The 173,826-nt window shown below is 60.0% G+C and carries 164 protein-coding genes, 6 pseudogenes and 2 riboswitches (1 of these 172 running past the window's edge); of the genes and pseudogenes, 90 read left to right on the top strand and 80 right to left on the bottom strand.

Annotation, left to right across the window (positions count from 1 at the left end; genetic code table 11):
- Window positions 1–49 precede the first annotated feature (49 nt).
- Window positions 50–670 (bottom strand): protocatechuate 3,4-dioxygenase subunit alpha, encoded by a 621-nt coding sequence (pcaG, locus tag ABLU73_RS17700; RefSeq protein WP_004202817.1) that lies wholly within the window; start codon window positions 668–670, stop codon window positions 50–52.
- Window positions 667–1,407 carry a protocatechuate 3,4-dioxygenase subunit beta gene (gene pcaH, locus ABLU73_RS17695; protein WP_004202816.1) on the bottom strand — a complete coding sequence of 247 codons (741 nt, stop codon included), beginning with the start codon at window positions 1,405–1,407 and terminating at the stop codon, window positions 667–669. The genes pcaG and pcaH overlap by 4 nt, the downstream gene beginning before the upstream one ends.
- Before the next feature lie 239 nt (window positions 1,408–1,646).
- On the opposite strand from pcaH, the gene ABLU73_RS17690 reads away from it, so the two are divergent.
- From ABLU73_RS17690 to rimL, 4 genes are all read left to right on the top strand, one after another.
- Window positions 1,647–2,990, top strand: coding sequence for a VOC family protein (locus ABLU73_RS17690; RefSeq protein WP_023318417.1), 1,344 nt, complete (start codon window positions 1,647–1,649; stop codon window positions 2,988–2,990).
- 41 nt (window positions 2,991–3,031) lie between these two features.
- A complete protein-coding gene (locus ABLU73_RS17685; RefSeq protein ID WP_023318416.1) occupies window positions 3,032–4,537 on the top strand; it encodes a carboxylesterase/lipase family protein in 1,506 nt (501 codons plus the stop codon).
- 315 nt (window positions 4,538–4,852) lie between these two features.
- Window positions 4,853–6,508, top strand: a complete 1,656-nt coding sequence (locus tag ABLU73_RS17680) for a glucan biosynthesis protein (protein ID WP_043519995.1) — start codon at window positions 4,853–4,855, stop codon at window positions 6,506–6,508.
- 52 nt (window positions 6,509–6,560) lie between these two features.
- On the top strand, window positions 6,561–7,139 hold the full coding sequence (rimL, locus tag ABLU73_RS17675; RefSeq protein ID WP_069135738.1) for a 50S ribosomal protein L7/L12-serine acetyltransferase: 579 nt from the start codon (window positions 6,561–6,563) through the stop codon (window positions 7,137–7,139).
- Here the strand turns inward: rimL and ydcK are convergent.
- Complete coding sequence (gene ydcK / locus ABLU73_RS17670) at window positions 7,125–8,105, bottom strand: YdcK family protein (RefSeq protein ID WP_049092912.1); 981 nt, start codon at window positions 8,103–8,105, stop codon at window positions 7,125–7,127. The genes rimL and ydcK overlap by 15 nt on opposite strands.
- A gap of 111 nt (window positions 8,106–8,216) precedes the next feature.
- On the opposite strand from ydcK, the gene tehA reads away from it, so the two are divergent.
- The 3 genes from tehA (at window position 8,217) to ABLU73_RS17655 (ending at window position 10,745) form a co-directional block, all read left to right on the top strand.
- Window positions 8,217–9,221: a dicarboxylate transporter/tellurite-resistance protein TehA gene (gene tehA, locus ABLU73_RS17665; RefSeq protein WP_348850323.1), complete on the top strand. Its 1,005-nt coding sequence runs from the start codon at window positions 8,217–8,219 to the stop codon at window positions 9,219–9,221.
- On the top strand, window positions 9,218–9,814 hold the full coding sequence (gene tehB / locus ABLU73_RS17660; RefSeq protein WP_017900473.1) for a tellurite resistance methyltransferase TehB: 597 nt from the start codon (window positions 9,218–9,220) through the stop codon (window positions 9,812–9,814). Before tehA ends, tehB begins: the two co-directional genes overlap by 4 nt.
- Before the next feature lie 262 nt (window positions 9,815–10,076).
- Window positions 10,077–10,745, top strand: a complete 669-nt coding sequence (locus ABLU73_RS17655; RefSeq protein WP_004202796.1) for a DUF3313 domain-containing protein — start codon at window positions 10,077–10,079, stop codon at window positions 10,743–10,745.
- 47 nt (window positions 10,746–10,792) lie between these two features.
- On the opposite strand, the gene ABLU73_RS17650 is transcribed toward ABLU73_RS17655, so the two are convergent.
- A complete protein-coding gene (locus ABLU73_RS17650) occupies window positions 10,793–11,689 on the bottom strand; it encodes a DMT family transporter (protein ID WP_023318411.1) in 897 nt (298 codons plus the stop codon).
- 185 nt (window positions 11,690–11,874) lie between these two features.
- On the opposite strand from ABLU73_RS17650, the gene ABLU73_RS17645 reads away from it, so the two are divergent.
- Complete coding sequence (locus ABLU73_RS17645) at window positions 11,875–12,744, top strand: AraC family transcriptional regulator (RefSeq protein WP_004202793.1); 870 nt, start codon at window positions 11,875–11,877, stop codon at window positions 12,742–12,744.
- On the opposite strand, the gene ABLU73_RS17640 is transcribed toward ABLU73_RS17645, so the two are convergent.
- The gene (locus ABLU73_RS17640) at window positions 12,721–13,887 is read right to left on the bottom strand and encodes a benzoate/H(+) symporter BenE family transporter (RefSeq protein ID WP_124989281.1); all 1,167 of its coding nucleotides are present in this window, start codon (window positions 13,885–13,887) and stop codon (window positions 12,721–12,723) included. The two genes, ABLU73_RS17645 and ABLU73_RS17640, sit on opposite strands and share 24 nt — an antisense overlap.
- A gap of 184 nt (window positions 13,888–14,071) precedes the next feature.
- On the opposite strand from ABLU73_RS17640, the gene ABLU73_RS17635 reads away from it, so the two are divergent.
- On the top strand, window positions 14,072–14,641 hold the full coding sequence (locus ABLU73_RS17635; protein ID WP_004202791.1) for an XRE family transcriptional regulator: 570 nt from the start codon (window positions 14,072–14,074) through the stop codon (window positions 14,639–14,641).
- A 10-nt stretch (window positions 14,642–14,651) separates the two neighbouring features.
- On the opposite strand, the gene ABLU73_RS17630 is transcribed toward ABLU73_RS17635, so the two are convergent.
- Window positions 14,652–14,819, bottom strand: a complete 168-nt coding sequence (locus ABLU73_RS17630) for a hypothetical protein (protein ID WP_032425876.1) — start codon at window positions 14,817–14,819, stop codon at window positions 14,652–14,654.
- Window positions 14,820–14,852: 33 nt separating this feature from the next.
- Here ABLU73_RS17630 and ABLU73_RS17625 point away from each other — a divergent pair, with 33 nt between their 5' ends.
- Complete coding sequence (locus ABLU73_RS17625; RefSeq protein WP_348850322.1) at window positions 14,853–16,814, top strand: U32 family peptidase; 1,962 nt, start codon at window positions 14,853–14,855, stop codon at window positions 16,812–16,814.
- A gap of 12 nt (window positions 16,815–16,826) precedes the next feature.
- Here ABLU73_RS17625 and ABLU73_RS17620 read toward each other — a convergent pair whose 3' ends face one another.
- The 5 genes from ABLU73_RS17620 to ABLU73_RS17600 form a co-directional block, all read right to left on the bottom strand.
- Entirely contained in the window at window positions 16,827–17,060 is a 234-nt protein-coding gene (locus ABLU73_RS17620; protein WP_017900476.1) for a DUF2554 family protein, read from the bottom strand.
- Between the two features lie 149 nt (window positions 17,061–17,209).
- On the bottom strand, window positions 17,210–17,494 hold the full coding sequence (locus tag ABLU73_RS17615) for a hypothetical protein (RefSeq protein ID WP_049092986.1): 285 nt from the start codon (window positions 17,492–17,494) through the stop codon (window positions 17,210–17,212).
- Window positions 17,495–17,590: 96 nt separating this feature from the next.
- Window positions 17,591–17,716: a DUF2474 domain-containing protein gene (locus tag ABLU73_RS17610; RefSeq protein ID WP_004202785.1), complete on the bottom strand. Its 126-nt coding sequence runs from the start codon at window positions 17,714–17,716 to the stop codon at window positions 17,591–17,593.
- Window positions 17,716–18,726, bottom strand: a complete 1,011-nt coding sequence (cydB, locus tag ABLU73_RS17605; protein ID WP_053810318.1) for a cytochrome d ubiquinol oxidase subunit II — start codon at window positions 18,724–18,726, stop codon at window positions 17,716–17,718. The genes ABLU73_RS17610 and cydB overlap by 1 nt, the downstream gene beginning before the upstream one ends.
- Window positions 18,726–20,123, bottom strand: coding sequence for a cytochrome ubiquinol oxidase subunit I (locus ABLU73_RS17600; RefSeq protein ID WP_023318407.1), 1,398 nt, complete (start codon window positions 20,121–20,123; stop codon window positions 18,726–18,728). Before ABLU73_RS17600 ends, cydB begins: the two co-directional genes overlap by 1 nt.
- A 720-nt stretch (window positions 20,124–20,843) precedes the next feature.
- Between ABLU73_RS17600 and ABLU73_RS17595 the strand changes: the two genes are divergently transcribed.
- The 6 genes from ABLU73_RS17595 to patD all read left to right on the top strand — a co-directional run bounded on the left by ABLU73_RS17595 (window position 20,844) and on the right by patD (window position 27,914).
- Window positions 20,844–22,256 carry a PLP-dependent aminotransferase family protein gene (locus tag ABLU73_RS17595; RefSeq protein WP_017900480.1) on the top strand — a complete coding sequence of 471 codons (1,413 nt, stop codon included), beginning with the start codon at window positions 20,844–20,846 and terminating at the stop codon, window positions 22,254–22,256.
- Window positions 22,257–22,561: 305 nt separating this feature from the next.
- Window positions 22,562–23,707, top strand: a complete 1,146-nt coding sequence (ydcS, locus tag ABLU73_RS17590) for a putative ABC transporter substrate-binding protein YdcS (protein WP_264924327.1) — start codon at window positions 22,562–22,564, stop codon at window positions 23,705–23,707.
- 16 nt (window positions 23,708–23,723) lie between these two features.
- Complete coding sequence (locus ABLU73_RS17585) at window positions 23,724–24,737, top strand: ABC transporter ATP-binding protein (protein WP_264924328.1); 1,014 nt, start codon at window positions 23,724–23,726, stop codon at window positions 24,735–24,737.
- A 1-nt stretch (window position 24,738) separates the two neighbouring features.
- Window positions 24,739–25,668, top strand: coding sequence for an ABC transporter permease (locus ABLU73_RS17580; protein ID WP_004202776.1), 930 nt, complete (start codon window positions 24,739–24,741; stop codon window positions 25,666–25,668).
- The gene (locus ABLU73_RS17575) at window positions 25,658–26,464 is read left to right on the top strand and encodes an ABC transporter permease (RefSeq protein WP_017900483.1); all 807 of its coding nucleotides are present in this window, start codon (window positions 25,658–25,660) and stop codon (window positions 26,462–26,464) included. The genes ABLU73_RS17580 and ABLU73_RS17575 overlap by 11 nt, the downstream gene beginning before the upstream one ends.
- A 22-nt stretch (window positions 26,465–26,486) precedes the next feature.
- Window positions 26,487–27,914 (top strand): aminobutyraldehyde dehydrogenase, encoded by a 1,428-nt coding sequence (gene patD, locus ABLU73_RS17570; protein ID WP_264924330.1) that lies wholly within the window; start codon window positions 26,487–26,489, stop codon window positions 27,912–27,914.
- Between the two features lie 340 nt (window positions 27,915–28,254).
- Here the strand turns inward: patD and ABLU73_RS17565 are convergent, their stop codons facing one another.
- A complete protein-coding gene (locus tag ABLU73_RS17565) occupies window positions 28,255–28,377 on the bottom strand; it encodes a small membrane protein (RefSeq protein ID WP_004175940.1) in 123 nt (40 codons plus the stop codon).
- Between the two features lie 487 nt (window positions 28,378–28,864).
- Between ABLU73_RS17565 and ABLU73_RS17560 the strand changes: the two genes are divergently transcribed.
- Window positions 28,865–29,116: a hypothetical protein gene (locus ABLU73_RS17560; protein ID WP_065802479.1), complete on the top strand. Its 252-nt coding sequence runs from the start codon at window positions 28,865–28,867 to the stop codon at window positions 29,114–29,116.
- 51 nt (window positions 29,117–29,167) lie between these two features.
- Here the strand turns inward: ABLU73_RS17560 and yncL are convergent, their stop codons facing one another.
- Entirely contained in the window at window positions 29,168–29,260 is a 93-nt protein-coding gene (yncL, locus tag ABLU73_RS17555) for a stress response membrane protein YncL (RefSeq protein WP_002906891.1), read from the bottom strand.
- Between the two features lie 195 nt (window positions 29,261–29,455).
- Here yncL and ABLU73_RS17550 point away from each other — a divergent pair, with 195 nt between their 5' ends.
- Both ABLU73_RS17550 and ABLU73_RS17545 read left to right on the top strand, forming a co-directional pair.
- Window positions 29,456–29,629 (top strand): GhoT/OrtT family toxin, encoded by a 174-nt coding sequence (locus ABLU73_RS17550; RefSeq protein WP_004202771.1) that lies wholly within the window; start codon window positions 29,456–29,458, stop codon window positions 29,627–29,629.
- 88 nt (window positions 29,630–29,717) lie between these two features.
- Complete coding sequence (locus ABLU73_RS17545) at window positions 29,718–30,467, top strand: alpha/beta hydrolase (RefSeq protein WP_017900486.1); 750 nt, start codon at window positions 29,718–29,720, stop codon at window positions 30,465–30,467.
- A gap of 12 nt (window positions 30,468–30,479) precedes the next feature.
- On the opposite strand, the gene ABLU73_RS17540 is transcribed toward ABLU73_RS17545, so the two are convergent.
- On the bottom strand, window positions 30,480–31,913 hold the full coding sequence (locus ABLU73_RS17540) for an aldehyde dehydrogenase (protein ID WP_264924334.1): 1,434 nt from the start codon (window positions 31,911–31,913) through the stop codon (window positions 30,480–30,482).
- A 269-nt stretch (window positions 31,914–32,182) separates the two neighbouring features.
- On the opposite strand from ABLU73_RS17540, the gene ABLU73_RS17535 reads away from it, so the two are divergent.
- Window positions 32,183–33,781, top strand: a complete 1,599-nt coding sequence (locus tag ABLU73_RS17535) for an ABC transporter substrate-binding protein (protein WP_136022912.1) — start codon at window positions 32,183–32,185, stop codon at window positions 33,779–33,781.
- Between the two features lie 16 nt (window positions 33,782–33,797).
- Window positions 33,798–34,031, top strand: coding sequence for a YdcY family protein (locus tag ABLU73_RS17530; RefSeq protein WP_004202765.1), 234 nt, complete (start codon window positions 33,798–33,800; stop codon window positions 34,029–34,031).
- Between the two features lie 8 nt (window positions 34,032–34,039).
- On the opposite strand, the gene ABLU73_RS17525 is transcribed toward ABLU73_RS17530, so the two are convergent.
- Both ABLU73_RS17525 and ABLU73_RS17520 read right to left on the bottom strand, forming a co-directional pair.
- A complete protein-coding gene (locus tag ABLU73_RS17525) occupies window positions 34,040–34,489 on the bottom strand; it encodes a DMT family transporter (RefSeq protein ID WP_004202763.1) in 450 nt (149 codons plus the stop codon).
- Window positions 34,486–35,004, bottom strand: coding sequence for a GNAT family N-acetyltransferase (locus tag ABLU73_RS17520; RefSeq protein ID WP_004202758.1), 519 nt, complete (start codon window positions 35,002–35,004; stop codon window positions 34,486–34,488). The genes ABLU73_RS17525 and ABLU73_RS17520 overlap by 4 nt, the downstream gene beginning before the upstream one ends.
- Before the next feature lie 160 nt (window positions 35,005–35,164).
- Between ABLU73_RS17520 and ABLU73_RS17515 the strand changes: the two genes are divergently transcribed.
- Window positions 35,165–35,746: an XRE family transcriptional regulator gene (locus ABLU73_RS17515; protein ID WP_108433575.1), complete on the top strand. Its 582-nt coding sequence runs from the start codon at window positions 35,165–35,167 to the stop codon at window positions 35,744–35,746.
- Window positions 35,747–35,811: 65 nt separating this feature from the next.
- A complete protein-coding gene (locus ABLU73_RS17510; protein ID WP_017900489.1) occupies window positions 35,812–36,849 on the top strand; it encodes an NADP-dependent oxidoreductase in 1,038 nt (345 codons plus the stop codon).
- 62 nt (window positions 36,850–36,911) lie between these two features.
- On the opposite strand, the gene rihA is transcribed toward ABLU73_RS17510, so the two are convergent.
- Complete coding sequence (gene rihA / locus ABLU73_RS17505; RefSeq protein WP_348850320.1) at window positions 36,912–37,847, bottom strand: pyrimidine-specific ribonucleoside hydrolase RihA; 936 nt, start codon at window positions 37,845–37,847, stop codon at window positions 36,912–36,914.
- A gap of 277 nt (window positions 37,848–38,124) precedes the next feature.
- On the opposite strand from rihA, the gene ABLU73_RS17500 reads away from it, so the two are divergent.
- Entirely contained in the window at window positions 38,125–38,424 is a 300-nt protein-coding gene (locus tag ABLU73_RS17500) for a DUF406 domain-containing protein (RefSeq protein ID WP_020481014.1), read from the top strand.
- Between the two features lie 68 nt (window positions 38,425–38,492).
- Here the strand turns inward: ABLU73_RS17500 and pqqU are convergent, their stop codons facing one another.
- Window positions 38,493–40,598 (bottom strand): TonB-dependent receptor PqqU, encoded by a 2,106-nt coding sequence (pqqU, locus tag ABLU73_RS17495; protein ID WP_017900492.1) that lies wholly within the window; start codon window positions 40,596–40,598, stop codon window positions 38,493–38,495.
- A gap of 257 nt (window positions 40,599–40,855) precedes the next feature.
- Between pqqU and ABLU73_RS17490 the strand changes: the two genes are divergently transcribed.
- A complete protein-coding gene (locus ABLU73_RS17490; RefSeq protein ID WP_004202746.1) occupies window positions 40,856–41,917 on the top strand; it encodes a YncE family protein in 1,062 nt (353 codons plus the stop codon).
- Window positions 41,918–42,065: 148 nt separating this feature from the next.
- A complete protein-coding gene (locus tag ABLU73_RS17485) occupies window positions 42,066–42,287 on the top strand; it encodes a YgdI/YgdR family lipoprotein (protein WP_002906779.1) in 222 nt (73 codons plus the stop codon).
- 50 nt (window positions 42,288–42,337) lie between these two features.
- Here ABLU73_RS17485 and ansP read toward each other — a convergent pair whose 3' ends face one another.
- Window positions 42,338–43,792, bottom strand: a complete 1,455-nt coding sequence (gene ansP, locus ABLU73_RS17480) for an L-asparagine permease (RefSeq protein ID WP_004202744.1) — start codon at window positions 43,790–43,792, stop codon at window positions 42,338–42,340.
- Between the two features lie 189 nt (window positions 43,793–43,981).
- Window positions 43,982–44,233, bottom strand: a pseudogene (locus ABLU73_RS17475) (hypothetical protein); the annotation flags it as partial.
- A gap of 157 nt (window positions 44,234–44,390) precedes the next feature.
- Here ABLU73_RS17475 and dapF point away from each other — a divergent pair.
- Window positions 44,391–45,257: a diaminopimelate epimerase gene (gene dapF / locus ABLU73_RS17470; protein WP_053810326.1), complete on the top strand. Its 867-nt coding sequence runs from the start codon at window positions 44,391–44,393 to the stop codon at window positions 45,255–45,257.
- Window positions 45,258–45,280: 23 nt separating this feature from the next.
- Here dapF and ABLU73_RS17465 read toward each other — a convergent pair.
- A pseudogene (locus ABLU73_RS17465) lies at window positions 45,281–45,562 on the bottom strand (class I SAM-dependent methyltransferase); the annotation flags it as partial.
- Window positions 45,563–45,654: 92 nt separating this feature from the next.
- Here ABLU73_RS17465 and ABLU73_RS17460 point away from each other — a divergent pair.
- The 11 genes and pseudogenes from ABLU73_RS17460 to pptA all read left to right on the top strand — a co-directional run bounded on the left by ABLU73_RS17460 (window position 45,655) and on the right by pptA (window position 55,393).
- Window positions 45,655–46,047, top strand: coding sequence for a cell envelope integrity protein TolA (locus ABLU73_RS17460; RefSeq protein WP_004202738.1), 393 nt, complete (start codon window positions 45,655–45,657; stop codon window positions 46,045–46,047).
- 193 nt (window positions 46,048–46,240) lie between these two features.
- Window positions 46,241–46,792: a shikimate kinase gene (locus ABLU73_RS17455; RefSeq protein WP_043519654.1), complete on the top strand. Its 552-nt coding sequence runs from the start codon at window positions 46,241–46,243 to the stop codon at window positions 46,790–46,792.
- A 91-nt stretch (window positions 46,793–46,883) separates the two neighbouring features.
- A complete protein-coding gene (locus ABLU73_RS17450) occupies window positions 46,884–47,891 on the top strand; it encodes an MsnO8 family LLM class oxidoreductase (protein WP_348850319.1) in 1,008 nt (335 codons plus the stop codon).
- Entirely contained in the window at window positions 47,881–49,002 is a 1,122-nt protein-coding gene (locus ABLU73_RS17445; RefSeq protein ID WP_032456138.1) for a M20 peptidase aminoacylase family protein, read from the top strand. The genes ABLU73_RS17450 and ABLU73_RS17445 overlap by 11 nt, the downstream gene beginning before the upstream one ends.
- Before the next feature lie 24 nt (window positions 49,003–49,026).
- Window positions 49,027–51,290 (top strand): annotated as a pseudogene (locus ABLU73_RS17440) (NtaA/DmoA family FMN-dependent monooxygenase).
- 11 nt (window positions 51,291–51,301) lie between these two features.
- Window positions 51,302–51,811, top strand: coding sequence for a GNAT family N-acetyltransferase (locus ABLU73_RS17435; protein ID WP_004202731.1), 510 nt, complete (start codon window positions 51,302–51,304; stop codon window positions 51,809–51,811).
- A gap of 9 nt (window positions 51,812–51,820) precedes the next feature.
- Complete coding sequence (locus ABLU73_RS17430) at window positions 51,821–52,747, top strand: amino acid ABC transporter permease (RefSeq protein WP_004202730.1); 927 nt, start codon at window positions 51,821–51,823, stop codon at window positions 52,745–52,747.
- Window positions 52,731–53,510, top strand: a complete 780-nt coding sequence (locus ABLU73_RS17425; protein WP_004202729.1) for an amino acid ABC transporter ATP-binding protein — start codon at window positions 52,731–52,733, stop codon at window positions 53,508–53,510. The genes ABLU73_RS17430 and ABLU73_RS17425 overlap by 17 nt, the downstream gene beginning before the upstream one ends.
- A 38-nt stretch (window positions 53,511–53,548) precedes the next feature.
- Window positions 53,549–54,400: a transporter substrate-binding domain-containing protein gene (locus tag ABLU73_RS17420; protein ID WP_074437506.1), complete on the top strand. Its 852-nt coding sequence runs from the start codon at window positions 53,549–53,551 to the stop codon at window positions 54,398–54,400.
- Between the two features lie 77 nt (window positions 54,401–54,477).
- The gene (locus ABLU73_RS17415; RefSeq protein ID WP_023297709.1) at window positions 54,478–55,095 is read left to right on the top strand and encodes a glutathione S-transferase family protein; all 618 of its coding nucleotides are present in this window, start codon (window positions 54,478–54,480) and stop codon (window positions 55,093–55,095) included.
- Between the two features lie 70 nt (window positions 55,096–55,165).
- The gene (gene pptA / locus ABLU73_RS17410; protein WP_023313258.1) at window positions 55,166–55,393 is read left to right on the top strand and encodes a tautomerase PptA; all 228 of its coding nucleotides are present in this window, start codon (window positions 55,166–55,168) and stop codon (window positions 55,391–55,393) included.
- A 39-nt stretch (window positions 55,394–55,432) separates the two neighbouring features.
- Here pptA and ABLU73_RS17405 read toward each other — a convergent pair whose 3' ends face one another.
- Genes ABLU73_RS17405 through ABLU73_RS17395 form a run of 3 tightly spaced genes read right to left on the bottom strand, consistent with a single transcriptional unit; the run spans window position 55,433 to window position 60,055 of the window.
- Window positions 55,433–57,037, bottom strand: coding sequence for a carbohydrate porin (locus ABLU73_RS17405; RefSeq protein ID WP_043519651.1), 1,605 nt, complete (start codon window positions 57,035–57,037; stop codon window positions 55,433–55,435).
- A gap of 43 nt (window positions 57,038–57,080) precedes the next feature.
- The gene (locus tag ABLU73_RS17400) at window positions 57,081–58,463 is read right to left on the bottom strand and encodes a glycoside-pentoside-hexuronide (GPH):cation symporter (RefSeq protein ID WP_043519650.1); all 1,383 of its coding nucleotides are present in this window, start codon (window positions 58,461–58,463) and stop codon (window positions 57,081–57,083) included.
- 23 nt (window positions 58,464–58,486) lie between these two features.
- Complete coding sequence (locus ABLU73_RS17395) at window positions 58,487–60,055, bottom strand: sugar hydrolase (protein WP_200982727.1); 1,569 nt, start codon at window positions 60,053–60,055, stop codon at window positions 58,487–58,489.
- A gap of 204 nt (window positions 60,056–60,259) precedes the next feature.
- Between ABLU73_RS17395 and ABLU73_RS17390 the strand changes: the two genes are divergently transcribed.
- The gene (locus tag ABLU73_RS17390) at window positions 60,260–61,084 is read left to right on the top strand and encodes a helix-turn-helix domain-containing protein (protein WP_004202721.1); all 825 of its coding nucleotides are present in this window, start codon (window positions 60,260–60,262) and stop codon (window positions 61,082–61,084) included.
- A gap of 55 nt (window positions 61,085–61,139) precedes the next feature.
- Here ABLU73_RS17390 and ABLU73_RS17385 read toward each other — a convergent pair whose 3' ends face one another.
- Window positions 61,140–61,721 (bottom strand): flavin reductase family protein, encoded by a 582-nt coding sequence (locus tag ABLU73_RS17385; RefSeq protein ID WP_004202718.1) that lies wholly within the window; start codon window positions 61,719–61,721, stop codon window positions 61,140–61,142.
- 214 nt (window positions 61,722–61,935) lie between these two features.
- On the opposite strand from ABLU73_RS17385, the gene ABLU73_RS17380 reads away from it, so the two are divergent.
- The 4 genes from ABLU73_RS17380 to nhoA all read left to right on the top strand — a co-directional run bounded on the left by ABLU73_RS17380 (window position 61,936) and on the right by nhoA (window position 66,235).
- Entirely contained in the window at window positions 61,936–62,637 is a 702-nt protein-coding gene (locus ABLU73_RS17380; protein ID WP_048324392.1) for an ABC transporter ATP-binding protein, read from the top strand.
- Entirely contained in the window at window positions 62,634–63,602 is a 969-nt protein-coding gene (locus ABLU73_RS17375) for an ABC transporter substrate-binding protein (RefSeq protein ID WP_100051076.1), read from the top strand. The genes ABLU73_RS17380 and ABLU73_RS17375 overlap by 4 nt, the downstream gene beginning before the upstream one ends.
- A 55-nt stretch (window positions 63,603–63,657) precedes the next feature.
- Window positions 63,658–65,313 carry an iron ABC transporter permease gene (locus ABLU73_RS17370; RefSeq protein WP_264924345.1) on the top strand — a complete coding sequence of 552 codons (1,656 nt, stop codon included), beginning with the start codon at window positions 63,658–63,660 and terminating at the stop codon, window positions 65,311–65,313.
- Between the two features lie 76 nt (window positions 65,314–65,389).
- Entirely contained in the window at window positions 65,390–66,235 is an 846-nt protein-coding gene (gene nhoA, locus ABLU73_RS17365; RefSeq protein ID WP_264924347.1) for an N-hydroxyarylamine O-acetyltransferase, read from the top strand.
- A gap of 789 nt (window positions 66,236–67,024) precedes the next feature.
- On the opposite strand, the gene narI is transcribed toward nhoA, so the two are convergent.
- The 6 genes from narI to ABLU73_RS17335 all read right to left on the bottom strand — a co-directional run bounded on the left by narI (window position 67,025) and on the right by ABLU73_RS17335 (window position 75,925).
- Window positions 67,025–67,705 (bottom strand): respiratory nitrate reductase subunit gamma, encoded by a 681-nt coding sequence (narI, locus tag ABLU73_RS17360; RefSeq protein ID WP_023289864.1) that lies wholly within the window; start codon window positions 67,703–67,705, stop codon window positions 67,025–67,027.
- Complete coding sequence (gene narW / locus ABLU73_RS17355) at window positions 67,702–68,397, bottom strand: nitrate reductase molybdenum cofactor assembly chaperone (protein WP_032453024.1); 696 nt, start codon at window positions 68,395–68,397, stop codon at window positions 67,702–67,704. The genes narI and narW overlap by 4 nt, the downstream gene beginning before the upstream one ends.
- Window positions 68,397–69,941, bottom strand: coding sequence for a nitrate reductase subunit beta (gene narH / locus ABLU73_RS17350; RefSeq protein ID WP_126494325.1), 1,545 nt, complete (start codon window positions 69,939–69,941; stop codon window positions 68,397–68,399). Before narH ends, narW begins: the two co-directional genes overlap by 1 nt.
- Window positions 69,938–73,678 carry a nitrate reductase subunit alpha gene (locus tag ABLU73_RS17345; protein WP_264924350.1) on the bottom strand — a complete coding sequence of 1,247 codons (3,741 nt, stop codon included), beginning with the start codon at window positions 73,676–73,678 and terminating at the stop codon, window positions 69,938–69,940. The genes narH and ABLU73_RS17345 overlap by 4 nt, the downstream gene beginning before the upstream one ends.
- Window positions 73,679–73,791: 113 nt before the next feature.
- Entirely contained in the window at window positions 73,792–75,174 is a 1,383-nt protein-coding gene (locus ABLU73_RS17340; protein WP_348850318.1) for a NarK family nitrate/nitrite MFS transporter, read from the bottom strand.
- A 175-nt stretch (window positions 75,175–75,349) separates the two neighbouring features.
- Entirely contained in the window at window positions 75,350–75,925 is a 576-nt protein-coding gene (locus tag ABLU73_RS17335; protein ID WP_264924353.1) for a TetR family transcriptional regulator, read from the bottom strand.
- 119 nt (window positions 75,926–76,044) lie between these two features.
- On the opposite strand from ABLU73_RS17335, the gene kmrA reads away from it, so the two are divergent.
- Window positions 76,045–77,544 carry an efflux MFS transporter KmrA gene (kmrA, locus tag ABLU73_RS17330; protein ID WP_264924355.1) on the top strand — a complete coding sequence of 500 codons (1,500 nt, stop codon included), beginning with the start codon at window positions 76,045–76,047 and terminating at the stop codon, window positions 77,542–77,544.
- Here kmrA and ABLU73_RS17325 read toward each other — a convergent pair.
- Window positions 77,539–78,429, bottom strand: a complete 891-nt coding sequence (locus ABLU73_RS17325; protein WP_072140467.1) for an IclR family transcriptional regulator C-terminal domain-containing protein — start codon at window positions 78,427–78,429, stop codon at window positions 77,539–77,541. The two genes, kmrA and ABLU73_RS17325, sit on opposite strands and share 6 nt — an antisense overlap.
- Before the next feature lie 117 nt (window positions 78,430–78,546).
- On the opposite strand from ABLU73_RS17325, the gene ABLU73_RS17320 reads away from it, so the two are divergent.
- The 7 genes from ABLU73_RS17320 to benD all read left to right on the top strand — a co-directional run bounded on the left by ABLU73_RS17320 (window position 78,547) and on the right by benD (window position 84,799).
- Entirely contained in the window at window positions 78,547–79,710 is a 1,164-nt protein-coding gene (locus ABLU73_RS17320; protein ID WP_074194069.1) for a muconate cycloisomerase family protein, read from the top strand.
- 19 nt (window positions 79,711–79,729) lie between these two features.
- The gene (gene catC / locus ABLU73_RS17315; RefSeq protein WP_004202698.1) at window positions 79,730–80,020 is read left to right on the top strand and encodes a muconolactone Delta-isomerase; all 291 of its coding nucleotides are present in this window, start codon (window positions 79,730–79,732) and stop codon (window positions 80,018–80,020) included.
- A gap of 66 nt (window positions 80,021–80,086) precedes the next feature.
- On the top strand, window positions 80,087–81,013 hold the full coding sequence (gene catA / locus ABLU73_RS17310; RefSeq protein ID WP_348850327.1) for a catechol 1,2-dioxygenase: 927 nt from the start codon (window positions 80,087–80,089) through the stop codon (window positions 81,011–81,013).
- A 109-nt stretch (window positions 81,014–81,122) separates the two neighbouring features.
- A complete protein-coding gene (locus tag ABLU73_RS17305; RefSeq protein ID WP_032456123.1) occupies window positions 81,123–82,505 on the top strand; it encodes a Rieske 2Fe-2S domain-containing protein in 1,383 nt (460 codons plus the stop codon).
- The gene (benB, locus tag ABLU73_RS17300; RefSeq protein WP_004202692.1) at window positions 82,505–82,990 is read left to right on the top strand and encodes a benzoate 1,2-dioxygenase small subunit; all 486 of its coding nucleotides are present in this window, start codon (window positions 82,505–82,507) and stop codon (window positions 82,988–82,990) included. The genes ABLU73_RS17305 and benB overlap by 1 nt, the downstream gene beginning before the upstream one ends.
- Before the next feature lie 9 nt (window positions 82,991–82,999).
- Window positions 83,000–84,016, top strand: coding sequence for a benzoate 1,2-dioxygenase electron transfer component BenC (benC, locus tag ABLU73_RS17295; protein WP_135683664.1), 1,017 nt, complete (start codon window positions 83,000–83,002; stop codon window positions 84,014–84,016).
- Between the two features lie 9 nt (window positions 84,017–84,025).
- A complete protein-coding gene (gene benD, locus ABLU73_RS17290) occupies window positions 84,026–84,799 on the top strand; it encodes a benzoate diol dehydrogenase BenD (RefSeq protein ID WP_023318370.1) in 774 nt (257 codons plus the stop codon).
- On the opposite strand, the gene yddG is transcribed toward benD, so the two are convergent.
- Complete coding sequence (gene yddG / locus ABLU73_RS17285) at window positions 84,796–85,674, bottom strand: aromatic amino acid DMT transporter YddG (protein WP_004202687.1); 879 nt, start codon at window positions 85,672–85,674, stop codon at window positions 84,796–84,798. The genes benD and yddG overlap by 4 nt on opposite strands.
- A gap of 225 nt (window positions 85,675–85,899) precedes the next feature.
- Here yddG and fdnG point away from each other — a divergent pair, with 225 nt between their 5' ends.
- From fdnG to fdnI, 3 genes are read left to right on the top strand one after another with little or no spacing between them, the layout of a single operon-like run.
- On the top strand, window positions 85,900–88,947 hold the full coding sequence (gene fdnG, locus ABLU73_RS17280) for a formate dehydrogenase-N subunit alpha (protein WP_348850317.1): 3,048 nt from the start codon (window positions 85,900–85,902) through the stop codon (window positions 88,945–88,947).
- Between the two features lie 11 nt (window positions 88,948–88,958).
- Window positions 88,959–89,843 (top strand): formate dehydrogenase subunit beta, encoded by an 885-nt coding sequence (gene fdxH, locus ABLU73_RS17275; protein ID WP_023318367.1) that lies wholly within the window; start codon window positions 88,959–88,961, stop codon window positions 89,841–89,843.
- Window positions 89,836–90,492: a formate dehydrogenase-N subunit gamma gene (fdnI, locus tag ABLU73_RS17270; protein WP_101993384.1), complete on the top strand. Its 657-nt coding sequence runs from the start codon at window positions 89,836–89,838 to the stop codon at window positions 90,490–90,492. Before fdxH ends, fdnI begins: the two co-directional genes overlap by 8 nt.
- Window positions 90,493–90,544: 52 nt before the next feature.
- On the opposite strand, the gene ABLU73_RS17265 is transcribed toward fdnI, so the two are convergent.
- The 4 genes from ABLU73_RS17265 to ABLU73_RS17250 form a co-directional block, all read right to left on the bottom strand.
- On the bottom strand, window positions 90,545–90,871 hold the full coding sequence (locus tag ABLU73_RS17265) for a CcdB family protein (protein ID WP_264924362.1): 327 nt from the start codon (window positions 90,869–90,871) through the stop codon (window positions 90,545–90,547).
- Window positions 90,868–91,053, bottom strand: a complete 186-nt coding sequence (locus ABLU73_RS17260) for a hypothetical protein (protein WP_057215496.1) — start codon at window positions 91,051–91,053, stop codon at window positions 90,868–90,870. Before ABLU73_RS17260 ends, ABLU73_RS17265 begins: the two co-directional genes overlap by 4 nt.
- A gap of 177 nt (window positions 91,054–91,230) precedes the next feature.
- A complete protein-coding gene (gene ppk2, locus ABLU73_RS17255) occupies window positions 91,231–92,049 on the bottom strand; it encodes a polyphosphate kinase 2 (protein WP_004202673.1) in 819 nt (272 codons plus the stop codon).
- An 85-nt stretch (window positions 92,050–92,134) separates the two neighbouring features.
- Window positions 92,135–92,572, bottom strand: a complete 438-nt coding sequence (locus ABLU73_RS17250) for a VOC family protein (RefSeq protein ID WP_004202671.1) — start codon at window positions 92,570–92,572, stop codon at window positions 92,135–92,137.
- A gap of 278 nt (window positions 92,573–92,850) precedes the next feature.
- Between ABLU73_RS17250 and araJ the strand changes: the two genes are divergently transcribed.
- Window positions 92,851–94,005: an MFS transporter AraJ gene (araJ, locus tag ABLU73_RS17245; protein ID WP_348850316.1), complete on the top strand. Its 1,155-nt coding sequence runs from the start codon at window positions 92,851–92,853 to the stop codon at window positions 94,003–94,005.
- Between the two features lie 6 nt (window positions 94,006–94,011).
- On the opposite strand, the gene ABLU73_RS17240 is transcribed toward araJ, so the two are convergent.
- From ABLU73_RS17240 to adhP, 7 genes are all read right to left on the bottom strand, one after another.
- Window positions 94,012–95,103 carry an alkylhydroperoxidase domain protein gene (locus ABLU73_RS17240; protein ID WP_004202667.1) on the bottom strand — a complete coding sequence of 364 codons (1,092 nt, stop codon included), beginning with the start codon at window positions 95,101–95,103 and terminating at the stop codon, window positions 94,012–94,014.
- 9 nt (window positions 95,104–95,112) lie between these two features.
- On the bottom strand, window positions 95,113–96,099 hold the full coding sequence (locus tag ABLU73_RS17235) for a putative FMN-dependent luciferase-like monooxygenase (RefSeq protein WP_004202666.1): 987 nt from the start codon (window positions 96,097–96,099) through the stop codon (window positions 95,113–95,115).
- On the bottom strand, window positions 96,099–97,715 hold the full coding sequence (locus tag ABLU73_RS17230) for an ABC transporter ATP-binding protein (RefSeq protein ID WP_017900523.1): 1,617 nt from the start codon (window positions 97,713–97,715) through the stop codon (window positions 96,099–96,101). The genes ABLU73_RS17235 and ABLU73_RS17230 overlap by 1 nt, the downstream gene beginning before the upstream one ends.
- Window positions 97,712–98,560, bottom strand: a complete 849-nt coding sequence (locus tag ABLU73_RS17225) for an ABC transporter permease (protein WP_017900524.1) — start codon at window positions 98,558–98,560, stop codon at window positions 97,712–97,714. The genes ABLU73_RS17230 and ABLU73_RS17225 overlap by 4 nt, the downstream gene beginning before the upstream one ends.
- Window positions 98,557–99,501: an ABC transporter permease gene (locus ABLU73_RS17220; RefSeq protein ID WP_004202661.1), complete on the bottom strand. Its 945-nt coding sequence runs from the start codon at window positions 99,499–99,501 to the stop codon at window positions 98,557–98,559. Before ABLU73_RS17220 ends, ABLU73_RS17225 begins: the two co-directional genes overlap by 4 nt.
- 10 nt (window positions 99,502–99,511) lie before the next feature.
- Window positions 99,512–101,134 (bottom strand): TIGR04028 family ABC transporter substrate-binding protein, encoded by a 1,623-nt coding sequence (locus tag ABLU73_RS17215; protein ID WP_348850315.1) that lies wholly within the window; start codon window positions 101,132–101,134, stop codon window positions 99,512–99,514.
- A gap of 157 nt (window positions 101,135–101,291) precedes the next feature.
- Window positions 101,292–102,302, bottom strand: a complete 1,011-nt coding sequence (gene adhP, locus ABLU73_RS17210; protein WP_004202657.1) for an alcohol dehydrogenase AdhP — start codon at window positions 102,300–102,302, stop codon at window positions 101,292–101,294.
- Window positions 102,303–102,555: 253 nt separating this feature from the next.
- Between adhP and ABLU73_RS17205 the strand changes: the two genes are divergently transcribed.
- A complete protein-coding gene (locus ABLU73_RS17205; RefSeq protein ID WP_004202655.1) occupies window positions 102,556–103,155 on the top strand; it encodes an inorganic diphosphatase in 600 nt (199 codons plus the stop codon).
- A 143-nt stretch (window positions 103,156–103,298) separates the two neighbouring features.
- Window positions 103,299–103,508: pseudogene (locus ABLU73_RS17200) on the top strand (helix-turn-helix domain-containing protein); the annotation flags it as partial.
- A 336-nt stretch (window positions 103,509–103,844) separates the two neighbouring features.
- Here ABLU73_RS17200 and ABLU73_RS17195 read toward each other — a convergent pair.
- Window positions 103,845–103,973: pseudogene (locus ABLU73_RS17195) on the bottom strand (hypothetical protein); the annotation flags it as partial.
- Here ABLU73_RS17195 and ABLU73_RS17190 point away from each other — a divergent pair.
- Entirely contained in the window at window positions 103,923–104,252 is a 330-nt protein-coding gene (locus ABLU73_RS17190) for a GNAT family N-acetyltransferase (RefSeq protein WP_323094953.1), read from the top strand. The pseudogene ABLU73_RS17195 and the gene ABLU73_RS17190 overlap by 51 nt on opposite strands.
- Window positions 104,253–104,286: 34 nt before the next feature.
- On the opposite strand, the gene ABLU73_RS17185 is transcribed toward ABLU73_RS17190, so the two are convergent.
- The 5 genes from ABLU73_RS17185 to ABLU73_RS17165 form a co-directional block, all read right to left on the bottom strand.
- On the bottom strand, window positions 104,287–105,999 hold the full coding sequence (locus tag ABLU73_RS17185) for an ABC-F family ATP-binding cassette domain-containing protein (protein WP_048324354.1): 1,713 nt from the start codon (window positions 105,997–105,999) through the stop codon (window positions 104,287–104,289).
- A 310-nt stretch (window positions 106,000–106,309) separates the two neighbouring features.
- Window positions 106,310–107,005, bottom strand: coding sequence for a hypothetical protein (locus ABLU73_RS17180; RefSeq protein ID WP_264924368.1), 696 nt, complete (start codon window positions 107,003–107,005; stop codon window positions 106,310–106,312).
- Between the two features lie 60 nt (window positions 107,006–107,065).
- Window positions 107,066–107,752, bottom strand: coding sequence for a hypothetical protein (locus ABLU73_RS17175; protein WP_087771009.1), 687 nt, complete (start codon window positions 107,750–107,752; stop codon window positions 107,066–107,068).
- A complete protein-coding gene (locus ABLU73_RS17170; RefSeq protein ID WP_160124743.1) occupies window positions 107,753–108,460 on the bottom strand; it encodes a glycosyl transferase in 708 nt (235 codons plus the stop codon).
- 183 nt (window positions 108,461–108,643) lie between these two features.
- Window positions 108,644–110,341 carry an NAD-dependent malic enzyme gene (locus ABLU73_RS17165; RefSeq protein WP_004202648.1) on the bottom strand — a complete coding sequence of 566 codons (1,698 nt, stop codon included), beginning with the start codon at window positions 110,339–110,341 and terminating at the stop codon, window positions 108,644–108,646.
- A 78-nt stretch (window positions 110,342–110,419) separates the two neighbouring features.
- Between ABLU73_RS17165 and ABLU73_RS17160 the strand changes: the two genes are divergently transcribed.
- Window positions 110,420–110,527, top strand: coding sequence for a hypothetical protein (locus tag ABLU73_RS17160; RefSeq protein ID WP_032425875.1), 108 nt, complete (start codon window positions 110,420–110,422; stop codon window positions 110,525–110,527).
- Here the strand turns inward: ABLU73_RS17160 and sra are convergent.
- Window positions 110,524–110,664: a stationary-phase-induced ribosome-associated protein gene (gene sra, locus ABLU73_RS17155; protein WP_004202647.1), complete on the bottom strand. Its 141-nt coding sequence runs from the start codon at window positions 110,662–110,664 to the stop codon at window positions 110,524–110,526. The genes ABLU73_RS17160 and sra overlap by 4 nt on opposite strands.
- A gap of 177 nt (window positions 110,665–110,841) precedes the next feature.
- Entirely contained in the window at window positions 110,842–111,693 is an 852-nt protein-coding gene (locus tag ABLU73_RS17150) for a Vmh family MBL fold metallo-hydrolase (protein ID WP_004202646.1), read from the bottom strand.
- Window positions 111,694–111,807: 114 nt separating this feature from the next.
- On the opposite strand from ABLU73_RS17150, the gene ABLU73_RS17145 reads away from it, so the two are divergent.
- On the top strand, window positions 111,808–112,701 hold the full coding sequence (locus ABLU73_RS17145; protein WP_200982749.1) for a LysR family transcriptional regulator: 894 nt from the start codon (window positions 111,808–111,810) through the stop codon (window positions 112,699–112,701).
- A gap of 67 nt (window positions 112,702–112,768) precedes the next feature.
- Here the strand turns inward: ABLU73_RS17145 and ABLU73_RS17140 are convergent, their stop codons facing one another.
- On the bottom strand, window positions 112,769–113,014 hold the full coding sequence (locus tag ABLU73_RS17140) for a YmjA family protein (RefSeq protein ID WP_004202643.1): 246 nt from the start codon (window positions 113,012–113,014) through the stop codon (window positions 112,769–112,771).
- Between the two features lie 190 nt (window positions 113,015–113,204).
- Window positions 113,205–114,119, bottom strand: a complete 915-nt coding sequence (locus ABLU73_RS17135; RefSeq protein WP_004202642.1) for an SDR family oxidoreductase — start codon at window positions 114,117–114,119, stop codon at window positions 113,205–113,207.
- A 657-nt stretch (window positions 114,120–114,776) separates the two neighbouring features.
- Between ABLU73_RS17135 and ABLU73_RS17130 the strand changes: the two genes are divergently transcribed.
- The 5 genes from ABLU73_RS17130 (at window position 114,777) to ABLU73_RS17110 (ending at window position 117,929) form a co-directional block, all read left to right on the top strand.
- On the top strand, window positions 114,777–114,962 hold the full coding sequence (locus ABLU73_RS17130; RefSeq protein ID WP_004143718.1) for a general stress protein: 186 nt from the start codon (window positions 114,777–114,779) through the stop codon (window positions 114,960–114,962).
- A gap of 366 nt (window positions 114,963–115,328) precedes the next feature.
- Window positions 115,329–115,544: a hypothetical protein gene (locus tag ABLU73_RS17125; protein WP_004202641.1), complete on the top strand. Its 216-nt coding sequence runs from the start codon at window positions 115,329–115,331 to the stop codon at window positions 115,542–115,544.
- 23 nt (window positions 115,545–115,567) lie between these two features.
- Window positions 115,568–116,074: a ferritin-like domain-containing protein gene (locus ABLU73_RS17120; protein WP_004202639.1), complete on the top strand. Its 507-nt coding sequence runs from the start codon at window positions 115,568–115,570 to the stop codon at window positions 116,072–116,074.
- 16 nt (window positions 116,075–116,090) lie between these two features.
- Window positions 116,091–116,264, top strand: a complete 174-nt coding sequence (locus ABLU73_RS17115) for a hypothetical protein (RefSeq protein ID WP_004202638.1) — start codon at window positions 116,091–116,093, stop codon at window positions 116,262–116,264.
- 39 nt (window positions 116,265–116,303) lie between these two features.
- On the top strand, window positions 116,304–117,929 hold the full coding sequence (locus ABLU73_RS17110; RefSeq protein WP_004202637.1) for an alpha-amylase family protein: 1,626 nt from the start codon (window positions 116,304–116,306) through the stop codon (window positions 117,927–117,929).
- Here ABLU73_RS17110 and ABLU73_RS17105 read toward each other — a convergent pair.
- From ABLU73_RS17105 to ABLU73_RS17095, 3 genes are all read right to left on the bottom strand, one after another.
- Complete coding sequence (locus ABLU73_RS17105) at window positions 117,926–118,921, bottom strand: SDR family oxidoreductase (RefSeq protein WP_065904322.1); 996 nt, start codon at window positions 118,919–118,921, stop codon at window positions 117,926–117,928. The genes ABLU73_RS17110 and ABLU73_RS17105 overlap by 4 nt on opposite strands.
- Before the next feature lie 320 nt (window positions 118,922–119,241).
- Window positions 119,242–119,688 (bottom strand): YetF domain-containing protein, encoded by a 447-nt coding sequence (locus ABLU73_RS17100; RefSeq protein WP_004202634.1) that lies wholly within the window; start codon window positions 119,686–119,688, stop codon window positions 119,242–119,244.
- A gap of 8 nt (window positions 119,689–119,696) precedes the next feature.
- Window positions 119,697–120,200, bottom strand: coding sequence for a hypothetical protein (locus tag ABLU73_RS17095; RefSeq protein ID WP_064149965.1), 504 nt, complete (start codon window positions 120,198–120,200; stop codon window positions 119,697–119,699).
- Window positions 120,201–120,344: 144 nt separating this feature from the next.
- Here ABLU73_RS17095 and ABLU73_RS17090 point away from each other — a divergent pair, with 144 nt between their 5' ends.
- The 4 genes from ABLU73_RS17090 (at window position 120,345) to ABLU73_RS17075 (ending at window position 122,440) form a co-directional block, all read left to right on the top strand.
- The gene (locus ABLU73_RS17090) at window positions 120,345–120,749 is read left to right on the top strand and encodes a YdeI family stress tolerance OB fold protein (RefSeq protein WP_348850314.1); all 405 of its coding nucleotides are present in this window, start codon (window positions 120,345–120,347) and stop codon (window positions 120,747–120,749) included.
- 15 nt (window positions 120,750–120,764) lie between these two features.
- Complete coding sequence (locus ABLU73_RS17085; protein WP_017900537.1) at window positions 120,765–120,911, top strand: hypothetical protein; 147 nt, start codon at window positions 120,765–120,767, stop codon at window positions 120,909–120,911.
- Window positions 120,912–121,025: 114 nt separating this feature from the next.
- Window positions 121,026–121,457, top strand: a complete 432-nt coding sequence (locus ABLU73_RS17080) for an OsmC family protein (RefSeq protein WP_348850313.1) — start codon at window positions 121,026–121,028, stop codon at window positions 121,455–121,457.
- A 113-nt stretch (window positions 121,458–121,570) separates the two neighbouring features.
- Window positions 121,571–122,440: an oxygenase MpaB family protein gene (locus ABLU73_RS17075; protein WP_017900538.1), complete on the top strand. Its 870-nt coding sequence runs from the start codon at window positions 121,571–121,573 to the stop codon at window positions 122,438–122,440.
- A 1-nt stretch (window position 122,441) separates the two neighbouring features.
- Here ABLU73_RS17075 and ABLU73_RS17070 read toward each other — a convergent pair whose 3' ends face one another.
- Window positions 122,442–123,128, bottom strand: a complete 687-nt coding sequence (locus tag ABLU73_RS17070; RefSeq protein WP_348850312.1) for an ABC transporter substrate-binding protein — start codon at window positions 123,126–123,128, stop codon at window positions 122,442–122,444.
- Between the two features lie 222 nt (window positions 123,129–123,350).
- Between ABLU73_RS17070 and ABLU73_RS17065 the strand changes: the two genes are divergently transcribed.
- The 4 genes from ABLU73_RS17065 to ABLU73_RS17050 all read left to right on the top strand — a co-directional run bounded on the left by ABLU73_RS17065 (window position 123,351) and on the right by ABLU73_RS17050 (window position 129,102).
- Window positions 123,351–124,292, top strand: coding sequence for a cation diffusion facilitator family transporter (locus ABLU73_RS17065; RefSeq protein ID WP_017900540.1), 942 nt, complete (start codon window positions 123,351–123,353; stop codon window positions 124,290–124,292).
- 242 nt (window positions 124,293–124,534) lie between these two features.
- Window positions 124,535–125,452: a bestrophin family ion channel gene (locus tag ABLU73_RS17060; protein ID WP_023318342.1), complete on the top strand. Its 918-nt coding sequence runs from the start codon at window positions 124,535–124,537 to the stop codon at window positions 125,450–125,452.
- A gap of 321 nt (window positions 125,453–125,773) precedes the next feature.
- A complete protein-coding gene (locus ABLU73_RS17055) occupies window positions 125,774–128,074 on the top strand; it encodes an FdhF/YdeP family oxidoreductase (RefSeq protein ID WP_017900542.1) in 2,301 nt (766 codons plus the stop codon).
- Between the two features lie 146 nt (window positions 128,075–128,220).
- Window positions 128,221–129,102 carry a LysR family transcriptional regulator gene (locus tag ABLU73_RS17050; protein ID WP_004202617.1) on the top strand — a complete coding sequence of 294 codons (882 nt, stop codon included), beginning with the start codon at window positions 128,221–128,223 and terminating at the stop codon, window positions 129,100–129,102.
- An 8-nt stretch (window positions 129,103–129,110) separates the two neighbouring features.
- Here the strand turns inward: ABLU73_RS17050 and ABLU73_RS17045 are convergent, their stop codons facing one another.
- Window positions 129,111–130,517 carry an MFS transporter gene (locus tag ABLU73_RS17045; protein WP_264924383.1) on the bottom strand — a complete coding sequence of 469 codons (1,407 nt, stop codon included), beginning with the start codon at window positions 130,515–130,517 and terminating at the stop codon, window positions 129,111–129,113.
- A gap of 599 nt (window positions 130,518–131,116) precedes the next feature.
- Here ABLU73_RS17045 and ABLU73_RS17040 point away from each other — a divergent pair.
- Window positions 131,117–131,797: an MgtC family protein gene (locus tag ABLU73_RS17040; RefSeq protein WP_004202612.1), complete on the top strand. Its 681-nt coding sequence runs from the start codon at window positions 131,117–131,119 to the stop codon at window positions 131,795–131,797.
- 96 nt (window positions 131,798–131,893) lie between these two features.
- Entirely contained in the window at window positions 131,894–132,955 is a 1,062-nt protein-coding gene (zapE, locus tag ABLU73_RS17035) for a cell division protein ZapE (RefSeq protein WP_032456111.1), read from the top strand.
- Window positions 132,956–132,988: 33 nt separating this feature from the next.
- Here the strand turns inward: zapE and katG are convergent, their stop codons facing one another.
- Complete coding sequence (gene katG / locus ABLU73_RS17030; RefSeq protein ID WP_004202604.1) at window positions 132,989–135,166, bottom strand: catalase/peroxidase HPI; 2,178 nt, start codon at window positions 135,164–135,166, stop codon at window positions 132,989–132,991.
- A gap of 343 nt (window positions 135,167–135,509) precedes the next feature.
- Window positions 135,510–135,589: riboswitch (ZMP/ZTP riboswitch) on the top strand.
- Window positions 135,590–135,606: 17 nt separating this feature from the next.
- On the opposite strand from katG, the gene ABLU73_RS17025 reads away from it, so the two are divergent.
- From ABLU73_RS17025 to ABLU73_RS17015, 3 genes are all read left to right on the top strand, one after another.
- Window positions 135,607–136,239, top strand: a complete 633-nt coding sequence (locus ABLU73_RS17025) for a LysE family translocator (protein ID WP_004202603.1) — start codon at window positions 135,607–135,609, stop codon at window positions 136,237–136,239.
- Window positions 136,240–136,460: 221 nt separating this feature from the next.
- A complete protein-coding gene (gene mrdA, locus ABLU73_RS17020) occupies window positions 136,461–138,371 on the top strand; it encodes a penicillin-binding protein 2 (RefSeq protein WP_017900544.1) in 1,911 nt (636 codons plus the stop codon).
- A gap of 108 nt (window positions 138,372–138,479) precedes the next feature.
- Entirely contained in the window at window positions 138,480–139,217 is a 738-nt protein-coding gene (locus ABLU73_RS17015) for a glutamine amidotransferase (protein WP_048324318.1), read from the top strand.
- On the opposite strand, the gene pqqF is transcribed toward ABLU73_RS17015, so the two are convergent.
- The 7 genes from pqqF to ABLU73_RS16980 form a co-directional block, all read right to left on the bottom strand.
- Window positions 139,214–141,499: a pyrroloquinoline quinone biosynthesis protein PqqF gene (gene pqqF / locus ABLU73_RS17010; RefSeq protein WP_264923997.1), complete on the bottom strand. Its 2,286-nt coding sequence runs from the start codon at window positions 141,497–141,499 to the stop codon at window positions 139,214–139,216. The two genes, ABLU73_RS17015 and pqqF, sit on opposite strands and share 4 nt — an antisense overlap.
- Window positions 141,499–142,641, bottom strand: coding sequence for a pyrroloquinoline quinone biosynthesis protein PqqE (gene pqqE, locus ABLU73_RS17005; RefSeq protein ID WP_264923998.1), 1,143 nt, complete (start codon window positions 142,639–142,641; stop codon window positions 141,499–141,501). The genes pqqF and pqqE overlap by 1 nt, the downstream gene beginning before the upstream one ends.
- A complete protein-coding gene (gene pqqD / locus ABLU73_RS17000; RefSeq protein ID WP_004202592.1) occupies window positions 142,628–142,906 on the bottom strand; it encodes a pyrroloquinoline quinone biosynthesis peptide chaperone PqqD in 279 nt (92 codons plus the stop codon). The genes pqqE and pqqD overlap by 14 nt, the downstream gene beginning before the upstream one ends.
- Window positions 142,907–142,908: 2 nt before the next feature.
- Complete coding sequence (pqqC, locus tag ABLU73_RS16995; protein WP_004143685.1) at window positions 142,909–143,664, bottom strand: pyrroloquinoline-quinone synthase PqqC; 756 nt, start codon at window positions 143,662–143,664, stop codon at window positions 142,909–142,911.
- Window positions 143,658–144,584 carry a pyrroloquinoline quinone biosynthesis protein PqqB gene (gene pqqB / locus ABLU73_RS16990; protein ID WP_200982771.1) on the bottom strand — a complete coding sequence of 309 codons (927 nt, stop codon included), beginning with the start codon at window positions 144,582–144,584 and terminating at the stop codon, window positions 143,658–143,660. The genes pqqC and pqqB overlap by 7 nt, the downstream gene beginning before the upstream one ends.
- A 54-nt stretch (window positions 144,585–144,638) precedes the next feature.
- Complete coding sequence (pqqA, locus tag ABLU73_RS16985) at window positions 144,639–144,710, bottom strand: pyrroloquinoline quinone precursor peptide PqqA (RefSeq protein WP_002905689.1); 72 nt, start codon at window positions 144,708–144,710, stop codon at window positions 144,639–144,641.
- A 136-nt stretch (window positions 144,711–144,846) separates the two neighbouring features.
- Window positions 144,847–145,866, bottom strand: a complete 1,020-nt coding sequence (locus ABLU73_RS16980; protein ID WP_064187191.1) for a dipeptidase — start codon at window positions 145,864–145,866, stop codon at window positions 144,847–144,849.
- A gap of 242 nt (window positions 145,867–146,108) precedes the next feature.
- Here ABLU73_RS16980 and ABLU73_RS16975 point away from each other — a divergent pair, with 242 nt between their 5' ends.
- From ABLU73_RS16975 to ABLU73_RS16960, 4 genes are all read left to right on the top strand, one after another.
- Complete coding sequence (locus ABLU73_RS16975; protein ID WP_062914077.1) at window positions 146,109–147,101, top strand: alpha/beta hydrolase; 993 nt, start codon at window positions 146,109–146,111, stop codon at window positions 147,099–147,101.
- 86 nt (window positions 147,102–147,187) lie between these two features.
- The gene (locus ABLU73_RS16970; protein WP_017900551.1) at window positions 147,188–147,928 is read left to right on the top strand and encodes a response regulator; all 741 of its coding nucleotides are present in this window, start codon (window positions 147,188–147,190) and stop codon (window positions 147,926–147,928) included.
- Window positions 147,925–149,268 (top strand): ATP-binding protein, encoded by a 1,344-nt coding sequence (locus ABLU73_RS16965; RefSeq protein ID WP_348850311.1) that lies wholly within the window; start codon window positions 147,925–147,927, stop codon window positions 149,266–149,268. Before ABLU73_RS16970 ends, ABLU73_RS16965 begins: the two co-directional genes overlap by 4 nt.
- 102 nt (window positions 149,269–149,370) lie before the next feature.
- On the top strand, window positions 149,371–150,561 hold the full coding sequence (locus ABLU73_RS16960; RefSeq protein ID WP_087771401.1) for a cytochrome c biogenesis protein/redoxin: 1,191 nt from the start codon (window positions 149,371–149,373) through the stop codon (window positions 150,559–150,561).
- A 228-nt stretch (window positions 150,562–150,789) separates the two neighbouring features.
- On the opposite strand, the gene ABLU73_RS16955 is transcribed toward ABLU73_RS16960, so the two are convergent.
- The 7 genes from ABLU73_RS16955 to ABLU73_RS16925 form a co-directional block, all read right to left on the bottom strand.
- On the bottom strand, window positions 150,790–151,683 hold the full coding sequence (locus tag ABLU73_RS16955; RefSeq protein WP_264924096.1) for a LysR substrate-binding domain-containing protein: 894 nt from the start codon (window positions 151,681–151,683) through the stop codon (window positions 150,790–150,792).
- A gap of 209 nt (window positions 151,684–151,892) precedes the next feature.
- Window positions 151,893–153,374, bottom strand: a complete 1,482-nt coding sequence (locus tag ABLU73_RS16950) for an aspartate aminotransferase family protein (protein ID WP_025999270.1) — start codon at window positions 153,372–153,374, stop codon at window positions 151,893–151,895.
- 9 nt (window positions 153,375–153,383) lie between these two features.
- A complete protein-coding gene (locus tag ABLU73_RS16945) occupies window positions 153,384–154,769 on the bottom strand; it encodes a diaminobutyrate--2-oxoglutarate transaminase (protein ID WP_004202575.1) in 1,386 nt (461 codons plus the stop codon).
- A 306-nt stretch (window positions 154,770–155,075) separates the two neighbouring features.
- A complete protein-coding gene (locus tag ABLU73_RS16940) occupies window positions 155,076–156,011 on the bottom strand; it encodes an ABC transporter substrate-binding protein (RefSeq protein WP_004202574.1) in 936 nt (311 codons plus the stop codon).
- Window positions 156,012–156,035: 24 nt separating this feature from the next.
- A complete protein-coding gene (locus ABLU73_RS16935) occupies window positions 156,036–156,776 on the bottom strand; it encodes an ABC transporter permease (protein ID WP_154041053.1) in 741 nt (246 codons plus the stop codon).
- Complete coding sequence (locus tag ABLU73_RS16930; RefSeq protein WP_043519611.1) at window positions 156,773–157,501, bottom strand: ABC transporter ATP-binding protein; 729 nt, start codon at window positions 157,499–157,501, stop codon at window positions 156,773–156,775. The genes ABLU73_RS16935 and ABLU73_RS16930 overlap by 4 nt, the downstream gene beginning before the upstream one ends.
- On the bottom strand, window positions 157,498–158,193 hold the full coding sequence (locus tag ABLU73_RS16925) for a TenA family protein (RefSeq protein WP_043519610.1): 696 nt from the start codon (window positions 158,191–158,193) through the stop codon (window positions 157,498–157,500). Before ABLU73_RS16925 ends, ABLU73_RS16930 begins: the two co-directional genes overlap by 4 nt.
- Window positions 158,194–158,261: 68 nt before the next feature.
- A riboswitch (TPP riboswitch) is annotated at window positions 158,262–158,363 on the bottom strand.
- Window positions 158,364–158,583: 220 nt separating this feature from the next.
- Here ABLU73_RS16925 and ABLU73_RS16920 point away from each other — a divergent pair.
- The 3 genes from ABLU73_RS16920 (at window position 158,584) to ABLU73_RS16910 (ending at window position 161,840) form a co-directional block, all read left to right on the top strand.
- Window positions 158,584–159,705 carry a BamA/TamA family outer membrane protein gene (locus ABLU73_RS16920; protein ID WP_048324287.1) on the top strand — a complete coding sequence of 374 codons (1,122 nt, stop codon included), beginning with the start codon at window positions 158,584–158,586 and terminating at the stop codon, window positions 159,703–159,705.
- Window positions 159,706–159,723: 18 nt separating this feature from the next.
- Complete coding sequence (locus tag ABLU73_RS16915; protein ID WP_064177796.1) at window positions 159,724–160,668, top strand: hypothetical protein; 945 nt, start codon at window positions 159,724–159,726, stop codon at window positions 160,666–160,668.
- 65 nt (window positions 160,669–160,733) lie between these two features.
- Window positions 160,734–161,840 (top strand): DUF4056 domain-containing protein, encoded by a 1,107-nt coding sequence (locus tag ABLU73_RS16910; RefSeq protein WP_004202562.1) that lies wholly within the window; start codon window positions 160,734–160,736, stop codon window positions 161,838–161,840.
- Window positions 161,841–161,876: 36 nt separating this feature from the next.
- Here the strand turns inward: ABLU73_RS16910 and ABLU73_RS16905 are convergent, their stop codons facing one another.
- The 3 genes from ABLU73_RS16905 to ABLU73_RS16895 form a co-directional block, all read right to left on the bottom strand.
- Window positions 161,877–163,049: a Gfo/Idh/MocA family oxidoreductase gene (locus tag ABLU73_RS16905; RefSeq protein WP_053810355.1), complete on the bottom strand. Its 1,173-nt coding sequence runs from the start codon at window positions 163,047–163,049 to the stop codon at window positions 161,877–161,879.
- Between the two features lie 13 nt (window positions 163,050–163,062).
- Window positions 163,063–163,986: a TIM barrel protein gene (locus ABLU73_RS16900; protein ID WP_165707706.1), complete on the bottom strand. Its 924-nt coding sequence runs from the start codon at window positions 163,984–163,986 to the stop codon at window positions 163,063–163,065.
- Window positions 163,987–164,176: 190 nt separating this feature from the next.
- The gene (locus tag ABLU73_RS16895) at window positions 164,177–165,217 is read right to left on the bottom strand and encodes a LacI family DNA-binding transcriptional regulator (RefSeq protein ID WP_264924015.1); all 1,041 of its coding nucleotides are present in this window, start codon (window positions 165,215–165,217) and stop codon (window positions 164,177–164,179) included.
- 397 nt (window positions 165,218–165,614) lie between these two features.
- Here ABLU73_RS16895 and ABLU73_RS16890 point away from each other — a divergent pair, with 397 nt between their 5' ends.
- Window positions 165,615–166,865, top strand: coding sequence for a sensor domain-containing diguanylate cyclase (locus ABLU73_RS16890; protein WP_264924017.1), 1,251 nt, complete (start codon window positions 165,615–165,617; stop codon window positions 166,863–166,865).
- Between the two features lie 121 nt (window positions 166,866–166,986).
- On the top strand, window positions 166,987–167,928 hold the full coding sequence (locus ABLU73_RS16885) for a hypothetical protein (protein WP_065877608.1): 942 nt from the start codon (window positions 166,987–166,989) through the stop codon (window positions 167,926–167,928).
- Window positions 167,929–168,058: 130 nt separating this feature from the next.
- Here the strand turns inward: ABLU73_RS16885 and guaD are convergent, their stop codons facing one another.
- Window positions 168,059–169,369: a guanine deaminase gene (gene guaD, locus ABLU73_RS16880; RefSeq protein ID WP_064177800.1), complete on the bottom strand. Its 1,311-nt coding sequence runs from the start codon at window positions 169,367–169,369 to the stop codon at window positions 168,059–168,061.
- Window positions 169,370–169,470: 101 nt separating this feature from the next.
- On the bottom strand, window positions 169,471–170,967 hold the full coding sequence (locus ABLU73_RS16875) for an NCS1 family nucleobase:cation symporter-1 (protein ID WP_023318315.1): 1,497 nt from the start codon (window positions 170,965–170,967) through the stop codon (window positions 169,471–169,473).
- Window positions 170,968–171,112: 145 nt separating this feature from the next.
- Between ABLU73_RS16875 and ABLU73_RS16870 the strand changes: the two genes are divergently transcribed.
- The 3 genes and pseudogenes from ABLU73_RS16870 (at window position 171,113) to puuE (ending at window position 173,517) form a co-directional block, all read left to right on the top strand.
- Window positions 171,113–171,829 (top strand): GntR family transcriptional regulator, encoded by a 717-nt coding sequence (locus tag ABLU73_RS16870; protein ID WP_002905523.1) that lies wholly within the window; start codon window positions 171,113–171,115, stop codon window positions 171,827–171,829.
- Window positions 171,829–172,700 (top strand): annotated as a pseudogene (gene hpxA / locus ABLU73_RS16865) (allantoin racemase). The gene ABLU73_RS16870 and the pseudogene hpxA overlap by 1 nt, the downstream one beginning before the upstream one ends.
- Window positions 172,618–173,517, top strand: coding sequence for an allantoinase PuuE (gene puuE, locus ABLU73_RS16860; protein ID WP_223174640.1), 900 nt, complete (start codon window positions 172,618–172,620; stop codon window positions 173,515–173,517). The pseudogene hpxA and the gene puuE overlap by 83 nt, the downstream one beginning before the upstream one ends.
- A gap of 100 nt (window positions 173,518–173,617) precedes the next feature.
- Here the strand turns inward: puuE and ABLU73_RS16855 are convergent, their stop codons facing one another.
- Window positions 173,618–173,826, bottom strand: partial view of a sulfite exporter TauE/SafE family protein gene (locus ABLU73_RS16855; protein WP_002905518.1) — the final stretch only. Its footprint extends 583 nt past the window's final position; the window shows 209 of its 792 coding nt (coding positions 584–792); its start codon lies off the right edge, out of view; it ends in the stop codon at window positions 173,618–173,620.

The following is a 173,826-nucleotide window of genomic DNA, read 5'->3' as shown; positions in this document are numbered from 1 at the left end:
ACTTCCATATTCATTCCCGGAATGGTGGCGGCGGTGGTCAGCATGGCCGCTAGATATCGAAAAAGACGGTTTCGTTCTCGCCCTGCAGATAAATGTCGAAACGATAGACCACTTCCGCACCGCGAACCTCGCGCTCGGCGATTAAGGTTTTGCGTCTCACCTCCCATTCGATGAGATTCAGCACCGGGTCGCTGGCATTGGCCTCGTGCTCATCGGCGAAATACATCCGCGTATTCAGGCCAATGTTGATCCCCCGCGCCACCACCCACAGATTGACGTGCGGCGCCATCAGACGGCCGTCGCGGCCAACCACCGCGCCGGGCTTGATGGTTTCAAAGCGCCAGACGCCGGAGGTGAAGTCAGAGCAGGTGCGTCCCCAGCCGCGAAAGCCTGGGTCGACCGCTTTCTGCTGCTGACGGTCCTCAGGATGGTTATAGCGTCCCGCGGCGTTAGCCTGCCAGATCTCCAGCAGCACGTCGCGGACCGGGGTTCCGGAGCCGTCGATAACCCGGCCTTCAATGGTGATCCGTTCCCCGACCGTATCGGCGGTGGTGAGAACCGGACCAAAATTTTTTTCAAAAATATGAAAACCCGCCGCGTCCGGTGCCAGACCGATATGAACATAGGGTCCCGCAGTCTGCGAGGCGGTTTCAGGCAGATACTCTTTCATCGGGCGGCCCCCTGAGTGCGATTTTCAAACAGCGTGGCGCGATGGCCGCGCAGAACAAGGTCGAAGCGGTAGGCCAGACAATCCAGCGGCACGGCGGCGTGCATGTCCAGCTCGGCGATCAGGGTGCGCACGGCGTCGTCATTATTAATGGTCCTGACGATCGGGCACTGCTTGATCAACGGGTCGCCTTCGAAATACATCTGGGTGATCAGGCGCTGGGCCCAGGCGTCGCCTGAAAGCGAGAAATGAATATGCGCCGGACGCCAGTCGCTGGCCTGGTTGCGCCAGGGGTAGGGGCCGGGCTTGATGGTGCGAAAACAGTAATAACCGTTCTCGTCGGTCAGCACCCGACCGCAGCCGCCGAAGTTCGGGTCAATCGGCGCCAGATACTGATCTTTTTTATGTCGATAGCGGCCGCCGGCATTGGCCTGCCACACTTCCACCAGGGTGTTTTTCATTGGTCGGCCGAAACCATCCCGCACATAGCCGTGCACAATGATCCGCTCGCCAATCGGCAGGCCTTCTTTGGCATAGTTAAGGATAAGGTCATTATCCAGCGGTCCCAGGTCGTCGCGGCTAAACACCGGGCCGGTGATCTCTGACAGCGAGTTCTGCAGGGAGATTAGGGCGTTTTTCGGGGAGCGCAGGACGCTGGTTTTATAGCCCGGGGCGTAAGCGGGCGGGTGACTACTGTAATCGCGATGGATAACCTCGCGCGGGGACCATTTATCGTTCATCGGGTACTCCGTATAGAGGGTAGAGAGGCATGTTGTTGTAATGTCGCCAGAAACAGTGTGTGTAAATATATTGTTAATTTAAAGTGAAATTACCGGGTGTTTTTCATAACCGTCGGTTATGCCCTGCGCCATGCCCATGACCGGAAGCAGGTTATCGCCATCACAGTTTGTAAATTCTTCCCCCCGCCGGGAGGCAGCTTTCCTACACTCCAGGAAGTATTCACTGGAGGTAACACATCATGGCGAACACCATCACGGCTGATGAGATTCGGGAGCAGTTTTCGCAGGCCATGTCGGCCATGTACCAGCAGGAAGTTCCGCAGTACGGGACGCTGCTGGAGCTGGTGGCTGACGTCAACCTGGCGGTACTGGAAAATAATCCGAAGCTGCATGAACAACTGGCCAACGCCGACGAGCTGGCTCGCCTGAACGTTGAGCGCCACGGGGCGATCCGCGTGGGCACAGCGGAGGAACTGGCGACGCTGCGTCGCATGTTTGCCATCATGGGGATGTATCCCGTCAGCTATTATGATCTTTCACAGGCCGGCGTGCCGGTTCATTCCACGGCGTTTCGTCCTGTCGACGATGCCGCGCTGGCGCGCAATCCGTTTCGGGTTTTTACCTCGCTGCTGCGTCTGGAGCTGATCGAAAACCGCGCTCTGCGTGAGCGAGCCGAGGCGATCCTCGCCCGGCGCAACATATTCACTCCCCGCTGTCTGGCGCTGATCGCCCGGCACGAGGCCGAAGGGGCGTTCACCCCTGCGGAAGCCCGCGAGTTCGTGCAGGAGGCGCTGGAGACCTTCCGCTGGCACCGGCATGCCACCGTCGATGAGGAGACCTACCACGCGCTGCATCGCGAGCATCGCTTGATTGCCGATGTGGTCTGCTTCCCGGGATGTCATATCAACCACCTCACGCCGCGGACGCTGGATATTGACCGCGCGCAGGCCCTGATGCCGGAGTGCGGCATTGAGCCAAAGGCCCTGATCGAAGGTCCGCCGCGCCGGGAGGTACCGATCCTCCTGCGACAGACCAGCTTCAAGGCGCTTGAGGAGCCAGTAATGTTCGCCGGCGAACACCGCGGCACTCACAGCGCCCGCTTCGGCGAAATTGAGCAGCGCGGCGTGGCGCTGACGCCAAAAGGACGCGCGCTATACGACCGATTGCTGCAGGCAGCAGGGACCGGCAAAGACAATCTCAGCCACCAGCTGCATCTGCAGGAGGTATTCCGCGAATTTCCCGACAGCGAATTTCTGCTGCGTCAGCAGGGGCTGGCCTGGTTTCGCTACCGCCTGACGCCGGCTGGCGAGGCCCATCGCCACGCGTTTCGCCCGGGCGACGATCCCCAGCCGCTGATCGAGCGCGGGTGGATAGTGGCCCAGCCTATCGTCTATGAGGATTTTTTACCGGTCAGCGCGGCGGGCATTTTTCAGTCCAATCTGGGTAACGAAACCCAGGCCCGCAGCCACGGGAATGCCAGCCGCGAAGCCTTTGAAGCGGCGCTGGGTTGTCCGGTGCAGGATGAATTTGAACTGTACCAGCAGGCGGAGGAGCGCAGCAAACGACGTTGCGGTCTGCTGTAAAATCAGTAACCTGCTGGCATCAGCCTTACAGGGAGCAGGTTATGCAACATCCGTCGAAACCGTTGGCGAAAACCCGGCAGGGCACGCTGGCCGGGAGCGCAGAGCAGGGGATCCATATCTGGCGCGGCATTCCGTACGCCGCGCCGCCCGTGGGGCCGCTGCGCTGGCGCGCGCCGCAGCCTCCCGCCCGCTGGCCGGGCGTGCGTCAGGCCGACGCCTTTTCCGCCGCCAGCTGGCAGGACATTGACTACTGCCGCGAACTTGGCGGCGGGGATCCCGGTCGCTTCAGCGAAGACTGTCTCTATCTCAACGTCTGGGCTCCCGCCAGCGCAGCGCAGCCGCTGCCGGTGATGGTCTGGCTGCACGGTGGCGGGTTTACCATCGGCGCCGGTAGCCTGCCGCCTTACGATGGCCTGGCGCTGGCCAGCCGCGACGTGGTGGTGGTGACGGTCAACTACCGTCTGGGCCACCTCGGCTTTTTCGCCCACCCGGCGCTGGAAGAAGAGGCGGGCGAGCGGCTGTATAACTTCGCGCTGCTCGACCAGATCGCCGCCCTGCAGTGGGTCCAGGAAAACATTCACGCCTTCGGCGGCGACGCCGCCAACGTCACGCTGTTTGGCGAATCCGCCGGCGCGCGCAGCGTGCTGTCGCTGATGGCCTCGCCGAAAGCGAAAGGGTTGTTCCATAAAGCGATTATTCAGAGCGGGTATACCTTACCCGATCTGCCGCGGGAAAAGGCGCTGGAGAAAGGCCGTCTGCTGGCGGAACATTTCGCCTTACCACAGGCCAGCGCTGAGCAACTGCGGGCAATCCCGGCGGAGGCCTTCTGGTCGCTTTCCGCCCCGCTGAATATCGGGCCAGCGCCCATCGCAGGCGATATCGTGCTCCCGCAGCCGATGCTGGAGACCTTTTTTGCCGGGCGCCAGCATCCGATGCCGGTGATCATCGGCTCCAACAGCGATGAAGCCAGCGTGATGGCGGTGTTTGGCGTCGACATCGCCGGGCAGATCCAGAAACTGCGCCGTGAGCGCCGTCTGGGTCTGGGACTGATCAAACTCCTCTATCCCGGCGTAAAAGGCGATGAAGCGCTGGGGCGGGAAGTCTGTCGGGATATGGCGTTTACCACCCTCGGCTATGTGGTGATGCAGGCCCAGCAGCGCGTGGGCCAGCCGTGCTGGCGGTACTGGTTCGATTATGTCGCGGAAGCGGAACATGACGCCTATCCGCACGGCGCCTGGCACGGCAACGAGGTGCCCTACGTGTTTGATAACCTGCGGCTCACCGACCCGGTGCGGCAGTATGCCAGTGAAGCGGATCTGGCCTTCGCCGCTCAGGTCGCTGACTACTGGGTCCAGTTTGCCCGCGTCGCCAGCGGCGAGCAGGTGCTTGCCGGCGCGGTGCGCTGGCCGGCGTGCCTGCGCGGACGGGATCGTTTGCTGCGCATTGGCCTGCATAAGCGTGCCGGGTTTAAAGTGGAGAATCGCTTTATGCGCGCCCGGCTGGCGCTGTTTCGCCGGGTGATGAAGCACCACGTGACCCTCGAATAAAGGGGATGGGGGCGGCTCAGCGGGGCACGCCCCTGCTGCAGGCCGCGGGTGGCTAAGAAACGGCCCGGCGATGAGACAGGGTGCCGGGAGAGTGCTGTCCGCTTTGTTTAAGACGGGTTTGCGTTAGATATTGCGCTCTCCCTCCGCCGGCGATGAAAAAACAGCCTGTTCTGGTAGACAGGGCTTTTTTACCGTTTTTCTGCTGGCAACAATTGGATTATTAATCGTTTTTGTCTAGAGTGGGCGGAAATTATCACGCAGCGTGATGACGCGTTGCGAATCATTTCACCCGTGCAGAAGGACGCTTTCTCAGGCATGAACCGCAGACGTTTTCTTAAATCTTCCATGGCTGTTGCCGCCGTATGCGGAACGTCAGGAGTCGCTTCCTTATTCAGTCAGGCCGCGTTTGCTGAAGACGCGGGCATTGCCGACGGGCAGACGCGTCGGTTCGATTATGCCGTGCTGCAGGCGATGGCCCACGATCTGGCGCGCCAGCCGTGGGGCGGGGCACCGCGCGATCTGCCGCCGACGCTGGCCAATCTCACCCCGCAGGCTTATAACAGCATTCAGTATGACGCTAACCACTCGCTATGGAACAATATTGAAGAACGCAAACTGGATATCCAGTTTTTCCACGTCGGGATGGGGTTCCGTCGCCGCGTGCGCATGTTCTCTTTAGACGCCGCCACCCAGCAGGCGCGCGAGATCCACTTCCGTCCGGAGCTGTTCAAGTACAATGACGCCGGGGTAGATACCCGGCAGCTGGAAGGGCAGTCCGACCTCGGCTTCGCCGGGTTCCGGGTATTTAAAGCACCTGAGCTGGCGCGCCGGGATATCGTGGCGTTTCTCGGCGCCAGCTATTTTCGCGCGGTAGACAGCACCTACCAGTATGGCCTGTCGGCCCGTGGGCTGGCGGTGGATACCTTTACCGATACCCCGGAAGAGTTCCCCGATTTCACCTCTTTCTGGTTCGAAACGGTCAAAGGGGACGCCACGGTCTTTACCGTTTACGCCCTGCTCGACAGCCCGAGCATCACTGGCGCCTACAAGTTCACCATCCACTGCCAGGATACCCAGGTCATTATGGACGTGGAGAACCATCTCTACGCCCGCAAGGATATCAAACAGCTGGGGATCGCGCCGATGACCAGCATGTTCAGCTGCGGCAACAACGAGCGTCGGATGTGCGATACCATCCACCCGCAGATCCACGACTCCGATCGGCTGTCGATGTGGCTGGGCAACGGCGAATGGGTCTGCCGGCCGCTGAACAACCCGCAGAAGCTGCAGTTCAACGCCTTCCAGGACAAGAACCCGCGCGGCTTTGGTCTGCTGCAGCTGGACCGTGATTTTTCCCACTACCAGGACGTGATGGGCTGGTATAACAAGCGTCCCAGCCTGTGGGTTGAGCCGCGTAACCAGTGGGGCAAAGGGGCGGTCAGCCTGATGGAGATCCCGACCACCGGTGAAACGCTGGATAATATCGTCTGCTTCTGGCAGCCGGAAAAGGCAGTGAAGGCGGGCGACGAACTCGACTTCAGCTACCGTCTCTACTGGAGCGCACAGCCGCCGGTCAGCACACCGCTGGCGCGTGTGCTCGCCACCCGCACCGGGATGGGGGGCTTCCCGGAGGGATGGGCGCCGGGCGAACACTACCCGGACAAGTGGGCGCGTCGTTTTGCCATCGACTTTGTTGGCGGCGATCTGAAAGCGGCCGCGCCGCGCGGTATTGAACCGGTGATCACCCTCTCCAGCGGCGAAGCGAAGCAGATTGAAATCCTCTACGTCGAGCCGTTCGATGGCTACCGGATCCTCTTCGACTGGTATCCGACTTCCAACTCGACCGACCCGGTGGAGATGCGTCTGTTCCTGCGCTGTCAGGGAGAAGCCATCAGCGAAACCTGGCTCTATCAGTACTTCCCGCCGGCGCCGGATAAACGTAACTACATTGACGACCGGATCATGAAATAACCCCGTGACAGCCGTGGCCCCAGGCACCCCCTGCGGGCCCGTAGAGAGCCCCATGACCACAGACATTCCAGCAGTACCGGAGTCGATCCCGGTGACCGAGGCGCTGACGCTTATCGCCATTGATGAACGCTACGTCAGCGACCTGCACCAGCTGGTGGTGAAAAACCAGCGCTGGCTACAGCAGTCGCTCAGCTGGGCCGGCGAGGTGCGCAGCGAAGAGGAGACCCGCCGCCATGTGCAGGGTAACGTGATGCTGCATCAGCGGGATTACGCCAAAATGTTTTTGCTGTTTCTCGAAAAGCGGCCGATTGGCGTTCTGTCGTTCAACCAGATCGAGCCGCAGAATAAGACGGCCTATATTGGCTACTGGATCGATGAGGATCACCAGGGGCAGGGGTATCTGTCCCGTTCCCTGCAGGCCTTTATCCACCACTATGCCCGCAGCGGGCTGGTGCGCCGGTTTGTGATCAAATGTCGGGTGGCGAATACCCGCAGCAACCAGGTGGCGTTGCGTAACGGGTTTGTTCTGGAAGGCTGTCTCCGACAGGCCGAGCATCTGAACGGCAGCTATGACGATCAGAATATCTACGCCCGCATTATTGACCGCGACGAGGCGCTACAGGGCGCCTAACAGCGGCGTTCGGGTGATCTGCTGTTGGCCGCCGAGGGTCTTCGGGCCGCGCAGGTGAATGGCTTCTCCTTCCCGTGCGGCGATTTGCACCTCGTCCCCAAGAGTGACCTGGTGCTCAACGATCACATCGCCGACGATGACAGCCCGCCCCTGGATCAGCACGTCATCATCAAGCAGAATCGGTCCACCGCGCAGCTGCGCCTCGCCGCCCACCATCGCCCGATGCTTTAGCAGACAGTTGCCTTCAATCACCGCATTCTCCGCGACCTGCGAGCTGTAGCGCACGGTGGGAATGGCGTCCTCACCGCGTCCCGCGATCAGACGGGCATGCCCGTAAATCCGCGCGTTATCGCATACCCAGACGTCGTTCTCCTCGTTTCCCTCGAGCCTGGCATGGTCAAAGACTTCCGCCCGATGTTCGACAAAAGCGTGTTCGACGAAGGCCTCGCCATAGATCTGCGCCTGGTGGAGAATGCGCGACGCGCTGACGGTGGCTCGCTGATAAATCTGCAGCACTTTGTCGCGATCGGCGGTCAGCCCACGGGCGGCAATGACTTGACAGTGGGGCAGAAGACGAGCCTCATCGGCGAGGCGACAGAAGCCGCGCACCAGACTCTGGCTAATCGTGACGTTGTCACCAATCTGCGCGTGATGGCTGACCTGCGAGGCGTGAATGGATGCCCGTCCGCTGATGATAGCCCCATGGCTGACCACGCAGGGGCCATTGAGTCGGGCATCGTCGAGGATGCGCGCCCCGGCGAAGACCACGCTATTGGCATCGTAGATCCAGCACTCTCCCTGCTGGCTGAGGGCGCTTTCTTCATCCACCCAGCCGCCTTCGCTGCCCGCTTTGACGTCAGCGAAATCGATAAGCGCCACAATCTGGCGCAGGGTGACGCACTGTTTGCCATCCTCTTCCTGGTAACAATACTGCCGGGTCTGTTCGCTGAGACGGTATTTACGCATTCCCGATCCTCATTACTTATGGTTAACATAAACATAGCAAAGATCGCCGTAGCGCGTGGTATAAGGTTCCTTTAGAATGCAACTTCAAATTTAATTGATAACATCAATAAAATGAGCAAAACGTATAGGTCGCAGCAGGTGCTTAACCTGCCGGCGGGATATTTTGGCATGGTGCTTGGCACCATCGGGATGGGCTTTGCCTGGCGTTACGCCAGCACCCTCTGGCCGGTCAGCCGCAGTATTGGTGATGGGCTGGTGACGCTGGCGATAGCGATATGGGTCCTGCTCAGTATGGCGTTTATCAGCCGGGCGATCCGCTTTCCGGCGAGTGTGCTGCAGGAGATGCGACATCCGGTCAGCAGCAGCTTCGTCAGCCTGTTTCCCGCCACCACGTTGCTGGTATCGATTGGTCTGGCGCCCTGGTGCCGACCGCTGGCCATCGGGCTGTTTGTGCCGGGCGTGGCGCTGCAGCTGGCCTATGCCGCCTGGCAAAGCGGCGGCCTGTGGCGGGGAAACCATCCTCGCGAGGCCACTACGCCGGGGCTGTATCTGCCCACGGTGGCGAATAATTTTATCAGCGCGATGGCCTGCGGCGCGCTGGGGTTTACCGACGCCGGACTGGTGTTCCTTGGCGCCGGGGTCTTCTCCTGGCTGAGCCTCGAGCCGGCTATCCTCCATCGTCTGCGCAGCGCAGGCGAACTGCCGACCGCGCTGCGCACGTCGCTGGGGATCCAGCTGGCGCCTGCGCTGGTGGCCTGCAGCGCCTGGCTCAGCGTTAACGGCGGTGAGGCCGATACCTTTGCTAAGCTGCTGTTCGGCTACGGTCTGTTACAGCTGCTGTTTATGCTGCGTCTGATGCCCTGGTATCTTCGCCAGCCGTTCAATGCTTCTTTCTGGAGCTTCTCGTTCGGTATCTCCGCCCTGGCCACCACCGGCCTGCATCTGGGCCAGGCGAAGGCGGACGGCTTTTTTCATCATCTGGCGCTGCCGCTCTTTATTTTTAGCAATCTGGTCATCGGCCTGCTGCTGCTGCGCACAGGGCTGCTGTTGGTCAGCGGGAAACTGTTGCTACAGGTCGACCGGGAAACACTCCTGGATAAGAAGGAAGGATCATGACAACGCGAGACGCGGATTATTTTAGTGAAAAATATGGCCTGACCCGCACCCACTCTGAGGTGCTGCATGCCGCGACGATTGTGCCGCCGGGAAGGGCGCTGGATCTGGGCTGCGGCAACGGACGTAACAGTCTTTATCTGGCGGCGAATGGCTTCACGGTGACGGCGTGGGATAAAAATGCGATGAGCATCAACAATCTGGAGACTATTCGCGCCGCCGAAGGGCTGGATAATCTGCAGACCGCGGTGAAAGACCTCAACAGCCTGGCCTTTGACGGCGAGTATGATCTGATCCTCTCCACCGTAGTGATGATGTTCCTCGAGCCTGACACCATCCCTGGACTCATCGGCAATATGCAGCGCTGCACCGCCGCCGGGGGCTATAACCTGATTGTCGCGGCGATGGACACCGAGGACTATCCCTGCACCGTCGGCTTCCCGTTTGCTTTTAAACCCGATGAACTTCGGGAGTACTACCGGGACTGGGAATTACTGAAATATAATGAGGACGTCGGTGAGCTGCATCGGACCGACGCCAGCGGCAACCGGATCAAATTGCGCTTCGCCACGCTGCTGGCGCGCAAGCCCGCATAATCCTCAGCGGCGCGTGTAATTACTGAGATTGACCGCGCCGCCTCTCACGAATACACCTCGGATCAAGAAGCGCGAAAATCCTCGCTGAAAAGAAAGGTTAAAGCCGACCTGTTAACGTTTTAAGTAATTATTTAATAACGTAATGTTGATCCCATCAATATTTGTATATCTTCCTTGACGAAGCCCTCATTTTGTCACAAAACTAGTGGGTCTTATCTGCTATAACGTCTGCCGAAAAAACTGCATTTACAGGGATCTCTTTATGCGTACTCGCGTGTTATTTAAAGTCGCCGCTCTGGCGGGGATGTTAGCGTTGACGGGCTGTGCGTCCAAACTGGCGCAACCGAATCAGTATTCGGGCTTTTTAAAAGACTATTCCAACCTGAAAGAAGCCACCACTGCCTCCGGTAAGTCGGAGCTGCGTTGGATCGATCCAAACTACAATCCGGCCAACTACGATAATGTCGTCTACCATCCGGTGACGTACTATCCGGTACCGAAGCCGACGACCCAGGTGGGTGAAAAGGCGCTGCAGGATATTTTGAATTACACCAACAAACAGCTCAAACAGGCCATTTCCGAGCGTAAACCGCTGGCAACCACCGCCGGCAAGCGTAGCCTTATTTTCCGCGGGGCGATTACCGGAGTGGACTCCAGCAAAGAAGGGCTGCAGTTCTATGAAGTGGTTCCGGTAGCGATGATTGTTGCCGGTACTCAAGCCGCCACCGGCCATCGTACGATGGACACCGACCTCTATTTTGAAGCCGAACTGATTGACGCCAGCACCAACAAGCCGGTGATCAAAGTGGTTCGTAAAGGTGAGGGCAAAACCCTGGCCAATGAAAACACGCCGCTGACTATCGAAACCATGAAGCAGGTGATCGATGATATGGCGGTAGACGCCGTCAAATTCGACCCTTCCCAGCGGTAATCTCGTCAGCGCCGTCTGCCGACGGCGCTGATTTATCTTCCGCCGTTTCAGGCCAGCTTTCGGCGCAGCAGCAGCTGTTCCGGTTTGGCAAACATCACCAGATTACCCAACAGGATCAGCGCCAGTCCGATAACGGCGTTGCTGTGCCATACATACCCTTCATAGACGGTGGAGATGGACAGGGCGACCAGCGGAAACAGCAGCGTACTGTAGGCGGCTTTGCTGGCGCCGATGCGCCCTACAAGGGTGAAATAGGCGCCGAAGGCGACAACTGAGCCGAACAGCGCCAGGTAAAGCAGGGCGCCAAGATAGCTGACGGTCCACTCCGGCATGAAATTATCCCCGCGGAGCAGAGCGATAGCCCCCATCACCAGCGTGCCGTACAGCATCGCCCAGCTGTTGGTGGTCAGCGTCTCCAGCCCCCGCCGCTGGTGACGAATACTGAACATATTGCCCAGCGAAAAGCCATAGGTGCCCAGCGCGCTCAGACCGATCCCCCACAGTAGCGTAGCGTTTAGCCCGTTGGCCAGCAGGTCATCCCAGAACAGGGTGACGATACCGGCCAGACCGAGCGCGGCGGCAGCCCAGAAGCGTCCCGGCGGCTGCTGGCGGAAGAAAAGAAAGCTGTTGATGGCGTTAAACAGTACCGCCATGGAAAAGATCACCGATTCCAGACCGGTGTTGATCCAGGCGGCGGCGGTATAAAAGCACCAGAAATTGAAGCAGAAGACGCAGCAGCCCTGCAGCAGGCAGCAGAAATGGTCCTTCGCGCCCAGCGGCCGCAGACGTCGCGTGACGAGCAGAATCGCCAGCATTGTGACGCTGGCCACGGCGAAACGCCAGAATATCGATACCGGCGCCGCCACCGGCCCCTGCTGTAAAAAAATAGCAATCCACGTCGTCCCCCAGATAACGACAACGAGTGCATAAAGTAATGCGTTCACCCTGGTTCTCCTCTGCTTGTTGAATGGAGGAGTATGCCGCCTGCCGCAACCTGCGGCTTTCATCCGCTTGTTGTCGGCTTGCAAATTCTTGCGCTTATTTGTCTTTTGCCGGCGGTGAGGACTGGAAACCGCATCGCAGTCTCCCTAGACTAGAGTTTTCTTGACAGAACAGATGTGTGAAGGCGATGGGTTACGGGACGTTTGAAACATTACGGCGACAGAATGCGGTGCTGAAGGGCACCGTGGAGCTGAATTCCGGTATTCAACTGGCCGCGTGGTATAACAACTGCGATACCGTGACGGTGCGCAGCGATCATCATACCTTAAGCCTGTACATCGCCGATGGTTATGAAAGCTATCAAAAGACGCCGCACGGCTGGAAGAATGGCGGCGGCCCGGATCGCTTTTGCCTGATGCCGAAAGGCGATGAAAGCGTCTGGGATATCCGCGGCGATCTGTCGTTTGTCCATCTCTATTGTACCGATGCGCATCTGCGCCGCGTTGGGGAGGAAGTGTGGGATCGCAGCCCGGCTAACTTCACCCTGCAGGAAAAAACCTTCGCCAGCGATGACAAAATCACCAGCGTGTATCGTCAGTTTTTGCTGGCTAATGACTGGCGACAGCCGGCGAACCAGCTGACCCTTAGCGCCGCCAGCAGTTTGTTGCTCACCCATCTGATCCAGCACTATTCCACAGTGCAGTGGCGCTTGCCCTCGGTCACAGGAGGACTGGCGCCAGGGGTGAAGCGTCACGTACTGGCCTGGATCGACGCTCATCTCGATCAGCCGTTGACCCTGGCCGACCTGGCGCAGCAGGCGGGACTGAGTGAATTTCATTTTGCCCGTATGTTCCGCCAGTCGCTGAATATGGCTCCGCATCAATATGTGATGCAGCAGCGAATGGCGAAGGCGCAAAACCTGATCTGCCACAGCGCGCTGCCGCTCACCGAGATCGCTCTGGCCTGCGGTTTCAGCTCCGCCAGCCATTTCAGCCATCGGGTCAAAGCCGCCACCGGCCTGACGCCCTCCCAGCTACGGGCGGCGCAGCGCGGATAACACGCCGTAGCTCACTCCGCCGAGCACCACGCCCCAGAACGCCGAACCAATTCCCGCCAGCGTCACCCCGCTGGCGGTGATCAGAAAGGTCAGCACCGCCGCGTCGCGCTCACTGGCCTGGTGTACCGCCTGAAACAGGCTACCGCCGATGGTGCCGAGCAGCGCCAGGCCGGCCAGCATCTGGATCCACGCTGTCGGCAGGGCCGACATCAGCGCAGTGATCGATCCCCCGAACAGACCGGCCAGCAGATAAAAACCGCCGGCAGCCATGGCCGCCAGCCAGCGCTGCTGGGGATCCGGGTGCGCTTCCGGGCTCTGGCAGATGGCGGCAGTGATCGCCGCAATACAGATGGAGTAGACCCCAAACGGCGCCAGCAGCAGCGCCAGCCCCCCGCAGACAACGATCAGCGCGGAGACCGGTACGACATAGCCTGCTGCCTGCAGGGTAGCGAACCCGGGCGCGTTCTGTGAAGCCATGGTGACGAGGAAGAACGGCAGGCCGACGCTGAGCAGCAGCGCCGGGGTAAACTGCGGGGCGATCCATTCCGGTGCGACAAACGCCAGCGGCACAGCGGTGCTGGTCACCTCCCCGGAGACCGCGGCTATCAGCGCCCCCGCAGCCAGCGCGGCCACCACGGCGAAGCGGGGCCACAGCGCCTTACACAGAAGCCAGGCGGCGAGCATGCCGCCGCACAGCAGCAGATGATCCTGGAAGCCGGCGAAGGCTTGCAAACCGAAACGCAGCAGAATGCCGGCCAGCATTGCGGCGGCCAGCGAATGGGGAATGATTTTCATCAGCCAGGCAAACAGGCCGGTGACGCCGCAGAGGACGATCAGCGCATTGGCGAAGATAAATACCCCCACCGCCTCGGGGAGGGTCACCCCCTGCAGGCCGCTGACCAGCAGGGCGGCGCCCGGCGTTGACCAGGCGGTGAGCACCGGCACTTTTCGCCAGCCGCTCAACGCGAGGGTGCTGACGCCCATGGCGAGGCCCAGGGCCGTCATCCAGCCGGCGATCTGCCCGGGCGTGGCGCCGGCGGCCGCGGCGGCCTGCCAGATGATGGCGGCAGAACTGGCGTAGCCCACCAGCACGGCGACGAAGCCGGCGAACAGGGTGGGAAGCGGAACGGTAAACGAGCGCATAGTTTTCTCTTGTGCGTTATAACGTCCGTTTACTCTATCAATGTACGTTATAGCGCACAAGCTATCCGCGGCGTGAGGGTAGCGCCACCGAGGCGCTCGTCGCAAACGGCCCGCGATGCCGCTAATCGCCCTGTAGAATGAGGCAAATGGGGGTATACTCTGGGCTGAAAAATCAGGAGGTAGGATGAATATTGCGCAACATCTGGCGGCCACCCTCAAACATCTGCGTCAGCAGCGCGGCTGGAGCCTGTCGCGTCTGGCGGAAGAGACCGGGGTGTCGAAAGCCATGCTCGGGCAGATAGAGCGGAATGAATCGAGTCCGACGGTAGCGACGCTGTGGAAGATTGCCACCGGGCTGAACGTGCCGTTTTCGGCATTTATCGTTCCGGATGACAGCGTGGCGCCCTCCGCGTTTGACCCGCAGCAGCAGGCGATGGTGGTAACCCCGGTCTTTCCGTGGGACCCGGAGCTGCGCTTTGATCATTTCTCGATAACCCTCGCTCCCGGGGCGTTGAGTGAATCGACGCCGCATGAACAAGGGGTGATTGAGCATGTGGTGGTGATTAGCGGTACTCTGGAGCTCTGCTTACAGGGGGAATGGCACTCGCTGCAGGCGGGTGAGGGTCGGCGCTTTGCCGGCGATGCGGCGCATGCCTATCGGAACAGCGGCGTCCTGGCGGCTCATTTCCATTCGCTTATCCATTATCCAAAAGAAAAAACCGCGGGCGAACCCGCGGCCAGACAAGATGACTGATGATAACCACTCACAACGTGACGAGGAAAATCCGGAATACGTAATGACAGTACTCTGTACGGTGATTTGAAGGAAATATCTTTTCCTTCAATACTTTGCTGAAAACTGAAAATTCGTCGTCCCATGACGGCGGAAAAGGTTTTCGTCTGCGCCCGGTTCTGACTACAATAGCCGCCATTTCGACCCCCTTATACTGGATAACAACACGCGTATGCGCCTGCACAATCATCGTCTTGAACTTCTTAGTCCTGCCCGCGACGCCGGTATCGCTCGCGAAGCGATCCTTCACGGCGCTGACGCCGTTTATATCGGTGGACCTGGCTTTGGCGCCCGCCACAACGCCAGCAACAGCCTGAGTGACATCGCCGGGCTGGTGCCTTTCGCCCATCGCTTTGGCGCCAAGGTCTTTGTGACGCTGAACACCATTCTGCATGACGATGAGCTGGAGCCGGCGCAGCGGCTGATCACGGATCTCTATGACGCGGGCGTCGATGCGCTGATTGTTCAGGATATGGGGATCATGGAGCTGGATCTGCCGCCAATCGAGCTGCACGCCAGCACCCAGTGCGATATCCGTAGCGTGGAGAAAGCAAAGTTTCTCTCAGACGCCGGCTTCAGCCAGATCGTGCTGGCGCGCGAGCTGAACCTCAGTCAAATCAAAGCCATCTACGATAATACTGACGCCACCATTGAATTCTTTATCCATGGCGCACTGTGCGTGGCCTATTCCGGCCAGTGCTACATTTCCCACGCCCAGACCGGACGCAGCGCCAACCGCGGCGACTGCTCGCAGGCCTGTCGCCTGCCGTATACCCTGAAGGACGATCAGGGGCGCGTGGTGGCCTATGAAAAGCATCTCCTGTCGATGAAAGACAACGACCAGACCGCCAACCTGGCGGCGCTGATCGACGCCGGGGTACGCTCCTTCAAAATTGAAGGCCGTTACAAAGACATGAGCTACGTGAAAAACATCACCGCTCACTACCGCCAGATGCTGGACGCCATAATCGAAGACCGCGGCGACCTCGCGCGCGCTTCAGCCGGCCGCACTGAGCATTTCTTTATCCCGTCCACCGATAAAACCTTCCACCGCGGCAGCACCGACTACTTCGTTAATGCCCGTAAAGGCGATATCGGCGCCTTTGATTCGCCAAAATTTATCGGACTGCCGGTGGGCGAAGTGCTGAAGGTGGGTAAAGACCATCTCGACGTCGAGGTTAGCGAACCGTTAACCAACGGCGACGGCCTTAACGTGATGATTAAGCGCGAAGTGGTGGGTTTCCGCGCCAATACCGTGGAAAAAACTGGCGAAAATCGCTATCGAGTGTGGCCGAACGAGATGCCTGCGGATCTGCATAAAGTGCGTCCGCATCAGGCGCTTAACCGCAACCTCGACCACAACTGGCAGCAGGCGCTGCTGAAGACCTCCAGCGAACGCCGCATCGCCGTAGACGTCACCCTAAGCGGCTGGCAGGAGCAGCTGGTTCTCACCATGACCTGTGAAGATGGCGTCAGCGTGACCCATACCCTTGACGGGGTGTTTGCCGAAGCTAACCAGGCAGAGAAAGCGCTAACCAACCTGCGTGACGGTGTCACAAAACTGGGGCAAACCATTTATTATGCGCGCGATGTGCAGGTCAACCTGCCGCCGCTGTTTGTTCCCAACAGCCTGCTCAACCAGCTGCGTCGTGAAACCGCCGAAATGCTGGATGACGCGCGTCTCAACGCCTGGCAGCGCGGTACCCGCAAGCCGGTCTCCGTGCCGCCCCCGGTTTACCCGGAGACCCATCTCTCCTTCCTCGCCAACGTCTATAACCATAAGGCGCGGGCGTTCTACCAGCGCTATGGCGTGCAGCTGATTGATGCCGCCTATGAAGCGCACGAAGAGAAGGGCGATGTGCCGGTGATGATCACCAAACACTGCCTGCGCTTTGCCTTCAATCTCTGTCCGAAACAGGCGAAAGGCTCCATCAAGAGCTGGAAAGCCACGCCGATGCAGCTGATCCATGGCGATGAAATGTTGACCCTGAAGTTTGACTGCCGTCCGTGCGAAATGCACGTGGTCGGCAAGATCAAAAACCATATCCTCAAAATGCCGCATCCGGGGAGCATCGTGGCCTCCGTTAGCCCTGACGAGCTGATGAAGACCCTGCCGAAGCGCAAAGGGGCCTGATCTGCGGCGACGCTACTGGCTGTGTGATGCCCGCGGTTTGCGGGCGTCCTGCCAGCGGTGATGCTCGCGCAGGTCGGCGGCGTTCTCTTCGCACCGGCTGCGAAGCTCATCGCTATCCGCCTCATGCAGCAGCTGCTGTTCGAGACCCTGTACCGGAAAGTAATCGTGCCCCTGACGGTGGGCCAGCAGATGCCCGGAAAATAGCGCGCACAACAACAGCAGGGCACTCGTGCTTCTTCTCAACATACCTTTTCTCTGCGAATCAATGGCGTGGGCTTACTATGCCAGGGGCTGTGCAGGTTTTTTTCCCGGTTTATCAAAGAAGGGCAAGGGTTTGTCAATGTCTGCTGAAAGAGGGTGAAAAAAGCCTGGCGTAGAAGGCCAGGCCTGAGGGATTACGCTTTTGGCGGCAGTGGTTTCCCGCTGTGCTCGCCGCCTTTTGGCGGCTGCTTACCACCATGCTGCGGTTGTTTGCCGTCTCGTTGCGGCTGCTTGCCATCATGCTGCGGCTGCTTGCCGTTGTGTTGCACTTGCTTACCGTCGTGTTGGCCCTTTTTCGCCGGCAATTTACCCTGATGGTGCGCGCCTTTTTCTGGCGGCGGCGGCGGGTTGTCGGCAGCGAAAGCCCATGACGATAGTCCCAGCGTCAACGCGGCGGAGAGTAAAGCTAACTTCTTCATAGCAATATCCTTTATTCTGATGTGTCCGCGTATTTCAGCAGGTAAAAGTGAAGACAAGATGGAGAAGTCCAGATCCGGAATACTCTGCATCCCGGTTCAAACTTTAAGACCTGCGGCGGTCATCAGCAGGCGAAATAGCAGGCTGATGGCGGCCAGCGTCAGCACGCTGCCTCCCCACAGCGCGATCAGCCACAGCAGACGTTTGGACCAGACGGTTTTCATCAATGATACCCCTCCCCGGGCTGGACTTTGCCGCGGAACACGTAATAGCTCCAGCAGGTATAGCCAAGAATAACCGGAATAATCAGCAGCGCGCCCACCAGCATAAAGCCCTGGCTTTGCGGCGGGGCGGCGGCCTGCCACAGGGTGATCGACGGCGGAATAATATGCGGCCAGATGCTGATCCCCAGTCCGCTAAAGCCGAGAAACACCAGGCCCAGCGTCAGGGTGAAAGGCGAGACATGGCGGTCATGCAGAGGTAGCGTGCGCCATAGCCAGGCGCTAATCAGGAGCACCAGCAGCGGCACCGGCAGCAGGAAATAGAGATTCGGCAGGCTGAACCAGCGGGCGGCGATCGCCGGGTGCGCCAGCGGCGTCCACAGGCTGATGACGGCAAATACCCCCAGCAGCGCGACCAGCATCTGCCGCGACGCCCTGCGCATCCGCTGCTGCAGCGCGCCTTCGCTCTTCATTACCAGCCAGGTGGCGCCGAGGAGCGCATAGGCCACGCACAGCCCGAGTCCGCAAAAGAGGTTGAACGGGGTCAGCCAGTCAAACATGCCGCCGCTGAAGGCGCGACCGCTGACGGTAAAACCGTCGATCACCGCTCCGACCACCACGCCCTGGCTGAAGGTCGCCAGCAGGGAACCGCCAAAGAAGGCGCGGTCCCAGAATGGCCGGTGCGACGGCGTGGCCTGGAAACGAAATTCAAAGGCCACGCCGCGAAAGATCAGGCCGATCAGCATCAGGGTCAGGGGGATCGACAGGGCGTCGATAATCACCGCGTAGGCAAGAGGAAAGGCGCCAAACAGACCGGCGCCGCCCAGCACCAGCCAGGTCTCATTGCCATCCCAAACCGGGGCGACGCTGTTCACCATCACGTCGCGCTCTGTGCTGCCCTGGACCGTGCCGAACAGTATGCCAATGCCCAGATCAAAGCCGTCCATGACGATGTACATCAGCGTGGCAAAGACGATAATCACGAACCAGATCACCGATAATTCGATACCCATTAGCGGGACTCCTTCTGCAGATAACCTTCAGTAGCGGCGGACAGCGGGCGGGCTGGCGTACCGGTTGTCGCGGGTTGCACCGCCTGCGGCCCCTTGCGGATCAGGCGCAGCATATAGCTGTAGCCGACGCCGAAGACGGCGCTATAAACCACAATAAAGGTCAACAAACTGACCGACATATGCAGATCGCCGTGGGCGGAAACGGCCTCGGCGGTGCGCTGAACGCCATACACTACCCATGGCTGGCGGCCCACTTCGGTGGTCACCCAGCCGGCGAGAATGGCAATCAGTCCTGAGGGGCCCATCCACAGGGCGAAGCGCAGAAACGGCCGCGAGTGGTACAGCCGGTCGCCACGGCGCAGCCACAGGGCCAGCACCCCGAGCAGCAGCATCAGCATACCCAGACCGGCCATCAGGCGAAATGACCAGAACACCACGGTGGAGTTTGGCCGATCCTCAGGGGCGAACTCCTTCAGCGCCGGCACCTGTTTATCCAGGCTATGGGTGAGGATCAGACTGCCCAGCGCCGGGATCTCAAGCCCGTAGCGGGTGCGCTCCTGCTCCATATCTGGCCAGCCAAACAGCAATAATGGCGTAGGCTCGCCGGGCGGGTTTTCCCAGTGGCCCTCAATGGCGGCGATTTTTGCCGGCTGGTGTTTCAGGGTGTTCAGGCCATGCATATCGCCGATCAGCGCCTGGACCGGCGCGACCAGCAGCGTCATCCATAGCGCCATGGAGAACATCTTGCGGATCGCTGGCGACTGATTGCCGCGCAGCAGATGCCAGGCCGCCGAGGCGCCGACGAACAGCGCGCTGCTGAGAAATGCCGCCACCGTCATGTGCAGTAAGCGGTAGGGGAACGACGGGTTAAAAATCACCGCCAGCCAGTCGACGGGCACCACCTGGCCATCGACGATTTCAAATCCCTGCGGAGTCTGCATCCAGCTGTTGGAGGCGAGGATCCAGAAGGTTGAGATGATGGTCCCCAGGGCTACCATGCAGGTGGCGAAAAAGTGCAGCCCCGGCCCCACCCGGTTCCAGCCGAAGAGCATGACCCCGAGAAAACCGGCTTCGAGAAAGAACGCCGTCAGGACTTCATAGGTCAGCAGGGGGCCGGTGATGCTGCCCGCGAACTGCGAGAAACCGCTCCAGTTAGTGCCGAACTGATAGGCCATCACCAGCCCGGATACCACTCCCATACCGAAGTTGACGGCGAAGATCTTCGACCAGAAATGGTACAGCGAGCGCCAGGTGGGATTTTTGCTTTTCAGCCACAGGCCTTCGAGAACCGCCAGGTAGCTCGCCAGGCCAATGGTGATGGCGGGAAAGATAATATGAAACGAGACCGTAAAGGCGAATTGAATTCGCGCCAGATGGAATGCATCAAGACCGAACATGCAGGACTCCACAACAAAATTGATTCAGCGCAATTTTAGGCAGGGCGGCGGCAAGGGGGCAGAGGCAGTCGGGCCATTTTTTAGCATAACAGTTAGCGGCTGTTATGATCTTTTTGCCTGTCTCCGGGACATTCGGCGCAGTACTGCCCCTCGGGGGAGTCGCGCTTTTTTTCAACCCTGAAAGCACAACCAAATTATTGGCCATGGGGAAATATGGATTATATATATCCTTTAATTATCGCAGGCTTACGAATTGGCTTAGACCTGAACTGAGGCGGGTATGGCCATTCGGGTTTTTTGGACAATATCCTCAGAGCACGACAGTCAGAGCATTTCTTGTCGGTACTTTATTCATAAAAGTTTATGACTCAACTCATTTATTAGTATTAGGAACAGTAAAAAATATGAGGCAGTTAATTGTGAATTAAATAATTTTAAATTGTCGTCTTTTACCGCGCTTTGTATTTTATTCTCAGGATATCAATACAAAGGAATGTACATGTCAGAAAAAGGATTACATAGTTTATGTATTACGCTCGGTATCATGCTCATTTTTTGGTTGGGTATAATTACGTTGTTTTGGGCAATTTTCGCGTAACTCCGGCCTGGAGGCTTTCTGTGCGATAGGGTTGCGCTGTTTTACATAACAGTTTCTTAAAACTGTTAATTTATAACAACTGATATATGATAAAAGGAGGTTGCAGCAAGGAAAGGGTAACAATGAAAAAGTATCAACAGCTGGCGCAGCAGTTGACCGACCAGATCGCGCTGGGCGTCTGGTTGCCGGGCGATCGGCTCCCCTCGCTGCGCGAGCAGGTGATCAGCAGCGGCATGAGCTTTATGACCGTCAGCCATGCCTATCAGCTACTGGAAAGCCAGGGGCGCATCGTCGCCCGACCACAGTCAGGGTATTACGTCGCCCCCCAGCCGGTGAAGCTTCGTCAGCCGGCGCCGCCTGCCCAGGTGACCCGCGATGAAGCGGTTGATATCAATACCTACATCTTTGAGGTGCTTCAGGCCAGCCGCCAGGCGTCAATGCTGCCCTTTGCCTCGGCCTTCCCGGATCCGCGCCTCTTTCCGCTCCAGCAGCTTAACCGTTCGCTGGCGCAGGTGAGTAAAACCGCCACCGCCATGAGCGTGATTGAGAACCTGCCGCCGGGCAACGCGGAGCTACGGCACGCCATTGCCCGGCGCTATGCTCTGCAGGGGATGAACGTCTCGCCCGACGAGATCGTCATTACCGCCGGAGCGCTGGAGGCGTTAAACCTTAGCCTGCAGGCGGTGACCGAGCCGGGGGACTGGGTGGTGGTGGAAAATCCCTGTTTTTACGGGGCCCTGCAGGCGCTGGAGCGGCTGCGCCTGAAGGCGCTGTCGGTGGCCACCGACGTCAAGGAGGGCATTGACCTGACGGCGCTGGAGGCGGCCCTGCAAAACTATCCGGTCAAGGCCTGCTGGCTGATGACCAACGGTCAGAACCCGCTCGGCTTCACCCTCCGCGCCGAAAAAAAAGCGGCGCTGGTGGCATTGTTGGCGCGCTATAACGTGATGCTGATTGAAGATGATGTTTACAGTGAGCTCTATTTTGGCCGCGAGAAGCCGTTGCCGGCGAAGTTCTGGGATCAACAGGATATGACGCTGCACTGCAGTTCGTTTTCAAAATGTCTGGTGCCCGGCTTTCGTATCGGCTGGGTGGCTGCCGGGAAACAGGCGCGACGGATCCAGCAGCTGCAGCTGATGAGTACGCTCTCCACCAGCTCGCCGATGCAATTAGCCCTGGTGGATTACCTGTCGACCAAACGCTACGACGCCCATCTGCGCCGTCTCCGTCGCCAGCTGGCGGAACGTAAACAGCAGGCCTGGCAGGCGCTGCTGCGCCATCTGCCGCCGGAGGTCACTATTCATCACAGCGACAGCGGCTATTTTCTGTGGATCGAACTACCGGAAGGGGCGGATGCCAGCGTGCTGAGCGCCCGGGCGCTGGCGTCGCACATCAGCATCGCTCCGGGAAAAATGTTTTCCACCTCTGCCAGCTGGACCTCGTTTTTCCGTTTCAATACCGCCTGGGGCTGGGGAGAACGCGAAGAGCAAGGGGTGAAGCGGCTGGGTGAACTAATTCGTGAGCAGCTTACCTGATCGCTTTGGCTATTTTTCGCCGCGATAACCAATCGCTATAAATAAACGAAGAGTTTTTTTTATCGAGGCCGGTCATTATTTTACCGGCGCTCACCATAGGAAATATGCATACCCCTCCTTTTTCTCTAACTCGTTGTCTATAATCCATAAAGTCATTCTTGTGTTGGCGATTTTTGCGTAATGCGTCCCGGGTCACAACCTGAATAAATTCCCCCGAGGGCGTTAATCCGCTGACTACCCTTATTTCAGGAGATATTTTTACGGCACGGCTGCCGCTAATTCCCTTGTGACAGGAGTAACACCTGATGAGCAAAAAATTGGCCCGTTGCAGCCTTTATGTGCTGGGGATGGCCTGCCTGACCGTACAGGCGGCTGAGCCACTCACCTCGCTGGATAAACCGGAAGGGCGCCTGGATATTATCGCCTGGCCGGGGTATATCGAACGCGGTCAGACCGACAAGCAGTACGACTGGGTCAGCCAGTTTGAAAAAGAGACCGGCTGTCAGGTTAATGTGAAAACTGCCGCCACCTCTGACGAAATGGTTAGCCTGATGGCCAAGGGCGGCTACGATCTGGTGACTGCCTCGGGCGATGCTTCGCTGCGTCTGATCATGGGCAAACGCGTTCAACCGATTAACACAGCGCTGATTGCCGGGTGGCGCACTCTCGACCCGCGCATTGCGCAAGGGGCATGGTTTAACGTCGGGGGCAAAGTTTACGGCACGCCGTATCAGTGGGGACCGAATCTGCTGATGTACAACACCCGCGTATTCCCGACGCCGCCGGACAGCTGGAGCGTGGTCTTCGTGAAGCAGGATCTTCCGGATGGCAAAACCAATCAGGGGCGGGTGCAGGCCTATGATGGCCCGATCTATATCGCCGACGCTGCGCTGTTTGTCAAAGCCACCCAACCGCAGCTGGGGATCGAAGATCCCTATCAACTGACCGAAACCCAGTACAACGCGGTGCTGAAGGTGCTGCGTGACCAGCAACCGCTGATCCACCGCTACTGGCATGACGCCACCGTGCAGATGAACGACTTCAAAAACGAAGGGGTGGCCGCCTCCAGCTCGTGGCCCTATCAGGCCAACGGCCTGAAGGCGGAAGGCCAGCCTGTCGCTACCGTATTTCCGAAGGAGGGGGTGACCGGCTGGGCGGATACCACCATGCTGCACAGCGAGGCGAAGCACCCGGTCTGCGCTTATAAATGGATGAACTGGTCGCTCACGCCGAAGGTGCAGGGCGATGTAGCGGCCTGGTTCGGCTCGCTGCCGGTGGTGCCTGAGGGCTGTAAAGCCAGCGCGCTGCTCGGAGAGAAGGGCTGTGAGACCAACGGCTATGACCAGTTTGCCCGCATCCACTTCTGGAAAACGCCGGTTGCCGAGGGGGGGAAATACGTTCCCTACAGCCGCTGGACGCAGGACTACATTGCGATAATGGGCGGCCGCTAAGGATCGGAGGCAAACAATGACGTACGCGGTCGAGTTTCAGAATGTATCGCGCGTGTATGGCGATGTGCGGGCGGTGGACGGGGTCAGCATTGGCATCCGCGACGGCGAGTTTTTCTCCATGCTGGGACCTTCGGGCTCGGGGAAAACCACCTGCCTGCGGCTGATTGCCGGTTTTGAGCAGCTCTCCGGCGGCACCATCCGGATCTTCGGTCAGCCGGCCAGCGAGCTGCCGCCCTGGCAGCGGGACGTCAATACCGTGTTCCAGGACTATGCGCTGTTTCCCCATATGTCGATCCTCGACAATGTTGCTTACGGCCTGATGGTCAAAGGCGTGGCGAAGAAAGCGCGCCATGCCCGCGCCCAGGAAGCGCTGGAGAAAGTGGCCCTCGGTTTTGCGCACCATCGCAAGCCCTCCCAGCTCTCCGGCGGTCAGCGGCAGCGGGTCGCCATCGCCCGGGCGCTGGTGAACCAGCCGCGGGTGCTGCTGCTCGACGAGCCGCTGGGCGCTCTGGATTTAAAGCTGCGCGAGCAGATGCAGGTGGAGCTGAAAAAGCTACAGCAGTCGCTGGGGATCACCTTCATCTTCGTTACACACGACCAGAGCGAAGCGCTGTCGATGTCCGATCGCGTGGCGGTGTTTAACAACGGGCGCATTGAGCAGGTGGACGCCCCGCAGGATCTTTATCTGCATCCGAAGACCGCCTTTGTCGCCGGTTTTGTCGGCACCGCCAACGTCTTTGAGGCCGAGGCGGCCCGGCGGTTATGCGGCCTGGCGGGCTGCTGGTCGCTGCGCCCGGAGCATGTTCGCCTGCAGGGCGGCGGGGAGGTGCAGGTGCAGGGCGTGGTTCAGGCGGTACAGTATCAGGGGGCGGCGACGCGGATCGAGCTCCGGCTGGCGGATGGCGACAAGCTGCTGGTTAGCCAGGCCAATATCGACGGCGCGGCGGCGGCGAGCGTTCCTCGAACCGGGCAAACGGTGCAGGCGTCATGGTCGCGGGCGGCGATGAGCCCGCTGGAAAGCGGAGGCTGAGATGACCATGGCGATTGTTCCTGCGCAGGCCGGACGCGTATCGGGGATCTTCTGGCGCCGGCCGGCGCTGGGCCTGTTTTTGCTGCTGCTTGGGCCGTTGATGTGGTTTGGCATCGTCTATCTGGGCTCGCTGCTGACCCTGCTGTGGCAGAGTATCTACACTTTTGACGACTTCACCATGTCGGTGACCAGCGACTTTACGCTGGCCAACCTGCAGGCATTGTTCAACCCCGCCAACTACGACATTATCGTCCGCACCCTGGTGATGGCGCTGTGCGTGACCTTGGCCAGCGCCCTGCTGGCGCTGCCGATGGCCTGGTATATGGCGCGCTACACCAGCGGCAAAATGAAGGCCTTCTTTTATATCGCGGTCATGCTGCCGATGTGGGCCAGCTATATCGTCAAGGCCTACGCGTGGGTGCTGCTGCTGGCCAAAGATGGCGTAGCGCAGTGGTTCCTCGGCCATCTCGGGCTGGAAGGGGCGCTGAACGCTCTGTTGACCGTCCCGGCGGTGGGCGGCAACACCTTATCCACTTCCGGCCTCGGACGCTTTCTGGTCTTCGTCTACATCTGGCTGCCTTTTATGATCCTGCCGGTGCAGGCGGCGCTGGAGCGTATTCCGGGCTCTCTGCTGCAGGCCTCGGCCGATCTTGGCGCTGCCCCACGGCAGACCTTTCGCTACGTGGTCCTGCCGCTGGCTATTCCCGGAATTGCCGCAGGGTCGATCTTCACCTTTTCGCTGACGCTGGGCGATTTTATCGTGCCGCAACTGGTCGGCCCGCCGGGGTACTTTATCGGCAATATGGTCTACTCGCAGCAGGGGGCGATCGGCAATATGCCGATGGCGGCGGCGTTTACCCTCGTGCCGATCGTGCTGATTGCCCTTTATCTGGCGTTCGTGAAACGTCTGGGAGCCTTCGATGCACTCTGAACGCGCACCCTGGTACCTGAAACTGGCGACATGGGGAGGGGTGGTGTTCCTCCACTTTCCGCTGCTGATCATCGCCATCTATGCTTTTAATACCGAAGATGCTGCCTTCAGCTTTCCGCCGCAGGGGCTGACGCTGCGCTGGTTCAGTGAGGCGGCAGGGCGCAGCGATATTTTGGAAGCAGTGACGTTGTCACTTAAGATCGCCGCCCTGTCGACGGCCATTGCCTTAGTGCTTGGCACGCTTGCTGCAGGCGCCCTGTGGCGGAGCACCTTTTTTGGTAAGAACGCGGTGTCGCTACTGCTGCTGCTGCCCATCGCCCTGCCGGGGATTATAACCGGCCTGGCGCTCCTGACAGCCTTTAAAGCGGTCGGCCTGGAGCCTGGTCTGCTGACCATCGTGGTGGGGCACGCGACCTTCTGCGTGGTGGTGGTGTTTAACAACGTCATCGCTCGCTTCCGCAGGACCTCCTGGAGCCTGGTGGAGGCCTCGATGGATTTGGGGGCGACTGGCTGGCAGACCTTTCGCTACGTGGTGCTACCCAATCTGGGTTCGGCGCTGCTGGCGGGCGGGATGCTGGCATTCGCCCTGTCATTTGATGAAATCATCGTCACGACTTTTACCGCGGGGCATGAGCGAACCTTGCCGCTGTGGTTACTGAATCAGCTGGGGCGGCCGCGAGATGTGCCCGTTACCAACGTTGTCGCGCTGTTGGTGATGCTGGTAACAACGATACCAATCTTAGGGGCCTGGTGGCTCACCCGCGACGGCGATAACGTCGCCGGAAACGGGAAATAAAACCATGAAACAGGATAATGCTATGCAACACAACCTCTTAATAAACGGTAAGTTAGTGGCAGGTGAAGGCGAAAAGGTGCCGGTATACAACCCTGCGACCGGCGATGTGATCCTGGAGATTGCCGAAGCGACAGCGGCCCAGGTGGATGCCGCCGTTGAGGCGGCGGATCGGGCGTTTGATGCCTGGAGCCAGACGACGCCGAAAACGCGCGCGGAATGTCTGCTGAAGCTGGCGGATGCCATCGCGGCGCAGGCGGAGCCCCTGGCGCAGCTGGAGTCGCTGAACTGCGGCAAGCCGCTGCACTGCGTGCTTAACGATGAGATGCCGGCCATTGCGGACGTTTTCCGCTTCTTCGCCGGCGCCGCCCGTTGCCTGCCGGGGATGGCGGCCGGAGAGTATCTGGAAGGGCATACCTCGATGATCCGTCGCGACCCGGTGGGCGTGGTAGCCTCCATCGCGCCGTGGAACTATCCCCTGATGATGGCGGCCTGGAAGCTGGCCCCGGCGCTGGCGGCAGGCAACTGTGTGGTGATAAAACCCTCCGAGATCACGCCGCTGACGGCGCTGAAGCTGGCAGAGCTGGCAAAAGATATTTTCCCGGAAGGGGTGATCAACGTACTGTTCGGCCGCGGCAAAACGGTGGGCGATCCGCTGACCGCTCACGCGAAAGTGCGGATGGTTTCCCTGACCGGGTCGATTGCCACCGGCGCCCATATCATCGGCCATACCGCCTCGTCGATAAAACGTACCCATATGGAGCTGGGCGGTAAGGCGCCGGTCATCGTCTTTGACGACGCGGATATCGACGCGGTAGTGGATGGCGTTCGGACCTTCGGGTTTTACAACGCCGGCCAGGACTGTACGGCCGCCTGCCGGATCTACGCCCAGCAGGGTATTTATGAGCAGCTGGTGGAGAAACTTGGGGCGGCGGTGGCCAGCCTGAAAATGGGGGCGCCGGAGGATGCCGCCACCGAGCTGGGGCCGCTGAGCTCGCTGGCCCATCTTGAGCGGGTCAGCGCCGCGGTGGAAGCCGCAAAGGCGCTACCGCATATTAAAGTGGTTACCGGTGGCAATCGGGCTGATGGCGCCGGCTATTATTTCCAGCCGACGCTGCTCGCCGGCGCCCGGCAGGAGGACGCTATCGTGCAGCGCGAAGTGTTTGGCCCGGTGGTCAGCGTGACGCCTTTCAGCGATGAAGCGCAGGCCCTGAGCTGGGCAAATGACTCCCAGTATGGGCTGGCCTCTTCGGTGTGGACGAAAGATGTTGGCCGCGCCCACCAGCTCAGCGCCAGGCTGCAGTACGGCTGCACCTGGGTCAACACCCACTTTATGCTGGTGAGTGAAATGCCGCATGGCGGCCAGAAGCTGTCGGGCTACGGGAAAGACATGTCGATGTATGGCCTTGAGGATTACACCGTGGTTCGCCATGTGATGGTTAAACATGGCTAACGGATTGACCCTTAAGCGGCAAAAGATTATTACGCAATGGGTGTGTTAGTGCGCTAATAGTCACGATGGCAAAAATGGTTAAAACTCGCGGCGGGGGATGTGAGATTATTCTAATACCCCTTCAAGAGCTAAGCCATCGTGAGTGCCGGAGATAAGCGCCGGATGGGGTTCGCCAGCCACCCTGGGCGCATCGCGCCCTGCGGGTGAGGCGGCAACGTCGCGGTTTGCGACCGGATACCAGCCCCTGCCTGATGGCAGGGGCTTTTTTATGTCCACAGTAAGCCAGGAAGAGGAGGATGCCAGCGACGCTGGAGCAGGGAGGAATTTGTTTTAACCGTGTTCAGCGTTTGGTTTTTTTGCTCGGCAAGCTGGCGCTGCGACGGTCACGTATATAGGAAATAAGATTATACACCGCCGCGACCAGCAGGATCAGCGCGATGACCAGCGTGATGATTCCGGACATATCCACCTCGAAATATAAAAGCGCACTGCGCTAAAAACATTACCAATAGTTATGAATGTAAGTATTCTCTGCAGAGAAGGCAAATGATATTTGTTGTCATTTAGCGCTATTTTGGGCCCTGGCCAGCGAGGCCAGACAGGAAAAGGTTTGGTTACAATAGCTTGTAGCCGCCTGTTATCTTATTCAGATCCAGCGCCAGCGTGGTATATCGCATTTTCGGTCAACGCGCGCTAATCTTTTCATTTGCGATTGGCGAAATATTATCTTTATCAGATGAATCAGATTGCGCTGAACAGAAACTATTTCACGACTATAAATAAGGCTTTTATATTTGCAGTCAGCGGGTGATATTTATTCGCAATATTTAATCACCGACGAATCAATCCACCATACGCGCCAGCGCGGTAGCGCACCCTCCCGGGTTTGACTTTCCGCCGCCGCTCATGCGATCATTTCCTGCATATTCAGTTTTAACGTTGATGTCGCTGTGAAAATTTTTGCTTTTATTCTGCTGGCTGTCGGCACCGTGGCGCTGAGCTATGGTAACGCGCCGGCAAAACGTATTCAGGGCTGTGAGAACGCGGGAGTGGGGCAGGCCGTCTGCGCCGCCGCCGAATGGGATAATGAGAAAGTGAATGTTCTGCCTCATTATAACCCTGAGCTGAACAAGGTTATTATCGCAGGCCATTCAGCCCGTAGCGTTTATGACTCTGATAATGGCGCCAGCCTCCGCACGTAAAAAAGCAGCCCACTGGGCTGCTTTTTTAGGTTTCGTTGCTGAGTAAAATGATTAAAACCAGCCAAATCTCACCGACAGCAGGCTGATAAGCGCGAACGCGGCGCAGACATTAATCATAACGACGGTCTTGCTGGAGACATCCATAACGCCACCTTAATGAGTAAGCCCCTAAAGGTATAGTACGGCGGGCGCGGTTGCGCTATCGGATTAAGACGAATCAGGCTTTGTTCTGAATATTGAGCCCGATTCTGAATTTGTTATACAGGTATCTCTGAATCACGACGTCATGGCAGATAATTATCCCACCATGGAACGCTCCTCAGGGAAGGAAAACTAAGAATGACGTTATATCAAAAAATGTTGGTGTTTTACGCCATTATGGGCGTGATCTGTGCCGTAATTAGCTGGTTTTTAACCAAAGAGAGTTGGGTGATCCGCCTGCTGGCGGCTCTGTTGATCGGTGCCACCTGGCCGTTCAGCTTCCCCATGGCGCTGCTCGTCTCGCTGTTTTAACCTTCCGGCGGCGGACGACAGAAAAGGGTGGCGGCAAAGGTAAGGTTACTGTATAAAAACACAGTAACCTTATCATGGAGGCAAACAGGTGAACGGTTTCTTTTCGTCCGTCGCAGGCGCCACATTGCGCTGGCTCGATCTCCCGGGAGAGGGGCTTCCGCTGGTGTTTATCCACGGCCTCGGCTGCGCGTCCTCTTACGACTACCCCCGCGTCGCCAGCGACCCCGCGCTCAACGGGCGGCGCAAAATACTTATCGACCTCCCGGGCTTCGGCTACAGCGATAAACCGCACGACTTTAGTTACAACATACATAAGCAAGCGCAAGCTGTGGAGCAGGTCCTCAACCACCTGCGCCTGCAGCGCTTCGCGCTGTATGGGCATAGCATGGGTGGAAGCATCGCCATCGAAGCGGCAGGGCTGCTGGCGGAGCGAGTGACGACGCTGCTGGTGTCTGAACCCAACCTGTTCGCCGGAGGCGGTGAGTACAGCAGACGCATTGCGGCGCAGGCAGAGGGGGCCTTTATCGCTGAAGGTTACGCCAGGATGCTGGCGGAAGAGCGCTCGCCGTGGGCCGGCTGTTTGCAAAACAGCGCCCCCTGGGCCGTCTGGCGAGCCGCCAGCAGCCTGATAAACGGCAGCGACACGCCCTGGTTTACCCAGCTCTGCCAGCTGCGCTGTCAGAAGATGCTGATCGTCGGCGAGCAGTCGCTCCCTTATGCGGATATCGAACGGGCAGAGGCGCACGGGATCCCGGTCGGGATTGTGCCCCACGCGGGGCACTCGATGGCGTGGGAAAACCCGGAAGGGCTGGCGCAACTCATCGCCAGCCACGGCTAAGGGGAGACGGCGTCAGAAAGGCAGTTCGCGGGGCTGGGTCTGGAGCGTTATCCAGCGCAGCTCAGTGAATTCTGCAATTCCGGCCCGGCCGCCGAACCGGCCATAGCCGGAGGCTTTGCAGCCGCCAAACGGCATCTGCGCTTCATCATGAACGGTTGGACCATTGATATGGCAAATGCCGGTTTGCAGACGTTGCGCCAGGTTCCACGCTCTGGCGCTGTCGCGGCTGTAGACCGCCGCGGAAAGGCCATATTCGCTGTCGTTGGCTACCGCCAGCGCCTCTTCGTCATTATTAACCCGAATAATCGCTTTTACCGGGCCGAAGGACTCTTCGTTCCACAGCCGCATCTCGCGGGTGACGCCGTCCAGTAAGGTCGGCGCCATGTGGGTATCGCTGGCTTTACCGCCGGTCAGCAGGCGGGCGCCCTTGGCTAAGGCATCGTCGATTAACGCGTTGCAGCGGGTGACGGTATTCATGTCGACCACCGGGCCGGTCAGGCTGGCGGGGAGAGAGGCGGCGCGCCTGGCCAGCAGAGGGATAAAGCGCTCCGCCACGGCGTTGTCGACAATAATGCGCTCGGTGGACATGCAGATCTGTCCGGCGTTGGCGAAGGCGCCAAAAATGGCGCCCGCCGCCGCCTGTTCGATATCGGCATCGTCGAGGACCAGCAGCGGTGCTTTACCACCGAGCTCCAGCACCGCTGGTTTCAGATACTGCCCGCAGGTGCGGGCGATAATCCGCCCCACCGGCGTGGAGCCGGTAAAGTTGACGCGCCGCACCGCCGGATGGGCGATCAGCGACTCCACCAGCGCCGGCGCGTCTTGCGGCGCGCAGGTAAGATAGTTCACCACACCCGGCGGGAAGCCCGCCGCGTCGAGGGCGTCGATAATCAATCCTTGTGTCGCCGGGGAGAGCTCAGCGCCCTTGAGGATCACCGTGTTGCCGCAGGCCAGCGGCGTCGCCAGCGCCCGGGTGGCAAGGATCAGCGGCGCGTTCCACGGCGCCATGCCCAGCACCACGCCAGCCCCCTGGCGGACGCCCATCGCCAGATTGCCCGGCACGTTGGATGGAATGATCTGTCCTTCAATCTGGGTGGTCAGCGCCGCCGCTTCGCGCAGGATATCAGCCGCCAGATGGACGTTAAATCCGGCCCAGTGCGCGGTCGCGCCGGTTTCCTCCGCCATGGCGGCGATAAATTTAGCCTCCCGCAACAGCATATGTTCCGCCGCGTCGAGCAGTAAGCGACGCCGTTCCGCCGGGAGCGTATCGCGCCACTGTGGGAAGGCGCTGGCCGCGGCCTCGACGCAGCGTTTGCCGTCGGCGAGACTGGCGGCAGCGGCAACCGAAGCGACATCATCTTGGGCCGGGTGGCGCCGGGTGAAGGTCCGACGGTCTTCGGCATCATGCCACTGGCCATCAATGTACAGATTGCAGGTGATTGTCATGGGGGTAACCTCTTGTTCTGCGGTCCCTCCAGTGTACCGGTCGCCGCTGATGGCGAGCGTGAGCGGGGCGGTTATCGCACATTTTTTTGCCGGAATTGTGCGTAGCTCACAACATCCCAATCGTGCCTGACGCAAAAAGCAGCGCGACGCCGATTAAACCAGCAAATTCAGCGCGATTGGCATAAGGTGATAGCCATTGATTATTTGCCGGTGGCGAGGGGCTGTGCTGTTATTACTGTTCTTATAATCAATAATCAGGACTTATAACCATGTCTACAGGGAAAACCACGCTGGCGCTGCTGCTGAGCGCGCTGTTGCCGGTCAGCGCCGCATGGGCCGCGGGCAATGATACGCTGGTCTATTGCTCAGAGGCCTCCCCGGAGTCTTTCAACCCGCAGATCGCCAGCTCCGGCCCGTCGTTCGTCGCCAGCTCGCAGGTGCTGTATAACCGCCTGGTCACTTTTGACCCGGTGAAGAACACGCCGATCCCGTCGCTGGCCACCGAGTGGCACGTCTCTGAGGATGGCAAGACCTGGACCTTCACGCTGCGTCAGGGGGTGAAGTTCAACAGCAATAAATTCTTCAAACCGACCCGCGATTTTAACGCCGACGACGTCCTGTTTTCCGTGCTGCGCCAGATGGATCCTCAGCATCCTTATCACAAGGTGTCGCAGGGGAACTATGAGTACTTCCACGACGTGGGCCTCGATAAGCTGATTAAGTCGGTGAAAAAGGTCGATGACTATCACGTCCAGTTCGTACTTAACGAGCCGAACGCGGCGTTTCTTGCCGTCTGGGGAATGGACTTCGCCTCTATTCTGTCGGCGGAGTATGGCGAGGCGATGCTGAAGAAAGGGACGCCGGAAAACGTTGATAACTGGCCTGTCGGTACCGGACCCTATGCCCTGCAGCAGTATAAAGTGGATTCGCAAATCCGCTATATCGCCAATCCCCACTACTGGGAAGGCGAGGTGCCGACTAAGCACTTAATCTTTTCCATCACGCCAAACGTCGAGACACGCCTGGCGAAATTGCAGACTAACGAGTGCCAGATTATTCCTGCGCCTTCGCCGGTTCAGTTCCCGGTAATTAAGGGCAATAAAGATCTGGCGCTGCACGCCGTCGAGGCGCTGAACGTCGGCTACCTGGCGTTTAACACGGAGAAAAAACCGTTTGATAATGTGCTGGTGCGCCAGGCGTTAAACTATGCCACCGACAAGCAGGCGATCGTTAAGGCGGTGTTCCTCGATTCCGGTATGGTGGCGAAGTCACCGATCCCGTCCACCATGCTCGGGTATAAAAAAGACCTCCCGGACTACGACTACGATCCGCAGAAAGCGAAAGCGCTGCTCAAGCAGGCGGGTCTGGAGCAAGGGGCGGAAGTGACCCTGTGGTCGATGCCGGTTCAACGTCCGTACAACCCGAACTCAAAACGCATTGCTGAAATGATCCAAAATGACTGGGCGAAAGTCGGGGTGAAAGCGAAGATCGTCAGCTATGAGTGGGGCGAATACCTCGCCGGCATGCGTAAAGGTGAACACGATAGCGCGCTGTACGGCTGGATGTCGGACAATGGCGACCCTGACAACTTTGCCGGCACGCTGCTCAGCTGTGATAATATCCAGACCGGCTCTAACGCCGCCCGCTGGTGCGATAAGTCGTATGACGCGCTGGTGAAGAAAGCGCTGCTGGTGAGCGATCCGCAGGCGCGCGCCACGCTCTATGAACAGGCGCAAGAGATCTTCTACCAGCAGGCGCCGTGGATCACCCTGGCGACCGGCAAGACCTTCTATGCCACCCGCAGCAACGTCAGCGGCTACCGCGTGAGCATGATGGGCAGCGATTTTTCCAAAGCGAAGCTGAATTAAGCGAAAGGAGAACAGGATGGCACATCTGGATGAGGTTATCGTCAAAGTCGATGACACTATTGCCGAGGGGGTTATCGCTCATATGAATGAGCTGCTGATCGCCCTGAGCGATGACGCGCAACTCAGTCGTGAGGAGCGCTATACCCAGCAGCAGCGCCTGCGCACCGCTATCGCCCACCATGGCCGACAGCATCAGGAAGAGCAGGACGCGCGCCGCGAGCAGTTGACCAAAGGCGGCGCGATCCTCTGAAGAGGCGCTCAGAACTGGCGTCTGGCCACCAGCCAGGCGCCCACTACCAGCATCACCGCGCCGCATAATGGCCCGATCAGCGCCCGCAGCGGTACGCCGTGGGCGCGAATTAAATCCATGATCAACCCGCCGACCAGCTGGCTGGCCACCAGTACCGCAATGGTAGTGGCCGCGCCGACGTTTTGATAGCCGCTGATGCTGGCAAAAACGAAAAAGGACCCCAGCAGGCCAGGGATCAGCGTCCACCACTTCACGCTCAGGGCCAGCTCCTGAAAGCCAGCGGCGCCCTGGCGCAGGAGCAACAGGGTCACGAAAATAACGATACCCACCAGCGAATTGAGCAGCATGGCGATGAGGATCGTCGACGCCGACTGGGTGATGCGCACCATCAGGGTGTTCTGTAGTACCAGGCCTACGCCGGCGGCCACCAGACAGGCGAGGGTGAGCGACGCATTCATGCCTTACCGTCCGGTTCCTGGCGCGCATCCAGCTGCAGCTGCATAAAGGTGAGATCCAGCCAGCGGCCAAATTTGGTTCCCACCTGCGGCATCTGCCCGGTGGTGATAAAGCCCAGCGTTTCATGCAGGTGCAGCGAGGCGTGGTTCTGCGACTCGATCCCGGCGACCATCACATGTTTATTCAGCCGCCGCGCTTCGGCGATCAGCGCAACCAGCAGTTTGCGGCCCAGGCCTTTCCCCTGATGGTCGGGGTGAACGTACACCGAATGCTCCACGGTGTGGCGAAAGCCGTCAAACGCGCGCCAGTCGCCAAAAGAGGAATAGCCGGTGATGACGCCGTTTTCCTCGCTCACCAGCACCGGAAAGCCGGCCAGCTGGCGGGCTTCAAACCATGCGATGCGGTTGTCGGTATCCACGGTTTTGTCATTCCAGATAGCGGCGGTATGCACGACGGCGTGGTTATAGATCTCGGCGATCGCCGCGCAATCGTCTTTAATGGCAGGGCGGATGGACATAGCAAACCTCAGTTCTCGTACACTATAGTAGTACGTTATTATTACAATAATGAACGTCACGCTGTCATCCGTTTTCAGCAAAATATTGCTGATGGGCCAGGGGCTGCGCGGCCCAACGGGCGATTGTGTAATGCGGGCGCGCACACTATAGTGTTACGTTATGAATACTATAGAAGACAACCTCAATCAGCGTATCAGCGCGCGCATCCGCATCGAGCGCGAATCCCGTGGCTGGTCGCTGAACGACCTGGCCGAACGGGCGGGCGCCTCGCGGGCGATGATCCATAAAATCGAGCGCGGCGAAAGCAGCCCGACGGCGTCGATGCTGGGCCGCCTTTCCGGCGCCTTCGGCATCAGTATGTCGACCCTGATCGCCAGGGCTGAAATGCAGGAAGGCAAGCTGCTGCGTTTTGCCAGCCAGCCGGTATGGCACGACCCGCAAAGCCACTATCTCCGCCGCCACGTTTCGCCGCGCAGCGATCTGCCCATTGACCTGGTGCAGATCGAGCTGCCGCCCGGCAGCGATGTGCCGATGCCGGCCTCGTCCTATGCGCTGGCCCGCCAGCTGATCTGGCTGCAGCGGGGCGAGCTGGTGTTCATGGAAGGGAATACCCGCCACGAGATGCAGACAGGGGACTGTCTGGAGCTCGGCCCGCCGAACGACTGCCGCTTTATCAATGAGTCCGCAGAGACCTGCGTCTATCTGGTGGTGCGCCTTAATCAATCGCCATCCGGCTCTTAATGTTAAAGCGCATTGCGCATAAAGCAGCTAGCCTCAGTACAGTCTGCTAACAAGAGGAGTTTGCTATGACAGAACAACCGCAACGCCATCGCCGCTGGGTACTGGCTTCCCGTCCCCATGGTGAACCGACGGCAGAGCATTTCCGCCTGGAAGAGAGCGAGGTACCGACGCCAGGGCCGGGCCAGGTTCTGCTGCGTACCGTTTATTTATCGCTGGATCCCTATATGCGCGGGCGGATGAGCGACGCGCCGTCCTATTCACCGCCGGTGGCCATTGGCGCGGTGATGGTGGGCGGGACCGTGAGTCGCGTCGTGACCTCGCAGCATGATGATTTTCAACCAGGCGACTGGGTGCTGGGCTACAGCGGCTGGCAGGATTATGAGCTTTCCGACGGCAGCGGACTGGTGAAGCTGGGGGACAACCCGCAGCACCCGTCCTGGTCGCTGGGGGTTCTGGGGATGCCGGGCTTCACCGCCTACATGGGGTTGCTGGACATTGGCCAGCCGAAGGCGGGTGACACGCTGGTGGTCGCTGCGGCCACCGGGCCGGTGGGCGCCACGGTCGGACAGATCGGCAAAATTAAGGGCTGCCGTACCGTCGGCATCGCCGGCGGCGCGGAGAAGTGTCGCTATGCGGTTGACACCTTAGGCTTTGATGTCTGCCTTGACCATCGCGCAGCGGACTTTGCCGAACAGCTGGCCCAGGCCTGCCCGCAGGGCATTGACGTCTACTACGAAAACGTCGGCGGCAAGGTGTTTGACGCGGTGCTGCCGCTGCTGAATACCGCGGCCCGGGTTCCGGTCTGCGGGCTGGTGAGCGGCTATAACGCCACCGGTCTGCCGGATGGGCCGGATCGTCTGCCGTTGCTGATGGCGACCATCCTCAAGAAACGCATCCGGATGCAGGGCTTTATTATCGGCCAGGATTACGGGCATCGGATCGCGGAATTCCAGCAGCAGATGGGGCGCTGGGTGCAGGAGGGGAAAATTAAATATCGCGAACAGCTGATTGACGGTCTGGAGCAGGCGCCGCAGGCGCTGATCGGCCTGTTGAAAGGCGAAAACTTTGGTAAGGTGGTGATCCGCGTGTCGGCGGACGACTAATACGCCGGGTTTAGCCTGAATGCGCCTCTCTCCCGGCCGGGAAGAGAGGCGCTGCATGAATATCAGGCGTAAAAGGCTAACCGCTGGACGAGCAGATCGACAAAGGCTTCGCGGTCCACATCCAGCAGCAGGGTGGTATTGGGCGGATTGCCGGTCAGATGGTAGTAATCGACCACCGTCATCCCCTGGGTATATTTGCCTTCCGTTTCCACGCCGACCCAGCGCTCGATAGTGGTAAAGAGCTCCGGCTTGAGGAGCCAGGCGATAGTGCAGGGGTCGTGGAGCGGTGCGCCGTCGAAGCCCCACTTTTCATCCTTATGGTAGGCCATAAAGAAGTCGAGCAGTTCGGCGACGATAGTGGATACCGGATTGCCAATCTTGCGGAATCGCTCAATATCCGCAGGAAGGATCTGCGCCCGGTGGGTGACATCCAGGCCCGCCATTACCACCGGGATCCCCGACTGAAAGACCATCTCCGCAGCCTGCGGATCAACGTAGATATTAAACTCCGCCGCCGGCTGCCAGTTGCCCAGCCCCATGGCGCCCCCCATGATCACGATGCGGGCGATCTTCACGTGCAGCTCCGGATGGCTGGCGAGCAGCAACGCCACGTTAGTCTGCGGCCCGGTGGCCACCAGTGTCACTGGCTCCCGGCTTTCCCGCAGCATCCTGGCCATCAGCTCGACGGCGGTGCAGTTCTGCGGGGCAAAGGCCGGCTCCGGCAGGTTCGGGCCATCCAGTCCGCTTTCCCCGTGCACGTTATCGGCGATGATCAGGTCGCGCATCAATGGCTTCCACGCGCCGCCGGCGACCGGAATATCCGCTCGGTTCAGCAGGGTCAGCATACGCAGCACGTTGCGCAGGGTCTTCTCCGGCGTCTGGTTGCCTGCGGAGGCGGTGACGGCTTTCACCTCCAGCTCCGGCGAGGCGAGAGCGAGGACCAGGGCGATCGCGTCATCATGTCCCGGATCGCAATCAATCATAATCGGCAGTGCCATAGCAGCTCCTTGTTGGCGTTGTTCTGTGACCAGACTAACGCTGCGGCGCGAAGCAGACGAGATAGTGTGCAGAATAGTGTGATGGCAAGCACGGTTGCACCGGCAATCGCACGGTTAGTCGCGGCGGTCCTGCGTCATCAGGCCTCGCCTTGCGGTGGCGCAAGCTTGCGTCCGCCGCGGCGCGATAGAATAAAAATCGCTAATCCTTACGGATATTAATGGTTTGCTTTTCGGCGAGCGGATTCTTATCCTTAAGAAAACTCAAGAGGTTATGACGATGAAAGATGTAGTAGATAAATGCAGCACCAAAGGCTGCGCCATTGATGTCGGGACGATCATTGATAACGAGGACTGCGTCTACCGGGCTGAGAAATTATTCCCGAGCCGCGAGGAAGCGGAGTCAACCGTAGCCGCCGTTCGCGAGCGTGCCGCCGCGGCGGCGCCCGCCAGTGAACCGCCGCAGGTTGACTACACCCTCGCCGCCGCCGGCGACGAGGTGAAGCTCGATCTGTCCATCGCCTTCTCCTGCCAGGCGGAAAAGATCATTTTCGAATTGTCCCTGAGAAACCTGCTTTAATCAGCGTCCCGGGCGCTAGCGCCTGAGAATAACGCCTTCGCCCGCGAATCCGCGGGCGAAGTCGAGCGTTACTCGAAGCGCCAGGCGAGGTTTAGCCCGATACCGTAGTTGCGTCCGGGCGCGGGCTCGTAGTAGCGTCCGTTGGACTCGTTGACGATGACGGACCCGACGTACTCGCGGTCGAACAGGTTGTCGACCCGGCCGAACAGATCCATATCCATCCTGCCATAGCTCCACTTATAGCCGGTCGTCAGGCCGACCACCGTCCAGGACGGGGCTTTGGCGGTGTTTTCGTCATTCGCCATGATGTCGCTCATGTAGCGAATATCGCTTCCGGCGTACCAGCCCTGCTCAGGCTGATAGCCGAATGAGGCGTAGCCCATATTGCGCGCGATCCCCGGAATACGGTTACCGTTGCAGCTGGCGTCGCCGCAGACGTTGGTGCGATAGGTCGCGTCCAGCCAGGTCCAGGCCGCCTTCAGGCGCCAGCTCTCGCCAAACTGCTGATCCAGTCCCAGCTCCATGCCCTGGCGACGGGTCTTGCCGGCGTTTTTATAGCTGGTGCGCCCGCCGCTGCTGCTGTCGACCACGATCTCATTATCGGTATCAGTCTGGAACAGGGCGGCGGTGAGCAGCCCATTGCCGATCCGCGTCTTGCTGCCGATCTCCACCGTGTCGTTGGTGGAGGGCTTCAGGCCGAAATTAAGGCCGCTCTGGTTATCGGAGCGGTATGACAGTTCGTTGATGGTCGGCGTCTCGAAGCCGCGGCCGGCGGAGAGGTAGACGTTCCACGCGTCGGTCAGGGCATACTTCAGCGAGCCTGCGGGCAGCCATTTGTGATAGCTGGCATCGCCGCTGTCATCGCCATTGCCCGGCGTGATGTAGTAGTCATTCGAATCGAACCATACCGAGCTGTAGCGCACCCCGGCATCGAGCGAAAGTTTGTCGGTGAGCTGCCACTGGGTCTGCAGGTAAGGGTCGACGTTCCACATCAGGTTGCGTTCGTTACGACGCAGCGCGCCCTGTTCGCCATACTGCGGCGCGCCGTTGACCATCACAAAGTTTTCATAGCCTTTGCGGCGCTCGCTCATGTTCTCGTAGTCAAGACCGGCGGTCAGGGTGACCGGCACCAGCAGCTCCCCGCGATGGGTCAGCCGGGTATCGATCCCCTGGTAGTGGCGGGTGAGGTCAATCACCCCGCCGGCGTGGCTCGGCTTCAGCTGCGGCGCGCGCGGGATCGACTGGAACTGGGTGGTTTCGCGTTCCCCGGCGTACATCATGACGCTGAGATCGTCCTGGGCGCTCAGCTGGCGCTCATAGCGCAGACCTGCCTGGGTCTGCCGGGTATTTTTGCGGGTATTATACTGGTCGCCGCGCGGCGACTGGCGCGGGTTATCGCGCCATTCATCGGCGGTTAATCCGCCGGCGTCATTGGCTTTGATATCGACACTATTCAGCAGCAGAGTCAGCTTACTGACGTCGTTGATACGCACCCCCAGCCGGGCGTTGGCCAGATTTTTGCGCGCGCCGCTGTGATCGCGATAGCCGTGGGTGGTGAAGCGGTTAGTCGACACCGTGTAATCCACATCGCCCGCGTGGCTGCCGTCGCCAACGGCGCCGGTGGCTTTCATTCCATAGTGCCAGGTGCCAAAGCTGCCATAGTAGCTGCTGGCTTCCACGGTGGGCGGCTGGGTGCCGGTCTGGCTGGTGACGTTGATCACCCCGCCGGACGAGTTACCGTAGAGGGCAGAGAAGGGGCCGCGCAGCACCTCAATGGTGTCGACGCTGCCGATATCGATATTGGACGTCTGCCCCTGGCCGTCGGGCATGGTCGCCGGAATGCCGTCCACATAGATGCGCAGCCCGCGCACGCCGTAGGTGGAGCGGGAGCCAAAGCCGCGAATCGACAGCTGCAGATCCTGGGCATAGTTTTGCCGGTTCTGCACCTGCAGGCCCGGCACGGCGCCCAGCGATTCAGAAAGGTTGACGCGCGGCGCGGCCTGGCGCATCTCATCCCCATTGACCACGCTGACGGCGGCGGGGGTATCCAGTTCAGAAACGGTGGTTGGCGCAGCGGTCACCACCATGGTTTGTTCATCGGCGGCCTGGGCGGCGGCGATGAGCGGCAGCAGCAGGGCCGGCAAGGCCGCATGTCGCACGGATAGGATTTTCATCGATAGTACTCGGGAGACGAACCAAATGGAACATATGTATATATGTTACCCCGTTTGTAAAATATTTGAAAATTATTAACTGCCGTTGGTTAACGGATAGTGCTCAAGGCTGACGAATTTACCGAACAACAACAATTAGCGCTCCACTTTAATAAGAATAATGATTACTATTCTCATTCAAAACAAGGTAGAGCCATGACTTTGCCGCCGGAAGCGATGTCGGGTCAGCACATACAGGTTTATCAAAGGGAGTCGTCATGTCATTACGTCAGTTTGCCGCGCCGCGTCTGCGCCATTCACTGTTATTCACTTCTCTGCTGCTGGCTGGCAGCTTTAGCGCCCACGCCGCGGAAGAGATGCTGCGCAAGGCCGTCGGAAAAGGGGCCTACGAAATGGCCTACAGCCAGCAGGAGAACGCGCTGTGGGTTGCCACTTCGCAGAGTCGTTCGCTGGACAAGGGCGGGATTGTGTATCGTCTTGACCCCACCACCCTCGACGTGACGCAGATTATTCACAACGATCTGAAGCCGTTCGGCGCCGCTATCAACCATGCCACCGGTACGCTGTGGTTTGGCAATACCGTTGACAGCACCGTCACCGCCATTGACGCCAAAACCGGCGCCGTGAAGGGGCGACTGGTGCTGGACGAGCGTCAGCGCAGTGAAACCGTGCGCCCGCTGCAGCCGCGCGAGCTGGCGGTCAATGAGCAAACCAACACCGTCTACATTACCGGTCTGGGCAAAGAGAGCGTGATTTGGGTGGTGGACGGCGCTACCCTGAAGCTGAAAACGACCATTACCGGCACCGGGGCAATGGCGACGGGCCTGGCGATCGACCCGCAGGCTAAGCGTCTCTATACCACCAACGCCGACGGCGAACTGCTAACCATCGACAGCGAGAACAACACCATTGTGTCGCGCAAAAAATTGCTGGATGACGGCAAGGCGCATTTCTACCTTAACCTGAGCCTCGATACCGCCGGCCACCGCGCCTTTATTACCGACAGCAAGCAGCCGGAAGTGCTGGTGGTCGATACCCGCGACGGCAAGGTGCTGGAGAAAATCGCCGCGCCGGAATCGCTGGCGGTGCTGTTCAACCCCACCCGCAACGAAGCCTATGTGACGCATCGTAAAGCGGGGGAGGTGAGCGTTATCGACGGCAAGAGTTATAAGGTGGTGAAGACCTTTAAAACGCCGACCCATCCCAACAGCCTGGCGCTCTCTGATGACGGCAAAACGCTGTACGTCAGCGTGAAACAAGCTTCCAGCCGTGAGAAAGAGGCCACCGCCCCGGACGATGTGATCCGCATCGCGCTGTAAGGTCCCCGGGCGCGACGACCACTGCCACCGGTGGTCGCGCCCGGCATCTCACCCTCTGTTACAAACGCGTATTGGCCTGATAAACCAGATGGTTATACACTTACCCCTTTCCCGCCTCGCGCGGGCAGTGGTAATCAGTGGAGATAAAATGAAAAAGCCATTCATGGTGATTTGCGCCGGCGCGATGCTGGCCTTGCTGGCAGGCTGTTCGTCCAACTACGTTATGACCACCAAAAGCGGTCAGACGATCGTGACTCACGGCAAGCCGCAGCTGGATAAAGAAACGGGGATGACCAGCTATATCGATGAGTCTGGTAATAAGCGGGAGATTAATAGCAGCGACGTGTCGCAGTTGGTTGAGGATAACTAAGTCCTGACCTCCCGGTTTGCCCGCGATGGACAAACCGGGAGTCCTGCCATTTACTGCTTGAGCGTCGGCGCTGTGCTGTGAATCGCATGCACGCGCTTACGCACGCCAAACCAGCCCGCCACCAACAGCACCGCCAGCAACGGGATGGAGCCAATGGTATAGGTGCCGTTCGGATAATCGAAGGCCATCAGCACCAGCACGCTAAACAGGAACAGCAGCGTCAGCCACGAGGTGAACGGCGCCCCCGGCATTCTGAAGCTCACCTGAGCCGCTTTCCCTTCCTTAATCGCTTTGCGCAGACGCATCTGACACACCACGATAAAGCCCCAGGAAGCAATGATCCCCAGCGAAGCGACGTTGAGGACGATCTCAAACACCTGCGACGGCACCAGATAGTTGAGGAACACCCCGACCACGTACACCGCCAGCGTCGCCAGGATCCCGGCGTAAGGGACGTGGTGACGGCTCATCTTCGACATGAACTTCGGCGCGGAGCCCCCCATCGACATGGAGCGCAGAATACGTCCGGTGCTGTAGAGGCCGGAGTTAAGGCTGGAGAGGGCGGCGGTTAATACCACGATGTTCATCACGCTGCCGATGTACGGCACGCCCAGTTTTGAGAAGAAGGTAACAAACGGGCTCTGTCCCGCCTGGTAGGCGTTCCACGGCAGCAGCAGCACCAGCAGCACCACCGACCCAACGTAAAACAGGCCGATACGCCAGATCACGCTGTTGATGGCCTTCGGCACCATCCTCTCCGGATCTTTACACTCACCGGCCGCGGTGCCCACCAGCTCAATGGAGGCGAAGGCGAAGACCACGCCCTGCACCAGCACCAGCGCCGGCAGGAGGCCGTGCGGGAAGAAGCCGCCGTTATCGGTGATCAGGTGGAAGCCTGTGGCATTACCGTCCAGCGGCTTACCGGAGCCGAGGAAAATGGTACCGACCACGAGAAACGCGACGATCGCCAGTACTTTGACCAGTGCGAACCAGAACTCCATCTCGGCGAACCACTTCACGCCGATCATGTTCATGGTGCCAACGATGGCCAGCGCGCCAAGGGCGAAGACCCACTGCGGCACATCGCCAAAGGCGCCCCAATAGTGCATATACAGCGCCACGGCGGTGATATCGACGATCCCGGTCATTGCCCAGTTAACGAAGTACATCCAGCCGGCCACGTAGGCGGCTTTTTCGCCGAGGAATTCCCTGGCATAAGAGACGAAGCTGCCGCTCGAGGGGCGGTGGAGAACCAGTTCGCCGAGCGCGCGAAGAATAAAGAAAGAGAAGATGCCGCAGACCAGATAGACCAGTGCGAGCGCTGGCCCTGCCATTTGTAAACGTGCCCCGGCGCCGAGGAACAAACCGGTACCGATGGCGCCGCCGATGGCAATCATCTGTACCTGACGGTTGCCCATCGCTTTGTGATAACCCGCTTCGTGTGAGTTGAGCCAGTGGCGTTTTGCAGCATGGTGCTCCGCTGCAGTGTCGTGTTTCGTATTCATTGATGTATCAGTTTCCTGTCAATGCCCATGTTTGCAGCCGGTGTGGAGGACGGCTGGCACATTATGCTGGCTTTCTCATCATTCTGACGTAGGAGATAAGCTCAGACATGGCGCTGAATCCTACACGTAACCTAATAGTTACGCACCTAAAACATTTACCGATAGCATTTGACAGATTTATCAATGAGATCAGCGTCGCAGAGTTTCCCGCAACAGAATGAAAGCGCTGGTATGTTGGCGTCGACTGGGGTAATAGCGAGGCTGTCCGGGGACGGCGTGGGGCCAGTTCGCCTGCTGGCGCATTCGTTGGTCACAGGCGATAGCCAGCTGTTCGCCGAGTCGCAGCCCAGCGTTTAACCGGTCATCGACGACCACCGTTTGGCCATTATCATCAGTGCTTTTGATGTTAATATCCGGATATTTCAGCATAAATGGCTTCAGCGTCAGTCACGGCGGGGATGCGCAGACGGGAGAAGCATGACGCCTGTCTGCCGAAGAGCAGAATGAACAGAGCGGTTAAGCCTTAGTGTTTAATTCATTCTGGCGGCGCAGGTATTGTAAGATGCATCAGACCCATAGCGCCAGGCGACCCCACACAATGACCCCCTTACACTTTCATAAATATCACGGACTGGGTAATGATTACCTGGTATGCCATCGCGCCGTTGCCGACCAGCTGAGCAACGAGCATATTCGAATTCTGTGCCATCGCCACTATGGCGTTGGTTCCGATGGTCTGCTGATCGACAGCGGCGATCAAACCCATCCCACGCTGCGTATTATTAATCCGGACGGCTCCGAGGCGGAGAAAAGCGGTAATGGGCTACGGATCTATGCGCGCTATCTGTTTGATATCGGTCGCGTCGGCCATGAGCCTTTTTTAGTGCACACGGTGGGCGGAGATGTCTATTGCACCGTGGAGAGTGATTTTCATCAGATTAGCGTGGATATGGGGCGGGCGAATTTCAATCCGGCGGCGTTACCCGCCTTAGTGAATTTGCCCGAGGCAGTGAATTATCCGTTGACGCTGGCGGATGAAACCCTGTCCGTCGTGCTGGTCTCCATGGGCAATCCCCACTGCGTTGTCCTCGTGGATAAGCTCGACCTGGAACAGGTTCATCGTTTAGGACCGCAAATTGAACATCATCCCTTATTCCCCAAACGCTGCAATGTGCAGTTCGTGGAAATTGTCGATCGCCATACGCTGAAGATTGGTATCTGGGAGCGGGGCGCCGGGTTTACGATGGCCTCCGGGAGCAGCAGCTGCGCGGCGGCCAGCGCCATGCGCCGGTTAGGGAGGGTGGACGATCGGGTGGATGTCAACATGCCAGGCGGCCAGCTGTGCATCACCTTCGGCGCGGATTTTCAGGTCCGTATGCGTGGCCCGGTGCATAAAATCGCCAGCCTGACGCTGGATAAAGACTGCTTTGTTGGCGGCAGCGCCATCTTTACTGGCGCTGCATAACAGATGGCGCGGTCAGCCTGAAATTAACTCTCCTGAGGATCAGCCGACGGCCCGTTTGCCGAACAAACGATGGTGGCATGATCCCACCAGGCATTGTGCTTAACGTTGGTGGCAAGGACGCTAAACTGCGCCTGCTGTATCTCATTCAGTAAAGCCGGGAGGGGTTTAAGCGTACGCCAGGGCTGCCCCTCTTTCAGGAGATGATGCTTGACAGGATCGTAAGTGGCGAGGTCTTCTGCGTAACGCGGGAGCTCGCACATCGAGCCGATCACCAGCCGGCCAGCGGGTTGAAGTCATCTTCTCGCCCCGTCAGAGCCTGGCTCCGCTCTCTGGTGCCTCGCCTGCGAGTAGCGCATAATGGCAACCTTTCCAATTCGTTACGGGCAGGAAAGCCGGTATGTTGAAGAAATTGTGTTTATTAACCCTTATCTCTGCCTTGGGCGCGGGCTGCGCACCGTTACAGCCCTCCGGCTGTCATAAAACGACCGCGACGGGAAGCTGTGGCTCTGGCCGCTGGGACGATCGGGATGAGTGGGGCGCCCAGGCGCGGGCCATTAGGGCCGCGATACTAGCCCAGATGGATACCCCCGAGCGCTGGCAGGGTAAGAAATGCAGGTTGCATTTAGCCTTTGCGCAGGATGGCACGGTTTTACATGTCTCGACCAGCAACGGTAACAAAGCCTATTGTGACGAGTTAGCCGCTGCTGCCAGGAAGGCCACGTTCCCGCCTTTTAACAACCCCGATGTCTTCCGGGATTTTCAGCAGTCCGGCTTTGATATGCAGGGTTAAATTGACTGTCTGGTCGGCTTTTGCCGGCTGGAAAAGCCTGGCGACACCGCGTGTGCGTGGCTGACCGTGGTTGCCGGGGAATCTCACCACTTTTTTCATTGCGCTTGCTGTCGTCAGCGGCTGTTACACATTGCCTTTTCTCATCCGGGCAAAGGCGGCGAACAACGGGAATGGCTACCAGGGAGAAAGAGAGATGAACATCAACGTGGTCGGCACCAGCGGCTCAGGCAAATCCACTCTGGCCCGGCGCCTGGCGCACCGGCTGGGACTACCCTGGATCGAGCTCGATCGCCTGTACTGGCGGCCGAACTGGCAGGGCACGCCGGATGAGGCGTTTTTCGCCGCTATTGCCGCCGCTACGGCCTCGCCGGGCTGGGTGCTGGATGGCAATTACAATCGCAGCCGCGGGGTCAAATGGCGCGAGGTGGATCTGGTGATCTGGCTGGATTATGGCCTCTGGCGCACGCTGCGCCAGGCGGTGTGGCGGGCCGCGAGCCGGGCGTGGCGACAACAGGAGCTATGGCCGGGCACCGGCAACCGCGAGAGTTTCCGCCGTTCGTTCTGCAGCCGGGAATCCATCATCCTCTGGACGCTGAAGACCTGGCGGCAGAATCGTCGACGCTATCTGGCCGATATGCAGGATCCGCAATATCGGCATATTCGCTTCGTCCGGCTGCGCAGTCCGCGGCAGGCCGAGGCGCTGCTCCGCGAGCTGGAAGCGCAGCGGTCAGGCGGGCATATCTAATTTTCAGCAGTACACATGTGAATTAATTGTTTCTCAATAGTTAGCAGAGATTTTAATAATGCAGGCACGTACTTTCATATGAGCCTGCGAAATGTCTTATCGAATCAGTATCCTGGATAAAAGTCCGCTTGCCGCCGGGGAAACCGCCGCGCAGGCGCTGGCGCGCACATTAACGCTGGCGCAACACGCCGAAGCCTGGGGCTATCACCGCTTCTGGGTCGCCGAACACCACAATACCGATCAGCTGGCGAGCCCCTCTCCGGAGCTGGTTATCGCCTGGCTGCTGGGCCGCACCCGGCGCATTCGTCTTGGGTCCGGCGGCGTCATGCTCCAGCACTACAGCCCCTATAAAGTCGCGGAAAACTTTAACCTGCTGGCCGCCCTCGCGCCGGGTCGCATCGATCTCGGGGTGGGCAAGGCGCCTGGCGGCCTGCCGCTCTCCACCCGCGCCCTGCAGCAGGGCCTGCATCAGGAGGAGAAAGGGACCTTTGCCGATCAGCTGGCGCAGCTGGATAACTGGCTGTCACTGACTGAGCCAGGGGGAGAGGAGAGCCTGCGCGCCACGCCGATCCCGCCGCGCCGGGCCGACGGATTTCTGCTCGGCGCCAGCCTGGAGAGTGCGGAACTGGCCGCCCGTCTTGACTGGAACTTTGTCTTTGCCGCCCATCTCAATGGCGACAGCGCGCTGCGCCGCACGGTGATCAACCGCTGGCGCGAGCTCAGCCCGCGTGAGGCGATCGTCGCCGTGCAGGTGGTGGTGGCTGACGATCCGGCCACCGCCGCTGCGCTGGCGCAGCAGGTCGAGGTGTGGGGCGTCGAGCTGGAGAACGGCCAGCGGGTGACCGTCGGCAGTGAGGCTCAGGCCGTCGCCTTTGCCCGCCAGGCTGGCAGCCGGCCGACACGCATCCACCGCCGCGAATCTTCACTGATCTCCGGTACTCCCGAACAGGTTAAAGCCCGGCTTGACGCGCTGCAGGCGGAAGATCAGCTGGATGAACTCATCATTGATACCCCCATTAGCGACGGGCCAGCGCGCCTGCGCTCCCTGCGCCTGCTGGCGCAGGCTCACTACGGCAAGGAGGTGCTGAATGTCCTTTGAACAACAACTGATTAGCTGGCGGCGCGAGCTGCACCAGAACCCAGAGCTCTCCCTACAGGAAGTAGCCACCACCGCGCGGATCCGCGACTGGCTGCAGAGCGGCGGGCTGACTCTGCTGCCCTTCGATCTGAAAACCGGGCTGGTCGCCGAAGTCGGCAGCGGCGACAAGGTGATTGCCCTGCGGGCGGACATCGACGCGTTGCCCATCGAGGAGGCGACCGGTCTGCCTTACCGCTCGCAAAATGAAGGGGTGATGCATGCCTGCGGCCATGATATTCACACCAGCGTGATGCTGGGGGCGGCGCTGCTGCTGAAGGATCGGGAAGCGGAACTCCCGGGGCGGGTACGGATCCTGTTTCAGCCGGCGGAAGAAAATTTTGGCGGCGCGAAAACCCTGATCCGCGCCGGGGCGCTGGAGGACGTGTCGGCGATCTTTGGTATGCACAATGAGCCCGGCCTGCCGGTGGGCGAATTTGCCACCCGCGGCGGCGCGTTCTACGCCAACGTCGATCGCTTCGTCTTCAAAGTGACCGGGAAGGGGGCGCATGCCGCCCGCCCACATGAAGGAAAGGATGCGATCCTGCTGGCCAGCCAGCTGGTGACGGTGCTGCAGAGCGTAGCCAGCCGGGAAGTGAACACCCTCGACTCGGTGGTGCTCAGCGTGACGCGGATCCAGGGAGGCAATACCTGGAACGTGCTGCCGGAGAGCGTCGAACTGGAGGGGACGCTGCGCACCCACAGCAGTGAAGTGCAACAGCGTGTCAAAGCCCGGGTCAGCGAGATTGCGGCCGGTTTCGCCAGCGCTTTTGGCGCGCAGATTGACGTCTTCTGGTACGCCGGCCCGACGGCGCTGGTCAACGACGCCCGCTGGGCCGACTTCGCCAGCGAGGTGGCAGCTCAGGCCGGGTATCGCACTCACTACGCCGATCTGCATCTCGGTGGCGAAGATTTTGCGGTCTATCTTCAGCATATTCCCGGGGCGTTCGTCAGCATCGGCAGCGCCAGCGAATATGGTCTGCACCATCCGGCATTTAATCCGGATGAACGGCTGATTGCGCCCGCGGCACATTATTTCGCCCGGCTCGCGGAAGAAGCGTTACAACACATTTAACGGATGGCAGGGGAAGGGGTAGCTATGTCTGAAAATCGACAATTGCGTCTGGGAACCATATTACATGGTGCATCGGGAAATATGTCCGCATGGCGTCATCCGGCGGCCCAGGCCGACGCCAGTATTAATTTTGATTTTGTTACAGAGACGGCGTTAAAAGCGGAAGCGGGTAAGCTGGATTTTATTTTTGTCGCCGACGGTTTATATATTAATGAAAAATCGATTCCCCATTTTTTAAATCGCTTCGAGCCCTTAACGGTGCTTTCCGCGCTGGCCGCGGTTACCCGGCGGCTGGGGCTGGTGGGGACCTTATCCACTTCGTACAGCGAGCCGTTTACCACCGCCCGACAGTTCGCCAGCCTTGACCATTTAAGCCAGGGGCGGGCGGGCTGGAACGTGGTCACTTCGCCGCTGGAAGGGTCGGCGAAAAACTTCTCCCGGGCCCAGCATCCGGATCATGCGCTGCGCTATCGCATTGCCGATGAATATCTGCAGGTGGTAAAAGGCTTATGGGATTCGTGGGAAGAGGACGCCTTTGTGCGCAATAAGGAGACTGGCCAGTTCTTTGACAAAAATAAGCTGCATACGCTCGATCATCACGGCGATTTCTTTAAAGTGGCCGGGCCGCTGAATATTGCCCGCACGCCGCAGGGACGACCGATTATTTTCCAGGCTGGCGCGTCGAACGACGGTAAAAAATTAGCCGCACGCCACGCCGATGCCATTTTTACCCATCAGGAGTCGCTGGCCGAGGCGCAGGCATTTTACCAGGACGTGAAAAGCCAGCTGGCGGCATGGCAGCGCACCCCGGATCAACTGCATATTTTCCAGGGCGTCAGCGTCATTGTCGGAGATGACGCCGAGGACGCGGAGCGCCAGTACCAGGCCACCGCGGCGCTGGTCTCCATCGAGGATGCGCTGAACTATCTTGGGCGCTATTTCGAGCACCATGATTTTTCGCAGTACCCGCTTGATGAACCGTTCCCGGATATTGGCGACCTGGGACAAAACAGCTTCCGCAGCACCACCGACGAGATTAAACGTCACGCCCGCGAGCGGGGATTAACCCTGCGCCAGGTGGCCCTGGAGGCCGCGAGCCCACGTCCGCGCTTTACCGGCACCGCCAGCGATGTCGCCGATGGCCTGCAGCTGTGGTTCGAACAGCGCGCGGCGGACGGTTTCATCATTCAGGGCGGCACGCCGGAAACCTTCCCGCGCTTTGTTGACGAGGCGGTGCCTCTGTTACAGGCGCGCGGTCTGTTCCGTCGCGACTATCCGGGCACCACCCTGCGGGAAAGTCTGGGCCTGGCGCTACCCGCTAATCAATTCCAAAAATAAGAAAAGAGAATCACGCTATGCAGAAAACAACACTCTTGCTGGCCGTCGCGTTGGCATTTAGCGCCTCGTCGTGGGCACAGGACGTCAAGATCAATGGCACCGGGGTAAGCCTGGAGGCCAACAAAACGCCGATTCACACAGCGAAAAACCCGAAGGCCATTGCCCTGTTGCCGAAAGATCTGCATCTGGCGGTGCCGGGGAAATTCACCGTCGCGGTGGCGGCCCTGAACTCACCGCCGCTGACGGTCTTCGCCGATGACAACAAAACCCTGCTCGGCAGCGAGGCGGATATCGCCCGGCTGGTGGCGGAGAGTCTCGGGCTGGAGGTGAACGTAGTTCCCACCTCCTGGGAAGACTGGCCGCTGGGAGTCACCTCCGGCAAATATGATGCCGCGATCAGCAATATTACCGTCACCAAAGAGCGAAAAGAAAAGTTCGATTTCGCCACCTACCGCAAAGATTCGCTGGGCTTCTACGTCAAAAGCACCAGTCCGCTGAACAAAATTGACAAGGCGGAGGACATCGCCGGGCTGAAGATTATCGTCGGCTCCGGTACTAACCAGGAGGCGATCCTGCTGGCGTGGAACGCGGAGAACGTCAAGAAGGGGCTGAAGCCGTTTACCCCGGTTTACACCAAGGATGATGCCGCCCAGACGCTGGCGCTGCAGACCGGGCGAGCCGACGCCTTTTTCGGCCCTAACGTAATTGGCGCATGGAAGGCGGCGCTGACCGGCAAAACCAAACTGGTGGGCAGCGTCGACGGCGGCTGGCCGAAAGCGGCGCATATCGCGGTAACGCTGAAAAAAGACAGCGGGCTGGTGAATGCCGTCCAGGCGGCGCTGAACGGCGCTATCGCCAGCGGGGACTACGCCAAAGTGCTTAACCGCTGGGGCGAAGGGGTGGAAAGCATACCGCAATCGGAAATCAACCCGCCCGGGCTGGGCGACTGACAGGAGGCGCGATGAGCGAAGCATTCCGCGATATTTCTCCGGACGCACCGGAGCTGCAGCCGATTATTAGCGGGCTGTTTGCTGAATACGCCGCCCGCTACGGCGACTATTTTTCCCGCGATGCGGAAGTGGAGTTGAGCGAGTGGTATTTGCCGCCGCAGGGGCTGTTTATCGTCCTTGAGCGTGAGGGCGAAATTATCGCCACCGGCGCTTATAAACCTAAGGATCGCCACACCGCAGAGATCAAACGTATCTGGACGCACCGCCGTCTGCGCCAGCAGGGGCTGGCGGCGAAAGTAGTTCAGGAGCTGGAGCGGCGGGCGGTGCTGGCCGGGTACAGCCATATCTACCTGACCACCGGCTTCCGCCAGCCGGAGGCGGTAAAGCTCTATCTCAGCCAGGGGTATGAGGCGCAGTTTGACCTCGCGCGAGACCCGGAAGAGTACAGTCAGCCGCCTTACGATGGCCGGCTGCGGTTCACTAAAGCGCTGGCGGTGAGCGCCTTTAGCCACAGCGCCTGAGGAGGCATTATGCATACATCTGAAACGATAAAAGTGGTGCCGGCGCGCTATCCGCTGCGGGTGGTGGGAGCCCTGGTGGCCCTGCTGGTGCTGGCGGTAGTGATCCAGTCGGTGGCCTTCAACCCGCGCTGGGAGTGGGGCGTCTTCGCCCGCTGGTTCTTTGACCCGGTGATCCTCGAAGGGCTGGGACAAACCCTGCTTCTGACCCTGCTCGGCACGGTGCTGAGCGTGATCTTCGGCGGCCTGCTGGCGCTGGCCCGCTTGTCCTCATCCTGGCTGCTCAGCAGCCTCGCCTGGAGCTATATCTGGCTGTTTCGCTCGCTGCCGCTGATTGTAGTGCTGATCATTCTCTACAACTTCTCCTATCTTTACGACACCCTGTCGCTGGGGATCCCGTTTACCGGCGTCACCTGGGCCAGCTACCAGACGATAAACGTGCTGGGGCAATTCTCCACGGCGGTGGTGGGCCTGACCCTGGTGCAGAGCGCCTATACCGCGGAGATTATTCGCGGCGGCTTCCTCGGCGTTGACCATGGGCAGTATGAGGCCGCTGCCGCGCTGGGGCTGCCCGCCTGGCGACGCACGCTGCGCATTATTTTGCCGCAGGCGCTGCGCACCATTCTGCCATCCGGCTTCAATGAGATCATCAGTCTGGCGAAAGGAACGGCGATGGTGTATGTCCTGGCGATGCCGGAGCTGTTCTACACCATCCAGATGATCTACAACCGTACCCAGGAGGTGATCCCGCTGTTGATGGTCGGCGCCGCCTGGTATCTGGCGATCACCAGCGTTCTCTCCGCCATTCAGTACCTGGTGGAACGTGGACTGGCGCGCAGCGAGCGCCGCTCGGCGGTGAACAGCGCCCGCAGCAGCCGTCTGAATCAACCCGCACGTCAACCACAGCCCCAGGAGGCCGTCCATGCCCAGCTCTCGTAATGGCCATATCTCTATCACCGGCGTCAGCAAATACTATGGCCGCCACAAAGCGCTGGACGATGTGTCCTTGGAGATACTTCCGGGCACGGTGACGGTGATCCTCGGCCCTTCCGGTTCGGGCAAGTCCACGCTGCTGCGCACCATTAATCACCTCGAGCGCGTTGATGAGGGGTTTATTCAGATTGATGGCGACTATATCGGCTATCGCCGCAAAGGCGACAAGCTGTATGAGATGAAAGAGAAGGAGATCCTCCGCCAGCGGATCAACGTCGGCTACGTGTTTCAGAACTTTAACCTGTTTCCGCACCTGACGGTGCTGGAGAACCTGATAGAGGCGCCGATCGCCCACAAGCAGGCCACGCGCAAAGAGGCCATTGCCCGTGCCTGGGAGCTGCTGGACGTCGTCGGCCTGCGCAATAAAGCCGACGCCTGGTCGCGGCATCTCTCCGGCGGCCAGCAGCAGCGTATCGCGATTGCCCGGGCGCTGGCGCTGGACCCGCGGGTGATCCTGTTTGATGAGCCCACCTCGGCGCTGGATCCGGAGCTGGTGGGCGAGGTACTGGATGTCATCAAGAAGCTGGCGCGCTCTGGCACCACTCTGGTGGTGGTCACCCACGAGGTTGGCTTTGCCCGCGAGGTGGCCGATCAGGTGGTGTTTATGGTCGACGGCAGGATCGTCGAGCAGGGCAGCAGCGATGAGGTGCTCAACCATCCGCAGCATCCGCGTACCCGGCAGTTTTTATCCAGGGTGCTGCCGTCATGAACAGAGCGATAGTGACCCTTGTGCTCAGCGCCCTCGCCATGGACGCTCAGGCGGCGCTGGATCTGCGCGCCAATGAGCAGCCATTGCCGGTCACCCGCGACCCGCAGGCGATCGCGAAAATTCCGCCGGGCTATCGCTTCGTCGAGCCGGGGACGCTGACGGTGGCGATCTCGGCGCTCAATTCGCCGCCGCTGGCGCTGCTGGCCAGCGACAACCGCACGCGGATCGGCAGCGACCCGGATATGGCCCGCCTGCTGGCCGGAAGCCTTGGCCTGAAACTCAGGCTGGTGCCCACCGCGTGGGAGGACTGGCCGCTGGGCATCGCCGCCGGCCGCTACGATGTGGCGCTGATTAATATCGCGGTAACCGAGAAGCGCAAAGAGAAGTTCGATTTCGCCACCTACCGGGTGGACTCCCTGGCCTTCTCAGTGAAATCCACCAGCGACATCGCCGCGGTAAACGGACCCGCAGACCTCGCCGGGCGCAAAGTGATCGTCGGGTCCGGCACCAACCAGGAGCGGATCCTGCTGGGCTGGAATGAGGACAACCGGGCCGCCGGGCGGCCGCCGGCCCAGCCGGTCTACCTGACCGATGATGCCTCCGGCAACCTCTATATCCAGTCCGGGCGGGCGGATATCTTTTTCGGTCCGCAGTCGGTGGCCGCCTATAAAGCGGCCCTTAATGGCCAGACCCGGGTGGTAGGCCTGGGGCCGAAAAAAGCGTGGGTGGCGACGACCACTAAAAAAGGTAACGGCCTGGTCTTTGCCCTGCAGGCAGCCCTCGACGGGGCGATCGCCCGTGGTGAATATCAGCAGGTGCTGGCGCGCTGGGGAGAGCAGGGCGAAGCGGTGGCGCAGTCGGTGGTCAACCCGCCGGGGATCACCTACTAACCACCCGGGCCATGGTATGCCGTTTGGGTGAGCGGTAATTTTCTGCCTACACTTAGGCTTTACCCTGGAGGCAGACCATGATAACCGTTTATGGCGTGCCGGGATGGGGCTCGACGATTAGCGAGCTGATGCTCTCCCTGGCCGATATTCCCTACGAGGTGGTTGACGTGGAGGGCTTTGACCAGCCCGGTCCGGCGCGCGAGCGTCTGCGGCAGATTAACCCGCTGTGCCAGGTGCCTACGCTGCAGCTGGCCGATGGGAGCATCATGACCGAAACCGCCGCCATCGCGCTGATGATCCTCGATCAGCGTCCCGATCTGGCCCCCGCGCCGGGGACGCCGCAGCGTCAACAGTTCCAGCGTCTGCTGGTCTGGCTGGTGGCCAATGTCTATCCTACCTTTACCTATGCCGATTACCCGGAACGCTGGGCGCCCGCCGCCGCGGAGCAGCTGGTGGAGAATTGTCGCCAGTACCGGAAAAATCTCTATCTCTGGTTCGAACAGCAGCTTGCCGCCGGGCCGTGGGCGCTGGGCGCGTCGGTAACGTTGCTGGATTGCTATATCGCGGCGATGTACAGCTGGGGGCCGCGACAGGCGTGGTTTGACGACCACGCGCCAAAATTCGCCGCCATCGCCCGGGCGGTCTGTCAGCGACCGGAGCTGGCCGTGGCGCTACGCCGTAACAAGCTGATTTAACGCACGCGATGGCAACCAGAACGGCCATTCTGTGGTAGCGTTATGGCTCTGACCACAAGGAGTCTTTGCTATGCCGCATGTAGATATTAAATGTTTTCCCCGTGAACTGACTGACGAACAAAAAAACGCGCTGGCCGCCGACATCACAGAGGTGCTGATCCGCCATCTGAACAGCAAAGAGAGCGCCGTCAGCGTCGCGCTGACTCAGGTCGAGCCGGACGCGTGGCAGGCGGTGTGGGACAGTGAGATCGCCCCGCAGATGGCGCAGCTGATAAAGAAGCCGGGTTATAGCATGTAATTGTCACTGGCGGGCATGATGCCCGCCAGTGACGCTCGGTCAGAACCAAATCTCCGTCTGCACGCCGAAGTTCCATGTCCCGCCAGCGGTGAAGCCTTTGCTGCCGAAATCATCGTTGATCGCATAACGATCCAGGTCTTTATCCCAGTTCATCCACGTGACAAAGAAACGTATCTCCGGCCGCGCTTTGATATCAAACACATCGCCCACTTTAAAGGTGGGGGCGAAGGTCAGCTTGTAGAAATCACCGCGCACCGCCTGATACTGATAAACGTTGTCATTATAGCGATAGCTGCGCCCGTTCGGATTGAGATCCATATACTGCCACGAGGCCTCATACAGCAGGGCGAAGTGAGCGGAGATCCCTTGCGATACCCGCAGGTTAAACGTCGCCCAGTCGTAGCGGTCGCCGTCGCGATAGCGGTCTTCGCTGTGCTGGGCTATCACCGACGGCGCCAGCTGCCAGTTTTTCCCCAGCGGCAGGATCCCGTACGACGCAAAGCGCAGGGAGGCCGCGTTCTCGGTCAGGTCGCCATCGCTCCCCGGCTGACGCGCTTCGGCGCCCAGCCCGACGCCGTACTGCAGGGCGCTTTCCGACACCCCCGGCGCCAGGCCGTAGAACTGCTGTTTGTCGTGGAGGGCCAGCATCGCGTAGTAGCCGTTTTTGGCGGTGTTATCGCTGCGCAGGGCATAGCTCCCGGTGGTCGAGGTATTATCTTTCAGGTCATCGTTGCCCTGGGCGGTCATCACCGTGGTCATCAGCTGCCAGTTGCCGTAAAAATGGTTTGCGGTGAACAGCAGATTCTGGATGTCATTATCCGCGTAATTATCGCTGCCAAGGTCGCCGAAGTTACGCGCATACACCGAATAATCGCCGCGCAGGCCGCTTCCCCAGTCGACATCATTGATCCCGCCGCCGGTGCCACCGAGGAACATGATGTCGCTATCGGTAAAGTGGATATCGAAGTTATCCCGATCGAAGCGCTTGCCAGCCCAGATCGAGGCGCGTTTTAACGGCCCGGTGAACTCGGCGAAGTCGCCCATCTCGACGTACAGCTGACGAATGTTCAGATGGTGGCTGTCGTTATCCTGAACCCACGGATCCGGGTTGGTGGCCCCGTCGGCGAGCATGGTCTTAAAGCGCGCCCATGAGCCATCGTTGAAGGTAAGCTTTTTGCCAAAGCTCAGCTCAGCGTAATTATCTTTTTCGTTGCCGAGACGGCCGACGTGGGCATCGCCGTTGAGCGAACTGGCCGGGGAGATACCTGGCCCGCCGCGGGCGCCTTTGCCGTGGCTGTTGACTAACATTCCGGAGCGGGCGTAGGCGTTGAACTCGAAGCCATCGCTGAGGCTGCTTTTCGCCAACTGTTTGTCGGTGTCCTGCTGCTTTTGCTCGGTCGCTGCGGTGCGCTGACTGAGCGCCTGCACCTGCTTTTCCGCTGCCGCCGCGCGCTGTTCCGCGGCGCTGGTGCGCAGCTCCGCCTGCTGCGCCCGGCGTTTAGCTTCTCCCGCCTCCTGCTCCGCATGATTTAGCCGGGCCTCCAACAGAGCCAGCCGTTGCTCGACAGTGAGTGGGGCCGCACTCGCGCCGTAAGCCGAAAAAAGGGCGCAGCAAACCGCTGCGCTTATCAAAGAGATACGCATATCAATCCTTATTTTTTCAGAGGTATGAAGGGTGTGCTGCGCCTTACAGGGCGTGGTTTTCTCCACCAACAGACGATGCGTTCGACGGCGCACGGCGTCCAGCGTCAAGGTCAGCGCGGATCTGCTCGTACTGGTCGTCGAGGCGGTAGAAGCGACCCATCCACAACATTGAGGCCACAATCAGCAGCGCGGGGATATAGAGGTAGCAGGCTTTTATCGCCAGCATCGCGCCGTCGCTTTGCGTCTGGTTAGCGATATAACCGGCGGATGAGAGTAGTACCCCGGTAATGGCTCCTGCGCCCGCCATAGCCACCTTGCCAAGAAAGCCGTTGATGGAGGTTAAAATGCCGGCGGTATTGATGCCGGTTTTCCATACCCCGTAATCCACCGGATCGGCCTGCATGGAAAAGTAAATTGCCGTGCGCTGTCCGGCGCCAAGCGATAACACGACCGCTCCGGCAACCAGACCCCAGCTATTAACGCCTGCCGCCATCATCATACCCATGCCGACCAGGTTGATCGCGCTGGCGACCAGATACACGTGGCGCTTTTTCATTCGGCTGGCGAGCAGCGGCACGGTGAGGGTGCCCAGCAGGGGAACGAAGGTGGAGATTCCGGCGACGACCGCCGTGAGTTCGTTATTGCCGACGTAATAATGGAAGAAGTAGACCAGCGCCCCGGTTTGAAAGAAAAACGCGCCCCACATCAGGAAAATGTTGATGGCGAAGACGAACCACGGTCGATTGGCGCGCAGGCTGACCCAGGCGCGTTTTAAGGTCATGCGCTCCTGAGTAATGCTGATATTTTCCTTAACGTTCCGGAAGCTCACCAGCAGAAAAAAGGTGGCAATAACGCCGAAAACTACCGCCGTATAGAAGAAGCCGTGCTCCTGATTGCCTTTCCCCAGCGCGCCAACCAGCGGCAGAGTGGCGACCGCGACAATGGTCGCCCCGAGCGAGCCGAGCAGAATACGCACTGCCGACAGCGTCGTGCGCTCTCGCGAGTCGTTCGTCAGAAACGGCAGCATGGCGCAGAATGGAATATTAACGAGGGTATAGAGAAACGACAGGCACAAATAGGTGACAAAAGCGTAGATCAGCTTACCGGTGGTGCCGAAATCGGGCACGTAGAAGGCCAGAATACACAGCAGTCCAAAGGGGATCGCGCCAATCAGCAGATACGGACGGCAGCGCCCCCAGCGAGTGGCGGTATTGTCGATCACCAGCCCCATCAGCACGTCGGCCACGCCGTCCACCAGCCGGGTGACCAGGAACATCAGCCCGACATAATAGGCCGGGAGGCCCATCACGTCGGTGTAAAAAAACATCAGATACAGAGAGATCATCTGCCACACAAGGTTGCAGGAGAGATCGGCAATGCCATAGCCAAGGCGCTGCCGCCACAGGGTAAACGTTGTTTCTGCCATAAATCACTCGCTTATCGTTGTTGTTAAAGTCCGTACTGGCGAATAAACCAGGCCGGCGTACAGCTCCACGCATGGCAGTAACTATTGATGAGCTTACTGCCATAGGGGGAAAAGTCAGGATGCTGCGGATCGAAAATTTCCCAGAAGGTGTCGGCGCCGTAGTCGACCATCGCTCCCCAGTAGGCCTTGATCTCCGCTATCGCCTCTTCGCGCAGGCCGCACTGCAGCAGGGCGGCAATGTGATGATGGCGCAGATAGGGCGTATTCATGGCAATGGTGGGGGGCTGCTGCCGCAGACGGCGCATCAGCGCCTGTCGCTGCTCCACGCTGCCGACCTCCGCCAGTACCAGCCAGATCTGCGATGCCCATGAGACCTGGCGCGCGGCGCCGCTGATAAACACCTGCCGCTCGCTGTCCCACAGGTGGCGGAGGGCGGCCTCTTTCAGCTGCGCGAGCGTAGCGGTGTAGTCGGCTACCCGCTGCGGTTCAACACGCTGCGCCAGCCAGAGGGCACGCTGCAGGCAGTAGATAAGCACCCCCTGCGCCGACGACTGTTTATTCAGCTCTGCCTGCCAGTCGATAAATACCCACCAGTCATCGCTGTCGCGCACCAGACCCTGGGGATCGCAGCGGGTCAGCGCCAGCTCGATTTGCCGTCGCGCCGTGGGCCACAGTTCACGGGCGGTTTCCATGTCGCCAGTGCTTTGCAGGTAGTGATAGAGTACGTCGACAAAAAATAATGAATAATCAAAGAGAAATGTGTCATCGGCACGCACGTCAGGCTGAACAAAGACATTGGCGGAGACCATGCCATCTTCCCGGGTATGGCCGGCAAACAGGTACAGGCAGCGGCGGACCAGATCGTGGTGGCCGAAGGTCACGTCATTGACCAGCGCCTGCAGGCGCAGGTCGCCGAGCCACAGCCGACGGTCGCGTTTCGGCCCATCCTCAAACACCTCCTGCATGCAGTTTTGCAGGGTGCGAACCGCGACGTCATCAATGGCTTTCAGCTCCGAATCGGCGATGACCGCCGGCTGCGGGCTGCCGGCTGAGGTAACGGTTTCCAGGGCTATCTCATCGAACTGCAGACGAAATTTGCGCGACAGCGCTTTGATTTCCACCTTCAGGTAGCGCAGGCAGTAGCGACGCGGCAGGTCAACCCGGGCGGGCAGGACGTCGAGCCACAGATCCTGTTGCTGCAACCAGCTACTGCTCAGCCACCCCTGGTACTCGCTGAACGGCTCGCAGACTTCGCTCAGCGTTTCGCCGAAGGTGAAGTGCAGATGGGCCGGGGCATCCGGCGGGCTGCCGACGCTGCGGCAGCTGAACTGCAGGTAGCCAACAAAATGGCTGCCAAAGTCAATGATAATGCTGTCGCCGACGCGAAGCGGCTGCTGATAAAACTGCTCAGGCGTGCAGACGGTGTGTCCCCGCCAGCCGTTCAGCGCCGCCGGATCGGCGACGGCCTCGACGATGGCCTGCGGCGCCTGGCGCTGACGATGTAGCGCGGGCGTTAGGGCGGCCGCACGCTCTAATAAATGCGGATGGCGGGTCATCGCCACACTGGAATTGTATTGAATTGCCTGTGTCATACTGCGTCCTCTCCATTAGGTTAGGCGCAGCATAGGCCGTCGTCCGGCGGCACCACCACTCTGGCAATGCCAAACCGTCAGTGAAAATGGCAGGAATAATGAGGTGGGGGCGCTGGCGATCACAAATCCGCACATCGGGCGCGTGCCGAGGGCCGGAATAGATTATCGTGCCCCTGCGCACCAGGCTGTTCAGGATTTGCTGTAATGATGACACTGACCGTTGAGTATTATTTCACCCACCCCCAGGATAAGCTCGGCATGTACGCCAGCGACCCGGAAGATAATAGCCAGGAACATGGCCACGAGTTTGCCGAGCTGGTGATCGTCGAGGAGGGGCATGGATTACACGTTATTAATGGCCGCCCGCTGTATATCCAGCAGGGCGATGTATTTTATGTCCAGCCTGGCGATGTCCACTATTATGATGAGCTGGGGACGCTGAAGTTGATTAATGTCTTAATTAATCCGGCGGTGGCCTTTCGCTATTTACAGCAGATGGAGGGATTGCTGCAGCAATTATCGGCGCAGCGCGCCGCCTGCTATGGCTGGCTGGCACCGGAGACCCGCAGCTATTGTCGGGAACTGGTGGAAAAGATATTTTCCCCGGCGCTGAGGGCGGCGGATAATACCCCGCAACGGGAGTCTCTCTTTTTCCAGCTGGTGACCACCATTCTCACAGCCGAGTCGGAAGCCGAATATAGCAGCACCCGCTATAAACTGCATAAATTACTCACCTGGCTGCAGGAGCACTGTTTCGAAGAACATAACTGGCAGCAGCTGGCGGAGCAATTTCATCTCACCACCCGCACGGCGTTTCGCCATATTAAAGAGGCCACCGGATTAACGCCGGATAATTATCTGAAACGTCTGCGACTGGTCTCCGCGCGGGTCAAATTACGCGAAACGGAGATGACCATTACCGAAGTGGCTTATCTGTGCGGCTTCGCCAACAGCAACCACTTTACCACCCTGTATAAAAAAGTGTTTGGCCTGACCCCAAGCGCCGATCGCCGCCGCCCACCGGGTTAAAAGGGGGGCCGCAGGCCGGGCAGGGGAAAAATCTGCCACCCGCGGCAGGTCACGCTTATTCGTCGAGGGAGTTTGCCCGCACGTGGCGGCCACTGGCGACAAAATTGCCTGTCCCCAGATGATGCAGGGTATTGATCTTATCGTCATCGAACTGCCAGCGTCCGGTGACGAATGCGCGTTCATCGGCGGCGGCAGACACCACCTCCCCGAACAGGGTGTCGTACTGGGTCTGGGCCGCCGTCGCCGGCAGCAGGCGGCACTCCATCCATGCCAGACACTTCTCCTCGATCAGCGGCAGGCCCAGCTCCGGACCGGTCACCACCGGAATTCCGTAAGCATTGAATTTGTCTTCATCGCGGCCGCTGACGCTGCCGACGGCGTAGGTCCAGCTGGCGGCGGCCACGCCGGGAACCACGATGCCGAAGGTGCCGTTGCGCTCGATGATTTCCCGCGTCCAGGTGCTTTTATCCACCACGATAGCCACCCGCGGTGGGGCGAATTCCACCGGCATCGACCAGGCGGCGGCCATGACGTTGCGCCGGTCGGACGCAGCGTCGTAGCTGGTGATCAAAATGGTCGGACCGTGGTTGAGCAGGCGGCTGGCATACTGCAGTTCCACGTGGCGAAAGCGGCTCATAGGCGTTCCTTGAGTAATGGGTCGGTTGGCGGGTAATACGTTAAGCCGCAATGAAAATGTAATCAATACGTCATCTCGTCTGACTATAGTCGCCAGCACAAAGTCCCAAAGAGGATCACAATATGTTGGCTCCCCTGATGTTATCCCAGGTGAGCGCGTCCCGTCGGATGTCGACCGCCGGGCAGGGGTTGCTTTCCCGCAAGGGAGGGCGACAATGCGCGCGCTGACCCCTATCACTCTGCAGGCGGTCTCATTCGCCTTCGCAGAGACCCCCATTCTCGATCGCTTCTCGCTGCATATCGAACCCGGCAGCATTGTGGCGCTGCTGGGCCCGTCCGGCTGCGGCAAAAGCACCTTGCTGCGCCTGCTGGCGGGGCTGAGCGTGCCGGCCAGCGGTGAAATCCGCTTTGGCGATCGGCTGGTGGCCCGCGCAGGATGGGGATTGCCCCCTGAACAACGCGATATCGGCATGGTTTTCCAGGATTACGCCCTCTGGCCGCATATGAGCGTGGCGCAGAACGTCGCCTTTCCGCTGCGCATGCGCGGCGTTGCCCGCGCCGAACGCGAGCGCCGGGTGAGCGAGGCGCTGGCGCGGGTGGGCCTCGACGGCTTTGCCGAACGTAAACCTTCAGGCCTTTCCGGCGGCCAGCAGCAGCGGGTGGCGCTGGCGCGGGCGATCGTCGCCGCGCCGCGGGTGCTGCTGTTTGATGAGCCGCTCTCCAACCTGGACAGCGAACTGCGCGAATCGCTGTGTGGCGAAATGAGCCGCCTGCTGCGCCAGCTCGGCATCACCGCCGTGTATGTTACCCATGACCGCCGTGAAGCCGAGCTGTTAGCCGACCGGATAGTCCATTTATCCGCGGGCCGCGTGGCCGCTGTCCGCGCCGTTACGCCAACCTCGGGGGACGTTGTATGAACACCGTTATGACCGTTAAGAAAGGAGTGGTACTCGCGATGGCTCTCTCCGCCATGATGCTCTCAAGCGCCCATGCGCTGACCGTTTACACCGCCGGCCCTGGCTCGCTGGCGAAAAGCCTGGCCAGCGGTTTTGAACAACAGACCGGGGTGAAGGTGACCGTTTTCCAGGCCACCACCGGCAAAGTGATGGCCCGTCTGGAGGCCGAGCAGGCCAACCCACAGGCGGATGTGCTGATCTCCGCTTCATGGGATACCGCGGAGGATCTGCACCAGCGGGGTTGGTTGCTGCCTTTTCACAGCGCCAACGCCGACAAGGTACCGGCTAATCTGAAATCGGCGGACTATATCGCCCAGGGGGTCTCGGCGCTTGGCATCGTCTGGAACAGCAAAAGCGGCACTCCGGAGCCGAAAGAGTGGCGGGATCTCACCCAGCCGGCGTTTAAAGATAAGGTAACGACGCCTGACCCGGCGCTCTCCGGCGCGTCGCTGGATCTGCTGATTGGCCTGCAAAACAGCATGGGCGACCAGGCCTGGCAGCTGTTTGACGATCTGAAAAAGAACGGCATGGTGGTCAGCGGCCCCAACGCCCAGGCGGTGACGCCGGTGATGCAGGGGGCGAAAGCGGCGGTGTTCGGCGCGGTGGATTATGTCTCCTACGGCAATATTCAGCAGGGCGAGTCGCTGAAGGTGATTTTCCCGGCCAGCGGGACGGTGATCGCCCCGCGCCCGATGATGATCCTCAAAACCAGCCAGCATGCCGACGAGGCCAAAGCCTTTATCGATTACGTGCTGTCGCCGGAAGGTCAGGCGCGGGTCGCCGACGCCTGGCTGATGCCCGCTCGCCGCGATGTGGCCGCCAAACGCCCGCTGCTGGACGCGCTGAAGGTCTTGCCCACCAGCGGCGAGGGGAGTAGCGAGCGTAGCGCCGTCCTCAGCCGCTTCAGTCAGCTGTATGCCCACTAATTGACACGGTTCTCCGGCGCTGGCCGCCGGAGAACGCTTCGTTTCAGGAACCGCTGTGAAACAAAAATTCCTTTCCGGCGTGACGCTTGCCGCCCTGACGCTGCTGGTCGCGTTACCGCTGTTGTTTATTCTGCTGCAGGCGATTTTTCCCCATTTTAGCGCCGGTTCGCTCCATGACGCCTTTGGCGGCGTCTCGCCGCTGCTGGCCGACCCCCAGCTGTCGTCGATGCTCGGCGGTACGCTGTGGATTGCCGGCGGCGTGGCGCTGGCCAGCGTGATGATCGGCCTGCCGCTCGGTATTCTGCGCGGTATGTTTTCGTTGCCGCTGCCCCGGCTGTGGGACCTGCTGTTTTTGATCCCCTTTCTGACGCCGCCCTATATCTCGGCGCTCTCGTGGATGCTGGCTCTGCAAAGCCAGGGCTATCTGCAGCAGCTGACCGGCTGGCAGCTAAACGATCTGCTGTTCAGCCGCAGCGGGATCGTGCTGGTGATGACCTTTAACATTTTTCCGGTGGTTTACTTTGCCGTCTCCCGCAGCCTGCTGGCGAGCGGGCAACGGCTGGCGATGGTCGCCCGGGTCCATGGCGCCAGCGCCTGGCGCGCCTTCTGGCACGTGACGCTGCCGATGCTCTCCCCGGCGCTGGCGGCGGGGATGCTGCTGGCGTTTACTCTCGCTATCGAGGAGTTTGGCGTCCCGGCGGCGCTAGGCAGTCGGGCGGGAGTAGTGATGCTGACGGTGGGCATTGAGAAAAAGCTGGCCGACTGGCCGGTGGATCTCACCGGCGCTGCGCTGCTGTCGCTGCTGCTGATGGCGGTGGCGTTGTTCGCCTGGTGGCTGCAAACGCGGCTGGTGGGGGAGAAGGAGGTCACCAGCGTCACCGGTAAACCGGGAGAAAACCGCGGAGCGTCGCTGGGCTGGATGACGCTGCCCGCGCTGCTGGTGATGGCGGCCGTCGGCGGCCTGGCGGTCGGGGTCCCCGCCGTCTCGATGATGCTCACCAGCCTGATGGGCACCCTCTCGGGCGGGGTGAGCCTGGAGAATGTCACGCTGCGTCACTTCGCGGCGCTGTTCGACCAGCAGGGCGATGCCCTGTCGGCCCTCGGCGTCAGCCTGTCGCTGGCGTTAGGTTCGGCGCTGATCGTCGGCGCGCTGGGGCTGCTGGCCGCCTGGCTGGTAATGGTGCAGAAGATCAAAGGGCGCGGGGTGGTGGATGCGCTGTCGCTGATGCCGGCGGCGCTGCCCGGCGTGGTGGTGGGGGTGGGATTGATCCTGCTGTGGAATCAGCCCTTCTGGCCGCGCTCGCCCTACAACACGCTGTGGATGCTGCTGCTCTCCTATTGCTGCCTGCTGCTGCCCTGGCCGGTGCGCTATGTCGGCAGCGCGCTGCGCCAGCTGGGCCCGAACCTTGAGCCCGCCGCCCGGGTGCACGGCGCGTCGCCGCTGCGGGCGCTGCGGTTGATTGTCCTGCCGCTGGTCTTTCCGGCGCTGCTGGCGGCGATGCTGATGGTGTTTGCGGTGGCGTCCCGGGAGCTGGTGACTTCGCTGCTGCTGTCGCCCGCCGGCACGCAGACCGTGGCGGTGTTTATCTGGCGCCAGTTTGAACAAGGATCCGTTGGTCAGGGCATGGCGATGGCCAGCCTGACGCTGTTGACCGGTCTGGTCCTGATGCTGACGGCGCTGGCGCTGATGCAGCGCAGCACGCGCGGTTAACAGCAAGCGCACAAAAAAGAGGGTCGGCGCGGAAAAATAGGCTATAAATGTCGGACACCTACAGCTGGAGACCCTGATGAGTCCCTTTTTACGCGCCTATTTTTCCCGTCTGGGCTGGACGGGCGAGCCTGATGTTTCCATTGATACCTTGCGCCAACTGCATCTGCAGCATAACAGCGCCATCCCCTTTGAAAACCTCGACGTCCTGCTGCCGCGCGAGATCCATCTTGACGACCTGGCGCTGGAAGAGAAGCTGATCGCCGGCCGCCGCGGGGGGTATTGTTTTGAACAAAATGGCCTGCTGGAGCGCGCGCTGCGCGAAATAGGCTTTAACGTTCGCAGCCTGCTTGGCCGGGTGGTGCTGGCCAATCCGCCGCAGATGCCGCCGCGCACTCACCGTTTATTGCTGGTGGAAGTGGCGGGCGAGCGCTGGGTAGCCGACGTTGGCTTCGGCGGCCAGACGCTGACCGCGCCGATTAAGCTGCTGGCCGATATCCCGCAGCAGACGCCGCACGGCAGCTATCGTCTGGTGCATGAAGGGGATGAGTGGACGCTGCAGTTCAACCATCACGAACACTGGCAGTCGATGTACCATTTCGATTTAGGCCGCCAGTATGCGTCTGATTATGTGATGGGTAACTTCTGGTCGGCGCACTGGCCGCAGTCCCACTTCCGTCACCACCTGCTGATGTGCCGTCATCTGCCTGACGGCGGCAAAATGACCCTCACCAATTTCCACTTTACCCACTGGGAGAATAACCACGTGGTGGAGAAGGTCGATTTTGCCGATGTCTCCGCGCTGTACGAAGGGCTGAAAACCCGCTTCGGGTTGGGCGTGGACGATCCTAAACATGGCTTCAGCGAAGCGGCGCTGGCGGCGGTAATGGCGGCGTTCGATACCCATCCGGAAGCCGGGAAGTAAATCTCCTCATGCCCGGCGGCGCTGCGCTTGCGCGGGCCTACGGGGTATGAGCCTGTGAGAGGGCCCTGTAGGCCGGGTAAGGCGACAGCCGCCGCCCGGCGAAATTACAGGTACCGCGCCTGATATCTTGTCCGGCGGCGCTGCGCCTGCGCGGGCCTACGGGGGATGAGCCTGTGAGAGGGCCCTGCAGGCCGGGTAAGGCGAGAGCCGCCGCCCGGCGAAATTACAGGTACTGAGCCTGATATCTTGTCCGGCGGCGCTGCGCTTGCGCGGACCTACGGGGGATGAGCCTGTGAGAGGGCCCTCTAGGCCGGGCAAGGCGACAGCCGCCACCCGGCGAAATTACAGGTACCGTGCCTGATATCTTGCCCGGCGGCGCTGCGCCTGCGCGGGCCTACGGGGTATGAGCCTGTGAGAGGGCCCTGCAGGCCGGGTAAGGCGACAGCCGCCGCCCGGCGAAATTACAGGTACCGTGCCTGATATCTTGCCCGGCGGCGCTGTGCTTGCGCGGGCCTACGGGGTATGAGCCTGTGAGAGGGCCCTGTAGGCCGGGTAAGGCGACAGCCGCCACCCGGCGAAATTACAGGTACCGTGCCTGATTTCTTGCCCGGCGGCGCTGCGCTTGCGCGGGTCTACGGGGGATGAGCTCTGTGAGAGGGCCCTGTAGGCCGGGTAAGACGACAGCCGCCACCCGGCATAACGGCTGGAGCCGGGTCGATAACTACCCGGACTCGCGCGAAGGCCGCGTCCGGGCTACCGGTTAGGATGAATGATAACAGCCGCCAGCGCTCAGCGTCGGGAGCGCACCACCTGGTAGCGGCGGGTGAAATACTCCACCGGCGCGCTCCAGACGTGAACCAGACGGGTGAACGGGAAGATCAGGAAGATGGTCATCCCCAGCACCAGGTGGACGCGGTAAATCCAGGCCACGCCGTCCAGATGCGCCGAGGCGCCGCCGTGGAAGGTGACCACCGCCTGCGCCCAGTCCACCAGCTTGAGCATTTCGCTGCCGTCCGGATGCTGGGCGGAGAAGGGGATCGTCGTCAGCCCCAGCGCGCACTGAATCAGCAAAATGCACAGGATCAGAATATCTGCCGTGGTGGAGGTGGCGCGAATGCGCGGGTTGGTCAGGCGGCGAGCCAGCAAGCCGATGCCGCCCACCAGGGTGAGCACCCCACACACGCCGCCGAGGATCATCGCCATCAGCTGCTTCTGCGACATTGGCAGGAACCACGAGTAGACCCAGTGCGGGGTCAGCATGCCAAAGAGATGGCCGAAAAAAATGCCGAGAATGCCGATATGAAACAAGTTCGACCATAGCACCATCCCGCGTTTATCCAGCATCTGGCTGGATGACGCGCGCCAGGTATACTGCCCATAGTCGTAGCGTAGCCAGCTGCCGAGCAGAAACACGGCGCCGCAAAGGTAAGGGTAGATATCGTAAAAGAAGACGTTCAGATACTGGATCATTTCGGGCCTCCGGCGCGGATGTCGACGTACAGCGGCGCCACATCCTGGCTAAAGCGTCGTTGATAAGCTTGCATAGGCGAGCTGTCGCAAGCGGTCGCATTATCTTCAATAAACTTCACCTGCTCTTCTTCCCACACTTCGTCCAGCGCCTGACAGGTATCGTCGCGCTTTTCTCCCGCCACCTGTTTGGTGACACTGTCACTGGTGAGCGGGCTTTTTGCCAGTTCCAGCAGGGCGTCAAACAGTTGATAATACGAGCATTCTCGTTGCTTCAGGCGGCCGCCGATCAGCGCCAGAATCGGCGCGATATTCTGCAGCCCTTCACGGGCGTCGGCGAGGGGTAAAATACTGAGATACTCCAGATACAGCGGCAGATAGTCGGGCAGTTCTCGGCAATCGATCAGCAGACCTGCCTGCTGATACTGATTCATCAGGTCCACCATCGCCTGGCCACGGTCGCGGGACTCAGCATGCACATGTTCAAACAGCAGCAGCGAGGTGGCGCGCCCTCGCTCGAACACCTCGCACCAGTCGGCCTGGCGATCCAACAGCGGCGCCGCCAGCAGCTCCCCGACAAAGGGCGTCAGGGAAGGGATATCGGCGCTGACCAGCGCCAGGGCTTCGTCGCGGTTCTCCCACAGCACCTCGTCGGGATACTCCAGCAGCAGACCGAGCACTTTCAGGATCCGCATCACTCGCCCTCCCCATGCTTACGCACGCCGCTGACGTCGATGGCGTCAATCCGCCGGCTGTTAAACAGGTTGAATTTCGTATCTGACCCGTGGCAGCCGTCGCCGAAGGTAAAGCCGCAGCCGTTGCGTTCCGGGAAGGTGTCCTCCGCCAGTTCGCGATGGCTGGTGGGGATCACGAAGCGGTCTTCGTAGTTGGCGATCGCCAGATAGCGATACATCTCTTCGACCTGCTCAACGCTGAGTCCCACCTCTTCAATTGCCCGGGTATCGGTCACGCCCTCAACGGTTTGCGAGCGCTTGTAGTGGCGCATCGCCATCATCCGTTTCAGCGCGCGCAATACCGGCCCGGTATCCCCGGCGCTCAACAGGTTCGCCAGGTACTGGACCGGAATGCGCAGGCTCTCCACCGCCGGCAGGATGGCGCCGTTGTTGGGCAGGCCGCCGGCGTCGGCAACCGACTGGATCGGCGACAGGGGCGGCACATACCAGACCATCGGCAGGGTGCGATACTCCGGATGCAGCGGCAGGGCCAGCTTCCAGTCCATCGCCAGCTTATAGACCGGCGATTTCTGCGCCGCCTCAATGACATTGTGGGGGATGCCTTGTTTTAACGCTTCCTCGATGACCGCCGGATCGTTTGGATTAAGGAACACCTCGCACTGGCGCTCATAGAGGTCGGTTTCATGCTCGGTGCTGGCAGCTTCTTCGATACGGTCGGCGTCATACAGCAAGACGCCGAGATAGCGGATGCGCCCGACGCAGGTTTCGGAGCACACCGTTGGCTGCCCGGACTCAATGCGCGGATAGCAGAAGATGCATTTTTCCGACTTACCGCTCTTCCAGTTAAAGTAGATTTTTTTATATGGACAGCCGCTGATGCACATCCGCCAGCCGCGGCATTTGTCCTGGTCTATCAGCACGATGCCATCTTCCTCACGCTTGTAGATGGCGCCGCTCGGGCAGGTGGCCACGCAGCTCGGGTTGAGGCAGTGCTCGCACAGGCGCGGGAGGTACATCATAAAGGTGTTTTCGAACTGGCCGTACATCTCTTTCTGCATGGCTTCGAAGTTACGGTCGCGGGCGCGTTTCTCGAACTCACCGCCGAGCAGTTCCTCCCAGTTCGGGCCCCAGTCAATTTTATCCATCCGCTCGCCGCTGATCAGCGAGCGTGGGCGGGCGGTAGGCAGATATTTTCCCTCCGGCGCGTTGTGCAGATGCTGGTAATCGTAGGTGAAAGGTTCGTAGTAATCGTCAATCGCCGGCAGCACCGGGTTGGCGAATATCTTCGACAGCACGCTAACCCGATTGCCGAGGCGGGGCGTCAGTTTACCGCTGATGCCGCGGATCCAGCCGCCTTGCCACTGCTCCTGGTCTTCCCAGTTTTTTGGGTAGCCAATGCCCGGTTTGGTTTCCACATTATTGAACCACGCGTACTCCATGCCCTCCCGGCTGCTCCAGACGTTTTTACAGGTGACCGAGCAGGTGTGACAGCCGATGCATTTGTCCAGATTCAGCACCATTCCAACCTGAGAACGGATTTTCATTTTTTCGCCTCCTGTACCTGATCGCGACCTTCGTCATCCAGCCAGGCAATATTTTTCATTTTGCGGATCATGATGAACTCGTCGCGGTTGGAGCCGACGGTGCCGTAGTAGTTAAAGCCATAGGCCAGCTGGGCGTAGCCGCCGATCATGTGCGTCGGCTTCGGGCAGACGCGGGTGACGGAGTTATGAATGCCGCCGCGGCGGCCGGTCACTTCCGAACCCGGGATGTTCATAATCCGCTCCTGAGCGTGATACATCATGGTCATCCCCGGCGGCACGCGCTGGCTCACCACCGCCCGGGCGGTGAGGGCGCCGTTGGCGTTGAACGCTTCAATCCAGTCGTTATCTTCAATGCCCAGCTCTCTGGCGTCAGTTTCACTGAGCCAGACGATCGGCCCGCCGCGCGACAGCGTCAGCATCAGCAGGTTTTCGCTGTATGTGGAGTGGATCCCCCATTTCTGGTGCGGGGTCAGGAAGTTCAGCGCTTTCTCCGGAAAACCGTTCGGCGGCACGGCCTTAATCTGGCTGACGCTGCGGGTATCAATGGGCGGGCGATAAGCCACCAGGCTTTCGCCGAAAGCCCGCATCCACGGATGGTCCTGATACAGCTGTTGCCGCCCGGAGAGGGTGCGCCACGGGATCAGTTCGTGCACATTGGTATAACCGGCGTTGTAGGAGACGTGCTCGCTTTCCAGTCCGGACCACGTTGGGCTGGAGATGATCTTGCGCGGCTGCGCCTGAATATCGCGGAAGCGGATCTTCTCATCCTCTTTATTCAGCGCCAGATGAGTGTGGTCGCGACCGGTAAATTCTCCCAGCGCCTGCCAGGCTTTCACCGCCACCTGGCCGTTGGTTTCCGGCGCGAGGCTGAGAATAACTTCGGAGGCGTCAATGGCGCTGTCGATCCGCGGCCGGCCTTTGGCCGGACCGTCCTGCTTGAGGTAGTTAAGCTTGCCGAGGAAATCGACTTCGCTTTGCGTATTCCACGAGATGCCTTTTCCGCCGTTGCCAAGCTTATCGAGCAGCGGCCCGAGAGAGGTGAAGCGTTCCCAGGTGGCGGGATAGTCGCGCTCCACCAGGGCAATCGACGGAGCGGTTTTCCCGGGGATCAGATCGCATTCGCCCTTGCGCCAGTCAAGCACCTCGAACGGCTGCGCCAGCTCAGCCGGAGAGTCATGCTGCAGCGGGACCAGCACCACGTCGGTCTCTTTCCCGAGATGGCCGACGCAGACCTGCGAGAAGGATTTGGCGATATCTTTGTAAATCTCCCAGTCGCTCTTTGCCTCCCACGCCGGGTCGACGGCGGCGGAAAGCGGGTGGATAAACGGATGCATATCCGAGGTGTTCATATCGTCTTTTTCGTACCAGGTGGCGGTCGGTAGAACAATATCGGAAAAGAGACAGGTACTGGACATGCGGAAATCCAGCGTCACCAGTAGGTCGAGTTTGCCCTCGATAGCCGCCGTCTGCCACTCGACTTCCTCAGGTTTCACCTCATCGCTGGCGCCCAGTTCATCCCCCTGAATACCGCTGTCGGTCCCGAGCAGGTATTTCAACATGTACTCATGCCCCTTACCGGACGATCCCAGCAGGTTAGAGCGCCAGATAAACAGGTTCCGCGGATGGTTTTTGCCGCTGTCCGGCTGCTCGGCGGCAAAGCGGATCTCGCCGGATTTTAGCGACCGCACCGTGAACGCCGAGGGCGATAGCCCGGCGGCCTCGGCCTGCTGCTTGATGGCCAGCGGGTTGACGTTGAGCTGTGGCGCAGAAGGCAACCAGCCCATCCGTTCCGCGCGGACGTTGAAGTCGATAAGGCTGCCGCTAAATTTGCTGGCGTCGGCCAGCGGCGACAACAGCTCCTGCGCGGTCAGTTTTTCATAGCGCCACTGGCTGGCGTGATTGTAGAAATAGGAGGTGCTGTTCATTTGCCGCGGCGGGCGGTTCCAGTCCAGCGCGAACGCCAGCGGCAGCCAGCCGGTCTGTGGGCGCAGCTTCTCCTGGCCGACATAGTGCGACCAGCCGCCGCCGCTCTGGCCGACGCAGCCGCAGAACACCAGCAGGTTAATCATCCCCCGGTAGTTCATATCCATGTGGTACCAGTGGTTTACCCCGGCGCCGAGGATAATCATCGAACGGCCATGGGTTTTATGCGCCGTATCGGCGAACTCGCGGGCGATTTGTTCGATATGCTGGCGCGGCACGCCGGTGATCTGCTCCGCCCACGCCGGGGTATAGGCTTTAACCTCGGCGAAATCTTTCGCCGCATTGACATCATCAAGCCCTCGGTCCAGGCCGTAGTTAGCCAGAATCAGGTCATATACGCTGACCACCAGGCCGCTTTCGCCACTGGCCAGCGTCAGCTGTTTCACCGGGAGCGGATGAAGGGTTACCGGTGCCTGCGGCACGCTGCGGAAATGCGGGTTTTCATTGCCGCCGAAGTAGGGGAAGGCGACTGACGCCACGCTGTCGCGAATATCCAGCAGAGACAGCGTGAGCTCCACCGTTTTGCCGTCAGCCAGCGGTTCGAGGTTCCATTTCCCTTTTTCGCCCCAGCGAAAGCCGATGGAACCGTTTGGCGCCACCAGTTCGCCGTCGGCGGTGCAGGCGACGGTTTTCCATTCCGGGTTATTCGTTTCGCCCAGTCCATCCAGCAGGTCGGAGGCGCGCAGCATGCGGCCTGGCACATAGCTGCCATCGTCGCGCGGCTCAAGCATCACCAGCATCGGCATGTCGGTATAGGTGCGGCAGTAGTTAAGAAAGTAATCGCTCGGGTTATCAAGGTGGAAGGTTTTGAGGATCACGTGGCCCATGGCCATCGCCAGCGCGCTGTCGGTACCTTGCTTCGGCGCCAGCCAGTGGTCGCACAGTTTGGCCACTTCCGAATAGTCCGGAGTGATGGCGATGGTTTTGGTGCCTTTGTAGCGCACTTCGGTGAAGAAGTGGGCATCCGGGGTCCGGGTCTGCGGCACGTTGGAGCCCCAGGCGATAATGTAGCTGGCGTTGTACCAGTCGGCGGATTCCGGCACGTCGGTCTGCTCGCCCCAGGTCATCGGCGAGGCGGGGGGCAGGTCGCAGTACCAGTCATAGAAGCTAAGGCAGGTGCCGCCGATAAGGGATAAATAGCGGGTACCCGCGGCGTAGGAGACCATCGACATCGCCGGGATCGGCGAGAACCCGGCGACGCGGTCCGGACCGTAGTGTTTGATGGTCCAGACGTTGGCGGAGGCGATAAGCTGATTCAGCTCTTTCCAGCTGGAGCGGACAAAGCCGCCTTTGCCGCGCGCCGCTTTATAGCTGGAGGTTTTGGCCGGATCCTGCATGATGCTATCCCAGGCCTGCACCGGGTCGGGAAACTGCGCCAGTGCTTCGCGCCACAACGCAATCAGCCGTTTACGCGCCAGCGGGTACTTCAGACGGTTGGCGCTATAGAGATACCAGGAGTAGCTGGCGCCTCGCGGGCAGCCGCGTGGTTCATGGTTCGGCAGATCCGGGCGGGTACGCGGATAATCGGTCTGCTGGGTTTCCCAGGTCACCAGACCGTTTTTGACATAAATTTTCCAGCTGCAGGAGCCGGTGCAATTCACGCCGTGGGTGGAGCGGACAATTTTGTCGAACTGCCAGCGTTGACGGTAGCTATCTTCCCAGTCACGGTTGTTGTTGTAGACCTGACCGTGGCCGTTGGCAAAGGTCTCGCCTTTCTGCTTAAAGTAGCGAAAGCGATCCAGTAGTTTACTCATGACATTTCTCCTGCTCCGATGATGTCCGGCATCGTGCCACCCGGCCGGATGAGCGAACGAACGCGTAGGCCGGATAAGGCGTAAGCCGCCATCCGGCAGATAAATCGTTATGGTTAAGCGGGTTTACGTCGGCCGTAGACCAGCCAGGTCACCAATACGCAAACCACGTAAAAAACGAAGAAGACCTTCATCGCCCCGACCGGCGAACCGGTCATCGCCAGCGAGGTGCCGAAGGCTTTCGGGATAAAGAAGCCGCCGATGGCGCCAATTGCCGAGATAAAGCCCAGCGCGGCAGCGGTATCGGTTACGGCTTCGTGCTGCGCTTCTTCTTCGCTGCCGCCGCGCTGCCTCACGCTGTCGATGGTGAGCTGACGGAAGATGACGGCGATCATCTGGAAGGTGGAGCCGCTGCCGAGTCCGGCGGTTAAAAACAGCCCCATAAACACCACGTAGAAGGCGAGGAAGCTGCCGGATCCGCTGCCCGGCAGGGTGAGGAACAGCAGGCCGGTAAAGAGCGCCATCAGCACGAAATTGACCAGCGTCACCCGCACACCGCCCAGACGGTCGGAGATGATCCCGCCGAACGAGCGCGCCAGCGCGCCGATAAACGGCCCAAAGAAAGCCAGCTTGAGAATGTCGACCGCAGGAAACTGGGTTTTCGCCAGCATGGCGAAGCCGGCGGAGAAGCCGATAAATGAGCCGAAGGTCGCCAGATAAAGCAGGCTGAGCAGCCACATATGCGGACGCTTGAGCACCGGGAGTTGATCGCGAATCGAGGCCTTCGAACTGGCGATGTCATTCATACCGAACCAGGCGGCAGCGGTGGCGAACAGCAGGAGCGGCACCCAGATGAGCGCCGCATTGCTCAGGGCTATCGTTGAACCATCGGGCTGGGTGACGCCATGGACGCCGAGGAAGGTGAAGAGCGGCAGGAAGATTACCGCCGGAGCGACCATCTGCATCACGCTGACCCCCAGATTGCCAAGGCCGCCGTTGACCCCCAGCGCGCTGCCCTGTTTGGCTTTGGGAAAAAAGAAACTGATATTTCCCATACTGGAAGCAAAATTCGCCCCGGCAAAACCACACAGCAGCGCAATAACAATAAATACCCAAAATGGAGTAGCAATATTCTGGATCGCCACGCCCAGCCAAATACAAGGCACAATCAGGATCACTGTACTTAATACAGTCCAGTAGCGCCCGCCGAAGAGGGGCACCATAAAGGAGTAGGGCACCCGTAATATCGCGCCGGAAAGTGAAGGAAGTGCGGTTAATAAAAAAAGCTGGTCGGTAGTGAAATGAAAACCGACCTTATTAAGATTGACCGCCACGGCGCTGAATAACATCCAGACGCAGAAGGCCAGTAGTAAGCAGGTTACTGATATCCATAAGTTTCTTCTCGCAATAGCCTGGCCCTTGTTTTCCCAGAAGGCCTTATTTTCTGGCTGCCAGTTTTTCAAAAGGTAATGATTATCTTTCTCATTTTGTACCGACATATTGCCCTCTAATTGCCCGGAATGGAGTAAATAAATAAGGTCAACAGCTGAATACAAGGGGACGGAGAATAACCCTTAATTGGCGTTATCTAAAAAGCGTAGATAAAAAAAACGTGCTGTCGGAGAGCACGTGGAGAGCGTAGCGGGATTAATTGTTACTAAATGTAAAATTTAACTAAAATAACTCCAGGGTTATCATCTTATTGACGTAACGGCTAAACGCCGTCTCGTCCAGGGTCTGGGTGCCGAGGGCGTAAATCCCGTCGAGGCCGCACACCAGGGCGATAAAACGCCAGCCGATATCCGCCGGCGGCTCGGTCGAATGAAACTCACCGCAGGCGAGGCCCTGCTCAACGATCGCCACGGTCTCGGCATGCCACATGGTCATGGTTAGCAGGTAGGCCGCTTTGATGTCCGGGTCGCTGTCGGCCAGTACCTGGCCTTCCCGCCACAGGCGGATATAGGGTTCCAGCCGGCCATCCTCGCTGCCGATCATCGAGAATAACCGCTCGCGCCAGCTGGCGTCCTCGGCCACCAGCGGCATGTCGAGCATCTCGCGGATAAGACGGATGAACACCTGGGACTTCAGCTCGCCGATGGAGGCGAAGTGGTGGTGCAGTTGCCCGGCGGCCACCTGCGCTTCGCGGGCGATCTGCCGCACGGTCATGGCGCTGAAGCCGCCGCGCAGCGCCAGGCGCATGGCGGCCTGCATAATCCCTTCCCGTCGCTCATCCCGCTGTAAATAGTGCATAGAACCCCGCTGATATCTGGCTTTGGCCGAGTGTAACAAAAAGTTGGACATGCGTTCAACAATCCGGCAGGATCGCCATCCTGGACGTGTGTCCAAGTTCTAACATTGAGGTACAAGCTATGTCACGGCAATGGATGACGCTGATGGCGATTTTGCTGGTTTATATTCCGGTGGCGATTGACGCCACGGTGTTGCATGTGGCCGCGCCGACCCTCAGCGTCGCGCTGGGCAGCAGCGGCAATGAGCTGCTGTGGATCATTGATATCTATTCATTGGTGATGGCCGGGATGGTGCTGCCGATGGGCGCCCTTGGCGATAAAATCGGCTTTAAACGTCTGCTGCTGCTCGGCAGCGCTATTTTTGGCGTCGCCTCGCTGTGCGCCGCACTGTCGCCGACGGCTCTGACGCTGATTGCCTCCCGTGCCCTGCTGGCGGTGGGGGCGGCGATGATCGTGCCGGCGACGCTGGCCGGGATCCGCAGCACCTTTGCCGAGGCCAGCCAGCGCAATATGGCGCTGGGGCTGTGGGCGGCGGTGGGCTCCGGCGGCGCGGCCTTTGGCCCGCTGGTGGGCGGCATGCTGTTGGAGCATTTCTACTGGGGATCGGTGTTCCTGATCAACGTGCCGATTGTGCTGGTGGTTATCGCCATTAACGCCAAAGTGGTGCCGCGTCAGCCCGCGCGCCGCGACCAGCCGCTGAACCTGCTGCAGGCGCTCATTTTGATTGCGGCGATCCTGATGCTGGTGTTTAGCGCCAAATCGGCCCTGAAGGGCCAGCTGGCGCTGTGGCTCACCGCGCTGGTGGCGATCGGCGGGGCGGCGATGCTCACCTGGTTTATCCGCAAACAGCTGTCGGCGGTCCGGCCGATGGTGGATATGCGACTGTTCACTCATCGCATTATTTTAAGCGGGGTGATGATGGCGATGACCGCCCTGATTACCCTGGTGGGTTTTGAGCTGTTGATGGCTCAGGAGCTGCAGTTTGTGCATCAGAAAACGCCGTTCGAGGCGGGGATGTTTATGCTGCCGGTGATGGTGGCCAGCGGCTTTAGCGGGCCGATTGCCGGGATGCTGGTGTCGAAGCTCGGGCTGCGCGAGGTGGCGACCGGCGGGATGTTGCTCAGCGCCTTCAGCTTTCTGGGCCTGGCGCTGACCGATTTCAGCACTCAGCAATGGTTGGCCTGGGGGCTGATGACGCTGCTCGGCTTTAGCGTCGCCAGCGCGCTGCTGGCCTCCAGCTCCGCCATTATGGCGGCGGCGCCGAAGGAGAAAGCGGCGGCGGCCGGGGCGATCGAAACCATGGCCTATGAGCTGGGCGCTGGCCTCGGCATTGCCCTGTTCGGCCTGATCCTGACCCGCAGCTACAGCGCCACCATTGTGCTACCGCCCGGGCTGAATGAGACCATGGCGCAGCGGGCGTCGTCATCGATCGGCGAGGCGGTTAGCCTGACCCAGGCGCTACCCGCCGGGGTAGCGGAGGCGCTGATGGCGGCGGCGAAGGCGGCCTTTACCCAGGCGCACAGTCTGGTGCTAGCGACAGCGGGGGTCATGCTTCTGCTGCTGGCCGCCGGGATCTGGCGCAGCCTCGCCACCGTGAAGAAGCCGCAGTCGGCGCTATAGCTGTAGCGACAGGTCCATCGCCGCGCGGCGTAGCGGGGCGAGGGCCTTCTCTTTTAACGCCGCGGCGCTGACCGTCGCGGCCGGCACCCCGACATTCAGCGCGGCCACCACCTGGCCATGACGCGACAGCACCGGCACCGCCAGCGAGCACAGGCCCACCTCTATCTGCCGGTCGGCGAGGGCATAGCCCTGCATGCGCACCCGATCAATCTCCGCGCGTAGCCCGGCCATATCGCATAGGGTGTGTGGGGTGTAGCGAATGAGCACGGCTCGTGACAGTGTCACCTCCAGTTGCTCTTCCGGCAGCGCACTGAGCAATACCCGACCCATCGACGTCGCCCACGCCGGCAGGCGGCTGCCGCGTCCGATATCGACGCTCAATAAATTATTCACCGCCGCGCGGGCAATATAGAGCACGTTATCCCCGTCGAGTGTCGCCGCCGAACAGGATTCGCCAAGGGCTTTGCCGAGGCTGTCCAGCGCCGTCTGCGCCACTTTCGCCAGCGGGGTGCCGGCGAGATAGGCATGGCCCACCGCCAGCACCCGGGGGAGCAGCTCATAATGGCGGCCATCCGGGCTATGGACCATGCCCAGCGCGGCGAGGGTATACAGGCAGCGGCGTACCGCCGCGCGGGAAATTTGCGTTTTCTGGCTTAACTGGGAAATGGTCAGCCGCTGACGCTGTGGGGTGAAGGCGTTAAGCACCTCCAGACCGCGGGCCAGAGACAGCATAAAGTTGGGATCGTGCTCGGCCTGCCTGGCGCTCAGCGTATTGGGGATATTGTCGCTCATCGCATCCTTCTCCGTTGCAGCGTAAAGCTCACGGCAGATCACTATACCTTGCGCAAAATGGGGCGCGCTGAATTGTGCCGGTTTTACCACCACGATCACATTAATAACTGTCTTTTAACAAACGCGTCGATAATCGCACAACATTTCGATTATCGCCGTTGACCATCCGCCAGGCCGAACCCTATTGTCAATGGCACAGCCCTCCCCGTTATGGATGTGGGTACAAAAAGTTATACATCTCATCAGGAAGCGAAAATGACTGCCACCGTAGAACGTATTGAGAGCTGGATTGTGGATGTCCCAACCATCCGGCCACATAAATTGTCGATGACCACCATGGGATGTCAGACGCTGGTGATCGTGCGCCTTACCCGCTCCGACGGCATCTGCGGCATTGGCGAGGCCACCACCATCGGCGGCTTGAGCTATGGCGTCGAGAGCCCGGAGGCTATCTCGTCGGCGATAACGCATTACCTGACGCCGCTGCTGCTGGGGCAACCGGCTGATAACCTGAATGCGCTGACCGCCCGCATGAACAGCGCCATTAAAGGCAACACTTTTGCCAGGTCCGCCATTGAAACCGCGCTGCTGGATGCCCAGGGCAAAGCGCTGGGGCTGCCGGTGTCGGCGCTGCTCGGCGGCGCGCTGCAAACGGCGTTGCCGGTGCTGTGGACGTTAGCCAGCGGCGATACCGCGAAAGATATTGCCGAAGGGGAAAAACTGTTAACCGAGCGGCGCCATCAGGCGTTCAAGCTGAAAATTGGCGCACGCGAATTAGCGACCGACCTGCGCCATACCCGCGCCATTGTGGAGGCGCTAGGGGATCGCGCCAGCATCCGCGTCGACGTCAATCAGGCCTGGGACGCCGCAACCGGCGCGAAAGGCTGCCGCGAGCTGGCGGCGATGGGCGTCGACCTCATCGAACAGCCGGTCAGCGCCCACGACAACGCGGCGCTGGTGCGGTTAAGCCAGCATATTGAAACCGCGATCCTCGCCGACGAAGCGGTGGCCACCGCTTACGATGGCTATCAACTGGCGCAGCAGGGCTTTACCGGCGCTTACGCGTTGAAAATCGCCAAGGCCGGCGGACCGAACAGCGTACTGGCGCTGGCCCGCGTCGCCCAGGCGGCGGGTATTGGCCTGTATGGCGGCACCATGCTGGAGGGGACCGTCGGGACTGTTGCCTCGCTACACGCCTGGTCGACGCTGCCGCTGCAGTGGGGCACCGAAATGTTCGGCCCGCTGTTGCTGAAAGACGATATCGTCAGCGTACCGCTCTCCTTTGCCGACGGCGAGGTGGTGCTGCCGCAAATCCCGGGTCTTGGCGTCGAGCTGGATGAAGACAAACTGCGTTTTTACACCCGCCAGGCGTAGCGGGAAACAGGAGAAACAGATGCTATTTAAAGTGGATATGACCGTGAATATACCGCTCGGCTTTCCCGTCGCCGAAGCGGAGGAAATAAAACAACGCGAAAAAGCCTATTCGCAACAATTACAGCGGGAAGGCAAATGGCGACATATCTGGCGCGTCGCCGGTCTTTACGCCAATGTCAGTATTTTCGATGTCAAAGATACCGAAGAGTTACATCAAATATTAATGGGATTGCCGCTGTATCCTTTTATGGATATTCGCGTCGAGGCGCTGTGCCGCCATCCCTCGTCTGTTCGTGACGATGATAGCTAATAATAACACCTGACCTCATGCCGGGGTGACCCGGTAAATACCCTACAACGATAAGAGAGAATAATGATGAGTAATGCTTTCGTACAACAAGAAGCCGTGCAGAAATTATTACGTGAAGGGGCAGGTTTACATGTCCCTGGCGGAAACGAACGTTTTAAAGCCATTATTCACCGTCTGCTGGAGAATATCTGTACGCTGATCGACGACTATAACATCACCGAAGAAGAGTTCTGGCATGCGGTGAACTATCTGCATGCGCTGGGTGGTCGTCAGGAGGCGGCGCTGCTGGCGGCAGGGCTGGGTCTGGAGCATTTCCTCGACCTGCGTCAGGACGCCATTGACGCAGCGGCGCGCAGGGAAACCGGCACCCCGCGCACCATCGAAGGGCCGCTGTATGTGGCCAATGCGCCGCTGGCCGATGGCCACGCCCGGATCGATGATGGCGCCGACCCGGGGGAAGTGATGTGGCTGCATGGCCAGGTCAAAGATACCGAGGGCCGGCCGGTGGCCAACGCCATCGTCGATATCTGGCACGCCAATACCCTCGGCAATTACTCCTTCTTCGACCCGAGCCAGAGCGAATACAACCTGCGCCGTCGGATCCGCACCGGCGCCGATGGCCGCTATAGCGTGCGCAGCATCCTGCCTTCCGGCTACGGCTGTCCGCCGGATGGCCCAACGCAGAAATTGCTGGATCAGTTAGGCCGCCACGGCAACCGTCCGGCGCATATTCACTTCTTCGTCTCCGCGCCGGGGCATAAACATCTCACCAGCCAGATCAACCTCAGCGGCGATAAATACCTGTGGGATGATTTTGCCTTTGCCACCCGCGACGGTCTGATTGCCGACCCGATTAAAGTGACGGACCGCGAGACTATCGCGCAGCGCGACCTTGAGGGAGAGCACACTGAGGTCTGTTTTGATTTCACCCTGTGTAAAGCGCTCAGCGCCGACGAAGAGCAGCGCGGCGCCCGCCTGCGCGCCAAAGCGTAATCTGCTGTAACGGCCCCGGGCACGCGGTTGCCCGGGCCAGACATTGCACCTGAAAGCTAACAATTCACCCGGTTTATTTCATCCTGAATACCGCAGGAGGGACTGACTCATGCAAAAAACGCTATCAGCGCTTAAAGACAAAATTAACAACGCCTTAATTGTCGATCGTGAAAATCATATTTACCGCTGCCACCGGTCGATATTTACCGACCCGCAGCTGTTTGAATTTGAAATGAAGCATATCTTCGAAGGTAACTGGGTATTTCTCGCCCATGAAAGCCAAATTGCCGAACCGGGTGATTATTATACCCTGACGCTGGGGCGTCAGCCGGTGATTATTACCCGCGATAAAAAGCATGAGCTGCATGCGTTAATTAACAGCTGCGCTCATCGCGGCGCCATGTTATGTCGACGGAAAACCGGGAATAAAAACTCTTTTACCTGTCCGTTTCACGGCTGGACCTTCAGCAATAACGGCAAATTATTAAAAGCCAAAGATGAAAGCACCGGCGCTTATCCTGACACCTTCAAACAGGAAGGATCTCACGACCTGCAAAAGCTGCCGCGTTTTCAGTCCTATCGCGGTTTTTTATTCGGTAGCCTCAATGCCGACGTGCAGCCGCTGGAAGCCTATCTCGGGGAAACTTGTAAAATCATCGATCTGATCGTCGACCAGGCGCCGGAGGGGCTGGAAGTGCTCAAGGGTTCGTCGAGCTACGTTTACGAAGGCAACTGGAAGCTGGGCGCGGAGAACGGCGCTGATGGCTACCATGTCAGCGTGGTGCACTGGAACTACGCCTCCACCATGTCGCGACGCAACTATGAAGCGCAAGGCACCCATGCGGTGGACGCCAACGGCTGGTCAAAAAGCCTCGGCGGCGGCTACGGATTTGATAACGGCCATATGCTGCTGTGGACCCGGGCGCTGAATCCGGAGGTGCGCCCGGTGTATGCCCATCGCGAGCGTCTGCAGGCGGAATTCGGCGAACGGCGCGCCGACCAGATGGTCAACGAAACCCGCAACCTGTGCCTGTACCCCAACGTCTATCTGATGGATCAATTCTCCACCCAGATCCGCGTCATTCGTCCGCTGGCGGTGGACAAAACCGAAGTCACTATCTGGTGCTTTGCCCCGAAGGGGGAATCCGACCAGGCGCGGGCCCTGCGTATCCGCCAGTATGAAGATTTCTTTAACGTTAGCGGGATGGGCACCCCGGACGATCTCGAAGAGTTCAGCGCCTGTCAGCGCGGCTATCTCGGTGAAAATCTGGCGTGGAGCGATCTCAGCCGCGGCGCGCTGCGCTGGGTCGATGGTCCGGATGAGCATGCGCAGCACGCCGGATTTAATCCGCGCTTAAGCGGCGTGAAATCGGAGGACGAGGCGCTGTACATCGCCCATCACCATCACTGGCAGACGCTGATGCTCGCGGCGATTGAACAAGAGCAGCAGCGCTATGACCAGTCGATCACCCAGCGTGTGGAGGTGGCCTGATGCTGAACCTCGAACAGGTACGCCAGTTTCTCTATCACGAAGCCCGTCTGCTGGATGACCGTCAGTGGGATGAATGGCTCAGCTGCTACAGCCCGCAGGTGATCTACTGGATGCCGGCGTGGGGCGACGACGATCAGCTGACGCGCGACCCGCAAAAAGAGATTTCGCTTATCTACTATCCCAACCGGGAAGGGCTGGAGGATCGCGTTTACCGCATTAAAACCGAGCGCTCCGGGGCCAGCACGCCGGAGCCGCGGACCACCCATATCATCAGCAACGTCGAACTGCTGGGGGAGAGCGACGAGGGGCTGGAGGTGCGTTACAGCTGGGTGACCTGGAGCCACCGCTATCAGCACACCGATGCCTTTTTCGGCGCCACCTGCTGCACGCTGACCGAGCAGGACGGCCGGCCGCAGATCGTGCGCAAAACCGTGCGCCTGAATAACGACTATATCCGTCAGGTGATTGACGTTTACCACATTTAAGAGGCGCCTATGACCTTCACTATTGCTCTTAATTTTGAGGACGGTATCACCCGCTTTATTCAATGCCATGCCGGAGAGAAAGTCCTGGATGCTGCCTATCGGCAGAAGGTGAATCTGCCGATGGACTGCTCGGACGGCGTGTGCGGCACCTGCAAATGCCACTGCGCCAGCGGGGAATACGATCTCGGCGAGGAGTATCTCGACGAGGCGTTAAGCGATGAGGAAGCGCAGGCCCGCCAGGTGCTGACCTGCCAGATGGTGCCCACCAGCGACTGCGTTGTCGATGTGCCGGTGGCCGCCGCGCAGTGTAAAACCGCCCTGACGAACGCCGGGGCGCAGGTGCGACAGGTGAATTGTCTGTCCGATACCGCCATCGAGCTGGTGGTCGCCCTCGATGAGCCGCTGGACTTCCTGGCGGGGCAGTACGTCAACATTCAGGTGCCAGGCACGCCGCACGTTCGCGCCTATTCCTTCAGCTCCCGGCCAGGCTCGGCAGAAGGGCGTTTCCTGATCCGTAACGTGCCCGGCGGCATGATGAGCCAGTGGTTAACCCTGCAGGCGCGGCCCGGGGATCGTCTTACCCTCAGCGGCCCGATGGGCAGCTTCTATCTGCGCCACGGCGAACGTCCGCTGCTGATGCTGGCCGGCGGTACCGGGCTGGCGCCGCTGCTCTCCATGCTCGAGACCTTGCAGGCGCAGAACGCCGCGCGCCCGGTGACCCTGCTGTATGGCGTCACGCGCGACGCGGACCTGGTGAAGACCGAGGCGCTGGAGGCATTCCGTCAGCAGTTAACCCACTTTCGCTGGCTGCCGGTGGTGGCGGATGAAAACAGTCCTTGCCCACAGCGCGGCTTCGTCACCGACCATCTTAACGACGCCATGCTGAATAATGGCGAGGTCGATATCTACCTTTGCGGCCCGCCGCCGATGGTCAACGCGGTCGCCACGGCGCTGCGCGAGCGAGGGATCACCCCGGCGGGCTTCTGGTACGAGAAATTTATCGCCAGCCAGAGCGCGGCGGCATAAGGAGGCAGTATGCGTTTTAGCGATAAAGTGGTCGCCATCACCGGCGCGGCCCAGGGCATTGGCCGACAAACCGCGGAGCAGGCGGCTGCGGAAGGCGCGGCTCTGCTGCTCATCGATCGTTCGCCCTGGGTGCATGAGCTGGCGGCGACGCTGGCTCAGTCCGGCAGTCAGGTGCTGGCGCTGGAGGCGGACCTGGAACAGTGGCCGAGCGCCGAGCAGGCGTTTGCCGACGGGGTGGCGCATTTTGGCCGCATCGATGTGTTAATCAATAACGTCGGGGGGACCATTTGGGCGCGGCCGTTTGCCGAATATCAACCGGAGCAGATTGAGAAAGAGATCCGCCGCTCGCTGTTTCCTACCCTGTGGGGCTGCCGCGCGGCGCTGCCGTGGATGCTGAAGCAGGGCAAAGGCTGCATCGTCAATATCTCGTCGGTGGCGACGGCGGGGGTCAACCGGGTGCCTTATTCGGCGGCGAAGGGAGGTGTGAATGCGCTGACCCGGTCGATTGCCATGGAGTACAGCGGCAGCGGCATCCGCATCAATGCCGTCGCACCGGGCGGGACGGAGGCGCCGCCGCGCCTGACGCCGCGTAACGACGAGCAGCCCAGTGAGCAGGAGAAGGCGTGGTATCAGCAGGTGGTCGATCAGACGGTGGCCAGCAGTCTGATGCACCGCTACGGCACGCTGGCGGAACAGGCAAACGCGATCCTGTTTCTCGCCAGCGATGAGGCCAGCTATATCACCGGCGTCACCCTCCCGGTGGCGGGCGGCGATCTCGGCTAACGGCGGGTTGCATACCAGCAGAGCAGGGAGCCGAGACACACCATCCCGGCCCCCTGCCAGAACGACCATGATAGCGCGGCGCTAAGCAGGATCGCCGCCAGCGCGGAGGAGAGCACCGGGGTGAAGTAGGAGGCCGCCGCCAGCAGGCTGACGTTGCCGTGGAGGATCCCCACGTTCCACGCGGCGTAGGCCAGACCGAGCGCCACCGCTACCGTCAGCAGCTTGATGCTGACCGGCCAGCTGAAGACCATCGGCGGCTGCGGCGTGGCGAGAAACTTCAGCCATAGCGTCAGCGCGGTTAACAGGACGAACAGGGTAATAGCATTTTTGCCGCCGGCATATTTGGCCGTCACCGTGCAGTAGGCCGCCCAGATAAAGGCGCCGACAAAGGCCAGCAGATAGCTGAGCGGACTGGAGATGACGTTGCTGATAATCTCCTCCAGCTGCAGGCCGTGCTCACCCCCCAACACCCAGCCGACGCCAAGCAGGGCGAGAAGCAAACCGGGGATCACCAGCCAGCTGCTTTTCTGACCATTAAACAGGATGGCGAACAGGATGGTCAGGCTGGGCCACAGATAATTGACCATCCCCACCTCAATGGCCTGTTGACGGCTGGCGGCATAGCCCAGGGACAGCGCGAGGCAGATTTCATAGCTGACAAACAGCACGCTGCCGGCCAGCAGATAGCGGCGCGGGATCTGGCGCAGGTTAGGGAAACCGACGGTAAAAATCAGCAGCAGGCCGCTGAGGCTGTAAATCATCGCCGCGCCGCCGACCGGTCCCAGTCCTTCGCTGACGCCGCGAATCAATCCGACCATGGTGCTCCATAAAATAATGGCGGCGAAGCCGATGGTCGTGGCTCTCTTTTTCTCCATGCTTATCCTGAGGGTTACGCGAATGCAGCCGGCATATATATCATCTTTTGACCGCCGCGGGGTGAAATTTTCCGCCATGGGTAACCCCTGGGGATTAGTGAAAACGGCCGCGGCTGGCGATTAAGGGGGAGTGGGTTTTGCTCCTTGATTTGACGCAAATTTTCCCGGGATTTTACTGTTAGTTTCCTCCGCGCGATGAATCAACATCCTGCATGGAGGAATGCAATGGACGTCAGCCGCAGAAAGTTCTTTAAGATCTGCGCAGGCGGTATGGCCGGAACCACAGCTGCCGCCCTGGGCTTTGCCCCCAAAATGGCGCTGGCTCAGGCACGCAACTACAAATTGCTGCGTGCGAAAGAGATCCGCAACACCTGCACTTACTGCTCCGTTGGCTGCGGGCTATTAATGTATAGCCTCGGCGACGGCGCGAAAAACGCCAAAGAAGCGATTTACCATATCGAAGGAGATCCGGACCATCCGGTGAGCCGCGGCGCGTTATGCCCGAAAGGCGCCGGCCTGCTGGACTATGTCCACAGTGATAACCGCCTGCGCTACCCGGAGTACCGCGCCCCGGGATCCGATAAATGGCAGCGACTCTCCTGGGATGAAGCCTTCAGCCGCATTGCCCGGCTGATGAAAGCCGACCGCGACGCTAACTTTATGGAAAAGAACGAGCAGGGCGTAACGGTTAACCGCTGGCTTTCCACCGGCATGCTGTGCGCCTCGGCGGCGAGTAATGAGACCGGCATGCTGACGCAAAAATTTGTGCGATCGCTCGGCATGCTGGCGGTAGACAACCAGGCGCGCGTCTGACACGGACCAACGGTAGCAAGTCTTGCTCCAACATTTGGTCGCGGTGCGATGACTAACCACTGGGTGGATATCAAAAACGCGAACGTCGTGGTGGTGATGGGCGGTAACGCCGCGGAAGCCCACCCGGTGGGATTCCGCTGGGCGATGGAGGCGAAGAACAACAACGACGCCACGCTTATCGTCGTCGACCCGCGCTTTACGCGCACTGCGTCGGTGGCCGATATCTATGCGCCGATTCGCTCCGGTACCGACATTACCTTCCTGTCGGGGGTGCTGCTGTACCTGATCGAACATAACAAAATCAATGCCGAGTACGTGAAGCACTACACCAACGCCAGCCTGCTGGTGCGGGATGATTTTGCCTTCGAAGAGGGGCTGTTCAGCGGCTATGATGCGGACAAACGCCAGTATGATAAATCGTCCTGGAACTACCAGTTCGATGAAAACGGCTACGCTAAACGCGATGAGACGCTAAGCCATCCGCGCTGCGTGTGGAATCTGCTGAAGCAGCACGTTTCCCGTTACACGCCAGAGGTGGTCGAAAATATCTGCGGTACGCCGAAAGCGGACTTCCTCAAGGTGTGCGATGTGCTGGCCTCAACCAGCGCCGCCGATCGCACCACCACCTTCCTGTATGCCCTGGGCTGGACGCAGCACACCGTCGGCGCGCAGAACATTCGCACCATGGCGATGATCCAATTGCTGCTAGGCAATATGGGCATGGCCGGCGGTGGCGTGAATGCCCTGCGCGGTCACTCTAATATTCAGGGGCTGACCGACCTTGGCCTGCTGTCTACCAGCCTGCCAGGCTACCTGACCCTGCCTTCTGAAAAGCAGCGGGATCTGCAGACGTACCTGGCGGCCAACACGCCAAAAGCGACCCTGCCGGACCAGGTGAACTACTGGAGCAACTACCCGAAATTCTTTGTCAGCCTGATGAAGTCCTTCTACGGCGAGGCGGCGCAAAAAGAGAACGACTGGGGCTTTGAGTGGTTACCAAAGTGGGACCAGGCTTACGACGTTATCAAATACTTCAACATGATGGATAACGGCAAAGTTACTGGCTATATCTGCCAGGGCTTTAACCCGGTCGCGTCCTTCCCGGACAAAAACAAAGTGGTTCGCAGCCTGAGCAAGCTGAAGTATATGGTGGTTATCGATCCGCTGGTCACCGAAACTTCCACTTTCTGGCAGAACCACGGCGAGTCTAATGACGTCGACCCGTCGACGATCCAGACGGAAGTCTTCCGCCTGCCATCGACCTGCTTTGCTGAAGAGGACGGTTCGATCGCCAACTCCGGCCGCTGGCTGCAGTGGCACTGGAAAGGTCAGGATTCCCCAGGTGAAGCACGTAACGACGGCGAGATCCTGGCCGGGATTTACCATCGCCTGCGCGAACTGTACCGCACCGAAGGCGGTAAAGGCGCAGAGCCGCTGCTGAAGATGAGCTGGCGCTATAAGCAGCCGGATCGCCCCGAGTCTGAAGAGGTCGCGAAAGAGAACAACGGCGTGGCGCTGGCGGATCTTTATGACGCCAACGGCACTCTGGTGGCGAAAAAAGGCCAGCTGCTGAACAGCTTCGCGCTGCTTCGCGACGACGGGACGACGGCGTCTTCCTGTTGGATCTATGCCGGCAGCTGGACGGAGCAGGGTAACCAGATGGCGAATCGCGATAATGCCGACCCTTCGGGTCTGGGTAATACGCTGGGCTGGGCCTGGGCATGGCCGCTTAATCGCCGGGTGCTCTATAACCGCGCGTCAGCCGACATCAACGGCAAGCCGTGGGATGCGAAGCGGATGTTGATCCAGTGGAACGGCAGCAAGTGGGTCGGGAATGATATTCCGGACTTCAATACCGCGCCGCCGGGGAGCAACACCGGGCCGTTTATCATGCAGCAGGAGGGGCTGGGTCGCCTGTTCGCGCTGGATAAGCTGGCGGAAGGGCCGTTCCCGGAACATTACGAGCCGATGGAAACCCCGCTTGGCACCAACCCGCTGCACCCGAAGGTGATCTCCAGCCCGGTGGTGCGTCTGTATGAAGAGGACGCCATCCGCTTAGGTAAGAAGGATAAGTTCCCGTATGTCGGGACCACCTATCGTCTGACCGAGCATTTCCATACCTGGACCAAGCATGCGCTGCTCAATTCCATCGCGCAGCCGGAACAGTTTGTCGAAATCAGCGAAGGGCTGGCAAAAGCGAAAGGGATTGCCAACGGCGACCGGGTGAAAGTCAGCAGCCAGCGCGGCTTTATTCGCGCGGTAGCGGTGGTGACGCGCCGCCTGCAAACGCTCAACGTCAACGGCCAGCAGGTGGAGACCGTCGGGATCCCGCTGCACTGGGGGTTTGAAGGCGTGGCTCGCAAAGGCTATATCGCTAACACCCTGACGCCGAACGTTGGCGATTCCAACTCACAAACGCCGGAGTATAAGGCGTTTCTGGTCAACATCGAGAAAGCGTAAGGAGCGATTCAATGGCGATGGAAACACAAGACATTATTAAACGCTCCGCGACCAACCCGATCACCCCCGCGCCGCGCGCGCGGGACCATAAGGCGGAAGTCGCCAAGCTTATCGATGTCTCCTCCTGCGTGGGCTGTAAAGCCTGCCAGGTGGCCTGCTCCGAGTGGAACGACATCCGCGATGACGTGGGACACTGCGTCGGGGTGTACGACAACCCGGCGGATCTTAGCGCCAAATCCTGGACGGTAATGCGCTTTAGCGAGACCGAACAGAACGGCAAGCTGGAGTGGCTTATCCGCAAGGATGGTTGTATGCACTGCGCAGAGCCGGGTTGTCTGAAGGCCTGCCCATCCGCCGGGGCGATTATTCAGTACGCCAATGGCATCGTCGATTTCCAGCAGGAAAACTGCATCGGCTGCGGCTACTGCATTGCCGGCTGTCCGTTTAACGTTCCGCGTCTCAATAAAGAGGATAACCGGGTCTATAAATGCACGCTGTGCGTGGACCGGGTCAGCGTCGGTCAGGAACCGGCGTGCGTGAAAACCTGTCCTACCGGCGCGATCCACTTCGGTACGAAGAAAGAGATGCTGGAGGTGGCCGAGGAGCGGGTGGCTAAGCTGAAAAAACGCGGTTATGCCAGGGCCGGGATTTACAACCCGCAGGGCGTCGGCGGCACCCATGTGATGTACGTATTGCATCATGCCGACCAGCCCGAGCTGTATCACAAGCTGCCGAAGGAACCGCAGATCGATACCAGTATCAATCTGTGGAAGGGGGCGCTGAAGCCGCTGTCGGCGGCGGGCTTTATCGCCACCTTTGCCGGGCTTATCTATCACTACATCGGTATCGGGCCGAACAAGGAAGTTGACGACGACGAGGAGGAGCATGATGAGTAAATCGAAGATGATAGTGCGCACGACCTTTATCGATCGCGCCTGTCACTGGACGGTGGTAATCGCTTTCTTCCTCGTGGCGCTGTCGGGAATATCGTTTTTCTTTCCGACGCTGCAGTGGCTGACGGAAACCTTCGGTACCCCGCAGATGGGGCGTATTCTGCACCCCTTCTTTGGCGTGCTGATTTTTATCGCCCTGATGTTTATGTTCGTGCGTTTTGTCCACCACAACATCCCGGATAAACAGGATATTCCGTGGCTGAAAGGCATCGTCGAGGTGCTGAAAGGCAACGAGCATAAGGTGGCGCGGGTCGGTAAATATAACGCCGGGCAGAAGATGATGTTCTGGACCATTATGAGCATGATTTTCGTGCTGCTGGTGACCGGGGTGATAATCTGGAGGCCCTGGTTTGCCCAATATTTCCCGATTCCGGTGATTCGCTATAGCCTGCTGATACACGCCACTTCGGCCATTATTCTGATCCACGCCATCCTTATCCATATGTATATGGCGTTCTGGGTGAAGGGGTCGATTAAGGGGATGATTGAAGGCAAAGTCAGCCGCCGCTGGGCGAAGAAACACCACCCGCGCTGGTATCGCGATGTCGAACGCCTGGAGGCGATGAAAGAGAGTCGCGAAGGGATGAAGTAAGCCTTCACGGCGCGAAACCCGCTCCGGAGATGTCGGAGCGGGTTCCCGGCAGTCAGCAGTTCGTGATAAGTGTATCGATTGAATCGATAACGCCCAGGCGCGCATGACTCAGATTGCAGACGAAATCCTGTGGCTGGATCCGTTTATTATTTAAGTTACTGATCATTGGCGTACAAAGTAAAAAGCTGTCAAATTCAATATTTATCCTTGGTACGACATGCTGATGCCAGCGTGGTAACTGTTGTGGTCGCATTAAAGGAATAATGACTCTCGTGGCCAGGTCTGCATAATAATCATTCTGCACAATCATATAATATGGCAGGGTTTTATTTGTCTGAGGAGAATAATTTCGATAAACATTGAATTGTTCAAGCATCATAGTACCCTGAAAAATTCATCATCAGTAAGAGTGCCTCCTTTTGCAATAAATTCATTCATTGCGGCAATGAATTCCTTGTGCTGTCGCTGTTTATCTGCTTCTCGTAAATCCTTACCTGGCTGTACTGACGCCTTCTGGACGGGTACGTCAGTGGGTCTTTTACGTAGCGTATTACTTTTCATCATAGGCTCCTTGCGGTTGGTTCTGTGATTATTCACTTTACTCACTAAAAGATAAATGCCAGCAGTAATTTTAATGTTTATTTTGCGAGGCAGCTTCCAGAGGAAAGTAACCGCCTGAAATATTAATGGTTATAGTAATAAACCCGGCGCTGGTATTACCAGCGCGGCGGGAAATAATCAGAACTTCTCCGGAATAAAGCGGAAGGGAAAATTGGTCTGTTTCATTTTACCAATTTTGCGCTTCGGCAGCGTGACATGCTCCACTGGCAAGGCTTCGTAGGGGATCTGCGACAGCAGGTGGGTGATGATATTCAGACGCACCCGCTTTTTATCCTCGGAGCGGGCGACGAACCACGGCGCCCAGGCGGTGTCGGTAGCGGCGAACATGGCGTCGCGGGCGGCGGTATATTCATCCCAGCGATTGAAAGACTTGATGTCCATCGGCGAGAGCTTCCAGATCTTGCGCCCGTCGTCGATGCGATCCCGCAGGCGCCGCTCCTGCTCCTGCGGGGAGACCTCCAGCCAGTACTTGAGCAGGATAATGCCCGACTCGACCATGCCGCGCTCCACCATCGGCGCGCCGTCGAGAAATTTCTGCACCTCCTCCGGGGTACAAAAGCCCATCACGCGTTCGACGCCGGCGCGGTTGTACCAGCTGCGATCGAAAATCACGATTTCCCCAGCCGCCGGGAGATGCTTGATATAGCGCTGAAAATAGAGCTGACTTTTCTCGCGTTCGGTGGGCGAGGGTAAGGCGACGACCCGGAAGATACGCGGGCTGACGCGCTCGGTGATCGCCTTAATGGTGCCGCCTTTGCCGGCGCCGTCCCGGCCTTCAAAGACGATGCACACCTTCAACCCTTTATGCACCACCCAGCGCTGCAGTTTCACCAGCTCCACGTGGAGCTTGCGCAACGCCTTCTCATACGCTTTATTGTCAAGCGGGGCGATCTTCACCGCCGCGTCGACCGGATTACCGCTTTTCTTATTACCCATCGCCATGCTCCGTGTTGCCGAGGTATCCCTTTGAAGTGTAATCCTTCACCGGCGAGGCGGTGGAAAATATTCCGCCCGGGACGGGTTAGCGGGCGCTCCCCGCGGCGATGACTTCCAGTCCCACCCGCTGCCCCCACGACAGCTCAAGGGTGTTACCGTCCGGGTCGGCAAAGAAAGCGAAATAGCCTACCGGATCGCCCAACTGCTCCGGTTCCCGACGCAAAACGCCTTCCCGCCGCGCCTGAGCGACTTTCTCATCGATCTCCGCCTGGGTGGCGCAGGCGACGCCGAGATGGCCGAACGGACCCAGCGGCGTGTCGGCAGGGTCATCACTTTGCACCAGCACCAGGGCGAAAGGTCGGGTGCGATCGCTGAGCCACGCCACTTTACGCGCCGAGGGGAGGTCGGGTTCGCGCTGGTGAATAACGGTCATCGCCGTATAGCGGGTATAAAAATCGATGCTGCTGGCCAGACAGCGGACGGTAAAGGCGACATGGGTAAAGCCGACATCAACATTTTGCATGGATGATTCTCCCGAGGTGAACGATGTCTCGACTTTACAACCTCAAGTTAACTTGAGATCAATCCGCGATGTATCCCTGCGTGCCCACCAATTTTTACAGGGGATTATCCACCGCCAGGCGCCTCTGCCGTCGGCAGGAAAGCCAACAGTGGCGCTGGCGAGCGCATGAACGAATCAGGCCGTTATATGGAGGATACTGCCGTCGGGCGTTTTTAGCTGGTGTGGCGAGGCGGGATGGTCAATAATGCCGGCCGTCTCTCAATACCCCTATAAGATGTATGAAAAAAACGATCTTTTCACTGGCGCTGGGCACTTTCGGACTCGGCATGGCGGAATTTGGCATTATGGGCGTGCTGCCGGACATGGCGCGCGATGTCGGGATTTCCATTCCCGCCGCCGGCAATATGATTGCCTGGTATGCCTTCGGCGTGGTGATCGGCGCACCGATCATGGCGTTGCTCTCCAGTCGGTTTTCGTTGAAATCGGTGATGCTGTTTCTCGCCGCCCTGTGCATTCTCGGCAATACCCTGTTTACCTTCTCCAGTAGCTACGCCATGCTGGCGCTAGGCCGGCTGGTTTCCGGGTTTCCCCACGGGGCGTTCTTTGGCGTCGGCGCGATTATCCTGTCGAAAATCGCGCCGCCAGGGAAGGTGACCGCCGCGGTGGCCGGGATGATTGGCGGCATGACGATCGCTAACCTGGTGGGCGTCCCCGGCGGCACCTGGCTTGGGCATCACTTTAGCTGGCGCTATACCTTCGCACTTATCGCGGTGTTTAACGTCGCGGTGTTTCTGGCCATCTGCTGCTGGGTGCCCACGCTGTATGACCGGGCCAGCACGCGGCTGCGCGAGCAGTTCCGTTTTCTGGCTTCCCCGGCGCCGTGGCTGATTTTTGCCGCCACCATGTTCGGTAACGCCGGGGTGTTCGCGTGGTTCAGCTATATCAAGCCCTTTATGCTCAACGTCTCCGGCTTTGCCGAAAGCCGGATGATGCTGATTATGATGCTGGCGGGGCTGGGTATGGTGGTTGGCAATCTGTTCAGCGGTAAAATTTCCGGGCGCTACAGTCCGCTGCGCATCGCGGCCATGACTGACGGGGCGATCGCCGTGACGCTGCTGCTGATCTTTGCCTTCGGGGAGCATAAAGTCGCTTCGCTGACGCTGGCGTTTTTCTGCTGTGCCGGGCTGTTTGTCCTGTCGGCGCCGCTGCAGATCCTGCTGCTGCAGAACGCCAAAGGCGGCGAGATGCTGGGGGCGGCAGGGGGGCAGATCGCCTTTAACCTCGGGAGCGCCATCGGCGCCTTCTGCGGCGGAATGATGATTGCCCAGGGCTTCGGCTGGAACAGCGTGGCGCTTCCCGCCGCCACGCTGTCGTTTCTGGCGATGAGCGCCTTGCTCATCTACGGTCGCCATCAGCGCCGACAGGTTTGCTAACGACGCTTACTCACGCCAGGGTTCGCCGAGCGTCAGCATCAGCCGGTTGGCCCAGGCGAAAAAGGCCGCTGACTGCAGCAGATCCAGCTGGGCCAGGGTATCTAAGCCCTGCTCATCAAGCGCAGCCAGATGGCTGGCTTTCAGCGCGGGCGGCGTCACCGACAGCGCGGCGGCGGCATCGATCTCCGCCTGCCAGCGCGGCGACTGCCCGCCGCGCAGATCTTCTCCCGGCGTCACCGCCAGCAGCGTGTCGACGGCGGTCTCGTCCTTCGCCAGCTGCGCCGCTTTGCGGGCATGCACCGAGGCGCAGTAAATACAGCCATTGATTTTACTGGCCACCGTGGCGGCCAGTTCACGTTCGGCGCGCGGCAATCCCCCTGGGGTATAGAAAATGCCTTTATCAGTCAGCGTCCGCTGCTCCAGCACTGGCTGGTTGCGCGCCAGCAGGCGGAAGTAAGGCGAATCGCTATGGCCATATTTGGCCAGGATCGCCTGTTCTTCAGGACTAAATTCCGCCAGCGGTTTATCCGCCAGCCAGGGTTCCCAATGCAGTTCATCACGGGTGAAACGCACCGGGGCCGCTTTGCCGCTCTGAGTTTGTGGGGTGGTGTGCCAGTACCCGGCCACCACCGGCGTGTCTGCGCTGACGATGGGCTGATGGTTGAGCGCCCGCAGGCCCAGCAGCAGGCGGCTTTGGAAGCCGATAAAGGCCACCAGCTGCGCCAGGGTGACGATGCCCCGCAGGCTCCAGCCTGCTTTTGTCAGAGCGTGCAGCGCGGCGGGGGTCGCTTCGACAGGAGTGAAGGTCAGCAGGCGGGCAAAGGCCAGCGCCGGAACCAGACGGTCCGTGGTCGGGTCGGCAAGGCCGAAGCCGGCATAGTGCGCCGCCAGCGCGTCCGCCTGGTGCAATTTCGCCACCTTCGCGGCCACGGCGAAGCGTTCATCAAGAGGAAAGTCAGTATCCTGCTGGCTGAACAGCACTTCATAACTTCCCTGGGCGTGACGGGTGGCGGCGTCGCGGATTGCGCGCGCCTGATCGAGCGGGGAACCGATGGCGATCTCCGCCAGTTCGGCCAGAATATCCTGACTCAGCGTCATGGTGACTCCTTATCTGATGTGGGGGGCAATATGCTGGGCGATCAGCTCAATGGAACGCAGCGTATCCCGGTGCGAAGGCTCCACCGAGTGCACCTGAAACGAAATATCGGTAGCGCGGGCCAGCACGCTGTCTTGCGCCAGGGAGGCGATAACATGCTCAGGATCGCCGACGTGGGCATCCAGCTGCTGCAGATAGTCGGTGACACTGTCACCTTCTATCCGATGACCCGCTTCCCGGTGCTGTGCCGCCTGTTTGCGCAGGCCGGGTTCGGCGATCTGCAGGGCGTGGGCGTGGCTGTCAGCGACAAAGGCGGTGCGCGAGGCGAGGATCCGCGGCGCAACGCCGTCCGGCAGCGCCGACAGATAGGCGTCGATGATCGGGTTCTGAATGGCGTCCAGCGGCAGGCGCGGCTCACCGGGCGGCCGGGGCTGCGTGCGGGACAGCATCAGCCCGTGTCCCGCCTGACCGGCACGGATGGCGCCCTCCACCGAGAAGGTGGCGATCCAGATTCGCGCCGCCAGTTGCGGCGCCGGCGGATAGAGATGGTTGTCAGGGTGGCTGAGGGTGTCGCCGCGCCAGGCGCTGTGGATCAGGTGCAGATGGTCGGCAAACACCGCTCCGCGCTGCTCGCTGGTCAGGCCGAAGGGCAGAAATGAGGTTGGCGTGCCGCCGGAGCCAAACCCCACCTCCAGACGCCCGTCGGTGAGTAAATCCAGCACCGCCGCGTCTTCGGCGACGCGTAGCGGATTTTCCATCGGCAACGTGATAATCGCTGTACCGAGACGAATGCGGTCAGTCTGCGCCGCCACGTGGGCGAGAAACACCAGCGGGGAAGGCAGGCCGCCTTCCTGTTCATGAAAATGGTGTTGGGCAATCCATGCGCTGTCGAAGCCGACGCGCTCCGCGTGGCGGATCTGTTCGGCCGCCAGCCGGTACCGCGTTTGCGCAGAGCCCTGATCGAGCAGACGGGTAAAAAAGCCGAGGCGTTTAGGCATTATGCGTTCTCCGTATAGGGCTGCGCTAAGCGGGGGGAAACCTGGGGGATAGCGGCGATCAGCTCGCGGGTGTAGGCCTGCTGCGGGGCGGCGAACAGGCGGCCAACGTCGCCATGCTCCACCACCTGGCCGGCGCGCAGCACCGTGACGCTGTCGGCAATCCGCCTCACCGTCGCCAGATCGTGGGTAATGAACAGATAGCTCAGACCAAGCTGCTGCTGTAGCTGCTCTAGCAGGGCGAGGATCTGCGCCTGAACGGTGACGTCGAGCGCCGAGGTCGCTTCGTCAAGGACCAGGATCGCCGGCTCGAGGATCAGCGCCCGGGCAATCGCCACCCGCTGCCGCTGGCCGCCGGAAAGCTCCCGCGGCGTCCGCGACAGCAGCTCCGGGGCCAGTGCCACCCGCGCGGCGACGCTCTCCACACGCTGGCGACGCGTCGCCGCGCTGAGGCGCTCAAAGTTTTTTAATGGCTCTTCGATAATCGCGAACAGCGTCTGGCGCGGGTCGAGCGAAGCGAAGGGGTTCTGATAGACGAACTGGATTTTGCGCCGCAGCTGACGCTGCGCCTCGCGGCTAAGATGCCCGGCGTCAATACCGTCGATGGTCACCTGTCCGGCGTCGGCGCGCTCGAAGCCCAGCAGGATCCTCGCCAGGGTGGTTTTCCCGGAGCCGGACTCGCCCACCAGCGCATGGGTGCTGCCGCGCCTGACCTCAAAGCTGACGCTGTCGAGCGCCTGCAGCGCCTGTTTGCCCAGCGAGAAGCGTTTGCTGATCCCGTCGACGCGAATGGCCGGCGTGGCCAGCGGACGAGGACGATCCGCCGTCAGCCTCAGCGGCGCGTCCTGCAGATCGCGGAGCAGCTGGCGGGTGTAAGGGTGCTGCGGACGCCGGACAATCGTCTCGGTGGCGCCTTGTTCCTGAATCTCGCCCTGGCGAAACACCATGATCCGGTCGGCGCGTTCGGCGGCCAGCGCCAGATCGTGGGTGACAAACAGCACGGCGGTTCCCGACTCGCGACGCAGGATATCGAGCAGGTCGAGAATGCGCTTCTGCACCGTGACGTCAAGGGCGCTGGTAGGCTCGTCGGCAATAATCAGATCCGGCTGCAGGGCAATGGCGATGGCGATCAGCACCCGCTGCTTCATCCCGCCCGACAGCTGATGCGGGTACTGGTCAAGACGCTGTTCCGGGTGGCTGAGCCCGACTTTAGCGAGCAGGTTGAGGACCTGCTGCCGGCGTTCGGCGGCGGAGAGGGATTGATGCAGTTGCAGAATCTCTTCCACCTGCTGACCAATGGTTTTTACTGGGTTAAGCGAATTGCCTGGGTCCTGCGGCACCAGGCTGATGCTCACTCCGCGCAGGCGGTTCAGGCGTTTTGCCGACCAGTCGCTAATCACTTCGCCATTGAGAATAATTCGCCCGGCGTCGCGGCGGGCATTATCCGCCAGCAGGCCGATAATCGCCTGCGCGGTAGTGGTTTTCCCCGAGCCAGATTCCCCAACGAAGGCCAGCATTTCGCCGCGCTGAATGGAAAAGCTGACGTTATGCACCACTTCGCGCCATTCGCCCCGCGAGCGGTAGCTGATGCGCAGATCTTCAACAGACAGAACGTTCATGGGCGTACTCCACTCCACTGGCGGCTAAGACGATTGGCGGCAAGGACCACCGCGACCACGGCGAGGCCGGGGAAGGTGGTCAGCCACCAGGCGGTCGACAGGTAATTACGACCTTCGGCGATCAGTAATCCCCACTCCGGGACCGGCGGCGGGGTGCCGTAGCCGAGGAAGCTGAGGGTGGCCAGAGCCAGCATCGCCTGACCAAACTGCAGCGTTGCGAAGGCGAGCACCGCGGTGAGCGAGTTGGGCAGGATATGACGCCAGAAGATGGCGAGAAAGGTGCCGCCGCTGCCCCGGGCCGCTTCGACGTAATCGCTGTGGCGCACGCGCACCACTTCCGCCCGCGCCAGGCGCGCGAAGCTGGCGATAGCCGCGACGCCGACCGCCACCGCCGCATTCACCGTGCCAAAACCCAGCAGAATGATCACCGTCAGCTGCAGCAGCAGCGAGGGGATGGCCAGCAGGACATCCACCAGGCGCATGAGGGTGGATTCCACACGTCCGGCCAGTGCCCCGGCGAGGGTGCCAAGGGCGGTGCCGACCACCAGGCCGATGGCGACGGCGATTAGCGCCGCCGACAGAGAATGTACCGCGCCGTAAACCACCCGCGTCCACAGGTCGCGGCCCAACTGGTCGGTGCCCAGCCAGTAGTGCGCCTGCGGCGCCAGGCGCTGAGCGCCGGGGATCCCTTCCAGCGGGTTAGCGGAGGTAAACCACTGTGGGGCAAGGGCCATTAACAGGGCGGTGATCATCACCGCCCACGCCAGCCACAGGCCTGGCTGCAGACGCACTCTGCGCCACTCCGGGCGGCGGCGAACCGCGATGGCATAGTCGACCAGGCTCATTTCACACCTCCGGTCTGTAATTGGAGTCGGGGATCCAGCCGCGGCATGACCAGGTCGACCAGCAGGTTGATCAGGACGAAACCGAGGGCGGAGATCATCACCACCGCCTGCAGCACAGCAATATCCTGGTTATTGACCGCCTGCTGGGTCAGCTGCCCGAGGCCGCTACGGCCGAAGACGGTCTCGGTGATCAGCGCCCCGGCAATCAGCTCGCCCAGCAGCAGCCCGGCTATGTTCAGCGCAGGCAGCAGGGCGTTACCCATCACATGGCGCCAGAGGACGCCGGTTTCGCTCATTCCCTTGGCGCGGGCGACCGCGACGAAGGGCTGAACCGCCACCTGATCCATGCTGCGCATCAGGATCTGCGCCAGCGGGGCGGAGATGGGCAGCGCGACGGCGATAACCGGTAAAATCAGCCCTTCCAGCGGACCGGGGTTGATCACCGGGATCCAGCGCAACTGAAACGAAAAGAGCTGGATCAGGGCGATACCCAGCCAGAAGGTGGGCAGCGAGATAAACAGCACCGGCAACGACTGCAGGAGGTTGCTCAGCCAGCGCAGCCCCGGCAGACGCGAGGCGAAGGCGAGGGTGAACGCCAGGATCACGGCCAGCAGGAAGGCCGGCAGGGCGAGGCTTAAGGTATCCGGCAGGTTGCTGGCAATCAGGCTACTGACCGCCAGACCCGCCTGCAGGGAATAGCCAAAGTCGCCGTGCAGCATTGCCAGCAGCGTGTGCAGGTACTGGCGCCACAGCGGGCTGTCGGCGCCGTAGGCCAGCCGCATGTCGGCGATTTGCGCCGGGCTCAGACCGAGGTCCGGGTTCTGAAACTTGATCAGCACCGCATCCCCTGGCAGCACCTGCAGCAGGAAAAAGGTGAGGGTAAAGGCCGCCCACAGGACCAGCAGCCCCTGACCGAACCGTCGCAGAAGATAAGCGCTCATATCCGGCCTCTTAATGTTTATCCAGCCAGGCGCTGTAGAACGACGGACGACCGACGGCCTCGAAGCTGACGCCTTTCACCCACGGCGCGCCGGCGAACACCTGCGGCTCTTCGAAAATCGGGATCACATAGGCGTTATCGATCAGATAGCGCTGGGCATCGCCGGTTAACTGCAGGCGCTGCTGTGGCTCCACCGCCGCGGAGATGCCGGTCAGCAGATCGTTCAGCTTATCATCGCGGAAGTGCTGTACTTTATCGCTGGAGCCGCCTTTCTGCAGCAGCGCGTCGAGGTTGTTGGGGAAAAACATGCTTTTTACCACATCCGGATCGGCGCGGCCCACTTCCGAAACGGTGAGCGGCGTTTTCTGCGGGTCGAGGTTGTCAAGCGTACGGCTGCCGGCATCCCCGGCTTTGACCGTTAACGCGACTCCCACCTGGCGCCATTGCTGGGCGATCAGCTGCAGCACCTCTTTATTCTGCGGCTGCGGGAGCGACTCATAGACCGTCAGCGCCAGCCGCTGCCCGTCTTTGCTGCGAATCCCGTCGGCGGCCGCTTTCCAGCCGGCCTCATCCAGCAACTGCCGGGCTTTGGCCTGGTCGAAGGTCAGTTTATCGCTCAGATTGACATAGCCGGCGGCAGAGCTGGCCAGCACGGAGGTGGCTTGCGGGTAGTTAGCGGAGAACAGCGTCTCCACCACCTGTTTGGCGTTGGTGGCATGGAGCAGGGCCTGGCGCACCCGCAGGTCGGCGACCAGAGGGTTATCCGGGCGGAAGCTCAGGCTGTCGTTGACCCCGCGGGTAGGGGCGGCGTAGACCTTAAATCCCTGATCGGTCGCCTGCTTTTCATCGTAGGCCTGCACCTGGCGAATAAAGCCCGCCTGACCGGCCAGCAGCGCGCCGATGCGCACGCTGTCTTCCGGGGTCACAATATAGGTGATGCCGTCGAGGTTGGCGGGCCCCTGCTGGGCGATGTTTTTCGGCCCCCACTGATAATCCTTGCGCGCCACCAGCGTCAGCTCGCGGCCCGGTTTTTCATCCTGCACCACAAAGGGACCGGAGCCGATGATATGCCGGGCATCGCCCAGCTCCTCAAAATTGCGCTGCAGGGTGCTGAGGGACACCAGACCGGAGCCGATGGTGGCGGTCCCTTGCAGGAAGCCCGGCGACGGTTTGTTGAAGTAAAATTTCACCGTCAGCGGGTCGATCACTTCGCTGCGCTGGTAGTTATTGATCACCTCCGAGACAGGCAGGCGGTGGGCTTTATCGCCCAGCCCATAGGTGTCGAAGTTTTTGGCGACGGCGGCGGCATCCAGCGGCGTACCGTCCGAGAAGGTGACCCCTTTGCGCAGGTGGAAAGTGTACTCGGTTTTATCGGCATTACTGGTCCAGCTCTCGGCGATCCACGGCTCAATCTCCAGCGTTTTCGGGTTCTGCCAGGTCAGCTTGTCGGTGATCTGATTGAGAATGCCGCCGTTTGGATAAAAGCCGCCGGCGGGTGGATAGAGATTGGTGTGCGGTTGCTGCTCCAGATAAATTAAGGTACCGCCTTTAACCGGCGTGTCGGCGGCCCAGACGGAGAAGGCGCCGGAAAGAAACAGCGCGGCCAGCGCGGGCAGGCGAAAATGACGATGCATGGTGAATTCCTTTGTTATCTATTGTGTTGCCATCATCGGGCGCGACTAAAAACAAAGGAACCAAGGAATTGCGCTAAGCATTTGCGGAAATTGCATTTACTTTTCGCGGCGGGAAGCGAGGGGAAGCGCCTCTCCCGGGCGGGAGAGGCGCTGGCGATTAGCTACGCAGATCGATAACCATACGGCCGCGGATCTGACCCTGCTCCATCTCTTTAAAAATGGCGTTGATATCTTCCAGCGGGCGCAGGGTGACTTTCGGCACCACTTTGCCTTCGGCGGCGAACTGGAAGGCTTCCACCAGATCCTGACGGGTACCGACCAGCGAGCCGACCACTTCGATGCCGTCGAGCACCAGACGTGGAATATCGAGGCTCATTGCTTCCGGCGGCAGGCCTACCGCCACCACGCGGCCGCCGGCGCGAACGGCATCCACCGCCGAGTTAAAGGCCGCTTTAGCAACCGCGGTCACCACGGCAGCATGCGCGCCGCCGGTTTTTTCCTGAATCACTTTCGCCGCATCTTCATTGCGCGAGTTGATGGTCAGATCGGCGCCCATCGAGGCCGCCAGCTCCAGCTGGCCGTCGTTGACGTCGATGGCGATCACTTTGGCGTTAAAGACATTCTTGGCATACTGCAGCGCCAGGTTGCCCAGGCCGCCGAGGCCGTAGATAGCGATCCACTGGCCCGGTTTGATGTGGGAGACCTTAACGGCTTTGTAGGTGGTGACCCCGGCGCAGGTGATGCTGCTGGCGGCGGCGGAGTCGAGGCCGTCCGGGACTTTAACCGCGTAGTTGGCGGTGACGATGCACTCTTCCGCCATGCCGCCGTCGACGGTATAACCGGCGTTTTTCACCGAGCGGCACAGCGTCTCGTTGCCGCTGTTACAGTATTCGCAGTGGCCGCAGCCTTCGAAGAACCACGCCACGCTGGCGCGATCGCCCGGCTTCAGGGAGGTGACGCCAGGGCCGACTTTTTGTACTACCCCGATCCCTTCATGACCAAGAATAACGCCGGTTTTATCGCCAAAATCGCCGTTTTTCACGTGCAGGTCAGTATGACACACGCCGCAGCATTCCATTTTCAACAGCGCTTCGCCGTATTCCAGCGGGCGCAGCGTTTTTTCCGTAACGTTAACCTGATGGTCGTGGGTAACAACAGCTGCCTTCATGCCTGTCTCCTTGTGAGGGGAATGATTAATTTTATTAATGCAATACTACCTAATAAGGATTAGACGCTATGGGGAAAAAAACAAGGCGCTTTAGTACAGGATGTGGTTTTTTACTACAACGATAGCACAAAATTCAGACAATACCTCTAATTTTGGTAGGTAATAATAGCGTCACTGAATGGTCATGTTTTCTTCATCACTCAACACTATTGTTTTGCGCATCAATTTCTTATAACAACAGAGTGATACAACAATGCATCTGGTCAAAACGCTCCTCACTGCCGGTCTGCTTTTTTCCGCCGCCGCACAGGCTCACAATGTGCTGGAATTCCCGCAGCCGGAAAACAATCCCGAAGAGTTTTACGCGGTTACCGAGATCCCGGCTGGCGGGATCATTAAGTATGAAACCGACGCCAAAACAGGATTTATCATCGCCGACCGCTTTCAGTCGATGCCGGTGGCTTACCCGGCAAACTACGGTTCATTAACCCAGTCGCTGGCCGGGGATGGCGACCCGCTGGACGTGGTGTTTTACACCCGCGCGCCAATGGCCCCGGGCACGCTGATTAAGCTGCGGCCGATCGGCGTCCTTAAGATGGTAGACGGCGGTGAGAAAGACGACAAAATCATCGCCGTGCCGGCCAGCAAAATTGATCCCACCTATGACGATATCAAGACCATCGCCGATCTGCCGAAAATCGAGCAGCAGCGGCTGGAGGCCTTCTTCCGGGTCTATAAAGAACTGCCGGAGGGGCGGAAAAAGGTCGAGCTAGCTGGGTTTAATGATGCCGCCGCCGCGAAGCAGGAGATCAAATCGGCCTGGGAAGCCTGGAAGGGGAAGAACCCGCAATAATATTTATCGCGGGCGGAGTCCGGCGCCCGCAGCATTCCATCATCCGATACGCTACCCAGCCGTACTGGAGGGGTTATCCTCTTGACGCGTCCTGCAATAGATGGTTGTATAATACAACTATATCTTGATCTGGACGCATCGCTATGGCTGACACCTCCTTAATCCAACAGATCCGTACCGCCTCACGGTTAATGGTGCGCGAGCTCGGTTTTATGAACACCACGCTGGCCGCCACCCACTATTCGCCGTCGGCGGTGCATACCCTGCTCGAAGTGTCGGTGAGAGGGGCGATGACCGCCGCCCAGCTGGTGACTTTGCTGGGCCTGGAAAAATCGAGCGTCAGCCGGATGGTCGCCCGTCTGCTGGCGGCCGGGGAGCTGGAGGAACGTCCCTGCGCGGAGGACGCGCGGTCTAAATCGCTGGCGCTGACCGCCAAGGGGCACGATACGGTGGCGATGATCAACGCGTGGGCTACCCGCCGGGTGGTGGAGACGTTAGGCCATCTGGATGAGCCGCAGCAGCGGACCGTCGCCAGGGGACTGGCGGCCTATGCGCAGGCGCTGGCGCAGTGTCGGGATACTGCGCTGGCGGATACGACCCCGCAGATTTCGCTGGTGACCGGCTATCAGCCGGGGATGATCGGTCGGATAGCCCAGATGCACGGGGAGTATTACGCCCGGCACCATGACTTTGGCGCTTTTTTTGAAGGCAAGGTCGCCAGCGGCGTGGCGGAATTTGCCACCCGGCTTTCCTCGCCGGCCAACCAGATCTGGCTGGCGATGCGCGAGGGGAAGATTGTCGGTTCGGTGGCGATCGATGGCGAGGATCTCGGCCAGCAGCAGGCGCATCTACGCTGGTTCATTCTCGATGACAGCTGTCGGGGAACCGGCATTGGCAGGCGGCTCCTCAGTGAGGCGATGGCTTTCTGCGATAGTCGTCAGTTCAGCGCCGTTCAGCTGTGGACGTTTAAAGGTCTGGACGCGGCCCGCAAACTGTATGAGTCCTTTGGCTTCACGTTAACCCGCGAATGGCAGGGGGATCAGTGGGGAAAGGTGATGACCGAGCAGCAGTTTACCCGGCCAGGCAACGCCGGCTAAGGGCGGGGTGCCTTAGCCGGCGGGGGGGCGAAGATTACCCCAGTTGATTTAGCAGCCGGGCGATCTCCTCTCGCCACTGCGCCTGCAGCGCAGGCTTTTGATGTTTCGGCTTACGGGCCATGTCGTCCGCCAGCCATTGCTCCAGAGCGATCAGGCGCGCCAGCAGCGCCTCTTCATCATCAGCCGCGAGTGACGGCTCCTGAGGTGAGTAGGCCACCGTCGGGGTGGAGGGCTGCGTCTGCAGACGGGCATAAACCTCTTCCAGACTGTGCCACTCCGTTAGCCCGGCGCGGTCGATCAGCCAGAAGCGGTTACAGCTTTCGCTAATAAGCTGGCGGTCATGACTAACCAGCAGCACGCCGCCGGGGTAGTCGCGGAGCGTCTGCGCCAGCGCCGCTTTGCCCTCCATATCAAGATGGTTGGTGGGTTCATCCAGCAGCAGCAGGCTGTAGCGCGCCAGCGACAGGCCGACGAACAGCAGCCGCGACCGCTCACCGCCGCTGAGAGTGCTGACCTTCTGACCATGCCTCGCCCAGCCAAATCCAGCGGCGATCAGCGCCCGTTTCCGGGTGTCCGCCGACGGGGCGAACGGCGTCAGGGCGTCGAGCAGGCTGGCATCGTCCGGCAACTGCGCCAGCGTCTGGTCGTAATACCCGGGGTGAAGCCGGGGGTGCAGACGCAGCCCCGGAAGAGGCGATGCGTCGTTCATCTGCTGCCACAGCAGGCGCAGCAAGGACGATTTACCGCCGCCGTTGCGCCCCATGATGGCCACGCGATCTCCGCTGCGCAGTCGCGCCACGCCGGTGGTAAACAGGGCCGGCAGTCCCGGCGCGGGGGCCACCGGCAGCCTGTCCATCTCCAGCAGGCGGTCCGCCGGCAGGGCGTCCCCTTGCAACACCAGGCGCCACGGCGGGCCGACGCTGAGCTCAGTCTGCTCGTCTTTCAGGCGGGCGACCTGCTTCTCCATCTGTTTGGCTTTGCGGGCGAGATCTTCGTTGTCATACACCCGACCCCAGGTGGCCAGCCGCCGGGCGCTGGCGCTGACCCGGTCGATCTCTTTTTGCTCGGCCTTATGACGTAATGCGGCGCTTTCATCCTGCTCCTGCAGTGCCTGACGGGCAGCGCTGCAGGGCAAGGCGAAGCTGTGCAGCGTCTGGTCGCGAAGGATCCAACTGGCATTAGTTACAGCATCCAGTAAGGTGTTGTCATGTGACACCAGCACGAAGCTCCCCTGCCAGGTTTGCAGGAAGCTTTCCAGCCACAACAGGGTGGGCAGATCGAGATGGTTGCCGGGCTCATCCAGCAGCAGCAGGTCAGGCTGGCGGATCAGCGCCCGGGCCAGCAGCAGGCGCGTGTGCTGCCCGCCGCTTAGGGTGCTGGTTTGCTGCGCCATCACCGCCGGCGTGAAGCCCATCTGCGCCAGCAGGCGTTCGGCCAGCCAGCGCTGTGCTTCCCGGGCGTCGGCGGGTAACGGGGCCAGCACCGCCTGCAGCAGTGACTGCGAACGCAGCGCCTCCGGCAGATGCTGTTCAACGCGGGCCATCAGACACTGACCGGCGAGCGAGACGCTGCCCGAGGTGGGCGCGAGAGTGCCATCCAGCACCTGCAGCAGGGTGCTTTTGCCACAACCGTTATGGCCAATGAGACCGATACGGTCGCCTTTCTTCAGGGTGAAGGAGAGGGTGTTAAACAGCGGCCCAAAAGCCGTCTCCACGTGGAGCGCATGGGCAGTTAGTAATGTACTCATAGTCAACTTACTCAAGAGTTACAGGCATGCGAATGCCTCGTCAAAACTCGCTGACGATAACCCGGTAAGCCGGAGAGAAGGGATTCTGTGAAGGGTCTTCGCTCAAGCCAAAGTTATCGCAGCACGATACCGATAACGCTTGAGCTGGCGCCATTGCCTAAGGCATGTGAAACAATAAACATTTCACAATACAGCATGGGGGGCCTCCTTTTATATTCAGTTAGTGAATGGGTGATGGCAGTGTAGTGGGGAAAGGAAAAGCGCGCCAGTGACAAAACTGGCAGGGGGCGAGCGCGGCGCCCCTCAGAGTTTAGCGTACAAAGGGAAACCAATACGCTTTTGCCAGTACCGCTTCGGTCAGGGTATTAGCGTCAGTTATTTTTTGGCACTGGGCTTCGAGGACATCAGGTTTACCCTTCGGGAACCAGCGTTGAGAAATGTAAAGCGTCAGGAAAACAGTTTCACGTGTTTGCTCACAGTGATAGGCATTTTTAATGTTATCAATTCTTCGGAATCCATATGGGTCTCTGTATTCTATGTAAGTTTCAAAGTGGGATCTGGATTCAAAATAATTATCTGGTTCCATGCTTGCCCAGACAATACTGAGATAATGCTTATCATGAAGGAAGTAACGATAACGGGTTGTCTCTCCACCGGGAATAACGCCGGGGAACAATCCAAAAAAGATGAAAATCAGCAAAGATAGCATAACGGGAATAACCGGATGACGCAGTTTACGATGCGTTGATTTTCTCGTTGATAACAGCCAAATCAACGGTATAACGAGTGAGCAGAGAATAGCGACAAACGGTTTATAGAAGGTGTACAGACTATGTTCGATAAGATCACCAGCAACGGCATCATATGAACTGATTTCAAAGGGGGAATGCAGTGTTTCACCACTCAGTGAACATAAGCCATAGACTAACCCTGTTATTCCTGTCAGTGCTAAATATAAAATGATCATCCTATTCGTCATATTTTTTGTCGCAACCTGGTGGGGCATATTAACGTTCCTTGTTTGTCTTAGTAGTGAGGATCATTGAAAGTATTATCATTGATTTATTTAAAAAATAATGGGAAACCAGCGGGCGTGGTCGCGGGTATATTCCGTCATCGCCTGGGGATCCTTTATCGCCTGGCAGGGAGCCTCGAGAATATTCGGATACTCATCCGGATACCAATCCTCTTCGGTCGTTAAGGTAAAAAAGCGAGACTCCCGGTGGGTTTCACAGGTATAGGCGTTTTTAATATTGTCGGCTTTGCGATATCCCTTGGGATCGCGATATTCGATATACACGTTGTACTCAGAGCGGATACCCCGCCACGCGCCCGGCTCCGGTTTCTGCCAGCGGACCGTCTGGTAGTAGCGCTCCCGCTCGCCGTAGCGATAGACGGCGGTCTCCCCGCCGGGAATCACGTCGGGTCTGAGGAAGAAAAAAGCCAGTCCCGCCAGCAGCAGTAGCAATGGCGGGAGAAGGTGGGTCAGCGGCCGCTGCGGCAGACGGTTGACCAGCAGCAGCCACAGCAGCGGCGGGATCAGGCTGACGATAATAGCGAAGAGGATTTTCGCCGGCGTGTAGAGTTCATGCACCGACACCTCGCCGGCTTTCGCCGCGTAAAGCGCCTGCTTATCGCCGAAATACCAGTACTCGCCGTGAAAGCCGCTGATGGCGCTCACCAGCAGCAGCCCGCTAAACAACCCCAGCCAGACCCGTAATAGCGGTTGCAGAACCATTTTTTGCTGGCTCATTTATGGTGCCTCCACAGGAACGGTGGCGATCGGGCGGGCAATCATGATTGCCGTGTCGCTGAGCGCGTTCAGATCGCTTACCTGAGTACACTGGCGGGCCATGACCTGCGGATCGCGGTCCGGAAACCAGCCCTCATTGAATGACAGGGTGTAAAACTGGCTGTGCCGCTGTACTTCACAGCGCCAGGCGCGGCGAAGATTATCCCTGTCGACAGGCCAGCGCGGATCTTTCGCTTCAACAAAAATCTCATATTTAGAGGGCTGAGTGATACGTTGGTTAGAATTTGTCTTCATCCAGAAAATGGCAGTGTAATAAACGTTGTGTTTCCCGTACTGAATACTGGCATCCCGTCCGGGGGTGACCTCCGGATGGAGGAAAATAAAGATTCCGGCGGCAATCAGTACCATCAGCGGGAATAGCGGATGCTGTATCGGCCGCCAGGGAATATTACGCACCGCCAACAGCCAGACCAGAGTCAGAAATAACACGTAGAGCAGGGCGAAGAAGAATTTACTCGGCGTATAGATGACGATATCCACCAGATCGCCGGTAGCGGGCTGATACTGCTCAGCGCGCGGGGTGAGCATCCACATATCGCCGCCAGAGAGGCACAGGCCGGCGATGATGGCGATACTACCCGTGAGGAGTAAGACAATCCGGATCAGAATAGCCTTCGCTTTATTCGCGTCAGGGGTTAATTTTTGCATTTCACATTCCGTTGTGAGGGGGTGAGAAACAACTATTTTGCACAGCGGAGGGCGCGCGGCAAATGCTATCCGTTTTCTATTTTTACGATAAATGAATATGGGCGGAAAAGGCGTTTCTGTGGTGGGAAATATTATCCGGACGCTATTAATAACCGGGCCGATCGTTCGGCCCGGTGAGCGCGATTAAATTGAGGTGCGGCGGTAATTACGATATTCCGGCAGCCAGAAATTATCGCTGATGGACTGCAGCAGCGCTTCTGCGGAGGTTTTCACCGCCACGCCCTGCTCCTGAGCCACCTTACCGACCGCGAAGGCGATCGCCCGCGAGACGGTCTGGATATCCTTCAGCTCCGGCAGCACCGGACCTTCACCGTTGTTCACCAGCGGCGAGTGTTTCGCCAGGGTTTCGCTGGCGGCCATCAGCATCTCGTCGGTGACCCGCGACGCGCCGGAGGCGATCACCCCCAGACCAATGCCCGGGAAGATATAGGAGTTGTTGCACTGGGCGATGGGGTACTGTTTGCCTTTGACGGTAACCGGGGCAAACGGACTGCCGGTGGCGACCAGCGCCTCGCCGTCGGTCCAGCTCAGGATATTCTGCGGCGTGGCTTCCACCCGTGACGTTGGGTTGGAGAGCGGCATCACGATTGGCCGCGGGCAATGCTTGTGCATTTCGCGGATAATCTCTTCCGTGAACAGCCCCGGCTGACCGGAAACGCCGATCAGGATGTTCGGTTTCACGTTGCGCACCACGTCGAGCAGGGAAAGTACATCGTTAGTGGTATCCCAGCCCTGCAGATGTTCGCGTTTCTGCACCAGCTTGTTCTGGAACGGCAGCAGATTAGGCATGCCGTCGGTTAACAGGCCAAAGCGGTCAACCATGAACACGCGCTGGCGGGCCTCTTCTTCACTGAGTCCTTCGCGGACGATCTGGGCGATAATTTGCTCGGCGATGCCGCAGCCGGCGGAGCCCGCCCCGAGGAAGACAATTTTCTGTTCGCTCAGCTGACTGCCGGCGCCGCGGCTGGCGGCGATCAGCGTCCCGACGGTCACCGCCGCGGTACCCTGGATATCGTCGTTAAAGGAGCAGATCTCATTGCGGTAGCGGTTGAGCAGCGGCATAGCGTTCTTCTGCGCAAAGTCTTCAAACTGCAGCAGCACGTCCGGCCAGCGGGCCTTAATCGCCTGGATCACGTCGTCAACGAACTGGTAGTACTCGTCATCGGTAATACGCGGGTGGCGCCAGCCCATATACAGCGGATCGTCCAGCAACTGCTGGTTGTTTGTTCCGACGTCCAGCACGATGGGCAGGGTGTAAGCCGGGCTGATGCCGCCGCAAGTGGTGTACAGCGACAGTTTGCCGATCGGGATCCCCATCCCGCCGATGCCCTGGTCGCCGAGGCCGAGGATACGCTCGCCATCGGTCACCACAATCACTTTGACGTTATGGTTCGGTACGTTCTGCAGAATGTCGTCAAGATTATGGCGATTCTGGTAGGAGATAAAGACGCCGCGGGCGCGACGGTAAATCTCGGAGAAACGTTCGCAGGCGGCGCCTACCGTCGGGGTATAGATAACCGGCATCATCTCTTCGAGATGGTTGCCAATCAGGCGATAGAAAAGGGTCTCGTTGGTGTCCTGGATGTTACGCAGGTAAATGTGTTTGTCGATTTCTGTTTTGAATCCCTGATACTGGATCCACGCGCGTTCCGCTTGCTCTTCGATGGTTTCAACCACTTCCGGCAGCAGGCCAAGAAGGTTGAAACTGCTGCGCTCTTCCATACTGAAGGCGCTGCCCTTGTTGAGCAGGGGGAATTCAAGCAGAACGGGACCCGCGTAGGGGATGTACAGGGAACGGTTTTTCTTATGGGTAAATTGCATCGCACTAACTCCTTGATCGTGTCCACAGTCCCGGCGCGGCGATAAGCGAAGGGCGGGGGGAAAAGCAGCGGGCAGAGTATAGAGCAGAAGGTCTTCAAGCGGGTAAACAAGCCGTCAATTGCCATAAAAAAACACCATCCTGGCAACAGGACGGTGTTGTTTATCATCACTCAGGCTGAAAATTAACCACCGCGGCGTTTGCGGCCGGTAGCATGGATATGGTTGAGGGTGGTTGCTTCATCGCCTTCCAGCACCACTTTTTTCTGCTGGGAAAGCTTGTAGTTCAGACCGAGAAGATGACGTGCCTGATGGTTCGATTTCATTCTGACTCCTTTATCCTGTTCTGGTTTCAAGGGCAAACCCGGTGGTGACCGGATGAAATGTAACCCAAAGTTGGCCGCACGTTTTTTATGCGGCCACAGGTAGGGTGGTCCATTTTCAGGGCAATAGCAACCTCAGTGCGCCAGATTAAGAACAGTCTCCCTCGCGCAGCGCCGGCGTTACCACTTCATCTCGCCGGTATTAACTTTGGCGCTGAGCTCCAGCGAGCTGGTTTCCGCCAGCCCTGGCCACTGTGTCTCCATTGCCTTGATCACCCCGGCGGAATCCTTATGTGTCTGCAGCGCTTGCTCAAACTGCTGGAGGTAGGTTTTGGTAAAGCGCACCGCGCTGTCACCCTCCGGCGGCGTGCCGAGGTAATGTCCCGGGATCACCTGCTGCGGGTGCAGAGCAATCATCTGGTCCAGCGTAGTGCGCCACTGCTGTCGACTGGCCGGCGTCTGGGTGTCGGCGGTCCAGAGATGCATGCCCCAGGCCACGCCGGTGCCGCCGAGGATCGTTTTGTTCGCCCGGATCCAAACGAACGCCGCGTAGTCATGGGGCTGCATAATCGTCACTTTTTCGCCATCGATGGTAAAGCTGTTGGCTTTCAGCGCCTGCGGGACGTATACCTGCGTCGGCGCACCGTCTTTCATCTGTGGTCCCCAGTACGCCAGCTTTGCCGCTTTGGTGGCTGCAATATGTTTAACCACTTCCGGCGTGGCGACCACTTCCGCCTGCGGGAAGGCTTTCACCAGCGGCTCAAGGCCAAAATAGAAGTCAGGATCGCCGGAGGTGATCACAATCCGCGACAACGGTTTGCCGTTTTTCTTGATCATGTCTACCAGCTTTTCGCCGTCTTTGACGCTGAACTGGGCGTCAAACAGCACCGCTTCATGCGGGCCGGAAACGAGGGTGGAGTTGACGGCAAAAAGACCTTTCTCCTGAGGGTTGTAAGTCTGCAGCGTCAGCGGCGCCGCGAAGACCGCGCCGCTGAACAGGGCGGTGGCAATAGCAAGAGCAGATAATTTCATGATTCATTCTCAGTGACAGGGGAATGCGTAGCATTGTACGGATTTCGCCATTTGATAGAATTCCTGAAATAAGAGATGCTGAGTTTCATAAATCGTGCAGATGAAGGGGGCGTGATGGACAGGGTGATTGCGGCGCAGGTGTATCTGCGAATTTGCGAACTGGGAAGCCTCAGCGCCGCGGCGCGCGCGCTGGGGATGTCGCGCCCGATGGTCAGCCGCTATCTGGAACAGATGGAGAGCTGGGCCGGCGCCCGGCTGATCCATCGCTCAACCCGGCGGCTGACGCTAACCCCGGCCGGGGAGAAGGTATTGCTCAAGACCCGCGGCCTGACGCGGATCGCCGATGAAATCGCCGGCGAACGCCAGCGTGCCGACCCCAGCGGCACGCTGCGGGTGGCGTGCGCGCATTTTACCGCGATGCAGCTGATCTCCCCGCTGCTGCCGGATTTTCTTGCCCGTTATCCGCTGTTGCGTCTGGAGCTGGATATCAATAACCATCCGGTCAGCCTGATCGGCGAGCGCATCGACGTGGCTATTCGCATTACCGATAATCCGGAGGCGGGGGCTATCGCTCGCCGCCTCGGCGTGTGCCGGTCGCTACTCTGCGCTGCGCCGCGCTTGATCCGCCAGCATGGTCCGCTAACGACCCTTGACGATCTGCAACAGCATAACTGCCTGTTATACAGTCATTTTGCCGGCCAGCGCTGGCAATTCAGCGATGCACAGGGTCAGGAGGCGTCGGTGGCAGTGAACGGTAATCTGAGCGCCGGGATCTCTTCCTTACTGCTGGAGGCGGCGGTCGCGGGGTGCGGCATCGCGATGCTCCCCGAACTGGAGGCGCGGAGCGCGATTGCCAGCGGCGCGCTGGAGGTGGTGCTTCCTGACTGGACGCCGAAGGCGCTGAGCGTTTACGGCATCTATCTTTCCCGCGACTATCAGCCCGATGGGCTGCCGCTGTTTCTGGATGAGCTGCAGCGACGGCTGGGGGAGACGCTCGCCGATGCCTGAGCAACGGCGCCGCCTTCAGCGGCAGCGCCGGCGGGCGGTTGCCCTGCCGGAAAGCCGAGGATCAACCTTACTCATTACCCCACTGATTAAGGAAGTTGGCGATATCGTCAATACGGCGTTCGTCAATGGCCGCCTCGCGGGCCATCTCCTGCTGCGCTTCTTCATCAATCTCTTCGTTGTTGGTTAATCGCGCAATCAGCAGCTGAAAATAGCGCGCCAGCGCATCGCGTTCCTCATCCTTAACCGGGGCAGCCGCTTCGGTCTCGTATTCGTCCACGATGTCATAAAATTTCAGGGGAATGTCGTTACTCATCTGTCGTCCTCAGGATTGGCGTCAGGGCCGGGGTTAGCGCACAGCGGCGGGCGAGTATCATAGCACGCAGCCGGTAGGTTGCAGCAGAGGAAAAATCGCCGCGGCGGCGAGTCGAGAGGGCAGATATCGCTCCCCGGGGGACGGAGGGTAAAACCGGCGCGCGATGCCGCACGCCGGTCTGCCAGGAGGCTTAGACTACCCCGTCTCCACCGTCAGAGCACCACACCTGGCCGGAGGTATATGAGCAGGCATCGGATGCCAGGGTGACGTACAGCGGGGCGATCTCGACCGGCTGCCCCGGGCGCCCCATCGGCGTGTCTTTGCCGAACTGTTTCACTTTCTCGTCCGGCTGACCGCCGCTGGACTGCAGCACCGTCCAGTAAGGGCCGGGGGCTACGGCGTTAACGCGAATGCCGCGTTTTGCCACCTGTTTGGCCAGCGATTTGGTGAAGATCGCCAGGCAGGCTTTGGTCTGGGCGTAATCGAGGAGGATCGGACTGGGTTTATAGGCCTGCACCGAGGTGGTGTTGATGATCGCGCTCCCGGCCTGGAGATGGGGCAGCGCGGCGCGGGTGATCCAGAACGGCGCGTAGACATTGGTCTTAAAGGTGGCGTCAAAGTCTTCAGTGGTCAGCTCCTCAAGGGTCTCACAATATTGCTGACGTCCGGCGTTATTGACCAGGATGCTCAGGCCACCCAGCTGTTGCACCGCGTCGGCCACCAGCGACTGACAGAAGGACTCGGAGCGAATATCCCCCGGCAGGGCCACCGCGGTGCGGCCTTCGGCTTTGATCAGAGCGATGACTTCATCGGCGTCCTCTTGCTCCTCCGGCAGATAGCTTATGGCGACATCGGCCCCTTCGCGGGCAAAGGCGATCGCCACCGCGCGGCCAATGCCGGAGTCGCCGCCGGTAATTAGCGCTTTCTTACCGGCCAGCCGCCCGGTGCCGGTGTAGCTGGTTTCCCCATGGTCCGGTGACGGCTCCATTTCCGCATCCAGACCCGGCGGGTTCTGTTCTTGCTCCGGGAACTCCGGACGTGGAGCCGTCTCTTCTGGCAACATGGAGGTGGGTAGTTTCTTCATGGGCGGTTTTTCATCTTGCATAGTCATCTCCTTCAGACAGAACGGGCCAGCTGTAAGGATAGGTCAGGTTCCCCCATCGCCAGACCCCGGATGACTCACCCAGGGCCAGTGAATGGCCGCTAAAAGACGCATTGTTATTCCTTAACCGACTGATCCCCGGCGTATTTAAGCAAATAGCGCTGCGTTATCATTGCCGGGGTTAAATTAGGATTATTCCATCATGACTTAATGCGGGCTGGCTATTTTATTTGCTGCGCGGTGGAGATTTTTTAAAGGCAGAGAGGGAGACAAAGTGAAAAGGGGAATAATAGGATAATCCGCTACGCATGGATAATAATGGTATACCTCTTTGGTGTTAATTTTGGAAGGGTGGCAGCCCGGGATTAGTAGAAACATTTATTCATCAGATTATTTTCATTAGTTTACAAACGTGAACCAATGTCCGCAGTACAGTTCACAAGGTACATATAACCCAAAGCGAATAAGGGAGTTGCGTAAAAATTAATTTTTATTGCCGCTTCGCTGTGGTTAATTTATTTTATCGATGCGCTGGGTGATGGCCAAGATTAATTTGACTCCTGCGGGTATTCCTCTAGTGTTAGATATCGAGGGCGATGATTTGTAACAGGGTCATTTTCCATTTACCAACCGATATTGATCAAACCAAAGGTGAAAATTATGGCAGAGCATAGAGGCGGTTCAGGTAATTTTGCAGAAGATCGTGAAAAAGCATCCGAAGCCGGGCGTAAAGGTGGGCAGCACAGCGGCGGGAACTTCAAAAATGATCCTGAGCGTGCATCCGAAGCCGGTAAAAAGGGTGGTAAGAACAGCCATGGCGGCGGCCGTAAATCCGGCGACAGCTGATGACTGATGACCCGTGACGCCGTTATGACGGTGTCGGGAAAGAAACCTGTGGGCCTGTGGGTCCGCAGGTTTCTGTTTATTTGCAAACGCTTCCCTGAGCTATTGTCTATTCTCCGCGACGGGCAAAGAGGTGCAGGATAATTCAATTACAGCCATCTTAACAATTAAATACTGATTACCGCAACGGCATTGTGTCGGCGAAGCGCTAAGAGTGAGTAAATAACGGCTCGGAGCAATACGTAACAGTACTGCTTTTTATCGCTGTGCATAAGAAAGCTATTTTAAGCCTGGTGTCAATCGCCGGACGCCAGGGGCGGGTAGCAACACATCCGCTTGCTAAATATTGTTCAGATCTAAGGTAATAAAATGAAACTGACGCCGGTATTTATTAAGCGCTGTCATCTTGTGGCCGCCGTTATGTGGGTGGGCCTGGCGATACCCTCGTTAATCTGGTGGAAAGACAGCGTCCTGTGGGTCATTCTCATCAGTATTTATGCCAATATTGTTGGACATTTATCCGGATATAGCGCAGCGCGAGCTGACCAGGCGGCGGAAGAGAATGAAGATTCCCCGTCAAAATAAATAATTAACGATCAGAGGTGTATATGACGGATAGTGAAAATTACCACAACTGGCTTCGCGATGCCCATGCCATGGAAAAACAGGCCGAGTCACTGCTTATGGCCACCATCAGACGCCTCGATAATGAACCGCAACTGCGAACCCGCCTTGAACAACATCTTTATGAAACTCGTCGGCAACTGTCTGCTCTGCAGGACCTTATCGCCCGCAACCATATTTCCCGCTCGGCGCTGAAGGATGCGATGAGCCGGGTCGCAGCCCTGGGCCAGACTATCGGCATCATGCTACCCGGCGATGAGCTCATTAAACTCATTATCACCGCCTACGTTTTTGCCCATTTTGAGGTCGCCTGCTATACCGCTTTATTAACGGCGGCGAAGCGCGTGGGGGACCATAGCGCGATGCCGACTCTGGAAGGGATCCTTGCCGAAGAGAGAGGGATGGCTGACTGGCTGCTGCATCATCTGCCGGCGCTGACCGGACAATATCTGATGCATAACTCTCTGCCCGGCGTTGAGTCCGGACAATAAGCCGCCGGAGTCAATCATGGTTAAGCGCCACACCATCGCGATCCTCGCCACAGACAAAGCGGTTCCGCTGAAATTAACCGCCAGGCAGCAGGCGCTGGTGGACGCGGTGGCGAACAGGGTGCCACCTGCAGAGCACGACCCCGTATTGCCAGTCGACAAAACGCGCACGAAAACCAGCAGGGCGCGCTGAGGACGCTGACAGTGGCGGGCAGAACGCAAGGTGATAGTGATGCAACAGGAAGAGTGGTTTCACAGAGCGGTCATCTATCAGGTTGACAGTGCTCTGTTTTACGACGCCAACGGCGATGGGTTTGGCGATCTTGCCGGTATACGCCAAAAGCTGCACTACATTCGTAGCCTGGGGGCGACGGTGCTCTGGCTGACCCCTTTCTATCTTACCCCACTGCAGGATGATGGCTATGATATCAGCGACCATTTGCAGCCCGATCCCCGTTTCGGGACCATCGCCGACGTGATTGAGCTGATTGCCCGCGCCCGGGAGCTGGGGCTGCGGGTGATTGTTGAGCTGGTTATCCAGCACACTTCTGCCCAGCACCCGTGGTTTCAGGCGGCGCGACGCGATCCCCGGTCGCCGTGGCGGCCATACTATCTTTGGGCCGATCGGCCGCCGGAGAACGACGATCCTCCCATGTTTCCCGGCGTCGAGGAGAGCGTCTGGAGCTGGGACGACCAGGCCGGACAATACTATCGCCACATGTTTTATCGCCATGAGCCCGACCTGAATCTCGCTCATCCGCCGGTGATCGCTGAAATTGAAAACATCATCACCTTCTGGCTGCAGGCCGGGGTGTCAGGATTTCGCCTCGATGCGGCGTCACATCTGGTGAAGCAGGCCGGGAAGGGCGACGAGGCGCGGGGCTACCCGCTGTTGACGCATCTCCGGCAGGTCGTGCAGCGCCTCAATCCCGACGCGATACTGTTGGGTGAAGTGGACGTGGAAGTGGAAGATTATCGCCATTATTTCGGCCGCGGCGATCGGCTGCAGATGGTGCTCAATTTTTGGCTTAATAAATATCTCTATGTCAGCCTGGCGCAGCAGCGCGCCACCCCGGTAGTGAAGGCGTTGCAGGCAATGGTGGCCCCGCCGGACGGATGCTGCTTCGTCAACTGGCTGCGTAACCATGATGAACTGGATCTTGAGGGGATTGGCGAACGCAACAAACGCCAGGTTATCCGCACCTTTGCCCCTGATAAATCGATGTCGGTTTACCAGCGTGGCGTGCGCCGGCGGCTGGCGCCGATGCTGGATGGCGATACCCGACGCATCGCGCTGGCTCATGCCATCCTGCTCGCGCTGCCTGGCGTGCCGGTGATGCGCTATGGCGACGAGATTGGTATGGGCGACGATCTGCGCTTACCGGAGCGCTACGCGGTCCGAACGCCGATGCAGTGGTCGGGCGCGCCCAACGGCGGCTTTTCCCGGGCGGCGCCGGATGATTTGCCGGTGAAACCGGTGGCCAGTGGACGGTTTCGCTACCAGCGGATCAATGTCGAAGCGGCGTTGCGCCACCCCCGGTCGCTACTGCATCGGGTACGCAATATGGTGCTGGCGCGCACGGAATATACTGAACCGGGATCCATCCCTTTTACCCTTATTACGGTGAAGCCAGCCGCGGTGCTGGGCTTGTGCTATCGCAGCGAATCGCGGGAGGTGCTGATGCTGGCGAACTGCAGCCAGCAGGCGGTGGAGGTCCAGCTCCCGCCGCTGGCCGAGGGTTACTGGAGCCCGATCCTGGAAGATAAGTTCTACCAGGACGGGCTATACGGCGGAGAAAAGGCGCGGCTGGCGCTCTCCGGCTATGGTTACCGCTGGTTCAGCCGCAGCCTGCTTTAGCGCCGTCTTCCTGGTCGGCGGAACAATGCCCGCAGGGCCATCGTCGCCACCGCCACACCGACGCCGGCAGCCACTTTACCCGGAAGATCGGCGCTGATGGTCACCGCTTTACGCCGCGCGCCATCGTTAAAGGGGCCGTGTCCGGGATGATTGCCGCGCACTGGCGTGAACAGGTCGTCCTGATGCTCTGCCGGCTTCGGCTGGCCGGTAAACTGTCCCTCCCACGCTTTTTTCACCATCAGCCGATCGAGCAGACGAGGGAAGAAGACCTGGCCGAGGATCGACTGGATGGTGCTTTTCCCCACCCACAGCTCGTTCACCGGCCGCTGGATCACGCTGTAGATGGCCTCAGCGGCGACCTCCGGCTGATAGACCGGCGGTACCGGCTGCATGGCCTGCTCCATTTTGTTGCGCGCCCAGCCAAACTGAGCAGTATTCATCCCCGGCAGCTGGACCATGGTCAACTGGATGTGGCTTTTCTCATGCATTAGCTCGGTGCGCACGGCATCGGTGAAGCCGCGGATCGCCGCTTTCGCGCCGCAATAGGCCGACTGCAGGGGGATCGAGCGCCAGGCCAGCGCCGATCCAGCCTGAATAATCACCCCCCGATCCCGGGGCGTCATGACCTCGAGCGCCGCGCGGGTGCCGTTGACATAGCCGAGATAGGTCACCTCCGTCACCCGGCGAAATTCGTCGTCGCTCATCTGCCGAAAGGGCGCCAGCACGGTGGTCATGGCGTTATTGATCCAGACGTCTATGGCGCCGAGGGTGGCTTCCACCTCGGCGGCGGCGCGCTGCACGGCCCCGGCATCGGCGACATCGGCGCTAATCGCCAGCGTTTTGACGCCGAAACGTTCACAAGCCTGCTGCGTCTCCTGCAGACCCGTTTCATCGCGGGCGATCAGCGCCACGTGATACCCTGCGCGGGCGAAACGCAGCGCGGTGGCTTTTCCTGCCCCGGCGGTTCCGCCGGTAATAACCATCACGGACATAGTGACCTCATTAATTGTTTCGCTATCGTAAATTTAAGCTGCACGGATCGAATCATTATTAAGCATAAATAACGACGGTGAGGTGGGAAATATCCTGGAATAAGCGCAGTGTGAATCAGGCGACATATCCTGATGACTCTGGCCTGTTTCTGCATAAGCAGGCGTTAAGGTTCTATAATCTGTAAGATACTTGACAACCCGCGAGGAGGAAAAATGTTGACAGTAAACACGCGTAGCGTTGAAAAAGAAGAGGACGACGCCACCCGCGCCCCGGAATCGGGGGATAAACAACCGGAGCGCGATAAATAGCTAAGCCGGTGTTATTCCTGTTCCGGAATAATGGATATCTGGCCGTTACGTTCGAGAATAGCGAATTTTATCGCTTTCAGTTCATAAATCCCATGGTGCTGCCTGGCCGCCAGCAGGATATCATCGACAGAAATATTGACGAGCTTCATTTTCTCATCGATGACAGCACCATTTTCCACTACGATAACCGGCGTGCCATCCAGAAAATTTTCCGCCTGGGCAAATTTTTTCTTAATATAGCCGAATAAAATATCAATACTGACCAGGGTGACGATAGTCAGCATCGAACCGGTAACGGAATAGTCTGTGCTGAGCATCGCCTGCTGGGTCGCTTCACTGATAATCAGCAGCAGTATCAGGTCAAAATTGGTTAACTGCATCAGGGTTCGTCTACCGGCAATCTTGAAAATAATCAGCAGGATCAGATAGATTGCTGCGGCTCTGAGGACCATTTCCATCGCGACTCCTACGGATAGACAAACTGTTGCCAGCTGACGGCAGGGCGATCGTTGACTGCCGCCTGCAGGGAAATATTGCCTATCGTTTTGGGGGTAATAGATAACCATACCGATTGCGGCGAGCGGTTGGTTGTCCGCTGATACACCAGATGTAATTTCCCGTCGGCACTGTACATCTTATCCGGCTGCGGGCGGATATCGCCAACCTGGTAACGGGTTAATAACGTGGCGGCGAAACTGATCGTCGTATCATTTTCCTGCGTGGGTTTGATTTGAATATTCAGTTCGGTTTCACTCATCAGTCTGGCATAACGCTGGTAATCGACGCGTAATTCACCTTCAGGGCTTTCCCGGTGCGCCTCACTGAAATATCCGGAGGACCACAGGCCGCTTAATGCGGTAAGAATGATGAGGCTGAGAACAATTATCCCATAGCGCCTGAAGCGATATTCAAAGCGGAGGGCCTGTTCATTCTCGTCGACGATGTGACAAGGTTGTTGATTCTCAGTCATTATTATTTCCCCGCGTTTCGTTTCGCCATCAGCGTAACGATAAGGACATTCTTATATTAGACGATATCAGAACAATTGACTTTGTAAAAATGGCCAGCCTCAGCCAGGCTTTAATCTGTTCATCAGCAAAAACAAGGAGGCATGATGAAAAAATTAGCCTTGGCCATGGCCTGTTTGTTTGCCGCCGCGGTCGCGCAGGCGGACGATAAAGGCGGTTTTAGCCAGGATGCCGCGCCGCCGCCGCCGCACAAACTCGATGACGGCTATCGCGGCGTCGAGGAGGGGCGGATTATGACCGTTGAGCAGGCGAAAACCATGCACGACGGCGCCACGGTTTCACTGCGCGGTAATCTGCTCACCCGACAGGGGGATGACCGTTATCAGTTTCGCGATAAAAGCGGCACCATCACCGCCATTATTCCGGTTGCCGCGTTTAATGAACAGCACGTAGAGCCTGACGATCTGGTCAGTATTAACGGCAGCCTTGATCGCAAAATGACGCCGCCGGTAGTACGTATCGATCGCCTGCTCAAACAGTCGCCTAATTAAGGGGAGCTTACCGGTATGAGCACAACATCCCACCCGCATGACGAGGAGCGCGGGAAACACCCTGCGCGCGAGGCGCCTGACGAGCATGGCGAAGTGCCGCGTAAACGGGACGACAGCGAGGATGACAAAACCGATCCTTACCATCCTCACGATGGCCGTTAGCGTCATCCGCAACGGGAACTTTTTGGGAACGCTGATGCGGCGGGCCGCAGAATAGAAGCAGGTTCAGCATCAGGCACTATACTTTTTGTTCGACATCATCACAGGAGGAGTCATATGGCGATTCATAAGAAAGGGCTGGCGCACTGGGAAGGCGATCTCAAGCATGGCAAAGGCACCGTGTCGACGGAGAGCGGGGCGCTGAGCCAGCAGCCCTACGGCTTTAATACCCGTTTTGAAGGGGTGAAAGGCACCAACCCCGAAGAGCTGATCGGCGCCGCACATGCCGCCTGCTTCTCGATGGCCCTGTCGTTGATGCTCAGCGAAGAGGGCTATACCGCGACGTCCATCGACACCACCGCAGTGGTCACCCTTAATAAAACCGACGGTGGGTTTGTAATAACCGACATCGCGTTGCAAAGCCAGATTGTCCTGCCCGGCGTTGCGCCGGCGGCGTTCGATGAGATCATCCAGAAAGCGAAGGCCGGCTGCCCGGTATCACAGGTGCTGAAAGCCAATATCACCCTTGACTACCAGCTAAATCCATAAGCTGTTGTGCCCGCACTCTGCGGGCACCGTTCCCGCGATCTCTCTCCCTGTCACTGCCTCCGCTGCGCAATAGTGGTATCTTTGGTCCTTTGGTAAACGTAAGGGACTCCAGCATGATCGGCATTCGCGGAATGATCGAGGCGCAGGTGCTCGGCCTGACCGGCATGGCGCTAAAAGAGATTGATTTTGAACAGCCCAAAGGGGAGCCGGGGCTTTTTGGTCCGCAATCAGCCATCTGGCAGGTGCATGGTGATTTTACCTCAATGCTGTGCGGCGGCATTAGCGCGCTGTTGCTGCAGATGCTGCACCCCCTGGCGCTGGCCGGCGTCTGGGACCACTCCCGTTTCCGCGAGGATATCTTTGGCCGCCTGCGTCGCACCAGTCAGTTTATTTCCGCTACCACCTTCGCCGCCACCCCCGACGCCGAGCGGTTGATCGCCAAAGTGCAGGGGATCCATCAGCGGATCGCCGGGGTGGACAAGGACGGCACGCCGTATCAGGCAAGCGACCCGGCGCTGTTGACCTGGGTGCATGTCGCTGAGTGCAGCCGCTTTATGGCCTCCCACCTGCGCTACAAGCGGACGGTGGTCAGCGTCCAGCGCCAGGAGGACTATTTTCGCGAGTCGGCGGAGATCGCTCGTCGGCTGGGAGCCAAAGATATTCCCCAGACGCCGAATGAGGTCGCGGACTATCTTGAGGCGATGCGGCCGCAGCTGCGCTGTGACGAACGTACCCGGGAGGTAGCCGAGGTGCTGCTCACCACCCGTCTGCCGGGTCGCCTGAGTCAGCCGGTTGGCCAGGTGATGATGCGGGCCGGGATCGATCTTCTGCCGCCATGGGCGCAGGAGATGCTGGGACTGTCGCTGACGCCGCTGCAGCGGCGCACGACGCGTCTGATGGTACTGGCCATCGCCCGCGTGCTGCGCGCCTCGGTACGTAACGGCGCCTGGCATTGCGCCATGCGCCGGATGGCGGAGGCGTGATTCAGCACGCCTTGCCCAGGTGCCGGGCAATCAGCGCCTCCAGGCTACCGTCCGCCCGCCATTCGTCCAACGCGTCATTCACCGCGTTAAAGCGGACCACATCATCCCGGGCGACGCAGATGGCCTGCTGGATCTCGGTAAAATTATCCGCTAAGACCCGCACCCCCGGATGGTGGCGCGCTGTCGCCTCCAGCGGCTGACGGATGCCAGCGACCATATCCCCTTCACCGGCGAGGAAGGCGTCGATGGCCTCCTGCGAGGAGGGGAGACGATTCAGGCTGGCGTGCTGCAGATGGCGGGTGAGCCACAGATCGTAGGCGGCGTTTTGCCCGACGTTAATCGTGGTTGCCGGGCGATCCATATCGGCCACGCTCTGGCAGGGAGAACCGGCTCTCACCAGTGCTGTCCCCTGAATGGTGATATAGGGAGAAGTAAAGCGCAGGGTCGCCTCCCTCGCCGGGTCGATGGCCAGAAAGGCGATATCCCAGCGTTCGCCGCCGGCGTCGGCCACCACTTTACCGGCGGCAGGATAGGTGACGAACTCGGCGACGACGCCCCAGCGCTGCGCCAGTCGATGGCTGAGCTCGGGGGTAATGCCTGTCGGCTCGCCGTTTTCTCCAGGATGGGCCAGTACCGCATTGCCCAGATTAATGGCAAAACGCAGCCGGGATGGTGTGATTGCTGACATCGCTGACTCCTGTGGTGGCTAAGAGAAGGTGGCCCGACCTGTTGGTCGCCAGTGATAAGATAGTCCATCCGCGCGCGGTTGTACCTCCGGGGCCACACTTTCAGAATACAGTAATTAACGACCGCAGCGATTTCGTTAAACAGCAAGGCAATGGCTTTTATATTGTTAAGCATAAACTCAGCTTGTCAGTTTATTCTTCCCGCTCACTGAGGGAGAGAAATAATGGCACAACATAATTTTGAAAATGATAATAAATATCATCAGCGTTCTGAGCAGGCGCGAAGAAGTACCCTGGTTAGCGTGGTGGTCAATATTTTTCTCTCCGCGTTGCAGATTGCGGTGGGAATATATTCTGGTTCCCAGGGGTTAATTGCCGATGGCATGCACTCTTTTTCCGATCTGCTCGCCGATGGCGTCGTGCTGGTGGCGAATAAAAAGAGTCGCCGACCGTCTGACCACGATCACCATTATGGCCACTGGCGTTATGAGAACGGCGCCTCTCTGGTCCTCGGCGCGATCCTGGTGCTGGTCGGGGTCGGTATGCTGTGGTCTGCCGCGGGTCATCTCGCGCAACCGCAGACGATTCCGCCGGTGCACAGCGTGGCGCTGTGGATGGCGCTGACGGCGCTGGTGGTCAAAGAGGGGCTGTTTCGCTATATGCTGGCGGCCGCCAGGCGGCTGAACTCCTCGCTGCTCATCGCCAACGCCTGGCATGCCCGCTCAGACGCCGCGTCATCCCTGGTGGTGGCGCTGGGGATTATCGGTAATCTGGCCGGGTTCGCCTGGTTCGACCCGCTCGCCGCGCTGGCGGTAGGGCTGGTGATTACGCGGATGGGCTATCGTTTCGCCGCCACCGCGTTGCACGATTTAATGGACCGCGCTGTCGATGAAGAGACGCAGCGGGCAATCGCCGGCACGCTGCGGGCCACGCCGGGCGTGGCGGGTCTGCACGATTTGAAAACCCGTAAGGCGGGGGATCTGGTGCTGGTGGATGTCCATCTCGAGGTAGCCGGAGAGCTGTCGGTCGCTGAAGGGCATCAGATTGCCCGGCAGGCGCGGGAGCGGGTCATGGCGCAGCATCCGGTGCTTAATGTGATGGTGCATCTGGATCCCTGCGCGGCGGTTGCCAGTTCGCCGGAGGAGGCAAACTGCCTGACGTCATAAGCGGAAATAGACTGGCTCAGCGGTTATTTTATCCCTGAGCCATTATTCCTCGCCCCTTCCGCCCGCGCATTGATTGCCTGAACGATAAATAAGGCTCATACTGAGCCGGCCATTACCATCGCTAAATAATGGCGCAGATCTGCCCGTTGCAGTTAACGATAAAATAAACCAATCGGTTCATAGATAATCTCTATTCTTTATTTCGAGATAATGACCAGAGCGGTAATTCAGGAAGTCAGACAATGATCATTCGGCCAGAACAACACTGGTTTCTTCGCCTATTTGACTGGCACGGCTCCGTGCTGTCAAAAATCATCTTTCGTCTGCTGCTTAATGTGCTGATGTCCATCATCGCCATTATCAGCTATCAATGGTACGCGCAGCTGGGGATCCACTTAACGGTGGCGCCGTTCAGTCTGCTGGGCATCGCGATAGCGATTTTCCTCGGCTTTCGCAACAGCGCCAGCTACAGCCGCTTCGTCGAGGCGCGCAATCTGTGGGGGACGGTGCTTATCGCCGAACGCACCCTGGTGCGCCAGCTGCGCAATATCCTGCCGGCGGAACACGATGCCCATCAGCGCATCGTCAGCTATCTGGTGGCCTTCAGCTGGAGCCTGAAGCACCAGCTGCGCAAAACCGATCCGACGGCTGACCTGCGGCGGCTGCTGCCCGAGGAGAGGGTGACGGAGATCCTCGCCAGTTCGATGCCCACCAACCGGATCCTGCTGCTGGCCGGTAACGAAATTGGCCAGCTGCGCGAGGCGGGCAAGCTGAGCGACATCACCTACGGGCTGATGGACAATAAGCTCGATGAGCTGGCGCACGTGCTGGGCGGCTGCGAAAGGCTGGCCACCACCCCGGTGCCGTTCGCCTATACCCTGATCCTGCAGCGCACCGTGTACCTGTTCTGCACGCTGCTGCCGTTCGCCCTGGTCGGGGATCTGCACTACATGACGCCGTTTGTTTCGGTCTTTATCTCCTACACCTTTTTATCCTGGGATTCGCTGGCGGAAGAGCTGGAGGATCCTTTCGGCACCGCCGCCAACGACCTGCCGCTGAACGCGATGTGCAACACCATTGAGCGCAATCTGCTCGACATGACCGGTCAACATCCGCTGCCGGAGACGCTGCGTCCGGACCGTTACTTCAACCTGACCTGAACCCCTGCGCGCCGGGCAGTTTCCGCTGCCCGGTCATCACTTTCCCGTCCCCGCGTGACCCGCCGCGCAGAGGGCGGCGATAAAAGCAAAATTTGCAAATAAGTTAAATTTAACACCCGATAGATAACATCAATTATACAGATTTGTGGCGTATGTTATTATTCGGTTAACAAACGCAGTACCTACGCTTTCCCATCGTACTATCCTTGAGAAACAGCATTCTTATCAGGTGACGCCGCGCACACCACGCCTCGTCGCCGGAGTCGTCGCACGCTTTTTTTCGGCCGGCGGCGGCCAGAACAGAGCAGCAGGAGTAAAAAGATGACCAATAAAAGACGCGCGGTTCCCGGTGTTCACCCCTATGACGGTCCGGCAGGCGGATGGGGCGCGCTGAAGGCCACGGCCATTGCCGTGCGTACCCAGATGGATGCCTTCGAGGCGCCCGCCACGCTGCTGCGAACTAACCAGCCGGATGGGTTTGACTGCCCGGGCTGCGCCTGGCCGGATAAAGAGCATAAATCCACTTTTCAGTTTTGCGAAAATGGCGCCAAAGCCGTTACCTGGGAGGCGACCACCAAACGGGTGACGCCAGCGTTCCTCGCGGCTAACACCGTGACCTCCCTGCTGGCGAAAAGCGATTTTGAACTGGAGGGCTATGGCCGCTTAACCCATCCTTTGGTCTACGACCGCGCCAGCGATACCCTGCGACCGGTGGCGTGGGAGGCGGCCTTCGCCCGTATCGGCGAGATCCTTCGCGGCCTGCAGCCAGATGAAGTTGAATTCTACACCTCCGGACGGGCCTCCAATGAAGCGGCGTGGCTGTTTCAGCTGTTTGCCCGCGAGTACGGCACCAATAACTTTCCCGACTGCTCTAACATGTGCCATGAATCTACCAGCGTGGGCCTGCCGCAGTCGATCGGCATTGGCAAAGGCACCGTCTCCCTCGACGATTTTGACCAGACCGAGCTGGTGATCTCCATCGGCCATAATCCGGGCACCAACCATCCGCGGATGATGGGCACTCTGCATGAGCTTTCCCGCCGGGGTGTGCCGATTATCGTTTTTAACCCATTGCGTGAGCGGGCGCTGGAGCGTTTTGCCGACCCGCAGAACGTGATGGAGATGGCGACATATCGCTCGACGCCGATCGCGTCGACCTACTACCAGGTACGGGCCGGCGGCGACGCGGCGGCGCTGAAAGGGATCGCCAAAGCGCTGCTGCAGCTGGAGGAGGAGCAGGGCCAGGTGCTCGACCACGCGTTTATTGCGCAACATACCCAGGGGTTCGCCGCCTTCGCCGAGGATCTGCACGCCACCCGCTGGCAGGATATTGAGCAGGAGTCCGGTCTGACGCGCGAGTCGCTAACCCAGGTCGCCGTGGCCTACGCCAAATCCACGGCCACCATCGTCACCTACGGCATGGGCATCACCCAGCATAATAAAGGCACCTCCAACGTCCGGCTGATTGCCGACCTGCTGCTGATGCGCGGCAATATCGGCAAGCCAGGAGCCGGGATCTGCCCATTACGCGGCCATTCAAACGTGCAGGGAAACCGCACCGTCGGGATCAGCGAAAAACCCACTGCGGCCTTCCTCGACAGCCTGCAGCGGGTGATGGGGATCGCGCCGCCGCGGCATCATGGTCACGATGCGGTGAAGGCGCTGGAGGCCATGATCGCTGGCGACGCCAAAGCCCTGATCTGCCTCGGGGGCAACTTCGCCGTGGCGATGCCGGATCACGAACGCGCTTTCCCGGCGATGCGCAACCTTGAGCTCAGCGTTCACGTCGGCACCAAGCTCAACCGCTCGCACCTGTTGACGGCGAAAGAGACCTTTATTCTGCCGTGTCTGGGCCGCACCGAGCTTGACCTGCAGGCCAGCGGCCGACAGTCGATCACCGTCGAGGATTCGATGTCGATGGTACATGCCTCCTCAGGCAAGCTTAAGCCCGCCTCGCCGACGCTGCGCTCGGAGCCGGCGATTGTCGCCGGTCTGGCGAAGGCCACTCTGCCGGCCAGCAAAGTCGACTGGCTGTATCTGGTGGAAGATTACGACCGCATTCGCGATCTGATCGAACAGACCATTCCGGGGTTCGAGGATTACAACCAGCGCATTCGCCACCCCGGGGGCTTTCGCATGCCGCTGCCGCCGACCGAGCGCATCTGGCCTACCGCCACCGGCAAAGCCATGTTCTCGGTTTTCAAAGGCGTGCATGAGAACGTGGTGGTGGAGGGCGAGGATGTGATGCGCTTAGTGACCCTGCGCAGCCACGACCAGTACAACACCACCATCTACGCTATGGATGACCGTTACCGCGGCGTTTTTGGCCGTCGCGACGTGCTGTTTATGAACGAGCAGGATATGGCCGACCAGGGCCTGGAGCATGGCGATCGGGTGGATATCCACACAGCGCTGCCGGGCAGCGCGTTGACGCTCAGAGATATCACCGTGGTGGCCTACGGCATCGCGCCCGGCACCGTCGGCGCCTATTATCCGGAAGCCAACGTGCTGGTGCCCTTGAACTATCTGGATGAAGAGAGCGGTACGCCCTCCTATAAGTCAGTTCCTGTCCGCCTGACGCTGCGCTCGAAAGAGATTCGCCCGCTGGCCAGCGCGCGTTAAAGAAGCAGGGCGTTGGGCGGCGTCGCGCCGTCCTGCGCCCCGTCGCCCCTCCTGTCCTCGCTTGAATTTATCGGTGATGAAACTAACATTCTGGTAACCTGTGCGCGGCCCCGGGGGTGAACGGCGGGGTTCAAACGGGAAAGAGAATGGATATTAAGCAACTCAAGTATTTGATCGCGCTCGATCAGACGCGCCATTTTGGCCAGGCGGCGGCAGCCTGCCATATTACCCAGCCAACCCTCTCCATGCGCATTCGTAATCTGGAAGAGGAGCTGAACCTGACCCTTATCCAGCGCGGGCAGCGCTTTGAGGGTTTTACCCCTGAGGGGGAGCGGATCCTCGCGTGGGCGCGGGCGGTGCTTGCCGCCCATGACGGCCTGGCGGCGGAGGCGGCCATCTGTCGCGGGCAGATGGTCGGCCAGCTGCGGGTTGGTATGGTGCCACTGGCGAGCCTCAACCCGATGCAGCTGATTAAACCCCTCGCGGAGAAATACCCGGCGCTGCAGTTCAGCCTGCTGTCAATGACCTCGGAGCAGATTATCGATGGCGTCAGCCGCAACCAGCTGGACCTGGGGATCTGTTACCTGCAGCATCTGGATGAACGCCTGTTTAAGATCGCCCGGCTGCCGCAAACCCGGATGGGACTGCTGCACGATAAACGCCATTTCGACTTCAGCGCCGGGACGCCGGGCTGGGATACGCTGGCGGCGCTGCCCCTTGGCTTTCTGACCAAGGGAATGTACTACCGGGAATCCATTGAAATCAGCTTTAAGGCCAAAGGGCTAACCCCGACGTCTGTCTTTGAAAGCGATTCAACGTTTCAGATTATCCAGGCGGTGCAGGCGGGGATCTGCTGCGCCATTATGCCGCTTAACAACGGCCTCGAAGCGCTGAGCGATAATCTTGAAATTCTGCCGATCGCCGAAACCCAGGTCGATTCGCAGCTGGCGCTGATTATGCGCCAGCAGGAGCCGGTCTCGTCCCTGGCGGAAAAATGCTTCGCCGAGGCGCAGGGGATTTTTGGCTGAGGCCAGCCTCAGATATTCTCCAGTCGAATGCCCCGGGTTCTCGGGCCGAAGATCCCCACCGACAGCATCACCATCAGCATACTGACGACGATAAAGCTAATCACCCCCGGCGTGCCGGCATATTGCAGAATAATGCCGATCAGGATGCTGGTCACCGCGGTCGAGAGACGACTGAACGAGTAGCAGAAGCCGACGGCGCGGGCGCGAATATGGGTCGGGAAGACCTCGGCCTGGTAGGCGTGGTAGCTGATGGTCAGCCAGGCGTTGGACCAGGTGATCATAAACCCGCAGATCACCAGCAGGATAGGATTGTTTTGCAGCGCAAACAGGTTGCCGAAGATGACGGTCATCAGCGCGGAGAGTACGATCTGCCACTTGTTCTCAAAGCGATGCACGAAGCGGGTGCAGAACAGGCAGCCCAGCGGATAGGCGAGGGTGATAAAGAAGGCGTACAGCAGACTGTGGGTGATACTGGCCCCCTGACCGGAAAGCAGCGCTGGCAGCCAGTTGCCAAAGCCGAAGAAACCGATCGCCTGGAAGAAATTCATCACCATCAGCATCAGGGTTCGCTGCCGGTACTGCGGCGCCCAGATTTCGCCGAAGGTGCCGCGTTTGACGACGCTCTGTGCCGCCTGCACATGCTTCGGCGACGGCGTCAGGCCGCAGCGGGCTTCCATGGCGCACATCACCGCATGCGCTTCATCATGCCGCCCTTTGCTTTCCAGCCAGCGGGCTGACTCCGGCAGCTTTTTGCGGATAAACCAGATCGCCAGCGAGAACAGCGCACCGAAGATGATCACCCAGCGCCAGCCGCTGAGGCCGAAGAGGGTGGTTGGCACCAATATCCAGGACATCAGCGCTACCGCCGGAACCGACAAGAACTGAATAAAGAAGGCAAAGGCGAAGGCTTTATTGCGCAGGTGGGTAGGTACCCATTCGCTGAGGTAGGTGTCAATGGTCACCAGCTCAATGCCGAGGCCGATTCCCACCAGAAAGCGGAAGAAGATCACTCCTTCCGCACTGCTCTGGGTCGCCATCAGCAGCGAGAAAAAGCCGTACCAGGCGAGCGCCACCATAAAGGTCAGGCGGCGCCCCAGCTTGTCCGCCAGCGGCGCCAGCAGACTCGCGCCGATAAACAGCCCCATAAAGGTGGCGGAGGCAAAGGCCGCCTGATCGGCGATGCCAAAGATCCCCGCCGCGCCGGTGTGGAAAATACCCTCCGCCAGCAGGCCCGCGCTGATGTACCCGGTCTGGAACAAATCGTAGAGCTCAAAGAAGCCGCCGAGGGAGAGTAGGGTGATAAACGACCATAACCCGAAGGAGGCGGGCAGCGCGTCAATGCGTCCGGTTAAGCTGGCGTGCGGTTGTCCTGGCGAAGCATAGGGCGATTCGCCGAGAACCTGGGTGGTAGACATGGTGTTGTGTTCCTCAGGAAGAATGGTTTGCCTGCTAATGTTAAGTGATTGTTAATAGTTTTAAATTTTTAATCTTTAGCGTTAACGGCAATCTTTAGCGTAAGATCGCGCCATGCAGGGTAAAAGATGATATTCATGCTGCTTTTCGCCGCACGCCAAGGGAAGAATTGAAGTAAATCACCGTGGGCGGCAATGTTCTCCGCCAGGCGATGTCGCGCTGCGCAGGGCCAGGCCCAGGGCCAGACAGAGTAAACGAATCCTCACTGGCGGCGTTTTCCCGCTTTACCCGCTATTGCGCCGGGCTATAATGTGCCCACTTTCATACAGGAGTCATGCGTTGGACAGTCATCCTTATTGTTATTCTCCGGCAAGTTAACGCGACTATTTTCGCTGCTTGCCGAACCGGCGGGCAGCAATCTTTGATTACCGGATTGCCTCCCTGAATGTAGTGATTCGCGACCGAAAGCGAGAGGCATCGTTATGTTTCTGTTTCCCACCACCTTATTTCCTCCACCATCATCCGCCCGCTAATTGCCCGGCGCGGCTGAGCGCGACATCAATACATTTTTATTGCTTTCTGTTATCTGGAGGAAGGCGCGATGGTATTTCCTTATATGACACATTTACTCGCGGCAATGCTGCTGGGAGCGCTGATCGGCGCGGAAAGACAATGGCGGCAACGTATGGCCGGTTTGCGGACCAATGCGCTGGTGGCCACCGGCGCGGCGGTGTTTATTCTTAGCGCGATGTCGGCCTCGCCGGACAGCCCGGGGCGCATTGCGGCGCAGATCGTCTCCGGTATCGGCTTCCTGGGGGCGGGAGTGATTATGCGCGATGGCATGAACGTTCGCGGCCTCAATACCGCCGCCACCCTGTGGTGCTCGGCCGGTATCGGTGTCCTTTGCGGCCTGGGGCAGTTCTGGAACGCGACGGCGGCGACGCTGATTATTCTGTGCGCCAATATCCTGCTCCGCGAAGCGGCGCAGCGTATTCATGCCTTGCCGGGCGCCGGTGACGAAGAAAAACGCTATATCTTACGCGTCACCTGTTTGCGCGAGCATGAAAAGGCCGTGCGTCAGCTGCTGCTGAATATTGCTCAGCAGCAGAGGTTCACCCTGCAGGGATTACAGTCGGCGGCAGCAGACACGGCGGATCAGCTGGAGATTTGCGCGGAGCTGATTAGCCATAAGCAGCATCAGAAAACGCTGGCGCAGATTATGGCGCAAGTGGGCGTTCAGCAGAACGTCACCTCGGTACACTGGCGCGTCGGAGAAGCGTAGAGACAGGCGGTGGGGCAGCGGAAACGGCCGCTGGCCGCGCGATTCGCCAACCCGTGGTAAAGCGGCTAGAATGGCCTCCTGCCGGAGGTTATAAGAATGTTAAATAATGGATGTGTGCCGTCGGAATCTGGCCAGACTATGACGACGGCTGATTTTCGCTTTACCCGCGTGATGGCCGAGCAGGCGGCGCGTGCCCGTCTGACGCTGGACAACGATCAGCTGTCGCTCATCGCTCGCCTGGACGCCCTGGGCCAGCAGCTGTTGTCCGCGCCCGGCACGCCGCAGGGACTGTACGTCTGGGGACGCACCGGGCGAGGGAAAAGCTATATTCTCGATCACTTTTTTGCCAGCCTGCCGCTTGCCGCCCGGCGTCGGGTCCATTTTCATCACTTCTTCCGCGAACTGCACCAGCGGCTGAATGCCCCCGGCGCGCCCGGCCTGCAGACGGTGATGATGCAGATGACCTCCGGCTGCCGCCTGCTGTGTTTCGACGAATTTCATCTTCACGACCCCGGCGACGCCATGCTGATGAAGGCGCTGCTGGAACACCTTTTTCAACGGGGCATCGTGCTGCTGGCAACCTCTAACTACCCGCCGGAGATGCTGCTGCCTAATCCGCTGTATCACGATCGCTTTTTACCGTCGATCGCGCTGATCCGCGCCCACCTGGCGGTCGTCGCGCTTAACGGCGAGGAGGATTATCGCGAACGGCATCTGAGCCAGGATAACGCCTTCTGCAGCGGGCGGCTATGGGTTAACCCGGGCGAATCACAGCGTCAGCTGTACGAGCTGCCCTCGCTGCCTGCCGAACCGGTCCCGCTGGAGGTAGGCTACCGCACGCTGCAGGCGGCCGCGGCGTCACCCGCCTTGCTCCATTTCTCTTTTGCCCAGCTCTGCCAGGCCGCCACGGCGGTGATGGACTATCTGGCGCTCAGCGAACGTTATGCCGTCTGGTTACTGGACGAGGTGCCGCCGCTAGCCACGGTAGGGCCGGCGGCCCAGCAGCGCTTTATCAACGTGATTGATGTGTTGTATGAAAAGCAGATCCGCCTGCTGCTGGTGACCCGCTGCGACCTGGAGACGCTGGTGGCCGGGGTGGAACTGGAGGATATTCAGCGAACGCGGAGCCGCCTGCAACAGCTGCCGCGGGCGGTATAAAAAAAAGCCCCGGCGGGTGCCGGGGCGAGGGGATCACAGGTCGAAACGGTCGAGGTTCATCACCTTGGTCCAGGCGGCGACAAAGTCATGCACCAGCTTCTGCTGCCCGTCGGCGCAGGCGTACACTTCCGCCAGGGCGCGAAGGACCGAGTTGGAGCCGAACACCAGATCCACGCGGGTGGCGCTGTACTTCGCTTCGCCGGTTTTACGGTCGCTGCCGGTAAACAGCTCCGCCCGATCATCGGCCGGTTTCCAGACGGTGGCCATATCCAGCAGGTTGACGAAGAAGTCATTGCTGAGCACGCCGACGCGGTCGGTAAACACCCCGTGTTTGCTGCCGTCGTAGTTGGCGCCCAGCACGCGCAGTCCACCCACCAGAACCGTCATTTCCGGAGCGGTTAAGGTCAGCTGCTGCGCTTTATCGATCAGCAGCGTTTCCGTCGACACACCGCCCTCGATGCGACGGTAGTTGCGGAAGCCATCCGCCAGCGGCTGCAGCAGGTCAAACGACTCGACGTCGGTCTGCTCAGGCAGGGCGTCGACGCGGCCAGGGGTAAACGGCACGTTGACGCTGACGCCAGCCGCCGCCGCAGCCTGCTCAACGCCGACCACGCCAGCCAGCACGATGATATCGGCCAGCGACGCTTTGCCGGAAGCGCGCTGGATCGCCTGCAGGGTCGGCAGCACCCGGCTGGCGATAGCATTGACCGGCCAGTCCTTCTGCGGGGCCAGCGCCAGACGCGCGCCGTTGGCGCCGCCGCGCTTATCGCCGCCGCGGAAAGTGGAGGCGGAGGCCCAGGCTACCGATACCAGCTCACTCACCGACAGGCCGGCGCCGGCGATGGCGGTTTTCAGGCTGGCGATGTCTTCCGCGCTCGGCTGATGGGTGGCCGCCGGCAGCGGATCCTGCCAAATCAGATCTTCTTTTGGCACTTCCGGCCCGAGGTAACGGGATTTCGGCCCCATATCGCGGTGGGTCAGCTTGAACCACGCCCGGGCGAAGGCCTCGTTAAAAGCCTGCGGGTCGTTGAGGAAGCGACGGGAGATCTTCTCAAACTCCGGGTCGAAGCGCAGGGTTAGGTCGGTGACCAGCATGGTCGGTTTGCGCTTTTTCCCCGGGTTAAACGGATCCGGGATAATTTCCGGGGCGTCTTTGGCTTCGAACTGGATAGCGCCCGCCGGGCTGCGGGTCTGCACCCATTCGTATTTGAACAGGTTCTCGAAAAAGTAGTTGCTCCACTGGGTGGGCGTCTGCGTCCAGACCACTTCCAGACCGGAGGTAATGGCATCCGCGCCTGCGCCGCTGCCGTAGCTGGAGTGCCAGCCCAGGCCCTGTGCTTCCAGCGGCGCGGCTTCCGGCTCGGCGCCGACGTGGCTGGTTTCTGCGGCGCCATGGGTTTTACCCAGCGTGTGGCCGCCGGCGATCAGCGCGACTATTTCTTCATCGTCCATCGCCATATTGCCGAAGGTGGCGCGAATGGCCGCGGCGGCGGACAGCGGCTCGCCGCTGGCGTTCGGTCCTTCCGGGTTAACGTAAATCAGCCCCATTTCGGTGGCGCCGATGGCCTGTTTCGCCAGGCTTTCCGGGTGACGGTGGGCCAGCCACTCTTTCTCATCGCCCCAGTCAACGTCCAGATCCGGTTCCCAGACATCTTCACGACCGGCGCCAAAACCGAAGGTGCGGAAGCCGGCGTTTTCCAGCGCCACGTTACCCGCCAGCATGTAAAGGTCGGCCCAGGAGATTTTCTGGCCATATTTCTGTTTCACCGGCCACAGCAGACGGCGGGCCTTATCTAGGCTGACGTTGTCAGGCCAGGAGTTCAGCGGCGCAAAGCGCTGCTGCCCACGACCCGCGCCGCCGCGACCGTCAACGGTGCGGTAGGTGCCGGCGCCGTGCCAGGCCATACGAATAAACAGACCGATATAGCTGCCCCAGTCTGCTGGCCACCACTCTTGCGAATCGGTCAGCAGCGCTCTGAGGTCAGCCTTCAGCGCGGAGTAATCGAGCTTTTTAAACTCTTCCCTGTAGTTAAAATCCTCACCCAACGGGTTGGAACGACTGGAGTGCTGGTTCAGCAGATCGACACGCAGCTGGTTAGGCCACCAGTCGCGGTTGCCGGTGCCGCTGCCGGCGCTCTGCTTGGGCGTCTCGGCGTGGAAAGGGCACTTTCCGGCGGATGCGTTGTTGGATGGGTCGTTAGACGTGCTCATATCAGGCTCCGTTTGCTTTTGTGAATGCCGTTACGATATACACTGCTACCAATAAGCGATATTTGAATGAGTCTACGGATTTAATAGCTAATTCCGTTCAACGAAGGGCGAAACACCCTCTTATATGACCTGGCGGATCCAGGGGTAAAAAATACACCTCACCATTAACCATAGACGTAACGAGACGGCAAAGGAAACGATCTGCGTCAATCGGGCCGAAGGAATGCTAATTGTTTGAGATATGACAATTTTACTATGAGAAAAGGATGAGGGTTTTCCGCTGAGCGAGCGTAACGAATGCCCGGCGCAGGGGTTGTTGGCGGACACAGAATAAGCTAATACTTAGACACCATGTGACTGGCGCTAAAGACAGAATACTGTTGGGGAGCATGGTCGACGTCGCCGCGCGCCTGGGCATTACCGCTATCTGGAGATAAGTTATGCCTGAATTCGCTTCATTAATGGCCTTTGCCGCGGTGGCGCTGGGATTAGTGTTAACCCCCGGCCCCAATATGATGTATCTCACTTCGCGTTCGATTTGCCAGGGAAAACGCGCTGGCTTTATCTCCCTTGCCGGGGTTGCCGTGGGCTTTTTCTTCTATATGCTGTGTGCCGCTTTCGGCATTACCGCGTTGGTTTTCGCGGTCCCTTATGCCTACGATGCCTTGCGTTTATGCGGGGTCGCTTATTTGCTCTATCTGGCGTGGCAGGCGATAAAACCAGGAGGGAGGCCGATATTCGCGGTGCGTGAATTACCTGCGGACAGTGGGCGTAAGCTGTTTCTGATGGGATTTATCACCAGCCTGGCGAACCCCAAAGTTGCTATCCTCTATTTGTCCCTGCTGCCGCAGTTTATCACCCCCGGACTCGGTAGCGTGCTCAGCCAGTCGTTAATGTTAGGCTGTACTCAGGTATTAATCAGTGTGGCGGTGAACGGCCTGATTATCTTGCTGGCCGGGCAGGTGGCGTTATTTCTTAGCCGGCGGCCGGGCTGGCAACAATTTCAACGCTGGCTGATGGCGACGGTACTGGCCGGAATGGCGGTTAAGATCGCTTTTGAGGCCAGAAAATAACCGGGTTTGTCGGGAAAAGGGAGGCCAGCGATATCCGTCGCTGGCTAACCTCGCACCCTGACGCCTTTCTGCCACAGAGAAAGGCTCTCCAGGCTCTAACATGCTGAAACATTTCTGCCAGATCATTAGCAACCTTTCAGTAGGGCTAACGCCGCGATAAGGCTATGCTTCCCGGCCGTTACGCCGTTGGCTTTTCCCGTGATCCAGGTGATGTACCGCTAATGCCCCTTTTGAGAGATGAAATTCGCGACCACTCCGCGGAAGAGATGCTGTTTATCCGCCGGGCCGCAATCGCCTTTCTGCTGGTGGTGGTCTGCTTTGGCGTGCTGATTTTCAACCTCTACCATCTGCAGGTGGAGCAGCACGATTTCTACCAGACCCGCTCCAACCAAAACGATATTAAAATGCTGCCCATCGCCCCCAGCCGCGGGCTGATATTCGATCGCAACGGCATACCGCTGGTGCAGAATATTACCCTGTATCGCCTGCAGGTGATCCCGAGCAAAATTCCCGATATGGCCGCGCTGCTGCAAACCCTGACGCCGATTGTCGACCTGACGCCGGACGACATCGCCAGCTTCCGCGACGATATGCACCACAGCAGCCGCTATAAAGCGGTTACCCTCAAATCCGACCTCAGCGACGTGGAGGTGGCCCGCTTCGCGGTCAACGAATTCCGTTTCCCCGGGGTGACGGTGGAGAGCTATCAGCAGCGTGAATACCCCTACGGCGCAGAGCTGGCGCACGTGGTGGGCTATGTGTCGAAAATCAACGACAGCGACCTGCAGCGGCTGGCGAAAGATGGCGAAGAGGAGAACTATGCTGCCGACCACAATATCGGCAAGCAGGGGATCGAGGGTTATTACGAAAAAGCGCTCCACGGCACCACCGGCTACCAGGAGGTGGAAGTGGACAACCACGGCCGGGTGGTGCGTCTGTTGAAAGAAGTACCGCCGGTGGCCGGGAAAAACCTCTACCTGACCCTTGACCTGCACCTGCAGCAGTATATTGAGTCGGTGCTGAAGGGGCAGCGCGCGGCGGTGGTGGTGGTCGATCCCCGGGATGGCGGGGTGCTGGCGATGGTCTCCAGCCCCAGCTATGATCCTAACCCGTTCGTCAAAGGTATCGGCTATCAGGCCTATAAATCGCTGCTGGATAACCCGGACCGGCCGCTGATCAACCGCGTCACCCAGGGGCTGTATCCCCCGGCCTCGACGGTGAAGCCCTATATGGCGCTGTCGGCGCTCTCCGCCGGCGTGATCACGCCGAACACCACCTTCTTCGGGGCGCCGACGTGGACCCTGCCGGGCACGCAGCGTCGCTACCGCGACTGGCTGAAAACCGGCCACGGCATGCTCAACGTGACCAAAGCCATTGAAGAGTCGGCGGACACCTTTTTCTACCAGGTTGCCTTCGAGATGGGCATCGACCGGATCCATGAGTGGCTGAGCAAATTCGGCTACGGCCAGTCCACCGGCATCGATCTCAATGAGGAGTATAGCGGGGTGCTGCCCAGCCGGGAGTGGAAACAGCGAGTGCATAAAAAGCCCTGGTACCAGGGGGATACCATCTCCGTCGGTATCGGCCAGGGATACTGGATCGCCACCCCCATCCAGATGGTGAAAGCGCTCACCACGCTGCTGAACAACGGTAAGGTGCAGGACCCGCATCTGCTCTATTCGATGAAGCAGGGCAATCATGTGGAACGTTATCAGCAGCCGGCGAACCTGCCGCAGGTGGGCGATCCAAAATCCCCGTACTGGGGCATTGTGCGCAACGGTATGTATGGGATGGCGAATCTGCCCAACGGCACCGGCTACAAGCTGTTCCATACCGCGCCGTACCAGATTGCGGCGAAGTCCGGGACTTCGCAGGTGTTCAGTCTGAAGCAAAACCAGACCTATAACGCCAAAATGATCCCGGTGCGTCTGCGGGATCACATCTTCTATACCCTGTTTGCCCCTTATCAGCATCCGAAGGTGGCGATGGCGCTAATCCTGGAGAACGGCGGCGGGGATGGGGTGGTGGCCGGACCGACGGCGCGCGCCATTCTGGACCATATTTTTGTCCCGCAGCAGGCGCCGGCGGCCGCAGCCGACGTGCCGCAGCGGGAGAGCGCGGACGCCCAGTAAGCGGCTGGACTTATTCCGCAGGCGCATCGTTCATAGAAATTGGTTATTTGTCCCATCATCTTCCCGGCGGCATAGTATTTTAGGGAACATGACGAGCGAGGAGGAAGGGTGACACGTAACCGATTATTGCTGGTTCAGACCGGGACGCCGCCGGCAGCCATCCGTGAGGAGCATGGCGATCTGCCGCGCTGGTTCCGCACGCTGCTGGCGCCGTGGCAGGCGCAGCTCACCGCGGTACGGGTGTTTGAGGACGAGCCGCTGCCGGCGCCGGATCGCCAGACGGTGGCGGTGCTGACCGGCTCCTGGGCGATGGTGACCGACCGTCTGGCATGGAGCGAACGGACCGCCGACTGGATCCGTCAGGCGGTGGCTATCGGCATGCCGCTGTTCGGCGTTTGCTATGGCCATCAGCTGATGGCTCATGCCCTGGGCGGCGAGGTGGCGTATCATCCCGCCGGACGGGAAAGCGGCAGCCAGACCGTTTCGCTATCGCCGTGGGGTGTCGACGACCCGCTGCTGCGGGGCCTGCCGGCCGCTTTTCCCGCGCATCTGAGCCATTTGCAAACCGTGACCCGTCTGCCGGAGGTGGCCACGGTGCTGGCCGCATCCTCCCACGATCCCCACCAGATCGTGCGCTACGGGCCGCACGCGGTCTCCACGCAGTTTCACCCGGAATTCACCGCGCCGATTGCCCGCTCGCTGATCCGCTACCGGGAGGCGGTGCTGCAGGCGGAGGGCATCGACGCGAAACGATTACACGATGAAGTGCAGGAGAGCCCGCAGGCCGCGGCGATCCTCTCGCGCTTCGTCAGTGCCTATCTGCCCCCTGATGCCCCCGGCCATTAATCCCCGGCAGTGAACAGTACCCGCCAGCGGCGACGACGGCGGGACATCTCGTAGGCCAGGTCGTCGACCTCTTCAACGCGCAGCGCGTCAGCCGCCTGCGGCGTCAGCTCCGCTAAACCATACTTCTGACGCAGGACGGCCAGCGCTTGCGCCTCGGGCGGCGTCCGGGTGCGAACCTGTGCGGCCAGGCGCTGCTGTAGCGGCCTGAAGGTCGCTTCATCAAGCGGCGGCAGCTGGCGCAAAAAGGTGTTGCAACAGCGCAGCAGCGCCACGGCGCGGCGATCCGGGGACTGGAGCGCCATCAGCAGCCCGTCGCGATCGGCGACGCGCTGATAGCGGCAGCTCACCACATAGCCGATCTGCTGCTCCACCCGCAGGCGCTGGAAAAAGAGTGGCTCACAGCGCTGCGCCAGCACCCGCAGGGCCGCCAGCGAGGCGCCTTCCGGCAGCGGAATAAAGACCAGCAGCGCTGTATCGCCCCCGGGGAAAGTCAGCCGTTCGACGCCGCGGCGGCAGGGGACGGGGAGGTTGCCCGGCGGGTTAACCCGGGCGCTAAGCAGGCTCAGCTGGCGCGCGATCCACTGCGCATCCTCTGCGCTGCCGCCGGTCAGGGCCGCCAGCCAACCTTCCTGAAGCTCTGATGCGCCCAACCGATCGGGGAGCAAAGCCATGAGATGACGGATAGCAATACTCTCCGGCGGCGGGGCCAGCGGGGCGACCGGGAGTGCGAGCTGCCGCACAATGGCCTGCAGAATCGCCGCCGGCCGTTGGCCGGACGCTGGCCACTGCAGGAGCAACTGCCAGCTGCCGTCGACGCGATGCCACTCGCCGCGGCCCCCGGCGTGGCGGAGCGCGGAGAGCAGCGGGCGCAGCTGTTCCCCGCGCGCCAGCCCTTCGGCCAGATCGGACGAGCAGTAGAAGGGCGGTCGGAGCAGGAGCCTCGGCGGCTCGCCCGGTGACGGGAGGTGGAGCAGCGGCGCAGCTTTCTCCGGGTTTTCCGCGGCGAGGCCGCCAGCGGCTTGCGGATAAAAAGCGAATTCCAGCGCCGGGTCAGAGACCGGGCGGCGCCACCACCGGCTAAGCGGCAGGCTAAAGCCCTGGGTGGCAACAGGCTCCCCTGGGGAAATGGTCTGGCAGGCCAGGCTGACCGTGGGGGCGGCCTGCAGGGCGGCGCAAAAATCGGCGAACCCGACGGGCGGCCCGCCGGGGGCAAAGCCGAATGCCCGCTGGCGCAGCTGATCGAGGGGCGACAGCGTTTGAAAACGGCGCCAGGACAGCTGATAGTAGTGTTGCTGCTGGTCTGGCGTCGTCTGCCGTAGCACCTGCAGCCAGTGGGTTATCTGCTGGTCGACCTGTTCCGGCCGGTCGCTGGCGAAGACCAGCGCCAGCCAGCCGACGTGCCGATCCTGATACAGCCAGCTCAGCGCCACCTCTTGCGCCTGGCCACGCTGGCGCAGCCCGGCCATCAGGCTGCCAGGGGCTTCATCAAGCAAAAACTCGCGCAATAACGTGACGTTGTCACTTAAGGCGATCAGCGGGCAGCGCCACAGCGCGGGCTGGCTGGAGACCGCCAGCTGCAGTGCAGTGGACTCGCCCAGGCGCAGCGGCGGCGCCGGCGGTGGAGCCTCGCCTGCGGCAAGCCCGACGGCGAAACGGGCCGCCAGCTCGCCGAGCGCCTCCAGCGACTGCGGCCCTTGCAGCCAGAGCTGCATCCGCCGGGCGACGTAATGGGTGCGGTGAAAATCACGTAACGCCGCCTGCAGTGCAGGGAGATCGCCCGCCAGCGCGTCGGCATTGCCTACCTGAAAGCGGCGAAAGGCCGCGGGCGCGCTGGCGGCGTGGCGCACGGCGGCTTCCCGGCGCGACGGCTCATGCTGCTGGATCAGGCGGTACTCGGCGTCAATCACCGCCACTTCACGCTGAATATCTTCCCTGAGCAGCCGCGGCGCCTGCAGCATCTCCTGTAGACGCGCGACACCGTCAGCCAGACCATCGGCGGCGACCTCGAAAAAGAACGCGCTGTGGCGGGCCAGGGTGGTGGCATTCACGCTTCCGCCCTGGCGCTGCACCCAGCCCATCAGCCGGTCATCATCCCGGTAGCGCTCACCGCCGTAAAACAGCAGATGCTCCAGCAGGTGCGCCAGACCGGGAAAGCGCGATGGTTCGTGGTGGCTGCCGGCGGCGACCCGCGCCAGGGCCGCGGCGCGATCGGCATGCGGCTGATGGACCAGGGTGGCCTGCAGGCCGCCCGGCAACGTGACGGTGCGTGTCGCCAGCGTCATTACAGGTCCCGGGTTTTGTAGATCAGCTGCGAGCGGGTACGGTTGCGGAACTGCAGCTGGCTGACTTTTATGTCGCTGCAGGCCGCTTCGCGCCGGGCGTCGAGGATTTTGTGATGATGCGGCGATTTGCTGCACACCGGGTCGGCGTTATCGGCGCTGCCGGTCAGCATAAAGGCCTGGCAGCGGCAGCCGCCGAAGTCTTTCTCTTTTTCATCACAGGAGCGGCACGGCTCCGGCATCCAGTCATACCCGCGGTAGCGATTGAAGCCGAACGAGTCATACCAGATCGACTCCAGGCTCTGCTCCAGCACCGACGGAAACGCCACCGGCAGCTGACGCGCGCTGTGGCACGGCAGGGCGGTGCCTTCCGGGGTAATGCTGAGGAAAATCGATCCCCAGCCGCCCATGCAGCCTTTCGGCCGCTCTTCGTAATAGTCCGGGGTGACAAACAGCAGGTTGGTGAGATTGCCGCTGGCGGCCATTTTCTGCCGGTAGTCGGCGACCACCTGCTCGGCGCGGGCGATCTGTTCCCGGGTCGGCAGCAGCCCCTCGCGATTGAGGAACGCCCAACCGTAGAACTGGCAGGTGGCCAGCTCAACGTCATCCGCTTCCAGCTCAATGCACAGCGCGATAATTTTATCCAGCTGATCGATGTTGTGCCGGTGAAGAACGAAGTTGAGCACCATCGGGTAGTCGCGCGCTTTTACCGCCCTGGCCATCGCCAGCTTCTGCTGGAAGGCTTTTTTGTTACCGGCCAGCGCAGCGTTGAGCACCTCATCGCTGGCCTGGAAGCTAATCTGGATATGGTCCAGCCCGGCCTCGCTGAAGGCGTCAAGTTTGCTCTCCGTCAGCCCTATGCCGGAGGTGATCAGGTTGGTATAGAATCCGAGGTCGCGCGCGGCGCGGATCAGCTCTGGCAGATCTTTACGGGTCAGCGGCTCGCCGCCGGAAAAGCCCAGCTGTACGCTGCCCATCGCCCGCGCCTGGCGAAAGACCTCGATCCATTGTTCGGTGGTCAGCTCCTTGTCCTGTTGGGCGAAGTCCAGCGGATTCGAACAGTAGGGGCACTGCAGCGGGCAGCGGTAGGTTAGCTCCGCCAGCAGCCACAGCGGCGGATTGACGGCGGGTTTACTCTGGCTCACGGCAGGTGATCCACTTCTGTTGACAGGCTATCTGCAGGAACTCGATGACGTCGTCATCGACGCCACCGGCTTCCGGGAAGCGTTCGTTGAGCACGGCGATAATTGCCGCGACGTCGCGCCGGCCATCGACCAGCTCGAGGATCGCCGCGGCGGTCTCATTGAGTTTAGCCATTCCCTCCGGATAGAGGATCACATGGCTCTCCTGGGCAGCTTCCCACTGCAGACGGTAGCCGCGACGAAAGGCGACGATGGAGGTTTTTTGCATGGTTACACCAGTCGGGTCGTGTGCCAGGCCGCCTTGTCGGTGACCGTATGATAGGGCGGGCGCTGCAGGGCATAGGCCATGGTCATGGCGTCAAGCATCGACCATAAAATGTCGAGCTTAAACTGCAGGATCTCCAGCATCCGGTTCTGTTTTTCAGCGCTGTCGCAGTAGGCCTTCGCCAGCGCCAGGCCATGCTCCACGTCGCGGTTGGCCTGGCTCAGACGGCTGCGGAAGTAAAAATAGCCTTCCTCTTTGATCCACGGGTAGTGCTGCGGCCAGCTGTCGAGGCGCGACTGATGGATCTGCGGGGCGAACAGCTCGGTCAGAGAGCTGCAGGCCGCCTCCTGCCAGCAGGCGCGACGGGCGAAGTTAAGATAGGCATCCACCGCGAAGCGCACGCCGGGCAAGACGTGGCGCTCGCTGAGCAGATCGTCGCGGCTCAGACCGACCGCTTCTCCCAGCCGCAGCCAGGCTTCAATCCCGCCGTCCTCGCCATGGCTGCCATCGTGGTCGAGGATCCGCTGCACCCATTTGCGCCGGGTCTGCGCGTCCGGGCAGTTGGCCATGATCGCCGCGTCTTTCAGCGGAATGGTGGTCTGGTAGTAAAACCGGTTCGCCACCCAGCCCTGAATTTGCTCGCGGGTCGCGTCGCCGTTATGCATGGCAATGTGGTAAGGGTGGTGAATATGGTAGAAGGCGCCTTTGGCCCGCAGGGCCTCTTCAAAGGCCTGCGGCGACAGCGTGTCGGTGATCAGCATGCGGTTTCCTGAAGGGTGATAGCCATCCCGTCCCAGCTCACTTCAATCCCCTGTTGCGTCAGCGCCTGGCGCTGGGGAGACCGCTCGTTAAGGATCGGGTTGGTGTTATTGATATGAATAAGAATTTTACGTTTTGCCGACAGGGAGGCCAGCAGGGCCATCATCCCGTGCTCATCACCGAGCGCCAGGTGGCCCATATCGCGGCCGGTATTGCGCCCAACGCCGGCGGCCTGCAGTTCGTCATCCTGCCAGACGGTGCCATCGATCAGCAGACAATCCGCTTTTTGCAGCCATGGCAGAATGGTCTTATCCGGTTCACCGAGCCCCGGTGCGTAGAACAGCGTCTGCCCGTTGCGGCGGTTTTCGATAAACAGCGCCACGTTATGGCCCGGCAGCGGCCGGTCGCGATACGGTGAATAGGGCGGCGCGTTGCTGGCGATAGGCACCGCGGTAAACTGCAAATCAGGACAGGCGTCAACGGTAAAAGGCTCCTGCGGCGCGATGGGGTGATGCACCAGGCCGCCGTTCCAGTGTCGAAGCATGGTAAACACCGGGAAACCGGTGGAGAGATCCTCATGGACCTCCGGGGTGCACCACACCTGGTGCGGGCAGCCTTCGCGCAGGCTCAGTAACCCGGTGGTGTGGTCGATCTGGCTGTCGGTGAGAATAATGCCGCCGATATGCGTTCCGCGCAGCACGCCGGCTTTATTTAACTCGGGCGTGTGGGCGATCTGCTGACTGATATCCGGCGAGGCGTTGCACAGCACCCACTCCTGACCGTTATCGCTGACGATGATCGACGACTGGGTGCGGGCGCTGGCTTGGATCGTGCCGTCGCGCAGACCCTGGCAGTTGGCGCAGTTGCAGTTCCATTGCGGGAAACCGCCGCCGGCGGCGGAACCGAGGACTTTAATGAACATGAAGACGGACCGGGTAATGTAAAAAGATGCCCGCGCGAACGGCGGGCGGGGCGATTAGCGGTTAGAAATGTACAGCGTCACTTCCAGACCGAGACGTAAATCGATAAAAGCAGGTTTCTTCCACATGTTTTGTTCCTCTTAAAAATGACCACAGGCCTCACGGATAATGCAGGATCTGTGACGGCCGCCGCATATTGCGCTTCACCGGGTGAGAGATCAACCCGGAATCTGTAAGGATTTAACTTTATGTTTACAATATAACCTATTGTTGCCAAACATGTTTTAATACCCGCAGCCAGTTACGCCACAGCAGCTTATCCAGCACCAATTGATCATAGCCGCTGTCACGCAAGGCATTGATTAGCAGCGGTAAGCCGGCCACATCCCCCAGCGCGTCCGGCAGGGTGACGCCGTCAAAATCCGAACCGAGGGCCACATGATCCTCACCCATTATGTTAATAAGATAGTCGATATGCCGGACGATGGTGGCGATGGGCGTGTCGCTATCGCGCCGTCCGTCGGCGCGCAGGAAGGCGTTGCCGAAATTGACGCCCACTACGCCGCCGCTGTCGCGGATCGCCCGCAGTTGCCGATCGGTCAGGTTGCGCGGCTGCGGGCACAGGGCGTGGGCATTGGAGTGGGTGGCCACCAGCGGGGCGGTGGAATGGTGGGCGGTATCCCAAAAAGCCTGTTCATTCATGTGCGAAACATCGATCTGCATCTTCAGGGCGTTGGCCTGGGCGATGAGCGCGATGCCCTCGCCGGTAAGACCCGGCCCGCTGTCCGGGCTGCCGGGAAAGGCGCCGGTGACCCCGCAGCCGAAGCGATTAGCGATATTCCAGAACGGACCGATGCTGCGCACCCCGGCGCGATAAAAGTCCTGCAGATCGTCGCCTTGCGCGTCGAACCCGCCGGCGCCTTCGATGTGCGCCACCATCGCCAGCGCCTTATCCTGACGACAGCGTTCGATATCCGCCGCGCTCAGGCACAGCCGGGCGCGGCTGGCGTCATGGGCGCAAATCGCCTTGAGAATAGCCAGCTGCTGCCAGAGGATCGTTAAGGGATCCCACGCCTGGCTGGCGTACTGCGGCGCCATACGGGCGATGTACTCCTGCGGCGGCACAAAGAGGGCGAACAGGCCGCCGGCCAGACCGCCCTGGAGAATACGCGGATAATCGAGGTGGCCGTTCTCTATCCCGGCAAAGAAGGCGGTCACCGGATCCTCGCGATGGTGAAGCCAGAGATTCAGCAGCAGGTCATTGTGACCATCAAAAATCGCCATAGCGGGCTCCTGGGTTATCAGGTGGTAAAAATGGCTGACACGGTAGCGGATTTATGCCCGGGGGCAAGCAGAAATTCACAAGCCCGCAACAATTGCCAACGTGAACTGTGTATCACACTGTATCCCGCGGCGGGTCCCTGACATTAAGAGATAAAAATGGCCCCGGTCGGGCACATGGCGGATACAAATTTCCGCTTAACTGGTCACGTACTCTCTTGACGAAGATAAAAGGTGAGAAAGCGATGAACAGATTATCCCTGATCCGGTATACCAGCGCCGCGGCGCTGGGGTTATCCACCCTGTGGTCCGCCGCCGTTTGCGCCGCTGAAGACGCGGGGGCGTTCGACAACATCCACCAGATCCACGCTGGCGATCTGAATATTGGCTACGTGGATATCGGTCCGCGGGACGGCCAGCCGGTGATTCTGCTGCACGGCTGGCCCTACGATATTCAGAGCTATGCCCAGGTGGCGCCGGCTTTAGCGCAGAAGGGTTACCGGGTGATTGTGCCGTATCTGCGCGGCTACGGCGCCACCCGTTTCCTGTCGGCGAAAACGCCGCGTAATGGTCAGCCGTCGGCGATGGCGGCCGATATTGTCCATTTGATGGACGCCCTGAACATCAGGCAGGCAGATCTGGCCGGCTTTGACTGGGGGGCGCGCACGGCGGATATCGTCGCCGCGCTGTGGCCGCAGCGGGTGAAATCCCTGGTCTCGGTGAGCGGGTATCTGATCAGCAGTCAGCAGATTGGCGAAAAACCGCTGCCGCCGCAGGCGGAGCTGTCGTGGTGGTATCAGTTCTATTTTGCCACCCCGCGCGGCGAAGCCGGTTACCGGCAGAACACCCACGACTTTGCGAAATTTATCTGGCATCAGGCGTCTCCGCAGTGGCCATTCAGCGACGCGACCTTTGCCAAAACCGCCCGGGCGCTGGATAACCCGGACCACGTGGCGATCACCATCAGCAACTACCGCTGGCGCCTGGGGCTGGAGAAGGGGGAAGCGAAGTATGCCGGCTATGAACAACGGCTGGCGGCGCTGCCGCCGATAACCGTGCCCACCATCACTCTGGAAGGGGCGAATAACGGCGCGCCGCATCCGGCTCCGGCCAGCTACCGGGCCAAATTTACCGGTAAATATGAGCACCGGGATCTGCCGGGGGCGGTGGGCCATAACCCGCCGCAGGAGGATCCGACGGCGTTTGTGCAGGCGGTGGTGGACGCCGATCGGTTGTAACCCGCGACTTGCCGGCGGCGCGACGTTGCGCTTCCGGCAACACGGCTTATGCTTGTGAAGAGTTTATTTTGCCGCAGGAGCAGCCTTTGGAGCGTATTGACCACATCCTGGTCGTCGATGACGACCGCGACATCCGGGAACTGATTGTCGACTATCTGGAAAAATCGGGATACCGCGCCAGCGGCGCGGCGAACGGCAAAGCCATGTGGTCGGTGCTCAAAAACCATCAAATCGACCTGATTGTGCTGGATATCATGATGCCGGGCGAGGATGGCTTAACGCTCTGTCGCCAGCTGCGCGCTAACCCGCAGCAGGATATTCCGGTGCTGATGCTCACCGCCCGCACCGACGACAGCGACCGGATCCTCGGCCTCGAGATGGGGGCGGACGACTATCTGGTGAAGCCCTTTGTGGCCCGCGAACTGCTGGCGCGCATCAAGGCCATTTTACGCCGCACCCGGGCGCTGCCGCCCAACCTGCAGATCACCGAGGCGGGCAGGCTGATCGCCTTTGGCGACTGGCTGCTCGATACCGCCGCCCGCCATCTGCTGGACGACAGCGGGGCGATTGTCGCCCTCAGCGGGGCGGAGTATCGACTGCTGCGGGTGTTTCTCGACCATCCCCAGCGGGTGCTGAACCGCGATCAGCTGCTCAATCTGACCCAGGGACGCGACGCCGAACTGTTCGAACGGTCAATCGACCTGCTGGTGAGCCGACTGCGTCAGCGCCTGCGGGAGGATGCCCGGGAGCCGGCCTATATTAAGACGGTGCGTAGCGAAGGCTATGTGCTGTCGGTCCCGGTCTCCATCCGCGAGAGGCATGAATGAGGTTCTGGCCCGTCTCGCTGCAGTCGAGGCTGATGGCGCTGCTGTTTCTGGCGCTGCTGCTGGCGAACACCTTAACCCTGTCGCTGCTGTTTTATGAGCGAATGAGCAGCGCCCGCAGTGTGATGCTGGGCAATCTGGCGTCTGATGTCGCCACCAGCGTGGCGATCCTCGACCGTCTGCCGCCCGCTGAACGCCCGCAATGGCTGCCGAAGCTGGCGCGCGGCAACTACCGCTATCAGCTGGACGCCGGCGAACGCGGCGACTACCCGGACAGCTGGCGCGCCCGGGACGCGGCGCGCTCCCTGCAGGAGGCGCTGAGCGCGCAATATCCGGTGAGTATTGTGGCGATCCCCGGTCCGCGTCAGCATATCCAGGCCCATATTACCCTCCACGATGGCGCCCCCTTGACCCTCGACCTGTGGCCGAAGCTACCGCCCATCGCCCGCTGGCTGCCGGTGGTGCTGATCGCTCAGTTTGTCCTCCTGCTGGCCTGCGCCTGGTATGCGGTTCGCCAGGTACTGCTGCCCATCACCCGTTTTACCCATGCGGTGAATGCGCTTGAGCCGGCCAGCGACACGGCGGGAACCATGGCCGAGCAGGGGCCGGAGGAGGTGCGCCGTGCCGCCCGCGCGTTTAACGCGATGCAGACCCGCATCCACGATCATCTGCAGGAGCGGGCGCGGATCCTCGCCGCCATCTCCCATGATCTGCAAACGCCGATCACCCGGATGAAGCTGCGGGTGGAGATGGCCGACCAGCCGGAACTGCGCGACAAACTGCTGCAGGATCTCGACAATATGACCCGCCTGGTGCGCGAAGGTATCGCCTTCGCCCGCACCTCACAGCCGCTGGCGGAGGCGCGCCAGCGGCTGAACCTTGACGCCTTTCTCGACAGTATCGCCTGCGATTATGCCGACGTTGGCCGGCCGGTGCGGTTTTGCCCCGAGGAGAGCGCCGGGGTGGTGTGGATCCCACCGCAGGCCCTGCGCCGGGTGATGACTAACCTTATCGATAACGGGCTGAAATTCGGCGCCACGGTAACGGTAACCCTGACCCGCGACGCCGCCGGGGATATCACTATCCATGTGCTGGATGAGGGGCCGGGGATCCCTGAGGCGTCGCTGCAGGCGGTGCTGCAGCCCTTTTTTCGCCTGGAGGACTCGCGCAATCGCGATACCGGCGGCACCGGTCTGGGACTGGCGATCGCCGCGCAGCTGGTCAGCCAGATGAACGGCACGCTGCGCCTGTCCAACCGCCCGCAGGGCGGCCTGGACGCCAGCGTGCGTCTCGCCGGGCAGGGATTGTATCCTGCTGTATCTCCGGCGCAGTTGGAAAACTAAGCCGACAATTCTCCCGCTTTCCTGACACATCCGCCCTACATCTCCTTGCTGTAATGTCGTGGCTGCCACTCCCGGCAGCGACGACACAATGAGGAGAAGGCGATGTCGATATTAATTGCGTTTTTCGGCGGGATGTTAACCCTGCTGAGCCCCTGTACGCTGCCGGTGATCCCGCTGCTGTTCGCCAGCGTCCGGGGCCGCCGGGGGCAGCTGGCGATCATGCTGGCGGGAATGGCGCTGATGTTCGGCGTTGTCTCGTGGCTGGTGACGGTCGCCAGCGGCTGGGTGGTCAATCTGACTCTGGTTGGACGCAGCCTGGCGCTGGCGTTCTTCGCCCTTGTCGGGCTGAGTCTGCTTTCGCAGCGCATCGCACAGCGGCTGACTTCACCGCTGGTGGCGCTGGGGAATCAGCTTAACGACGCCAGCTCACGCCAGCGCGGCTGGATCGGTTCGTTGCTGGCCGGGCTGGCGGTGGGGCTGCTGTGGGCGCCGTGCGCCGGGCCGGTACTGGGGGCGATACTGAGCCTGGGCTTTGTGCATCCGGGCCAGGCGACCACCGGTGGGTTGCTGCTGGCCTACGGCAGCGGCGGGGCGCTGATGTTATTCCTGCTCGGGTGGTGCGGCGCGGCGTTGATTGCCCGTCTGCGTTTCGGGCTGGCGTTCGGCGAACGGCTGCGCCGGCTGGCGGGGGTGGCGATGCTGGCCTCGGTGGCGCTGATCGCCAGCGGCGGCGACCGCTATTTGCAAAGCGCGGGAGGGTGGAGTCAGGCGCTGGAGCAGCGGCTGGCCGCCCGTCTGCCGCAGCCGACGCAGAAAACGGTTCTGCAACCGATCGCTATGCCCGAGCCCAGCAGCGCCATGCCTTCGCTGGTGGGGGGCAGCGCATGGCTCAATAGCCCGGCGTTAACCCCGGAGCGTCTGAAGGGCAAAGTGGTGCTGGTGGATTTCTGGACCCGGGAGTGCATCAACTGCCAGCATACCCTGCCTTACGTGCGCGACTGGGCGAACAAATACCGCGCGGCCGGGCTGGTGGTGATTGGCGTGCATACTCCTGAATATCCCTGGGAGCGTTCGCTGCCGCTGCTTCGCCAGGCGGTGAAGGAGTGGCGGATAACCTACCCGGTGGTGGCGGATAATGAGTACAGCATCTGGAACGCCTTTGGCAATCAATACTGGCCGGCGCATTACATTTTTGACGCTCGCGGGCAGCTTCGCTATACCGCCTTCGGCGAAGGGGATTATGCCCGCCAGGAGCAGGTGATCCAGCAGCTGTTGCAGGAGAGCAAAGCCTGACCCGCGGCGCAGGCCTCTGGCGGATGGATCCCTCCAGGCCTTATACCTGATGCCGGGCGGCGCTGCGCTTGCCCGGCCTACGGGAGCGCGTAGGAAGAATGTAGGCCCGGTAAGGCGCAGCTGCCACCGGGCACTGAAACGGGAACGGCGCAGAATACCCCTTGCCGGTGACTGCCGAACGGTTCCTTCTCCCTTCGGGAGAGGGTTAGGGGAGTTATCGTGACACTGTCACCTTTCAACCCACCCCTGTAGGGCCTCGGTCATCAGTTCGCCGAGCAGCGCGACCGCGGCGGAATGGGGTTCCTGACGCGGGGTTTGTTGCAGACTGACGACCAGACTGCCAGGGGATGGCAGCAGTCCGCCGGCGGGGCGCAGATTGCCGGGCATGCCGATGCGGGTGCGAACCGTCAGCCCCAGGCCGGCCTGCACCGCCGCCCAGATGCCGCTCAGGCTGCCGCTGACGAACACCACCTGCCAGGGGATCCCAGCGGCATCGAGACAGGCAATGGCGCGGGAACGCATCAGGCACGGGCTGTCGAACATCACCAGCGGCAGCGGCTCGCCGGACGCCAGCAGCGCGCGAACGTCAAAGTCAGGATGCGCAATCCACGCCAGCGGACAGCGGCCCAGCCCCGGACCCTGATCTTCGGTTTGCCACAGCAGCGCCAGATCCAGCGTCTCCTCCGCCAGCGCCTGGCGCAGCGGGCCATTGCGATCCACCCTCGCGACTATCCGTACCTGCGGATGGTGGCGGGTAAACTGCCCAAGGATCCCCGGCATCAGCGATTCGCCAAAATCTTCCTGCATGCCAAGGTGAATTTCGCCGGTGAGCCGCTCGCCCTGCAGCGCGCGCAGGGTTTCATCATTGAGCGCCAGCAGCCGCCTGGCGTAGCTCATTAACTTTTCGCCTTCCGCGGTCAGCGCCAGGTGCCGCCCCTGCTTTACCACCAGCGCGGCGCCGCACTGGCCCTCCAGCTTTTTAAGCTGGGCGCTGACGGCGGAGGTGGAGCGCGCCAGACGCTGCGCCGCCAGGGCGAAGCTGCCGCACTCCATGCCGGTCACAAAGCTGCGCAGGGCGTCGAGATCGAGGCCGGGTAAGCGTTTCTCCATTATCATCCTTATTACCGGGACGTTAGGTTCTGGCGATTGCCATTATCGGGACCATACTGTGGCATCGCGGCGGGCAGGCGTCAACGAACCTACGGCGAGAAGCGTAGAAGCGCGTCGGTAGCGCAGGCAGGCATAAAAAAGCCGATAAGAGAACTTATCGGCTTAGTACTGGCTGGGCTGGCCGTTGAGCGGGGCGACAGACGCCGCCTCGCTCAGGCAGATTATTGCGCCAGCAGCTCCTGAGCGGTGCGCTCCACCAGGCTCAGCAGGACCTTCACATCATCCAGCGTCACCACCGGGTTCAGCAGGGTCAGCTTCAGGCAGGTAACGCCGTTGTGCTCGGTCACGCCGACGTTAGCGCGGCCGGAAGCCAGCAGGGCGTCGCCGACGCGCTGGTTGAGCAGGGCGATTGCCGCCGCGTCGCTCTGCGCCATCTGCGCCGGACGGGAACGGAACAGCACGCTCGCCAGCTGCGGCTGCATCACCAGCTCGAGCGTCGGCTGAGACTTCACGTACTCCGCGACGTTTTTCGCCATGGTGACGCCGTGATCGATGATCGCCGCATACTGCTTCTGGCCCAGCGCTTCGAGGCCCATCCACAGCTTCAGCGCATCGAAGCGACGGGTGGTCTGCAGCGACTTAGACACCAGGTTCGGCACGCCGTGTTCTTCATCGAACTCGGAGTTGAGATAGGCCGCCTGATAACGCATCAGCTCGTAATGGCGGGCATCCTTCAGCAGGAACGCGCCGCAGCTGATGGTCTGGAAAAACTGCTTGTGGAAGTCCAGGGTAACGGAATCCACCAGCTCCAGACCGTCAAGATAGTCGCGATACTGCTCAGACAGCAGCAGCGCGCCGCCCCATGCTGCGTCAACGTGCAGCCAGATCTGATGCTCCGCGGCGATACCGGCGATGTCGCGCAGCGGGTCGATAGCCCCCGCGTCGGTGGTGCCGGCGGTGGCGACGATCGCCATGATCTGCTCGCCGTTAGCCTGCGCTTGCGCAATCTTCGCCTGCAGATCGGCCACGTCCATCCGCGCGAATTCGTCGGTTTTCACCAGCGTGACCGAGCGGTAGCCGAGCCCCATCAGCGCCATGTTCTTCTGCACCGAGAAGTGGGCGTTTTCGGAGCACAGTACTTTGTACTTGCGGATATCCCCCGGCAGCCCATCCTGCTGGATGGAGTGTCCCTGGCGGGCAAAGAAGGCGTCGCGCGCCAACATCAGCCCCATCAGGTTGCTCTGGGTGCCGCCGCTGGTGAAGACGCCGGCATCGCCTGCCGGATAGCCGACCCGGGCGCGCAGCCACTCGATCAGCTTCATCTCAATGATGGTCGCCGACGGGCTCTGGTCCCAGGAGTCCATGCTCTGGTTGGTGGCGTTGATCAACACTTCCGCCGCCTGGCTAATCACCAGGCTCGGGCAGTGCAGGTGCGCCACGCACTGCGGGTGATGCACCGACAGACTGTCTTTCAGGAAGTACTCGATTGCACGGTCAATCGCCGCCTGGTTACCCAAACCCTGTTCGTTAAACTCAAGGGAGATACGCTCACGCAGTTCGTCAACGCTTTTCCCCTGATACATCTCAGGTTGTTTCAGCCACTGCACAACGGCCTGACTGGTCTGCTCGATAACCTGCTGATAGGCCTCAACGCTCTGCGCCGAACCAGCAAGAATCGGATTCAATGTGGACATGGTGGTCACTTACTCCACTCAGACCGGTTTTACGCCGGCGGCCAGCAGGGCCTGTTCAAATTTGTCGAGGAACACATCCAGTTCCGCGTTGCTGATCAGCAGGGACGGCAGCAGGCGCAGCACGCAGCCGTGACGGCCACCGCGCTCCAGAATCAGGCCCGCTTCAAAGCATTTCTTCTGCAGCAGGGCAGAGAGTTCACCGTCAGCCGGGTAGCAACCCATGTGATCCTGCGCTTCGTTCGGCTTGACGATTTCGATACCGATCATCAGACCGAGACCGCGAACGTGGCCGATTACCGGGTAGCGTTTCTGCAGCTCCGCCAGTTTGCCTTTCAGCCACTCGCCCTGGGCGGCGACTTTGTCGGCAATCTTATTGTCGCGCAGATGACGCAGGGTGGTCAGGCCGGTAGCCATCGCCAGCTGGTTGCCGCGGAAGGTGCCGGTGTGGTGACCCGGTTCCCAGGCGTCGAACTGCTTTTTAATGCCCAGCACCGCCAGCGGCAGACCGCCGCCAACCGCTTTCGACATCACGATGATGTCCGGCTGAATACCGGCGTGTTCGAAGGCGAAGAATTTACCGGTACGGGCAAAGCCAGCCTGCACTTCATCGACGATCAGCAGAATGCCGTGCTCTTCGGTCACTTTGCGGATGCGCTGCAGCCACTCGACCGGCGCCGGGTTCACGCCGCCTTCGCCCTGAACGGCTTCGAGGATAACCGCCGCCGGTTTACGGACGCCGCTCTCCACGTCGTTGATCAGGTTTTCGAAGTAGTAGGTTAGCGCTTTGACGCCGGCTTCGCCGCCGATGCCCAGCGGGCAGCGGTACAGGTGCGGGTAAGGCATAAACTGTACTTCCGGCATCATGCCGTTGACCGCCGCTTTCGGCGACAGGTTGCCGGTGACCGACAGCGCGCCGTGGGTCATCCCGTGATAGCCGCCGGAGAAGCTGATCACCGCGGAACGGCCGGTGTATTTTTTCGCCAGCTTCAGCGCCGCTTCCACGGCGTCAGCGCCGGAAGGACCGGTGAACTGCAGGCAATACTCTTTCCCTTCGCCCGGCAGGCAAGAGAGCAGGTATTCGGAGAAACGATCTTTTAACGGGGTAGTCAGATCGAGAGTATGTAACGGCAAGCCGCTGGTAATGACACTTTGGATGCTCTGCAATACATCAGGGTGGTTGTGGCCCAGAGCGAGAGTACCGGCGCCGGCGAGGCAGTCCAGGTACTGTTTGTTATCCGCATCCGTCAGCCACACGCCTTCAGCTTTAGTGATAGCCAGCGGTAACTTACGCGGGTAACTCCTGACATTCGATTCAAATTCGGCCTGACGGGCCAAAAAGGTTTCGTTGTTTGCGTCTAATAAATCAGCACGTAAAGTATCAATACGGACTTTATCCGTCATCATATCACTCCCACAACCAGCATTGCGGTTGAACGCTGGTTGAATAATTGGTGTAAGGAATTGAATTGGCATTCATAAAGCGCGCACAATATATGGCTTTTTAAATCCGCATTCAACGTTTTATTGATTGCGTTATTTTGACGCTATTCTTACCGGGGTAAAAATTAACATAACCTGCTGAATTATAATAAAACAACCCAAGGTAACGATAACCCTTTAAAGTGTAATTATTAGTGAGAAAGTCTCTATATTTTTATTGCCGCTGCGTTAAAGCGCTGACGGAAAGCCTTCCGTCAGCGATAGCAAGAGTCAATGCAGCTCAACCGCATAATTTGTTAAAGGTGTAACTTTTTTCACCAACTTATTGTTATATAAAAACTGTTCGTAAGTGTCATAGCGCGCTTTATCCAGCGCCGCCGGATCGGTGGCGAACAGCGGCACGGTTTGCAGCCACGCCTGATGGTTAAGCTCGGTCTTCAGCTCCGGGTGCGCGGCGGCGAACGCCTCCCAGCTCTCCTGTGGATGGGCGCGCAGATAGCTGACCCCGGCCTGCAGGGCGGTGAGGAATTTACGGATTTTCGCCTCATGAATCGCGTCGCGGTGGGCGACAATCACCAGCTCGTCATAGGCCGGTACGCCATAATCCTCAACGTTCATCACCACTGGAGCTTTGCCCTGCAGCTTCAGCTCCTGCGCTTCTATATTACGATAGCCGCCGATGACCGCGTCCACCTGGCCTGCCAGCAGAGCGCTGGTCAGCTGAAAATTGACGTTGACCAGCTTGATACTGGCCGGATCGATCCCCGAATGCTGCGCCATGGTCGCCAGGGTGGCCTGCTCAATGCCGCTGACCGAGTAACCCACCTTCCTGCCTTGCAGATCCGCCGGGGTTTTGATCTGCTTATCGAGGGCGATCACCGTATTCAGCGGCGAGTTGATCAGGGTGCCCACGCGCACCAGCGGTAATCCTTCGTCAGCGAAGAAGTGCACCTGCGGCTGATATGTGATGGCCAGGTCTGCCTGACGGGCGGCCACCATACGGGGCGGCAGCGCCGGATCCGACGGAGGGACAATCTTGACGTCCAGACCCTGGGCCTTAAAGGCGCCGATCTGCTCGGCCACCATAATCGGCGCATGGTCGGGGTTAATATACCAGTCCAGCACCAGGGTGAGCGGTTCATTGGCCAGCGCGTGACCGCTGAGCAGCGCCGTCAGGGTTGCCCCGGCGAAAAGCGACGTTTTCATCTGTTTTCCTTTATTACTTCATGATTATTCCGGCGACCAGTCGATCAGCCGGTGCAGCAGGGTGTCTACCGCCAGCCACAGGAAGAGGGTCAGCAGCACTAAAATAAACAGCGCGGCGAAGCAGATATCGGTTTGCAGCCGCGCGTTGGCATTGAGCATGACGTAGCCCAGTCCCTCGGCGGAGCCGACCCATTCGCCGATAATGGCGCCGATGGGGGCCACCGCCGCCGCCATGCGCAGGCCCGAGCCCAGCGCCGGCAGGGCGGCCATCAGGCGGACATGCCGTAGCTGAGCGCCAAAGGAGGCGTTCATGCTGCGCGCCAGATCGAGATAGTCGTGGTTGACCCGTCGCAAGCCGTCAAAGAAGGCGGAAGTGACGGGAAAGAAAATCACCAGCACCGCCATCGCCACTTTGGCGCTCATGCCAAACCCCAGCCACAGCACCAGCAGCGGGGCGAGGGCAAAGACCGGGATCGCCTGGCTGGAGAGCACCAGCGGCATCAGCCAGCGCTGCAGGCGCGGGGAGAGGATCATGCCCAGCGCCAGCGTGACGCCGAGCGCCACCCCCAGCGCCAGGCCGCTGAGGATCTCGCTGAGGGTAATCAGCGTGTGCCAGCCGAGATAGGCGCGATTGACCCACAGCGCCTCGGCGACCGCTGCCGGGGAGGGTAAAAGAAAGCGCGGAATGCCGCTGCGGCTGGCCAGCTCCCAGAGAAGCACCAGTCCGCAGAACACCATGCCGCCGCGCCAGAGACGTCCGCTCATGAGTGGGCCCTCATCAACTGCTGCAGCAGCGCCGCCTGGGCGTTCAACAGCTCGGGCGCGTCCGGCGCGCGCGGCGGCGCGCCGGTGAGGTGATGGCTGTCGTCGATCTCCCCGTCGGCGGCCGAGAGGACCAGCAGACGGTGGCTCAGCCGGCAGGCTTCCAGCGGATCGTGGGTGATCAGCACCACCGTCCGCCCCGCCAGCAGGGTGGCCGCGAGGGTCTGAATGCGCGTGCGGGTGAGGGTGTCCAGCGCCGAGAAAGGCTCATCCATTAGCACGATGGGCCGGTCCTCATACAGGGTGCGGGCCAGCGCGGCGCGCTGACGCATCCCGCCGGAGAGCGTCGCCGGCCGGGCGTCGGCGCAGGAGGCGAGCTCCACCTGTTCCAGCAGGGTGGCGACCCGGGCGTGATCCACTTTCTCACCGCGCAGCCGCGCGCCGAGGGCGACGTTCTCCCGAACGCTCAGCCAGGGGTAAAGCAGATCTTTCTGCCCCATCCACGCCAGGCGGCCGGGTATCGGCTTGCCGTCGCTGGCGACCACTTCCCCGCAGGTGGCGGGGGCCAGGCCGGCCATGACCCGCAGCAGGCTGGTTTTTCCGGCCCCGCTGGCGCCGAGCAGCGACACCCACTGGCCGCCGGGGACCGTCAGCGACAGATTGTCGAACAGGCGGCGGTCGCCGAAATGGAGGCTCAGATTGCGGACCTCGATACCTGGCGCCGTCACGCCCGGGACTCCACCGCGGCGTTGAGCCCCATCTGCCAGAACTGCGCCTCAAGGCGGGTGGCGGTGGTGAAGATGTCGCTCAGTTCAGTGATACGGGTCTCGCTTCCACGCTGTTGCCACACGGTCTCCAGCAGCGCCAGCGCGGCGCTGACGCCCTGCAGATAGCCTTCATCGCCGTAGTTGCGGATCCACGAGGCGTAAGGATTGTCGTCCAGTCGGGTGGTGGGGTGATGCAGCAGGCCCAGACCGATTTCGGCGTAACCCGCTACGCAGGGCATCAGAGCGACCAGCAGATCCAGCGCGTCGCCTGCATGGCCGATATCCAGCACGTAGCGGGTATAGTTGATGGTTTCCGGCGCTTCAGGCTGGGCGGCCATCTCCGGTTCGCTAATGCCCCACTGGGCGCAGTAGCCGACGTGCAGCGGCACTTCGTTAAGAATGGCGTTCATGGAGGCGGCCGCGGCGCGCATCTCCGGCAGCGTGCGCAGTTTACTCACCAGCAGCGCGTAGCTGCGGGCGAAATGGATCAGAAACAGATAATCCTGGGTGAGATAGCGACGAAATGCGCTTTCAGCAAGGGTGCCTTCGGCGAGCTGCCGGACGAAAGGGTGCGCCACATAGTGCTGCCAGTCAGCGGCGGCCAGCTGGCGTAAACGGCCATAAAGACCTTGGCTAAACGCGGGAACAATCACAGGACCTCCAGTTGTGCAGGGGAGATCCGGGCGTGCAGGGGTGTGAACAGGCAATGGCGGTAATGCTGGCAAAATTGCCGACCCGTCCCTTCGCTGGCATGACCCAGATCAGGTTCAAAGGGTTCGGCTTGCGCCATCTCAGCCCTCACGGGACACCCCTCGGTAGCGCTATGTTATACGACATTCACCTTATGAATACAATCATCGCGCCGTCCGGCGGAGCGAAGGCGGCTTTCTGTGACGGCCAGCTCTTTTTTGTCCAAAAATACCCAAAAAACAGGCCACTGCGCGTTGGTGAGGATTATCCGGTTACGTTATATTTTCCTAATTCCGTTGTAATAATCCTGTTCGCCACGCGTGTCGTGCGCGCCCCAACGCCCTGGAGTGAGCATGAAATTCCCGCTGTCCACGCTGGCGCTTCTGTTCCTGTTGTGCCCGCCTGGCGATGCCGCCGATCTCTTCGATGCGGAAGATGGCATGCTCGACATGAGTCAGTATCTGGCGGAAAACCGTTACGGTTTTCTGCCGGTGCCGCTGGCGATAACCGAGCCGGCCATCGGCTATGGTGGCGGACTGTTTGGCCTGTTTTTACACGGCAAAGGTAGCCGGGAGGGCGGGCAGTTTATTCCTCCGCCGCTCACCGCTTTTGGCGGGGCCGCCACGCAGAATGGCACCTGGTTTATTGGCGGCGGCCATCGCCACACCTGGCAGCATGATCGCATTCGTTACCTGGCGGGCGCCGGCTACGCTAACGTCAATCTGGATATCTATTCCGGCGACACCGGCGGCTTCAGCCATGCTAAACCGGTGCAGACGCAGACCAAAGGCGTCGCCGCGCTGCAAAAGCTGCTGTTTCGCCTAGGCGACACGCCGGTGTTCCTCGGGGCCTCCCAGGTGTATGCCCGGGCGGATGTCTCTACCGATAATCCACGGCTCAACCGGGTGTGGCAGCAGGTGCTCGGGCAAAACAGCACCTCTTCGGCGCTGGGGGTGGTGGCGGAATATGACACTACCGATAATATTTTCTATCCTCAGAGTGGGTTAGCGCTGAAGGGGGAATATCGGTTTTTCCGTTCGCTGCTCGGGGGCGATTATCACTACAACACTTTTTCGCTGGACGGAAAGGTGTTTATTCCGCTCAGCCAGACGCTGACCCTGGCGGTCGCGGGCAATTATCAGTCCTTAACCCACCATGATAAGCATCTGATGCCGATGGCGCGTCCTTATATCGCGTTGCGCGGGATTTCGCGCTACCGCTATCAGGGCGACTACGTGGCCACGGCGCAAACCCAGCTGGCCTGGGCGGTTACTCCGCGCTGGATCCTGCAGGGATTCGTTGGCGCCGGGAGCGCCGCTGACGCGGCGGATACGCTATGGGAAGAGTCAGAGGTGGCATGGGGGGCCGGTTTTCGATACCTGATCGCGCGACAGTACGGTTTACGTACCGGGATTGACATGGCGTTCAGCGAGCATGAACAGGCGGTCTATTTCAATGTCGGTTCGGGTTTATAACTACACATGAGAACAAAAATGAGATCATCCGGCGCGGTGTTAACGCTGCTGTTAGCGGCCTGGGGCACGTCGGCTGCGGAGCCGGACCAGAGCGACAGCTATTTTCCGATCTGGGGCGAGGAGGCTCGCGCCAGGGGATATTCCATTCCGTTACCTTACGGCGTCAATCTGAGCTATATGAATATCCGACAGGATATCATGGTCGACAGTATTACCTTTTCCGGGCTTAAGCTCGGCAACCATCCCATTCCCAGCGATATGTTCGCCATCGATGCCGGGCACACCCGCGAGAAGAGCAAAACCGAAAACCTGCGCCTTGATATGTGGGTCTTTCCGTTCCTCAACGTTTACGGACTGGTGGGGCATACCCGCGGGTCGTCCGTCTCCCAGGTCTCAGTGGATTCAGATCCGTCGCAGTTTCGCGGTCTGGACCGGGTCATCGCCGGCGCGGTTCATCAGCTTTATCAAAGCGGAAAGCTGCAGAATATTGATTTTACGCTTGATTTTAAAGGCACCACTTGGGGGACCGGCTTTACGCTCGCCGGCGGCTACGGCAACTGGTTTGGGTTGGTGGATACTAACTACACCCGCACCGACTTCGATATCCTCGACGGCAGCATTTCGGCGGTCACCGTCTCGCCGCGCGTCGGCTACCGCTTCAGTTTTCAGGGGATCGACGGGCCGTCCCATCTCAGCCTGTGGGTCGGCAGCATGTATCAGGACGTGCAGCAGGAGTTTAAGGGAGATCTCGCCGACCTGCACATGCCGCCAGAGCTGCAGCCCCTAATTGCCGCGGTCAATAAAGACGGCGAGGGCAAATTCGACGTTAAGCAAAAGCTGACCTCGCCGTGGAATATGCTGATTGGCGCCCAGTATGAAGTCACCAAAAACTTTAACGTGCTGACTGAATTCGGTTTTAACGACCGCAATAGCTTCTTTGTCTCCGGTGAATACCGCTTTTAACTAAACCTGCAGGCGCCGTCTGCCGGTAAGATGCGCGTTCTTTTGTTGCTGTGGAGAGGCTGTTGATGCGTAAAGCCTTATGGCTGTTATTCGCGCTGGCGCTGCCGGCGCTGGCGCAGGACCCGGTATTGCCCGCGGTGACGGCGATCCATCCGGTTCCCACCCTGGGCGAGCTGTCGCCGCCGGAATCGCTGCGGCCATGCTGCGCCTTTGGTTACGACCTGCACGTGCGGGCGGTGGGCATCCCCATCCCGGTGTACCAGATTGGTAACGTGCTGACTCTGGATTCTCTGGGCAAGCACCATTACAACGACAGCGCGCTCGGGGCGGTGAAAAATCTGCTGGGACTGAGCGAGGAGCAAAACGGGCTTATTTATACCCGTCGCGGCGGGTTTATCGATATTGCCCATGTGCGCGACACGGCGGATTACACCTTTTATCTGTTCAATCGCATTTCGCCGACGCTGGGCCAGGCGGGGCGCATATTCTACAGCGAAGAGCTGGGGGTGCGCCGCGTTCAGCTGAATGCCTTTACGCCGCCGCCGGGCGTCAGGCAGCGCTATCAGCTGGCGGCCTGGCTCGCCGGACATCTGGCCTTCGAAATCGCCCAGTGGCATGAGATCGCCCAGTGGTATGGCTTCCAGTCGGTGCCGGGGTTTTCTGAGGAGATCTCCGCGTTTTCGCCGGAAGATCTCTATTCCAATTTACTGGGCGCCAGGCTGGCAATTAACGTCATCCTTAGCGGCCATGGCGGGTCAGTGGAAGCGTATAACCAGGCCATGGAGGCGGCGCTGAAAAAGGCGCTGACCCGGCTGATGGTGGCCACGCGAGGGGAGACGGAAGCGATGTTCCAGCGGATAGATGGCGACTGGTGGAACAGTCGCCGACGGGTGCCGGATAAGTTTCTGGTGCTGAAGCGTAATTACGACCTGCAGGAAAACCGGCTGCCGACGCCGGTCCCTTTCGAAACCATGCCGCCATATCGCCTGACCATGCCCTCGCAGGTGGCGGGGTTCCGCTTGCGCGACCTCGGCGAGCTGCAGATCTACCCGGGGCACGATATGCAGGCTCTACCGGCGCCCGAGCAATACTATGGCGCCGCAGCGTTTCAGGGGCTGGCCGATCGCGCCCGCGAGGCCGATAAAACCCAGCTGGCGCGCATTGAAAAGTAACGTGGAAGGCTCAGGGCGAGGCCCTGAGCCGGCGAGTTAGCGGAAGTCGACCCAGCAGGCGCCGTTGTCGGCCGAGCGCACGCAGTTTTCCACCCAGCGGACGCCGAACGCCCCGGCGCGGGCGTCCGGATACCAGAAGTCGGCCAGCAGCGCTTCGTCGCGCCGGTCCGCGGCGTCCATAGCGATGGCGAAGCGGCGATAGAGATTCGACCAGGCCTCGAACAGCCCCTCCGGGTGACCACCGCCGATGCGATCATCCTGACGCGCCAGCGGATCAAGATAGTCCATGCCTCGCTCCAGAATGCGCGCTGGCTCGCCCTGCACCTCGTAACGCAGCTGGTTGGGCTGTTCATCCCACCATTCGAGACTGGCCTTTTCTCCCACGATGCGCACCTTTTGCCCGTGCATGGAGCCGCAGTTAACGGCGGAGCTCCACAGCGAGCCGATGGCACCGTTGTCATACTCCATCAGCACCTGCGCGTTATCCTCCAGCGGCGCGCGGCTTTTGACGAAGCTTTGTCTGGCGCACATCAGCCGGGCGATCTTCAGCTGCGGGGCCATGGTTTCGACCAGAAACAGCGGGTGGGTGGCTAAATCCCCCAGCACATAGCTGGGGCCGACGAAGCGGGGATCGACCCGCCAGCGGGTACTGGCGTTTTCCTGCTCCACCGGCTGGGCGTGGAAGCCATGAGCAAACTGCATATTGACGATACGGATGTCGCCCAGCAGTCCGTCGGCGATCATCTGCCGGGCCTGGAGGATAAGCTGATGACCGGCATAGCCGTAGGTCACGCCGATGATTTTGTGCTGCCGCTGGCTGAGGGCCACCAGGTCGTCCGCCTCTTCGCTGCTGAAGCACAGCGGCTTTTCGCACACCACGTGCAGCCCGGCCTCCAGCGCCGCCCGGCAGATGGCATAATGGGTGTTATTCGGCGTGGCAATCGACACGGCCTGAATACCGTCCGGGCGGGCAGCCTCGCCGCGAAACAGACTCTGGTAGTCGGCGTAACAGCGATCGGGATCCACCCCCAGCTGTTGGCCGAACTGGCGCCCGCGTTCGGCATTAATATCAAAGGCGCCTGCCAGCAGCGCAAAGGTGTTATCGCGCAGGGCGGCAGAGCGGTGAATATAGCCGATCTGGCTGCTGCCGCCGCCGCCGACCATGCCCCAGCGCAGGGTGCGATCGAGAGGTCTTAAACCGTTAATCATGGGGTGTCTCCTGTCAGAATCCAACGTCGCGCAGATAGCGCAGGCTCTCCGTGACCGCCTGCAGGCTGCCTGCGGCATGGCGCGGATCACGCTCTTGTTCAATGGTTATCCAGCCCTGATAGCCGCGGCGGGCAAGGAAATCGTTAATGGCCGGGTAGTCAATGGCGCCGCTGCCGAGCGGGCACATCACCCCTTCGGCGCAGGCGGTGAAAAAGTCGATGCCTTCGGCGATGGCGCGCTGGTAAACCTGCGGATCCACATCCTTGAAGTGCAGGTAGTCGAGCCGCGCGTAATAGCGATCCAGCCAGGTGAGCGGATCCATTCCGGCGTAGTAGAGATGCCCGGTATCCAGACACAACCCCGCCACGTCGTGCGGGATATCGTTGGCCAGCCGCTCGATTTCATCGGCAAATTCGATGCAGCCCCCGGCGTGGGGATGGATAACCGCCCGCACACCGTACTCCCGCCAGGCGAGGGTGCTGAGGGCGGTAATGTGCGCCATCATCCGCTGCCAGTCCTGGTCATTGAGGCGCGGAGCCAGCGCGCTGCGTCCGGCAAAGCGCGCCCGCTCGGGGTTGCCGAAGTCGATAATCACCAGATAGGGCGGCTGGAAAGGGTGCCCCGGGATAGGTTCGGCGGCCGGAACCTGAGACAGATTGCGGCATATTTGATGGGTCAGCGCCTCCAGAGTGGGGTAATGGGCCTCGTTCACCAGATCGTCAAAGATCGTCCCGGCGACCAGCGACAGCTGATGCTGGTCCAGCGCCGCGCGCAGGCTGGACGGGTCGGTGGGCAGGTAGCCCCACGGGCCGAGCTCGATGCTGCGATACCCGGCCTGCGCCGCCTCCTTCAGCACGGTAGCCCAGGCGGGAAGGTCAGGGTTTTTCGGGTCATCCACGCCCCAGCTGCAGGGGGCGTTGGCGATAGGATGTGTCATGTCGGCTTCCTTTTTTCACAGGGGATGCCGCAGAGTATCGAATAAAAATTTCATAGCCAACAATATTGGAATGATAATTTTATGATGGTCATCATGATTTGTATTGATGTTGTTTTTGATAGTTATTTATCAAAATGAGGCGAGGCGTGGTTCAGGCGCGAGGCAGCCCCGTTGGCGACGGGGCGAGCGTTTACATATTTTCTTTGGTGATGATATCGAAAGGCTGAGGGTGCGAAATCACGTCGCTGGGCGGCCGCGAAACGGCTTCCGTCATGGCGTGCAGGGTGGCGGCGGCCAGGTCATCCAGCCGGTGGTTGAGAATGACATCGATGGTGCCGTCGATCAGCGCCAGTTCACTGCCGCTTAGCGGGCCATGGCAGACCAGGGTGACGGCCTGCTGGCGGCCGCTGTCGCGCAGCGCCCCGACAATCCCTTCGACGCCGCCGCAGGGAGCATAGATCGCCTGCAGGGCCGGGTACTGGCTGAGCAGCTTTTCCGTTACGCTTCTGGCGACATCCGCCCGTTCGTGGCTGCGAACCGGCTCGAGGATCTGCTGCCCTTTACCCTGCTCGCGCAGGCAGGAGCGGAAGCTGATCTCACAGCTTTCCTGACAGGTAAAACGATTATCGCCAATGATAATGGCTATTTCGCCTTCGCCACGGCATAAGCGGTCGATAAACCAGGCGGCGGTGCGCCCGGCTTTTTGGTTATCGAGGCCGATATAGCCGCTGCGCTGGGGAACCGACAGATCTGAAAGTAGAGTGAATACGCGAACGCCGCGGGCGGCGGCCCGGCCCACCGCATGGCGAATCAGCGGATGATCCAGCGCCACCAGGCCGAGCACCTCCACCTCATCGCTGAGCCGGTGAATGGCTTGGGCCATTGCTTCCACCGCATCAATGGTAAAATGCAGGATCGCCGGTGTCTCGCCTGCCGGCAGCCACGGCGCGGCCTCTCTTGCCAGCGCCCTTGCCAGCGGCAGGTAGAAGGAGTGGGTCTCCTGCAGCAGAATAAAGCCCATTCTGACGGTAACCGGCGCTTTGCCGGCGGCCAGGCGATAGTGCGGCTGTTCGAGCGTAAACCCCAGCCGCCGGGCGGCCTCCAGCACGCGGTACGCGGTCGATTCCTTCACCGCCGCGCGCTTGTTGAGTACCCGGTCGACGGTGGCCACGCCGACGTTAGCTTCACGCGCTATGTCGGAAAGCGTGATTTTGCTGGTGGATTTTTTCACTGTGATGACCATTAAAAATGAGCGTTATGATAGAAACTATCACGGTAACGCTGAGCAGAACAGCGACAATCTGCGTGCCACAGGACAAGCCTGCGCTCCTGCCGCGTAAAGTGTGACGGGTATACACAGTCTGTGATCAAAAGCGACTACCTGTTCTGGCATTGCTGCTATGCTATTGAAATAAAATTAATAATAAAGGCAGTGTCGTCTTTGTCGGTTAAACCGTGCGCAAAGTCGCTCCGGATGGGCGTCGCTGGGCCTGTAACCGACTATACTTGCCGCGCACGCGCGTAATGACGTTTACTCGATGACTTTTTGCTATCACTTTATGCCAGCGTCAGGGCTGCACTGAATCATGTGCCGTTCCGCGCCGGGAGTGGGTCGATTTGGGGCCTGTATGTTATTAAAAGAGCTGGCTGTTTTTGATGTATTAAGCACGCCGATCTGGGTAGTCCATCCTTTTACAGAGTGTGTGGTCTATGCCAATCAGGCTTCCCGGACGCTGAGCGGCGATATGTCGCTGAATGAGATGCGCAACGGTATCTATTCCACCTGCCCGGAAACGCAGCTGCAGCATTATCTGCGCTATCTCGACGCGATGACTGAGATATTTGAAGTCTGGACGCTGCAGACCGCCAAAGGGTTGCAGTCGGTATATTGTAAAACCACCCTGGTCGAGACCGAGGACTGCGGCCCCTTACTGTTATTTGAAGCGGTGAAGCTGCTCGCGCAAAATCAGTCGATTCATACCGGCTCCCGCCGCTACCAGCGGCGTAACAATGGTTTTTTTGCCCGTTTTTTTATGACCAATACCGCGCCAATGCTGTTGATCGATCCTCAGAAAGAGGGCCTGATTGTCGATGCCAATATTGCCGCACTGCGCTTTTATCATTATTCCGATGAGGAAATGCGCAATAAACATACCTGGCAAATTAATACCCTGGGCCGGGATGTGATCCCTATTATGAATAACATTGCCAATATGCCCGGCGGGCATAAGCCGCTTAATTTTACTCATATTCTGGCTGACGGCTCGCTGCGCCATGTTCAAACCTATGCCGGGCCGGTGGTGCTATATAATATTCGGCTGATGTTATGCATCATTCACGATATCACCGAAGAAGTGCTTCTGAAAAAAGAGCTGGAATTTTCCGCCGCCCACGATCCCTTAACCGGACTGCTCAATCGCCGCGAATTTTACCGGCTCGTCGATGCGCCGTCGTTTATCGGCCATGGTTTTTGTCTGCTGCTAATCGATATCGATCATTTCAAAAGTATTAATGATATTCACGGTCATCAAAAAGGCGATGAAGTCCTGTTGGTGATCTCCCGCATTCTGGAAACCTCGGTGGACCGCGAAGATAAGATATATCGCTGGGGAGGCGAGGAGTTTCTGCTCTTTTTGCCTCATTCGCCGATCGCCCGCGCGCTGATGGTGGCGGAGGCTATCCGTCAGGCGATCAGCGAATATCAGACGATGTCGGTCACCGTCAGCATTGGCGTTGCCGAGCATCATGATGGCGAAGCGATTGATCAGCTGTTTTACCGCGTCGATAAAGCGCTGTATGCGGCGAAAAATGACGGACGCAACCGGGTAACGCGCTTGCCGTCGGAAAACGTAGCGGCCCATTCCGGGCGGTCAGAATAGAGGTGGCGCTATTTATCGCCGTCTGATACGCAGGCAGACTCGCCGGCTATACTCACGGGAGTCCTGCCTGCTGATTTGGGCGGTAATCTTGTTTGCCTGCGGCTGAGGTGGCATGCGACTCATGGTGCGTTTTCTCGTTGTCCTGTCGGTAGTTTTTCTTTCTGCGCCGGCGACGCTGGCGGCGAACGGTCACGCCATCAAGCAGCGTGCCGATGCTGTCCTGACCCTGATGAGCTATACCGTGGTCCCCGATGTGACCGCCAGCGATCTCAATATTGGCTCCGGGAGCAACGACAAACACAACCTGGCCATTACTCAGTTTGGCGGCGGGGCGACCCTGAGCGAGTCGTTTCCTCTCTATCTCGAAGGAACGATGGGCTACAGCCGTTACGACCCGCGTTTTGTGGTCAGCAATGGCGAACAGACGCGGAATGTGCCCACCAAGTGGAACAGCCTGACCACCACCGGCGGCGTCGGCTGGGATTTTTCGCTGCACCGGGATCGCTTTGGCGGCAACCTGGTGCTGCGGCCGATCGTCAATGTGATGCTCGGCACCCTGGCCAGCGATGCGCGCCTCGGCAGCTGGGTAATTGAGCGAAAAACCAACGCCGATCTGCAGTTCCTCGACGGCGGTCGGTTCAATGCATGGGGGCTCGGCGGGGCGCTGATGCTGGATTATGAACGCTTCTCCGCCACCCAGGATATTGATGCCGAGCTGCGTTACTCCTATATGCAACTGCAAAGTTTCGGCAGCAGCGCCGAGGTGGTGCAGGGGGAGGCCAGCGCGGAGAATCTCGGTCTGTATCTGCGCCGCCGCGCGCCGATCGCTGACTGGACGCTGCTGGGCAACCCGCTGCGCTACGTACTGGAGGGCGCGCATACTGAATATCTGGGCGATCAGCGAGGGGCGCTGGGCTTCTCTGGTTTAACGTCGCTGGGGATTGGCCTCGAGCTGGACAGCAGTAAATACCCGGTCTTTATCACCCGCACCCGGCTGGTGGCGCGCTATATGTTCGGCAATAACACCACAGGCTATGGCGTTGGACTGGCGATGAGTTTTTGAAGGCCACTAACCCAGCCGCCGCCGGCCAGCGCCTTCTTACCCCCGGGAGAGACCAGGGCGAAGGGGGTCCATAACCGTCCCCGCAGCCAGACGGTTTCCTCTCCCCCCAGTGTGAGGGCCAGGGTGAGGGTTAACCCTGACACCACACCCGCTCGCCGTTCACCCACGTCTCGCTGATATTGCGCTCATCACCCAGGGTCATCAGTACGAACAGCTGCTCATAAATATCATGGCAGCGGCCCATCCGCAGACGCTGCAGCGGAGTGACCGCCGGGTCAATCACCACAAAGTCGGCCTCTTTGCCCGGCTGAAAATTGCCAATCTTCTCTTCCAGCCGCAGGGCGCGCGCGCCGCCGAGGGTGGCGTGATAGAAGGCCTCGCTGGCGCGCAGGCGATAGCTCTGCAGTTGTCCTACCTTGTAGGCCTCGCCCAGCGTCCGCAGCATGCTGAAGGTGGTCCCGGCCCCGACATCGCTGCCGATACCCATCCGCACCTGGTGCTGCCAGCAGGCGGGCAGGCGAAACAACCCGCTGCCGAGAAACAGATTCGAGGTCGGACAGAAGGCGACTGCGGAACCGGTGTCATGCAGGCACTGCCACTCGGCATCATCAAGATGGATCCCGTGAGCAAATACACTGCGCTCGCCAGTGAGTTGATAGTGATGATAGACATCCAGATAGTGCGCATGCTCCGGCCACAGCTGCTTAACCCAGGCGATCTCCTCGCGGTTTTCACTGAGATGCGTCTGCAGCCAGGTATCGGGAAACTCGGCCCGCAGACGCTGCACCGCCTCCAGCAACGCCGGCGTCGAGGTGGGAGCAAAGCGCGGGGTAATGGCATACCCCAGCCTGCCGCGCTGATGCCAGCGGCGGATCAGCCCCCGGGTCTGCTCGTAGCTCTCCCCGGCGGTTTCGCACAGGTAGTCGGGCACATGGCGATCCATCATCACTTTCCCGGCGATCAGGCGCATATTGAGGCGCAGCGCTTCGCTGAATAACGCCTCCACCGAGGCCGGATGCAGGGTACAAAACACCAGCGCGGTGGTGGTTCCATGGCTTATCAATTGATTTACAAAAAACTGCGCTATCTCCTGGGCATACTCCGCATCGGCAAACTGGCTCTCCACCGGGAAGGTGTAAGTGGTAAGCCACTCCAGCAGCTGTTCGCCAAAGGCGCCGATCATCTCGGTCTGCGGATAGTGGACGTGGGCATCGACGAACCCCGGCAACAGCAGTTTACCCCGCAGGTCAACATAGCCCTTCAACGGATGCAGAAAGGCTTCACCCTCCTGCCATGGCAGCAGCGCGACAATTTTTCCGTCCTGCAAGAACAACAGGCCATCATCGAGATAGCGGGCCTGGGCGGCCACCTCATCCGGGGTCTCCGCCACGCCGGCGATATCAAAAAATGCACCGCGCACCGCGGTCTGGTAATCCATCATCGAACCTGCCTTCTCTTAACGCTCAGGGAATATTGATAAACAGCAAGATTGGTGCCAGTTTGCAGCCTGCCGCGGCCAGTCGCCGCGGCATAAGGGGAAGGTCACTCTTTTTGCGCCACCGCGCCGGAGCGGAAGGCGGCTTTCGCCTGCACTTCGCGCTCGTCGCGAGCCAGCCAGCGGTAGGTGGTCGCGCCGAGGAAGACGCCGATAAACCAGCTGAAGTTCGCCACTTCATGCAGGGCCGGAATAAAGCTGATAATCAGCCCCAGGCCCACCGACGGCAGCAGGGCGGCAATGGCTTTCGGGTTAAAGCCGTTGCGGTACCAGTATTTACCCTTCGGCGTATCGTCAAACAGGTCGTCCACCGACACCCGGCCGCGTTTGATCAAATAGAAGTCGGCGATCAGGATGCCAAACAGCGGGCCAATAAAGGCACCCAGCACGTCGAGGGTATAGTGGATCAGCTCCGGTGAGTTAAACAGGTTCCACGGCGTCAGGAGTATCGAGCCCACCGCGGCGATCATCCCGCCGGCGCGGAAGCTGATTTTCTGCGGCGCGCAGTTGGAAAAATCGAAGGCTGGCGAGACGAAGTTAGCCACGATATTGATGCCGATAGTGGCGGTGATCATGGTCAGCAGGCCGATGGCCACCGCCAGATCGTTCCCAACGCGGCTGACGGTTTCAATTGGATCGGTGATCATTTTGCCGAACAGCGACTGGGTGCCGGAGACAATCACCACGGTGACCACCGAGAACAGCAGGAAGTTAAACGGCAGTCCCCAGCGGTTGCCGCGGCGGATCTCGCCCATGCTTTTGCCGTAGCGGGAAAAGTCGCCGAAGTTAAGCAGCGGCCCGGAGAAGTAGGAGACGACCAGGGCCGTGGCGGTGATCATCTGCCAGGTCTGCTCTCCGGCGCTCAGGGATTTACTGGCGAGGGTAAAGGAGATCCCGTCGAGACCGGTCTTGTATACAATCCAGCCTGCCAGGGCCAGCATCACCACATAGACCGCCGGACCGGCGATGTCGATAAAACGCTTGATGGCGTTCATGCCGTGCCAGAACACCATCGCCTGCAGCAGCCACATGGTGGCGAAGCAGAGCCAGCCGAGCGTCGACAGCCCGAGGAAACTGCTGCTGGTCAGCGCGGCAAGGGAGGGCCAGAACTTGAGCAGGACCAGCATCAGGGCGTTCGCCGCCAGATAGGTTTGAATACCGTACCAGGCGAAGGCGATTAGCCCGCGGATCACCGCGGGGATATTGGCGCCGAAGACACCGAACGCCTGACGACAGATCACCGCGTAAGGCACCCCGGCCATCTGGCTGGGCTTCGCCACCAGGTTAGCGCACAGCTGCACAATACAGATGCCCACCAGCAGGCAGAGCAGAACCTGCCAGCTGGCCAGCCCAAGCGTAAAAAAGCTTGCCGCCACCACGTAGCCGCCCATGCTGTGCACGTCCGACATCCAGAACGAAAAAATATTGTACCAGCTCCAGTTCTGGTCGCGGGTGGGCGCCAGATCGTCATTACATAGCCGCGGACTGTAGCCGGCGGCCGCCTCGTGAGTCTTCGTCTGCTGCGTGTGGGATGAATGTGGCATGAAACCTGCTCCTCTGAATGAAAACCCTTTTGATATGGATTGCTGAGGCTATTGCAGGATCCAGGCCAGAATGATGAATCTTGTATACAAAAAATAAATTTTATGTATACGATCTGCTATCGATAAGTGAAACCGGAGTGGGTTAATGAATAATGAACATCGTCTCCAGGCCGCGCCAGCGCTGCAGGATAAGGACGAAAGCATTTACCAGGCGCTGATGACGGCTATCGTCGAACATCAGCTGCCGCCGGGCAGCAAACTGCCGGAAGAGGCGCTGGCGGAAGTATTCGCCGTGAGCCGCACCGGCATCAGAAAGGTGCTGCAACGACTCGCCGCTGTGCAACTGGTCACATTAACGCCCAAACGTGGTGCACACGTCACCAGCCCGAGCGTGGAAGAGTCCCAGGCGATCTTTCGCACCCGGGCGCTGCTTGAGGTCGCGAATCTGCCCGATGTGATCGCGCGCTGTCAGCCGCCACATCTGGCGGCGCTGGAGAACATTATTCAGCGTGAGCAGCAGGCCCATGAGGCGCACGACGGCCCGGCGGCCATCCGCCACTCCGCTGACTTTCACATTCAGCTGCAGGCTATCTCCGGCAACCCGGTGCTCACTGAGATGGTGACCCGCCTCAGCCAGCGCTCCTCGTTAGTGATTGCCGCCTGGGGCGCACCCTGGCGCCAGGGCTGTCGCTGCGACGATCACCAGCAGCTGGTCGGTTTGCTGCGGGATAAAGCCCTGCAGCCGCTCAGCGAGGCGCTGATGCACCATTTTGATCATATTGTCGCCAGCCTGTGCTTCGAGCGCGATGGCGTCAGCCTGCCCGATTTTTCCCGGCTGTTCGCCGGTCACAAGGAGTCGTGATGTCTTCTGTTTGTATACAAGTGATAAACCCCAACACCAGCCTGGCGATGACCGAAACGATAGGCGCCGCCGCGCGCGCGGTCGCCGCGCCGGGCACCGAGATCCTTGCGGTCTGTCCTCGCGCCGGCGTGCCGTCAATTGAGGGCCATTTTGACGAAGCCATCGCAGCGGTCGGTGTGCTGGAGCAGATCAGGGCCGGACGCGAGCAGGGGGTGGATGGACATGTGATCGCCTGCTTCGGCGACCCGGGGCTGCTGGCAGCGCGCGAACTGGCCCAGGGGCCGGTGATCGGCATTGCGGAAGCGGCGATGCATATGGCGACGATGGTCGCCACCCGTTTCTCCATTGTGACCACGCTGCCGCGCACGCTGATCATCGCCCGTCATTTACTGCACCAGTACGGATTTCATCAACACTGCGCGGCGCTGCACGCCATTGATTTGCCGGTACTGGCGCTGGAAGACGGCAGTGGCCTGGCGCAGGAGAAAGTGCGCGAGCGCTGCATTCGCGCGCTGAAAGAGGATGGCAGCGGGGCGATAGTCCTTGGCTGCGGCGGGATGGCGACCCTGGCGCAGGAGCTGACCCGCGAGCTGCGGGTGCCGGTGATCGATGGCGTCAGCGCGGCGGTGAAGATGGTGGAGTCGCTGGTCGCGCTGGGCCTGGCGACCAGCAAGCACGGGGACTTAGCGTTCCCGGAGAAAAAGGCGTTAAGCGGGCAATTTCAGTCGTTAAATCCATTTTAAAAGGGGCAGAAGATGGTTGAGAACCAGGAACACTATCCTCGCGATCTGCGAGGTTATGCAGGGCAGCCGCCGCACGCGCGCTGGCCGGGCGGGGCGCGGATCGCGGTGCAGTTCGTCCTCAACTATGAGGAAGGCGCGGAGAATCACGTCCTGCATGGCGATGCGGGTTCGGAACAGTTCCTGTCAGATATCATCGGCGCCGCCAGCTATCCGGCGCGTCATATGTCGATGGACTCGCTCTATGAGTACGGCAGTCGGGCCGGGTTCTGGCGCATCCATCGCGAATTCAGCCAGCGAGGGCTGCCGCTGACGGTTTTCGGCGTGGCGATGGCGCTGGCGCGTCATCCGGAGATTGTGGCGGCGATCAAGGCGGCGGATTACGATGTGGTCAGCCACGGCTGGCGCTGGATCCACTATCAGCACATGGATATCGCCGAGGAGCGCGAGCATCTGCACAAAGCGGTGCAGGTGCTGACAGACCTGTTCGGCAAGCCGCCCACCGGCTGGTATACCGGCCGCGACAGTCCCAACACCCGCCAGCTGGTGGTGGAGCACGGCGGCTTTGACTATGACAGTGATTATTACGGTGATGATTTACCTTTCTGGAGCGAAGTGGCCTGCAGCGACGGCAGCCAGCGGCCGCACCTGATCGTGCCTTATACCCTCGACGCCAACGACATGCGCTTTGCCACCGCCCAGGGGTTCAACACCGCGGAGCAGTTTTATACCTATCTGAAAGACAGCTTTGACGTGCTGTACGCCGAGGGAGAAACCGCGCCGAAGATGATGTCCGTGGGGATGCACTGCCGACTGCTTGGGCGTCCGGGGCGTTTCCGCGCGCTGCAGCGATTCCTCGACTATATCCAGCAGCACGACAAGGTGTGGGTCTGCACCCGGCAGCAGATCGCCGACCACTGGCGCGAGGTTCATCCGTATCGCGGGTAGCCTGCTGCCCCTTTTCCTGGCCCTCTCCCCGGGGAGAGGGCATCACCCGATCGCGACTCTTGCACCGATAAACCCTGAAAGACGCCGTGATGAATCGTGATTATTGAATCAGCATGGCGAGGAGCACCAGGAACAGTAGCAGGACATAGATACGTGCATACCATACATCCGGTACCGCAGGGATAGCCCGGCGGCTAAACGCTATCCCGGCCCAGCCGGTCAGGACGAGCAGGCCTAGAATTTTCAGGCTGATAAAACCCAGAAATCCGCTCAACGGAATGGTGTGCCAGCCAATGATGGCATAGGTCA

Origin of the sequence: Klebsiella sp. GG_Kp175 (assembly GCF_040062325.1) — a bacterium.
In the GTDB taxonomy this organism is placed as follows: domain Bacteria; phylum Pseudomonadota; class Gammaproteobacteria; order Enterobacterales; family Enterobacteriaceae; genus Klebsiella; species Klebsiella quasipneumoniae.
This window is presented reverse-complemented; position numbering and strand designations above follow the sequence as displayed.

Bases quoted from the DNA above. Each gene is read 5' to 3' on its own strand.
- ABLU73_RS17625 (WP_348850322.1), top strand. From the start codon at position 14,853: ATGCGCCTGCACAATCATCGTCTTGAACTTCTTAGTCCTGCCCGCGAC.
- ABLU73_RS16980 (WP_064187191.1), bottom strand. From the start codon at position 145,866: ATGGCGATTTTTGATGGTCACAATGACCTGCTGCTGAATCTCTGGCTT.
- ABLU73_RS17600 (WP_023318407.1), bottom strand. From the start codon at position 20,123: ATGTTCGGTCTTGATGCATTCCATCTGGCGCGAATTCAATTCGCCTTT.
- ABLU73_RS17575 (WP_017900483.1), top strand. From the start codon at position 25,658: ATGCACTCTGAACGCGCACCCTGGTACCTGAAACTGGCGACATGGGGA.
- adhP (WP_004202657.1), bottom strand. From the start codon at position 102,302: ATGAAGGCAGCTGTTGTTACCCACGACCATCAGGTTAACGTTACGGAA.
- ABLU73_RS17185 (WP_048324354.1), bottom strand. From the start codon at position 105,999: ATGAGTACATTACTAACTGCCCATGCGCTCCACGTGGAGACGGCTTTT.
- narH (WP_126494325.1), bottom strand. From the start codon at position 69,941: ATGAAAATCCGTTCTCAGGTTGGAATGGTGCTGAATCTGGACAAATGC.
- ABLU73_RS17205 (WP_004202655.1), top strand. From the start codon at position 102,556: ATGCATCTGGTCAAAACGCTCCTCACTGCCGGTCTGCTTTTTTCCGCC.
- ABLU73_RS17395 (WP_200982727.1), bottom strand. From the start codon at position 60,055: ATGACACAGGCAATTCAATACAATTCCAGTGTGGCGATGACCCGCCAT.
- ABLU73_RS17145 (WP_200982749.1), top strand. From the start codon at position 111,808: ATGGACAGGGTGATTGCGGCGCAGGTGTATCTGCGAATTTGCGAACTG.
- ABLU73_RS17250 (WP_004202671.1), bottom strand. From the start codon at position 92,572: ATGCAAAATGTTGATGTCGGCTTTACCCATGTCGCCTTTACCGTCCGC.
- ABLU73_RS16935 (WP_154041053.1), bottom strand. From the start codon at position 156,776: ATGAGCGGACGTCTCTGGCGCGGCGGCATGGTGTTCTGCGGACTGGTG.
- ABLU73_RS17380 (WP_048324392.1), top strand. From the start codon at position 61,936: ATGCGCGCGCTGACCCCTATCACTCTGCAGGCGGTCTCATTCGCCTTC.
- ABLU73_RS17510 (WP_017900489.1), top strand. From the start codon at position 35,812: ATGACAGAACAACCGCAACGCCATCGCCGCTGGGTACTGGCTTCCCGT.
- fdnI (WP_101993384.1), top strand. From the start codon at position 89,836: ATGAGTAAATCGAAGATGATAGTGCGCACGACCTTTATCGATCGCGCC.
- ABLU73_RS17085 (WP_017900537.1), top strand. From the start codon at position 120,765: ATGAGCACAACATCCCACCCGCATGACGAGGAGCGCGGGAAACACCCT.
- narI (WP_023289864.1), bottom strand. From the start codon at position 67,705: ATGATCCAGTATCTGAACGTCTTCTTTTACGATATCTACCCTTACCTT.
- sra (WP_004202647.1), bottom strand. From the start codon at position 110,664: ATGAAATCGAACCATCAGGCACGTCATCTTCTCGGTCTGAACTACAAG.
- pptA (WP_023313258.1), top strand. From the start codon at position 55,166: ATGCCGCATGTAGATATTAAATGTTTTCCCCGTGAACTGACTGACGAA.
- ABLU73_RS16940 (WP_004202574.1), bottom strand. From the start codon at position 156,011: ATGAAAACGTCGCTTTTCGCCGGGGCAACCCTGACGGCGCTGCTCAGC.
- ydcS (WP_264924327.1), top strand. From the start codon at position 22,562: ATGAGCAAAAAATTGGCCCGTTGCAGCCTTTATGTGCTGGGGATGGCC.
- ABLU73_RS17530 (WP_004202765.1), top strand. From the start codon at position 33,798: ATGGCACATCTGGATGAGGTTATCGTCAAAGTCGATGACACTATTGCC.
- tehA (WP_348850323.1), top strand. From the start codon at position 8,217: ATGAGCAAAACGTATAGGTCGCAGCAGGTGCTTAACCTGCCGGCGGGA.
- ABLU73_RS17240 (WP_004202667.1), bottom strand. From the start codon at position 95,103: ATGACGCTGAGTCAGGATATTCTGGCCGAACTGGCGGAGATCGCCATC.
- ABLU73_RS17375 (WP_100051076.1), top strand. From the start codon at position 62,634: ATGAACACCGTTATGACCGTTAAGAAAGGAGTGGTACTCGCGATGGCT.
- ABLU73_RS17385 (WP_004202718.1), bottom strand. From the start codon at position 61,721: ATGAGCCGCTTTCGCCACGTGGAACTGCAGTATGCCAGCCGCCTGCTC.
- ABLU73_RS17230 (WP_017900523.1), bottom strand. From the start codon at position 97,715: ATGAACGTTCTGTCTGTTGAAGATCTGCGCATCAGCTACCGCTCGCGG.
- catC (WP_004202698.1), top strand. From the start codon at position 79,730: ATGCTATTTAAAGTGGATATGACCGTGAATATACCGCTCGGCTTTCCC.
- ABLU73_RS17140 (WP_004202643.1), bottom strand. From the start codon at position 113,014: ATGAGTAACGACATTCCCCTGAAATTTTATGACATCGTGGACGAATAC.
- ABLU73_RS17620 (WP_017900476.1), bottom strand. From the start codon at position 17,060: ATGTTGAGAAGAAGCACGAGTGCCCTGCTGTTGTTGTGCGCGCTATTT.
- ABLU73_RS16870 (WP_002905523.1), top strand. From the start codon at position 171,113: ATGAATAATGAACATCGTCTCCAGGCCGCGCCAGCGCTGCAGGATAAG.
- ABLU73_RS17450 (WP_348850319.1), top strand. From the start codon at position 46,884: ATGTCTTATCGAATCAGTATCCTGGATAAAAGTCCGCTTGCCGCCGGG.
- yncL (WP_002906891.1), bottom strand. From the start codon at position 29,260: ATGGATGTCTCCAGCAAGACCGTCGTTATGATTAATGTCTGCGCCGCG.
- ABLU73_RS16900 (WP_165707706.1), bottom strand. From the start codon at position 163,986: ATGACACATCCTATCGCCAACGCCCCCTGCAGCTGGGGCGTGGATGAC.
- ABLU73_RS17420 (WP_074437506.1), top strand. From the start codon at position 53,549: ATGGACGCTCAGGCGGCGCTGGATCTGCGCGCCAATGAGCAGCCATTG.
- cydB (WP_053810318.1), bottom strand. From the start codon at position 18,726: ATGGGTATCGAATTATCGGTGATCTGGTTCGTGATTATCGTCTTTGCC.
- ABLU73_RS17175 (WP_087771009.1), bottom strand. From the start codon at position 107,752: ATGAGCCAGCAAAAAATGGTTCTGCAACCGCTATTACGGGTCTGGCTG.
- ABLU73_RS17050 (WP_004202617.1), top strand. From the start codon at position 128,221: ATGGATATTAAGCAACTCAAGTATTTGATCGCGCTCGATCAGACGCGC.
- ABLU73_RS17080 (WP_348850313.1), top strand. From the start codon at position 121,026: ATGGCGATTCATAAGAAAGGGCTGGCGCACTGGGAAGGCGATCTCAAG.
- ABLU73_RS17135 (WP_004202642.1), bottom strand. From the start codon at position 114,119: ATGCAAGATGAAAAACCGCCCATGAAGAAACTACCCACCTCCATGTTG.
- ABLU73_RS17630 (WP_032425876.1), bottom strand. From the start codon at position 14,819: ATGGCGGCTATTGTAGTCAGAACCGGGCGCAGACGAAAACCTTTTCCG.
- rimL (WP_069135738.1), top strand. From the start codon at position 6,561: ATGACCACAGACATTCCAGCAGTACCGGAGTCGATCCCGGTGACCGAG.
- ABLU73_RS17455 (WP_043519654.1), top strand. From the start codon at position 46,241: ATGAACATCAACGTGGTCGGCACCAGCGGCTCAGGCAAATCCACTCTG.
- pqqU (WP_017900492.1), bottom strand. From the start codon at position 40,598: ATGAAAATCCTATCCGTGCGACATGCGGCCTTGCCGGCCCTGCTGCTG.
- ABLU73_RS17390 (WP_004202721.1), top strand. From the start codon at position 60,260: ATGATGACACTGACCGTTGAGTATTATTTCACCCACCCCCAGGATAAG.
- ABLU73_RS17150 (WP_004202646.1), bottom strand. From the start codon at position 111,693: ATGAAATTATCTGCTCTTGCTATTGCCACCGCCCTGTTCAGCGGCGCG.
- araJ (WP_348850316.1), top strand. From the start codon at position 92,851: ATGAAAAAAACGATCTTTTCACTGGCGCTGGGCACTTTCGGACTCGGC.
- nhoA (WP_264924347.1), top strand. From the start codon at position 65,390: ATGAGTCCCTTTTTACGCGCCTATTTTTCCCGTCTGGGCTGGACGGGC.
- ABLU73_RS17215 (WP_348850315.1), bottom strand. From the start codon at position 101,134: ATGCATCGTCATTTTCGCCTGCCCGCGCTGGCCGCGCTGTTTCTTTCC.
- benC (WP_135683664.1), top strand. From the start codon at position 83,000: ATGACCTTCACTATTGCTCTTAATTTTGAGGACGGTATCACCCGCTTT.
- ABLU73_RS17170 (WP_160124743.1), bottom strand. From the start codon at position 108,460: ATGCAAAAATTAACCCCTGACGCGAATAAAGCGAAGGCTATTCTGATC.
- zapE (WP_032456111.1), top strand. From the start codon at position 131,894: ATGTTAAATAATGGATGTGTGCCGTCGGAATCTGGCCAGACTATGACG.
- rihA (WP_348850320.1), bottom strand. From the start codon at position 37,847: ATGGCACTGCCGATTATGATTGATTGCGATCCGGGACATGATGACGCG.
- ABLU73_RS17125 (WP_004202641.1), top strand. From the start codon at position 115,329: ATGAAACTGACGCCGGTATTTATTAAGCGCTGTCATCTTGTGGCCGCC.
- ABLU73_RS16920 (WP_048324287.1), top strand. From the start codon at position 158,584: ATGAAATTCCCGCTGTCCACGCTGGCGCTTCTGTTCCTGTTGTGCCCG.
- ansP (WP_004202744.1), bottom strand. From the start codon at position 43,792: ATGAATACGAAACACGACACTGCAGCGGAGCACCATGCTGCAAAACGC.
- narW (WP_032453024.1), bottom strand. From the start codon at position 68,397: ATGCGGATCCTGAAAGTGCTCGGTCTGCTGCTGGAGTATCCCGACGAG.
- ABLU73_RS17345 (WP_264924350.1), bottom strand. From the start codon at position 73,678: ATGAGTAAACTACTGGATCGCTTTCGCTACTTTAAGCAGAAAGGCGAG.
- ABLU73_RS17490 (WP_004202746.1), top strand. From the start codon at position 40,856: ATGTCATTACGTCAGTTTGCCGCGCCGCGTCTGCGCCATTCACTGTTA.
- pqqF (WP_264923997.1), bottom strand. From the start codon at position 141,499: ATGACGCTGGCGACACGCACCGTCACGTTGCCGGGCGGCCTGCAGGCC.
- ABLU73_RS17235 (WP_004202666.1), bottom strand. From the start codon at position 96,099: ATGCCTAAACGCCTCGGCTTTTTTACCCGTCTGCTCGATCAGGGCTCT.
- ABLU73_RS17635 (WP_004202791.1), top strand. From the start codon at position 14,072: ATGAATATTGCGCAACATCTGGCGGCCACCCTCAAACATCTGCGTCAG.
- benB (WP_004202692.1), top strand. From the start codon at position 82,505: ATGCTGAACCTCGAACAGGTACGCCAGTTTCTCTATCACGAAGCCCGT.
- ABLU73_RS17260 (WP_057215496.1), bottom strand. From the start codon at position 91,053: ATGAAAAGTAATACGCTACGTAAAAGACCCACTGACGTACCCGTCCAG.
- ABLU73_RS17640 (WP_124989281.1), bottom strand. From the start codon at position 13,887: ATGCGCTCGTTTACCGTTCCGCTTCCCACCCTGTTCGCCGGCTTCGTC.
- ABLU73_RS16945 (WP_004202575.1), bottom strand. From the start codon at position 154,769: ATGATGACGGATAAAGTCCGTATTGATACTTTACGTGCTGATTTATTA.
- pqqB (WP_200982771.1), bottom strand. From the start codon at position 144,584: ATGTTCATTAAAGTCCTCGGTTCCGCCGCCGGCGGCGGTTTCCCGCAA.
- pqqD (WP_004202592.1), bottom strand. From the start codon at position 142,906: ATGCAAAAAACCTCCATCGTCGCCTTTCGTCGCGGCTACCGTCTGCAG.
- ABLU73_RS17435 (WP_004202731.1), top strand. From the start codon at position 51,302: ATGAGCGAAGCATTCCGCGATATTTCTCCGGACGCACCGGAGCTGCAG.
- ABLU73_RS17400 (WP_043519650.1), bottom strand. From the start codon at position 58,463: ATGGCAGAAACAACGTTTACCCTGTGGCGGCAGCGCCTTGGCTATGGC.
- benD (WP_023318370.1), top strand. From the start codon at position 84,026: ATGCGTTTTAGCGATAAAGTGGTCGCCATCACCGGCGCGGCCCAGGGC.
- ABLU73_RS17115 (WP_004202638.1), top strand. From the start codon at position 116,091: ATGGTTAAGCGCCACACCATCGCGATCCTCGCCACAGACAAAGCGGTT.
- ABLU73_RS17220 (WP_004202661.1), bottom strand. From the start codon at position 99,501: ATGAGCGCTTATCTTCTGCGACGGTTCGGTCAGGGGCTGCTGGTCCTG.
- ABLU73_RS17565 (WP_004175940.1), bottom strand. From the start codon at position 28,377: ATGTCCGGAATCATCACGCTGGTCATCGCGCTGATCCTGCTGGTCGCG.
- ABLU73_RS16875 (WP_023318315.1), bottom strand. From the start codon at position 170,967: ATGCCACATTCATCCCACACGCAGCAGACGAAGACTCACGAGGCGGCC.
- ABLU73_RS16915 (WP_064177796.1), top strand. From the start codon at position 159,724: ATGAGATCATCCGGCGCGGTGTTAACGCTGCTGTTAGCGGCCTGGGGC.
- ABLU73_RS17445 (WP_032456138.1), top strand. From the start codon at position 47,881: ATGTCCTTTGAACAACAACTGATTAGCTGGCGGCGCGAGCTGCACCAG.
- ABLU73_RS17265 (WP_264924362.1), bottom strand. From the start codon at position 90,871: ATGATGCTTGAACAATTCAATGTTTATCGAAATTATTCTCCTCAGACA.
- ABLU73_RS17460 (WP_004202738.1), top strand. From the start codon at position 45,655: ATGTTGAAGAAATTGTGTTTATTAACCCTTATCTCTGCCTTGGGCGCG.
- tehB (WP_017900473.1), top strand. From the start codon at position 9,218: ATGACAACGCGAGACGCGGATTATTTTAGTGAAAAATATGGCCTGACC.
- ABLU73_RS17060 (WP_023318342.1), top strand. From the start codon at position 124,535: ATGATCATTCGGCCAGAACAACACTGGTTTCTTCGCCTATTTGACTGG.
- ABLU73_RS17110 (WP_004202637.1), top strand. From the start codon at position 116,304: ATGCAACAGGAAGAGTGGTTTCACAGAGCGGTCATCTATCAGGTTGAC.
- ABLU73_RS17070 (WP_348850312.1), bottom strand. From the start codon at position 123,128: ATGTCAGCAATCACACCATCCCGGCTGCGTTTTGCCATTAATCTGGGC.
- ABLU73_RS17430 (WP_004202730.1), top strand. From the start codon at position 51,821: ATGCATACATCTGAAACGATAAAAGTGGTGCCGGCGCGCTATCCGCTG.
- ABLU73_RS17685 (WP_023318416.1), top strand. From the start codon at position 3,032: ATGCAACATCCGTCGAAACCGTTGGCGAAAACCCGGCAGGGCACGCTG.
- ABLU73_RS17065 (WP_017900540.1), top strand. From the start codon at position 123,351: ATGGCACAACATAATTTTGAAAATGATAATAAATATCATCAGCGTTCT.
- ABLU73_RS17585 (WP_264924328.1), top strand. From the start codon at position 23,724: ATGACGTACGCGGTCGAGTTTCAGAATGTATCGCGCGTGTATGGCGAT.
- ABLU73_RS17550 (WP_004202771.1), top strand. From the start codon at position 29,456: ATGACGTTATATCAAAAAATGTTGGTGTTTTACGCCATTATGGGCGTG.
- fdxH (WP_023318367.1), top strand. From the start codon at position 88,959: ATGGCGATGGAAACACAAGACATTATTAAACGCTCCGCGACCAACCCG.
- ABLU73_RS16890 (WP_264924017.1), top strand. From the start codon at position 165,615: ATGTTATTAAAAGAGCTGGCTGTTTTTGATGTATTAAGCACGCCGATC.
- katG (WP_004202604.1), bottom strand. From the start codon at position 135,166: ATGAGCACGTCTAACGACCCATCCAACAACGCATCCGCCGGAAAGTGC.
- pcaH (WP_004202816.1), bottom strand. From the start codon at position 1,407: ATGAACGATAAATGGTCCCCGCGCGAGGTTATCCATCGCGATTACAGT.
- pcaG (WP_004202817.1), bottom strand. From the start codon at position 670: ATGAAAGAGTATCTGCCTGAAACCGCCTCGCAGACTGCGGGACCCTAT.
- catA (WP_348850327.1), top strand. From the start codon at position 80,087: ATGAGTAATGCTTTCGTACAACAAGAAGCCGTGCAGAAATTATTACGT.
- ABLU73_RS17335 (WP_264924353.1), bottom strand. From the start codon at position 75,925: ATGCACTATTTACAGCGGGATGAGCGACGGGAAGGGATTATGCAGGCC.
- ABLU73_RS17045 (WP_264924383.1), bottom strand. From the start codon at position 130,517: ATGTCTACCACCCAGGTTCTCGGCGAATCGCCCTATGCTTCGCCAGGA.
- ABLU73_RS17610 (WP_004202785.1), bottom strand. From the start codon at position 17,716: ATGAAAACCGTCTGGTCCAAACGTCTGCTGTGGCTGATCGCGCTGTGG.
- ABLU73_RS17305 (WP_032456123.1), top strand. From the start codon at position 81,123: ATGCAAAAAACGCTATCAGCGCTTAAAGACAAAATTAACAACGCCTTA.
- ABLU73_RS17100 (WP_004202634.1), bottom strand. From the start codon at position 119,688: ATGGAAATGGTCCTCAGAGCCGCAGCAATCTATCTGATCCTGCTGATT.
- ABLU73_RS17485 (WP_002906779.1), top strand. From the start codon at position 42,066: ATGAAAAAGCCATTCATGGTGATTTGCGCCGGCGCGATGCTGGCCTTG.
- ABLU73_RS16905 (WP_053810355.1), bottom strand. From the start codon at position 163,049: ATGATTAACGGTTTAAGACCTCTCGATCGCACCCTGCGCTGGGGCATG.
- patD (WP_264924330.1), top strand. From the start codon at position 26,487: ATGCAACACAACCTCTTAATAAACGGTAAGTTAGTGGCAGGTGAAGGC.
- ABLU73_RS17225 (WP_017900524.1), bottom strand. From the start codon at position 98,560: ATGAGCCTGGTCGACTATGCCATCGCGGTTCGCCGCCGCCCGGAGTGG.
- ABLU73_RS17105 (WP_065904322.1), bottom strand. From the start codon at position 118,921: ATGTCCGTGATGGTTATTACCGGCGGAACCGCCGGGGCAGGAAAAGCC.
- ABLU73_RS17540 (WP_264924334.1), bottom strand. From the start codon at position 31,913: ATGACAATCACCTGCAATCTGTACATTGATGGCCAGTGGCATGATGCC.
- ABLU73_RS17595 (WP_017900480.1), top strand. From the start codon at position 20,844: ATGAAAAAGTATCAACAGCTGGCGCAGCAGTTGACCGACCAGATCGCG.
- ABLU73_RS16975 (WP_062914077.1), top strand. From the start codon at position 146,109: ATGAACAGATTATCCCTGATCCGGTATACCAGCGCCGCGGCGCTGGGG.
- kmrA (WP_264924355.1), top strand. From the start codon at position 76,045: ATGTCACGGCAATGGATGACGCTGATGGCGATTTTGCTGGTTTATATT.
- ABLU73_RS17500 (WP_020481014.1), top strand. From the start codon at position 38,125: ATGAAAGATGTAGTAGATAAATGCAGCACCAAAGGCTGCGCCATTGAT.
- ABLU73_RS17655 (WP_004202796.1), top strand. From the start codon at position 10,077: ATGCGTACTCGCGTGTTATTTAAAGTCGCCGCTCTGGCGGGGATGTTA.
- ABLU73_RS17520 (WP_004202758.1), bottom strand. From the start codon at position 35,004: ATGTCCATCCGCCCTGCCATTAAAGACGATTGCGCGGCGATCGCCGAG.
- ABLU73_RS16965 (WP_348850311.1), top strand. From the start codon at position 147,925: ATGAGGTTCTGGCCCGTCTCGCTGCAGTCGAGGCTGATGGCGCTGCTG.
- ydcK (WP_049092912.1), bottom strand. From the start codon at position 8,105: ATGCGTAAATACCGTCTCAGCGAACAGACCCGGCAGTATTGTTACCAG.
- ABLU73_RS17165 (WP_004202648.1), bottom strand. From the start codon at position 110,341: ATGCAATTTACCCATAAGAAAAACCGTTCCCTGTACATCCCCTACGCG.
- guaD (WP_064177800.1), bottom strand. From the start codon at position 169,369: ATGATGGATTACCAGACCGCGGTGCGCGGTGCATTTTTTGATATCGCC.
- ABLU73_RS17405 (WP_043519651.1), bottom strand. From the start codon at position 57,037: ATGCGTATCTCTTTGATAAGCGCAGCGGTTTGCTGCGCCCTTTTTTCG.
- ABLU73_RS17425 (WP_004202729.1), top strand. From the start codon at position 52,731: ATGCCCAGCTCTCGTAATGGCCATATCTCTATCACCGGCGTCAGCAAA.
- ABLU73_RS17180 (WP_264924368.1), bottom strand. From the start codon at position 107,005: ATGCCCCACCAGGTTGCGACAAAAAATATGACGAATAGGATGATCATT.
- ABLU73_RS17320 (WP_074194069.1), top strand. From the start codon at position 78,547: ATGGATGTGGGTACAAAAAGTTATACATCTCATCAGGAAGCGAAAATG.
- ABLU73_RS17130 (WP_004143718.1), top strand. From the start codon at position 114,777: ATGGCAGAGCATAGAGGCGGTTCAGGTAATTTTGCAGAAGATCGTGAA.
- ABLU73_RS17615 (WP_049092986.1), bottom strand. From the start codon at position 17,494: ATGAAGAAGTTAGCTTTACTCTCCGCCGCGTTGACGCTGGGACTATCG.
- ABLU73_RS17690 (WP_023318417.1), top strand. From the start codon at position 1,647: ATGGCGAACACCATCACGGCTGATGAGATTCGGGAGCAGTTTTCGCAG.
- ABLU73_RS17580 (WP_004202776.1), top strand. From the start codon at position 24,739: ATGACCATGGCGATTGTTCCTGCGCAGGCCGGACGCGTATCGGGGATC.
- dapF (WP_053810326.1), top strand. From the start codon at position 44,391: ATGACCCCCTTACACTTTCATAAATATCACGGACTGGGTAATGATTAC.
- ABLU73_RS16910 (WP_004202562.1), top strand. From the start codon at position 160,734: ATGCGTAAAGCCTTATGGCTGTTATTCGCGCTGGCGCTGCCGGCGCTG.
- ABLU73_RS17040 (WP_004202612.1), top strand. From the start codon at position 131,117: ATGGTATTTCCTTATATGACACATTTACTCGCGGCAATGCTGCTGGGA.
- ABLU73_RS16885 (WP_065877608.1), top strand. From the start codon at position 166,987: ATGGTGCGTTTTCTCGTTGTCCTGTCGGTAGTTTTTCTTTCTGCGCCG.
- ABLU73_RS17515 (WP_108433575.1), top strand. From the start codon at position 35,165: ATGAATACTATAGAAGACAACCTCAATCAGCGTATCAGCGCGCGCATC.
- ppk2 (WP_004202673.1), bottom strand. From the start codon at position 92,049: ATGGGTAATAAGAAAAGCGGTAATCCGGTCGACGCGGCGGTGAAGATC.
- ABLU73_RS17090 (WP_348850314.1), top strand. From the start codon at position 120,345: ATGAAAAAATTAGCCTTGGCCATGGCCTGTTTGTTTGCCGCCGCGGTC.
- ABLU73_RS17340 (WP_348850318.1), bottom strand. From the start codon at position 75,174: ATGTCGGTACAAAATGAGAAAGATAATCATTACCTTTTGAAAAACTGG.
- yddG (WP_004202687.1), bottom strand. From the start codon at position 85,674: ATGGAGAAAAAGAGAGCCACGACCATCGGCTTCGCCGCCATTATTTTA.
- pqqC (WP_004143685.1), bottom strand. From the start codon at position 143,664: ATGCTGATCACCGACACGCTGTCGCCGCAGGCCTTTGAAGAGGCCCTG.
- ABLU73_RS17535 (WP_136022912.1), top strand. From the start codon at position 32,183: ATGTCTACAGGGAAAACCACGCTGGCGCTGCTGCTGAGCGCGCTGTTG.
- ABLU73_RS17075 (WP_017900538.1), top strand. From the start codon at position 121,571: ATGATCGGCATTCGCGGAATGATCGAGGCGCAGGTGCTCGGCCTGACC.
- ABLU73_RS17055 (WP_017900542.1), top strand. From the start codon at position 125,774: ATGACCAATAAAAGACGCGCGGTTCCCGGTGTTCACCCCTATGACGGT.
- mrdA (WP_017900544.1), top strand. From the start codon at position 136,461: ATGCCCCTTTTGAGAGATGAAATTCGCGACCACTCCGCGGAAGAGATG.
- ABLU73_RS17680 (WP_043519995.1), top strand. From the start codon at position 4,853: ATGAACCGCAGACGTTTTCTTAAATCTTCCATGGCTGTTGCCGCCGTA.
- ABLU73_RS17095 (WP_064149965.1), bottom strand. From the start codon at position 120,200: ATGACTGAGAATCAACAACCTTGTCACATCGTCGACGAGAATGAACAG.
- ABLU73_RS17025 (WP_004202603.1), top strand. From the start codon at position 135,607: ATGCCTGAATTCGCTTCATTAATGGCCTTTGCCGCGGTGGCGCTGGGA.
- ABLU73_RS16960 (WP_087771401.1), top strand. From the start codon at position 149,371: ATGTCGATATTAATTGCGTTTTTCGGCGGGATGTTAACCCTGCTGAGC.
- ABLU73_RS17415 (WP_023297709.1), top strand. From the start codon at position 54,478: ATGATAACCGTTTATGGCGTGCCGGGATGGGGCTCGACGATTAGCGAG.
- ABLU73_RS17645 (WP_004202793.1), top strand. From the start codon at position 11,875: ATGGGTTACGGGACGTTTGAAACATTACGGCGACAGAATGCGGTGCTG.
- ABLU73_RS17525 (WP_004202763.1), bottom strand. From the start codon at position 34,489: ATGAATGCGTCGCTCACCCTCGCCTGTCTGGTGGCCGCCGGCGTAGGC.
- ABLU73_RS17120 (WP_004202639.1), top strand. From the start codon at position 115,568: ATGACGGATAGTGAAAATTACCACAACTGGCTTCGCGATGCCCATGCC.